The following is a 177,010-nucleotide window of genomic DNA, read 5'->3' on the forward strand; positions in this document are numbered from 1 at the left end:
GATCTCGGTGTTACGGGAGCAACGGGTACAGCCGGAGAGACAGGCGCCACCGGTGCAAGCATTACGGGTGCAACCGGAGCTACAGGGGCAACGGGAGCAACGGGTGAAACTGGTGCAACGGGCACAGCCGGAGTGACGGGAGCCACCGGTGTAAGCATTACGGGCGCAACCGGAGCTACAGGCATAAGTGTAACGGGTGCAACGGGAGATACCGGAGCGACAGGAGCCACAGGTACGTCTGTAACAGCAACTTCAGCTTTTGCTGAAAATACGAGTGGTACGATCCTTGTTCTTTTGGGTGGTACATTAATCCCACTGACAAACAATCAAAACATCGGAACAGGTATTACGGTCAATGGCTCTAGCGATACGTTTACTTTGGCTAACACAGGAAGATACTTTATTTCTTACAAAATCAGTTTAACAGCTGCAGCTCTAGTACAATCCCGGGTATTGCTCAATGGTGCATCGATTCCAGCCAGTGTTGTCTCGCCTGCGCTTTCCTTGAGTCAACTGCAAACAGAATTCATCGTCTCGGTTACTGCTGGTTCGACAATCCAACTTCAGCTTTTCGGCCTTGTGGCCACGGCTGTACTTGCACCACCAGGTGCAACATTAACGATTATTCAATTAAGTTAACTATCCTTAATCTCACAGAACGCAAAAAAGACGGGAGCATTATGTTCCCGTCTTTTTTTGTAACATTTAATGAGTTCTTCGTATTAACCGAGTACAATTTCAACAGCTGTATTCAGTTCAGGAAGAGACGTAAGTTGAACCAGCACATCTTTTGGTACTTCTTTATCAACGGTCAGGATCATGATCGCAGCACCACCAATAATTTTACGTCCAACTTGCATGGATGCGATGTTCACATCATTTTGACCAAGCAAAGTACCTACACGTCCGATGATACCCGGTTTATCGTTGTGCGAGATCAAAATTTGATGGCTTTCCGGTGCGATATCTACAGGGAATTTATCAAGACGAACAATCCGTTCGCCGTATCCTGCAAGAAGCGTACCTGCCACGCGGCGTTCTTCAGCATCTTGAGTTGTCACGAGTGTTACGGTAATTAGGTTTGTAAATCCTTTTGTCGCAGAGGTTTGGCTCACAACAACATTCAGGTCACGAATTTTGGCCAAGTGCATGGAGTTGACAATGTTAGCTTCTCCGCCCAGATGTCTTGCCAGAATGCCTTTCACAATATAACGAGTGAGCGGTGATGTATCCACTTCGGACAGGTCGCCAGCATAGTCAATACGAATCTCTTGGACTGCATTTTGAGTGATTTGTGCTGCGAAACTTCCTAGCGTTTCACCCAATTTAAAGTATGGTTGCAGTTTGTTCATAACGGTTGGTGCGACAGCTGGCATATTAACCGCATTTTTAAATGGTTCATTGCGAAGAATGTGAAGAACTTGTTCAGATACGTCAATCGCAACGTTCTCTTGAGCCTCTACCGTTGATGCGCCCAAGTGAGGTGTAACGATAATGCTTGGATGATTCAGGAATGGATGATCTGCTGCAGGTGGTTCACTTTCAAATACGTCGAATGCTGCTCCAGCAACAATTCCTTCATCAATCGCCTCTACAAGCGCCATTTCGTCAACTACACCGCCGCGTGCGCAGTTAATAATACGCATGCCTTTTTTCATGACTTCAAATTGCGGACGGGAAATCATATGACGTGTTTCTGGTGTGAGTGGAGTGTGTACAGTCATAAAGTCCGCATTACGGATAATATCATCAACACTTGCCAGCTTGACTTGCAGTTTCTCGGCACGCTCCTCTGTAAGGAACGGGTCATAGGCGAGAATGTCCATTCCGAAAGCTTTGGCACGTTTGGCTACTTCGCTGCCGATTCTTCCCATACCGAGTACACCGAGTGTTTTATTTCTTAATTCCACACCGAGGAACGTTTTACGGTCCCATGTACCCTGAATCGTTTTAGCATACGCTTGAGGAATGTGTCGTGCCAGTGCCATCATCATGGCAAAAGTGTGCTCACAAGTCGTAATGGTATTACCGTCAGGTGCATTAATAACAATGATACCGCGTTGTGTAGCAGGTTCCAGTTCAATATTATCTACGCCAACTCCTGCGCGTCCAATCACTTTAAGATTGGTTCCAGCTGTCATAATACGTTCAGTAACACGAGTCTGGCTACGAACGAGCAGAGCATCATAATCCCCGATAATGGCAACAAGCTCATCTTCACTAAGTCCGGTTTTCTTCTCGACAACGACATCACTTGCATCCACCAGTTGCTGAATTCCCAGATCACTGATTGGATCCGACACTAACACTTTGTACATGGTTTCTTCCTCCTTAGGTTTGTATATCTATAATCGTCAAGGGTTGTTCTCCGGCAGGAGACGTTCCTTAAAACCAAAGTGATTCTTCCCTCCAACAACGCGGTGTCGTAGCAGAGGGGTAGGGTAAACTTACAGGGTGATTCCACAGGATTCTTTTATCAAAAACAATCAAAAAAACTCTCAATCCGCATACTGCTTGCGCAATAAGGGACGAGAGTTGTCGTGGTACCACCCTAATTCACCGCCGTTTCGCAACGACAGTCTTAGCGGTCAATGAAGACCGAAGAGGATAACGGGTCTAAACCGATTGCACCTACTCCAATTTCAATGCAATAACTCAGGAGCGCTCAAGATCATCTGCTCGCCACCGATTCTCACCAACCATCGGCTCTCTGAAAGACAAAGCAACGTCTTTTTTCCATCATCGTGTTTGACGTAACTAATTTTTTCATAATGTATCATGGCTTACATGAGCATGTCAATAGGCTTAAATGTTTTAATTCTTAACGTTGCAGGCTGTGATTTCCGGACCTTAAGAGAGTATCTTCTGTCTATTTAGAATAAATTTTAATGAGATTTAAATGTTTAAACATACTGTTTCGTGAAAGGAATTTCACTGCATTAATGAAGTAACGTTTTGAGGTAATCAACCGGGACTTGGGACAGGTCTTGAACCGGATTGGTTTTTTGGCTATCATTTAGTATACTATCGGATTGGTCAATGAAATTGTTATCAAATAACTCAAGAGGACAGACGCATGCAATGAAAAAAAAGAAATTTCCGAAGTTTAAAATTCAGAAGGCAGATCCGCAGCAATTAACTGAACGTTTACTCTTAATCAACCTGTACTTTACACAAGGGCTTACTTTGATTGTAGGGATCGTATGGATTTTGCTGCAGAAAAGGGATCTATTTGAAGTCCTGGCCTTACCTGATCATCTTCAGTTTTTATGGTGGGGTCTTGGTCTCGCTGCTATTATGCTTGTCATGGACTTGGTTCTTTCCTATGTCATACCTCAGGAAAGTATGGATGATGGGGGTATTAACGAACTGTTGTTTCGCGGGCGTCCAATCTGGCATATTGTATGTATAGCAGCCTTGGTGGCTGTATGTGAGGAGTTGCTGTTCCGCGGCGCAATTCAACACGCAATTGGTCCGTATTGGACAAGTATTTTATTTGCTGTTATTCATATTCGTTATCTTCGTCACTGGATTCCTACAGGATGGGTGTTTGTGTCAAGTTATGGATTGGGCTTTATTTATTTGCAGTCGGGCACATTATGGGCACCGATTCTGTGTCATTTTATTATTGACCTAGTATCCGGATTAGCGATACGTTTTCGGAGGGGATCATGAGTCAGCCATTAAGCAGGATGAAAACATATGGCAGCCAACGTCAGCGTCACTCGGACAATAAAGAGAAAACCGGGCGGAACTCGACTTCACAGACAAGTTTCGTTGCTGAAACGGCGGTTGCTGCCGAAACAGTGGGAGTACCACCAATTACTTCAATTTCGTTGCCGAGATCACAACGTGGGTCGAGTGCATCCGCACTGGAGAGTCCGGTATTACCGCAACGAGCACCTAGTCGCTCCAAGAAAACGGCAAACCAGAAGGAAAGTTCAGTTTCCGAAGCGAGCTCTTTGCCCACTCGAACTGAGCTACACCCTTCACGCCGTTTGAGATTAAGCAAAAGATTTGTCAATTCACTGATTTTTATTTTTATTATGTTAACCGTTGGTTTGGTGTGGTGGGGAATTAAGGGAGCCCCTCCTTTAAACACATTCCTCCCATTACCGTGGTAACGCTAGTTAGTTTAGCCTTTCTCATGTTGGTGGTAGTGGTATGGCTTCTCTTTCATATGTGGAGAGAAGCTCATACAACTGTGATTACAAAGAATGAAGTGGAACTTGCCTATCTGCCAGCCTCGTTCGACGGAGCCACAATTATTTTTTTATCAGACACTCACTCAAGATTGTTGAAAACAAAAGAAGTTGAGCAGTTGAAGGGTAGAGCCGATTGGGTCCTCATCGGGGGCGATATAGCTGAAGAGGGAATATCCTGGTCGATTGTCAGACAAAATATGAAGCTTTTATCAAGGTTGGCTCCTTCCTATGCTGTATATGGAAATCATGACAAAAAAGCAGACGGGGCTCATTTATCGAGACTTCTGGATGATTCGAGTGTGCAGCTCCTTCAAGATCAGGCTGTATATTTGCAAAAAGGAACGGAACATGTCCGGTTGGTCGGATTAGATTATCGTTCAAAACAGGCAACGAAATTGTTGCACGATACGAAGGATAATTGCTCCACAATCGTATTGGTTCACGATCCTTTGGAAGTATTACGGTTAGACCTAGATGTAGATCTGGTACTGAGTGGCCATACCCATGGAGGACAAATCGTTTTTCCTGTATTAGGGCCAGTATTGCTGAGTAAGGCTTATCGGGCTGTAAAAAGCGGCTGGTTTTCATTAAAACGTAGCGATGAAGATACCCGTTCAGGAAAGTTGCTTGTAAGCCGGGGGTTTGGTACAAACCACCTTCCCCTCAGGTTAGGTTGTCCCGCAGAGATACATCTCATCACTTTACGTGTTCCTATAACAAACAGCCCTGATCAATAAGATCGGGGCTGTTTGTCGACCATTACATATTTCTCGCAATGCAGCAGCCTTAGGAATGGGAGTTATTAACGGGATTGTAACTCGATCGCACGCGGATCAACAAAGGAATAACCTTTCTTCTCAAGCGATGTTAATAACTCGTCCAGAGCATCGACCGTCCAGGGTAATTCATGCATCAGAATATTACTTCCAGGGTGAAGCTGATCTAGGACATTCTGGATCACTTTTTCTGGTCTGTTTTTAGTGCTCTTATCCCAATCGAGTGATCCGTTTGACCATGTCATATACAACATTCCCTCTTCTTTGACGGCATCTTTCAGTGCATCATTACCTGAGCCAAAAGGGGGCCTGAAAAACTGAGGTTTTTCACCGATGATGTCTTTCACAATCTGTTGAACGTCAGTGACCTGTTTCTTGGCTTTTGAACTTGACATTTTCTGCAAATCTTCATGATCCCAAGCGTGGTTACCGATGATCTGCTCTCGATCATGAATCATTTTCAACAACTTCGGTTGACGTTTGACGCGGTTTCCATTAACAAAGAATATGGCTTTTGCATGATGTTTATCCAGTGTATCTATAAGTGAGGTAATCATGTCTTTGTCTTTTGGCCCATCGTCAAAGGTTAACAAGACCACTTTAGCAGGCGAAGACTCATCATTGGGTTGAATAACATAACTGGAATTCATATGATATTTCTTCTTAATAGACACTTCGCTTGAATTTGTGTCCTTGGATGGGATTTCTGGCTTATTGCCAGTTTTATTTGTGTTTGTTTCAGGATGAATTACTGAATCTGTCTCCGTATTTTCAATCTGGGGTCCGGTACTCGGGCTTGCTTCATCTTTGCTCTTAACAAAAATGACAGCATTATCTTCTTTCATGTCCTCGGGATCAGGAGCAGATTGATTTTGTGCACTGCATGCTGATAGCAACATGCTGGTGAACAGTAACAGCGAGGTGGCGTGTTTCAACATTTTCTCAGCTCACTTTCCTGTATTTATGCGGAATGAGATTGTCTTTTACAGCAAACACTACTTTTGATTTTAACACTTAAAGGAGGTTGGTGTAATGAAGGCGTCATCCTTTTTCTGGGGTATAGTCGTTGGTGTTGCAGCCAGTTCTTGGTTAGCTAAAGGCAGAATGCCCATGTTGTCTTCAGGATCATCTCGAAACATGGTGGATCAGGCCAAACATAAAATGATGGAAATGACTTTCCCAGGCATGGACAGCTTCAGCAACAAACCGGATCATCATGGTGAACCGCACAAGGCGGCATCAAAAACCAGCAGAATGATCTCACCAAAAGAAAAAGAAGAAAACATGAATATGCTTAAAGATTTTATTCGGACCAACCCGGATGTTAAACATGAGGTAGAGCAAATTTTAAGTCAAACAAATACAACAGTACCGGGTTTGTAACCCACAGCATCCAGTAAGAATCATCCACAGTCTTGATTTGATGTGGATTGATTCTTTTTTTTGTTGATTTTACTGCGTGCATTTATAGGTATAAAATGATAACATAACTACATAGATTTATTTTCAGCACATATTGTTTTGTGCTTCATAATCTGTTATAAGACTTGCTTATAAAGGGGAGATCCTGTATGAAAATAGAACGACTAAGTCATGATAAGATACGGATTTTCCTGACCTTTGACGATCTGAGCGAGCGCGGAATACAAAAAGAAGATATGTGGCAGGAATTACCGAAGGTACATGAACTGTTCACTGAAATGATGGACCAGGCTTATTCTGAACTTGGCTTTGATGCTACAGGTCCGCTGGCTGTTGAAGTATTCGCACTTCCCGCTCAAGGGATGGTTGTCATCGTTACTCGTGGAAAATATGATCCGCAACAATATGGTTCAGGTCATGAAGATGATCTTCCTGAAGAAGTATATGAAATGGAAGTTACACTGGAGCAAAGTGACTCCATCGTATACGCTTTTAAGGATTTTGAGGTGCTGATTGAAGCTGCCCATATGTTACGTCAACATGTTACGGATGCGGGGAAACTGTATTCTTATAAAGATAAATGGTTCTTACATTTTGAACCGGATGATGTGGACACCACCAAACACGCCGCATTAATTGCTTTGCTGGCTGAATTTGGAGAAGGTTCTTCAGTCACTCCGGCTGTTATGGAAGAGTATGGAAAGGTCGTTATTCCTGAACAAGCGATTGATGTCATCTGCACACACTTCAAACGTCAGGATTAAACATCGTTATCATCGCGTCACTATTCAGGGGAGGGAATTTCGGTGCTTTTGTTTTCGCTTCTAGCTGCAGCAGTTGCTCCGGGTCTCGCCTTGTTAACATACTTTTATCTTAAAGACCGGTATGATTATGAACCACTTCACATGATTCTGAGAGTATTTCTCATGGGTATTCTGATCGTTCTGCCCGTGATGATTGTTCAGCGAGGCATGATGCTGTGGCTTGGAGATAGTCCCCTGCTCGAATCCATCTTAATCTCGGGCGGGGTTGAGGAGTTTGCCAAATGGTTTGTGATCTACCACATTATCTATAATCACACCGAATTTGACGAGCCGTATGACGGGATTTTATATTCCGTTGCTGTATCGTTGGGCTTCGCTACAGTGGAAAATGTGCTGTACGCATTTGCAGGCAATGCCTCCGTGTCAGGTATGTTCCTAAGGGCCCTTCTGCCCGTATCGGGTCATGCAATGTTTGCCGTTATTATGGGATATTACATGGGCAAGGCCAAATTCATTGATGATACGAAGAAGAAACGATGGTATCTCAGTCTGTCTCTGATTCTTCCATTTTTCTGGCATGCATTGTACGATGTTATCATGAATATGATGGTGAATCATTGGTTGTGGTTCATCGCGCCTCTGATGGCGGGTCTGTGGTATGGAGCAATAGGCAAGATTACACGGGCTAACAACCGTTCTCCGTTTCGTTTCGTGAAACGAGAGGGATGAGATTAAATTATTAAAAATACGGACACACTGGTGGACATAAAGCGTTTAAAGCGCAGACCCCGGTGTGTCTTTTTGTGTTCTAGAAAACAGGGGTACGACGATATGAAACGGGGATATCAAATGACAAGAATCAAAATAAAAATTAGATGCAAGCAATGTGGCGAACGTTTTACGTTAAGAGGCAAGAAAGAACGGGGGCGTATTGATACGGGGTTTAAACAATGCCTTTGCGATAACAAGGATCAATTTGACATTGAGGAAGAGGGCATGGCTACGAACTATATATTGCACTAATCGGACTTTATGCTCCATTAAAATGATCTCTTGAAGCCTCACAAAAAAAGACTGAGGTACATCCGTTAAAGGCAAATTTCGTTCCAGCTGGAAATCGCATGCATAAGAGGACTTTCTTCGATCCACAATAAAGGCAGTGGTCAAGGCGTGTCTTGAAATCCACTGAAGTGCATCTTTTACCACCTTTTCGCCCCTGCTGCGTCACTTTCCCTTGACGTGCCCCGGCACGCCTGCGGTAAACTTCCTGGCTTGGAGAAAATTCGGCAAAATCTGCTTCCTTCAATGTTTTCAGACACACCCTAGAAGAAAGGAGAATCTACCGTGTATAAACGATTAAGTTCAGTCATGTTTCCGATATTTGCAGTTCTCCTGATCGGCGCGCTTGTGTGGGGTTATCAGGAGAACCAGGAGAAGAATGCGATACTGATCAAGGCAGAAAATCAATATCAGCGTGCATTTCACGACCTCTCATTCCATATGGACAAATTACATTCGGAGATTGGTAACACGCTTGCTGTACATTCAAGCTCACAGGGTATGCATCGCAAAGGGTTGATGAATGTGTGGAGGCTTACTAGCGAAGCTCAGAATGAAATTAATCAACTGCCGCTAGGCATGCTTCCCTTCAATGAGACGGAGGAGTTCCTCTCACGTATCTCAAAATTTGCGTATCAGGCATCCATGCGTGACCTGACAAATGAGCCGCTCAGTAAGAAGGAAATGGGTAATCTAAAGACACTGTATCAAAATTCTTCGGAGATTAAAAATAGTCTGAAGGAAGTGCAACAGAAAGTGTTAGCTGATCGTTTGCGCTGGATGGACGCTGAGACCGTTATGGCAACTCAGGAGCAGAAAAATGATAATTCCATCGTGGACGGCTTCCGGACCGTAAATAAAAAGGTAAAAGACTACCCCGAACTGGATTGGGGCCCTTCCGTTTCCAATATGTTCACCAAACGCTCTGTGAAGAAGCTTAGTGGAATGCCTGTTTCCAAAGAGCAAATTCAGGAGAAGGCCGCCCAATTCTCAAATGTGGAAAGTGGTAAGATTCAGGTTCAGGAGAACGGTAAAGGGACGGACTGGGAATCATATACCGCCACCACCCAGCATGCCAGAAACGGGAAGTTGATGATGGACTTTACGCGCAATGGCGGAAAGCTTATCTCGTACAGCGACACCAGGACAGTGGGAGCAAAAAAAGTGTCGCGTCAAGAGGCTATGGAACAAGCGGATCAGTTCCTAGTCAATAAAGGATATAAGGATATGAAAGCTGTCAACTACGATGAATTCGGTAATTTGGCGAACATCACGTATGTGCACAAGCAAGGAGATACATTAATTTATCCAGAAAAGATGTCTGTACGTGTAGGTCTGGATACGGGGGAAGTTACCGGCTTTCAGGCAAGCGACTATGTGTATGAGCATAACGACAAACGTCAGATCCCAAAAGCAAAACTGACGGCTGAGCAGGCACGTAAAAAATTGAATTCAGATTTCAAAGAAAATTATGTGCGCAAATCGTTGATTGAGAATGACTACAGCAAAGAAGTGCTCTGTTATGAATTCGGGGGACGGATCAACGGTTCGCGTTACCGGATCTACATTAATGCCAATACAGGAATGGAAGAAGCGGTTGAGGAGATTAAGCCGGTGAATGCAACTTCCTAGAATCGTATTAGCAGAATGCGTATTGTCGAAAGTAATGATGCGAAAGCAGACCATAGCAATGGTCTGTTTTTTCTTGTTCCATGTGAGAAAGGTCATGGTATAATAGTCCTTGCAAATACAAAGATAAATACATAAGTGGCGGTGAACCGATTGTTTCCTAAAATAAACGAAGTGTTATATATCCAGATCGCATCGGCTGACGAAAAAGAGGAACATAAAGAATATAAATCGCGTATCGCAGATACCGATGATGACAGTTTTTTAATTGAAGTTCCGATGCAACAGGGGAACAGTCGTTTGAAAAGACTCTTTTTCGGAGAAGAATTGTCCATATCGTATATGAACGAGAGTGGAGTCCGCCATTATTTTAATACTTACGTGACAGGGTTTGAGGAAGATGTCGTTCGTCTGGTTCGCATTCGAAAACCGCTTCCTGATGAGATTTCCAAAATTCAGCGCCGTAGCTTTCTTCGCGTTCACGCCAGTCTTGAATTGGCGGTTCAATGTGATGACCTTACAAGGGCAGTCGTGCTGACTGAGGACATCGGAGGCGGAGGATTATCTATATACATCGAGCCTGATGTCAAAGTGCAGGAAGAACAAAAGCTGAAATGCTGGCTATTGGTTCCTTATCGCAATGGGTCAATTGACCATGTTCAATTCGAAGCCGAGGTAGTGCGCATTAAAAAGCTGGAATCGGGCCGTGAGCTCGGTATGCTGAAATTTTCACAGATTACGGATTCAGAACGTCAGAAGGTCATCAAATTTTGCTTTGAGCGGCAACTGGATTATCGGATGAAATAGACGTGTACAGGCATAAACCTGTTCAGTGCTGGGCAACGTAAGGCAAAAACGGAGAATGTTGCTATGAAGAAACGATCGGATGCGCGCAACGTTGAACACATTTATTGTAGGATATCAAAACGCTTGGAACGAAGTGCGCTGCTGTTCATTGGCGTTCTCCTGATCCTCGTTATCCTTTGCCAGTTGTTACTGCTTATCCCTGATTTGAAGAAAATAATGACAACGATTGACCGGCTGGAAGGTACCCCGATTCATATGCAGCGTAACAGCAAAGACCGGATTGGCTGATTTGTCTGTTTTTGCATCCATGTGTAGAGTGTGGTATAATTTTCACGATGCAGGCAATGCCTGTTTTTTTATTGAGGTTTATCGTTTGAGGAGGAATGCCCCGTTGGCTAGCCAGAACACATCAGAAGACGGGAAGATGAACGTTGCAATTGACGGACCTGCTGGTGCCGGAAAAAGCACGGTGGCCCGCTTGGTTGCAGAGGAACTCGGATACATTTATGTCGATACAGGCGCAATGTACCGTGCAGTATCCTTGCATATGATTCGGAAAGATATATCTCCGGAAGATATGACTCAGGTACTTCAAGAAGCTCAAGATTTGGTTATTGATTTACAACCGGATCGGGGTGGACAGAAAGTGTTCTGTAATGGCGAGGATGTTACCTCGGAAATCCGCTCCCGTGAAGTAACGGGAATCGTGTCTCGATATGCGCAAATCGAGGGGCTGCGTACACAATTAGTGGATACTCAGCGGCAAATGGCTTTGCGCAAGGGCGTCGTCATGGATGGGCGCGATATCGGAACCACTGTATTGCCCGATGCGGAAGTGAAAATTTTTATGACTGCCAGTGTGCAGGAGCGCGCACTTCGCCGCTTCAAAGAACTGGAACCATCCGATGGGCTGACGTTGGAGCAACTGGAGCGAGACATTGCCACCCGTGATAAACTGGATGAGAACCGGGAAGTTTCCCCGCTTCGTTGTGCAGAGGACGCGATTGTCCTGGATACAACGAAGATGAATATCCATGAAGTGGTTGACAAAATCGTATCTTATTGCACAATGGTCAGAGGAGAGAGCGGTTTATGATTTACACCTTTTGCAAGACTGTACTGCGGATCATGTATACCATTCTTTTTCGCCTGGAGGCAGTTGGACGGGAAAATATCCCGGAAGACGGCGGTGTACTTTTATGCTCCAATCATATCAGTAACTTTGATCCGCCAACCGTTGGCATCAAAATTCGCCGTCAAGTGAGATTTATGGCTAAAAGCGAACTGTTTGATGTTCCGGTATTTGGCCGAATCATTAAAGCTGTCGGTGCCTTCCCCGTAAAGCGAGGAGGCGTCAGCAAAGAATCCATCAAAACCTCACTCAATATTTTGCGTGGTGGTGAAGTGCTTGGCATTTTCCCGTCGGGAAGCCGTCACAATGATGGTGGAATTGGTAAAAAAGGAGCAGCGAGTTTTGCTCTCCGCAGCGGTGCTACTGTAATCCCTACTGCTATTATCGGCAACTACAAGCTTTTTCATAAGATGAAAGTGGTATATGGCGCACCGGTCAATTTGGACGAGTTCAAGGAAGACACTTCCGGAGATGCTTTGGAAAGAGCTACCGAGAAAATCATGTCCAAAATTAACGAAATGGTGAAAACAGGCGAGCCTAGTAAATAAGGCAGGTCTACTGTGAGTGCATGTTTCCATATTTTTGAGGAATGCTATGTGAAGCGCATTTGCATGAAAGTGTTTTGAACTCTGCCAAGGCAGGTTTGAATATAATGGGGTTTTTGAATTGAGGAGGGTATTTGACATGTCGGAAGAAATGAAAAATCAAGAAGCAACCCAAGATGAGTTGGATCAATTCGTTTCCTTGAAAAAAGGAGATACTGTAAAAGGAACCATCGTCAAATTGGAAGATAACCAAGCTTATGTAAGCATTGGATATAAATATGACGGTGTTATTCCAATTCGTGAACTGTCTTCGCTTCACGTAGACAGCGCGTCTGAAGCAGTAGAAGTTGGACAAGAAGTTGAAGCTAAAGTTCTTAGCATCGACGACGAGAAAGAAAAACTCGTTCTGTCCAAACGTGCGATCGACAGTGAGAACGCTTGGGAGCAACTGCAAAAGCACTTTGAAGACCAAGACGTGTTCGAAGTTGTTGTAGGTGATGTGGTTAAAGGCGGTTTGGTTGCAGACGTGGGCGTTCGTGGATTTATCCCGGCTTCCATGGTTGAGCGTCATTTCGTTGAAGACTTTAGCGACTACAAAGGCCGCACACTGCGCGTTAAAGTGAAAGAGATCGATCGTGAGAACAACAAAGTGATCCTTTCCCAAAAAGACGTTCTGGAGCAAGAATTCGAAGCAAACAAAGCTCAAGTAATGGCTGGTTTGCAAGAAGGTCAAGTCATTGAAGGTACAGTTCAACGTTTGACTCAATTCGGTGCTTTCGTTGATGTAGGCGGAGTTGACGGTTTGGTACACGTATCCGAGCTGGCTTGGACTCACGTTGACAAACCATCCGATGTATTGTCCGAAGGGGACAAAGTAAATGTTAAAGTGCTGAAAGTTGATCCTGAAAAAGGTAAAATCAGCCTGAGCATGAAAGCTGTTCAACCAGGTCCTTGGGAAACAGCTGGCGACAAATTCAACACAAGTGATATCGTAACAGGTGTTGTAAAACGTCTGGTTGATTTCGGTGCATTTGTTGAAATCGCTCCTGGTGTTGAGGGTCTTGTGCATATTTCACAAATCTCCCACAAACACATTGGCACTCCACATGAAGTGCTGAAAGAAGGTCAAGAAGTTCAAGTGAAAATCTTGGACATGAACCCTGCTGAACAACGTGTAAGCTTGAGCATCAAAGAAACAGAAGAAGCTCCTGCTCAACCACAAAAATCAGAGCGTCCAGCAAGAAACAACGCTCCACGTGAAGAAATCAACAATCCGAACGTTTCCTTGAACAATCAAGGGATGAGCACTACGCTCGGCGAACTGTTTGGTGACAAACTCAGCAAATTCAAATAAGTTATAAATGCATGGTTCTTAGTTATATACTGCATATTTTGCTGAACAATAAAAGCAAGATCGGCGAGCCCCAGCGGGTTCGCCGATTGTTGTTATTGGAAGAATAACGTTTCAATTCGTTACGAAACGTTAGCCAAGCCATAGCTTTTTTGCTATGATGAGTAACGTAAGTATGGACAGGAGGAGTGGAATGTATGGCAAGACCAGTTGTGGCAATTGTCGGCCGACCAAACGTGGGTAAATCCACCATTTTCAATCGGATTATCGGCGACAGACTGGCCATTGTGGAAGATAAGCCGGGCATTACCCGTGACCGAATTTACGGAATCGGTGAATGGAACGGAAAAGCATTCAGTATTATTGATACAGGTGGTATCGAAATTGACGGCGAGGACGTCATTATGAAATCCATTCGCATGCAGGCGGAGCTTGCGATTGAAGAAGCAGATGTTATTGTGTTTATGTGTGATGCCAAGGCAGGCATTACGCAATCCGACGAAGAAGTTGCTGAGATGCTTTATCGCTCAGGCAAACCGATCGTTGTAGCTGTAAACAAAGTGGATAACATTGGGCGTAGTGAGCTGATTTATGAGTTTTATGGCTTCGGTTTTGGTGATCCGATCGGGGTATCCGGCAGTCACGGTACGGGAATTGGTGACTTGCTTGATGCGATTGTGGAGAAATTGCCTGAACTTGAGGAAGAGACATACGATGAGGATGTAATTCGTGTAGCTCTGATCGGCCGACCTAATGTGGGTAAATCTTCACTTGTGAACGCTATCCTCGGTGAGGAACGTGTTATCGTCAGTGACGTAGCCGGTACAACTCGTGATGCAATTGACACTCCTTTTGAAAAAGACGGGCAACGTTACGTGCTGATTGATACGGCGGGTATGCGGAAGCGCGGTAAAGTATATGAAACGACGGAGAAATACAGCGTAATGCGTGCGATGCGTGCCATTGAGCGTGCCGACGTTGTTCTGATTGTTATTAACGGTCAAGAAGGCATTATTGAACAGGACAAGCACATTGCCGGTTATGCGTATGAAGCGGGTAAAGCTTCCTTGTTCGTGGTAAACAAATGGGATGTTGTGGAGAAAACGGACAAAACAATGAAGGAATTTGAGACGAAAATTCGGGATCATTTCCTCTTTATGACCTATGCTCCGGTTGTCTTTTTGTCGGCACTGACAAAACAACGCTTACAAAAATTGCTGCCAGTGGTACAGCGTGTAGCAGAACAGCATTCTTTGCGTGTTCAGACACATCTGCTTAATGATGTGGTATCGGATGCTGTAGCAATTAATCCACCGCCAACGGATAAAGGGCGGAGAATGAGAATTAACTATGTGACTCAGGTTGCGGTCAAACCGCCGACTATGGTTATTTTTGTCAACGACCCAGAATTGATGCACTTCTCGTATGAGCGTTACCTGGAGAATAAAATCCGTGCAGCGTTTGATTTCGAAGGTACACCAATTCGCATATTTACTCGGAGGAAGTCCGACGAAGGTTAGGGGAGAAGTTTGTGATTTTATCCATCGCAGCTATTGTACTGAGCTACCTGCTTGGTTCGATCAGTTTTAGTGTTCTTCTTGCAAAAGCAATACGGGGGATTGATATACGTCAACACGGGAGCGGTAATGCCGGGGCAACGAATACGCTGCGTATTCTGGGTAAAGGGCCGGCTGTTGCAGTTCTGTTACTGGATGTAATCAAAGGTATTGCTGCGGTATGGATTGGCATATGGTTAAGTGACGGGTCTCCATGGATTGCTGCATTCAGTGGTATTGCTGCCATTGCAGGTCATAATTGGCCACTTTATTTCAATTTTCGCGGAGGCAAAGGGATTGCTACTGCGATTGGAGTATTGGTAAGCTTGGCTTTCCTGCCTGCGCTTTATGCCGGGATCATCGCCATTCTGTCCATCGTTCTGACACGTTATGTTTCACTCGGTTCTTTAATTTTTGTAGCACTGACTCCTGTTTTCATCTTGATCCTGCCTGGGTATTCAATGAGTATCTTCTGGGGCAGTCTGATTATTTGTCTGTTTGCATTCTGGAGACATCGTACGAACATTGCGAAACTCGCCAAAGGACAGGAAAATAAATTGGGATCAAAGAACCCTGGAGGGGGGAAACGCGTTGTCTAAAAAAGTTGCCGTACTGGTTGCAGGCAGTTGGGGAACTGCCTTGGCCAGTGTACTCGCCGCAAACGAACTGGATGTGGTGATGTGGACACGTAGTGAAGAACAGGCGGCGGAGATCAATACACAGCACACGAATGCACGTTATCTTCCGGGTGCAGAGCTGTCTTCTCGCATTCGCGCAACCAGTGATATGGAAGCTGCGGTTGCAGGTGCGGCGGCTGTGTTAATTGTGGCGCCTTCGTCTGCGATGCGTGCGGTTACACATCAGTTTAAACCTTTCTATACACCCGATATGCTGATTATTCATGCAACGAAGGGCTTTGAGACGGAAAGTCTGAAACGGATGTCTACGGTGATCTCCGAAGAGCTTGAATGTGAAGAAGGGCACATCGTAGTATTGTCTGGTCCAAGTCATGCTGAAGAAGTGGTGAAGCGCTGTCCAACCACCGTGGTTGTGGCTTCATTGGATAAATCATCTGCGGAGGCTGTTCAGGGATTGTTTATGAATGCCTATTTTCGTGTGTACACAAACCGGGATATGCTTGGAGTTGAACTAGCGGGGGCTTTCAAAAATATTATCGCGCTCGGGGCAGGTATGTCTGATGGTCTGCAGTTTGGAGATAATGCCAAGGCAGCGTTGTTAACCCGTGGACTTGCCGAGATTACTCGAATCGGTGTTGAGATGGGAGCTAATCCATTAACGTTTTCTGGACTCGCGGGAATCGGCGATCTGGTTGTAACAGCTACAAGTCAGCACAGTCGGAACTGGAGAGCGGGATCTATGCTGGGACAGGGACAGAAGCTGGATGATGTGCTTCAATCCATGGGCATGGTAGTCGAAGGCATTCGAACTACCAAGGCAGCCTATTTTATATCCCAGAAGTATGGTGTTCAGATGCCAATTGCGGATCAATTGTATCATGTTTTATTTCAGAATCGGCAGCCGCGTGATGCCGTTGAAGCATTGATGGGGCGTGATCCGAAAACGGAGATGGAAGTGATGAAGCTGGAAACTTGGGAGCAATGGCATTCCTGAGTTAATAGTTTAAATATCGTTATTGGCCTAGTTTAAAATGATGCTGCGTAATCACCTTTTCCCAGGCACACTCATACTATACACATGAGTATTGCCGGAGGAGGGGAGACGAATGGGTAACAACATTTCGAAAGAAGCGCTGAAAGCCATCAACAAAAAGACAGGCAAAACGATCACTGAAGGAGCTGTCAAAAAGCTGGCAAGCACTGTGAAACCAACGACGATGCAGAATGAGGCTCAGTTGCGCCAGTTGATTAAACAAGTATCCGCCATGGCGAAAATACCGGTATCTGAGGATACAGTTCAGGATATTGTGAGTGCAGTCAAGAAAAGCGGGCTGAATCCAAGCAGTATGGAATCGTTAATGAAGATGATGATGAAAAAATAATAGATCGTGCCTACTTGTGTAGGGATGAAGCATAACGAAAGTGAGCCAGCGGAAGCTGGCTTGCTTTTTTGTCTTTTTATAGGAAAAATACGTTCGATTTCATGTTATAATGATTGCAATTGTCACAATTACGTGATGAATATCGGATTGAAGGGGAGACTGCTGGTTTATGAGCGCAATGGACAAGATGTGGCTATCATTAGTTGCTATCCTCATTATGGGATTATCTGTATTTTTGATTACATTTGCTCGTGCCAAAACAAAAGGATTCGTGCGGGGTATTCTTTCGATCATAGCATTTTTAATTATGCTCATCGGATTTTTTGGTGGAATCGCTTCTCTGACTTAGATTTTAGCATAGGAGAGAGAACATCCGCATAAGCGCATCATAAGAACGGACACAATGAAAAGACGGATGGGAGGATTGTGTAGCTATGGAACCGCATGAGACGGAAGATTGGACTGCGCGATATCCGGAATTACACAAGGCTTTACTGGATACGGCAAAAGCCTGGGATCGTCAGCCTTATACCTGGTTACTAGGAGGCAGTTGCGGCTTATTACTTCAAGGGGTGGAGTTGCAACAAGCACCTAGAGATATTGATGTGTATGCTGATATTGCTGACGCCAAAAAGCTGCATATCTGTGCTCCGGGGAACAAAATTGACGAGCCTGCAATAGACAAAACGGGGCCTTATGCCTCCCTGCTGAGTCATTACCAAGTGGGTGCATGTTCACTGGAACTGGTAGGCGGCTTTGAAGTATGGGCGCGTGAAAGTTGGTATCGTATCCAGATTGAGCGTGTGCTAGCTCTGTATGCTTCCGAGACTCAGGTGGATGTATACCGGTTGCGACTAATGCCGCTTGCGCATGAATTGCTTTTTAATCTGCTTCGCGGACGTGAAGATCGCTATGTACCCATTGCAACGCGAATTCGTCAAGAACCTGAGACTCACCGACCTGCAATGATTGCATTAAGTCAACATAATATATGGTCCTCTCGTTTCAGATCAGAAGTGGAAGAGCTGGTTGGGTTTTCTTGGTCGGATCAAGCTGGGGAGGAACAATGATGCAAGAGATGATTACATTTTTACCGATGAATAAATCCATCAAAGTTCAGCCTGGCACAACTCTTTTACAAGCTGCGCGTCGGGCTGGTGTTCGAATATCAACCCGGTGCGATGGCAAAGCTGCATGTCTGATGTGCAAAGTTAAAGTGGCGCTGGAGGAGAGGCATGCACTGCTTCCACCTACGGATGCGGAGAGGCGGAAGCTCGGACTCATGCTTGAGGAAGGAACAAGACTCTCGTGTCAGGCGAAAGTGTGCGGACAACTGACCGTGCAGGTTCCGGAAGACCCACTGAAAGCCGCCATAAGGAAACAGCTTGAGCGTCAGCAACAAGATGATGATTGGTTTGCATAATAGCAGGAAGAGAAATAGAGTTTCAAGTCATACTTTGTATGTTTAAGGAGGGTGCGAATGAATAAAAAGAAGAATAAAACCGCGGAAGGAAGACATCCCTTGGGTTTGTTACGGCAGGTGAAGTGTCTGTCTTTGATTCTTCTGCTTATGCTTACAATGAGTGGTTGCTTGTATCCTTCTCAGAGTAATTCTGATCCCAAAACAGCTTATCGCGAAAGTGTAAACCGTATTCAGAGTGCCATTGAAGCGTTTCAAAAGGATGAGGGGATATTGCCGATTCTGAACGCCGACGCGGATACGCCGAAGTATGAAAAGTTTAGAGTAGACCTCCCAAAATTGAGGCAGCTTGGTTATCTTGATGATATACCGGTAACGGCCTTTGAGAGTGGTGGTAGCGCTTACTTTTTGATACAAAATGAGGAAGTGAAACCGACAGTGAAAGTGATGGATCTCCAGACGGTGCAGAAGGTCAATGATGTGCAACGCATGGTGAATCAGTACAAATCTGTACATAATCAACAACTGCCTGCGGGGGAAGATCTGTATCCTGGCTTTCATGCGGTGGACATGAACTTGGCGGCACAGGCAGGATCACCTTCAATTACGCTGAAAAGTGTATATTCAGGTCAGGAACTGCCTTTTATGATGGATGAACAGGGTACGGTGTATGTGGACTATGCTTTTGATATTATGCAGGCATTGGAAAAAACAGATGGTTCATCCGACGATGAGGATGCTGGCTCTGATGACCCGGATTTACGTAATCATTTGCTTGCGCATTCCTATTTCGTACCTGTGAAATCTGTTCCATATACGCTGGAGAATAATGTACCTGTCGCACAGATCGTTCAAAAACAAGGCAAGTAAGTAAAGAGCAGCTGTAATAAAAAGTAAATGTACTAAAGTAAATGTGCAATTCAAGGCTTCACAGAATCCCGAAAGAGATATACCGCGTTCCGTGGCATGTCTCTTTTTTTGTGAAAAGAATAGGGTTCAAGATGTGAGAGGTGTCATAAACAGAGAGGGGTTCTCATAAAGTAGATTGAAATAAAGACGCGCAGTCCGGGATCGGAGGATGCTCTTCATGTCACCATCATGAGATAAAAAAACAAAAAAATACGTCATATTGCCGCATACGGGTACATAAGATGATACTAGTCCAATTGCATGTACGAGTTAACGCCGCTCTCGCCGGTTTCATCAGAATGCAACGTTCGGCGGCGGACGACTTCCGGGCACTCACAAAGGCGGCTCTACCGTTGCAGGGATTTCAGTCTTCTGATTGAAAAAACGAAGCGGATGCTCTTTAGCATTTTTCCTTCGGAGTAATTTAAGGAGGGGATTTCATTGGAGAAAGTGGACATTTTTAAGGACATAGCTGAGCGGACCGGAGGGGATATTTATCTCGGGGTTGTCGGCGCAGTCCGGACGGGGAAATCAACATTTATTAAACGATTCATGGAAACGATCGTACTGCCGAACATTGCAAGTGAGGCCGATCGTGCCCGTGCAGTGGATGAACTTCCACAAAGTGCAGCAGGCAAAACAATAATGACAACCGAACCTAAATTTGTGCCCAATAATGCAGTCCAGATCAAAGTGGCTGAAGGGCTGGATGTCAATGTACGTTTGGTGGATTGTGTGGGGTACGCGGTGGAAGGCGCAAAGGGATATGAGGATGAAAATGGTCCGCGTATGATCTCCACACCTTGGTTCGAAGAGCCGATTCCATTCCAGGAAGCAGCCGAGATTGGTACCCGAAAAGTCATACAGGAGCACTCCACACTTGGTGTGGTGGTCACAACAGACGGAACGATTGCGGAGATCGCTCGCAGTTCCTATGTGGAATCAGAAGAGCGAGTGATTGCTGAGCTGAAAGAAGTGGGTAAACCGTTCGTTCTGGTCATCAACTCTACCCGGCCTCGCAGTGAAGAAGCGTTGCAACTTCGTAGCGAGCTGGCTGCCAAGTACGATATTCCAGTCATGACGCTAAGTGCTGCGACGATGACGGAAGATGATGTCACTGGTGTACTCCGTGAAGTATTATATGAGTTCCCTGTGCATGAAGTGAATGTGAACCTCCCGAGCTGGGTTATGGTGCTGAATGACACACACTGGCTTCGTAACAACTATGAGAATTCGGTACGGGATACGGTAAAAGACATTCGCAGATTGCGCGACGTGGATCGGGTCGTGTCACAATTCATGGAATATGAATTTATCGACCGTGCCGGCCTCAGTGGTATGAATATGGGGCAAGGTGTAGCAGAGATAGATCTCTACGCACCGGATGAGTTATATGACCAGATTCTCGTGGAAGTTGTTGGCATTGAAATCAGGGGCAAGGATCATCTGTTGCAACTGATGCAGGAGTTCTCCCATGCGAAAAGAGAATATGACCGCTTCGCTGAGGCGCTGGAAATGGTCAAAACAACAGGTTATGGCATTGCTGCTCCTTCACTTGCTGAGATGGCGCTGGACGAACCGGAACTGATTCGTCAGGGTACGAAATTTGGCGTTCGCCTGAAAGCGACGGCACCGTCCATCCACATGATCCGTGTTGATGTGGAGTCGGAGTTTGCCCCGATTATCGGTACGGAGAAACAGAGCGAGGAACTGGTGAGATATCTGATGCAAGACTTTGAGAACGATCCGATCAAGGTATGGGATTCAGATATGTTTGGACGCTCTTTACACTCCATTGTGCGTGAAGGCATTCAGGGTAAAATCGCGATGATGCCGGATAATGCAAGATATAAACTGCAAGAGACACTGGGTAGAATTATTAACGAAGGCTCAGGCGGATTGATCGCCATCATACTTTAATTATTCAAAAGACCGTGGGGCTGGATCTCATGGTCTTTTTCTTTGCCGTTATTTCTTGAATATGGATGAAATGGATGTCTAAATCATATATTTTCGAAAAATGTAGCAAGTTTCAGCTTTAAATCACTAAAACATATTTACATACTAGGGATTAGCCGTTATATTAATAAACAACTATTGTGATTGAAGTCATAGCGAGTGAAACAGGGGGAGAACGAGATGAAGAAAACAAGTTTTAAATGGGTTGGGTTAAGCGTTTTACTGATATTCACACTGGCGTTGTCAGCTTGCGGAATTAAAAAAGAACCAGCCGCCTCTCCTGCATCAGGATCAGCGGGTGAAACACCGAAGACGGAAGCCGTTACAGGACCTTTAAGCGGTAAACGGGTTGCACTAATTATGGAATTTAATACAGGGACATTTTCACAGCAGTATGTACAAGGAGTAAAAGAGGAAATTGCCAAATTTGGCGGTGAACTCACCACCTTTGTTGCAGATAATGATAAAGCAAAAATGGTATCGTTGCTCGACAGTGCAATTAACCAGAAATTTGATGTCATTTTGACAGACCACGGTGATTCGCTCCTCGAACCAGGGGTGAAAAAAGCGGTTGAGCAAAAGATTCCTGTAGTTGTATTTGATGCAGCGATCAGTGTTCCGGGTGCTACGGTGTTGTCACAAGATGACCAGAAGATGGCTGAACTAACACTGGAACAGATGAAAAAAGATATCAATGGTAAAGGTAACATCGTGAAAGTCTGGGTGGCTGGTTTTGCTCCAATGGAACGTCGCCAGATTGCCTACGGAGCATTCCTGAAGGATAATCCAGAAATCAAGGAAATTGCGACATTTGGCTCTGCTCAGAACCCGGCGCTGGATACGCAAGCCAAAATGGAGGCCATTCTGAAACAATATCCAAAAGGTGAAATTACAGCGGTTTGGGCCGCGTGGGACGAGTTTGCAAAAGGTGCGGCGCGTGCCATTCAGCAAGCTGGGCGTGATGAGATTAAGGTGTATGGAATTGACATGAGTGACGAGGATCTGCAGATGATCCAGGACCCGAAAAATCCTTGGGTTGCTTCCGCGGCTGTAGATCCAACGGACATTGGGCGTGTACAAGTTCGATATGCATACCAGAAGTTGCATGGGGACCAAACCGAAGATGCGGTTGTTCTTAATCCGGTGTACGTACAACGTGAGGCTCTACCAGATAAACAAATCTCCACATCTGAGCTGTCTGAGTACGTAAAAGGCTGGGGAGGCAGTACTCAAGGGATTAAGGACTGGATGAGCGAGTACGGGATTACTGCGAAGTAAGCAGCGTTAGAAGCGCGCCGCGAGGCGCGCTTTTTTCAGGCGATGACAGGCAATACAGCTGATTGGAGGCAACATCATGAAGGACCCGATATCACTGGATATGGAGCATATCCATAAGCATTTTTCAGGCATACCTGCGCTGAGGGACGTACATTTCTCTGTAAAAGGTGGAGAGATCCATGCCCTCCTTGGAGCGAACGGGGCCGGCAAAAGTACGTTGATGAAAATATTGTCGGGCGCGTACCAACTGGATGAGGGTACGATTCGTCTAAACGGCTATAAACTGAGCCTCCATTCTCCGAGAGAAGCCAAGGCAAGTGGAATTCACTGTGTATATCAGGAAGTGGATGCTGCACTTGTGCCGCAGCTGACTGCCGCCGAGAATATTATGCTGGATCAGTTAGCCTCATCCGCTGGAGGATGGTGGAAAAGTCCAAGAACGTTGCAGCAACGTTCCAAGGAAGCATTGAAACAGCTCGGGGCAGATCATATCTCGATTCACCGTAAAGTGGCCGAGTTGACTCTGGCTGAGAAACAGATGATTTTGCTTGCGCGTATCCTGATTCAGGATGCCAAAGTCATTATATTCGACGAGCCGACGGCACCTCTGAGTCAAGAGGAGACCGATGCTTTTTTTCGCATTGTACATTTGCTGAAGGAACGCGGGGTAGCCTGCATTTTCATTACCCATCGTCTTGCCGAAGTAACGAGTCACTGTGACCGGGTTACTGTGATGAGGGACGGTCGTCATGTATTTACAAGTGAAACGAATGGATTGACGATCAATGACCTTGTTACGCAAATGTTAGGCAAACCATTCGAAGAGGAGTTTCCAAAGACTGAAGCACCTGTGGGCGATCTGCTCCTGGAAGCCCGAGGCCTACGGCGGGGATTGAAGGTAAAAGGTGTGGACCTTGAGGTTCGCCGTGGTGAAGTACTTGCTGTTGTTGGGCTTGTAGGTGCTGGCAAAACGGAATGCTCTCGTCTGCTGATTGGAGCCGATCGATTGCAGTCAGGGGAGATAAGATTACTCGGACGGAATATCCATCTGTCCCAACCTGCGGATGCGGCGGCTCTAGGCATTGTATCTGTTCCAGAGGAACGGCGTAAACAAGGCATTCTCATTCAGGAGAACGTGGAACGTAATCTGAGCCTGCCCCTGCTTTCCAGGCTTAGTCGATTGGGCTTTGTTAACCGTAAACGTGAGCGTCATCATGCGGATTCATTAGTGAAACAACTCGGCATCAAGACTTCGTCGGTGAAACAGGAAGTGAAGTATTTGAGCGGTGGTAATCAGCAAAAGGTAGCCATAGGAAAATGGTTGCGTACCGATGCAGATGTATTTATTTTTGACGAACCAACAAAAGGTGTGGATATTGGGGCGAAAAGTGACATTTTCCGCATTATCAATGAATTGGCACTGGCCGGTAAAGCCGTCATCTATTTCACTTGTGAACTGGATGAAGGAATGGGCATCGGAGACCGGATTGCGGTCATGTGTGAAGGGGTTATCGTAAAAGAGTTTCAGCGTGGCGAGACGAACCAAGAACAGCTGCTTTACTATGCAAGCGGTGGACAAGAGGTGGAAGCATGAAAGATAAATCACTCGATTTTGCGTTCCGGTATGGAGCGATCATCGTCATTATAGGAGTTATTGCTTTTTTCGGCATAAAACTGCCTTATTTCTTCACGTATAGCAATTTAACGGACATTTTAGGTTCGATCTCGATCGTAACCTTTGTAGCGATTGGTGTAACGTTATCTCTCATTGTGGATGGATTTGACCTCTCTGTGGGAGCGACCGTCTCGCTGACAACCGTTGTTACAGCGTCACTAATGATCTGGTATCAGCAGCCTTTGGCTGTCGTGATTATCGTGCCTTTGGTTATTGGGGCCGTCATTGGGCTGTTGAACGCACTGTTGATTGTTAAATTGCGTATTCCGGATCTGCTTGCGACGCTTGCAACAATGTACATCATCGGAGGTATCCACAAAACATATGCTCAGGGGTACACCATCTACAATCACATGCAGTTTCCGGATGGAAGCAAGGCAGCTGGAGAGATGGACCCGACGTTTCTGCTGATTGGACAAGGGAAATGGCTGGGTATGCCGATCTCCGTTATTCTGCTGCTTATTGCTGTAATCGGTGTTCATATCTTTTTGACATACACCAAATATGGTAGGCAAATGTATATTACAGGCGGAAATGAAGAGGCGGCAAGGCTCTCTGGGATCAAGGTGAAAAAGGTACGAACACTTGCTTATGTGGCAGCTGGAATCTTTGCGGCTATTGGAGGAATCATCTATGCATCCAAAGTTGGGTCTGGACAGATTGATGCCGGATCTCCATTGTTAATGGAATCCGTAGCTGCGGTATTTGTTGGTTTCTCTGTCTTTGGTGCCGGGAAGCCGAATGTGATAGGAACCTTTATCGGTTCAGTTCTGATTGGTGTCTTGGTCAATGGATTGACGATGATGAACGTTCAGTATTTTACACATGATATTGTCAAAGGCGGGGTGCTTGTGCTGGCTCTGGCAGTTACATTTTACGTTTTAAACCGTAGCCGCACTTGAAATTGTGTGCTGTCTGTATTAGTATAAAATTTGTTCGGCGTCAGAAACACGCGTGGTTTCAGGCGGCTTTTGCCAGAAATGACTGTGGGCCGCAGGCGGAGATGAATGTTCATCGCTCAAAATGGTCAACGTTTTTTTGTGAATGAACGTATATTTCCTAATAAAACGGAAACACAGTATAACATTCAGGACATTGATTCAGGAGGTGAAAAACAAATGAACAAATCAGACTTGATTACACACGTATCCGAGGCTACTGAATTGTCCAAAAAGGATGTAACGAAAGCGGTTGATGCCGTATTCGAAGCGATCTCTGAGGCTCTTCAAAACGGAGACAAAGTACAATTGGTTGGTTTTGGGAACTTCGAAGTTCGCGAGCGCTCTGCACGTAAAGGACGCAACCCGCAAACAGGTGAAGAAATCGAAATTCCTGCGAGCAAAATTCCTGCGTTCAAACCAGGTAAAGCGCTCAAAGACGGAATTAAATAAGATTTCTACATATTCCATATGTCAACAAAAAGACCGTGACTTGTTCACGGCCTTTTCTTTTGCCTGTAAACGGTAAATTTTCGTAATCTGCTACTCAACCTCTTTACTTTTTTCCGAAAGTTCCGGTTGCTCGCTGTAAGCGATTAGAATCAGATCTTTGCCGGTAACGGCAGACAGATGATGCTCAATCTCCTGTAACTGATGAACATGCTCTTCCTTGAGCACAGCTGGGGTGTATTTCATGCGAACTCTCCTTTCCTGGCTGATCCGTTATAGTATGACCCGGTAACTATGGTTTCTTGCGGGTACATTCCCTCCAGGACTTGTTGACAAATGAAACAATCTTGATCATCATTAACGCTATGAAATTAGAAAAGGGGACGTGCGCGATGGATCACTCTACGGGCAATGACTTTATCGTAATTAAAGCAGAAGAAAACGGTGTACAGGTGATTGGCTTGACCCGCGGACAGGACACACGTTTTCATCACACGGAGAAGCTGGATAAAGGCGAAGTGATGATTGCTCAATTTACAACACATACTTCAGCCATTAAAATCAGAGGAAAAGCTACGCTGATTACGAAGCATGGAGAGATTGAATCGGAATAGTCCAATGACTGAACGTAATAGTGGCAAAAGTAAATTATAAAATGTTAAATAGGCATAGTGATGAAAGAGTTTGACTAGGTACAATAAAAAGGTTGAGTGGATCAGATGAAAATTGCAGGCATAGCCTGCTTTTTTTGATTGTACAATGAGGTATGAGCCTTTACCGGACAGACTACACTAACAGGTAAAGGCAGGGAGGCGCATATGAAACCGGGAATGATTGTGACTGCATCCATGCTGTCAACGATTGCGGCAGTCTTCTTGCTCGTGGTTTTTCAAAGCTTACATACACGTACATGGGGCGGAGACCGGGCAGAGCCTGTAACCGCTTCTCATCAAACGATCCAGTTGACGAATGATAATCTGGTTGATGTACTGAGTTCACTTCATATGTCTACGCCGATTGCCAGAGTGGAATGGAAACAGTCCATTTTGACACTCGACCTCAAAGTAAAAGGAACGGATACGAGTTATACTGAAATTTATGAAAATATGGCTGCTGTCGTCGATCTGAGTTTTCGCAGTGTAGACAACGTGGAACAGGTGTTACTTCGCGTCATGGCCGAGGACGAATGGATGCATAAACGCCATCTGCTGCTTGCAGCAGATATTCGGCGAGGAGAATGGCCGATGTACGCTATTGATATGCTTCGCACATGGAAAAGCGCGGCATTTTCGGAGGATTTAAAGGACTGGTTCAATCTGATGCAGACGGAACTGTGGAAGAGGCAGTTCGAAATGACAAGTTAGGGGTAATCAAATAGCAGGATTCAGTGCGTGCCGAATAAACATATGCTATAATATATAAGATTGTAGTGCAGAAATGGTTTGACAAAGCAAAGCCTCGGAGGATGAGAATGAATTCATATCGCGTACCCCAACTTGCAAAGAAATATACGGATTACGACATGATTCGACAACATACGGAAATCCCGTCATTTCCGGATAGCCGGGCGCGTCTGTTACAGGTATTTGTGGGCCGTACAGACGAAGTGGGAAATCAGGAACTTTACGCTCTTGCGACCTCGCTCGTTCAGTTGGCTATGGATACGCATGATCGAATCGATACGATTTCCGGTGATCGGGGAGAACAGGAGATGCGTTCACGCCAATTAAATGTTCTCGCTGGAGATTATCTGAGTAGCCGCTTCTATCAATTGCTTGCCCATGCAGGCAAAATTGAAATGATTGGCAAGCTTAGCGGTGCTGTTTCCCAAGTGAACGCACGTAAGATGACGCTGTATGAACGGATGAAAAAACTTCTCGTTTCGGCTGATGAATATTTGCGTGAAACGGTACAGCTGAGAATGCAGCTGTTTCTTTCATTTACAGACATGATCCCTGTTGGAGATAGGGCGTTATGGAACAGCTTGCTGATGGAGTTCAGCACTTGTGAAACAATCGCAGAAGAGATGAAGCGAATGCATGACGAGCAGCAGATGCTTCATAGCTACGCGTTCTGGCATGTGTATGAGAACGGTAATGACGAGGAACGCAGTCATTTGTCTCAAATGAAGCTCGAACGACGTATATGGAGTTCGATGGTGCTGAAATACAGCATAAGCGAGGTGTTGCTGGACAAGCTTCGCGAGTGCACACACCGCATTCAGCTTTTGCTGCAAGAAGAGGAAGGTCTTCAAGATATGCATGAGTTCGAGGCAATTCTTGAGCCTTACCTGTCCTATGTGCAGCCTTCACATGCGGCAGTAAGGGAAGATTGAGGGGGAGACAGACGAATGGGTAGCGGAGAGACCAAACCGAAAGAAGAATTTGTCCATTCGGTTTTTCAGAGTATAGCCGGCAAGTATGACGTCATGAATGATATTCTGAGTTTCCGCAGGCATAAAGCTTGGCGCAAATTCACGATGAAGAAGATGAATATGTCTAAGGGAGATACGGGACTGGATTTGTGCTGCGGCACATGTGACTGGACGCTCGCTATGGCACAGGCAAGTGAAACGGGGCACATGCACGGGCTGGATTTCAGCAGCAACATGCTGGAAGTAGGCCAGACGAAAATTGATGCGGTGAACCGTTCAAAACAGATTACGCTCGTTCAAGGGAACGCCATGTCTTTGCCTTTTGAAGACAATACGTTCGATTATGTAACGATTGGATTCGGTTTACGTAACGTACCGGATCTAAGACAGGTTCTGTCTGAAATGAAACGTGTTGTAAAACCTGGCGGTATGGTGGTTTGTCTGGAATTGTCCAAACCGACCTGGCAGCCGTTTAAAGGCATTTATTATTTTTATTTTGAGCATATGTTGCCAAACATGGCAAAACTGTTTGCCAAACGTTATGAGCAGTATAAATGGCTGCCGGACTCTCTGGCGCTTTTCCCGGGTAGAAAGGAACTGGCAGACATTTTTGTTGAAACTGGATTGCAACAGGTGCAGGCCTACCCTCTAACCGGAGGCATCGCGGCACTGCATATTGGAACCAAGGAGAATCAGAATGTTTAGGAAAATTCGCATTTTTTTAGAAATGATCAAGATTGAACATACGCTTTTTGCTTTACCTTTTGCTTTTATGGGCGCCATTTTGGGCTCTATGGTTGTTAACAATACGTTCCCGAGCTGGATGCAGATTATGTGGGTATTACTTGCTTTGATTGGTGCACGGAGCGCCGCATTCGGTTTGAACCGGATTATTGACCAGGCGATCGATGCCAAAAATCCCCGTACGGCAATGAGAGCTATTCCAGCAGGTTTGCTGAAGAATGGCGAGGTTATTATTTTTATCATCATCTCGTTTATTTTATTGTTCTGGGCATCATCCAATCTTAATGTGTTATCCATGCAGTTGTTGCCGATTGCAGTCTTCATGTTAGTGCTGTATTCGTACACCAAACGGTTCACATGGCTTTGTCACGTTGTACTGGGGATGACCATTGGCCTTGCTCCTTTGGGAGGATGGGTGGCTGTAACAGGTACTATGGATTGGACAGCGATTGTTCTGTACGTTACGATTGTATTCTGGACTGCCGGTTTTGACATTATTTATGCATGCCAGGATCTGGAGTTTGATCAGGGAGAAGGTTTGCATTCCATTCCATCCCGCTTCGGACTTGTGAAATCATTGCAGATTGCCAAGTTCTTTCATATCATTACGGCGATTGGTTTCCTTGCCTTGTTGCTAATGACCGATCTGAGCTGGTGGTATGGCGCAGGTATGCTGATTACGTATGGCATCCTGCTTTATGAGCACTATATTGTGTCGCCTAATGATATGAGCCGTGTACAAACGGCATTCTTTACGATGAATAGTGTACTGAGCCTAGTCGTATTTACGTTTACACTTATTGATCTGGCGGTGAAATAATAATGCAGCAACCGGAGAATAAACGACTTGTTGTCGGAATCACCGGAGCGAGTGGCAGCATATATGGTATCCGATTGATTGAAACGTTGCTTAACCTGGGATATGCCGTTCATCTGGTTATCTCCAATGCTGGCTGGCGTGTACTGAAAGAAGAATTGGACTGGGATGTGACGAACCGGGAGAGCCTGCTTCAGGAGAAATTTGGTCATCGTGGTGGATCGTTAATCTATCATCCCGTTAGCGATATTGGGGCTTCGATTGCCAGTGGTTCTTATTTGGCTGAAGGCATGATAATCATGCCTTGCTCCATGGGCACTCTCTCATCGATTGCAAACGGGTCCTCAGACAATCTGATGTCACGTGCGGCAGATGTTATGATGAAAGAGGGCAGGCCGTTAATTCTTGTGCCTCGTGAGACGCCTTTGCATGCCATTCACCTGGAAAACATGCTGAAGCTTTCACGTCTTGGTGTGCGAATGATCCCGGCGATGCCTGCCTTTTATTACAAACCTCAAAGCATGGAAGATTTAATTTTATTTTTAGTAGGTAAAGTGCTGGATAGCTTGCGCATCCCGCATCAACTGTTTACAAGATGGGGAGAACCGGATGAACGGGGATAATGTAGCCGAGTGGCACTTTTCTGGATAAGCGGATCAGAAAAGTGCCACTCATGGACATGATCCCCTGACTCCCGGGGTGTCGGTGAGTGCTGATGGCCAGATAAGTGTGTCCACGGTCTTGACCCATGCTCCGGCAACTTCTGTACTTTTAGTTGATTCAGAATTGGTCGCAGCGTTTAAATCCCGAATGTCGGTACTGGCATTCGAATAGGCATCATGATGGACGCTGTAGAAGAACACAAGCAGGAACGGCAAGCCTAGGGCGAACGTTTTTGCCTGTAGGCTCGGGCTTGCTGGAAGGGAAGGTAAGCATGGATTTTTGGATTGACAATACGCTGACACGGGTGAACGAATGAAACTATTGGACATTTTCGGATTGTTAAAAAAGGACATGGATTACGTTGAAAAAGAGTTGTATCGCAGCGTAAAAGGCGAACAAAAGTTACTGAGTGAAACTTCGCTTCATCTGCTTAAGGCAGGTGGAAAACGACTGCGGCCTGTTTTTGTGCTTTTAGGTGGCAAATTTGGTACATACGATATCGAGCGTTTGAAGCTCGTAGCCGTTCCACTGGAACTTATTCATTCTGCTTCCCTCGTTCATGATGATGTCATCGATAATGCCGAGACTCGCCGGGGCAAACCCACCGTGAAGTCTAAATGGGACAATCGGATTGCGATGTATACAGGAGACTATATCTATGGCAAAGCGCTAGAGATGACGGCAGGACTATCTGATCCGGTTATTCACCGTATCCTTGCCAAAGCGATGGTACAGATGTCCATTGGTGAGATGGAACAGATTCGGGACTTTTTTAATACAGGTCAGAGTGTGCGTAACTATCTGCTGCGTATCCGTCGCAAAACTGCGCTTCTGATTGCAGTGAGCTGCCAGCTCGGAGCACTCGCTACTCGTGCACCTGAGCACATTTCATCTTTGTTGTACACCTATGGATACAATGTGGGTATGGCTTTTCAGATTCAGGATGATGTTCTGGACTTGGTAGGTACGGAGAAACAACTTGGTAAGCCTCCAGGAAGTGATATGAAACAAGGTAACATCACGCTACCTGTGCTGTATGCTCTGGAAGAAGAACAGTTACGTGAGCCGTTGCTCAAGGAAATTTCGCGTGTGCATCATGAAGAAGGACGCGCAAGTGCATCGGATGCAATTGGAATGATTCGCCAAAGTCAAGGAATTGCTAAAGCAGAAGCCCTTGCTGACCGATATATGAAGAAAGCGCTCGATGCTCTCGATCAGCTGCCTAACATCAAGACCACCAAAAATCTGCGAGACATTGCTCACTTTGTCGTTAAACGTACACATTAAGCTTGTGTGGTTTAATGCTCTACACGGATGTGAAAATCCTCATTGGGAGGATTTGGACTTGTATGTTACAATCAAAGGGATTGCGTTTACATAGTGATTAACTTTGAACCGTGAGTGAGGAGTGAACTGGTAATGGATCGTACATTTTTGATGGTGAAACCGGATGGTGTGCAGCGTGGTTTGATCGGCCGTATTATCAGCCGTCTGGAAGACAAAGGATTTAAGCTCGTAGCAGGGAAACTGGTGCAGATGTCGGAAGAACAGGCGAGGCGCCATTATGCTGAACATGAGGGCAAGCCGTTCTTTGATGAGCTGGTTCGTTTTATCACTTCTGGCCCTGTATTTGCCATGGTGTGGGAAGGCGACGATATTGTGACACTTGCACGTATGGTCATTGGTAAAACGAATGTGAAGGAAGCGGCTCCGGGGACAATTCGTGGAGATTTCGCTAGCCATACACCACATAATCTCATTCACGGGGCAGATTCGCCAGAAAGTGCTACTCGTGAAGCTGCCAATTTCTTTAGTCCTGACGAGCTGGTAACCTACGAGAAGAGCATCGCAGCCTGGTTGTAATTATTAGCCAAAGGGTGATCTACGATGCTGGAGCAAGAACAACTAGACCCGGATTATACCGGATTCATTCGTAAAATTAAAGAGAGCACAGGCATTGATCTTGCTCAGTACAAGGAAGGCCAGATGAAAAGAAGGCTGACCACACTACGTAACAAAAACGGGTTTAATACATTTTCTATCTTTTTTGATGCGATGCAGAAGGAGAAATCGTTATTTTACGAGTTTCTGGATCGCATGACCATTAACGTATCGGAATTTTGGCGCAACCCGAATCGCTGGGAAGTGTTGCGTGATGAGATTCTGCCTGAGCTGGTTGGTTCCAAACGCAAGGTCAAAGTATGGAGTGCTGCTTGTTCGACTGGTGAGGAGCCATATACGATTGCCATGATTTTGGATACGTTAGGCATCTTGAAAGAAAGTTCTATTACGGCAAGCGACCTGGATGAAGGCGCACTCGCTAAGGCTAAGGAAGGCCGTTACATGGAACGTTCGCTGAAAGATGTTCCTCCAGAAACGGCGAGTCGATATTTCAAGCAAGATGGCATGATGTATCGTATTGATGAGAAATTGAAAAGCTCGATCAACTTTAAGAAGCAGAATTTACTGGTTGACCGTTTTGATGACGGATACGATCTGATCGTATGCCGGAATGTCATGATTTATTTTACAGAGGAAGCGAAAAACCTGCTGTATCACAAATTCGCAGCCAGTCTGCGTCCAGGTGGGATGTTGTTCGTAGGCAGCACAGAGCAGATTTTCTCCCCCGGGCAATACGGGCTGGAGACGGCAGAGACGTTTTTCTACCGAAAAAAATAAATCAGTATAAAGATCAACCGCCTGAGGTGCATGAAGATGTGCTCAGGCGGTTGTTTGCATAAGAAAAAGCGGCTTTCTTGTCAAAGCCGGTCAGCTATACTATAATAAGCAAAGAAATTATGGGATTTTAGCAATGTGAAGTTTAACAGTTTAAAGGGGGAACGTATTATGAGTTTACGTTATTTAACCGCAGGGGAAACGCACGGACCCCAATTGACCGCCATTATTGAAGGACTGCCAAGTAATTTGAATATTGATTTTGAAGAACTGAACTTCCAACTTCATCGCCGCCAGAAAGGTTATGGCCGTGGACGCCGGATGCAGATTGAGAAAGACCAAGCTAATTTTGTTGGCGGAATTCGTCATGGATATACGACAGGTGCTCCAGTAGCGCTCGTTGTTCAAAATAATGACTGGAAGCACTGGCAGAATATTATGAACATTGAGCCGATTGAAGGCAGCGATGAAGAGAAGCGTCGTGTTCATCGTCCACGTCCTGGACATGCCGACCTGAACGGTGGTTTGAAGTACAATCTCAAAGACTTGCGTAACGTCCTGGAACGCTCCAGTGCACGTGAGACTACTGTACGAGTGGCATGTGGTGCGATTGCACGTCAGTTTTTGGCTGAATTCGGTATTAAAGTGGCGGGACGAGTTATTCGCATCGGGGAGATTGAAGCACCGTATCAGGATCTTCCGATTGATGAACTGATTGCAGTGACGGAAGCATCTTCGGTTCGTGTGACAGATGCGGAGACAGAGAAGAAAATGGAAGCCTACATCGATCAGATCAAGCAAGAAGGCGACTCCATCGGCGGAATTGTAGAATGTATCGTTGAAGGTGTTCCTGTTGGTCTGGGAAGCCACGTACAGTATGATCGCAAACTGGATGCTCGTATCGCTCAAGGTGTAATGTCGATCAATGCGTTCAAAGGTGTGGAGATCGGTATCGGCTTCGAAGCGGGGACAATTCGCGGCTCTCAGGTACATGATGAGATTCTGTATACGGAAGAGCGTGGTTACCACCGTGCAACGAATCGTCTGGGCGGATTTGAAGGTGGTATGACCAACGGTATGCCGGTTGTGGTACGCGGAGTCATGAAACCTATCCCAACGCTGTACAAGCCGTTGCAAAGCGTAGATATTGATACGAAAGAAGCTTTTTCAGCTCAGGTTGAACGTTCCGATGCTTGTGCGGTTCCGGCAGCCAGCGTCGTTATGGAACATGTTGTTGCATGGGAAGTTGCCAAGGCATTCCTGGAGAAATTCGGCGGGGATTCCATGGAGGAGATTCGGGCAAACGTTGCCAGTTACCAAGCACAATTGGAGAATTACTAATATGCGTCAGTTGACAGTTCAGCTTGAGGAACGCTCTTATCCTATATTGATTGGCAGCGGCCTGCTGGCTCAAGCTCCGCAATATTTTGAACAGTATGGTTTGACTAAAAAAAGTCCGCTTCTGATCATTACAGATGATCATGTGGCCCCGAAATACTTGCGTGGGTTAGAGCATACGTTGCGTGCGGCGGGATATTCCGTCGTATCCGCAGTCGTGCCATCTGGTGAGACTTCGAAATCACTTGCGGTATATCAGGATATGATGACGGTAGCGATTGAAGGCAAACTCGACCGCAGTTCGGCGATTCTCGCTCTAGGGGGAGGCGTCGTGGGCGATCTGGCTGGTTTTGTCGCAGCTACATATATGCGCGGGGTTAAGTTTGTGCAGATCCCAACAACCATTCTTGCTCATGACAGCAGCGTTGGCGGTAAAGTGGCGGTCAATCATCCTCTTGCGAAAAATATGATTGGTGCTTTCCATCAGCCGGAGCTTGTACTGTATGATGTCGACACACTGCAATCGTTGCCGCCAAGAGATGTGTCGGCCGGTTTATCTGAGATGCTGAAGCATGGACTGATCCGTGATGAAGCTTTCGCCCATTGGTGCGAAGAACATGCCGAGGCGTTGCTTGCACTAGACCCGGAAACACTCGGATATGGACTGGAGCGCGGATGCAGTATCAAAGCCGAGATCGTATCCAATGATGAACGGGAGAATGGAGAACGCGCACTCCTGAATCTGGGTCATACGATTGGCCATGCGATTGAAGCGATTGCTGGATACGGTGAATTTCTACACGGAGAAGCCATTTCTATCGGCATGGCCGGATCGGCACTACTGGGTGAGAAACTCGGAGCGCCAGCAGGGCTGTATGAGGATACTGTTCGTATGTTGCGTTCTCTTCGTCTTCCGGTGACGTTGCCTGCACATCTAAGTACGGATGCTTTGATGGAAGCGATGATGCATGATAAAAAATTCCGTGAAGGTCATATGGTCTTTATTGTTCCTGATCGGATTGGAGCAGCTAGAATCGTGAAGGATGTGCCGGTTACGGTTGTTCGTGAAGTAATCGAACTGCTTAGGAAGGGAGAATAACAGCATGGTTACACGGGGAATTCGCGGGGCGACCACAGTCACGCAGAATAGCGAAGAAGAGATTTTGAAGGAAACCGCTGTGCTGCTTCAGGAGATTGTTGACCGGAACAAGATTGTACCGGAAGATATCTGCAGCGTATGGATTACGATGACTGGTGATCTGGATGCGGCTTTTCCAGCAAAAGTGATTCGTCAGTTAGATGGATGGGAACTTGTGCCTTTGATGTGTGCGCTGGAGGTTCCTGTAAAAGGCGCTTTGGCGAAGTGTATTCGTTTTATGGTACATGTAAACACAACTAAAGCACAAAATGAAATTCATCACGTGTACCTCAACGGTGCACAGGCATTACGTCCCGATCTGGCAGGGCGTTAAGTTTCTTCCATGATCATGGTTGTCATACCAGTGAATATGATGTATAGTGAGAAACAGTTGAGTAGAGTTTAGATTGAGCTGAGAGTAGCTGAGTTGAGCCTAGTATATAGCAGAGTCCAGTGTCTGGTAGCCGATGCAACCGAAATCGGTCAACGCATTCACGGTACGTCTTGCTAAGGAGAAGTACAGGAGAAGAGAGTAGACGTGTCGGAGGACATGGTTTATTCGCATATATCTGACGAACATTTCACGTCATCTATCATTGGAGAGTTTGATTGAGTTTCTCAAGGGATGAAAATGATGCGAACGAGATGTTACCAAGTGTATGTCATCTTACGTACATCTGAATCATGGATTAACATGGATCAGTGGCCTGTCATTTGTCCTTCGCAAAAGTATAGGGACTTGTTATTTATGGAGCAACATACTTGAATACAGCTTATAACCAAACCTCTACCTCATGGTAGAGGTTTTTTGTCGCCATAACTTTCTTCTACCTAAATCTGAAAGGACGTGATCTGATGATAACGCCAAACGTTAATCAAGTACTGAAAATGTCAAACGAATATAATCTGATTCCGGTAGTTAAACGGATTTTGGCTGATATGGAGACGCCGATTCGTATCTTCCGCCGTTATGCGGACAATGACCGTGCGTTTTTGCTTGAAAGTGTAGAGGGTGGCATTCAATGGGCTAGATATTCTTTCATCGGTACAGATCCGTTCCTGATGATTTCGGGGAAGAAAGGTCGTATTGTAGTTGAGGAAGCTGGAAAGACCCGCGAACTACCAGGCAAACCCATTGAAGAACTTAAAGCGTTGCTTCGCAAATACCGGAGCCCGAAGATGGAAGAACTTCCCCCTTTTACGGGTGGAGCCATTGGATTTTTTGGATATGACCTGTTGCAATATTATGAGAAGCTTCCAGCTCATGCGCTGGATGATCTGAATATGGATGACATTCGCTTTATGTTTTGTGATCAAATTGTTGTATTTGATCATGTGAAGCAACACATGTTGCTTGTTGGCAACGTACATGTCAAGGATGGGGCAACAGATGAAGAGATTCGTCAGGCGTATGCAGCCACTTCCGAGAAGCTTGAACAAGCGGCAGAGCGTTTACAGCAGCAAGGCCCCGGGGAGAACCTGAACCCGCGTTCGATTCCCGGCGATGTGGAGCTTGGGGACATTCGTTCCAATCTGACGAAAGAGCAATTTATCGGCAATGTGGAGCAAGCCAAGGAATATATCCGTGCAGGAGACATTTTTCAGGTGGTGCTGTCTCAGCGTTTTCACATTGATACAGAGATTTCCCCGTTACATGTATATCGCGTACTTCGGACATTAAATCCTTCTCCTTATATGTATTATTTGAAAATGGACGATGAAATTATCGTGGGTACCTCACCTGAGGCGCTCGTCAAGGTTGACGGCAATCGTGTAGAAACACGTCCTATCGCAGGCACACGTCCAAGAGGAGCGACAGAGGCAGAAGATCGCGCACTTGCGGCGGATTTGCTACAGGATGAGAAGGAGCGCGCGGAGCATCTGATGCTGGTGGATCTGGGAAGAAATGATCTGGGGCGTGTATCCACTTTTGGCAGTGTGAAGTGTGACATGTTCATGGAGATCGAGCGCTACTCTCACGTTATGCATATGGTATCGAACGTTACAGGCGAGCTAAGAGAAGATAAAGATTTCTTCGATGCGTTCCTCTCCTGTCTGCCAGCTGGAACTGTATCTGGTGCGCCGAAGCTGCGTGCGATGGAGATTATTGCGGAGCTCGAAAAGGAGGCACGCGGTGCCTACGCAGGAGCGATTGGTTACCTTGGATTCTCCGGAAATATGGATGCATGTATTACAATCCGTACGATTATTTTCAAAAAGGGAAAAGCATATGTTCAGGCCGGAGCCGGAATTGTATGGGACTCTGTGCCTGAGAAGGAATATGAAGAGACCGTGAACAAAGCCAAAGCATTGTTAAAGGCCATTCGTACGGCTGAAGCGATGTTCCCTGTAAAAGTTGCGGATTCAAAATTAAGTCTGGCTAACGCTGATTATTTTGTTACACCAACTTCGGCAACGAACTGAGAGAGGAGAGACTGGAAATGAACTTGAATCCAATCATGAATGACAGCCTGGTACTGACGGAAACAGCGATTTCCCGGGAAGAAGGAATGAAGCAAGGACTCGCTAAAATTCTTGAAGGAAGCCACCTTGAGCAGGACGAGGCACGTGAATTGATGTATTCGATCATGCGAGGTGAAGCTACTCCGGCTCAAATCGGAGGGTTGCTGATGGCTCTTCGTATGAAGGGGGAAACGGTGGATGAAATCACTGGTTTTGCTCAGGCGATGCGTGGACAAGGTGGACGTATACTGACAGATGGCAGAGGGCTGCTGGATACTTGCGGCACAGGCGGATCGGGTATTCATAAATTCAACATCTCTACAGCATCGGCCATTATTGCTTCGGCGGTTTCAGTTCGAGTAGCCAAACACGGCAATCGTTCAGCTTCTGGCAAAGCAGGCAGCGCGGATGTATTGGAAGCGCTTGGCGTTAATATTCATCTGAATGGAGAGCAAGCCAGACAGTGTCTGGATGATATCGGAATCTGTTTCTGTTTTGCTCAGGTGTATCATCCCTCCATGCGTCATGCAGCGGCTCCGAGAAAAGAGCTGGGTGTGCGCACGATTTTCAATATGCTTGGACCATTAACCAATCCAGCCGGTGCAGATCGTCAATTGCTGGGATTGTATGATCGCTCCCGGACGCCGATGATTGCGGAAGTACTTAACCGTCTTGGTTTGAAAAGAGCGCTAGTTGTTGCCAGCCATGACGGTCTGGATGAAATTAGTATCTCTGCACCTACACAGGTATCTGAGTTGCGTAACGGGGTAGTGCACACCTATGACATCGATCCACGAGATATGGGGCTGTCTTTGCATCCGCTTGAAGCAGTGCTTGGAGGAGATGCGGCACAGAACGCCGAAATTATACATCGGATCTTCCAGGGTGAACGTAGTGCTTACCGGGATGTTGTGCTACTGAATGCCGGAGCTTGTATTTATGTATCCGGCCTTGCGGACAGCATTGCAGATGGCGTTAAAATCGCTGCGGAGGCAGTGGACTCGGGTAAAGCGGCCAGTAAGCTGGGTCAGTTAATTCATACAACGGAGGCGTACAATCATGTATCTTGATCGAATCGTTGCGACAAAACATAAAGAAGTGCAGGCTCTTGCACAGACTTTTAACATGGATGAAGCTATGCAAAAGATTGAACAATTACCGGCTGCACGCGGGTTTGAACAGGCGTTGTCAAGCAGACGCAATCGTAAGCTGGGGCTTATTGCCGAAGTGAAGAAGGCCTCGCCGTCCAAAGGATTAATTCGTCCGGATTTTCATCCGGTAGAGATTGCTTCTGCCTATGAACGTGCGGGTGCTGATTGTATCTCTGTTCTGACGGATGTTTCTTATTTTCAGGGCAGTAACGAATATTTGCAGGCTATTCATCAGGCAGTGAATATTCCGCTCTTGCGCAAGGACTTTATGATCGATGAGTCACAGATTGCCGAGGCTAGACTTTTGGGAGCAGATGCGATCTTGCTGATTGCCAGCATTCTCACACCGGGGCAGATTCGTCAATTTTTGACGTTTGCGAAAAGTATTGGACTGGACGCTTTGATTGAAGTTCACGATCGGGCAGAGCTGGAAACGGTGCTGGACATTCCTGAAGCGACACTAGTTGGCATCAATAACCGGAACTTGAAAACGTTCGAGACAAGTCTGAGTACTACATTGGATCTGATGGAATTGATTCCACCTGGTGTGACGCTGATCAGTGAGAGTGGAATTGACGGTGCAGCGTCTACGAAACCCCTTATCGAAGCAGGCGTGCACGGTATTCTCGTTGGAGAGCATCTGATGCGTAAAGACGATGTTGAAACTGCTGTTTACGATCTGATGGGACCGAAATGATGAATAATTCGATAGATGATGATACAGGCGCAGGTTCCCGGATACAAGGGCACTTGTTGCCGGCGACCGTAAAAATATGTGGACTTCAGGACGTTGAAGTGCTAAAATCGATGATAAACTTGCCTGTGGACTATATCGGTGTCGTGTTTGCCAAGTCCCGCCGTCAAATTACTCCTGAAAAGGCTAGAGAGTTGAGATCGGTTTTGTATGAATGGCCTGTACATGAACGGCCGAAACTTGCTGGTGTTTTTGTGAATCCGACAATGCAAGAACTGAAGTATGTGATGGAAACAGTGCCTCTGGATGTCATCCAGTTGCATGGACAGGAAAGTGCTGCATTCTGTCAACAAGTGAAAGAGCTCTGGCATGCAGATGTGTTCAAGGTCGTTTCTTTTCCAAAAGACGAAACAGGACAGAAAGCGGATCAAGCTGCTTTACACAGGTTAAATGATTACGCGGGATTCGTAGACGCAATCTTGCTGGATACCTTTGATCCATTGTACGGCGGCGGTTCTGGCAAAACATTTGCCTGGGAACGTATACCTGCATATGCAGAATGGGCTGCTGAACGTGGTATTGCCATGTTTGTTGCAGGCGGGCTTCAGGTGGACAATGTACAACATTTAATTCAAACGTACAGACCTTATGGCGTTGACGTATCAAGTGGCGTGGAGACGGAAGGTCTGAAAGATATATCCAAAATTACCGCATTTGTAGAAAGGGTGAAGCAGGCATGACACACCAATTGCCGGATGAACATGGGCGTTTCGGTCCCTTCGGAGGCCGTTTTGTACCCGAGACACTAATGAACGCTCTGATCGAACTAGAAGAAGCATATAGCCGCTTCTCTGAGGATGAAGAGTTTAACAAGGAATTGAATTATTTGCTAAGTGAATACTCTGGACGAGAGACACCTCTGTATCACGCGGAGCAATTATCACGTCATCTGGATGGGCCTAAAATTTATTTGAAACGTGAAGATCTGAATCACACAGGTGCACATAAAATCAACAATGCGATTGGGCAAGGGCTTCTTGCTAAACGGATGGGTAAAAAGAAAGTCATTGCTGAAACCGGCGCAGGCCAGCACGGGGTTGCAACGGCAACCGTTGCGGCATTGCTCGGACTGGAGTGCAAAGTATTCATGGGTGAGGAAGATACCCAGCGCCAGCAGCTAAATGTATTCCGCATGAAACTGCTTGGAGCAGAAGTCATTCCGGTAACGTCCGGCACACGTACATTGAAAGATGCTGGTAACGAAGCGCTTCGTTATTGGGTCAGTAATGTAGAAGATACCTTCTATGTACTGGGATCTGTTGTTGGACCTCACCCGTATCCAATGATGGTGCGTAATTTTCAGCGCGTGATCGGGGATGAGACACGTCGTCAAATTCAGGAGATTGAAGGACGCCTTCCGGATGTTATTGTAGCTGCTGTTGGCGGCGGAAGTAACGCCATCGGCATGTTCTATCCTTTTATCGGGGATCAGGATGTGAAATTAGTTGGTGTCGAAGCAGCAGGCAAAGGTGTGGATACCGAGTACCATGCGGCTACGATGAGCAAAGGTACACATGGTGTGTTCCAGGGTTCCATGAGTTATCTGTTACAAGATGAATATGGACAGGTACAACCTGCGCACTCCATCTCGGCTGGTCTCGATTATCCAGGCGTTGGACCAGAGCACTCTTATCTTAAAGATATTGAACGGGCTAAATATGTTCCAATTACCGATCAGGAAGCTCTGGATGCGTTGCAATTATTAAGCCGTACGGAAGGCATTATACCTGCGCTGGAGTCGGCCCATGCGGTTGCTCAGGTCGTGAAGCTGGCGCCGGAGCTGACAGCAGATGATATCGTTGTCATCTGTTTGTCTGGACGCGGGGATAAAGACGTAGAATCCATTATGAAGTATACGGGAGGTAATTTGTAATGAATCTGATGGACCAAACCTTCCAGCACTTAAAAGAACAAAATCGCACGGCACTTATTCCGTTTCTTACCGTTGGTGATCCAGATGTGAACACCACCATTGATATTATCAAGGAGCTTGAACAAGCAGGAGCAGACATCTTGGAGCTTGGTGTTCCGTATTCCGATCCACTCGCAGACGGCCCTGTCATTCAGCGTGCTTCCGAGCGCGCATTGAAAAGTCAAATTACGATTCGTACGGTGATGGAGACGGCTGCCAAAGCTCGTCAGGCAGGTGTGAAATTACCTTTTGTTCTGTTTACGTATTACAATCCGGTGCTGCAAACGGGTCTTGATATTTTCTTTGACGAGTTGATCAAACATGATATCAGCGGCATGATCATCCCGGATCTACCGATTGAAGAGGCAGAAGATATGCGTCGTCGTGCCGATCAGGCCGGGGTTCATCTGGTCCCGCTTGTAGCCCCTACATCCAATGCCCGTATTGAGCGGATTGTCACTGGTGCGCGCGGATTTATCTATTGTGTTTCTTCTCTGGGTGTAACCGGAGAGCGTGCATCCTTTTTTAACGGAGTAGAAAGTTTTATTGAAACGGTAAAAGGTCTGACAGACCTTCCTGTCGCAGTAGGCTTCGGAATCTCCAGTCATGAGCAGGTGGCTCATTTCTCCCGCATCTGTGACGGTGTCGTTGTAGGCAGTGCTATTGTGCGGCAAGTGGAAGAGGCAATCCCGCTACTTGAAAATGCGGATACTCGTGAGGCTGGACTGTTGCAAATTCGCAACTTTGTGGCACAATTAAAAGGATAATCACATAAATTAACTTTTCATTTGCACTTTATTCTAAGTTTGAACAACAGGAGGCGGTCGAGTTGAAACCGAAATCCCAGATTGTCAATCTGCCTGTGTATAAGGCGGGCAAACCGATTGAAGAAGTTAAACGTGAGCTGGGGCTGGAGCACGTCATCAAGCTGGCCTCCAACGAGAATCCCTATGGCAGTTCTCCCGCTGTACTTGAGGCAATTACGAGAGAATTGGCTAATGTAAGTATTTATCCCGACGGAAGTGCTGCAGAACTGACAGCGGTGCTTGCCAAGCATTTGGGAGTAGAGCGAGACAATTTGATTTTTGGCTGTGGATCGGATGAAATTATTGCGCTGATCACACGGGCGTTCTTTCTTCCTGGAGATGAGACGATTATGGCGGACCAGACCTTCTCCGTGTATAAAAGCAATGCGGACATCGAGGGTGCTGTAACGATAGAGGTCCCTTTGAAAAATGGAACTCACGACTTGCCAGCAATGCTGGCGCAAATCAATGATAAAACCAAAGCTGTCTGGGTGTGCAATCCGAATAACCCTACCGGTACGATCATTTCCGAGCAAGAGCTGATCGCCTTTATGGACCGGGTGCCGTCGAATGTAATGGTTGTGCTGGACGAGGCTTATTACGAATTCGTAACGGATGAAGCTTATCCGCAAAGCATTTCATTGATTGATCGTTACCCGAACCTGGTTGTTCTGCGGACATTCTCCAAAATATATGGTTTAGCATCACTTCGTATAGGGTACGGAATTGCACGTCCAGAGATCATTGACCTGATTAACCGTGTACGGGAACCGTTTAACACTTCTCGTCTTGGGCAGGTTGCGGCAATGGCTGGACTTCAGGATCAGGTTTTTGTTCAGGAGTGTTCCAAACGGAATGCTGAAGATCGAGAATGGCTACAAAATGAATTTTCACGACTGGGTTTGCCTTATTTTCCAACTCAAGGGAATTTCATTTTGGTTGATGTGAACATGCCATCCACTACAGCGTTTCAATCTTTGTTGAAACAGGGCATTATCGTTCGCTCGGGCTTTCACGTCTATCCAACATACATTCGTGTGTCTGTCGGAACAGCGGAGCAAAATCGTGCTTTTATAGCGGCGCTGGAGAACACACTGGCGGAGAATGTGGCGGCACGCCCTTAATACTGGCGATGAAAGAGTGAGGACCCATGACCATAAAAATTGCAATGATTGGTGTTGGACTCATCGGCGGTTCACTTGCGCTTTGCTTTAAAGGCAAGCCGGGGATTACCGTTATGGGTTACGCACATTTGGAAGAGTTAAAAGACAAGTACATAGCGAGCGGAGTAGTGGATGCTGCGACGCTCTCTCTGGAAGAAGCGGTGCAGGATGCCGACTTCATTTTTTTGTGTGTGCCTGTTGGTTTGCTTGAATCGTATTTTGAACAATTGTCCAGACTGCCGCTGAAAAAAGGCTGTATCATTACAGATGTTGGTAGTACGAAAGCCTCAATTGCAGCTTGTGCGGAACATATCCGGTTAAAAGAGGCCTACTTTATCGGAGGGCACCCGATGGCAGGATCGGAACGGGCGGGTGTGGACGCAGCTTCAGCTGTATTATTTGAGAACGCATATTATGTCCTGACACCGTCCGTGCATGTGCCTGAAGAGGCTTACGGCCGCTTATCCGAGCTTTTAGCATATACTCGTGCTCAGATTGTTCGGGTAGAACCTCTGTTGCATGATGATATTGTGGGTGCAATCAGTCACCTGCCCCATGTTATTGCTGTTGCTCTGGTGAACCAGGTACGTGAATATAACGAATCCAATCCACTGTATAAAATGCTGGCAGCAGGTGGTTTTCGGGATATTACGCGGATTGCGTCCAGCGATGCTATTGTCTGGAGGGATATTCTGCTGAGTAACCGAGAGGTGCTGCTGGAGCTTCTTAAGGACTGGAATAGTCAAATGTTGTCTTTTACAACGATGCTAGAGCAAAAGAACGGGGAAGGCATTGAGGATGCATTTCGTCAGGCACGGGAGTTCCGCAGTGTATTGCCTGAGCGACGCAAGGGCATGATCTCGCCTTTATTTGATCTGTATACAGATGTGCAGGATGCTCCGGGTATGATCGGGAAAATAGCAACAGAGCTCGGGACAAATGATATCAACTTGAGTAACCTTGAAATTATTGAAAACCGGGTGGATGTGCCAGGGATTATGCGTTTGTCATTCCGTCAGGAAGAGGATATGGAACGGGCGAAGACTTTGCTGTCCTCCCTAGGTTATCAGGTGTGGGTTTAGGATGGAAAAGAGGGCGAGAGCTCTCTTTTTTTTGTAACTAGGGGAAGAACTATGTTTTTAGACAAAAAAAAGACCGCTTACATAAGCGGCCATTGCTCACGTGGAGCAATACAGTTATTGGATAGGAGTGGAGAGAAACCATACTGTACTTTTATTATATGTATACGTTTTCATTTTGTCAACACTTTGGACAAATTTATTTGTAAAACTTAGATTTCAAGGAAAAACCGTACAATCAAGGCTTTCAATCTTACCAAAATCGTTTGTAAGGTGCGAAAAAGGATGCTGATAGAATGTACCAAAAAATAAAATTCAAAAAAATATCTCATTTTTGTAACCTTTTTAGAAGTTACTGCGTCTATAGTATGCAAGGCTTTCCAAGAGGCTGTATTAGGAAGTCATGCCAACGAAATGGATGGCATATAAATGTTAAGTCGGACAAAAGTGGATAGCAATGGATTTGCCAGGATGATGCAGACCGTTGTACAATGTTACTGTTATGTAGAAACGTTGGGGAAATTGCCATTACATAGGGGAATTTGGCGGAAGGGCCGTGAATGGTGCTGGACGCTTTTTTTATGCGGTTGAACCGCAACTTTTTTACGCCTGTTCGGTAATACATGGATAGAGTCGAACGGGGAGAAGCACATGGATGGGCGAGGAGGGGTCGCACTCAAATGACGGATTCCCAGTTGATTCGAGAGATCAAGGAAGGTAACGTTGAGTTATATTCCGAGCTGATGAGTCGTTATCAGCGTAAAATACTGGCTTTCGTATATCATATGTTGAAAAGTTCCAATATGGAGCTGCTTGCGGAAGATCTCTGTTCTGAGACATTCTACAAGGCGTTCCGCAGTTTACACTCTTTCCGTGAGGTGGATGCTTCATTCTCCACCTGGTTGTATACTATCGCTAGAAATACGGTATTGAGTGAGCTTCGTAAACAGCGTAGTGGGAATGTTCCGCTTGAGGAGAGCGGCGTAGTTCCTATTGCTCCTATGGAGAATGCTCCTGAGCATGCTGTTCTGCGTAGCGAGCGGGTGATGCTGGTTAGAGATGCGATTAACAATCTGCCAGAGAAGCAACGTTCTGCGATTATACTTCGTGAGTATGATCAGTTGGATTATCAGGAAATCGCGGGTATTTTGGGGCAGAGTGTCAGTTCTGTTAAATCGCTGTTATTCAGGGCAAGATCAAGCGTAAAAACACAATTGGAGCCTTATTTCTTCGAGCCGATGTACGAGCCATATGAAGGGATGAAGAACCGATGAATTGCAATGAAGCCCAGGAACTGTTTGCATTGGTCTGGGACTTACCGGAATCTCATCCACAGCGAATTGCGTTTCAAACACATCTCGCTGGTTGTGAAGAGTGTTCGGAGCAGTTTGAAGTCTGGGAGGAAGCCCAGATGCTGCTGCACAGCATCCCGGTTCCAGTGACAGAGCAACAGGCAGAGAGGGTCAACCGAAACGTAATGGACCGGATTTACGCGGAGTCTCCATGGTTATTACCAGAAGAGGCAAAGGTTAATCGATTCTCTGCGGTAATCCGTAAACATATGTCTTTGTGGATTGCGGCGTTCCTGGCTATATTTTTATGCAGCTTTCTGTACATGGCGATGTTCAAGCCAGAGGTATCAGAAGCTGAGACGTCCAATGTAATTACGACAGGCATCCTTGAGACTGGGGTTGCTGGAAGTACATCTTCTTCCTCGGGATTATATAAGTATGACATTCCTGGAGCAGATAAAGGGAGTATCATTGAACCTTTTGTTGTAAGTATGGGTCCTGCTTATCCTCAATACTGGATGGCATTGTCTCTGCTTGCCATAGGGATGGCTTTGTTTTCACTTGGACGTATGCATCGATCAACAACTAAACGTAAACAAGGTGTGGGTGCATAGGTTTCCAACCTGTCGTTTGCTGTGTGGAGAAATGAGGGATGAATGTGCGGATCGGGCTTGTTCGTCATGGTCTGACAGATTGGAATGCAGCTGGCCGTATACAGGGGCAGACGGATATTCCTTTGAATGAGGAAGGACGAAAGCAAGCAGAATGTCTTGGTAGACGTCTGCAGTCTGAAGACTACCAGTGGGATTATATTGTGACGAGTGGTTTGTCAAGAGCACAGGAAACGGGAGAGATTCTTTCACGGATGCTGAATGTACCTATGCTTAAACCGGACGCACGATTGAAAGAACGAGCATTTGGTCAGGTTGAGGGCCTTACTTCGGATGAACGGGTTGCACGTTGGGGTAAATCCTGGGATACACTTGATTTGGGGCAAGAGCATATCGAGGATATTCAAGTACGTGCGCTGGCTTTTTTGGACGACTTATGGTCTGCCCATTCAAAAGAAAATGTACTAATTGTAACGCATGGTGCTTTTCTTGCTAACCTGTTAACGGCATTATATCAGGACAAATACACCGAACGCATTGGCAATCTGTCGCTGACCATTCTGGAGAAAGAATATGACGATGACTGGATTCCACTCTTATATAATTGCACACAACATCTGTCTATGGATACCACTAAACAATCTGGGTGATAAGCTCAGGTTGTTTTTTTATACCATCTATTTGAGAGATTAAACAGGATTGAGCATAAACTCTACTGTTTTTCTTCTGATTGATTGTTTTGAGGCATAAGATGAGGTAAAACAAAAAAAATGGCAAGAAGAGGTTTAGATTGTGAAGAATCCGTCAACCATGTTTACAAAACCACACTGTTGAAGGCCAGATCAGCAACCTAAAGCAGTGAACGGGTGAGGCGATGGATCCATGAATCTAGCAGATATGCTGACTTTTGCTGATATTGGCCAGCTTAATCGAATAGCAGACTACTATCAATGTGAATGCAAGCCTAATTCCAAACATGAACTCATCCAGAGCATCCTCACAACATTGGGTAGTAAACCTTTCTTTGAGCAACAGATACGTCAATTGAACCAGGCAGATCAACGGTTTTTGAATAACCTGTTATTTGACCCCCGCCAATTTTATGGTATGGAGGAGCTCATCGCCATAGCCCGTCAATCGATGGACAAAAAGGAGAGTGAGGCAGGCTCAAGTCCCCGTGATCTCATTATTCGCTTTACCAAAAGTGGGTGGCTGTTCAATGGGACTACACAGCAGACCAGATATCTCTATCAAGTGCCTAAAGACTTGAAACTGAGGTTCAGAGATGTGTTATCTACACATTTACGAGCAGGCATTGTTAAAACGACAGAGCCGTCCATGTATCGAGAGGAATATCATCTGATGGCAGACGATCTGAAGTTGTTCCTGAAATTTGTGCAGCAACATGAGATCGCTGTGAATGCCGAAGGGTTGATGTATCGACGCTCACAGCAGCAACTTATGGAGCATCTGCACATCTCTGAGGAACTGGTAGGCAAAGCCGGGTGGCGCTTCGGATATGGTCGTTCGTTCAAGGATTATCCGGATCGTTTCGCACTGCTGTATGATTATGCCTTTCACCACCGCTTGATTCGTGAAGAGCAGGGCAGTCTCAGGCTGACAGGGTCTGGTGAAGAGAAACTTGGGGCCGAGAGAGCAACCGAAATGATACAGCTGTTTCGGTTTTGGTTAAGACTTTATAAAGGTGCTGTTCCAAACCTTTCCTCGATTGTGTACTGGACAGGTGAATGTGCCGAGAATTGGTCTACGATGGAATCTCTTTTCCGGCAAATTGGGCCGTTTATCCAGCCGTTTTACTACGACACGGCTGAAGATATCTATGATAAGCGGATCATTAAAATGATGCTGCATCTAGGCTTGATTCGTGCAGGCGAGCATGAACAAGGAAGAGTTCTGCAGATGACGGCTTGGGGAGCAAAGCTTGCATCGTCATGCCGCTCCGTCTCGGCTGATGTTACACCTATTGTGTTTGACAAGTGAAGGACAAGTTGCTACAATCACTCCCAAATTAAGGAGTGATACGAATGATAATTCCATACAAAGGCATAATGCCAGTGTTACACCCTTCCATATATATGGCGGAGGGATCAAAATTGATAGGTGATCTGCAAATGGACGAAGACTCTACCGTTTGGTTCAATGCAGTCCTGCGGGCCGATTTGGCACCTATTATGATTGGAAAGCGTTGCAATATTCAAGATAATGCTGTAGGACATGTTAACACCGATCAACCTCTTATTCTGGGAGATGATGTCTCCGTAGGACATGCTGCAATCATTCATGGTTGTACCATCGGGACGGGGGCATTGATCGGCATGGGAGCCATTGTACTCAATGGTGGCGAAATCGGTGAGTACTCACTGATTGGAGCCGGTTCTGTGGTAACTGAAAATAGTAAAATTCCGCCCTATACTCTCGCTTTGGGGACACCTGCCAAAGTGATTCGTGAATTGACTGAAGCTGATCTGCAGCGGATGTCGAGAACTTCACTGGGTTATGTAATCAAAGGAAGAGAATATAGGAGCTCTTAAATCCGTTTTGGAGGTGCATCCTATTGGATAAAATGAAAGTTACGTATGAAGTCATGTTGGGGCTGGCGGCTGAGATGGTTTGGGACGAGGCGCTTCGCAAACAGAAGAGTGAAAAGCTTTATTTGGAAATCGACAAAGCGTTAGCTACCGGAGACGAAGTAGCTTTCCGGAGTCTGACGGATGAACTGAGGACGATCAATTAACGGATCAATAAAGAACCAATTATATGAATAGTCGGACAAAAAGGAATGCGCAAAAGCGCATTCCTTTTTTTAAATATTTTTTTATATAAACTTAAAATTGAATGAATATCTGGCTTTATAACATATGCTCATATATAATATGGGAATAAAATGGATAGGAAGGGGATATAGGGAATTGAAATTCAGTGAGATGAATCAAGACAGCTGGGCTGAACTGCAACTCTATCTGGATACCTGCCTTGTTCCGTTCACGGCCATGAGCGGTAAACAGTCACCGGTTGAAGCGACTGAAGCGCTGGAGCGGCTAAGAGATTTTCTGGATATGGTAGAGATTCCTTTTAAAGGAAGGATTATGACGTACCCGGCCTATCACTACACAAGTTCACAAATGTCAATGACATTAAATACCTTGTCGACTGAACTCAAAGCTTCTGGATTTAAATATGTGGTAATTATGTCAGCGGATGGATCTTTTGTTGGGATGGATATTCCAGCTGCGGATTTACTTTTAAGTCAAAAGGATCTAGCAGGGCAACTTGAAGAAGGAACAATTGCCCGACATATTGGGGAATGCATTCGAGATCTATGGAAAAGGTGACATCTTGATGACAAATGTGACAAATTTCCAACAGTTTTTTAACAACGCTTACAATTGAACCTTAAAAATGTGTGACAAATTCTTGACGGTGTTCTAGGGCTACTATATGATTATGTATGTTCTAGTAAGTCGTGGAATTTATGATAATGAAAACGATTGAGAGAGTTGGCTGAAAAAGGGGGTTGGAGACAGTATGAGCAGTGAGCATGACCAGCACGAAGCCTCGATGAAACCGCCAAGCAAATTGGAAATGTCGCGCAGGCAGTTTTTGACGTACACGCTTGGTGGAGCTACAGCCTACATGGCCGCCGGTGCAATTCTTCCTATGGTCCGTTTTGCGGTGGACCCGATTTTGCAGCACAAGGGAGAAGGAACCTCTGTCAAAGTGGCTGAGATCAGCAAAATTACAAATGAACCTCAAGAATTTACGTTTGAACTGAAACAACAGGATGGCTGGTATTTGAGTAATGCTTCGTTGGTGGCTTGGATTCGCAAGGACGAACAAGGGAAAATTTATGCGCTTTCACCTATCTGTAAGCATTTGGGATGTACAGTAGGATGGAACAGTGACAAAAATTACCCGAATGAGTACCATTGCCCATGCCACGGCGCGCACTATGACAAGGAAGGGAAGAATCTTGCCGTAGCCCCGAAACCATTGGATGAATATGTGGTTAAGGAGGAACAAGGCTGGGTTTATCTGGGCGAGATTGTTCCGAACACCCGAGTGAAATAGGAGGCGTGAACGCAGATGTTTAAAAATGTCTATGACTGGATTGACGAGCGTCTTGACATCACGCCAATATGGCGGGACGTTGCGGATCATGAAGTGCCAGAGCATGTAAACCCGGCGCATCACTTTTCCGCATTCGTATACTGTTTTGGCGGATTAACGTTCTTTATTACAGTTATTCAGATTCTGTCAGGTATGTTCCTGACGATGTACTACGTTCCAGATATTATTAACGCGTATGCAAGTGTTGAGTATTTGCAGACGAAAGTAGCTTTTGGTCAGATTGTACGCGGTATGCACCATTGGGGGGCCAGTTTGGTTATCGTCATGATGTTCCTACATACGATGCGTGTATTCTTTACAGGCTCATACAAAGCTCCGCGTGAGATGAACTGGGTTGTCGGCATGTTGATTTTCTTCGTCATGCTTGGTCTTGGTCTGACAGGGTATTTGTTGCCTTGGGATAACAAAGCTTATTTTGCAACAAAAGTAACGCTGGAGATTGCCAACACCGTACCTTGGCTTGGACCGATCATCAAGGAATTCCTGCAAGGGGGAACGATCGTTGGTGCGCAGACACTGACACGATTCTTCGCATTGCACGTCTTCTTCCTCCCTGCGGTGCTTCTGGTGCTTCTGGTCGGACACTTTATCATGATCCGCAGACAGGGCATTTCGGGACCACTATAAACCAAAGAAGGGAGGAAACGTAATGGCTCACGGGCACAAGAGCAATGATGAGGAAAAAGTTATCTTTGTCGGTGATTCACGCGTCCGCAAAGGGTCGGGGTTCATTACTCCACCTGATTACACGGCATATCCCGGCAAATCGGAAGCATTTATTCCTAACTTCTTGCTTAAAGAGTGGATGGTCGGGGTCGTTGTTCTGGTCGGCATTCTCGTGTTGACCATCTCGGAACCCGCACCTCTCGGTTATCCGGCTAATCCAAGTGCATCGGTTATCCCGATGCCGGACTGGTACTTTCTTTTCCTGTATCAGTATTTGAAATATCCTTATGCATCTGGAGATTATGTCCTTCTGGGTGTACTGGGTGTCAGCGGTGTCGCATTCGGAGCTCTGCTGCTGGCTCCTTTCCTGGATACAGGGAAAGAGCGTCGTTTCTACAAACGTCCGATTGCTTCGGCCTTAATGTTACTGTCCGTTATCTCGGTATTCTATCTGACAAACGTAGCATGGACACACTACAAGCACGAGCTTGAAGCGTCAGGACAGAAGCCGGAGCATATTCAGCGGGAGGAAGAAGCTCTGGAGAAACATGAGCAGGGCCTGCCTACTTCTAATGCACCTGGACAGCAGCAGGAGGAAGTCGCGATTGTTGATAAGGACGATCCTGCGATGGAAGCGTACAAAAAGGCTGGATGTATTGGCTGTCACGCAACCGATATGAAAGGCCAAGGCAACGCACCTTCTCTTCGTGGCGTTGGTGACAAGCACAGTCAAGAAGAGATTGTGACGATCATTAAAGAGGGCTACAATGGAATGCCTCCAATGTATGACCAAGCTATTGCTCAAGGTGTTACCGATGAGGAAATCACTCATCTAGCGGAATGGCTTGCGAAACAGAAGGCAGAACAGTAAAATCGAATTAATGAAAAAACCTGATCGTTATGCGGTCAGGTTTTTTTGAAGTCTTTTAAAGAATATGTGAAATTCAGTTGTCTATATAGGTTGAACAATTCTGTCACCGGAGTGGGCTGTGTAAAATCTTTGGTTCAACTTATATAGTTGAAGAGTCAATAATGAGTGAAGGAAGAAGGTGCAGTGTTCGTGGCTTTATCGTTTTTTTGGAGCAGAGAGTTTCTAACCAATCGGTATTTCCTGTGGCTTTTGTTCTGGTGTAATGCGCTTGGTACGGTATATGGCTACATCTGGTATGGTGAACAAATGAAATGGACTCTTGCCCACCAACCCGCGTGGCAGATCGTATTTGTACCAGATAGCCCAACAGCAAGCCTGTTTTTTACACTAGCGCTGTTGTGGGTACTGTATCCTGTGAAGTCCGCAGTCCTGCAACGGATTGGACATATTATCCAGGCGCTCGCAGTTGTTACCTCTGTTAAATATGGCGTATGGGCTGTATCTATCATTTTTGCTGGCTGGTCTCAAGGGGGAACACAGCACTGGCAGGACTGGATGCTGATCGCTTCCCATAGTGCAATGGCAATTGAAGCACTGATATATGTACGGTTCTTCGGCTTCCGCTGGTTGTCGTTGATTGTAGCAGGTCTCTGGACACTGTTGAATGATACGATGGATTATACATACGATATTTATCCGTGGTTGCCTGCGGCACTGTATCAGCATGTACAGGCTGTTCGCAATTTTACAGTTACGTTGACCATCGTGAGCATTCTTGCGGCTTGGCTTGCGTTAAAGCAGGCCAAAAGAGCCTGAGTATACAAGCTTAGCTTGTTCTAACCAGCCGTCCCTCGCCATACATTGATGATGGGAGGGATGTCCATGAAGAGAACATTCGGGAGTCTAGCGGGATGGTTGACGGTATCACTCATGGCTCTGCTGCTTTGGACCAATGCTTCATACCGGGTATCCGCGCAAAGTGGTGACTTCAAACCAAATGTGAATCAGGAAGTGTCCTCAACTTATACCATTGCACAATTGAACGAAGAGGCTGCTGTACTCTATCGCAGGGTGCTCGAAAATAATATGGAGGAAGTACGTGCCAGTATTACGCGGATCGATAACAATCTGGCACATGTCTCGTTTGAGGGTAAAACCTCTGTCGAGGGCATCCATGCGTTGTCGGAAACGGTGGTAGAAGTCAAGGAGGCTGCTGCTAAATTCAAAGGGGATAGACATTTACTTCAGCAGACCTCAGCCAAACTCAGACTTGCTGCGGACAGTCTAGCCAATCCGGCTAAACCGCTCTGGCTCCAATATTATAAAATTGTGAAGAGTGATCTGGATGCATTATCACTGGCAGCTAATCAGAACAACAATGCAGCTATTCTGACTAATCGCTTTAGCGTTCTTGAAGAGCACTATGAAACGATCCGTCCAGCGGCAATCATTCGGCTTGAGCCGTATCAGATCGCTCAAATGGACGCGTGGTTATCCCATCTCAAAGGACTGACACACGCAAAGCAGTCAGATGGATCACAGCTACGTAGCATGGCTGTGCATGGGGAAGAGCTAGTGAATCAATTGTTTGGACGTGAAAAGGATGAGAGCGCCTTTGTGCCTTATGTACAGGGGCCAGATCGCAGGGCAGCAGGGCTGGTGATAAGTTCTGTCATTGTTGCTACACTAAGTTATGCGGGGTACCGAAAGTATCGTGCCGAGCAACAGGATATCTTTACATATCGCCGCTAGTCAGTTTTTCCTATTTATCATGCTAGATGTATCATAAAAGAACAACGAAAACCTCTTGCCACAAAGACAGGCTTTAGACTGACTTTTACTTGTGGGAAGAGGTTTCTTTGTTGCATCTTTCCTATCGTTAGAGCAAAGTCTCAGCTTTCTTTGAAACCTTCCCCATGCACATCATGTACATCACTGATAATGACAAATGCCCTGGGATCAATGGAACGTACAATCGTCTGTAATCTGCGAAACTCTTGCCTGGAAATAACACAGTAGGCCATATGTTTTGCTTGTTTCGAGTAAGCGCCGATGGCTGGAATGAGCGTAACGCCGCGATCCATATCTTTGGTGATCTGATCGGCAATCTCGGGAGCATGATCGCTGATGATCATAAATGCACGGGCTGAATATGCACCTTCCTGAATGAAATCAATCACTTTAGATGCAATAAACACAGCGACGAGTGTATACAGAATTTTTTCCTTGGGAATGTAAATGAGGGAAAGGCCAATGATCACAAAGTCGATACCTAACAGCACTCGTCCCATACTCCATCCGTATTTTCGATTCAGGATACGCGCGATAATGTCGGAACCACCTGTCGTACCCCCCCAGCGGAACACGATGCCAAGGCCGGCTCCCAAGGTAACCCCTGCATATAATGCGGCCAGGAGAAGGTCATTCTCAGTATGTAACGGTTCAATCCAGCCTTGATGAATCATTTTCTCAAACAGCCACAGAAATAAGGTCAATGCCCCGATCCCGATTCCGGTATACATCATCTGTCTACTACCGAGCACTTTAAGCCCAATCAGAAATAGCGGAACATTTAAAATAAGAGTGGTCAGGGAAGGAGACACCCCGAAGGCATAGTTAATCAACACGGTAACCCCGGTAAGCCCGCCCTCCATCAACTGATTGGGGATAATAAAATAAAGAAGCCCAAAGGCGTATAAAGCTGTACCCAACAGTATTGGGAGTACAAGTTTTAGTTGAAACCACGTTTTGGTAGTGCTCATAAGATCCCTCTCTGTACTTGAATTAGAATGAGGAAGTGATCATTCCCATCTTAGTATACCTGTTTCTATAGTCTTTAAAAATGATTTATGCCGGACATTAATCATGATTTGTGCCGTATGATGGTGGAAGTAAACATCAATAACTGATATTATTAGGAACAAACACGACATCAGAATAGAAGGAGAACCTGCTCTCATGGAGAAAAGTATGGCGGAAATGCAGCGTGAGGTTGACCTCTATATTTCTCAATTCAAAGAGGGATATTTCAGTCCTCTGGCCATGCTGGCCCGGATGTCTGAAGAGGTTGGAGAGCTTGCCCGTGAAGTGAATCACGAGTTCGGAGAGAAACCGAAGAAAGCTTCCGAAGCTGCCAATTCAATTGAACTTGAGCTTGGTGATATTTTGTTTATCACCATCTGCTTTGCAAACTCGCTCGGTATTGATTTGGCTGAAGCGCATGACAAAGTTATGCATAAATTTAATACCCGCGACGCAAATCGGTGGACTCCAAAAAACACCGATTAGGCGTAGATTACATATGCTGTACCATCACCCGCACGGGGAGGGTCAGCTTGATGATGAAACCGGAAGATTATATGCAGCAGGCTTACCGCTGTATATTGCAAAATGATTTTGAGCAAGCCATTCGCTGGTTCGAAGCGGCTATTCATGCTCACCCGGAACATGCCGAGTTATATTATCGCTGTTCCATCACGCACGCCCGAAGCAAACATTTGCTTCCTGCACTTGAATATGCCCGCAAGGCAGTTGAACTATCCGAAGGTGTCGAGGAATATGTGCTTCATCTGCAGACACTTGAAGCGAAACAACTTACAGTTAGAGCCAAATTGTTGCTTGAGCAGGTTGGAACAGAATCATGCAAGCCTTATGTCGAGGCTTCTCAGCTTCTTAAAGAAGCCATTAGGCTGGATCCACTGTCTGTGGAGGCACATGTGATGCTGGCTCTGGCTCACAGCGATCTGAACGAATACGAAAGTGCCCTTCAAGTGCTACAGGACGCAATTCTGCTTGATCCGCAGAACGGGCAGTTGTATCAGATGTTACAACAAACGAAGCAACGGTTGAAATCGATGCAGTAAGTGACATCACAGTCAAGTGTTGCAACAATACAGACTGGATGAGATGCATGGGTTAAAACGATTAGATGAACTAACATAGTGAAGGAGATGCAGCCAAGATGAGTGAAGTGATTAGAGTTGCCGTGATCGGAGCGGCTGGGCGAATGGGCCGTGAAGTTGTGAAACTGGTACTGCAAGACCCGGATTTGGAGCTTGCAGCCGCTGTCAACCGCTCCGGAGCAGGCACGGATGCAGGAACGCTGGTAGGACTGCCTGAGTGTGGCGTATTGGTAACAGATGATATCGAGATGGCTTTTGCTGAAACCAAACCACAGGTCATGGTTGACTTTACAGTGCCTCAATTTGCTTTTGCTCATACAGAGATTGCTATCCGCCATGGCGTAAGACCCGTCATGGGTGTTACCGGCTTCACGCCGGAGCAGATTGAACAGTTGGACAAGCAGTGCCAGGAGAAAGGTATTGGTGGGCTGATCGCTCCTAATTTCTCGATTGGAGCCATCCTTATGATGCGTTTTGCAGCACAGGCAGCCAAACATATGCCTAACGTAGAGATCATTGAATATCACGGTGATCAGAAGTTGGATGCACCTTCCGGAACGGCGATCAAAACAGCAGAATTGATTGCAGCGAATCGTGAAGAAATTCGTCAAGGCAATCCAAACGAAGAAGAAACAATTGAGGGCGCGCGTGGGGGATATTATAACGGATTCCGCATCCACAGCGTACGTTTGCCAGGTGTATTTGCACAGCAGGAAGTTGTATTTGGCGATTACGGACAGTCGCTGAAAATTCGTCATGATTCATATGAGCGTGCTGGTTATATGCCAGGAGTCAAGATCGGCGTACAAAAGGTGATGGAATATACAGGACTCGTTTACGGCTTTGACCACTTTATCGACTAAAGGAGATTGAAGATTGTCATGTTAAAAATCGCATTTATTGCCCATGATCGTAAAAAAGAAGAAATGGTAAACTTCGTTACCGCTTATGAGCCTGTGTTTACAGACCATCAATTATATTCAACGGGTACGACAGGTCTTCGTATTATGGAAGGGACATCCCTGCAGATTCATCGTTTTGAATCAGGGCCGCTTGGGGGAGACCAACAGATTGGAGCGTTGGTTGCACAAAACGAGATGGATCTGATCATTTTCCTTCGCGATCCGTTAATGGCGCAACCCCACGAGCCGGACATTAATGCACTGCTTCGCCTATGCGATGTTCAGGGTATCCCACTGGCAACCAATATTGCAACAGCCGAGATCCTTGTTAAAGCTCTTGACCGTGGCGATTTTGCTTGGAGGGAACTCGTACATAAGTATAAGCCGGACGCTGGATTGAATACGGGTGACTCTCAATGAGTCTCGATATTCTTATCTTCGGTGCACATGCGGACGATGCCGAGATTGGCATGGCTGGAACGATTGCGAAACATACGGCTGCCGGGTTAAAGGTAGGTGTATGTGACCTGACTCGTGCGGAGATGTCCTCCAATGGCACCGTGGAGCGCAGAACCGAGGAAGCGGAGCAAGCCTCACGCGTCCTCGGTCTTTCGTGTCGAACAAATCTCGGATTACCTGACCGCGGGCTGTATATTACGCCGGAACATGTACAAGCGATTACCGCTGAGATTCGCAGACATGCACCCCGAATTGTTTTTGCACCTTATTGGGAGGATCGGCATCCCGATCATATTATGTGCAGTAAACTGGTGCAAGAAGCAGTGTTTAATGCGAAGCTTCGAAATTATATGCCGGACATGCCGGCTGTACAAGTGAAGGAAACTTACTTTTATTTTATCAACGATATCGGCCCTACGGATTTGATTGTAGATATTACGGAACACTATGAACAAAAGGAAGCCTCACTCCGCTGTTATCGATCTCAGTTCGAGCAGGGTGCAGGCATCGTATCTACACCGCTGAATCAAGGTTATATCGAACGGGTGAGGGCACGTGATTCCTTGCTTGGACAACGTAGCTTGATCCCGTTTGCAGAAGGATTTGCAACGATAACACCTTATATAGTGAAACAGTTTGGCGTCTAATTGCCTCTACCTCTGTTTATATGGATAGAACATTGAATATACACTTAAACAAATCATGGCATCAGTGAATTTCCGTTGCATGATATCAACCTGCAATATGCGGGAGATCAAAGGAGCGTCCAACCGGATGGATCAAAAGCTAAAAATCGGAATCACCTGTTATCCGTCCCTCGGAGGATCCGGGGTTGTCGCAACGGAACTCGGCAAATTGCTGGCCGAACAGGGACATCAGGTTCATTTTATTGCGAACAGCATTCCGTTCAGATTAGGAAAATTTCAGAAGAATATCTTTTATCATGAAGTAGAGGTTAACGATTATTACGTGTTTCGGTATCCTCCGTATGACCTGTCTTTAGCGACCAAAATGGCTCAGGTGGCAAAGGCTCAACAGCTAGACTTGCTGCATGTTCATTATGCAGTACCGCATGCTGTATGCGCATTTCTAGCCAAACAGATGGTTGGAGACAACCTCAAAGTGGTTACAACCTTGCACGGAACGGATATCACGGTACTGGCTCAGGATGAATCGTTGAAAGATCTGATCCGTCTTGCGATCAATGAGAGTGATGCGGTAACAGCTGTTTCTCAGGATTTGATTCGCGAAACGGTTGAACTGCTGGATATTCAGCGCCCAATTGATCTGACCTATAATTTTATAGATAAACGTGTCTATTATCCAAGAGATGCAGCGAGTCTGCGCCGTGATTTTGCTGCCCCTCATGAAAAAATATTGATGCATATCTCGAACTTCCGTCCAGTCAAGCGAACACAAGACGTAGTGGAAGTATTCCGTCAAGTTCAGGAGCAGGTTCCTGCGAAATTGTTGTTTGTGGGTGAAGGCCCGGACTTGCCCAAAATTCAGTGTAAAATTAAAGAACTCGGCTTGAGTGAAAAGGTTCATTTCCTGGGTAGACAGGATGATGTCGCTCAGGTGATATCGATGGCCGACATTTTAATGCTTCCGTCCGAGAAAGAGAGCTTTGGTCTGGTAGCACTTGAAGCGATGGCATGTGGCGTGCCTACGATTGGTTCGGAGGCTGGCGGTATTCCAGAACTTGTTTTGCATGGGAAAACAGGATTCCTCTCTCCGATTGGGGATACCAAATCTATGGCTGAGAATGCGATTCGTCTTCTGACGAATGAGCGTTTGGCTGCGGATATCCGGGAGGCTTGCCTTCATCGTGCACATCATGATTTCTGCAATGATTCCATTCGGCAGGAATATGAAAAGATATATTACCGTGTGCTTGGAAGAGAAATCCCCAGTCTCAATCCCATTTGCGGTTAAGCATGGGGAACCACAGCAGGCAAGAGAAGAGGTGATATGTGGTGGTTCAATGGACACAAGCAGATGATGAAATGGCAAAACAAAGTGAGAATGTCCTCACTCGATTAAATGAACAGGGTTTTGAGGCCTATTGGGTTGGCGGGTGTGTTCGGGATGAAATGCTGGGGCGTGCCGTGGACGACATGGACATTACGACCTCTGCTTCTCCCGAGCAAGTTATGGCTCTCTTTGATGATTGTATTCCTACGGGATTACAGCACGGGACTGTGACGGTTCGCTCTGGCGGCTATTACTTTGAAGTGACGACCTTTCGGACGGAGTCGGAATATCAGGATAATCGCAGACCTGCAGCAGTGCAGTTTGTTCAGGATATCAAGGAAGATTTAGAGCGGCGGGATTTCACCATGAATGCTCTTGCAATGGATGTAAAGGGAGCTATAGTTGACCCTTTTGGCGGACAAGTTGATATTAAGCAAGAGCTTGTTCGTTGTGTAGGCCGGGCGGTTGAGCGTTTTGGTGAGGATGCTTTGCGTATGTTGCGTTGTGTTCGGTTCGCTTCCGTCTTTAATTTCAGGATTGCGTATAATACCTGGAAGGGACTCGTTGATCAACGGGAACTGCTTCGGCATATTGCTATGGAACGGGTTCGTACCGAGATGGTAAAAATGATGGCAGGTCCTCATCCGCTCAAGGGATTGGAATTATTATTTCGCAGCCGGGCGCTAGAGTATGTCAAAGCACCAGTGGATTCTTCCAGGTTTAATAAAGATTTGTTAACTGGCTTGCACCATTTGGCAGGAGAACATGTGCTGCTTCGATGGTCATGTGTGTTGCTGGCTGGTGGATATAACCGGGAAGAAGCAGACAAGTTATTGCGGCTGTGGACATTTTCCAATGAACAACGTGTTCGAATTACGGGTGTACTTCAGATGGAGCAACTGGTGTCCGATTTTGTGGAGCAGTGTGAAGATGATAAGGGGCTACGTGAAAACTGGATTTTGTCCGTACTCCATTGTGGTGCTCAGGCTGCTAACGACTGGCTGTTGTTGCAAGAGCAATTGCCGACACAGTGGCGTAAAGGTACTGAACAGACGCATGATCGACTCCTTAAAGTTCAAACTCTCGCGGCAGACTGGAGTCGATCCATGCCAGTCCACGCAATAAAAGAACTCGAAATCACCGGTGAACAGGTGTTGCAATTAGTGGAGCGCAAAGGTGGACCTTGGCTCGGGCAACTCATGAAACATCTGCTCAGGGAAACGGCGATTGGAAATATAATGAATCAGTATGAAACACTATGTGCTGAAGTGAAACGGGTGGCTGCGAATGACCAAGCATGAGGACTTATTACATATGTTACTTCATGCTGACGGAAAGTTTGTGTCGGGCGAGGAGATTAGCCGGCAACTGTCCATCAGCCGAACCGCGGTATGGAAACATGTAAATAAATTACGGGATATGGGGTATGAGTTTGAAGCCGTTTCCCGTAAAGGATACCGCCTGGTCACCAGGCCGGAAAGTATTGATGAGACAGCTCTCCAACTCGCACTGAAGACTACGACATTTGGCCGTAAAGCGATCATGCTGTCCTCAACGTCTTCTACACAGGCGGATGTTCTTAAGCTGGCAGAAGAGGGCGAGAGTGAGGGTGCGGTGGTCTTCGCAGAAGAACAGACGGGGGGAAGGGGGCGTTTCGGCCGCAAGTGGTTCTCTCCTCCGGGAAAAGGGATTTGGATGAGCGTGCTGCTACGCCCCGAATTACCGTTGAACCATACGCCCCAGCTTACCCTTATGACGGGTGTAGCTGTATGTCGAGCGATTCGAGCATTTACTGGTGCAGAGGCTGGCATTAAATGGCCGAATGACTTGTTGATTAATGACCGTAAGATATGTGGCATTTTACTTGAATCTGCGGTGGAGGACCATGAGGTTCGCTATTGCATTGCCGGTATTGGTGTGGATGTAAACTTTGATCTTCAGGACTACCCGAAAGATTTGCAACAGATTGCCACCTCGATTCAGATTGAAACAGGGCAAGCTATTGATCGGACGGGGCTGGCAGCCGCTATTTTGACGGAAATGGAACATCTTTATTTTTTATATCAAAAAGAGGGATTTGGAGTTATTTCTACACTCTGGGAAGCATTGTCCGTTTCGTTAAATCGACAGGTTACTGTTACGAATCCTCAAGGTGTAATTGAAGGAACTGCTGTAGGGCTGGACTATTCGGGAGCACTGGTGGTTGAGACGCAGGATGGGGCACGAGAACTGATCATATCTGGCGAAGTGACTTGGAAAAGCTGATGTTTTGTCGAATTTTCTTGGATCATCTCGAACATAATACGTGAACTTTGAGTAGAACTTTGGTATACTGTTTTCGTGAGGCGGTATCGGGCTGTAATGACCGAGCTGCACTCCGATGAGCAGTAACCTTTGTTCTGCTTGATGCGTTATACGCAGGCAAGTAGGACAGCATTAGCAAGGAAATAATGGAATAAGGACAATGTGTTGTTGGATTCTGCTCTGAGCCGAAGAGGACCGAGACAGAAGGGACGATCGCAAGTGACTCTTTTTTGACTTTTCGGGACTTTTTAGTGGAAAACTAAAAGGTTTTTTTGTTGCGTTTAATTGAAAAGGTGAGAGGGGCACAAGACAAATGGCAAACAAACAAGCATTAAACATCGTGAAAATGAAAAAATACAAGCAGGATGGCATTCCGCTTAGTATGATTACAGCTTATGACTATCCGACTGCTCTGCTCGCAGAAGAAGCCGGCATTGACATGATTTTGGTGGGCGACTCTTTGGGGAATGTTGTCCTTGGTTATAACTCAACTTTGCCAGTTACGATTGATGATATGGTCTATCACACTCGTTCGGTTGTGCGTGGTGCGGAACACACGTTTATCGTTGCAGATATGCCTTTTATGACGTATCACGGCAGCATCGATGAAACATTGAAAGGTGTTCGCCGATTGATGCAGGAAGGTCATGCCCAAGCGGTCAAAATGGAAGGCGGCGTTGAAATCGCGGAGACAGTCAAGGCTGTTGTGCAAGCAGGTGTGCCTGTACTCGGGCATATTGGATTGACACCACAATCGGTGAATCAGATCGGTGGTTACCGGATTCAAGGCAAGGATGCAGCAGATGCCAAACGTCTGATGGATGAAGCCAAAGCGCTTGAAGCCGCAGGGGCCTTTGGCATCGTGCTCGAACTCGTGACGGAAGAAGTGGCCGAAGCAATCTCGAAAGAACTGTCGATCCCGACCATTGGCATTGGAGCAGGACGGGGGTGTGACGGTCAAGTGCTCGTTTTCCATGATGTGGTTCAATATGCTTCACCATACACACCTAAACGATTTGTCAAAACCTATGGTGATGTAGGAAGTGTAATTCGCAGCAGTATTGAAACGTATGTAAAAGAAGTGAAGGATCGCTCCTTCCCGGCTGAAGAGCATGTCTTCAGTGCAGCAGATGGTGTGCTGGATGGATTGTATGGACAACGCAAAGAAAAGGTGGAAATTCGCTGATGAAAGTCATACGCACGATCACAGAGTTAAGACAGGAAATAAGCCTGATGCGAAAAAAACAAGCGATCCATTCCGAAGAAACGATCGTTGGACTGGTTCCCACCATGGGATACCTTCATCAAGGCCATGCCAGCCTGATGAAAGCAGCGAGAGAACAGAGCCACATCGTTGTTCTAAGCATCTTTGTTAACCCGATCCAGTTTGGCCCGAATGAAGATTTTGAAAGTTATCCGCGGGATGAACAACGTGACGTGGAAACGGCTCGTGCTCAAGGGGTAGATATCGTATTTATTCCCTCGGTGGATGAGATGTATCCACAGCCGACACAAACGACGATTGCTGTATCCGGGATTACAGAGCGCTTATGCGGGGCATCTCGGCCAGGGCATTTTAACGGGGTAACTACCGTAGTTTCGAAGCTGTTTAACATCGTGCAACCGCAAAAAGCTTTTTTTGGTATGAAGGATGCCCAGCAGGTGGCCGTTATTGAGCAAATGGTACATGATCTGAATATGCCAGTGGACATTATCCCTTGTCCGATCGTTCGTGAGCAGGACGGTTTGGCGCTCAGCTCCCGTAATGTCTATTTGAGCACAGAGCTGCGTCAGGAAGCTTTGGTCTTGTCTCAGGCACTCCGTGCCGCACAGGAATCGGTTCAAGTCGGGACAACTGTTACAGCGGAGGACATTCGCCGTCTGCTTCGTGAATATATTGGCAAATCTGCGCATGCTGTCATTGATTATGCCGAGATTCAGGCTTTTCCAAGTCTGGAGCCTCTTGCAGACCAAGAGGAATTGAAGGCGTATGATGATCTGCTGATTGCACTGGCTGTGAAATTTGGGAAAACAAGATTGATTGATAATATACGTATTCAAAAAATGGAGGTGCTGTCCCATGTTTAGAACTCTAATGAAATCCAAGATTCACCGTGCTACGGTAACGGAAGCCAACTTGAATTATGTGGGCAGCATTACCATTGATGAAGATCTTATGGAAACTTCGGATTTAATGGAAAACGAAAAAGTGCAAATTGTGAACAATAACAACGGAGCAAGGCTTGAAACCTACGTTATTCCTGGGCCTAGGGGCAGTGGCGTCATTTGTCTGAATGGTGCCGCCGCTCGTCTTGTACAGCCTGGAGATACAGTCATTATCATTTCTTATGCCATGATGTCTCAGGAAGAAGCGAACACGCATAAACCTACCGTGGTGTTTGTGGACGGTCAGAACAAACCGGTTCAGACGATGAAGAAAGAGGTTCACGCCACGATCTTGTAATCGGCTGGGAAGGAGAATGAAATCAGCCCATCCAGCAAAAAATGAGTACAGGTCACTGCACTAATTCATTTTCCAAGGGTGGGGATGCATCGATGTTCCAGCATGTTTTCGCCGAAATGAACGACATGTTAGATGAAATTATCAAGAGCTATCCTTCCGCTGAAGGTCTGGACAAACAGGAGTTATTACAGAAATGGAATTTGCTCAAACGAATGAGTGACGGGATGCTGGATGAATGGCTGATGTTTGAAGAAAAGATGAGTCAGATTCGGGAAAGAGAGCTGGACAAACCAGCTTCTCTTGAGCCGGAGCAGGAAGCAGTGACAGCTTTGCCTGAACTTCATCTGGAATGCTTCAGCCGGGGCCAAGGATATTTCAAGTTGCAGATGTACCCGCAGGCTATTGATCAATTCTTACGGGTGGTGAACGATTACCCGGATAGTGCCTTAACCCGTTTTTATCTGGCACTCGCACACTTAAGCCTGGAGCAGATTTATGAGTCTGAAACCCATTTACAACAAATTATGCTACTTAAGGGATCGGCAAGACTCAAAGGCCTTGTATGTAACGCGCTGGGCTGTATTCAGGCGAAGCTTTCCAATCCAGAAGCAGCATGCTCCCTGTTTGCCCAGGCCCTTCAGTATGACCCGACGTTGACCGAACCTCTGTATAACATGGAAGTTTGCAGACTGAACAGAGGTAAACTGCAATATGCAAACCAGCTAGGGTGTGTTTGAAAACGCTGAAGGAAGCCAATTTTGCCGAATTTTCGTTCCAAGGCAGGAAGTTTACCGCAGGCGTGCCGCGGCACGCCAAGGGGAAAGTGACGCAGCAGGGGGCGAAAAGGCGGTAAAAGATGCATTTCAGTCGGCTTCAAGACACGCCCTGACTGCCCTGAATTGAAAAGAACATTTGGCAACAAAAGAACGGTGTTTCCTCCTTTGGCATAGCGGTGGAAACACCGCTTTTTTGTCAGTTAATTTTCAAATGTCCTTTTTTTTGCTATGCTGTAACATAGACTGGAATGGAAGGGATCGTATATTGCAATGAAATTTGCCGTTTTGGATTTCGAAACAACCGGCACGCAGTCCGACGGTGAGATCATACAGGCCGGACTTGCCATTATAGACCATGACTTCAGCATAACTCAAATATATAGTTCTTATGTAAATCCGGGTGTTCCCATTCCACCATTTATTACAGGGTTAACCGGTATTACAGAAGAAGATGTCGCGGAAGCTCCATCTCTTGAAGAGATGATGATGGAGATGGTACCGCTTCTTGACGATGTGGTTTTGGTGGGCCATAATGTTGCATTTGATTTTTATTTTTTACAGAATGCGCTTGATCGATGTGGATATTTACCGTTTACAGGTCGAATTCTGGATACGATTGATTTTTTGAAAATTACATTTCCGTCGCTGGGTTCATACCAGCTTGGTTATGTATCAGCCGAATTTGGATTTGAACATGACCGGCCCCATCAGGCCGACAGTGATGCACTCGCAACAGCTCATGTTCTGCTTAAATGTCTCGATGAACTTAGGGAGCTGCCATTAATTACAATTCAGCGTCTTAGCGATCTGTTTGCACCAGAGGACAGTGATCTGGGCTGGTTTTTCGACGGACTACGTGCGGAGAAGGAAGCAGAACCGATTCAAGACCTGGATGGTCATACGTATTACCGTCAGCTGGCACTTACCGTCAGTGACTGGACGGAAATTGGAGCGCCTCGTGATGAAAGAGAAGCGAACCCTCTGGAGGGCGTGACCTTTGATCAGTTCTTGGATCAGGTGAGAGCGAACCTGAAAGAGACACTGGATCATTATGAAGAGCGTGAAGCACAGACACAGATGTTTGGCAGTGTACGGCAGGCGCTGGACGAAGAGAAACATCTTCTGCTGGAAGCCGGAACGGGAACAGGGAAATCCCTGGGATACTTGTTGCCTGCTATTTATGAAAGTGTAAAACAAGAGCAGAAGGTGATGGTAAGCACTCACACCATTAACTTGCAAGAACAACTGCGTGAACGGGATATTCCGATGCTGACGCAGGTGGTGCCTTTTCCATTCAAAGCTTCCGTGTTCAAGGGGAGAGGCCACTATCTCTGTCTACGCAAATTCGAACACAAAATCAACAAACGTGAGTTTGCTACGCCGAAAGAGGACTACTTCACGGCAGCACAAATGATTGTGTGGCTTACCCAAACCGAAACGGGTGACGATGAAGAATTGAACCTCAGTGCACGCGGAGGAGATTTCTGGGAAACGGTGCAGAGCGAGTCCGAGTCTTGTCTCGGTAGATCCTGTCCGTGGTTCCGCAAGTGCTTCTATCATCGTGCGAAACATGAGGCAGGACTTTCTGACATCGTGATCACCAATCACTCGAAGCTATTTACAGACGTGAAAGCTGCTCATCAGCTGTTGCCAGCTTACGAAAGCCTGGTCATTGATGAGGCGCATCATCTTGAAGATGTAGCGGGTAAACATTTGGGGCTTCACATGAAGTATTTTACGCTTGTACACACACTGACCCGTTTGTTTAAAGATAGTCGTAATGGTCAGCTTCCGATGCTTCGCTCTCAATTGTCAGGGCACGAAAACGGTGTACAGTGGGGTTCGATGGTGGATCAGATGTTTCCCCTCGCCGTTGAAGTGAAGGAAATGTGGGATCGTCTAAGCGATGCTTTGTTTGGTCTTCTGCCTGAACGGAGTGATGCTTCTCCAGGGGAGACTGGACAGTTCTCATTACGGCTTAAAGCGTCCCAGAAGCCTGCCAAGTGGCAAGAGTTGCAGGATTTGGAGAACCAGATCTATGTGACATTAGGTGATTTGGTGCGCAAGGGTGACAAACTACTGCTCGAAGTAAAAGAAGATCAGGATGATTACCAGTCCGACAGTCTGATTACAGATATCACCGGGCTTTTGAAAGATCTGACAACGATGAAGGAAAATTTAAGATTTTTCATGCGTATGGATGATGCCAAGACCGTGTACTGGATGGAGGCCAGCGGACAGTTCCGTAGTAAGTCACTCCAGTTATACGCTGTTCCGGTGGATGTGAGTGCGCAATTGAAAGAGATGTTTTTCGATAAAAAGAAAAGCGTTGTACTTACATCGGCTACGTTATCGGTGGATAAGTCATTCCAGTTCATGATTGAGCAGCTGGGCCTGCAGGAAGCTGCCGACAATAACCGGCTTCTAACTTCTATGCTGCCTTCTCCATTTAATTATCGGGAACAAGCTTTGTTAGTTATCCCGCGGGATTTCCCGAGTTTGAAGGGGAGTGTAGGTGACGCACACTTTGTACAGATGCTGGTGCATTCTCTTGCCGAGACGGCGATAGCAACCCAAGGACGTATGATGGTACTGTTTACCTCTTACAAAATGCTTCGACAAGTCTACGAGCCGCTGAAAGAGGCTTTGTCCGGGAATGACATCTCGCTGCTGGGGCAGGGTGTTGACAGCGGGAATCGTTCGAAGCTGACCCGACGCTTCCAGGATGCCAAAGCAGCAGTCCTGCTGGGTACGAGCAGTTTCTGGGAAGGCGTAGATATTCCAGGTGAAGCGCTGACCTGTCTTGCGATTGTAAGACTGCCTTTCCAGCCCCCTAACCATCCGCTTCTGGAAGCGAAGAGTGAACTGTTGCAAGAGCAAAAGAAAAATCCATTTATGAAGCTGTCTGTGCCGCAGGCAGTCATTCGCTTTAAGCAGGGGTTCGGCCGACTCGTTCGGACGGGCAAAGATCGCGGGATCGTCATTGTGTATGATACACGAGTGATTGAAGCTTATTACGGCAAGTACTTCCTGTATTCGTTACCGGGACCAAAGATGGAGCATATGCTCACAGAACAGATGGTTCCCCGTATTGCTGAATGGTTGGATCGACCTGCGGAAAATCAAAAATAATTACGATGTACGGCTATAACATTGCATTGTACTTCAACATGGCGTTAAACTTTGGAAAAGACTTCACAAAGTTAGAACAGGGCAGCGCTTATATGAACTTATATTCCTATTAATTCGGGCATTCTGTATGAGGACATGATGCAAGGATCTTGCATGTATACAGAATGCTCATCTTTTCAATATTTATTTAATCGTGGCGATGGTAAGGGGGAGCAAGGATGAAATCGGATAAAATATCAGAAGCGGTAGTACGGCGTCTGCCTGTATATTTGCGTTATTTAAACGAGTTGGTTCAACGTGAGGTGACAACGGTTTCCTCGCAGGAACTGGGACAGCGACTGGATCTGAATCCAGCTCAAATTCGTAAAGATTTAGCGTATTTCGGTGATTTTGGTCGTAAAGGAATCGGGTATGATGTGTCTTACCTGATTGAAAAGATTCGGCACATTTTGAAAATCGATCAGCAAATTAATGTAGCTCTGGTGGGAGCCGGTAATCTCGGACATGCTTTATCGAATTATAATGCTTATTTGAAGGACAATATGAAAATTGTCGCTATTTTTGATGCCTTTGGGCCGAAGATCGGCAGTAAAATTAATAGCCTGACCGTACAACCGATGGAAGAACTTACCGAAGCGGTTCAGAAAGACAACATTCGTATCGGTATCATCACGGTGCCGGACACCGAAGCTCAGAACGTTGCCGATCAACTGATTGAATCGGGCATTGAGGCGATTCTGAATTTTGCGCCAACGATTCTAAAGACGCCTTCACATGTTCGCATTCATCATGCAGACTTTACAACGGATTTGCTCAGTTTGGCTTATTATTTGGAGAATGGGAAGGAAGATGAGCTTGATGACAACAACGAATAAATGGGTAATCCACCATGGTAAATTTGCTGTAAACGAAGGTGCAGATTGGACTGTGGTTCAAGGATATATGGTCGTTGAGAATGATAAGATTGTTCATATTGGTGAGACGCTGCCGGATGGTGACGAGAACCTGCCTAAAGTGGATGGAAAAGGTATGCTCTTCCTGCCGGGTCTGATCAATACGCATGGTCATGCAGCGATGTCTCTGCTTCGGGGTCATGGTGATGATCTGGCACTGCAAGTGTGGCTACAAGAAAAAATGTGGCCAATGGAAGCCAAAATGACTTCTGAGGACGTGTATTGGGGAGCATCCCTTTCGGTGCTTGAGATGTTAAAAGGCGGAACAACAGCTTTTCTGGACATGTATGACCACATGGATCAGGTGGCAAAAGTGGTTGAACAGTCAGGGGCTAGAGCTGCGCTGGCTCGTGGTGTCATTGGACTGTGCTCTGAAGAAGAGCAGATGCGAAAGCTCGAAGAGTCCGCTGCATTTGCGCGTGAATGGAATGGACAGGCGGATGGACGCATCACAACCGTAATCTCTCCGCACGCACCTTACACATGCCCTCCAGATTACATAGAGAAACTTGTTCAGGTTGCGCATGATTTAAACCTGCCTCTTCACACCCACATGTCAGAGACATTGCGTGAAGTGGAGCAGAATGTAACAGATTACGGCTTACGTCCAGTGGCCCATTTGGAGAAGCACGGCTTCTTCTCACGTCCTTCACTTGTAGCACATGCGGTGCATCTGAACGATGAAGAGATTGAGATTTTGGCGCGTCATGATGTGGCTGTATCTCATAATCCAGGCAGTAATTTGAAGCTCGCATCGGGTGTTGCCCGTGTTCCTGCCTTGTTAAAAGCAGGTGTAACTGTATCGCTGGGAACAGACGGACCGGCAAGCAATAACAATCTGGATATGTTTGAGGAAATGAGACTTGCAGCTTTGATCCACAAAGGCGTATCCGGTGACCCAACCGCTGTACCTGCTGGTGAAGCGCTGCTGCTTGGAACAGCTTACGGCGCGAAGTCCATCTTTCTGAACGATACCGGTGCACTGCAAGTTGGGAAGAAGGCTGATTTTATTGCGCTGAATATTGAACAAGCTCACTTCTATCCGCACACGGATTTGATATCCCATGCCATCTACTCGGCTTCGGCGAAAGATGTGGAACATGTGTGGGTAGATGGAAAACAAGTCGTTAAGCATGGTGAATGTCTGACATTGGATGAAGAGCGCATTTTGCGGGAATCCCAGTTAGCCTTTGATCAATTGCTTGCGCGTTAAGAGGCGACTTCAATGCGCATTTTTAGGGAAAGGAAGTTCAACTCTTGAAGAAAAAAAAGAAGTGGATATGGATATCGCTGCTCATACTCGTTCTGGTCTTGTTTGGACTTCAGCGGTACTACGTCTACGTCACGCAAGATCAGCGTAAGGAAGAAGCATTGGCGATTGAGGCAGCACAGAATGAGTTGGGAATTACGTCACCTGATGAACTTCGAAAGTACGTGTGGGGCGAAAAGAGTGGCGCTGACAACATCTACTGGACGATGACAGCCAAAAACAAAGATAATCAGGACATCATGGTCTGGGTCAAGTTTGATAATAACAATCAGCCTGTCCAAGGCGCTGCAGGTGTGCATAGTGAGTTATTGCAGAATGGCATGTCCGAAACGCAGATTCGCAATCGTTTCAGCTCTGACGTGCCAGACGGTGAGATCAAACGCATCATGCCTGGTGTTGTGAACAATATATACGTGTGGCAAGTGTATTATAACGATGACACGCATAACTATTATCGTTTCTACCGATTTAGCAATGGAGAGCAGGTAGATTTGGTATATACGTTACCGAACAGCTAACCTCGTCATCACTCTGGTATGATCAATAGAACGGTCAATTCAAATTCGTTTCAACATAATAATAAGCAAAAAAACCGGCAGACGGGATACCGACTGAACCGGTTTTTTCGCATTCCAACCATCGAATGAAATTAAAATAGTTAAAATTATTATTTTATTCATATTTTCGCCTTCGAAATTGTATATACGATGTGATATACTCAGATATGTACTGAAGTTAACGAAAAACGCAAACAAATCTGCAATAAACGTTGCAGACCATCTTGTACAGCTAAATATATAAGCCTGTAGATTAAGGACGGGCTCATTTTGGGAGGGTAATTCATTTGAAGCTGAAAGTATTGCCTATTGTTCTAACTGCCGTTGTTTCTGCCGTCCTATTGTTTGGAGGTTGGTTCATATATCGTCAAGTAGCCGTACAGAGCCCAATAGAAAAGATGGTTACTCAGTACGATGGTGTTAATAGTGTTCAGTTAACTATTAACCGTAACGATGTACAAATGAAACTTGATTTAAAGCCGAATGTAGATTTAGGTAGACTGGTGCAATATATTCATAGAGAAGGACAGAACCTGATCGGCTCCCGTGCCCTGAAACTGGATGTCGTAGACCACTCCAATGAGGCTCTTGAAAACTGGTGGGGAGATGCCATGTTTACCGTAGCTCAGGCGATGGAGAACAAACAATACGCCGAGATTACTCCGACGTTGTCCAAGATGGCCACAGGAGGAATTCAAGTCAATACGGCGATGGATGACAACAATGTTTATGTGAGTCTGCGAGACGGAGAAGCCAGCAAGTTCATTATACTGCCGCGTGTACCCGGTCAGATAGGAGTGTGGCCTAATGCCTAAATGGACAAAAGAAATTGCCATAGGATTTGTCCCAGTTGTTATCATTTTTCTTGCTTTTATCGGTGTGAATATTGTTCCGATTCTGATCGCTGCATTGCTGGTTGGCGGGTTGTTATTCATGATGCAGATGCGCGGTGGAATAACGGTAGGTGCTGGACAAGAACGTAAACGGAAGAAAAAAGGACCTTCAAAACTGACGTTCGAAGAAATTGGAGGTCAGGACAGTGCCAAGCAGGAATTAAGAGAAGCGCTTGACTTTCTAATCCGTCATGAAGAAATTCAGAAGTTTGGGATAAGGCCAATGAAAGGCATTTTGCTGACGGGCCCTCCGGGAACAGGGAAAACGTTGATGGCGAAAGCAGCAGCTCACTACACCGATTCGGTTTTCGTCGCTGCATCAGGCAGTGAGTTTGTCGAAATGTATGTAGGTGTAGGTGCCAGCAGAATCCGGGATTTGTTTAAGGATGCCAGAACACGGGCTGCCAAGGAAAACAAGGAGAATGCTATCATTTTTATCGATGAGATTGATGTGATTGGTGGTAAACGTGAAGGCGGACAGCAGCGTGAGTATGATCAGACCTTAAACCAGTTGCTGACGGAGATGGATGGTATCTATACTTCCGATACACCTAGAATATTGCTGATTGCAGCTACCAACCGTAAAGAGATGCTCGATAGTGCACTGACACGACCAGGGCGTTTTGACCGTCATATTCAGGTGGATTTACCAGATAAAAAAGGTAGAAAACACATTCTGGAACTACACGCGGTGAACAAACCGCTTACACAGGACGTGAATCTGGAAAAAACGGCAGAAGAGTCTTACGGTTTCTCAGGTGCACAGCTTGAAAGTGTCATGAATGAAGCAGCGATCTATGCGATGCGTGAGGGAATACTGACCATCGAACAGCGTCATTTATCGCTTGCGATAGACAAAGTGATGATGGGTGAGAAAACGGATCGCGAGTCGAGCGTGGAAGAAAAGAAAAGAGTGGCCATCCATGAACTGGGACATGCTATTATGGCAGAGCTTGTGCGCCCTGGAAGTGTAAGCCAGGTAGCCCTTAGTCCGCGTGGACAGGCACTTGGATATGTGCGTCATAACCCGCAGCAGGAGCAGTTTCTGTATACCAAACGATTCCTGGAGGAACAGATCATGATTGCCCTAGGTGGTGCAGCCGCGGAAGAGATGTACTATGGTGGTCGTTCCACAGGTTCACGCAATGACTTTGAACAGGCGACGAATGTCGTACAGACGATGATGGCTTCTGGTTTGACTTCCCTCGGGATTGTAAATATGGATATGGTCACGACTGAAGAGCTGATGAGAGAAAATAAAGTCATTCTTCAGGAACTGATGGAGCAGACGAAACGCCGGCTTGAAGAGCAACGGTTAATTTTCGACAATTCACTCGACATTCTGATGCGTGAGGAAGTTTTGTCAGGAGAACAATTTCGTTGTCAATTTCGTGACAGTGCACGTTTACCAGCATAATTTCTTTATGCTGGTTATTTTTTTTTACATTTCAGTCGTGCTAAGATATTATTAGTTGTTGGGTCGAAATTTGTAATTTTCGGCGAACAGGGTACAATAGAGAAATAGAGAACCGAAAGGATGGAGCAGAACCATGTTTTTCAAAAAAATAGGAGTTGTCGGCGGCGGTACGATGGGGCAGGGAATTTCCCAGATGCTCGCAGCCAAAGGACTTGATGTGCTTCTGGTGGAGCATACGACTAAAAAGCTTGATCATGCATATGACATGATTGAAACAAATTTGGATAAACAGCTCGAGAAATGGGCGATTACCAAAGCGGAGAAGAAATTGATCCTCTCCCGCATTACGAAAGTAGCGCATTTGGCTGAACTGGGCTCTTGCGATATGGTTATTGAAACGATCTCGGAAGATCTGGAAGCTAAAAAAGCAGTCTTTAATCAATTGGATCAGGTATGTCCAAGCAATGTTATTTTGGCAAGTAACACGTCCACGCTGAGTTTGACCGAGCTTGCAAGCTCGACCAAGTACCCAGAGCGTGTTATTGGTATGCACTTTATTCACCCGGTATCCCGGGTTGATCTTGTTGAGATTATTCGTGGTTTGAAAACATCCGATACTACATTCGAAGAAACTCGCCGCTTTGTTGAAGAAGTCGTAGACAAAAAAGGCGTTATGATCTACGAATCCCCTGGATTTGTAACCTCCCGTCTGATCTGCTTGCTGATCAACGAAGCACTTCACGTTCTGCAAGAAGGGGTAGCTTCAGCTGAAGATATCGATGACGCAATGCGTATCGGTTATAACTTCCAGCATGGACCGCTTGAAATGGCTGACCGTTTCGGACTTGATTCCGTTGAAGCAGCTCTTGAAAGAATGTTCCGTGAATTCGGAGAACTGAAATATCGTCCTTCGATTGTCCTGAAGAAAATGGTGCGTGCAGGTCATCTGGGCGTAAAAACAGGAGAAGGATTCTTCAAGTACGACAAGGATGGTGACCGTCTGTGAATATACTCGTAATTAATGCGGGGAGTTCCTCGCTCAAATATCAATTGTATAATATGGAAGATGAATCGGTACTTGCGAAAGGTCTGGTAGAGCGAATCGGGATGGATTCTTCCATTCTGACACATAAACCGACTGGCCGTGAGGAAGTTACGGAAGTTAGTGAGATTCTGGAACATACGACTGCGATTCGTAAAGTCATTGATTTGTTGACACACAAGGAACACGGCGTGGTTGCTTCTGTTAGTGAAATTCAGGCTGTAGGTCACCGTGTAGTACACGGCGGTGAAGCGTTTAAAGAATCTTCGCTTGTTGACGATGCTGCAAAAGCGGAAATTCGTCGATTGTTCGACCTAGCTCCGCTTCATAACCCGGCAGCAATGATGGGTATCCGTGCGGCTGAATTGAATATGCCAGGTGTGCCTCAGGTAATGGTGTTTGATACAGCGTTCCACCAAACGATGCCTGAACATGCTTATCTATATGCTATTCCACGTGTACTTTACAAAAAATACAAAGTACGTCGGTACGGCGCGCATGGTACCTCCCATGATTACGTGAGCAAAGCGGCGGCCGAGTATCTTGGTCGTCCGTTGGAAGACTTGAAAATCATCACTTGTCACGTAGGTAACGGCGGCAGTGTGACGGCAGTTAAAGGCGGCGTATCTGTGGATACATCGATGGGCATGACTCCACTCGAAGGTTTGATGATGGGAACTCGCAGTGGTGACCTCGATCCAGCGATTGTGCCTTATGTGATGAACAAGGAAGAACTTAGCGTAAGCGAAGTAAGCTCCATGTTAAACAAACACAGTGGACTTTTGGCGATTTCCGGGATCAGCAGTGATATGCGTGAAATTACAGAAGGCATGGAAAAAGGCGAGCCGAATTCGACGCTGGCATTTGAAATGTATGAATATCGTTTGCGTAAATACATCGGTTCTTATGCTGCGGCAATGAACGGTGTAGATGTGATCGTATTTACAGCTGGTGTAGGTGAAAACTCCGTTGTTCTTCGTCAGAAAGTATGTGAGCAATTGACATACCTTGGTGTTGAGCTGGATGAAGCATTAAATGCGATCCGTTCCGGTGAACCACGCCGTATTACAACTGAAAATTCAAAAGTGGACGTTCTCGTCGTACCTACGAACGAAGAATTGGTCATCGCAAGAGATACACACCGAATCGTATTGAATTCTAAGTAATCTAACTGTAAAGTAAATACAGGATGACAATGAAGTGCAGAGGACAGGTGCGAACCTGTCCGCTGCATTTTCAAATTTATGGAACCAAGGGGAGATATGGGCATGGATACGAATTGTGTAATTCGTAATGTGAACGAACACGTGGGTGAGACAGTTACCATTGGCGCTTGGATTAATAACAAACGCTCCAGCGGTAAAATTCAGTTTTTGCAACTCCGTGATGGGACTGGATATATTCAAGGTGTAGTCGTTAAGAGTGAAGTCAGCGAAGACATCTGGAATGATGCCAAAAGCCTGACCCAGGAAAGCTCTGTCTACGTGACAGGCGTTATCCGTGAAGAGCCACGCAGTGCGTCAGGGTATGAGATGACCGTTACTGGTGTTCAAATTATTCATCTGACGGAAAACTACCCAATTACACCGAAAGAGCACGGTGTGGATTTCTTGATGGATCATCGCCATCTGTGGCTTCGTTCCACCAAGCAACGTGCTGTAATGGTGATTCGTGCAGAGATTATTCGTGCTGTTCAGCAATTTTTTGATGGTAACGGATTCACACAGGTGGACCCGCCGATCTTGACACCTTCATCTGCAGAAGGCACAACGAACTTGTTCCATATCAAATATTTTGATGAGGACGCGTATCTGACGCAAAGTGGACAACTGTACATGGAAGCCGCGGCTATGGCACTGGGCAAAGTATACTCTTTCGGCCCAACGTTCCGTGCTGAGAAATCCAAAACACGTCGGCACTTGATTGAGTTCTGGATGATTGAGCCGGAGATGGCATTTGTCGATCACGAGGAAAGCTTGCGCGTACAAGAGAAATTCATCGCGCATGTCGTTCAATCCGTGGTGAAAAATTGCCGTACAGAGCTGGAGTCCATCGGGCGTGACGTTTCCAAACTGGAAGGCATTACAGCTCCGTTCCCGCGTATTACGTATGACGAAGCGATTGAGTTCCTGAATGGACAAGGCTTTGACATTCCTTGGGGCGAAGATTTCGGTGCACCTCATGAAACAGCGATTGCGGAAAAATACAATACTCCTGTATTTATTACGCACTACCCAGCTGGAATCAAAGCATTTTACATGAAACCAGATCCAAATCGCCCTGAAGTTGTTCTGTGTGCGGATATGATTGCGCCAGAAGGTTATGGTGAGATCATTGGTGGATCACAGCGTATCGATGATCCAGAACTAATGCAACAACGTTTTGAAGAGCACAACCTTTCGGATGAAGCGTACCAGTGGTACCTGGATCTGCGTAAATACGGATCGGTTCCCCACTCCGGTTTCGGTCTGGGATTGGAGCGCACGGTAGCCTGGATCTGTGGACTTGACCATGTTCGTGAGACCATCGCATTCCCTCGTATGCTCTATCGTCTGTATCCTTAATGTTTAACGGGAAAGAGTATATGGAAGACGCGTCCTCCAAAGCCTGGTTAAGCGGGGCAGCCTACGGTATGGCCTCAGGTACAGCTCAATTACCATATGCCTTACTACGTTTTTATCATCAGCTTGGCTTGTCCGATACTGAGGTTTTGCTTCTCATTCAATTGCTGGGCTTCCGTCAGGCAGAATTCAATGAATTTCCAACCCTTGAAGAGCTTGCCACACGAATGGGACTTGCTCCTGAAGGCATTGCCAGAATGTTGCAACGTCTGATGAGGGATGGGTATATTACAATTGATGAGCATCGGGATGAAGAACGGGATATTCAGTATGAACGATATGACCTGCACGGCTTGTATGCCAAGCTAGCGATGTGTACATCGGAAGAAGCAGCACATATCCGGTCAGAACAACAAAAAGGGAATGCCTCACGTCCGGATTCGAACAGTGTTCAAAAAGAAGAGGAAGAGCGGAATATGTTCTCTATTTTTGAAAAGGAATTTGGTCGTCCTCTCTCGCCGATGGAGTGTGAAACCATCTCCAGCTGGCTGGATCAGGATCGCTATCAGGAAGAGCTGATTCTGATGGCTTTGAAAGAAGCGGTATTTGCAGGAAAAGTGCATTTCAGGTACATCGACCGAATTTTGCTGGAGTGGAGCAGGAATCGTGTTAAAAATGTACAGGATGCCAAAGCGTATACGCAACGTTTCCGCAATGGCGGACGTTAAATTAATAAACAGGCCAGAATTTATTCTGTGCCTGTTTTTTGATATTATTTTACTCCATAATACATTTCGGAAAGCTTTATGTATGTCTATATCACGTTTTTTTTGAGGAAATTTAATAGTTTAACTGGTCGCTCGGTCGGTTCAAGGAACATAACTAGAATATCCTATAGGGAGACTAATTATAAAAAGTTAATAAAAATTGCAGGGGTCAGTTGACCAGTCGTCGTCTATAGAATTGGAGAGGAGGGGAGAGTTATTGACGAAGCGCTCGTAATTGAACAAATCCGTCAAGGGGATGCATCCCAAATGCGTGTTCTGATCGACAAATACAGCCAGCATGTCTATCATGTTGCGTATTCTGTCTTACGTAACGATCAGGATGCACAGGATGCCGCCCAGGAGGCGTTCATTCAGATTTATAAATCTCTCCCCGACTACCGATCCGAAGGGTTCAAGACGTGGATCACACGAATTGCTTTTCATAAGGCTATTGATGCCAAACGCAAGCTGGGCAGACGGAGTGCTGAAGATCTAGGCGGAGATGAAATGGTAGTGAACCTGCCCGCACGGGATGAAGACGTTTTAGCCCGTGTTATTCGTGAAGAACGGCAGGAGAAACTTCGTGAACGGATTAATCAGCTACCTGCCCAGCACCGGGAAATTATTACCGCTTATTATCTGAGCGAGAAAAATTATGAGCAAATTGCCCAGGAAGCTCAGGTGGCTGTAAAAACGGTAGAATCAAGGTTATACCGGGCTAGACAATGGATTCGAAGTCATTGGAAGGAGGAAGAGTGGCGTGAGTAAAAAAGAGATGTATACCATTCAGCAATGGACGGATTATATTGAAGGTCGAATAAGTGGTAATCAAGCGATTCTGATGGAGCAGTTTCTTATAAATGAACCAGACGCAATGGAAAGTTATCTTGAAGCTTTAGACTTAAAGCAAAACTATCCTGTGTTACCGAATTCCGTTGATTTTACAAATTCCGTAATGAATCGAATTGAGAGTATAGCGTCCAATGGCAAGATACGACATTCTCGTGGAGAACGAACCCGCCGATGGTTTGAACATAGAGTATTTCACTACGCCGTAGCTGCCTGTTTAACATTGGTTTTTCTATCTTCCGGACTATTTGACAAGGTAGCCCCTTATCATAAATTTCAAGAAGGTGACACTGCAGGCTCATTTACTGAGAAATGGACCGAGGCAGCTACCTCATGGCTGGATAATTTCAAACCCAAACCTTGATTGGTTTCACATGGCCTGAATAGAAAGGATGACGACTGTGTATTCAGATCGTAATAAATTACTTGCATTTTTATTAAACCTGTTTCCTGGGCTCGGGTTCCTCTATTGGCGGCGAACGGCCCGAGCTGTAGTTTACCCGTTATTATTTTTTGGAACGGGCATTGGTTTTGTCATGCTGGCCTATTTGGCCGGAGATAAGGATTTATTAGTCTTTGGGTTATTAGGTGTGATCTTTGTCTGGTGCCTCAGTATGCTGGATATGATTATTGTGTTACTCTCTGCACCGTCAGCCCGAGAAATGTATTACAGCGGACAAGGCATGTACTATGGTCATCCTTCTGGACATCCTCAAGGTTCTATCGGTCCAGAGGATTACGTTAGAGAGCAAGAACCAATGGGACCGGGAGGTAAGGATGAGATTCATCATCAGGGCGCTGAGACTCAGCATGAATATGCTGGATATTCCGGATATCCCGGCAACACAGCTTATGCTGGGCAACAGCCCATGTACCGAAAGGGAAGTGAAGGAGAACGTTTTTTCACGATTCTGCTTTCGTTTGTTCCTGGTCTTGGGCATCTGCATCTCGGATTACTTCACCGGGGCTTGTCCTTTTTGATCGCATTTTTTGGTTCATTTGCCATGATGGTTTTTGTATCAGCCATCACAAACGAATCTATATTTTTGATGTTTTTGCTCATTCTTCCTGTAATCTGGGTATACTGTATGTTTGATGCGGTCCAGCATGTACATCGCAAGCAGGCTGGTGAAGTGTTGCAGGATCGAACATTATTTGAAGAGCTGGAGACAGGCCGAATTATGGGCAAGCGCAGCAAAGTCTTGGCCACACTGCTCTCCGCTTTTCCGGGTGCTGGGCATCTGTATCTCGGATTGCAAAAAAGAGGGATGCAGCTGATGTTTCTTTTCCTTGGCAGCATCTATATTCTGGACCTTCTTCGCTTATCCGTGTTCCTGTTTATGATTCCGCTCATATGGTTCTACAGTTTCTTTGACGGACTTCAATGCTCCAGTCGATATGGACGTGAGCCGCTTAGCGATCAGCCAGTCTTTAAAGACTGGGTTCGACATCAGCGTTTTATCGGAATGGGGATCGCGGCCCTTGGTTTGTACTATTTAACGATTCGACTGATTATTCCGCAATTAAACGAGATGTTTCCGAATGTATTCCTGACGTATGAGATCCGTTCGTATTTGAATACGGTTATCGTTTCCTTTTTGCTCATATTCGGTGGGTTAAAATTGTTATTTGGAAAACAGCGTGAGTCAACTTCTGGGGCATCGATTTCCAGTGCAAGTCGCACGAAGGATGATGAATTGGAGAGTCTCTTTTTATTCAAGGATCGAGATAATCGATAATCCGTTTACAATAAACGGTATAAAAGAAAACACACCAGGGCTGATCCCAAGCCGCTGGTGTGTTTTGTTAATAATCTATTTTTGTGCGCCTTTCAGCAAAAGCTGACGGTACATCACTTCGAACAAAAATTCAAAAGCTTCCAGATGACGTTTGGCCTCAAAAGCATCCTTACCCCAAGCATAGATGCCATGGTTGCGGAGCAAAATTCCTGGAACACTGGCATCCAGTGCACCCGGTACCAATTCGGCGATGGAAGGAATATGTGCGAAGTTGGGCAGAACCGGCACACGAATGGCTGCATTCTCTTCCCAAATGTTAAAGGCTTTGATCAATTCAATGCCTTGAATCGGCACATGGCCTTCGTCACCAAAAAATTCGCTGATCAAGTTGTTAAACACCGTATGCACATGGAATACCGCGCCGCAGCCGGTTAAACGATAGATTTCACAGTGAATCAACGTTTCGGCGCTTGGCTTCATCGTAGTCGCTTCGATCGCTTTGCCTTCCTTATCAACAAAAAGGAAATCTTCCGGCGTACGCAGAGACTTGTCTTTGCCTGAGGCGGTCACCGCAAAATAAAATTGTTCCGGGTCGAATTCACCTACCCGCATCGACAGATTGCCGCTTGTGCCGGGAAACCAGTTCCGGCTTGCGAATAAAGCTTTGACATCCGCCAGTTCCTCCAGAACCTGACGTTTATGTTCCAGTGTAATCTTTTCAAAACCCATGTCTATAGCACTCCTTGTGATTGCTTCTGCTTCATATCTTCAATGATGTCATAAAAGGTCGTAAACGGCACATGATCTACACCAAGTTCTACACATTTATCTGTCAGAATGGAGCGGGAGTAGACCAGGTCCGCGATTTTAGCGCCTTCGAAGTCTGTTAGACTGTCTCCGATTAGAATCCGGTTATACTGTTCTTCTGGAAACGTACGAATGACGGTCGTTTTGCACATCCCGCAGCCGTTGTTGCAAGGAGGCTGGCAAGGATGCGGCCATTCAATGCGAATGTATTCACCGGAGAAATCTGCACCGTTACAGTAAACATGATCCTGCGGAATGTCGAAGGGGGCGAGTAACGGCTCAATAAAAAAGTCCATGCCACCGCTTGTCACATTAAATTCGATGTTTTCGCTTCCAACATATTCCAGAAACGCTTGGAATCCTTCGCGGATGCCCGCTTGTCCAAGGACATATTCAACAATCTCATCTTTTTGCGAGGAAGGTAGAAGAGCAAACATCGCTCCCACTCCTTCGCGCAGAGATACTTTTTGTTCAATCGTGTCTTTCATGACGTCATCGATGCCTTCTGGTTTGAAGTGTTTCATAATGGCTACAATGTTGTCCGAGAGTGTAATGGTTCCATCAAAATCACAGAAAATCGCTGTTTTCTTATCAGATCTCATCGTTCTCCACCCCACAGATCCAGTGCGCTTTTCAGCTCCGGGTGATCGGCAGCATACTCGGCCAGTGGAATGGAGCGCCCAGCGGCTTCAATGGCTTGCAGGAACGCACGTCCACCTGCTTCGGTTCCCATGGGATGTCCGTGAATCCCGCCCCCGGCATTGACGATCACATCCTTGCCGAAGTCTCTCAGAATCATCGGAACAAGTCCTGGATGAATTCCTGCTGAAGGCACTGGCATGCTTGTTCTTACAGGCAGATCGGTTGTGAGCAATTGCTCAGTGATCGCCATATTTTCTTCCTTCGGCATCGTAACCGAGCCATAAGGTGAAGGGAAGAGCACCAGGTCAGCACCGGCGAGACGCATCAACTGTCCCAATACAACAGACGCAGAAATACCGTAATGCGGTGATGGATATAAGGCACCGGCAAGTGCCGGGTGAGCCATGATCGGCACGTTAATGTCAGGATCACTGCTTAGTTCATGCAACACATCATAACCATAGGACAGCACATTGAAGAGCAACGCATTGGCTCCTGCGCCGATGGCACGTTCAGCCTGTTGTTTCAAACGGGACGTAGGTCCCGTCAAATTAGTGGCGTAAAGAAGTTTTTTGCCTGTTTCTTGGCGAGCCTGTTCGGCAGCCTTCATGCAGACCTCAACTCTTTTTTCAATCGGTGTAAGCTTGTTCTCAAACAGGATTTCGTCGTCCTTGATCAAATCCACGCCCCCAAGAGCCTGACGGATAAACTGCTCCCGCAGTTCTTCAGCATTAAGTCCAATAACCGATTTGAAAATACTCATCAGCAAAGGACGATCTTGAACTCCAAGCAGATCACGCACACCCCTCAGTCCAAACTTCGGTCCCGGGAAAGCGCGCAGGAAGTTATCTGAAAATCCGAGATGGTTCAGTTTGATGCGCCCGTCCATCGAGATTTTACCAAAAACGGTGACAAGCAAAGCGGGGATATCTTGACTAAAGTTAATATCCGGATATCCAATGGTGATATCTGCATAACGTTCTCCGGGTGCTAACCCTTCAGCTTCGTGAACTTCTACCTTGATAACTTCACCCAGATGTTTTTGCATGGCTTCCCGCTGCGCCTGAGGCAGCTCCGTCCAACTGCCCACGGTCATACCTACGGCAATCGATTGAGCTTTTTTGTGAAAATCGGCATGATCATCATGCAGACGATATGTGGCAGTACACATGTTATTCATGTTTTAAATCTCCTTCCAACGCAGCTCCCATCTCGCGAGAGCGTTCTGCACAGCGGCCCACGGCTGCAATGACATTTTCAAAGAAGTCTCCTTCATCCAGCGTCTTCAGGGCTGCTTGCGTTGCACCTCCAGGTGAGGTTACATCACTGCGCAGTTTCATCGGTTCCATACCCGTCTGCTGCACCATCCGTGCTGCACCAAGCACCGTCTGAACGGTCAGATCACGAGACTGTTGACCAGACAAGCCGCCGCGGATTCCAGCTGCAATCATGGCTTCCATTAGATAGTATACATAAGCAGGTCCGCTGCCGGAAATACCCGTGAGCACTTCGAGTTTGTCTTCTGGCACAATGGTTACGATCCCTACAGCTTCGAAAAGCGTCATGACGGTACTACGCTGTTCATCGGTAATCTCCGCAGAGAAAGCAAGTCCAGTGGCACCAAGTCCAATCGTGCTGGAGGTGTTAGGCATCGTTCTTGCAATCGGCTGTTTACGGCCAAGCAGGCTCTGCATCGTACGAATCGATAGTCCAGCTATAACGGATACGATCAGCTGGTTTGGCGACAACAGGGGTCCTAGTTCACGCAACGCCGCAGCGGCATCTTTGGGTTTCATACACAGCACAATCACAGGGGAAGAGGAAAGGATATCCAGTGATTGTGAGGCCGTTCCGGTATGCACGGCATAACGGGTACTCAGTTCCTCCTGACGTTTCAAGTTGCTGCGATTCAGCATCGTAATATCCTGAGGACGAACGACAAGGCGGGAAATGAGCCCACGCACGATGGCTTCAGCCATCGCACCTGCTCCGTGGAAAGTTATCTTTTGTTGTAGTAGTGTCTGTTGCTCTTGGCTCATGTATATCGTTCCTCCTATATAACTGGTTGCTCAAAAATTATTGGCGAATCTGACCATTGCCTGTAATCCGGTATTTACTTGACGTCAGTGCAGGCAGCCCCATTGGGCCCCGTGCATGCAACTTCTGTGTACTGATTCCAATCTCGGCACCGTATCCGAATTCGAATCCGTCCGTGAAACGAGTGGAAGCATTATGATAGACAGCCGCCGCATCGACTTCTTGCATAAACCGTTCTGCATGCGCGGCATCACGGGTCACAATGCATTCGGAATGCTTCGTCCCATAGTGTGCAATATGCTGCAGGGCTTCATCCAGATTTTCCACAACGCGGATGTTTAAAATATAATCGTTATACTCTGTTGCGTAATCTTCCTCTGTGGCATGGGCCGCTGTCGGAACAAGGCGACGTACCGTTTCACAGCCTTTCAGAACAACGCTGGCTTCACGGAAGCGCTCAGCCAGCGTTGGCAGATGCTTTTCTGCATAGTTCGCATGGAGCAGCAAGGTTTCCATGGAGTTACATACCGAGGGGCGCTGTGCTTTCGCATTGATAGCAATGTCGGTCGCCATGGATTCGTCTGCTGATTCATCCACATAGGTATGACAGATGCCAGCACCCGTCTCAATGACCGGTACGGTTGCATTCGCCACGACTGTACGAATCAGTGAAGCACCACCGCGCGGAATAATAACATCCACCAGGCCGTTCAGCTTGAGCATTTCGTCAACGGAAGCACGGTCTGCGTCTTCTACCAACTGAAGTGCATCTGCAGGCATTGCCGTAGTCGCCAGCGCTTGATGCAGCACCTCAACAATTTTTCGATTGGAGGAGAGAGCAGAAGAGCCGCCGCGCAGGAGAACAGCGTTGCCTGTTTTGAGACAAAGGCCAGCAGCGTCAACCGTTACGTTAGGACGAGCTTCATAAATAATGCCAATCAGGCCAATCGGAACTCTTGATTTTTCGATGTGCAGGCCATTCGGGCGTGTAAAAGTTTCGAGCACTTCGCCCACAGGATCGGGTAATTCCGCGATCTGACGCAACCCTTCGGCGATGCCTGTGATCCGCTCTTTATTCAGTGCCAGTCGATCCAGCATGGATTCAGGAGTACCTTGTTCTCTGCCGCGATCCAGATCTTCCACATTCGCAGTAATGATAGCATCCGCCGAAGCAATCAAGGCGTCAGCCATCGTGCGCAGTGCAGCGTTCTTCTGCTCCGTACTCAGCCGGTTTAATTGTGTGACGACAGCTTTGGCTTTACTTGCTTTATCTCGAACTTCACTCATTTTAAATTCCTCCTTAAGTTCAGCTATTATTTTAAGGTGATCCATTCATCACGATGAATCACTTCAAGCCTATGGATGCTGTTCAGCTGTTTCATGACCTCGCCGCTTGGCAGTCCCGCAATCTGACGAAGCTGATCATCATCGTAATTGACGATGCCACGTCCCAGCAACGACTCATCGGGGCCAAGCACTTCGACTACATCGCCCGCATGAAATGTTCCCAGAACACGCTTCACGCCTACAGGAAGCAAGCTGTGACCGCCGTGAACGAGTGCTTCCTCAGCACCATGATCAACAACCACCGTCCCAAGCGGAGTGGACATGAAGCCAAGCCACTGTTTTTTGCGAGAGAGTGAGGCCAGCTTGGTCTCAAAATAAGTTCCTTTTCCGATTCCATCCAAAGCGAGTTGCATGTCACCAGGTTCTTTCACACTGCCTACAAAAACAGGAACACCTCCGCGTGTAGCGACTTTGGCCGCATCCACCTTGGAGCGCATACCGCCTGTGCCTACAGCTGATCCCGAACCGCCGGCATATGCATATATTTCAGCTGTGATTTCAGGAATACGGTCGTATCGCTTCGCGGCAGGGTCTTTACGTGGATCAGCGGTGTACAACCCATTCGTATCTGTGACGATGATCAGATGCTGTGCCTTGACCAGATTGGCAACCAGCGCAGACAACAGATCGTTATCACCGAATTTCAATTCGTCGACAGATACGGTATCATTTTCGTTGAAAATCGGAATGACGCCTTGCTTTAGCAGTTCCTCTACAGTCATACCAGCATTTCCCATGCGCTTACGGCTGTGGAAGTCGGTACGGGTCAGTAATATTTGCGCTGTAGTAACGCGGTGCGCCGCAAAAGCCTGTTGATATGCCTGCATTAGCAAAGCCTGCCCAACCGCCGCTGCCGCTTGTTTCTCATGCAGCTGTTTGGGACGCTGAGGGTACCCGATCTCCCGAAATCCGGCAGCAACGGCACCAGAAGTGACGAGTAAAACTTCGTGGCCCTGAGCAGCAAGCGAGGCCATTTCATCTGCGAAAAAGGATATCGCTTGGCGATCCAAGCCGCCTTCTTCGGTGGTTAATGAGCTGCTTCCGATTTTAACGACAATACGTGAAGTCATGATTTCACTTCCTTAAACATAATTAATCAGTGATTGCGAAGCAGGCTGCTTAGGTACAAAAAAAACTCTCGTCCTTTGGTTAAAAAAGGACGAAAGTTCGTTACTTCCGCGGTACCACCTTTATTGATGATCATCATCAGATCATCCGGCTCATGCCCTGTAACAGAAGGCACTGTCCTGTACATAACAGGCCGCTCAGGGGTAGGTTTCGGAGAGAAGCCACGGTAAATTCTTGCAGCCAGATGGAATTTACTCTCTGTGCGCAGCTGATCCTCTCTTACTGGTCCCGTCATCACGTTTCGTTCACTATTTCTTATAACATACCATGGAAAGTTGGCATATGCAAAGAGATTGTAACCTTGTTCAGCTTTAACTTATTTGAAAAGATGAAGCTTGCCAATTCGCTCCGCCGCCTCACGCAGTCGTTGCTCATCACTCAGAAGACCTATGCGTACATAACCTTCCCCGTGGGAGCCGAAACCGATACCAGGCGCGACAGCAACCTTCGCTTCTCGTAACAGAAGTTCGGCCAAACCAGAGGATGTATATCCTTCCGGCACAGGCAACCATCCAAAAAATGAACCTTCCGGCTTGCACGCTTGCCAACCGATCGCGGAAAGCGCTTCGTAAAATGCATCACGACGAGATTCATATCGTGCAACCAGTGAAGTGACACAGTCCTGCGGGCCTGTCAGAGCTTCCGCAGCGGCAGCTTGGATACCGCCAAACAGACTCACATAGATATGATCCTGCAGCAGATTGATTTTGGAGATGATCTCTGCATTCCCCAGCGCAAATCCGACACGCCATCCCGCCATATTATATGTTTTGGAGAGGGTATAGAACTCGATGCCTACCTCTTTGGCTCCTGGAGCTTGCAAAAAGCTGACAGGACGGCGACCGTCATATCCAATCGCACCATATGCAAAATCACTGGCAACGACAATCTGATTCTGAATCGCAAATTCAACAGTATCCTCATAAAAGGATAGCGGAGCCGTGGCCGAGGTTGGATTGTTGGGATAGTTCAGGAACATAAGCTTGGCCTTTTGCCGATCATCGGCGGGTATCGCTCCATAGTCGGGTAGAAATGCATTTGATTTCAAAAGAGGCATGAAGCTCATACGCGCCTGCGCGAGAGCCACGCCTGACCAATAATCAGGATACCCCGGATCGGGAACCAGACATACATCCCCGGGATTCAATAAGACTTGAGGTAATTGAACCAGTCCGGTTTTGCCACCAAAAAGAATAGCGACTTCGGTCTCGGGATCAAGATCAACGTTGTAATCTTCTTTGTAACGCTGGGCAACGGCTTCCTTCAGGAAGGCATACCCGCGAAACGGAGAGTATTTATGATAAAGCGGATTTTCAGCCGATTGCTGTAAAGATTGAACAATATGCGGTGGTGTAGGGGTGTCAGGATTACCCTGTCCCAGATTGATAACATCATGACCACTTGCAATCTCGCGGTTCACATTTTGAACAAGGGTTGCAAAAAATTGCGTTGGTAGCTTTGACATCACATTCGCTGACGGGATGGGGAAAACAGAAGAAGGTTTATTTTCAGTATTAGTCATCGGTTTTATCACTCCGGATGTTCATTTATGGCAAAACGTTCTCATTAATTTATCACGTCAATCCCGAGCTGTATAGAGGGAGATGGGAGTAAGGAAGAACATTTTTGTACAAAAGGGAAATGAAGAATTCAAGTTTATCCATTGAGATCAGAAAAACGATGGGGTAAGATATTTTACGATAATGATAATCAATATCATTTAAGTTCGAATCTTGAGAACACATCAAACAGGGGGAGAAATAGAGATGCAAAACAAAGTCCAAAAGAAATTCCAAAAGAAATTCAGAAGTACGGCCCTTTTATTGACAGTCACGGCATTGTCTGTCCTTTTACTCGCATGTGGGAACGAGGCATCAACATCAGAAACAACTTCAACAAATCAGGGTACTGAGCTGACTAATCAGGCAAATAAAAATACAGATACAAACCAACAAACTACGGCCGACGAAGGGGACGTGGGACAGACAAGGCAGTTCAAGGATTGGACAGGCCATACCGTGACCGTGCCTGTCACTCCTCAACGTGTGATCTATCATGGAGAGGTTACCGGTGATCTGGTTGCTTTGGGCGTTAACCCGGTAGGCATACTGCGGCAGGAGGGCATGGTGTTTGACAAGCAGGTAGCGGATGCGGAAGATGTAGGATTTCCGTTTAGTGTGGAGAAAGCAGTTGGACTGAATCCCGATCTGATTATTTTCTCGAATAGCGATGAGGCACAATATGATCAAATCTCAAAGATCGCACCTACAGTAACCTTTGATTCATTTGCAACATTAGAGGAGCGCATGAGAACGCTAGGCGATCTCTTAAACAAAAAGCAAGAGGCAGAGGACTGGATTACAGCGAATAAAACCGCAACAGAGGAAATGTGGAAAAAGCTTCGTGAACAAGGTCTAAAAGAAGGAGAGACAGCATCGGTGTTTACGATGTATCCGGGAAATCGCCTTTTTGTGATGGCTGGAGCCGGGTTACCTCAGTTGTTATACGGAAAAGATGGGATGAAGCCAACACCTGAGATCCAGAAGCTGTTGAATGAGGAAATGGGATTTGCCGAGATTTCTACGGAAAAAATGACAGAAATTGCGGGGGATCGAATATTTATCCTTGAACCTGTAACGGAAGATGCCAAGCAGTCCAGCAAGGAATTAATGGACAGTCCTGTATGGAAAAACCTGCCGGCAGTTAAAGCTGGTAAGGTGTATCATTTTGATATCGTCAAAGCCTCGGGCGATGCGATGTCCAGAGAATGGTTGTTGAAAGAGCTGCCCGAACAGATCATTCAATGATGAAGTTCAATGGAATCTCACAATCTAATCACCACCAAAAGAAATCTTAAAATTTCAGGAACTCCATTGTAATGTTCAAATAAAATAAGATCCCCAAAAGCGATCAACTTTTGTTGAGCGCTTTTTTGATACTAAGTATCTCTAAGGAGCTCATTGCAAAATGATCTAGATATAAGATTAGTACTAGACTATAATAAGTTTCACAGAGTTTTTAGTGATAATGATTCTCAGTAGTGCTAGGAGATAGATTGACATGAAAACGTTGGGTGTGAATCAAGATGAGTTATTTTTTTCGGCATTCATGTTTCGGCTGCATCATCTGGAGCAACGAATAGAACCATCTAGTCAAATCATGCTGGAAGCGCAGTGTGATAAACATGCATTTCTAATCTGTGAAGAAGGCGAAGGGCACTTGTATATCGGCCAGGAGCATTGGCCTTTTACTGCGGGCTGCATCTATCCGATTTCCCCAGGCGAAGCATACCAGCTTGAACACAGAAATTCAAACCATTTGACTTATACGGTTATGACATATGATGCCTTTCAGGTATTGCCCGGCCATCTCAAGTGGTATTCACCGCCTTTATTCCAGCAACGTGCTCAGTTCAACGATGCTACATATGAGCCTGTGAGCGGAGAGTTAGTCGAATTGTTTGCCTCCCGGAATTATAAAAATGATGCGGAGTATTGTCATCTGAACGTGCGGTTTCAGCGATGGATGGAACGGATTATAACCCGTTATACCTCAAAAGGTACTGATACAAATTCGGAGTCCGGGTTAATCCGGACTATTCAGTATATTGATGAGTGTTACAGAGATGAAATCACGGTACATAAGCTTGCAAATATGGCTGGTGTTCGCCCTAAACTATACACGACAATGTTCAAGAAACGCACCGGGCTGAAACCGCTCGATTACATCAATCATGTTCGAATTCAGCATGCCAAAGAGTGGTTACGCAAGACAGATGAGCCTTTACGTGATATTGCGAGCCGTGTCGGATTCAAAGATGAATATTATTTTAGCAGACGTTTTCGCCAGATCACCGGACTATCTCCTCGCCAGTATGGAAGATCTATCCGACAGCAGACGCTCGTACAGGACTGGTTAGGACACGATGTACGTATTCCCGCAAATCCAGAGCGAGTGATCTATTATGGGGATACTGCAGGGGATTTGCGAGTATTAGGTATCCATTTCATTGAGGATGAGAGCTATAATGCAGGCACTCCGATCAATGTTGAAAAGACGATTCGTTTGAAGCCGGATCTGATCATCATAGATAGCGAAGATGAGTATCTGTATGAGCAATTATCGCGCATTGCACCTACGCTAGCTTATAACTCGCATGCGTCTCTTCATGAACGTTTGACTAGAGTGGGGGAATGGTTTGGGAGAAAGAAACAAGCTGAGCGGTGGCTAAGTTCGTATGAAGAACGTACATTGCAGATGTGGGAAAAGCTTGGCAAATTGATTGATCTAGGTGAAACAGCCTCAGTACTCACATACCATCGGGGAGCTCGCTTGTTTGTGATGGGAAATATCGGACTTGCGCCATTATTATATCACCCGTTTGGTTTTAGGCCTGTTCATAAAGTGCAGGAAGCTCTTGCAGCAGGCAGAGCGTACAAGGAGATTTCGGCTGATGCTGTTCAAGAATATGCTGGAGATCATCTGTTCCTCATGTTGCCTCAGGAGCCAAATGCACGAAAGGCGACAGAGAAGCTGATACGAAGTCCAGCTTGGAGAGCTCTTACGGCTGTAGAACTAGGACGTGTGTATCCTTTGGAAGAACTGGCCTGGAATTCAGGTGATGCACAGATATGTGACCAGTTGCTGGAGAGGTTACCTGAACTGTTAGTTAGTAATCTGAGTTAATACGGTTGCGAATTTTCCAGGGATCAAGCTATGATATCAAGTATTACAGTTCGGAGGAGTGTTGGGTCATGACTGATCAACAAGGGGAAATGCGGGTTGTTTTGATTCAAGGGGATATTAAACTGGGAGATCCGGAAGCTAACCATCAACATATGCAGAGACTGCTCGAACGTGCAGTCGAGCAATATCCGGATGTAAAGCTGGCCGTGCTTCCCGAAATGTGGAATACCGGATATGCTTTGCCGCAAATTCATGAACTTGCTGACCCGGAAGGGAAGACGTCAAGAGAATGGCTGTCTGCTTTTGCGAAAAAACATCGTATTTCGATCGTCGGCGGTTCTATCGCGGAGAAGCGTGACGGACAGATATACAATACGATGTATGCCTATAATGAGGAAGGTACCGAAGTATCACGTTATGATAAACTTCATTTGTTTCGTCTGATGGATGAAGAAAAATATTTGGAGCCGGGTGCACAGCCTGAAATGTTTGAACTCGGCAACGGTCTGACTGCGGGGGCATCGATCTGTTATGATATTCGGTTTCCAGAATTAGCTCGAACCCTCGCTCTGAATGGTGCACGTGCATTAATTGTGCCTGCTGAATGGCCTCATCCGCGTCTGCATCACTGGCGTACATTATTGACTGCTCGGGCTATCGAGAACCAGATGTATGTTATTGCATGTAACCGCGTCGGCAAAGGAGGAGATACTGAATTTTTTGGTCACTCCATGATCATCGATCCGTGGGGAGAGATTGTCGCCGAAGGTGGAGAAGGAGAAGAATTCGTATCTGGAGTGATCCGCCCTGCCTTGGTTGATGAAGTCCGCGGACGCATTCCTGTGTTTGAGGATCGCAGACCAAGCATTTATTTTAGCGGGAAATAGTTTTCTCAAAAAAAATGGCATATGCTGTTTATCGCTCCAGGAGGCGGGTAATAATAACTATCCCGTCACCAAGGAGGATGATCAATCAATGGACAACCATGTGAAAGATACGCTCAGGAGACTGGAACAAGGCAACAGAAGGGTAGATCATTTAAGAGCATTCTTAGAGAATGGGACAGGAGGCTTATCACCCCCTGAGAATTCGCAGGAAGACAGCCGTGCCATGGATCAACAGAACAGGCTGACAAGTGATCGCAATCTGCGAAGGTAAGGTTTAGAGAGTTGCTTGCGCAGAGTAGATGAAGGTTACGCAATATGATGATTTTGAGATGTGCTGGAAAAGGCCGTGATTATATATGCAATCTGGTTACACAAACATGTTAAGCAGTATAACAGTAAAATGAAAGTTAATACGTGAATAATGAGTGTCCAATTGCCATAATTCAATGAATTAACAAGCAACATTGTACTGTAACAAAAGATGCTGCAATGTTTTACAGGTTAGCCATTCTGGTTGTGCTGTAAACAATTAAAGCTGTCCTGTAGTCATCAGACTATCTGGACAGCTTTTTTGGCATGAGCTTATGGATGCTCTCATACGCTAGCGACTGTTAAAGACAAAACATAAAATCTACGAACCTGTTGCGATATCGGTTTAATCTGTTTTGGAAAGCTCCGCAACGGTTTGTTGAAAAGTCTGTATAAAAGCTTCGGCTGCCTTGGATAGGACTCGCCCTTGACGATAAGCGACGACAAGCGTACGACTTGGTGTTGGATCAGCAAGTGGAACATACACAGGCACGAACTCACTACGAGGCGCACGGGCGATAAAGCGGGGAACCAAGGTTATACCCATACCCGTTGCCACCAGTGATTGAAGTGTTTCAATGTTGGTGCTCTCAAATACCACCTGCGGGTCAAAACCCGCCTGTTCGCATAGGTCAAAAGTCAGCTTGCGGAAGCCCTGTCCTTTTTTTAATACAACAAAAGGTTCATCCCGAAGCTCATCAATCCGCACAGGTTGCAGATGGCCCGGGGCTCCCCGATGAGCCAAGTGGTGGTTCGGCGGTACAGCCAGATCTATACGTTCCTCGCCAATCGTGACATATGACAAGCTGGACTCCTGCAAAGGTAGAGAGAGCAGGCTGAGGTCAGCCTTGCCGCTGGCTGTTAATTTTTCAAGTGTAATTCCGGAATCTTCTAATAAAGTTACTTCGATGTCGGGGTAAGCTTGTTGAAAGGCTGGAAGCACATGCGGCAGCAGATGAGAACCGGTAATCGGCATGCTACCTACAACAACCTTTCCTTTGCGAAGCTGCGAGATATCCGACATTTCCTGACGAAGCAGCTCCATGGCATCCACAATCTTTTGGGCCTGCTCAACAAAAGTAACTCCCGCGTGTGTCAGCTCAACTGTGCTGGTATTCCGTTGAAAAAGCAATACGCCAAGTTCCTTCTCAAGTTTGGACAGTTGCTGACTGAGTGAAGGCTGGGCAATATGTAATTTTTCTGCGGCTCTTGAGAAGTTCCGTTCAGCAGCAATCTGCAGTGTATATTGAAGTTGTCTGAATTCCATAATGATACGTCATTCCTTTCATCGATGTCGTTATTATAACATTAAAGCGCAAGGGTTCGTTATTCTTGTCAGGGAAGCATGGCCCTGACAAGAATTCAAAAAGAGAAAATTAAAGCATTGACAGAGCCAAGACATGCACGTAGTATAAGCTGTATATGATAATGATAATTGTTATCAATTGAAACCTCTGTATACTACAGTGGTTTATTGCTGTTTGTCTTATTATAGGTTAAACCTATTACATCTATAGATATTATATCTTGGAACAATGAAGGACGGGGTGATATATTTATGTCATTCAAGAGCTTCACTTTTACACGAACATGCACGAAGCTCTTCCAAGGACCGAACTTATGATGAGGTGAAAATGATGAGTAAAAAAACGATGTTTGAGAAAATTTGGGAAAACCACGTAATTCATCAGGAAGAAGGAAAACCAAGCATTCTGTATATTGATCTGCATCTGGTGCACGAAGTAACATCCCCGCAAGCATTTGAAGGACTTCGCCTGAGCGGTCGTAAAGTTCGCCGTCCAGAGCTGACATTTGCAACAATGGATCACAACGTGCCAACGAAGGATCGTTTCAACATTACAGATCCGATCTCCAAACAGCAAATTGATACACTGTCTCAGAACTGCCGAGATTTCGGAGTGAAATTATACGATCTGGATACGATTGATCAAGGGGTAGTACACGTTATGGGTCCTGAACTGGGCTTGACTCACCCAGGTAAAACGATTGTATGCGGCGACAGCCACACATCTACTCACGGGGCATTTGGCGCACTTGCATTTGGTATCGGAACAAGTGAAGTGGAACACGTTATGGCAACACAATGTTTGCAACAAGCAAAAGCAAAAACGATGGAAGTTCGTTTTGTCGGCAAACGTAACCCGGGTGTTACGGCTAAAGACATGATCCTTGCGGTCATTGCCAAGTACGGCACAGACTTTGCAACAGGTTATGTTATCGAGTATACAGGCGAATCCATCCGTGAACTGAGCATGGAAGAGCGTATGACCGTATGTAACATGTCCATTGAAGGTGGAGCAAGAGCGGGTATGATCGCACCGGATGAAACAACATTTGAATATCTGCGTGGACGTGAGTACGTACCTGCAGGTGCGAAGTTTGACGAAGCTGTTGCAGCATGGAAAGAACTTGTGACCGATGAAGGTGCCGAGTTTGACCGTGTCGTTGAAATCGATGTAGAAACATTGATTCCGCAAGTTACCTGGGGTACAAGTCCAGGAATGGGAACGGACATTTCTTCGAAGGTTCCTGTACCAGCAGAACTGCCTACTGAAAATGAACGCAAAGCTGCTGAAAAAGCACTTGAATATATGGGTCTTACGCCAGGGACTCCAATCTCCGAAATTCCGGTTGATTATGTGTTTATCGGTTCCTGCACGAACGGACGGATTGAGGATCTGCGTGCAGCGGCGAAAGTTGCCAAAGGTCACACGGTTTCCAGCAATGTTACAGCGATTGTTGTACCAGGCTCTGGACGTGTTAAAATTCAGGCGGAAAAAGAAGGTTTGGACAAAATTTTCACAGAAGCCGGTTTTGAATGGCGTGACGCAGGATGCAGCATGTGCCTCGCGATGAATCCGGACGTACTGCAACCAGGACAACGCTGTGCATCTACTTCCAACCGTAACTTTGAAGGACGTCAAGGTCGCGGCGGACGTACGCATCTGGTTTCACCAGCAATGGCAGCAGCGGCAGCGGTTAAAGGTCATTTTGTAGACGTACGTGACTGGAATTTCAAAACAGAAGCAGCGATCTAATCGATAATCGTCAGAAGGGAGAACGGAATATATGGAAGCATTTAAAACACTGCAAGGCATCGTGGCACCGGTAGACCGGGTCAATGTTGATACAGACGCAATTATCCCGAAACAATTTTTGAAGCGGATTGAACGCACCGGATTTGGACAATTTTTGTTCTACGAATGGCGTTTTGATGAAGAGGGAAACAACAATCCTTCCTTCGAGATGAACAAACCGCGTTATGAAGGAGCATCAATTCTGATTTCTCGTGCTAACTTTGGTTGCGGCTCTTCCCGTGAGCATGCACCATGGGCGATTATGGACTATGGATTCCGCTGTGTCATTGCACCATCTTTTGCGGATATCTTCTATAACAACTGTTTCAAAAACGGAATTTTGCCAATCAAACTGTCCGAAGAGCAGGTAGAAGACTTGTTCCAGCGTACAGCAAACCATGAAAATTATGAGATGAATGTGAATCTGGAGAACAAAACCATTACAGATGCACACGGATTGCATATCGATTTTGATCTGGATGAACACCGTCGTCAATTCCTTCTGCAAGGACTGGATGACATCGGTCTGACACTTCAACATGATGATGCGATTGCCGCTTATGAAGAGCGTCACGCAGCTAAACTTTTTGGCTAAAAGAGTGATTATACACCAGGCCTCCATCTGGACAAGGAATGTTCGCGTTCCTTTGATCAGACGGAGGCTTTTTGATTTGTTATTTTCCGACTAAATATGACAACGTTGTAACCGGATCGCTAGACAAAATCTGATAGACTGGATAGTAGATTATGGAAGGGTACATAACGTAATAAAGGCAGAGAATCAGGCCTCAAATCTATATAATTTGAACGATTTATTTACACTTTGACGAAGAGGATCGTGTAAATTTTTAGTCCAAATTATATAGAACTCATAACATAATAAGAATGGTGGATGACGAATGAAGAAATGGTCGGCAACAGTCATTTTTTTTCTGCTCCTTTGTCTTTTTCCAGTGATGGCTCATGCAGACCGTGGGCCTTCGATCGTGCTTGATGGAGTCACCATTGACCAGAAGGTAGGGGCGCCAGCAGAGAACATTGGGAAAACGGTCATGGTTCCGATTCGGATTGTATCCGAAAACCTCGGTTATGACGTAAAATGGGAACAGGCAACGCAAACGGTGCACGTTCAGCGAGGCAATAGCTCCATCGAAATGACGGCAGGAAAAGATGCAGCTACGATTAATGGAAATGTCGTCAATCTAGATGCACCTCCCTTGATTAAACAGGGTACAACACTAGTTCCATTGCGTTTTGTAGGTGAGGGCATGGGACTACAGGTTGGCTGGGACAATGGTACTAAAACGGTTAGTCTGTTCAGTATTCCACCTGTAGTAGACACGGAGCCTGACAGCGATCCGGTAGTGACTCCAGTCCCGGTTGGTCTGACGGAACTGCAAAGTATTAGTTACAGTGGAGATCGTTTGATCATAGCTACGAATGGCAACATCAGCCCCAAAGTGTCCAGTATCAGCGGACCTGAGCGAATTATTGTAGATCTACCGAATACAACCATTTCACAGACATTTGTACAGGGACAGGCTTCGAATCCTGATGGAAGTGGGCAAATCGAAGCCACCGATTCATTTCTTGTTTCTAAAGTCCGATTTGCTATGTTCAGCCAGTCGCCGTCAACGGTGCGAGTGGTTTTGGATCTGACTCAAAGTGCAACAGCAAACTGGTCACTTGGAAAGAATAACGTACTACTCGTTGACATCTCATCTACGAATGGAACTTCGGGTAGTCAGCCAGCCTTACCAGATAATAACGGAAAAACAGTGATTGTTATTGACCCTGGACATGGTGGACGTCAGTCTGGCGCGGTCAGTGTAACAGGTGCTTACGAAAAAGATTTTAATTTAGCTGTAGGAATTAAAGTGAAGGCACTTCTGGGACAGCATGCCAACATTCAGACCGTGATTACTCGTCAGGATGATACGGAGCTTTCCTTGCAACAACGTGTAGATATAGCCAAGCTGAACCAGGCGAATCTTTTTATTTCCATTCATGGAAACAAATTCACAACTCCAGTTCCAAACGGGATTGAAACGTTGTATACACGAAAAGAGAGCAAGAGTTTAGCGGAGACCCTTCACAAGCACGTATTGCCTGTTACAGGACTTAAAGATCGAGGCGTGAAAGTGGCGAGTCTTCATGTGACCCGAGAAACATCGATGCCGGCTGTGCTCCTTGAATTAGGGTTTTTGAGCAATCCAACGGATGAGGCTCTAATGCTTACAGAGTCATATCAGGATCAGTGTGCTCAGGCGATTGTCGACGGAATTTTAGATTATTTGAGATTGTAAAATAGCGTTTTTCGTAAATATGCAGATTAGGGAAGTCCGTTGTTTCAAGATGCATATTTGATAAATTAGGAAAAAATCAGACATTAAAATGTAAAAAAAGCTTGATCTGACAACGTTTTTTTTCTGTTATGTTGGAATATATTCGCAACTTTTGAGATTGGGAGGCGTCTAATAGGTGTCTGGTAATGCCCACGTGTGCAGTGAAAGTTGCAAGCCTACAACATGCGGTAAAAAAATATGAGATTGGTAGGGGTGAAGGATGAAGAAGTTCGGTTTTTTGGTACTGTTATTTGTCTTTGGGTTCGTTTTCCCGGGCTATAGTCATGCAGCAGCAGACACGAAAATTATCCTAGACGGGAATGAGATCGTGCAGCCTTCGGATGCGAGAGCGGATAACATCAATGGTAAGGTGATGGTGCCGATTCGTACGGTTTCCGAAAGTTTGGGATATTCCGTCGATTGGAAACAACAGTCGCAAACGGTGACGATTAGCAAAGACAACACTGCCATGCAGATGATTGTTGGACAGAAGACGGCAACAGTGAACGGCAGTAACGTAGACCTGGATGCCCCGCCCCTCGTGAAAAATGGTACGACCTTAGTACCACTCCGTTTCATCGGAGAGCAAATGGGTCTTAAGGTGGGTTGGAACAACACCACGAAGACGGTAACATTAGTTACCCAGAATGCAGGTTCCGGAAACGGGACAACCACTCCTCCGAACTCTGGTAACGCTGGTGGAGGATCGGATCAAGAAGGCCTTGTACAGGTAAACGGTATCAGTTTCAGTGACAACCGTTTTATGGTGGCTACAAGTGGAAGCACAAAGCCAAATGTCTTCACAATGACCGGACCGGATCGAATTGTAATTGACTTGCCGAACACCGCATTTGCTGATTCGTTCAGCCAAGGTCAGGCATTGGACAGCAATCAAAATGGTCAGCTTGTTGTTAGCGGTTATCCGGACGTGTCTCAAATTCGTTATTCCTTATATAGCAACAGTCCTTCTACCATTAGGTTTGTGATTGATCTGACGGGCGCCAAAGGATACAGTGTACAGAATGATTCAGGACTACTCATCGTTGATCTGAATAATCAAAGTGGCACACCTGCTCCGCCAGTTGGAGGGGATGGCAAGAAGATTGTTGTCATTGATGCAGGGCATGGAGATCAAGATCCTGGAGCGATTGGTGTTACAGGCAAAAGAGAAAAAGATTTCAATCTTGCGATGGCTTTGAAAGTGGAGGCAATTCTGAAAAAAGAGCCAAAGATTGATGTGGTATTAACACGTAGCGATGATACATTTCTCGCATTGAAAGAACGTGTGAAGGTTGCACAGAAAATAAATGCGGATATCTTCATCTCTATTCATGCGAACAGCGGCCCTGTCGCGGCAACGGGGGTAGAAACTTATTATTCCCGTTCGGTCAGCAAGGAATTGGCTAATATTTTGCACAAGTATCTCGTGAAATCTTCCGGTTTGAAAGACCGGGGCGTAAAAATGGCCAGCCTCCATGTCACGCGTGAAACAACAATGCCCGCGGTGCTGTTAGAGGGAGGATTCCTTAGCAACAAGAGTGATGAATCTGTATTGTTCACGGAAAATTTCCAGAACAATGTAGCCAAAGGTATTGTTGCTGGGATCAAGGAGTATTTGGGAATTCAATAAGGGACAACCCTTATGCTGAGGAGGCGGAGTTAGAATGAACAAAAAAATATGGATCGCTGCTTTGCTGGTAACGGTTATGGCTGTAGCTGCTGGATGTGGTAGTAAACCGACAGCTGCTCCAAACCAGACACAAGGTGCGGGATCAGAGACACAAACAGGGAACGGCGCAACAGAGGTGGAGGGTCAGGTAATTACCGATCCTACGACTGCTGGTTCCGAGGATAACACGACACCATCTAACTCTGCGAACGGAAGCTCGGAGGGAACAACGTCTTCTGGTGGAGCTTCTTCTGGTGAAGCTTCTTCTGGTGAAGCTTCTACGGACAAACCTTCAACATCCGATAGCAAAGAGAAGAAGTCCATCGAAGTGTTTTATACCGATCCGGAGGAGCTGGAACTTCACAAAGCATCAGCCGAAATTACGTTTGCATCGGAAGATGGCAAATATAAAGAGGCTTTTGCTTCCTTGCAGCAAAGCAAAGATGAAAAGCTCGTTCCGCTGTGGTCCAAAGATATTGAGCTGAAATCAGTTCAATTCAAGGATGGAGCACTCACACTGGATATTCACATGCCGGATACGGCACGTCTTGGTGCTGGTGGTGAATCATTTGCCATTGATGCGTTGAAACAAACGTTTTTCCAGTTTGATGAAGTAAAATCACTTGATCTGCTTGTAGATGGTAAATCAACTGAAAGCTTGATGGGACATGTGGATCTTGAACATCCAATGACAAGATCCAACTAAGCTGTGCTTCAAGTGTGTTACCGTGGACTCACGGATTGAGGTCGTTTTTATATGAGAGAGGGGAATCATAGGTGACTTTTAAATATAACCATCCATCACACTCTAAAAAAGTAGTATCAGCCGTGCTTGCAGGCATGATGGCCCTTAGCGCGGGTGGAGCTGCTATGGCAGCAGACACAACAGAAACGGGGCAGGGCCAAAATGCGGCAGTACAGAGCACGGCTGCACCAACAGGTTTGTTTAGTGATATCAAGGCTGGATACTGGGCTGAGAAACATGTATACAAGCTGGCGTATCAAGGCATTCTTCTCGGCAATAACGGCCTGTTTCGTCCAGGGGACGCGGTAACGCAACAAGAAGCGATAACGATGGCCATTCGTTTTATGAATATGGAATCGCAGTTGAATACGAGCACGGCTGCGGCATTACCGACAAATATGGAAGTGGGAAACTACTTTAAGCCATATGTTGCGCTTGCACTTCAATTGGGACTCGTGGATAAAACGGAAGAAGCATCAGCAGATGTGTCCAAAACAACATGGGGGCAAAAGCCGGCAACTCGTGAATGGACTACCAAACTGTTAATCCGCTCGTTGAAAAAAGATGCTGAAGCGAAGGCACAGAATAATCAGTCCACAGGTTTTGCTGACAACGCAAATATTTCAGACAGTGCGAAAGGGTACGTAAATCTGGCTGTTAGTTTGGATCTGGCCAAAGGTTTGGAAAACAACAAGTTCAATCCGACAGGTTCCGTAACTCGTGCACAGCTTGCAACATTTTTTAGCCGTGGTGAATCGTTGACGGATACGAAGTATCCGAATACTTCTACGGGTTATGTTACCGGATTGAAAGACGGGCAGATCACGCTGGTTGTTGATGGCAAAGCGGTTAACTACGCAGTGAACAGCAGTACCTCTTACTTTACCAAAGATAGTGAAACCCGTGCATCAGCATCGGATGTGAAACTATATACGAAAGTTCTTATTGTTGGTTCGGCAGGTGGAGCTTCCTATGTGGAGGTTGTTGATGCCAAACCACAAGTGGAGAGCATTGAAGGAACATTTGCGCGTGCATTGTCAGGGAACAAAATCGGCCTTTTCGTAGGCGAAAACTATGAAACATATGCTTACGATGAAAACACCGCGTTCATGGATCAGAACGGAAAAGCAATTAAACTGTCCGATATTACAGCAGACAGCATCATTGAAGTACAGCGTGAGACCTTCTCGGCTGACAAAAAAACAGTGGTGATCCGGGTGAAATCCGGTATCGTTAACAAGAGTGACAGCGGTGTAGTTTCGGAAGTAGTTACTTCTGGAAAAACAATCAAGCTCGTGAATGCTGCGGGGGCAACAGAGCAGTATACGTATACAGATAATCTAATTATTCGTTATCAAAACCGCATTTTGTCTCTGGCTGATTTGAAGGCAGGCAGCGCTGTGAAATACACTGTCAAAGACAGTGTTCTGCAGACAATTGAGTTGAATCAGGGCGTTGAACAATCCGTTCGTGGAACGTTAGTTGAGATCGGCGGCAACCAGTCCACATTGACGTATAAACGTGATGGAGGTTCACTTGAAGCAAAATTGCTGAGCGAGAAGCCGGAAGTGATCATTAATGGCATTCAAGATGCAACGCTGAATGACCTGATTACAGATGCGAACAATGGGGACAAGGTTGAATTAACATTAAACAGTGATGACCAGGTAACGCGCATTCAGGTGATTGGCCGGCAAATGGAGCCTCTGAATGGGGCTACAGTTGTATCCTATAACAGCAAAACCAAAGTGCTCACCGTGCTGGATGCCAATAAAAAACCTTACGTATTTACACTAGATGAAAAAACAAAAATGGACTATAACACAGTCAAACCGACACTGGCAGGTCTGGAGTCCTTGTTGAATGACGGACGCAAGCTGGATCTGACTTATGTGGGAACTCGTGCATTGTCTGTGAAGGTAATTTACAAATACGAAGGCACCGTTAGCGGTATTGATACAACAAACCGAAAAATCAGCTTGTTATCTGGCAACCAGACGATTACTGTGCCTTATACGACAGCACCAGCGGTTGAAATGTATAACAAATCAACGGCTAGTCTGTCTGATTTGAAGGTAGGGGACAATGTTGCGATTACCCTTGGAACAAATCAGGATGTAGCGCAGAAGATTGCATTGAAAACAGTCGCTCAATTCGAAGTGGTCTCTATAGAATCGAATGGTCGTGTTCGGGTGAAATCAGATCTGCTGACAAGTCAGTTTTACGTGGATCAAGCGGTATTGACTGGCGAAAGCGGTCAATCCATTACACCTTCCCAGTTGACTACAGGCAATTTGATTAACGTAACGTTTGAAGGAGCTACACCAAAGGCGGTTCAAGTCGTTAAACGTACGCTGGCTGAGGTGACTGCAGTGGATGCAACTTCGGTTACGCTCAAACAGTTTAATGGAACAACCGATAAAGTATCTGTGAGTGGCCCTGTTAAAGTTGTGAAATCCGGTTCGACATTAACATCTTTGAGTAACCTTACGGTTGGTGATCGTGTGGAGATGACTAAAGATACAGATAATTCCACGCGTTTCAGAGTGTTTACTGTCATGAGCAAACAGTTCTGGTCTTATGATGGAGTGGGCAACCAGATTTTGGTTAAACGCGAAACGACATCGGACATGAACTACCGTTTTGCACTGGGCTCCAACGTATTTGTTCACCAGGGTGACAACACTTTAAGCGTGCAATCTCTCAGAGATAATGATAATATTGTATTGTATCTCCTAAACAATGTCGTGATGGAGATTCAAAAACAGTAATCGTTTCTTTTCGAGGATCAAAAGAATGACCGTCTTGATACGGGATCTTTCCCGCATCAAGACGTTTTTTTTGCAAGCTTTTTGGATCCCCGCCAAGCTACTTGGCTGAAGCTTGAAGTAAGGCTCTACAGTGTGGAGCAGACTTGTGGGAGGTAGCTCTTCATGAATGCAGCGACGGTAAGACATATACTCGAAACCATGGAAGCCATGTTTCCTGATGCACATTGCGAATTAAATCACAGCAATGCATTTGAACTAACGGTAGCGGTCCTTTTATCTGCGCAGTGCACAGACGAAACGGTGAACAAGGTCACTGCAGATTTGTTTCAAAAGTACAAAAGCCCTGCCGATTATCTGGCGGTTCCTCTGGAAGAGCTGGAGCAGGATATCCGGCGAATCGGATTGTACCGAAACAAGGCCAAGCATATCCAGAACATGTGCCGAATTTTAATAGAGCAGTATGGCGGCGATGTACCGCAGGAACATGATCAGCTTGTCACTCTGCCGGGTGTCGGACGTAAAACCGCGAATGTTGTCGTTTCAAATGCGTTTGGAGTGCCGGCTATCGCGGTAGATACTCATGTTGAACGTGTGTCGAAGAGACTGGGACTCGCCGGTTGGGATGACTCCGTACTTGAAGTCGAGAAGAAACTGATGAAGCGCGTACCTCGGGATGAGTGGACTATAACTCATCACCGGTTTATATTTTTTGGACGCTACCATTGCAAGGCCCAAACTCCCCAATGTCATATCTGTCCGCTCTTAGACATATGCAGGGAAGGGAAAAAACGTATGAAAACGTCCCAGATCAGGAAAGATAAGGAACGTGTCACCACCCGAAAACGAAAATTAAATTCATAAGCAGAAAAGGATGAATAACGATGAAATGCATTTCCGTGTACACTGACAATTTTGAAGCCTTCTCCGATATTTTTGAACAAATCGTTGAACAGGAAATGGCGGAGAATGAGGAAAAAGAAGTTGAAGGCATTACTGTAAGTCACTCTGGTGACGTGCCTGAGCATTATCTAGAGCGTATGTCTACAAAGCCTGAAGTTGTGGTAATGAGAGACAAAGGCCGTGGTATTACCATTTTGCAACATGGTCAAGTGTTTGAAATTCTGTTGCCTACAATGGAAAACGCAGTATCTTAAGTTTTCGTTAACCCATAATCAAGAAGCTGGCTTTATGAACATTGCGCAGAAGCGATGGTAAGCGTGAGCTGTTTGGCATGTTATTGAGCCAGCTTCTTGATGATAAATATCCCGAGATTATGCGGGAGTTCAAAGCATGACCTGAATAAAACCGACATGTTCGGTTTTATTTTTTTATAGATACATAGTGGATTTGACTTAACGGATAATGGACACGGGAACGTAGAGATCAGAATAATGAGTTGATTCAAAGGCGGTTTTGACATGATCACGAGGCAAATCATCTCGATTTGAACTTATATTGATCTGGAATCCATCTACATGCAGATTCGAGTGAAATCGTTCAAATTCAAAGATGATAATGTTAAACTATATGGAGATAAAATCAGAGATTGACATCGAAACAGATGTCAAATTAGAGGAGCCAGGAGGAAGGCCAGTCATGTCCAGAACAGATTATCCAGCAGAAATGGCCACGCCTTTGTTACCGCTGCGTGAAGCAATGAAGCAGTCAGGGGACCATACCGCTGTAGAAGCATTAACAGATTTAATTAGCAAGGCAGAAACGAAACATCTGACGATTGCGTTCTGTGGGCATTTCTCGGCAGGCAAGTCGAGTTTGATCAACAGCTTGTGTGGCAAGCGAGTACTGCCATCTAGTCCTGTGCCAACCAGTGCGAATGTCGTCGCGATCCGCAATGGCAAACCGAGAGCGCGTATTTATACGTCACCTAACGTAAGCGCTGACAATAAAGCAGGAACGCTGGAGGTTTCACCCGAGGAACTGGAGGCCTATTGTAAAAATGGTGGGGCATACAGCTCCATTGAAGTATGGGATAACATTCCGTTGTTGCAAGATGACGCCGTCCTGCTGGATACGCCAGGTGTGGATTCCACAGATCGCGGCCATAGTCTGGCCACGCATTCGGCTCTGCATCTGGCCGATGTCGTGTTCTATGTGATGGACTATAATCATGTTCAGTCGGAAACGAATCTTTCTTTTGCCAAAAGTTTGTCTGATTGGGGCAAGCCGCTGTTTCTGATTGTGAATCAGATTGACAAACATCGGGAGCGGGAGCTTTCTTTTGATCAATATGTGGATGGGGTAGAGGCGATTTTTGCTGCATGGGAAGTCCGTTATGACGGGCTGTTATTCACTTCTTTGCGTGACCAGCAGCATCGATATAATCAGTGGAGTCAACTACCGGAACTGATTACAGAGCTGATGACCAAGAAAGAAGAGCTGATTTCTCACAGTTTAGCCAGTTCAGCCAGACATATCACGGAGCAACATCTGAGACGGGAAGCAGGAAAGAGAGAAGATGAGGAAACTGCACTCCTTGAAGAAGTAGGAGGACAAGAAGGTATTGAACGTTTGGATCGTGAACTTGCCCTACTGGATGAACAAGCTGCAGAGCTTCGAGCCAAGCCTTCGCAAGTCCGTGAAAAATTCAGGGCAGAGGTGGATTCTTTGCTTGCTAACGCAAACCTTACCCCGGCGGATATCCGCACTTCGGCTGGCTATTATTTGGAGAGCCGCAAGCCGGGATTCCGGGTAGGTCTGCTCTTTTCAGGAGGCAAAACGGAACAGGAGAAACAGCGCCGGGCTTCGGAACTGGTGAGACTGCTTCAGGATCAGACCTCCAGCCAAGTGGAGGTTCATATTCGGACGATGCTCAGACAGCTGGGGGAAGCTAATCAGGTCTGGGATGCCGCGTGGGAGCAGGCGCTTAACACAGAGTTGCCTGCAATTAATGAAGAATTGCTTGAACTAAAACGAAGTGCGAGTGCAGAGCTGTCTCCTGAGTATGTGCTGCAATTCAGCAAAGATGTCCGGGGCGAGATTGAGACCCGGTACCGTAAGTCGGCCATGCTGCTGGCCGACCGCATCCTGGAAGCGCTGGTTGCGCAGGGCGAAGCCGCGCTCCAGGCGCTGGACGCCAGCCGCGCAGCGCTGCTGGCGCAATCCGCGGCGGCGGCGCGCTACACGGCGCTCCAGCGCGCCGCCGCCGAAGAGGCAGCAGGGCTGCGCAGCCTGCTGCCTCCTGCGGGCCCCCTCCCCTCCGGGCTATTGCCGGAGGTGAAGGGCCCGCACGTGCCCGCGCCTGAACCGGGCGAAGCTCCCGGTTCGCAGGCGGGCATGTCCGCGTCTGTGGCGGCGCAGCCACAGACGGAGGCCCCTGCGCCGCCGCGCAGAGCAGCGGCGCAGGGCGCACCGGCGACGGCTGGCGCGGAACGCCGCCGGCGCCTGGACGCAGCAGCGGCACGGCTGGAAGCCGCTGCTGCGCTGGTGGAGCCGTACCCCGCCATGGGGTCGGCGGTACGGGATTTGCGTGCACGCGCGGCTTCGCTTGCGGGCGGCACGTTCACACTCGCGCTGTTCGGTGCGTTCAGCGCGGGCAAATCCTCCTTCGCCAACGCATTGCTGGGCGAAGCAGTCCTCCCTGTATCGCCGCATCCAACGACAGCGGCGATCAACCGTATTATGGCTCCCGCCGGCGGCATGGAGCATGGTACAGCCCGGGTCCGCATGAAGACCCGGGAAGCCTTCCAGGAAGACCTTGCTTACTCCTTCCGTCTGCTTGGTCTTGGAGAGCCGGGTACGGAATGGCAAAAGCGGGTGAAGTCACTCACGCCTTCGGATGTACATCCAGCAGGGCGTCCGCATTATAGCTTCTTACAGGCCGCTGCAGCTGGCTGGGAGGAAACAGCCGATCAGCTTGGGCAAGATGTGCTGGTGGACTTGAATGGATATCGCCATTTTGTAGCCAATGAGAAGAAATCTTGTTTTGTAGATTCTATTGATCTATATTACAGCTGCGACGTGACTGAACAGGGCATAGTGCTCGTGGATACGCCTGGAGCAGATTCAGTTAATGCCCGACATACAGGCGTAACGTTTAATTATATGAAAAATGCCGATGCCTTAATTTTTGTCACCTATTATAATCACGCCTTCTCCCAGGGAGACCGGCAGTTCCTGAGTCAACTTGGGCGAGTGAAAGACAGCTCCGCGATGGATCAGATGTTCTTTGTCGTCAATGCGAGTGATCTGTCTTCCTCGGAAGAAGAATTGGAACAGGTACTCGATCATGTGGGTACAGAACTGCGGAAAAACGGGATCCGTTCCCCACGTCTTTTCCCGGTATCCAGCATGCTTGCGATGGAAGGTAAAATGGATGGGAACGATGATCGATTGCAGCAATCGGGCTTTATCCGTTTCGAAGAAGAGTTTAATCAATTTGCAGGCAAGGAACTGGCTGATCTGGCAGTGGGCGGAGCCTCGGAAGAGATGGCACGTGTCGTTCAGCGGTTGAAGCAACGCGCAGAGGATGCGGCGCAGGGGGAAGAAACACTGCGTCAGCGGCGAGATGAACTGGGCACGATCTCAGAGCAGTCACGCCAGCGGATTGAGCGATTGGCACAGCGATCAATGAAGGATGAACTGTCGCAGGAAACGAATGAATTGCTTTTCCATGTCAGACAGCGTTTAGCCTTCCGCTTAGGTCAGTTTATGGCAGAGGCGTTCCATCCTTCCGTATTACGTGAAGATCAGGGCAACTTGAAAACGGCTTTCGCGGCTTGCGGTCGGGAACTGTTGCGTATGATCGGCATTGAGCTTGAGCAGGAATTACTCGCGACAACACTGCGATTGGAACAGACAGGTCATGCCTGGGTTGGCAAGCAAGTAACTGAATGTATTAATGAAGTGAAACAGTTGACAGGCGGCATTGACTTGTCCCTGACCCTGGAGGAAAAGTGGAGTACACCTGTGCTGGAGGAAATCCGGCTTGAAGAACCGTCGGGCTGGAAAAACTACTGGAGTTACTTCCGGAATCCGAAGCAGTTTTTTGAAGGAGATGGACGTCAGCGCCTTCAGGAGGCACTGGAACCAGTGCTCAAACAGATGATGATTGAAGTGCTTCCGGCCTCAGAACAAAAGCTGGTGCAATTTTATGATACACAGGTTCATCAATCTGTACAGCATCACTCTCGTCAGCTCACCGAAAGGCTGGAAGAAGCCGTTACGGGTATACAAGATTCCCTTGCAAGCGGAATCCAGGCTGAGCAATGGGTGGCTTTGTCCAAACAGCTTGAACAATTACAGGAATAGATGGTCATAGTAGTAGCATCACCGTGTGAAACTTCTGACAAGGGATGCGCTATACTGTCACAAGGCTGGTTGATCACATTTGCAAATATTTTGGAAACGTTTGTAAAATAATTGATTTCTTCCACAATCCATTGAAAATATTTCAAAAAAACGTCAGAAAGGCTCCCGCCACAAAAGGTATATAGGGAGCCTTTTTTTGGTATGAACAACCTGAAATAAAGAGAATATTCAAACATTTGATTGAAAGTCGGCTATTGGCATCCGTTAATGCGATAATAAGCTGAAAGTCGCCTGAATATGGTCTATTATTCGCTTTGCCGCGAATGAGGGACGGTGATAAACTTCATAAATGTTCATATCATTTCAAGCAACATTAGAGGAGGAGACACATGGATGTTCTCAGGCAACTGCAAACCTATTTTTGGGAGAAGCGAACGTATTTATTGGTATCGATCTTGTTTCTCGCCTTAGCGACCGCACTTGGATTAGTCTATCCGAACCTGCTTCGAATTTTGATCGATGACGTTATTGTGCCGCGCAATTTTGAAGACGTTCCCATGCTTGCCCTGACGGTGTTAGGTGTTGTTATTTTGAAAGCAGGCATGCAATTTTTACACGGTTTCTTTGGCGGACGTCTAGGTAATTATTTGGCGTACCGGCTACGTAATGCCTGTTATGAAAAACTTCAATTTTTATCCTTCCGTTATTATGATACGGCCAAAACAGGTGATCTGATGTCCCGCCTCACGGGAGATTTGGAGGCCATCCGTAACTTTATCGGATTTGGTTTCGCCCAGATTCTTAACATGGTTCTAATGGTCGTATTCGGCGCAATTATGATGATGACGATGAGCTGGAAGTTAACGCTGCTGACACTCGTCTGCATTCCTCTGCTTGCCTTCGTTGCGCTGCGATTCGAATCCAGAATTCATCCCGCATTTCAGGAAATGCGATTGGCTTTAAGCTCGCTGACTACAGCGGTGCAAGAAAACATTACAGGTGTACGAACGGTTAAATCGTTTGCACGTGAGCCTTATGAAGTGGAGAAGTTCTCCACACGAAATGAACGCTACAAAACGAATCAGATTCATGCTGCTACGTTGTGGAGCCGCTATTTTCCCATTATGGAGATTCTGGCTTCGGTGAGTGTTGTACTGCTGCTTGTGATTGGTGGAAGAATGGTTATTCAGCAAACGCTGACCTTGGGTCAACTTGTTGCCTTCTTCAGTTTGATCTGGTACATAATTGGTCCGATGTGGGGCCTCGGCTTCCATATTAACAACTATACTCAGTCCAAAGCTTCAGGTGAACGGGTGCTTGAGTTGCTGAACACCCCTGTGGATGTGCAAGAGACCGAAGACCCAGTTATTGTGGAGACAGATCAGGTGAAAGGTCATGTGACTTTTGAATCGGTAACATTTGCTTATGGTAACAAAATGCCTGCTGTAACCGATATTAATTTTGATGCTCCGCCTGGTTCTGTAATCGGTTTCCTGGGAGGAACAGGTTCAGGGAAATCAACGATTATCCAGCTTCTGATGCGTGCCTATAACGTTAACTCCGGTTCGATCAAGCTCGATGGCAGGAATATTAAAGATATGGGCATTCGCAGCTTGCGGAGTCAGATTGCTTCCGTGTTCCAGGAGACATTCCTGTTTTCCTCCAGCATACGTAACAACATCTCGTACGGCTTGAAAAATGTGACGATGGAAGAGATTATCCGCGCCGCCAAGCTGGCCAAGGCTCATGATTTTATCATGGAGTTTCCCGAAGGATATGATACGGTCGTTGGTGAACGCGGTATGGGACTTTCTGGAGGACAAAAGCAGCGCATCGCTATTGCGCGAGCTTTGCTAAAAAATCCGAAAATTCTTGTGCTTGATGATGCCACAAGTGCCGTGGATATGGAAACCGAACATGAGATTCAGTCCGGATTCCAGGAGGTTATGCGCGGTAGAACGACATTTATCATTGCCCACCGGATCTCTTCGCTGCGACATGCAGATGAGATTCTGGTGTTGGACGAAGGACGCGTGGTACAGCGGGGCAAACATACGGAGCTTATTCAAGTGCCTGGACCGTACCAGGATGTCTATAACATTCAATATGCAGACTACATTGCCCGCGGAAAGCGGGAGGCTGGGGAGCAGGTGAACTCATGAGTGCCGAAACGATAACAGATAGGCGAGAGGTTAAGGAACCCTCGAATAAAAAAATGAATGAACGATTTGTCTATCAGGACGATGAAGTCATTGAAAAACCGTTTAACTGGCAAGAATTTGGACGATTGTTTGCTTACATGAAGCCTTATGCGAGGCAACTCCTGCCGTTTGTGATTCTGATGATGATTCTCGGAACGATTACGAAATTAGCCGTACCTTTTCTAATCAGTCTTGCAATCGATAGAGCTATCGCACCACAGAGCGGAGTACCTAGCATGACACTGCTGTACATTATAGCAGGTTCAATCTTGTTATTGTATCTCATCCAGTGGGCAGCTAACACGTATCGAATTAAACTGACGAATATTATTGGGCAGCGGGTGATTTACGATCTTCGCTCAGACTTGTTCAAACATATTCAGAAGCTGTCGTTTAACTTTTTTGACAAAAGACCGGCAGGTTCTGTGCTTGTACGTGTAACGAATGATATCAACTCTTTACAGGATCTGTTCACGAATGGTGCGGTCAACGTGATGATCGACTGCGTGCAGCTGCTTGGTATCATCGTCATTCTCCTGCTAATTAACTGGAAACTAGGTCTTGCTGTAATCATTACGGTGCCGATTATGTTCATTATATCTACGAAATTGCGGGTGTTGATTCGCCGCGCGTGGCAGGACGTGCGTATGAAGAACTCTCGGATTAACTCTCACTTGAATGAATCCATTCAAGGAATCCGGGTTACACAGGCGTACACTCAAGAAAAAGAAAATATGAAATACTTCGACAACATGAATATGTCCAGCAAAAAGTCCTGGGACAAAGCATCAGCGATGAACCAGGGATTTGGTCCTCTAATTGAGATTACAGGTGGTTTCGGGACGTTAATTCTGTTCTGGTACGGCGCACATCTCATTCAAAATGAAATGTTAACCGTAGGTTTGCTCGTCGCTTTCGCTAACTATGTCGGTAACTTCTGGGACCCGATTAACCGTCTGGGACAGATGTACAATCAGTTGCTGGTTGCAATGGCATCCTCTGAGCGGATCTTTGAGTTCATGGATGAGAAGCCGAATATCGCCGATAAACCTGGTGCAAAGCCGCTTCCTTCTATTAAAGGGGATATCGTATTTGATAATGTCGTATTTGAGTACGAAAAAGGAAGACAGGCGCTGAAAGGCATCAGCTTCTCGGCGGCGGCCGGGCAATCGATTGCGCTTGTCGGTCATACAGGCTCCGGTAAAAGCACCATTATCAATCTGATCAGCCGTTTCTATGACATCACGGGAGGGCGCCTGACCATCGATGGACATGACGTACGTGATGTTACGGTGGAAAGCTTGCGCAGTCAGATCAGCATTGTGCTGCAGGATACATTTATTTTCTCGGGCACCATCCGGGATAATATCCGTTTTGGGCGTCTGGATGCGACGAACGAAGAAGTGGAAGAAGCGGCGAAAGCCGTTAACGCGCACGAGTTCATCATGAAGCTTCCGGGTGGATATGATACCGAAGTGGAAGAGAGAGGTAATGTGTTGTCGATGGGACAACGGCAATTGTTATCTTTTGCCCGGGCATTGCTCGCTGATCCGCGCATCTTGATTCTGGATGAAGCTACAGCCAGCATTGATACGGAAACGGAGTTGAAAATTCAGGAAGCTCTCAAAGTACTGTTACAGGGGCGAACGTCCTTTATGGTGGCTCACCGTCTTTCCACCATTCGTAATGCAGATCACATTATTGTACTGGATCATGGGGAGATTAAGGAAGAGGGCAACCATGAACAGCTTATCCAGAAACAAGGAGTCTACAATGGTCTGATTGAAGCACAGTATCGGTTTTTGTAACAATCATAACGAGTAACTTAGATTTACAGACACTTCAGCTTATTTTGTTCTTGGTGACTTTTCATCAGACGGTCCTGATGAAAGCAAGCACTGAGGCAAAGTGCTGAAGTGTTTTTTTATGCGAATTGTGGGGCATTCACAGATAAATCTATTTTCAAGATGAATTTGTTGTCCGAAAATGAATAGCGAAATTATGTTATATTTTAAATGATTAAATGAAGCACAATAGAGATTTCTGGAGGAAAAATATGCAGATGAAAGCTACCGATGAGGCTAATCTATATACATCTTTTGATCAGCTGCATCTGCTGCATTTCAAGTTAATTGAATTGGAGTCAGCAGTTACTAGTAAATCAGAATCAACCTGGCGTCTCGGAAAACACTTTCTGGATCGTTATCTGTTACTGTTCATTACGAATGGTGAAGGATGGCTTACTGTGGACGGTCAGTTTATTGAACTCAGAAGCGGATCAATATATCTAGGCCTGCCGGGACAACTGATTGAAGCAGAGCTTCGGGGGAGAGAAGAAGCTGGACTCTATCAGATCAGATTCAACGTTTTTTGCGACGAACAGTCAAACTCAAACGTGGAATCCGCTTTGGACATGATGAAGCAAATGTGTACGCAGATGAATGGTCGTGCGGTCCCATGCAGCTCACCAGTCGCTATGAGTTTGTTATGTCAGGAAATCGAGCAACTGATTCGTGAGGGAAACGGGCTGCAGCATTATTTGGGTCAGATTCGTTTTCAGGAGCTGCTGCATAGGCTGTTTAATGATATGGTTCATGTACAGTCCCACCAACCCGCATTGCCAATTGAACAGGTTAGACATCATATCGAACAGCACTATATGAAGAAAATAACGATAGAGGATTTGGCTGAAGTTGCACGGATGAGTTCTCGTCATTTCATGCGGTTGTTTAAGAAAATGTATGGTTGTAGCGCAATGGATTATTTGGCAATATACCGGATCAAACAGGCTCAGATCATGATGAGGAATGATCATAGTCCAAGGCTAAAGGAAATTGCATCTTGTGTAGGGTTTCAGGACGAGATGTACTTTCGCCGAAAATTCAAGCAAATCACAGGTCTCCCGCCAGCAGCTTTTATACAAAATAGCAAGCAGCGTATTGCAACGGTTCACTCGCTTGGCATTGGAACATTACTGGCTCTCCAGATTATTCCTGCCGCTGCTCAAGCGAGTCATCCTTGGACAGCCTATTACAGACGAAAATATGAAACAGATAAAGTCATACCTTTGGTCGATGATGAGGGTGGCTGTTTGCAGCAATTAGAAGAGATTCGTCCTGATTATATTGTCGCTGTTCGGGAAGAAATGTCTGAGAGCATGATGCAACATTTAAGTTCAATTGCACCTGTTTGTGTGTTAACGCAATCGGAAGGGGATTGGCGGGACCATCTGAGAACGGTAGCTCAATTTATGAATCGGTTTGAGGCGGCTGAGGTGTGGATCGAAAGATATGAACAAAAGGCTGCCGTGATCAGATCACAGTTATCGAAGCAGGTGCGTCAAGACAGGCTAATCGTGCTTCGTGTACATGGCCCAGAAATACAGGTCATGAGTCCCCAAACCATCGCTTCGGTGTTCTATAACGATATGCAGCTGATGGCGCCAGAGGGGATGGAGAATATTTGGCATAAGCCTCATTTCAATATCAGTGATCTAGCGAAGTTAACCATAGATAGGGCATTGCTTATTGTGAGTGAAGATGACGAATCAAGACAGACGTGGGCAAAAATTCAACAGTCAGAGGTATGGATGGAGACAAAGGCGGCGCAAAATGACGGCATTGATACGTTGATCCCAAGTGTTCTGCTGGATTATACGGCCTTTACCCATGAATTGATGCTGGATGAAGTATTAAAGCTGTGGCGACATCGTCCATAATATAAAGTCTGGATCGTCAATATCCTAGAATGCCGTTATTTTATATACTACTCCTATATCTAATTGATAATGATAATTATTATTGATTGGTGCTTATCATATCTTTTCATATATAGGAGGTACATAAGAAGTGAAGTCAAAATTGTGGGTGATTACAGGTGTCATGTTAATGGTGTTATTACTGGGTGCATGTGGGCAGGCTGCTGGGCCAGACACTTCTGCTTCTGGAGAGAGCGAAAAAAGCTCATCCAGCACCGCATCGAATACAAAAAATGATAATGGTGAAGTCAAAGTCGTTCAGACCGAGATGGGCGAAATCACGATTCCCAAGTCCCCTAAACGTGTGGTCGGATTATCTGTTGTATACCCAGAGCTGTTATATTCACTCGGTATTGTCCCGGTAGCTGTTCAAAATTATCATGAGGACTTCCCTAAATATTTGCAGGAGCCTTTTAAAAATACGATGAAGATGGGGATTGCGAAAACGCCCAATTTTGAAGCGATCCTGGAGGCGAATCCGGACCTGATCATAGCACCTGCATGGTGGTCGAAAAAGGATTATGATCAGCTTTCAAGTATTGCACCGACAGTGCTTCTGCCAGAGCGTGAAGAATGGCCTGAAGAACTACAGGATATCGCTGCGGTTTTTGGCAATGAAACAGAAGCCAAACAGGTTTTGGAAGAGCTCAAGCAACATGAAAAAGAAGGAGCAGACAAGCTGCACAGCCTCATCGGTGATGAAACGGTTTTATATGTACGAGTGATGGAGAAAGAGATTATTTTGAATGGTCCAAATCTTTCTCGGGGTGCTTTTGTCCACAAGCGGTTGGGTTTAAAACCTGTAAGTAATTTTCCAAAAGATGAAACCGGACTGTCCATTTCGATGGAAGTCTTGCCAGAATACGATGCAGATCATCTGATTATCCAGCTTGATGATGAGGAAAATCCGGAAATCCAGAAGAAATATAATGACATGATGAGTACATCCATCTGGAAAAACCTGAAGGCCGTTAAAAACAATCATGTATATCTCGTAGGCGGCAAAGAGTGGTTCAATCTTGGAATGGCACCGATGTCAGATAATTATGCAATCGATGATCTTGTTGCTGCTTTTGAAGAGAAGAACAAATAAACATCTGGAAATGACTTTCGAGACCGTATGATTAATATGAGCGGTGAACATTAGATTAGGAAGTGTTTAATCATGCATAATCAGGATATTTTTGATGTAACGATTATCGGCGGCGGGCCAGCAGGAATGTATGCGGCTTTTTATGCGGGCATGCGCGAAATGAAAGTGAAGCTGATTGAAGGAAAGGATCAGTTAGGCGGTTTTTTACACACGTATTCTGATAAAACGATATGGGATGTTGGCGGACTGCCACCAATGAAATGTGCCAAGCTGATCGACTGGCTTGTTCAGCAAGCGGGTACTTTCGAACCGAATCTGGTGCTCGGCCAGAGTGTTGATGCATTAACCCGGCAGGACGATGGAGTAATTGGACTACACACGCTTACGGGTGAAGTGCATTATACGAGGAGTGTTATTGTTGCCATTGGCCGGGGCATTGCCGAGGTGCAGAAGCTAGAACTGGACAGTGCACATCACTATGAACGGAGTAATCTGCATTATACGGTACAGAATCTGAATTATTTTGCAGGTAAAAAGGTATTGATCTCTGGCGGTGGCAATAGCGCCGTGGATTGGGCTCTTGAACTTGCGGACTTGGCTGACAGGGTAAGCGTAGTTCATAGACAGGATGCTTTCCGTGCAATGGAGCACAATGTGAAACAGATGAAAAGCAGGGTGAAGGTATTCACACCCTTTAAGATTGATCGCTTGTATGGCAATGGGGAACGTATAAACCAAGTTGCCATATCCAATTTGGAAACAGGGGAAGACATAGACTTGGAAGTAGATGAGATCATCATAAGCCATGGTTATTCGAGTCAAGCAAGCAATCTTGCTCGCTGCGGTTTGGTTATGGAGGAAGGTATGATTGCCATGAACCAACTGGGTGAAACCAATGTACCTGGTATTTTTACAGCAGGAGACTGCGCGATACGGGAAGGCAAAGTGCGTTTGATTGCGGGCGCTTTTAATGATGCGATTGTTGCGGTCAACAGTGCCAAAACATATATTGAACCAACGGCAGCTGGAATGGCCTACGTTTCGTCCCATAATGAACTGTTTAAGGAGAAAAATCGTGATTTGGAGAAAAGTGACTCGTTAAATGGAAAAATGAAATAACAGGGAAACTTAGGTTGTAAGCTTCTTTAATTTTTATATCCTTAAAAATGGGAGGAATGGAAAGAGTATCGAATCCGAGAATGTAATTTGTAAAATTTGATCGAAAAAACACAAAAAATCTTGTAAAATTCACAAGAAAAATAGGGAGTACTCTTGCAATCTTTAACCAAAACCCCGAAAATAGAGAGACAGATATAGAAGATTTCTCTTTGGGAGGATTGGAAAGAACATGTGGGGTGCTCCTTTTTCGGCTCAAGCCAAAAAAATGCTGCTGCTAGGCAGCGGAGAATTGGGTAAAGAGGTCGTGATTGAGGCTGCACGTCTCGGTGTGGAAACGATCGCTGTTGATCGTTATGAGAACGCACCGGCCATGCAAGTCGCACATCGATCTTACTGCATCGACATGTTAGATGGCGAGGCATTGAAACAATTGATCCGTAAGGAACAACCGCATTACATCGTACCTGAGATTGAAGCCATTGCTACTGAGGCATTGCTGGAACTTGAGGAAGAAGGCTTTTGTGTCGTGCCAACGGCTCGCGCCGCTCGTTTGACTATGGATCGCGAAGGCATTCGTCGTCTGGCGGCCGAACAATTGAATCTCCCTACAGCCGCTTATCTCTTTGCGGATAGTTTAGAACAGTTGCAAGAGGCTGTTCGAGAACTAGGTACACCTTGTGTTATCAAACCATTAATGAGTTCATCTGGTAAAGGCCAGAGTGTATGCCATGTACCAGAAGACGCAGCAAACTGTTGGGACATTGCTCTTTCGGGAGCGAGAGGCAAATCTGTTCGCGTTATCGTGGAAAGCTTTGTGAAGTTTGAGAGTGAAATTACGTTACTCACCGTCAGATCGGCATCAGGCACTGTATTTTGTCCGCCGATTGGTCACATTCAGAAAGATGGGGATTATGTCGAATCATGGCAACCTCATGCGATGACATCGGAGCAATGGAAGCAAGCATGTCACATCGCAAAGACGGTTACGGATGAGCTCGGCGGGTACGGCCTTTTTGGCGTTGAACTCTTTCTCACGGCTGATGGAGTGGTGTTCAGTGAAATATCACCACGTCCACATGATACAGGTATGGTTACGATGGTTACACAGGATAATTCAGAGTTCGCGCTTCATGTGCGTGCTATTCTTGGATTTCCCGTCACAGAAGTACATTTGCTGACACCAGGAGCCTCAGCCACGCTGAAGGCCGAAGTCGAAACATCTGATTTCACCATAGGTGGAATTGAAGATGCACTTGCATTACCTCGTACTCAGGTTCGTGTGTTTGGCAAACCTGAAACGAAACAAGGACGCCGAATGGCTGTAGCCCTTAGTGCTGGAACAGATGTGGAAGAAGCTCGTAAAACAGCGGTTCAAGCCGCAAATATGCTGAAAGTGGAGGTAAATCATGTCCAATAATGTGGAGGCCCCTGTACTGATGATCCGAGAGTGTGAACTGCGAGATGCTGAAGCGGTGACAGGATTGATGCGAGAGGTCAGCTATCCGACCACAACCAATGTAATGAAAGAACGCATTGAAGGTTTGGAAAGCAATCCGAACGCGTGCATGCTCGTTGCCGAAGTGGATGAACAGATTATTGGTGTGATTGGATTGCAATGTGTTCAAAGTCATGCCTATCCGGAACCTGCTGCCCAGATTACTTCCTTAATCGTAGGTCAGGAGCATCGCGGTAGCGGAATCGCCCGCCGTCTAATGGCTCGTGCTGAAGACTGGGGCAAAAAGCAAGGTGGTAAGCAATTGTTTGTCACTGGGGCGAATCGTGAAGTTACTTCAACCGCGTATTCCTTCTATGAGCACATTGGCTTCCAGAAAAAAGGCTATCGTTTCAGTAAAGTTCTTTTATAATAGATGAAACGGCATTCAGCAAGTTTGAGCTTGACTGAGTGCCTTTTTTATATGGTGTGCACATCATTATTATTATTATTATTATTGAAAAGACCGACAAGGAGCACCGGTATGTGCGACTTATAAGGCCCGGATACAGCCTACATATATAAACTGTCCAAGGTTGCTTTGAAACAATCAATGATGACAAAAAAGTCATATTTCCAGTATTTACGGGTTCACAATCTCCTGATGAATTGATATACTGCTAAAGTAAACATTACAAATTTGTAATAACTAATTCTAAGGAGATGAATGAATTTGAAGAAGAACTGGATGAAAAAAGTTGTGACAGGCAGTCTGACAGCTGCACTCGCCGTAGGGATTATGCTTCCCGCCTCCGCGTCTGCTGCAGATTCAACATATAAAGCAACGACGGTTACAGCGTATAAAGTGGTTAATGCGGATAGCTTGAAAGCTTATATTGAGCAATGGCTGAAGCAAAACGGTTACAAAGTCTCTGACGGTCAAACGGCTGAGCAACCAATAACACAGCCTGTAACCAAGCCTGAACAACCAGCAACGAAACCTGAGCAACCAAGCACCCCTGCTAAGCCAGTACAAGAAGAGAAACCGGCTACGACCACACCTGCTAAAGATCCTTCAAGCACAGGTAATAATGGCGGCACTCAAAGCACACAATCCGATTTTGCTACACAAGTAGTAAAACTGGTGAACGCAGAACGTGCTAAGGCAGGTCTGGGTGCACTGGCATCCGACGCACTTTTGGACAAGGTCGCTGTAGCTAAAGTTAAAGATATGAGCAACAACAATTATTTTGATCATCAGTCCCCAACGTACGGTTCTCCGTTTGATATGATGAAACAATTCGGGGTAACTTACAGTTACGCTGGTGAAAATATCGCCAAAGGTCAAAAAACACCTCAGGAAGTTGTAACAGCCTGGATGAACAGCGCGGGTCACCGTGCAAACATCCTGAGCAAAAACTTTACGCATATCGGTGTAGGCTACTATAACGGATATTGGGCTCAAGAGTTTATCGGTAAATAAGAGTTAGAAATGAATAATATATAATATTTTATTCAAAAAAAGTCATATGTGCACATGGCCGAAAAGCTGTGTGTGCTGTGGCTTTTTTCCATTTTTTGAGTTGTGAAAATCGCTGATTTCTGAATATAGCGGCAAAATTTGCAAATTAACGACAGAAGACTTATGTTATTTAGAATAAGCAATATCTTGATGTGAAAGCCATTATAAATTATTTGTATCTGACTGGAGATGTGATGGATGAAAAAGAACAAAAATCTTGATTCAGCACCTTGGATCTGGAGAAGTGTAAGCACGATATCCATTGTAGCAACACTGCTGCTGATATTCGGATTTGCTTACGCCATAAAAGATGTTATTTTTCCGCAAGGGGATTCAACGTTAAATGAGGGACAGAAGGCTGCCACTCCAGCTCAAGATGCTCAAAATAGCGGTAATAAAGCGGTTGTAGAAGACGGAAAAATCCGAATGGCTGTTATTGGCGATTCCCTTGCAAGAGGCACGGGGGATGATGAAGGACTTGGATTTGTTAGACGGGCGGCTAATCTGCTCAAAGATGAGGGTAAAGATGTACAGGTACTTAACAATCTGGGAGTAAACGGTCTCCGAACAGATGCCCTTTTAAAAAAGCTGGATGAACAAGGGGTTCAATATGTTTTACAGCAGTCCAACTTTATTTTGCTCTCCATCGGTGCGAATGACCTGTTTCAAGGTGGACAGGTTCTTCAAGGTGAAGACCCGCCAACAGCTGAGAAACTGGCTGCAGCCTTGCCAGAAACATCCAAACGACTACAGGAAATTTTGAAAAAAGTAAAAGAAATCAATCCGAATGCCCAGATTGCCTACATCGGATTATATAATCCGTTTGGTAATGTGAAGGAACTGGAGAAGCCGGGCAACGCTGTTGTTGCGGCCTGGAATGATGCGGCGATGTCTATTTTGAACAATGAAGATAACATGACACTTGTGCCAACCTTTGATCTGTTTGAGAATCATTTGGACGAGTATCTTTCATCTGACCACTTCCATCCGAATGGACAAGGTTATCAGCAGATGGCCGTTCGCATAGCGCAGGAATATCATGGGAATAAGCCGGCAGAAGGGAGCGCGAAATAAATGGCAGAGAAGCAGTATGATTCCGTCTTGTCCGTACAACACTTGAAGAAAAAGATTGGACGAAAATGGATTATTAAAGATGTCACTTTTGATGTCAAACCTGGTGAAATTTTCGGTTTTTTGGGACCGAATGGTGCAGGGAAAACAACAACGATTCGTATGCTGGTTGATCTGATTAAACCTACAGAAGGAAAAATTTCGGTCTGTGGTTACGATGTGAATCGTGATCCCGAACGAGCGCTCAAATATGTTGGTTCCATTGTGGAAAATCCTGAGGTATATACATATTTGACCGGATGGGAGAACTTGGAGCACTTTGCCCGGATGCAGCCAGGCGTTGATCATGACCGTATTCAGGAAGTGGTCAATATTGTGCGTTTGGATCAACGTATTCATGATAAGGTTAGGACGTATTCACTTGGTATGCGGCAGCGGCTAGGGATTGCCCAGGCTTTACTTGGAAGACCACGGTTGCTGATTCTGGATGAACCAACGAATGGACTTGACCCCAAAGGGATTAAGGAGTTGCGTGAATTTATCAAGCAGCTTGCCAGTGAGGGAATGGCAGTGTTTGTCAGCAGTCACTTGTTAAGTGAAATTCAGCTGCTCTGTGATCGGGTAGCCATAATCAGTGCCGGGCGTGTGCTCGCAGTTGGTGGTGTGAATGAACTGATCGAAGACCATTCCAAGGTGGCGATATGGCATCTTACGCCTTTTGATGCAGGCCGTCAGATGTTACTCGATAAGGGGATTACGCTGGTTAGCCGCCCCGGTGATGTCATGGATGACACCATTGTTGCAGGGCTTGGTGTGAATGCTGTTGTTGCTGAGATGCATGAAGAGCGGATACCGGAGCTGGTACAGCAGATGGTTGAGGCAGGCATTCAGGTTGAGGGCGTGCAACGGATTCAGCCTACACTTGAACAACTATTCTTAAAAATGACAGAAGGTGAATCCATTGAATAATATCATGCCGCTTATTCGTAATGAGACCATTAAAATGGTCAAGAAGAAACGCCTTTATATTATTTTTATCGTTCTGGCTATCCTTGTACCGATGTTCACGTATGCACAGATGAAATCGGCTCAGAATAATCAAGACAAGTTCGGTGGGGACTGGAGACTTGAATTACAACAGGCGATAACGGATAATCAGAACTCGCTAGGCAGTGATCGGGTTCCCGAGGAATACAAAAAGTACAGAACCGTCTATATCCAGCAGATGCAATACTATCTGGAAAATAACATTAATCCCAAAGAACCAGGCGGTGTGACGTTTACAAGGGAGTTTATGAACAATGCTGTCGGATTGTTTATCCCGCTCTTGATTATGGCGATTGCTTCAGATCTGGTTTCAGGAGAGAGGACGACAGGCACGATCAAAATGTTGCTGACTCGCCCCGTTAGACGGTGGAAAGTGCTTCTTAGCAAACTGATCACATTGATCATGTTTGTCTCGATCATCGTCGTTTCTGCTTATGTGATCTGTTATGTTATATCTGGAGCCGTTTTTGGCTACAAAGGTTTCGGTATGCCTGTATTCACTGGATTTAAAGTTGTCGGCACTGAAGTGGATATGTCTGCTGTTCATGCGGTTAGCCAGTGGCAGTACATGTTGATGCAAGCAGGTTTGATCTGGTTTGTGAGTATCATCGTGGCAATGCTGGCCTTTATGGTATCGGTTCTTGTTCGCAGTACAGCGGCAAGTATCGTAATTATGATGGCTGCGCTGATTGCGGGAACGATTCTAACCAACATGGCGGCCTCGTGGGAAACGGCGAAGTATTTGTTTATGGTCAACCTGGAACTGCCTGATTATTTGTCCGGCGGATTGCCACCAATTGAAGGCATGAATCTCGGATTTTCCCTTATTGTGCTTAGTGTTTGGGGGATTGCATCACTCATTGTATCATTCCTTGTCTTTACGAAACGGGATATCTTGAATTAAAATGGACAAGGATAAGAAAACATCTGTTTGCATTTCAGGCATTTTGTAGTTTCAAGTTAAGAAGGGGGAGCATGAATGGTCGAGCAAATCGATATGTCGGCAGGTTCGACAGGCGGAGGACAGGGCGCCTCGGGCTACGACGCGGACGACATTCAAGTACTTGAAGGACTGGTAGCGGTTCGGAAAAGGCCGGGGATGTACATCGGCAGCACCAGTACTTCAGGTCTACATCATTTGGTATGGGAGATCGTAGACAACGCTGTCGATGAGCACCTAGCCAAATTCTGCTCCAAAATCGATATCACGCTGCATAAGGACGGTTCTATTACGGTTCAGGATAACGGAAGGGGAATTCCGACTGGCATACATAAAACAGGGATTCCCACTCCCCAGGTCGTGTTTACGATTTTGCACGCAGGCGGTAAGTTCGGTGGATCAGGGTATAAAAAGTCAGGTGGTCTGCACGGTGTAGGGGCTTCGGTCACCAACGCATTGTCAGAGTGGCTTGAAGTCGAAATTTTCCGGGATGGCAAGATTCATCGTCAACGTTTCGAATATTGGCAGGACAAAAAAGGCATCGAACATGTAGGGGAACCCGTAACCGGTCTTGAAGTATTGGGTAATACCAATCGCACAGGCACCAAAGTTACGTTTAAACCGGATATTCGCGTTTTTCAGAATGGAATTCAGTTGAATTATGATACGCTGGCTGAACGCCTTCAGGAGATTGCTTTCCTGAACTCGGGTCTGAAAATTGTGCTGAAGGACGAACGTTCAGGCAACCAGGATGAATTCATGTACGAGGGCGGCGCGAGCCAGTTTGTGGAGTTCTTGAACGAAAATAAAGATGTGCTGCATGACGTTATTCACTTCTATGCGGATAAGGACGATATCGAGGTAGAAGTGGCAATCCAGTATAACGCAGGATATACAGAAACACTTGCTTCCTTTGTCAATTCAATCCCGACACGTGGTGGGGGAACGCATGAGACCGGATTCAGAGCAGCCTACACCCGTGTAATGAACGACTATGCTCGGCGTACCAGCATGATCAAGGAAAAAGATAAAAATCTGGAAGGCAATGATCTCCGTGAAGGCATGATGGCCGTAATTAGCGTCAAAATGTCCGAAGTTGAATTTGTCGGTCAGACCAAAGATCAGCTCGGAAGTGCTACTGCTCGAAGTGCAGTTGATTCGGTAGTTTCCGAAAATATTCAACGTTTTCTGGAAGAGAACCCGCAGGTTGCACAGACCTTGATTCGCAAAGCTGTGCAAGCGTCCAAGGCGAGAGAAGCTGCGCGGAAAGCCCGTGACGAGATGCGTACAGGGAAAAAGCGTAGTGAAAGTTCTAATTTGAATGGCAAGCTCACGCCAGCGCAATCAAAGGATTTTACACGCAATGAATTGTTTATCGTGGAAGGTGATTCTGCAGGCGGTTCAGCCAAGCAAGGACGGGATTCTAAAATACAGGCGATTCTGCCGTTAAAGGGAAAACCGTTGAATCCGGAAAAATCCAAGCTGGCGGATATTCTGAAAAATGAAGAGTATCGTGCAATTACAGCAGCAATAGGCGCAGGAATCGGAACGGAGTTTGCCGTAGAGGACAGCAATTATTCCAAAATCATCATCATGACGGATGCAGATACGGATGGAGCACATATTCAGGTGCTGTTACTTACGTTCTTTTACCGTTACATGAAACCATTAATTGATGCAGGGAAAGTATATATTGCGCAGCCGCCTTTATATAAACTCACTCGTAAATCCGGCAAGATGGCAACGGTAAGATATGCCTGGACGGATGAAGAACTTGCGAATTATATGAAAGAGTTCGGAAATAATGTCGAGTTACAGCGTTATAAAGGACTTGGTGAGATGAACCCGGATCAACTGTGGGAAACAACGATGAACCCGGAGACACGCGCTATGCTAAAAGTAGAGATTGTGGATGCAGCCAAAGCAGAGCGTCGTGTATCTACACTGATGGGTGACAAAGTAGATCCGCGCAAACGCTGGATTGTAGAGAATGTCGACTTTACAGAGTACGAAGAATAGAAGGTGCTTGGAATGAGTCTATCAGAACAATTTATGCCGGCCTTTCTCGAAGAGGTCGTGGGTGACCGTTTTGGTCGCTACTCCAAATATATTATTCAGGATCGAGCCATTCCCGATGTACGGGATGGATTGAAGCCAGTACAGCGGCGTATTCTTTACGCCATGTACGACTCGGGCAATACACCGGAGAAGCCATATCGTAAATCTGCAAAAACGGTAGGAGACGTTATGGGTAATTATCACCCTCATGGTGACTCCTCGATCTATGAAGGTATGGTGCGGATGGCGCAGCCATGGAAAATGGGCCATATGCTTGTAGACGGGCATGGCAACTGGGGCTCACAAGATGATGATCCCGCTGCAGCTATGCGTTATACAGAGGCTCGTTTATCATCCATTGCGATGGAGATGCTTCGTGATATTGAGAAACGCACTGTACTGTTCAAAGATAACTTTGATAATACAGCCAAGGAACCGGTGGTGTTGCCTTCCCGTTATCCCAATCTGCTCGTCAATGGGGTAAGCGGAATTTCTTCCGGATTTGCAACCGAGATTCCACCGCACAATTTGCGCGAAACGATTGATGCTTGTATTGCTGTAATGGAGAAACCATCCATTGAACTGGACGAAATCATGATGTTCATCAAGGGACCTGATTTTCCAACAGGCGGCTTAATTATGGGCGGCGACGGTATCCTAGATGCATATCGTACAGGTAAAGGACGAATTTACATACGTTCCAAAACCGAAATCGAAAATATGCGTGGCGGCAAGCAGCAGATCGTTATTACGGAGATTCCTTATCAGGTGGTCAAATCCCGTCTTGTTACGGCGATGGAAAACATCCGTCTGGAGAAAAAGGTTGAGGGTATCGCAGAAGTTCGGGATGAAAGTGGACGCGAAGGATTGCGGATTGTTGTTGAGCTGAAAAAAGATGCGGATGCACAAGGGATTTTGGCTTATTTGCTGAAGAAAACCGACCTGCAAGTCACATACAACTTCAATATGGTTGCGATCGTAAACAAAGCGCCGCAACAGCTTGGTCTAAAAGCGATTCTGGAAGCTTATATTGCTCACCAACGCGAAGTAGTAACTTTCCGGACCAAGTATGAGCTGGAGAAAGCGGAAGACCGTGCTCATGTCCTGGAGGGGCTGGTGAAAGCCCTTAACATTCTAGATGAAGTGATTGCAGCGATTAAAGCTTCGAAGAATCGACAGGATGCTCAAAACAATCTGATCTGGATGTTTGGGTTTACGGAACGTCAAGCGGATTCTATTCTCACCTTGCAATTGTATCGTTTGACGAATCTGGAGATTAATTCGCTACAAAAAGAGCTGGATGATCTCATGAAGAAAATTTCACAGCTGCGCTCGATTCTCGATAGTGATCGCAAGCTGATCGGGGTCATTCGTAAAGAACTGCTGGATATCAAAGAGAAGTACGGAATTGAGCGCCGCTCCGCCATTCAGGGTGAAGTAGAGGAACTCAAGGTTAATCTCGAAGTATTGGTCAACGCAGAAGATGTATTTGTGACATTGTCCAAAGAGGGATATGTCAAACGTTCGAGCATGCAGTCCTTCACACGTTCTGGCGGTGAGCGAAGTGCCAGCGGTGTGAAAGAAGGGGATTATATTTCCCAGGTGCTTGAAGTAAACACATTGGAGAATTTGCTTGTCTTCACACAAAAAGGACAATATTTCCTCCTGCCTGTGCATCAGGTGCCGGAGTTTAAGTGGAAAGATCCGGGTACCGCCATTGTCAATGTGATTCCTCTGGCGAAGGATGATCGGATCACCAGTGTGCTGGCGATCAAATCGTTCGAGGAACCAGATCACAGCTTGGTATTTGTAACTCGTAAGGGACAGGTTAAACGTACGGAACTTAAGGAATACATTACAAAACGATCTGGTGCTGTCGCAGCATGTAAAGTCGGTAAAGATGATGAAGTCCTTTCCGTGCATTTAAGCACAGGCGGTAAAGATATCATGCTGATTACGAAAGAAGCGATGGCGATTCGTTTCCGTGAGGATGAAGTGAATCCGATGGGACGTGTCTCTGGTGGTGTTCGCGGTATTCAATTGAAAGATACGGATGAAGTGGTCTCTGTACTTTGGGTAGAGGGAGATGAGGGAGAGGTAGCTGTATTGAGTGACCTCGGTTATGGTAAACGATCCTTGCTTCTGGACTATGCCCCGCAGAGCCGTGGTGGTAAAGGCGTGGTTACCTTTGAATTCAAGGAAGGTAAACGTGTTAAGCCAAATGGTAGCCGTATTGCAGGTGCATTCTACTGTAAAGAGCAACGTCAGTTGACGGTGATGACCAAAGAGGGACAAGCCCGCACGATCTCATCCGAGAGCGTTCCACTTACAGAACGTAAACATATCGGTAAATTACTTGTTTCTGTGGAGAAACAGGACGAAATCACCGAGCTGATTCAGGACTTTAATGAGAATCAACCGGGAACAACCTCCTAAAAAAAATAAAAGACTCTTTACTGGCAGTGCTGATTCTGTCGGGTGAAGAGTCTTTTTTTGTTGTTCTTGGGCGGATGAGAAGTGCGTACTCAAGCGAAGTTTAACAACCTTCGTCGATTACAGTCGATCGCTGGGAAATTGAAAAAATGTAGCAGGAATGCGGCTTTGAAGCGCGAAAACTTAAGCAAATGAAATGATTATTCGTTGCCAGGAGGAGTGATGTTCGATGTATAATACCGATTTCGCTAAATGCTGGTCCAGATTAACCAAAGATTATAAATTGCATATGGATCAGGAATTAGCCCCTTCGTTAACAGAGGCACAGCTTGCCGTGCTGGAGGTACTCGAAGATCATGAAAAGATGAAACCATCTGATCTGATTCCATTTCTTGCGACAACACCTGCTGCCGTAACGATGTTATTGGATCGTATGGAGAAAAATGGCCTCATATGCAGAGTTCGTGATGATCAGGACAGGCGGATTGTATGGGTTTCATTATCCGATAAGGGCAGAATGGAAACCAAGCGCGGTGTCACGATCCGCAATGAATTTATGAATTCCGTACTGAGCAACATCTCCATGCACAATCAACAATTGCTTGTATATCTGCTTGGGAAAATGACCGCACCCAAAACGAACGTGCAAGAGCCGGCTTTAACGAGTTCAGGATAAACGAAGCAAACTTTAACCGTGAATTGAATGTAGTGAATAAATCTGATGATGTTAAAAAACAAAACGAATATTTAATAAGCATAAATAAGCATACTTCTGGTTCTTAAGCCTAGGAGTATGCTATTTTGTTTTTTCTATTTTGTATTGTTATTAGACACTTTTCTTTTGTATAGCCAATTGGACTGAAACTCATTTTTCTATCGGGTTATGGTTATAGAGAAAACACATTGACAACTAAATTATAATATCGTAATATTACGATATAACGATTGAGGAGGAGTCATTTTGGAGTTACCTGCGTTTGATCGGAATCAATTAAAACAGTTTGACGAGCCAGCAGAGTTTCTTAAAGCGTTGTCGCATCCCGTGCGTTTATGTATCGTCCGTGGACTGATGCGCAAAAAGAAATGTAATGTTTCATATATGCAGGAATGCCTGGATCTCCCGCAGTCGACGGTGTCACAGCATCTGCAAAAGCTTCGCAGTGCGGGTATCGTTGCTACGGAGCGAAATGGCCTTGAAGTCAATTACGTACTGGCTGATTCTCGCGTGGAGCAGTTAGTCATGATTTTATTTGAAAAGGATGGTTGCGAAGATGAATAAACGTAAAAAAGTGTTAATTGTAGGAGGTGTCGCAGGGGGGGCATCTGCTGCTGCACGCCTCCGTCGTCTGGACGAACATGCTGAGATTGTTATGTTTGAAAAAGGCCCATATATCTCATTTGCCAACTGTGGATTGCCTTATTACATCGGAGGTACGATTGAAGAACGGGCGCGGTTGCTTGTACAGACACCGAAGGGTATGGAGGATCGTTTTAATATCGATGTCCGTACACAAAGTGAGGTTATCGCTGTTGATCCTAGTAAAAGAAGCGTGCAGGTACGTAGTGCCGAGCGTGGTTTATACGAGGAAAACTATGATGAATTAATTTTGTCTCCTGGTGCTCGGCCGCTTGTGCCTGATCTGCCCGGCAAAGAGAATCCATTGATATATACCGTGCGGAACATTCCGGATATTGATCGAATCAAAGAACAGGTTAATTCGCATAACAACCAAAGTTCGATTGTTATTGGTGGTGGTTTTATTGGTGTAGAGATGGCTGAAAATTTGAAGGAAGCTGGGCTGGATGTAACTTTGATTGAGGGGAATGATCAGCTGTTAACCCCGTTTGATCCGGAATTGGCAGCTACGCTAGCTCAAGAGATGGAGCAGAACGGAGTAAAGCTTTTATTTTCACAGCGGGTTCAGGGCTTCCGTTCAATGGATCAAGGTATCGGTGTGGAATTGTCGAACGGCACTGTACTAGCTGCTGATCTGGTCATTCTGGCCATTGGAGTTGTACCAGATACTTCATTTTTGCAGGACAGCGGGGTGTCTCTCGGTTCGCGCGGACACATTCTAGTCAATGACAAAATGGAGAGCAGTATTCCGCATATCTATGCCGTGGGCGATGCCATCGAGGTGAAGGATTACATTCATGGCACACAGACAGCTATTCCGCTTGCTGGTCCTGCGAACAAACAGGGACGTATCGTAGCGGATCAGATTGCGGGTCTTCCAACCACCTATAAAGGAACTCAGGGTACATCAATTATTAAAGTGTTTGGTTTGACCGGGGCATCTACTGGCAGTAATGAAAAAACGCTCAAACGAATGCAGAAAGACTATCGAAGTGTTATCGTACACCCCGCATCTCATGCTTCCTATTATCCTGGTTCCAGTGCAGTTGCATTGAAATTACTCTTTGCTCCGGATGGTAAGATTCTAGGTGCGCAAGCTGTTGGTTACGAAGGTGTGGACAAACGAATTGACGATATTGCAGTGGCGATTCACTTCGGAGGAAATGTAAGAGATCTTACGGAACTGGAACTCAGTTATGCGCCGCCATACTCGTCTGCAAAAGACCCGGTTAATATGGTCGGATATGCTGCCGAAAACATCCTGGACGAACGAGTGCATTCTTACACGTACGATCAACTTGCAGAACGAGACCCTGCCCAGTCCATTTTAGTGGACGTTCGAAGTGATCTGGAACACCGTAACGGGAACATCGCTGGCTCTCTATCCATTCCGGTGGATGAGCTTCGTCAGCGGCTTGGAGAGCTTGATGTAACCAAAGAAATCTGGGTTTATTGTCAGGTTGGACTTCGTGGTTATACCGCTACACAAATTCTACGTCAGCATGGCTATCAGGTGAAAAATTTAAGCGGAGGCTACAAAACCTACCTTCAGGCTCAATTCAAACCAGCAGCTGTATTAAGTAGAAGTAGCCACGATGACAACAATAGGAATGAGAATAAAGAAACACAAGAAGAGCAGGGGAGAATTCTGATGAATGGTAATGGAGATGCAAACAAAGGAGCAGGAGAAGATACATCTAGGGAGCTCCACATTGATAATGAACTGAACGTATGTGGTTTGAGCTGCCCTGGCCCGCTAATCGAGGTTAAACAAAAAATGGATCAGTTGGCAGACGGACAGACCCTGCGGGTGAAGGCTTCAGATCCGGGATTTTATGAGGATGTAAAAGCTTGGGCAACGATGTCAGGATCTGACGTGCTGAAGCTGGAGCGAGACAAGGGCGGCGTGATTGAAGCGATTTTAGCCAAGAATACTTCACCTGTCACAAGCGGTTCACAGCAATTTGAAAAAGCAAGTACCATGGTTGTATTCAGTGGTGATCTCGATAAGGCTATCGCCTCCTTCATTATTGCCAATGGAGCTGCAGCCAGCGGGCGGAAAGTTACGATGTTTTTCACCTTCTGGGGTTTAAACATTATTCGAAAACAAGAGATGCAACAGGCACCCGTAAAAACAGGCATGGCCCGTATGTTTAATCTGATGTTGCCGAGCAACAGTCTGAAGCTGGGACTTTCCAAGATGAATATGTTTGGTGCAGGGCCGAAGATGATTCGAGGGTTAATGAAAAAAAATAATGTCGCTTCGCTGGAACAACTCATGCAATCGGCAATCGCTCAAGGGGTTGAGATCGTAGCTTGCCAGATGTCGATGGATCTGATGGGCATACAACGTGAGGAATTGATTGATCAGGCCGTCATCGGCGGCGTGGGATACTATCTCGGACAGGCAGACCAGGCGAACCATAATTTGTTTATCTAAGAAGTGTATTGATTAAAAGCGTAAACCGATCTTATTTTCAAACTTTTCAAATGTATTAACCTAATTAAACCTCTATTTCATTTCAAGTGGAATGGAGGTTTTCTACATTTACATGATGATGAAACAACGTCGAAGAAGAAGTGCAGGGTTGCATAATCTTATCGTTCAGGGAAAAGCTACAAGCAAACTGATTAGCTGCTGCTGGGCTTGCTTATATAATGTATATATCAAATATAATATGTCTCAATATTATTTTCTTAAAATCATATGTAAAGAGTTGACTATGTAAATATTTTTGTTATAATAAGTAATTGTTCCCCTGATATTTCGTGTACGAAATATTATATTCCATAAGTAAAAGGGTGAAACAATGACGGATACGTACGAAGTATTTTACATTATCAATTCATTTCGACAAGTGAATCAGATGCTTTTCCGGGCATTCTGGAATGAAAACAAGGATATCGAGTTGACCTCGATCCAGTTTATGGTGTTATCCATCCTTAAGGAGCGACCTGCTCTTGGCATTAACGAGATTGCTGATCTGTGCCATATGGGGAGTAGTTCGATGAGCGCTGTTGTAGAACGTCTCGTGAAGGGCGAGTACATCGTGCGGACACGATCTGATGCAGATCGTCGCTCTGTGGTGCTACAGATTACAGCCAAAGGGGAAAAGGCTCAGCAGGAGACACAACAGCTCTGGATGGAGCGGGTATCACCTATACTGGAAATTTCGAAGGAAGACTTAGAGCACCTGCTTCGCATTCATAGTCTGATGATTGAAAAGTTACAAGGAAGAGAGATGAACAACTTATGAGCGCAACCACTGCTACAGCTCCATCTTCTGCGATGGACAACATCAAGAAAGGCCCCATTGTAGCGGCCTTGTTAATTGGTGCCTTTGTGGCATTTTTGAACCAGACCCTGATGAACGTGGCTCTTCCTAAAATTATGGAAGACCTCGGTATCGGGCCGAACAAAGCCCAGTGGCTTACTACGGGTTATATGCTTGTCAACGGGGTATTAATCCCGGTAACGGCTTATTTGATTGCCAAGTTTTCGACACGGCAAATTTTTATAACCGCCATGACCTTGTTTACCATTGGTACGCTGGTTTGTGGAATCAGTCCGAACTTTTCTATTCTTATGGTCGGTCGTGTCATTCAAGCCGCAGGCGCCGGTATTCTGATGCCGCTGATGACCGTTGTATTTCTGACCATCTTCCCGATTGAGAAGCGTGGCCAAGCAATGGGAACGATGGGGATTGCGATGATCCTGGCACCAGCGATTGGACCTACATTGTCCGGTTATATCGTTGAGCACTATTCCTGGAGATTGTTGTTCTACATCATTTTGCCATTCTCCGTGATCGCAACAGCAATTGGTATTGCTTTTGTTAAAAACGTAACACGTCAGTCCAAGCCGAAACTGGATTCCATCGGCGTTATTTTATCTACACTTGGTTTTGGTAGCTTGCTGTATGGATTCAGTGATGCCGGTACAGACGGATGGGGAAGTGCCGTTGTCATCAGTTGCCTGATTGTTGGCGCTATTTCCCTGATTCTGTTTGTTATTCGTCAGTTGACGACGGATCATCCGCTTTTGGAGTTCCGTATTTTCAAGTACAATATGTATACCTTAACAACCATCATTAATATGCTTGTTACGATGGCGATGTTTGCAGGTATGATCTTGCTCCCTATCTTTTTGCAAAATATTCGTGGCTTCTCACCGATTGAATCCGGCTTGCTTATGATGCCAGGTGCCATTTTAATGGGAATCATGTCCCCGATCACAGGTCGTATTTTTGATAAAGTCGGTGCACGCTGGCTGTCCGTTGCAGGTCTGGCCATTACAGCCATTACCACATGGGGGCTTAGCCGTTTGGCTGTTGATACTACGTATGGATACATGATGTTTATCTACACTGCTCGTATGTTCGGTATGTCGATGCTGATGATGCCGATTCAGACGGCTGGTCTGAATCAGCTCCCTCAACGCCTTAATGCACATGGTACAGCAATGTCTAATACACTGCGTACTGTGGCAGGTGCGATTGGTACAGCGATTCTTGTAACGATCATGAGCAGCAAGCTCAAGTCGCATCTGGCAGAAACGATGGCTACGGGTACAGTTGACCCGAACAACAAAACAGCGATGCTGGCTGCTACAGCAGATGCAACGATCTATGGTGTTAACTATGCCTTTACTGTGGCAACCTATATGACGATTGCAGCCCTGATTATGGCGTTCTTCATCCAGAAAACGAAGCCGGCTACGGAGCCAGCAAACGCGGAGAAAGAAAAAGCCAAAAAAGTAGCAACAGCTTAAATTAGCTTGAAATTGTAACAAAAAGAAGAGAAAGAGAACTCTCGACTGCCAGTAGGACACATCTTCTACGGCAACGAGAGTTCTCTTCTTTTGTTTTGCAAACGACATATCACTAAGCAAACGAAAGAATATGTTGTCACTCATTTTCATCTTTAATTGAAGTCAAATCATGCAGCAGCAAGTCTGGATCAGGTTCATGGCCGAAACGTTGGAGGTCTATGCTCCCACCGAGCTGGAATTCCACACCTTCACTGACAAGCTCGGTTTCCTGCATCATGCGTGATTCTTCATCGGTTATGGCAATTTGTCCTTTGGCATTGACGACCCGATGCCAGGGTAAGCGTTCCTTCCGGCTCATGGAGTGCAGAATACGAACGACCTGTCTCGCCGCCCTTGGGCTTCCAGCGCAGGCTGCAATCTGTCCATACGTCATTACCTTTCCCTCAGGGATCGCCGCAATAATAGCGACAACCTGTTTTGTGAACGGGGTCATGAATATCGGCTCCTGTCTTTAAAGATTAAATATTGAACGCAGATAGAAAAGTTGTTATATGATTTTTCGATTAAAAAAGTGCCGCCCGGATGTAGCATCCGAACGACACGTTACAGGTGCAGAGAGCTGCTGCTTCTAGTTCATCCAATCTGCTTATATGCAGTTTATATCTTCAATGTGAAAGCTTTTTCGTATATATCCAAAGGCCACTCAGCCCATGGAAATTCTCGTGCAGGCAAGGACTGCAACACAACTTCCTCTTTGGTAACAGGGTGGGGAAGAGCTGCAATGACAGACCATAATGCGATCTGTTGCCCCGGTTTGTTTATTCTGGCACCATACTTCTGATCTCCGAATAGTGGACAGCCGGCTTCTTTCATCTGCACACGTATCTGATGGGATCGACCTGTATGAAGCTCAATATGCACAAGGCTGTAACGATCGGTTTCTCCAATGACCTTGTAATCTAGAATGGCATCTTTACCGCCAGGTGTACCTTGGGGTACAGCGGTTACGGTGTTCGTTTTGCTGTCTTTCAGTAGCGTGTGCTTCAACGTGCCTTGACGCGCTGGCAACTTGCCATGAACAACAGCTGCATAGATTTTACGGAAGTGACGTCCACGTACGGTCTCGGACAATCGGGAAGCCGCTTTGGAGGTTTTGGCAAAGATCATGGCACCACCAACCGGGCGATCCAGACGATGCACCAGTCCCAGATATACGTTGCCAGGTTTATTATAACGTTCTTTCAGATCTTGTTTGAGTAAAGTGAGCAGATCCGGATCACCAGATGCATCTTCCTGCGTAGGGACATTCACCGGCTTCGTGATCCCTAACAGATGATTATCTTCATACAGAATCTCGATATCTCCGCTTTTTTGCGCATCATGGGACATCATCAGGACTCCCAGCGGCCCAAAATACCGCAAGGCAGATCCAGACCGCTACGTGTAATCGGCAGCCCGATTTCTCCGGCAGTAATCTCTCCACCATACTTGGCAGACATCGTCATCGTCAGCATGTTTCGTAATACCGTTGAAGAGATACCTGTGGTATAAGAGTTCACCAGCATAAACAACGGATTGTCCGAAAGAATTGTCATACAGGATTTCAGGAAAGGATAGAGGTTTTCCTCCAGTTTCCATGTTTCACCGTTCGGGCCACGTCCGTAAGAAGGCGGGTCCATAATAATCGCATCGTATTTGTTACCGCGGCGCTGCTCGCGTTGTACAAATTTGAATACATCATCTGTGATGAATCGAACTGGCCGGTCAGCAAGTCCGGACAATTGAACATTTTCTTTCGCCCATTGAACCATGCCTTTGGCTGCATCGCAGTGTACAACAGAAGCGCCAGCGTATGCCGCTGCTACGGTTGCTCCGCCGGTGTAGGCGAATAGGTTCAGGACAGAGATGGGGCGTCCTGCATTCGAAATTTTATCCATCATCCAGCTCCAGTTGGCAGCTTGTTCAGGGAACAATCCGGTGTGTTTGAAGCTTGTCGGTTTAATATGGAATTTCAGGTTTTCATATCCGATCGTCCAGCGCTCAGGAATGGGTTTTTTCATATCCCAGCTTCCACCGCCAGAAGAGCTGCGGTGATAGTGACCGTGAGCTTGGCGCCATTCATGGGTTTCTTGTTCAAGCGGCCAGATGATCTGTGGATCAGGTCTGCGCAAGATGACATCTCCCCAGCGCTCCAGCTTCTCGCCGCCTCCCGTATCGATAACTTCATAGTCTTTCCAGTTCTTAGCTACGTACATAGTGGTTTATCCATCCTTCAAAATTCATTTGGATACTATTGTACAACAAAAAAGGGGCTGTACGCCAGTTAGCCTCAGGGGATTGGGGCAATGTACGGATGAATTTCGACACATCATAAAATCAAAATCTGAATAAATTTAATTTGACAATGATAATCATTATCACTTATGATTTTGATATTGCACTATGCAATCTATTCAGAACGTATTTTAAGCAAATTTAATCCATATAACGAAACCAAAGCGAGGGACAATAGATGGCTAAATGGTTAGTGGCATATGCCAGTATGACAGGCAACACGGAAGAGATTGCGGAACTCATTGTGGAAGGCATTACAGCAAGTGGTCATGAGACTGACTTGAAATCTGTAACCGACTTTAATGCTGCAGAAGTTCTGAATTATGATGGTTTTATGATTGGTGTTTACACATGGGGAGATGGTGAACTGCCGGATGAATTCCTGGACTTCTATGAAGAACTGGATGAGCTTGATCTGAATGGAAAGAGAGCCGCTGTTTTCGGAAGCGGAGACACGTCCTATGAACAATTTTGCGGGGCAGTTGATCTTACAGCGGAGAAGCTGAAGGAACGCGGGGCGGAAGTATCACCAGAGAAGTTAAAGATTGAATACAGTCCGCTGGAGCAGGAAAAAGAAACATGCCGGGATTTCGGCAGACGTTTTGTTACTGCTGGTGCGGAGGTATCCTGATCGAAATGCTACAGCGTGATGGCTATACAGCAAGGGTCCAAGGTAGCAATGAGCTCCCCGAACGTTTGCTTGAGGACTATAAGCTAGAAGAGATGCTGCGCAGCCCGGACCGGTTTATCCGCCCTGAACCTTCGGCCGAGCAACGTCCAACGCTACAATGGAGACATCGTGTACAATATGCGGTGAGCCATGCCATTAATCATTTTTATAGTGTAGACCCTGACGTACGCAAAGAAATTCCGATTCAATATGTACTCGAAAAATGGTGGCCTAGAAAAACAGACGGTTTTGATTCCGTTCTCCATTATTGGGATGTAAAGCACAAAATGATCGATGAACTGTCGCTGGCCATTGCAGCGAATGATGACTTGAAGCGGCCTGTAATCTTATTTGAACAATGGAAAACAGAAATACCTTCTTTACAGATGTCTTTGTCCGTCATCTTTCAGGCGGCTTGGCAGCCAGAAGGCTGGGATGCACTGCTTGTTCAGAAATATATGGTGGTCCATGATGCGAACGTTGTTGAAGCCTTTCAGCATATGGTCAGTGTGTTTTGCTGGGAAGCATTTGGCAAGTTGCCAGGCATGATTGAGATTTACTGCCTGCTGGAAGGGCGGAAGATCAGGTATATACCAGGTCGCCAATCATTACAGCGTTCAATGGATTATATCCGTCTTGTTCGGGACAGCATTCCCAAAGCCAAGGAGCAAGAATCAGAGCACTTTACCGCAAGGGATAAGATCCGTGTGCATGAAGAAGTGGATCGATGGAGAGCGCAAGGGACGAAGCCTCAAAAAACATGGTTGATGTAATATTTGAAGCTTAGTTGATAGCGCCTATCTCAGAGGAGGGAATACAGGTGATGACGTTATTCAGGCAAGATACCGGGAATGGAAAAAGAAGAGCAGGAACATGTGAGTTCAGCTCCATGCCTGTACCTCAAGCTGTCATAAGAAAGCTGCTGGATGAAGCTGATCCATCTTTATATGTTATGAGTCCGGCACCCTGGCGTTTTATGCTATTTTCCGGTGAAGGGCGACAGCTCTATATGGAAGCTGTAAGGCAGAGTTATCCGCCTCATCTTGCAGATTCTCACGGGAGCTGGGCTGCGTATCAATATACGGAAGCCATCCCAGCTCATTTGGTGGTGGTTGCCCCCGGCAATTCCCCAGAGGATCATGTCTTGCCTGCAAAGGCGTGGAGCAAACGATTCTGCATTCTAGCTGCTGAACAGGGAGTACACGCCGTCTGGAAGATGAATGATTATCAGCAGCATCCTGTATTTATGAACTTGATGGGACTTACATCGAGCGAAAGAGTGCTTGGCGTATTTCACATTGGTTACGGTGAGCAATGTGGATTACCCAGTGTGGCAACAGGCAGACCTGCGTCTGAACTCATGACGGTATATGACCATTTGGTGTGAAGGGCAACGAGCTTGACAGCTTCGTTGCCGGGGTGCGCTTACTGAATTTGATTCAGTGAATGTTACCGTGCAAGGTTTCCGAGGAACTGACGAACACGTTCTCGCTGAGAGAGGTCCTGAGAACTTGCTTTATATAAGCGATTCGAAACGGTAATGGTGTTACCAAAGAAAAATCGTTCAAACTGAGTCTGTCTGCCCCCAAATGAACCTGCACCAAGTTCCCAGATCAGGCGGAAGAGTGCGTTTCGTTCTTTGGACTCCATGTCGGATCCTTTGAGGTAGACGTTTAAAGAGTCCGCCGGCCCGGACTGAAAATCCTCTTCCTGAGGAACCATGATCATTCCGCTGGAACTGAGCAACTGTAAAATCTCGATCATTTCAGGATATAGTTTCGGATACAGAAGATTGGCGGCCATGAGCGGTTTGGGAGCTGGCAGGACATATCCTCTTCCGTCCGGTATTGCGCCTGCCTCAGAAGCTAGGACTAGTGCTTTTAAGGATTCAAGACTTGCGAGAGCACGTGCGGTTTTTTCTATAACATGCGCCTCATTCGACAGATCCAGCGTATCGGTTAGTAGTTGAATCGTGCCGAGTATAAATTCGGTTTTGGCAATATAACGACATAACACCTGATGCCCTGCATGGATATGGAAGTTACTACCACTGAAAAGTGTCGAAGACATCTGCTCATGACCTGCAAAAAAAATGCGGTTATGTGGCACAAGCACGTGGTCAAAGATGACGATATTGTCCATTTCCTCATATCTGGAGCTTAAAGGGTAATTGTACTTGGATTCGGCTGCATACGTATCTCGGCAGATCAGAGTAATGCCAGGCAGATCATTAGGAACAGCAAACGAAAAAGCAAATGGATTTTCATCATCAAAAGGTGCAGGAGAAGGCGATGGATAGACAAAAATTTCATCCGAAGTAGCGGCCTGTGTGGCCATCATAAACGCCCCATTGATAATGAGTCCTTCATCAGTCCGATCGACAACCTTGGCAGCAATAGCATCTTCAGTAGCGTCCAGTTGTCCTGAAATTTTACTCGCATGTGGTTGAATAAAGGCGTGGGATAGCGTAATGTCATGATCGCGGCAATAGGCATAGTAATTTCTCAGATTTTCAGCATATTGTGGGGAAAGATCGTTTAACAAGTCGGCAGCCGTAAAAAACGCCATAATCGCTGTGTTCATGTAATCGGGTGAGCGTCCCAAAAAACCGTGATGAGCCTGAGCCCATATCGTCATTGCTTCACGGCGTTTGCGGAGATCGTTGATGCTGGTTGGAGGCAGGAAGGACATGCCTACAGGCTTTCCATCGGTAGGAGAGGGATACGTCATAAGTTCTGTAAGCTGTGGATCATACTGCAGGTCATACATATTCATTTGAGTTTTCATCAAACCGGAGAAGGCGATGTGCTCCGAGCGTTTAGCGGTAAGCAGTTCTCCTTTATACCAACAGGGAACGGTCTGAGCGTTAATTCGTTCACAATACTGCATGCCGGTTTTAGCGGGCATAGTTCTTCACCTCTTGGTCATGGTTCATGAGCACATTTATTTCTATCCTATACTACGTGAAGTTGTTGTCTGATGTGCTACGGACCATGGGTGAAAAATTAGCAACTAGGGCTTGATAATAATTATCATTCTTGCTACAATAAACAAAGAAAAAGGAACCCGAGTGGGGCTCCTTGGAATAAAGCAGATTCTTTTATTTAACTTCAAACGTTTTACAGTCTGTTTCAGCAGACTCGCTTGCTTCTTTGGAAGCGTGGCTCACGATGTAGATGGAAGAAGCATTACATTTGTTTTCTTGAGCCCAGTGACGACAGGAGTTTACTTCACACAATACGTCTTTTGCCATGATTGTTAACCTCACTTTTAGTTGGATTTACATTCGTTGGTATAAAGATCCGGATTCGCAAGTTGCCGCTTGAGAATCTGGAACAATTTTCACGCTCTCATGAATTTGGAGGGCTTATTTGTGTTATACACAACGATGCACTTTCAGAATAGCAAATTTTGCTTTCCCATGCAACCGAATGGCGGCTCAGGAGACATTCGGTTGCAGATCAGGAGTTTGACCTTTGCAAAGTGGCATATGTATGATATTGTTTAATAGTAAATATTACGATTAAAAGAAAAGAAACGAAAAATCAGCAACAACAAAATCCGTAACAACAAATATGGATACGAATGACTATCTTTTCTTGAAGGAGTACATATACACATGAGTAAAATGAATCATGCAAACCGAATCCCTCGTGCAAAAGGAATCGATATGGCGGCATTTTACACGCCGAAGGAATGTAAACGAAAAGCACAACATATTGTCTTCTCGGCTGAAAATGAACGCATTGTCGGAGAGTTCATTACGATCCTGGGCATGAAGGAAAAGTTCAGGGAACATGATGTATCCATCCCTAATAAAATGGTTATGTTTGGCCCTCCCGGCACAGGGAAAACGTTAACTGCGTCATATCTGGCTCAGAGATTGGAGTTGCCACTTGTACTGGTCAGGCTGGATGCACTTATTCACAGCCACTTGGGAGAAACGGGCAGTAATGTACGCAAGTTGTTTGAATATGCTCGCCTTAATCCTTGCGTATTGTTTCTTGATGAATTTGATGCCATTGGCCGGACACGGGAAAGTAACGACGAGGTAAAAGAAATGGCAAGGGTGGTTAATACACTTTTGCAATGTTTGGATGAATTCGAAGGGGACAGCATTCTGGTTGCTGCCACGAATCTGGAGACACAGCTTGATCATGCGATATGGCGCCGATTCGATACCAAACTGACGTACGCGATGCCAGATGAAGATAGCCGCAGACTGTACATTAGCAAACTGATTGGAACGTTTGAACACGAGCACAGGCTGGAGGATTATATCTGTGAACGTCTGGCTGGCTGCAGCTATGCCGATGTGGAGCAGATTGTGTTAAAAGCGAAGCGTAAAGCTATTATTGGGAGCAGTGCTTTGCATAGACAGTTGATCACTGATGCGTACGAGGAGTACAGACCCCGAGTGCTGCAAGGATAGAAGACGTAAAGGGATGTAAATTTAGGTGAAGTTAGGGAGGCAACGAGGTGAGTAAGAGAGGGGAGACAAGGCAGGGAGTATTTCTGAGAATCCCGTACAACCCTTTTATAACCCCACCGTTTAACTCAACAAATAGAGCACGCCCGGCTTCCTTCTTGTAAGGAATGCCGGGCCTTTTAATTACAATGCTGATTTCGCTTTGACAGGTGAACGATATGTTTTCTCTGGAGTAGACACTTCCTGCTGAGAAACCCAGCGTGGCAAGCTTAATCTAAACGTACTCCCATCTGGACTGCTGGAAACGAGGGTTAAAGTGCCACCCTGTTCCTGTGCAAGAAGACGACTATACGTTAAGCCGAGACCCAAGCCTCGATTGCGGCGTTTTTTCAACTCTCCCCGATAGAATCGTTCGAATATGTTACGTTGATCCTCTACCGAAATTCCCGTGCCGTTGTCCTGCACATCAACATGTAACATGTCTTCCTCTGCGCGTAAATGCATGTGGAATATGGCTTGTTGGCCAGCAGGGGTGGCATGAAGTCCATTATTCAGCAAATTCACAATAATCTGCTGAATACGGAGCGCATCACCCATCACGTATAGTGAACCAGACGGTGCATGAAGCTGAACCTCTGGCATATGTTCTTCATAGGCAATTTTCCATTGGTAAATGATCTCACCTACAAGTAGCTTCAAGTCGGTACGTTCCTTCCGAACAGCAACACTTCCAGAGGTCATGGCATTATAATCCAGCAGATCCGCAATCATCCGTTCCATGCGTTCTGATTCTTTCAGAGCGATATCCAGAAATTCTTTGCCTTCCTGCGGACTGACAACATCGTCTCGTACAGCCATGACCAGTCCTTTGATCGATGTGACTGGCGTTTTGAGCTCATGACTTACTCCTGCAAGAGAAAGTGCACGCCATTCTTCCAGTTGACGCAGACGGGTTGCCATATCCCCAAAGGAGCCTACAAGTTCGTTCATTTCCCGTTCACGTGTTTTAATATCCAGGTTTACATCATAATTCCCACCGCGGATCTGTTCTGCTGCATAAGCCACCTGCCGAATCGGTCTCGATAGTTTGCTGGACAGGAGATAAATCGTGAACCAGCCGCAGAGAATAAGTCCTCCAAAAATTAATGCGACGAGCCAGATCGTTTCAGAACTGAACGTAATGGATTGTTTGGACTGCATGACCCATACTTTTCCAATCGTTTGATTTCCGTCAGCAATATCTACCGTCACACCAGCATACTTGCTGTTACGCGGTTCAAGAAAGTCATCGGACAGTCGGTAATAAACATCTTCTTGTTGCATTTTGGGCTGGGAGAAAACCAGTTTGTTGTTATTGTCGAGCACCATGACGCAAAAATAGTTATCGGTATTAAACAGCTTCTCCCGGCTGCTTACAATGGTATTCAAATCAGGCGGAACATGAATTTGGTGATTCTTCACGGTTACTCGATCAGCTATCTCCCAACCAAGCAGCTCAGCGGTTTTTAGACTTTTTTCAATGGATGTTGTTCGTATCCAGTAGAGTGCACCGGCTGCAATCACGGAGAAGCCGATACATAAAATCAAGAAGTAACGTAGGGTCCAGTGTGACAAAATAGATGTTGTTCGCTTCGGTTTGGTTGATGTCAGTTGGCGATCCAAAATTGATACCCCATTCCTCGCAGTGTCCGGATCTCTCCTGTTTCTGTTGTCCAGTGAGAGAGTGCCTGACGCAATCGTTTGATGGATAGATCTACTGCACGATCACTTCCCTCGTAATCCATACCCCACACTTGTTCGATGAGATGATCTCTGGTGAATGTGCGGTTGGGATATTCGGATAGAAAAATAAGCAGTGACAGGTCACGCGGTGTGAGTGCAACCTCTGCACCATTCAGTAGCACTTGTTTAGCTGCAAGGTCAATGACCAGATTGCCAAAAGAACGTTTGTCCTGCCCTCCGGAAGCCCAGTGTGGGTTCCGCCGAAGTACAGCATTCACGCGTGCAACCACTTCTTCAGGTACAAACGGCTTGCTCATATAATCATCAGCACCGGCATTCAGACCGTTAAGACGATCTGTAATATCGTCCAGTGCAGTTAACATAATGACGGGACAAGCACTCTTTTCCCGAATAATTCGCAGCAGATCCCATCCATCCATTCCGGGTAGCATAACGTCAAGTAATACGATAGAAGGATTGATAGAATCAAAAAGAGTTAGAGCCGCCTTGCCATCCGCTGCATGATGAACTTCAAATTCAGCTTTTCTCAGATAAGCAGCTAGAACGCGTGCGATTGCTTGCTCATCCTCTACGATGAGTACAGATTTCAAACAGGGTGTTCTCCTTTCACAGACAAGCTTGTGTACTGATTTTACATGAGGCGGGGCATAAAGCCAATCCTGTTTTCACATTTTGAAAAAAACTGAAAAAGAATTTTAGTTTGACTTCTTCCTGACACATTGGGCTGTTACGATCCATATCAAGAGGTAACGAAACCATACTATACTGGAGGAATAATAGAGATGAGTAAAAAGGCCAAAACATGGATTATTACAGGGGTAGCGGCAGTAGCCATCATTGGTGGGGGCGGTTATTACTTTGCAAATAGTTACTTGGGAAACAACGTTGAGATTGAACAGGTACTTCCGGCAAGCACGGCTGCATCGACTACAGCTGCAGATACCGGTAAGGCAACAACAGTGGAGAACAAAAAGGTTGGAGCAGACCAGTTGAACGGCGACTGGAAGATCAGTCAGGGATCGAAAGTATACTTTTCAGTGACGACCTCACAGGAGACCGTGAATTTTGTGGACGAGCAGGTTAGCGGTAAATGGACACTTAATGTGGATGACCCCGCTAAATCGCAGGCTGAAGGTACCATCGAGATGAACGGCATTGATTCCGGTAATGGCCAGCGGGACGAGCATGTGAAGAGTGCAGACTTCTTCGACATGGCTCAATATCCGCAAGCAACATTCAAAGCCACTTCATTTGAAGGCTTGCCTTCCGAATGGACAGAAGGTCAGACAGCTGATCTGAAAATGAAAGGTACACTGACCGTAAAAGGGATTGAAAAAGAAGTCACGTTTGACGCCAAAGCGGCTTATCAAAATAATCAAGTGCTGCTGTCTGGCACAACGATGGTTACATTCGAAGATTTTGGCATGAAAAATCCACACTCGGTTGTACTTTCCACTGAAAATGATATCCAGGTTCGTCTTGAGCTGAAGCTGGCAAAATAATAGATAGATCTATACGATTCTATTAAACGATTTAAATATAACAAGCTATAAATCTGTTGTGTTCTGCCTCCAGGCGGGCAAACAGATTTTTTGCTTTTAATAATTTTTGGTGGAAAAAAGAATACACCTGCTCTTCTCCCTGAGGCTGGAAAATAAGGATTACGCTAGGCTAGATCATGGTTAGAAAAGTCGACATTGTTAAAATAACTGCTGTTTCCTTTGCATAATGCCGTGTTGCTAAGGATCGTGAAGCGCTTACAATGGGGAGGATTCATGACATTCATTGATCCAAGCACAAATAAATACGAGAAGGGGAGATCAAGGGTGAACAAAAGGTACATAAGCGGCTGTCTTGTTTTGTTGTTGTTATTCTGTGATCTGGGTCTGATCGCCAGGCCCGCAGAGGCGGCAAAAAATAATGTCGCGCTGAACAAAACGGTAACGGTGAGTTCGGATGAAAAAAGATGGGGAGGCGATAAAACGCATCTGGTAGATGGTGATGCGAACACCCATTGGAGTACAGAAACGGGAGTAACTTCTGAAAAACCGGAGTGGGTCATCATTGATCTGGGTGAAACGTACAACCTGTCCGGAGCGGAAATCACATGGAGAGACAGTACGGTAGTTAAGTATACGGTTGAAACGTCAGCTGACCAGCAACAGTGGTCTACCGTTACGGATCAAAGTGATAATGCAGATGCGAAACAGATTGCTGATCTGACATTTCAACAACATGATGTACGATACATTAAGCTCAACATATCTTTTTATAAAGAGGGTGGAGCGTGGCCACAAATATTGGAGTTCAAAGTGTGGGGAGAATCGGAGGGCATGGAACCAGCTAATATTACCGATTTTGATTCCGTTCAAGTAAGTACGCTTCCACGAAGTGCGCCGATTTTGCCTGCGGAAGTCAAGGCCAACTATACAAATAAAAAGTCGGGTCTGGTTCCCGTAACCTGGGACAGCGTTGATCCAGCGAAATATGAAAAAACAGGTTCATTCTCTGTAACGGGTGCCGTATATGGTACGAATCTTAAACCTGAAGCAACAGTTTTTGTACAAGGTTATCGTTCCGATTATGTGAGGGGTGTCGATATTTCCACACTCACGGCTATCGAGGATAAAGGTGGAAAATACTTGGATAGCAACGGTACCGAGCGGGACTTGCTTGATATCCTCAAGGATCGAGGTGTCAATTATGTACGTCTGCGTTTGTGGAATGATCCACAAAAATCAGGCGGTTTTAATGATAAGGCTGACGTCATCACCATGGCAGTACGCGCGAAGCAAAAAGGGTTAAAGGTACTGCTGGATTTCCATTACTCCGATGAGTGGGCACACCCGGGTCAACAGCTCAGACCGAAAGCGTGGGAAAAGTTAAGTTTCAAAGACCTTAAGCAAGCGGTGTATGATTATACGGTTGAAGTCGTTGGGGATCTGAAGAAAGCAGGAGCCATGCCGGATATGGTGCAGATTGGTAACGAGATCAACAGTGGTCTTCTCAATGGATTAAGCAGCGATGTGAATTTTGAGGAAAATGCAGCTTTGCTGAAGCAGGGAATTAATGGGGTTCGCACAGTTGAAGGAAACGTTAATACAGCTGATCGGGCGAAGATCATGATTCACCTGGCTGAAGGTGGCAAGGCAGAGACATTCAAATGGTATTTTGATGAGTTGAAAAAACAAGGACTGGGCTCCGATTATGACATCATTGGACTATCGTATTATCCGTTCTGGCACGGTACGTTTGCCGATGTGCAGAAAACGATGAACGACGTTTCAGCAGCCTTTGGGAAAGATGTCATTATAGCTGAAACATCCTATCCATTTACTTATAAAAACGGGGACGCGCATGGAAATATTATCGGTTCGGATCAAGCGCTTATTCATGGAGGAGCAACGTTCCCGGCAACAGTGCAAGGTCAATACGATGCAATCGCGGGCATCATGGATATGATTTCCAATGTACCGAATAACCGTGGCGCAGGTTTCTTCTACTGGGAGCCGGCATGGATTCCGGCAGGTGTAGGCTGGATTGCATCCGAAGGCGATGCGTGGGAGAACCAGGGCATGTTTGATTACGATGAGTATCCAGCGAATGGTGGACATTCTTATGAAGGAAGAGCGCTATGGTCTCTCGATGTATACAAAAGAGGACTGGAACAGATGCCGACAGATCGGCAGCAGCTCGCAGCAGCACTGACACGAGCAAACTCGCTTGTAGAAAGTGATTTTACACCAGAAAGCTGGGGCAGTCTGGCTCCTGCAATTGTTGAAGCTAAAGGGGTATACGCCAAAGCGTATACGTCAGGTGGTGTGAGTCAAGAGGAAACCAATGCTGCAACAGCATCTTTGGAAAATGTAATGTTACAGCTCGGCGTGATTACACCAGAACTGGAACCACTTCAAGCGGCAATTGCAGAAGCAGAGAAGATTCAACGGAATAACTGGTCGGCTGCAACATGGAGCGTATTCAGTAAAGCACTGGAACATGCAAAATCCGTTGTAGCTAACTCACGGGCTACTCAGACTGATGCAAATAAAGCGGTAGAGCGTCTTGAAGCAGCCATTAAGGGCTTGTCTGACGTGGATAAAACAGAACTGCACCAATACATTCAGCTCATGCAGCTGGAAAATGAGTCTTCATATACACACCGCAGCTGGACAGTTCTACAGCAAGCTTTACAAGTTGCTATTCAGGTCAGAGACAAAGCAGATGCTATGCAATCTCAGGTAAATGCAACACTGGATACATTAAAACAAGCCTTTACAAATCTGGTCAAACTAGAAGCCTTGACCACGGGTAAAACCGCTAGTGCATACGGTAGTGCTGGAAATGGTGGCGGTAAAGACAATGCGCCGTCAGGAGCAATTGATGATAATCCAAATACGTCATGGGGAACGGATCAGGGTCCGGGTGACAACACTTGGTGGAAGGTGGACTTGGGACAGGTTGCCAATCTCCGGAAAATTGAAATGTCGATGTGGAGCGGTGGTATCAAATACAAAATAGATGTCTCCGATGATAATGAGCATTTCAAGACGGTCGTTGATACGACAAGTGATGTTGTAGTATCCACTTCCCCAAGTCATGTTCTCCCCGAGGGAACAGAGGGGCGCTATATTCGTGTAACCATTACAGCTGGGCCGACATGGGTTGGATTCATGGAATTTGAGGCATATGGCACAGTTCCGGGTGACAGGAGCGTATTGAAATCAACCGTTACATCTGCGGAAGCATTGAAACAAACCGATTACACGGCCTCAAGCTGGAGTGTGTTCAGTAAAGTGTTGGGGCAAGCGCAGCAGTCGGTTCTGGATGCGGAAGCTACAGAAGAAGAACTCACCAGTGCGGATCAACTTTTGAAGGAAGCCATTGCGCAACTGGTACGTCAGACGACCAGTCCGGGCACCGAGCAACCATCTCAGCCAAGTAATCCCTCCGGGTCATCAGCATCTTCAACAAATACGAACAATCCGGTAGCTACACCTCAACCAACACCTGGCAGCGAAACTGCGAGCGGTTCTATTACTGTAAAAGGAACAGCAACTGGAGATGGCACATATGTAGTGCGCCCAAGTACAGCTGAGATTGCTCGGGCTTTGAAATCGATGGATTCCGGCAAACGCACGTTGAAGCTTGTCGGCGATGTCCCTGGCAGTTCCAAAGCAGTGACGTTCCAAGTGCCAGCAGGTCAGCTCTCTTCATGGGTTCGTTCGGAGGAAGTGCAATCCATTGAAATGGTTATGGGCCAAACGACAGTCCGTATCCTGCTACAATCCCTGCCGCTCACGATTGCGGAGACTGCAGGCACGTTTGATGTCGTCATTGCACAAGGCTCCGCAGCGCAAGTGACTGCTGCCCAGCGAGATAATATTGGCAATCATCCTGTAGTTGATGTGCAGATTTTGCTCAATAATAAGTCAATCGAGTGGGCTGACAAAACGGTAGAAGTACTTTTGGCTGCTGTGCAACCTGTCAAAGCAGGTCATACGGTTATGGTCGTCAACTCCATCTCAACAGACGGTGAACTCCATCCGGTGACGTATACGAAGTATGAGCAGACCACAGCTACGATGGCATTCAAGCCGTCTAAGCCTGGAAGTTACGTTATAACCAATGTTGAAGTGCCGTTAACCGACTTGCAGCAGCATGCTTGGGCAATTCAAGAGGTTCAACATCTCTATGGCAAAGGCATCATTGCAGGGATGAGTGACACACGTTTTGAACCGCAGGGTGAACTCACCCGTGCCCAATTTTTACAGATGCTCGTTAAAGGGATTGGAAAAACGAATCAAACAGATTCTTCAGCTAAGCCACTACCAACAGACGTCAAGTCAGACCAATGGTATACGGATGCGATTCGTGCAGGTCTTGCGATGAACATTGTTCAGGGTAGAGCGGACGGAACATTCGGTGCGAATGATCGTATTTCCCGGGAAGATATGGCTGTTATGCTGGATCGAGCGATGGAAGCGGCAAAACGTAACAACAACTCCGCTACGATAAACGCTGATCAGATGAAGTTCAGAGATCAAGCAGACATTAATGAGTATGCGAAGGACGCCGTGGCATCCATGGTACAACTTGGTGTACTAAAAGGCTTGCCTGATAGCACGTTTGCTCCCAAACAAACCGCTAATCGTGCGCAAGGTGCCGTTGCAGTAGCGAGATTACTGGAACTGCTGTATTAAAAACGGTAACTTGACTTAATTAAAACGTAAATGATATGTAGACAAGAAAGAGGTCGAATCCATGATTCGGTCTCTTTTTTTCGTGTAAAATTTGTTACTGTCGTATTGACAATATCAAAATCGTTTGTTATCATTTCGATAATATCAAAACGACATTAATAAGAAGTGAGGAATGAGCCATGTTTGGATTCCGATTTGTAAAATTTCAACCGAGTGAATATGTAATGAAAGTGAAGAACGGTAAGGTACAGCGTGAAGGTGTGGGTTTATCCTTTTATTATTACGAGCCAACGACTTCGGTTGTTGTATTGCCTGTTTCTTCGGTGGATGTGCCCTTTATGTTTGAAGAGATTACAGCGGATTATCAGACGGTTACCGTACAGGGACAGCTTAGCTATCGCATTATGGATTATAGCAAAATTACAAAGAGCCTGAATTACACGTACAATTTGCGTAAAAATCAATATATGTCTGACGATCCTCACAAGCTGGATCAGCGGGTAATCACTATTGCAAAAGTGCTCACGAAGAAATACTTGGAGCAGTTGCCGTTAAAAGAAGCGATTCAATCCAGCGAACGGCTTGCCAGCAGCATGAAACGAGAGGTCGCACAGCATGAAGAGTTGGAAAAGCTGGGCGTAGAGCTGATGAATCTATCCATTCTAGCGATATTGCCTAACAAGGAAACGATGCGTGCGTTGGAGGCACAGGCGAGAGAAGAAATTTTAAGGCAGGCAGATGAGGCTTTATATGTACGACGCAATGCTTCGATTGAACAGGAACGGCGTGTGAAGGAAAATGAACTGAATACCGAGATTGCGGTGGAAACGAAGAGGCAGCAGATTCGGGAAACCCAATTACAGGCCGAACGGTCGGTAAAACAGAAACAGAACGAGATGGAACAGGAGCAGCTTCAGTTTAATACCGCGATGGAGGAACGGAAGCAGCAGTTGATCGAACTTACCATTGCGAACCAGAATGCCGAAGCAGATGCCAAAGCGTATGAGATTGCAGCAGTCATGAATTCGCTTCAGCATGTACAGCCGAATGTTTTACAGGCCATGGCCAATATGGGCATGAATTCGGATAAACTGATTGCACTTGCGTTCCAGGAACTGGCCGAGAATGCTGGCAAGATCGGGCAACTTAACATTTCCCCAGATCTGCTGCAGGGTCTGATGGCACCAACAGAAGGAAGAGGTAAGGGAGGGGCAGCACGATGATTGTTGGATGGGGGAAACAAACCAATCTAACCGCTTCCAGAACACGATTTATACGATCCAGTCGAGTCAGTCCGAACGTGTCAGATAATCAAGCCAATCTGGTGAGTCGGGCAAGTCATACAAGTGAGACAAGTCAAAAAACAAAAAAAATCAACAACGGTTGTCCTCAAATTAAAGGGAGATCGGGAGGCGGAATCACAGATGGTTAAGATAAATGAACCCATGAGTGAGCATAAATTAATTTTGGTCAAGCGCAGAACCCGACTTGAGGAATTAATTGTACGTTACAACACGGTACAGCAGGCTCAGTTTTATATTGAACGTCTTGGTGCTGATTTTAGCGATTACATTGAAGAAGACCGGCGTTACAAGCAATCGATACAGCTTGCTCAGCAACAATTGAGTCAACTTGGACGTGTTCAGATGATTGACCGAGAGCATGTGCCAAACTTTATATTTGGAGAGCAAGATATTGTGGTTGTAGTCGGACAGGATGGTCTCGTTGCCAATACGTTGAAATACGTTACCGAGCAGCCGCTCATTGGTGTGAATCCAGATCCGATGCGGTGGGACGGGGTGCTGTTACCTTTTACAGTAGAGGATCTAGGCTTTATTGTTCCAGACGTGATTCGTAGACAGCGCTCGCTTAAGGAAGTCACCCTTGCCAAAGTTGAGTTAAATGACGGGCAGATGCTTTACGGTGTCAATGATCTGTTTATTGGTCGGAAGACACATGTGTCTGCCCGTTATGAAGTGCGATTGGGAGCCAAGGTAGAACAGCAATCGTCCAGCGGCATTATTGTATCTACAGGCATGGGGTCAACCGGATGGTTCAAGAGTGTGCTGGCTGGTGCTTCAGGTATTGTCCATTCAGCGGCTTGGCAGCAAATGAGCATGGGGGATGGGAAACATCTGACCAGTGAAGAAGCATCGGTTGACATAACAGGAACGAAATCTGAAAGAGGATCGAACAAGAATGAATTCACGTGGGATGCTCCTTATCTGTATTTTACAGTACGTGAACCGTTTCCGAGCCGAACAACAGCTGCCGATCTTGTTTTTGGACAGATACATGGGAAGCAGCCGCTGCACATTGTTTCACAGATGCCTGAGGATGGAGTTATTTTCAGTGACGGGGTGGAACAGGATTTTCTGGAATTTAACTCGGGTGTGCATGCGACGATTGGTCTGGCGGAGAAGAGAGGTCGGTTGGTGATTTAATCGAGTTCCTTCTAATATAGTATCCATATATATTATATTGATGTTTGTATTTACTGATATATAAAACCAGTGATATTTTATAATATAAATCCTAAATCAAACCTGCATTTTCTTGATTTGAATCAAGGAGGTGCTGGTTTTTTCGCGTTAAGATGAATACATAACCAGAACCAATACAGGAGGATGATGATCATGAGTATCACGTCATTACAAGAAGTTAAAGCGTACAGTACGGAACGTTTCACGAAACGGGTGTTATCTCAACAAGGAGGCGGTGTCACCTTCGTGCTTCATTTTCTGCCAGGGCAACAGCTTCCCGTTCACAAGCATCCGGGTGCAGACCTCACGCTTCTCGTCGTAGAAGGTAAAGGCACACTGATTCTGGACGGAACGGAGCATGAAATTCAGGCAGAAGACGTGGTGTCTTGCGGAGGAGAGACTGAATTCGCGTTCCATAACACTAGCGATGCGGAGGTTCGGTTGTTCGTAGTACTGAGTAAAGTGCCGGAAGCATCTTATGCCAAGGATATCTAATATATAGTAGAAAGATAGATGATCAGTAATTGCAGACTCCGTCAGGAGTCTCTTTTTCTATGCTGGAAACAAACATAAAAACGTACCCTTGGCCTGATCGATTCAGCACTTGAGTACGTCTTTTAGTATCGGTGATGATATTGTTTATGTTGTTTTTGTTGTCCATTAGATTGCGTTGTTTGGACGTCAATGCTTCGACCAACATTCTTGGTGATCAGCACTTTTTAAAAGTATCCGAGCATTTCTTTGGCTTCTCTGGACATCAGTTGCGGAGACCATTGCGGTTCCCATACGATCTGTACGTCAATATCGGTCTTGTCGGTATTTTCTTGTAAAACCCATTTCACCGCACCAACGATGGTGTCATGCAACGGACAGCCTGGCGTAGTAAGTGTCATACGCACTTGGATGCGTTCAGGTTCTTCCTTAACTTCATATACTAGGCCGAGGTCAACGATGTTGACACCAAGCTCGGGGTCATAGACTTCTTTTAAATGCTCGAGTAAATGTGAGGTTTGTTCCATCTTTTCCACGCTCCAATCCATCTTGTTAACGTCGGAATACCAAGGCGATATTTGAAATATACACAATCGAGATCATAGACAGTAATGTTCCGCCAATCATCATCACTTCCGCCAGATTGATCAGAATACCGCTGACTAACAGCAGGCTGGCTGCGGCCATCGCAAGTATTCCAAGGTTGATCCTTTTTTCACTTAACATGCCGGCCATGAGTGGAGTGCCAGGACGTCCGGCAAACTTGCCGTATTTGTGGGTCCACCATAGAAAAGGCACAATTTTGGAAGCATAACCGAGGATCGTTAGAGATACCCAGCCTCCAAGGTATACCCAGCCAGTGAGAAGCACAACACGTGAATCGAGCAGCAGTTCCATTCCTTGCGCGCTATAGATTAAGAGAGCCATGGAATATACCGCCAAAGCGCGGCTTACGTAAACCGTCCAGCGGATTCCGGGTCCAGGGTTGCTTTTATGCCGTTTCTCCTGAATTTGCTGCAAATGGTACACGTAACAGATCAATGCTCCTGTCAAAAGCAAAAGCGCAAACCAGAGTAGGCCGCCCTTTATACCTGTAAGAAATGCGATTACTCCCGTAATAACAGCGGCATTCCACAGGATTAATACGATTTTTTGAAGTCGGATGGAGAAATCATGGGACAAGTAAAACATCGGCAGCATTTTGTAGCTGAATCCAGTGATTAACATACCAAACCATCCGAGGGTTCCCATCCAGATATGTGCGCCAAACAATCGTTGATGCAGACCATTCCAGTCGCCAAAGGCAAAATTCAGTCCCATCAGCATGCCGGATAATCCGGTAAGCACAAGGTACAGACAGGCACATGCTGCACTGATCGTTACGGGATTCCAAATGGAAGCACGGTAGAGGGTGATCGCCATGTTCAAACCGAATAACAAGATGCCGGATAGTGCAAGCGTTGCTGAACCAGCAATCCAGATCACATCTGCGCGAATAAAGCCAATGAACATGCCTATAGCACCGATGGTGAATAAGAAATAGTGGCAGTAACCAAGCCCTGTACTATATATATTCGTTTGCAAAATGACATGTATCAACTGATAGACAGCACCCGTCGCCAGCATGGTGGCCCACCCGAGCACAAACAAATGCGCATGAAACCAGCCTTCGGGTCCCCTTAATTCATCACCTAGCCAGCCTGTCAATGAGAGCAAGGAGAAGGCGTGATACATTACAAATCCAACGATGCCCGTGATGATAAAAAGAAACGGCAACCTGGACATGGCTTCCGCCCCCTTACCCTTTTTCAATTCTGACTTTGGCTGTACCATCCGCCTGATCCTCAACGGTGTAGAGACAACCGAGTTGATTCAATTCCTCGATCAAAAATACGGGCACGCGGTCATTATGAATGAGAACAACTTCTCCCGGTTTGCAGCGTTCGAGTGCAGCTAATGTGCGCATCATCGGCTGGGGCGGTTCCAGTCCGCGATTATCCAGTGCAATGGTTGGCTCTTTCAGTTCCTGCGTTGTGGCCTCATCTGATAAAACCTCGGATTTCGAAGTTTCGGCTATCGCTGGAGGTTGCCCTTCACAGGAAGATACGGCATCTTCTAAACCCGAGTCCTCGATCAATGATGAAGCTAAACTTTGATTGGTTGAAGTGTTGGATTGAACCGCCGCGGAAATATGCCCTGCAGCGGTTTTATTTTTTTTATGCACAAATGTGGTCACCCAATGATTGGATTCAAGTCGTTCCGATGTACTGGAGTATCCTTTCATTTTCAGAATGCCAAGTAGTGGCGTCGGCTTGAACGGCGCGTGCAGAACCAATACGTCTTCGTGTCTCAGTTCTTTAACGGTATCCATAATGAGCTGAAAGGGCTCCAGTTTTTTGCTCAGATGAGGGCGTACGTCCAGCTCAACAATATTAACTTCGGTTTCAGGCATGAACGTTCACATCCGTTTCGGTGCTGACTGCCGTAGCTGCATTTGTCTGCTGAACCAGCTCGATCGAAGATTCATATAAAGCGGCCATGCCTCCGTACAGTGCATAGAAAAAGGCGTCGGGTGCGTCAAGGGAGAAAGAGAGATAGGTTTTGGGGTCCATCTCCAGCACACGCTCAAACAGTCTTGCGCTGTCATAGGCATAAAAGCAGAAATGAGTGAATTCGAACACGGGCATTTTCTCGTAAATCGTTATGATTTCCTGCGCATAGGTTGCCTGCTCACGCTGAGCGATCCGAATCATGGATACAGCATCTTCGAGTCCCAGCGTCAGACGCAGTGTAGTCTCGTTCATGATTTCAACATGCGCCATTCCCGTTCAACTCCGATCTATCGTTTAGTGATTTTAACCTGAAACGTTATAGGACCCTGTTCGATATATTCCCAGTCAAAGCCGTCAGGATGTGTCGATTGAAACTGGAATCGGAGCGGTTTTGGATCGTGATCGTTAACGAGTAACATCGCTTCCTCAGACTGAAGAGCTTCGAACGTTTCAAAGATGATTTTATGTTTCAAATGAGGTGGATACTCTGTGGCATTAATGGTTGCAGCATATGTGTTCATGGTTCATTCCTCCAAATTGGGATTAGTGTGGTGTTGCAACTTGATTATAGAAAAGCAGACAGGAGGGCTGTGTGAGCCTGCTCACACCTTTATTTTTGTCATAATCTTGCCTTATTTTATCTAAAATCCTGTTTGTAAAAGGGTTCTGAAACTTTCGTAATTATGCAACTGTGCGTTATGTTTCAGTTCTTGTGATATTTTGCACAGTTAGCAGAGCCGGACATCATTATGCTTAAGCCCATGATTGACAGTACATGTGAGGAAGCGAGTGTTCTCCTTCAGCCGATGTCAAGAAAGCACCCAAGAGAAAGGAGGTACGTGTATGGAATCAAAGCTGATAGACCCGTTTGGACGTGTGCATGATTACTTGCGTATATCCGTTACGGATCGTTGCAATCTGCGGTGTGTGTACTGCATGCCGGAAGAAGGAATGCAGTTTGAACCGACAGAACGCATATTGTCCTACGAAGAAATTACATCGATTGTCCAGGCACTTGCTCCGCTAGGCATACGGAAACTGCGATTGACTGGCGGAGAACCTCTGGTTCGCAAGGGGCTGGATCAACTGGTTGCGATGTTGTCCGCTATTCCAGGGATTGAAGACATTGCCCTGACAACCAATGGCATATTTTTGGAAACTTATGCCGAGAGGCTGAAGGCTGCCGGTCTGACACGCGTGAACATTAGTCTGGACTCGCTCAAGCCGGAGCGATTTGCCCGTATTACACGTGGCGGTAAGCTACATCGTGTGCTGGAGGGTATCAAAGCCAGCCAGCAGGTTGGATTCAAGCCAATCAAGCTAAACGTTGTACTGATGAAGGGTGTAAATGACGATGAGGTAGAGGATTTTCTACGTATGACACTGGAGGATCCGATCGATATTCGTTTTATTGAATATATGCCCATCGGAGATAGTGGAACCGGTTGGAAGTCGAGTTATTTGCCGCTTGAACATGTACTGAAGACTTGTGGTACCAGATGGAACTATGAAAGCTGCGGTGATGTGTATGGCAATGGCCCAGCAGATAGTTACCGGATCGTTGGAGCCGCTGGAACATTCGGTCTGATCCATCCGGTCAGCAGTCATTTCTGCGGAAGTTGTAACAGGCTCCGCTTAACGGCCGACGGTAACATTAAGCCTTGTCTGTACTGGTCGGATGAGTACAATGTTCGCCCGCTCGTCGGCAACGACAAAGCGGTGCGGGATTTGTTTTACAAGGCGCTCGGCTCCAAACCCGAAACTCATGACATGGTAAAAGCCTTAAAAGGGCAGCAGATTAACGGAACACCTACGCTGCGGCATATGTCGCAGATTGGAGGATAGGAAAAGCAACAAGTGCTTTAAGTAGAGAGAATCGAAAGCAGTTTGAGCTCGGACGCAATCTCAAGTGCCAAATCGCATCAACAGGTCGCAATTGTGGGAGGACAACAATGAGCAGCAAAAGCATGCCCTGGATGGGCAAACTGAAGTATTTTGCCAAACGTGAGAAAAACGCGGAAGGCTGGAGTGAGATGTCCCCGGTAAACCGGGACTGGGAAGACGTGTACCGTCGCCGATGGCAACATGATAAAGTGGTGCGTTCTACACACGGCGTGAACTGCACAGGTTCGTGCAGCTGGCAGATTTATGTGAAAGATGGCATCGTGACATGGGAAACACAGGCGACGGACTATCCATCCACCGGACCGGATATGCCTGATTTCGAACCGCGGGGATGTCCCCGTGGAGCAAGCTTCTCATGGTACTTATACAGTCCGTTGCGTGTGAAGTATCCTTACGTACGTGGTGCACTTCTGGAAATGTGGCGTGAGGCTCTGAAGGCGCATAGTGATCCTGTAAAAGCATGGTCAAGTATCGCGAATGATCCGGTGAAAGTGAAAAAATACAAGTCGGTACGCGGTAAAGGCGGACTGGTTCGTGCGTCATGGGGCGAAGTAACACAGATTATTGCTGCTTCCATGATTCATACGATCAAAGATTACGGCCCGGACCGTATCATTGGTTTCTCTCCGATTCCAGCGATGTCCATGGTGAGTTATGCCGCCGGATCACGTTTCTTGTCTCTGGTGGGCTCACCACTGCTCAGTTTCTATGACTGGTACGCGGATCTGCCGCCGGCATCCCCGCAAATCTGGGGAGATCAGACGGACGTGCCGGAAAGTAGTGACTGGTACAACTCAGGATACATTTTGGTCTGGGGTTCTAACCTTCCAATGACCCGTACACCGGATGCCCACTTCCTCGCTGAAGCACGTTATAAGGGGACAAAAGTGGTATCCATTAGTCCGGATTACGCTGAATATGTGAAGTTTGCAGACACGTGGATGTCCGTAAAACAGGGGACAGATGGCGCTCTTGCCATGGCGATGGGACACATCATCCTGAAAGAGTTTTATCTGGATCATCCTACGGATTACTTCATGTCCTATGCAAAACAATATACGGACTTCCCGAATTTGTTGATTGTCGAAAAGAAGGATGGCGTAAATGTTGCAGGCCGCTTCTTGCTAGGGGAAGACCTTGGCATCGAGGGCAACAATATGGCATGGAAAACCCTTGTATACGACGAAAATACCGGAACTTATGCGATTCCAAAAGGCAGCATGGGCTTCCGATGGGGTGAAGAAGGCACGTGGAATCTCAAAATGGAGCAGGTGGATACGGGCGAGCCGATCGAACCAAGACTATCCATGCTCGGTGTGCATCATGATCTCGTAACCGTGCATCTACCTTACTTTGATGATGAAGGAAGTCACGTAATGGAGCGTCAAATCCCGGTGCGCCGCATCTGGGTTGAAGATCGCTGGATTACGGTTACATCGGTATACGATCTTGTGCTGGCGAAGTACGGGGTTGATCGTGAAATGACGCGTTCAGCAGACTCTACTGAAATCGTTGCAGGAGTTGTTCTGGAAGCGGAAGAGGATAAGCCATTTACACCTGCTTGGCAGGAGAAAATTACCCGGGTTGAACGGGATACCGTCATTCAGATCGCACGTGAGTTTGCACAAAATGCCGTCGATACGCAAGGCCGCTCCATGATTATTATGGGTGCCGGAATCAATCACTGGTACAACTCTGACGTGATCTATCGCGCTATTATCAACCTGCTACTGATGACAGGCTGTCAAGGGGTCAACGGTGGTGGTTGGGCTCACTATGTCGGTCAGGAGAAATTGCGTCCGGCGGAAGGATGGCAGACGATTGCGTTTGCACGTGACTGGAGCGGACCTGCCCGTCTGCAAAACGGTACATCCTTCTTCTATTTTGCAACAGATCAATGGAGATATGAGGAGACCAAAGTCGGGGATCTGACCTCGGCACTTGAGGGTAATCCGCGATTCGAGCACGTTGCTGACTATAATGTTATGGCTGCACGCATGGGCTGGCTTCCATCTTATCCGCAATTTAACCGGAACTCGATTGATTTGCATCAGGATGCACTGGATGCGGGAGCAAAAACGAATGAAGAGATCGGAGCTTACGTGGCATCCGAACTGCAAAATAAAAATCTGAAATTCTCCATTGAACAGCCGGATGACCCGGCGAACTTCCCGCGTGTGCTGTTTGTCTGGAGAGCAAACCTGATCTCAAGCTCAGGCAAGGGACATGAATATTTCCTCAAGCATTTGCTCGGTGCCACGAACGGATTGCTGAATGATGATGATCTCGGACTTCGTCCGGAGCATGTGGAGTGGGTGGATGATGCACCGGAAGGCAAGCTGGATCTTATGGTCAATATGGACTTCCGCATGGCGGGTACAGCGATGTATTCCGACATTGTACTTCCAGCAGCAACATGGTATGAAAAAAGCGATCTGAGCAGTACGGATATGCACCCGTTTGTGCATCCATTCAATCCGGCGGTTGCTACACAGTGGGAATCCCGTTCAGACTGGGATACGTTTAAGGAGATTGCACGTGTGTTCTCCGATATGGCTGCACAGCAGTTCGATGGTCCGCAGAAGGAGATTTTGACTACACCGCTGCTGCATGATTCACCGGATGAACTCGCGCAGCCGTATGGTGAGATTAAAGACTGGAGTGCAGGAGAATGTGAGGCCATTCCGGGTAAAACGATGCCGCATATTCAGGTCGTAGAACGTGACTATGCTGCGGTCTACAACAAAATGATCAGCCTTGGGCCAAATGTGAAGGATAAACCGATGGGTACGAAAGGTATCTCTTGGTCTGCAACGGAGGAATACGAGAAGCTGAAAGGCATTTTGGGTGTGAATCGCAAAGATGGCATTGGACAAGGATGTCCGGATCTGAGCTCAGATCGTAATGTTGCTGAAGCGATTTTGACGCTGTCCACCACAACAAACGGCAAGATGGCTGTACGTGCTTGGGAGTCTCTGGAGAAGAAAACGGCGTTGCATCTGAAGGATCTGGCAGAAGAGCGCTCAGAGGAATGTTTCACCTTCGATGAGATTACGTCGAAACCGAAAACGGTCATCACATCACCAGCATTTAGCGGATCGGAAAAAGGCGGACGGCGGTATTCACCGTTTACAACCAACGTAGAACGGCTGATTCCATGGCGTACATTGACGGGCAGACAGCAGTTCTATATCGACCATGCGATGCTGCGTGAGTTCGGTGAGACGCTGGCGACCTTCAAACCGATTCTGAAACATACACCGTTCCATCCAAACAGCAAACGTCCGATCGAGGGCGGAAAAGAAATCGTATTAAACTACATGACACCACATAACAAGTGGTCTATCCACAGTATGTACTATGATGCACAGCCGATGTTGACCTTGTTCCGTGGCGGACCGACGATCTGGATGAATCATGAAGATGCTGAGGACGCCGGTCTGGTGGATAATGACTGGATCGAATGTTTCAACCGTAACGGGGTCGTTGTGGCAAGAGCAGTCGTCACACACCGTATTCCGCGCGGAGTAGCATTTATGTATCACGCTCAGGACCGTCACATTAACGTTCCGGGTACGAAAATATCACAGACACGCGGTGGTACGCATAACAGTCCGACTCGTATTCACGTGAAACCAACGCATATGATCGGTGGTTATGCCCAGTTAAGTTATGGTTTCAACTATTATGGCCCGACAGGCAACCAGCGTGACCTGAACGTCATCATTAGAAAACTGCAGGAGGTGGATTGGCTTGAAGATTAAAGCACAAGTCAGTATGGTCATGAACCTGGATAAATGTATCGGATGCCATACATGCAGCGTTACATGCAAAAACACCTGGACGAATCGTCCAGGTGCAGAGTACATGTATTTTAACAATGTCGAAACGAAACCAGGTGTCGGTTATCCGAAACAATGGGAGGATCAGGAGCGTTATCGCGGCGGCTGGGAGATGAAAAATGGCAAGCTGGAGCTGAAATCCGGTACACGTGCCAGACGTTTGCTTAACATTTTCCACAACCCGGATCAACCAACGATTGACGACTACTACGAGCCTTGGACTTATGATTACGAAAAACTGACCAACAGTCCGGAGAAAAAACACCAGCCGGTCGCCAGACCGAAATCCCAAATCACGGGAGAGTACATGAACCTCGAATGGGGTCCAAACTGGGAAGATGACCTCGCCGGTGCTCATATAACGGGGATGGAAGACCCGAACATGAAAGGTGTCGAGGAATCGATCAAAATGGATTTTGAACAGGTATTTATGATGTACCTGCCGCGAATCTGTGAACACTGTCTGAACCCGTCTTGCGTGTCCTCTTGTCCATCAGGTGCCATGTACAAACGGGAAGAGGACGGCATCGTACTGGTTGACCAGAATGCTTGTCGTGCATGGAGATTCTGTGTATCCAGTTGTCCTTACAAAAAAGTATATTTCAACTGGCAGACGAACAAAGCCGAAAAATGTACACTATGCTTCCCGCGGATTGAAGCGGGTCTGCCAACGATCTGCTCCGAAACTTGTGTCGGACGTATCCGTTATATCGGTCTGATGCTCTATGATGCAGACCGCATTGAAGCGGCAGCATCGGTTGAGAATGAAAAGGATCTGTATGAGTCACAAATGGATGTTTTCCTTGATCCGAATGATCCTGAAGTCATCCGTGAAGCACGGGCAGCAGGCATTCCAGAGGACTGGATTATAGCAGCGCAGCAGTCCCCGATCTACAAAATGGTGATTGACTGGAAGATCGCACTTCCACTGCACCCTGAATACCGCACGATGCCAATGGTATGGTACATTCCGCCGCTGAGCCCGATCACGAACCGGGTAGAAGGCCAAGGAAGTTCGCTCGAAGCAAACGATATTTTCCCGGCCATTGATAACATGCGTATTCCGGTTGAATACCTGGCGAACCTGCTTACGGCCGGAGATACAGGGCGTATTCGTGAAGTGCTACGCAAAATGGCTGTCATGCGGATTCATATGCGTAACCAGCAAACCGGCAAAACGAGTGAATCCGACTTGCTGGATAGGGTAGGCATGAGTGCGCAGGAAGTTGAAGATATGTATCGTCTGCTCGCTATCGCGAAATATGATGATCGCTTTGTAATCCCGCCAGCTCACCGTGAGGAAGTAGCGGATCTCTTCAGTGAACAAGGCAGCTGCGGTCTAGACTTTGCCGGCGGCCCGGGTTCTTGCGGCGTATTCTCATAGGAGAGGAGACAACAACGATGACAATTGATATCGATCCAGAACCAATCGTGAAGCCGGAGTATGACACGGAAACAAGACGAATGGTCTGCAAACTGATCTCCTATCTGCTGCAATATCCGGATACCGAGTGGAGAGAGGGATTACAAGGTGTACAGGAGGCCGTTCTTTCGATCGCTGATGAAGAATTGAAGCAGACCGTGTTAACCTTTATCAGCAATGCACAGGCTCTAGATGCCATTGGGTGGCAGGATGCATATGTTCGTTCGTTTGACTTTGATAAAAAATCGAATCTCTATCTCACCTATGCTTTGCATGGGGATGAACGGGATCGCGGACCTGCGCTGATTGATTTGAAGCGCAGATATGAAGCGGCTGGTTTCTATATGGAGTCCACCGAGCTCCCGGATTATTTGCCTATGGTGCTTGAATTCATTGCCGAGGCTCCGGAGCAAGATGCTATCGGAGTTCTGGGTAGTTGCCATAAAGCGCTGGTGTCAATGACTGAAAGCATTGCAGAACAAAACAGTCCATACGGGCCGCTCCTTACGCTGATGTTACAGGTGATGCCCGAGCCGTCTGTTTCGGACGTACCTGAGCCAACCCAAGAAGAACAGAAACAACCTCTCGGCGGTCTGAACGAGATCGTTGAGCTGATGAGGAGGGGCAGTCGGTGAGTACACTGGAATTAATGTTATGGGGTGCTCTCCCGTACATGGTCATTGTGTTTTGCATCACGGCGACCATCTGGAGATATGTAACCAACCCGTTTAGCTGGACATCCAAATCAAGTGAGATGTTGGAGAAACGGTTGCTGCGATGGGGAAGTTTGCTCTTCCACATTGGCATTTTCGCCGTCATCTGCGGCCATATTGCCGGATTGCTTGTACCGATCGAATTTTATCACTGGATCGGTCTGAGTGACGAAGCCTATCATATGGGAGCTGTATTCGGCGGACTACCCGCAGGCATTATTGCATTTGCCGGTTTAGTTATTCTGTTAGTACGCCGCTATACGGCTCGTAGAGTGCGCGCAACAAGCAGTGTAGGGGATTGGCTAGCCCTTGCTATGTTAATCATTGTTATTGTGACTGGCATTCTGGCAACATCCGCTAATGCGGTAAACCACAGTGGATTTGATTATCGTACAACGATTAATCCATGGCTGCGCGGACTTCTTGTCTTCCAACCTGATCCCGCACTGATGCAAACTGTGCCAATGAACTTCAAAGTTCATATCTTGCTTACATTTGTGCTGTACTGTGTGTTCCCATTCACACGTCTCGTTCACATGTTAAGCATGCCGCTCGGATATCTCAGACGCAGCTATGTGCTCTATAGAAGAAGAGATGGAGCTATATATCCGAATCAGAATCAAGAACAACAAAAGGAAAGGGCGATGTAAATGCAACAAAAAGGTAAAGTTCAGCTGCCCTTGCAAACCGCAAGTTTGATTCTAGGTTTCATGGTATGGGTGATTCTGTCATCACTCATGCCTTTCATTAAGGAAGACATCGCACTTACATCGTCTCAGTTGGCCTGGGCGACGGCCATTCCCGTATTGATCGGTTCGGTTGCCCGCATTCCGATTGGGTATTGGACGAACCGATACGGGGCACGTAACATTTTTATGATCAGCTTTGTATTGTTACTTGCTCCTGTATGGTGGGTCAGCCGTGCAACATCTTTCAGTGATCTGGTTATTGGGGGATTTTTCCTCGGGATCGGTGGAGCTGTGTTCTCTGTCGGAGTAACCTCATTGCCGAAGTATTATCCCAAAGAGCGTCACGGTTTTGTGAACGGGATCTATGGTATTGGTAATCTGGGCACGGCGCTGTCGGCATTCGGAGCCCCTTTGATTGCTGCTCAGGTGGGTTGGTCCAAAACCGTATTATTTTACAGTATTCTTTTAATTGGTATGGCGGCACTCAACTTTGTGTTGGGAGACAAAAAAGAAACACGTGTCACGCTTCCTCTGATGCAGCAGCTAAAAGACGTATCACGTAATAATAAGCTGTGGCTCTTGTGTCTTTTTTATTTCCTAACGTTTGGTTCATTCGTGGCGTTCACCGTCTACTTGCCGAATTTCCTGGTAACCAATTTCCAGATGGATAAGGTTGATGCCGGGCTTCGCACCGCAGGATTCATCCTGGTCGCAACAATTATGCGTCCGGTTGGCGGATGGTTGGGTGATAAATTTAATCCGTTCAAAATATTAATGTTTGTATTTGGCGGATTGACGGTAGCCGCGATTGTGTTGTCCTTCGCGCCATCCTTCTATATCTATACGGTAGGCTGTCTGACGGTTGCGCTTTGCGCAGGGACGGGTAATGGTACAATTTTCAAATTGGTGCCTATGTATTTCGTCAAACAAGCAGGTATCGCTAATGGTATGATCTCGGCTATGGGTGGTTTGGGTGGTTTCTTCCCTCCATTGATGCTGACGTTGTTGTACAGTATGACAGGACATTATGCGATTGGATTCATGGCATTATCCCAGATTGCACTTGTAAGTCTCGTACTTGTCATCTGGATGTTCTATCAGGAGAAACTTCAACTGTCTGCCAGTATTTTGGAGAATACGATTGAAGCGATTCTGGTGACGGATACGAACAGTGTTATTCGTTCTGTGAATCCAGCCTTCACGGCCGTTACAGGATACACGGCTGAAGAAGCGGTAGGTCAGAAGCCGAGTATGCTGAAATCAGGCAAGCAGGATAAAAAGTTCTATGACCAGTTGTGGCAAGAATTGCGTGACAAAGGATACTGGCAGGGAGAGATCTGGAACCGGAAGAAAAACGGTGAGGTTTATCAGGAATGGCTTAGTATTACAGCGATTCGTAATGAAGCTGGAGAAGTCAAATATTACGCGGGTATGTTCAGTGATATGAGTAAACCCGATCTAACGATTGCCTGAATAGTGCTTTGAACGGAAGAGTTTTGAAAAAGTGATCCAACATACAGCAAGAGACCTTAACTTGATTTACAGTGGTTAAGGTCTCTTTTTCACAAGTGGTAGTCTTTACATTCTACAGATGAAGAAGAGGCAAGAAGAGGAAGGTGCAAGAAGAAGCCAGCCGTTATGCTCAGGCGTCTCGTTGTTCCTTTAAAGCTTGCAGGTTATGAATGATGATGCGACTGCGATCAACCTCAAGCAACTCATCTTTGGAGAGCTGGTTCAGCAATCGATTGGCCGTTTCCCGAGTCGTTCCAATGGAATTGGCAAACTCCTGGTGGGTCATGGGCAGATTGATGATGATCTTATCTGCGTGTTGCTGACCATGCTGTTCTGCCAGCATGAGAAGAAAGGAGAGCACACGATTACGCACATCCTGACCGGATAGCACTTGTAGTTTGTCTTGTAATTCGCGTATTTTGTCGCCGAGCACACGCATGATTTTAATCGCTATCGAAGGCGTGCTGAGCATAAGTCGCTCAAAATGCCGGACAGGAATCGCCAGCAGGCTTGTTGGCGTAATAGCAACAGCGGTAGCAGGATAGGGATGCGCATTGAAAAATCCGGTGTGTGGGAACATATCTCCTGTTTTAAGAAAGGAGACAATCTGTTCATGCCCGTTCTCGTCCGTTTTGTACGCTTTGACAATGCCGGTACGGATGAAAAACACTGCTTCTTTTTCACTGCCTTCACTAAAAATCACTGTTTTTTTACTGATGCTTCGGGATATGGCGATTTCTTCAACCTGTTTCAACTCTTCGGGGCTAAGATCCTGAAAAATAGGGAATTGCTGCAGAAATTCTGCTGCGTTTTCTTTATTTACCCGCGTCATACGTGCTCATCCTCTCTATATGCTTATTTTTATAATGATCAATCGGATCGGAGGTTGTGATTGAATTGAAAAGCAATGCAAGTTCGAACTTAAAACCAATCGTTATCCCTCATGAACACGGTGGGTGGGCGATGGTCAGTGTGCCTTTTCTCGTCGGTGTGGCGGCAAGCAGCCCACAATGGCTTCATGTGCCTCTCTTCATAGCCTGGCTTGGCCTTTATCTGACCGCATATCCTTTGCTGCAATCGCTCAAACGTAACGCGAATCGGCAACGCTTATACACATGGGCCGCCATATACGGCACGGTAGCTTTGGCCTGTCTCATCCCGGCCGTCGTTGGTCAATCCTCGTTGTTATGGTTCGGCCCCATGCTCGTAGGACTGCTCTTAGTTAACATCTGGCATGTGAGACATAAGGCAGAAAGATCACTGACCAATGACCTTTGTGCGATGCTGGTTTTCTCCCTTGGCGGAGCAGCAGCTTATTTAATTGGCAGTGGTGAATGGGATTACGGCATGTTGATCGTTGTGTTATTTTCCTTTTTACATTTTACAGGAAGTACGTTCTTTGTGAAATCGGTCTTTCGGGAACGCAACAATCCGCGCTGGATCAGGTTGTCACGTCTTGTGCATGTTATACTGCTGTTCATTCCGGCTGTTGTCGGGTATCCATGGATGGGGCTGGCCTTCGTTTACTCTGCTGCGAGAGCGTTTCGATATGCAGGTCAAACTTTCCGCCCTATGAAGGTGGGCATTATAGAAATCATTGGAGCGGTGCAGTTCCTGCTCTGGTTCATCCTGCTATAAATCCATCATGTTATCATAACGTGATTTAAGTCCATATCAGGTGACATAGGTCACATCGTCATCGGATTGACATGGAATGATGAATTGTTAAGTAGAGGGGTTGCTTGTTTAACCGATTATTTTGTGAAAAAGAAGCCCGCTGGATGAAGTGATTGTTTTTGATCTGTCACTCCGGGTTAATGGGAGATAAAACAATCTGAAACAAGGGAGGGCCTACCCGAATGTGGACTGCATTGATGTGGGGCGGCATCTCCGCTTCGGCGGTTGTAATCGGCGCGCTTGCCGCATTATTCATGAAGATCCCGAAAAGGGTTATCGGTTGGATTATGGCTTTTGGAACAGGCACGCTGATTGGTGCAGCAACGTTTGAGCTTCTTGGAGATGCATTGAATGATGGAGGCATGCTGCCAACCGCTATTGGTTTTACCGCAGGAGCTGTGGTGTATATCCTCTTTGATTGGCTCATCTCGGCCAGAGGTGGTTCGGATCGGAAACGTTCCAGCAAGAAGGATTCAAGTCAGCAGAGTGGACTCGGTATATTCGCAGGTACAGTGATGGATGCTATTCCCGAATCTATCATGCTGGGTGCCAGTTTGCTGGCAGGTAAAGGTATCAGTGTGGTGCTGGTGGTATCGATCTTTGTCAGTAATATTCCTGAAGGTTTATCGAGTACAGTGGGACTGAAGAATAGTAAATATAGCAAAGGTAAAATTCTATTACTGTGGCTTGGTGTATTACTTATTTCCGCACTTGCCGCTTTAGGCGGATATCTGTTTCTGGAGCAACTTCCAAAGGAGATGGGAGCAGCGATTGGTGCTTTTGCCGGAGGAGGCATTATCGCCATGCTTTGTTCGACGATGATGCCTGAGGCTTTCGAAGAAGGGGGCCCGGTGGTAGGGTTAATCGCATCGATGGGTCTACTGGTGTCCTTGCTACTGGATATTTAGTTTTGGGTATACTATGAAACTTGATGTGAAACTTCATAATAAAATGCTTATTGCATCAAACCGAACTCTAAATCTATCAGTGTCGACAGCTCCAACTTCGTAAGGAAAGCAAAAGAGTATCCCTCAGTTCGATTCTGAGTTGGATACTCTTTTCTTACAGATAGATGAAATTTTAACTTATTGAAATTAATGACCCGAGCAGTTTCCACCGCATCCACAAGCTTCTTTACCTAGTTCTTTGGATTCTGGCAGACGATTTAATTCAACGGATTTAGTAAAATAGTTGCTGATCTGCTGATGCAATTGGCTGAATTCACGTTGCGCATAGATGAATCTGCGAATGAGCGGATGATCGTAGAGCGCACGTTCTTCCTCTTCATAGATTTTGATCTCGGATTCGAGCAAATCAATATTTTGACGCTCTTTTTCTTCAAGAGCCTGATGTTTCTCCATAAAGCGTTCATATTGTTCAGTCGCTTGCTCGTCTGCGGCAAACTGATCAATCATCTCACGCATCTCTTTGTAGCCTTCATCCTGTAATAGTAAGGAGCACAGCTCCTGCATTTTATGCATAATGATTTGTTTGTCCATCTTCACAACAGTAGTCGTCATAAGGGTAGCCTCCTGAAAATTCTTTTCTTGTTATTCACTTTATACTGTATATCAGACGTTCACTGTGACGATACTCACAACCCTGGTTAAATAGTTTACATATTAAACGAGACAATTAGTCGATTATGAGATCATATCTTTCAATTCTTGCAGTTGAAGAATACGAATCTCGTTCCCGTTTACTTGGAGCAAGCTTTGGTGTTGCATCATGTTTAATTTCCGGCTTAACGTCTCCGGGGTAATTCCTAAGAGCAAGGCTATATCCTTTTTGAAAGCAGGCAATCGAATCTCATGGCCTGCACGATTCCGGGTATGGAAATCAAGAAGAAGCTTCGCAATTTTTTTCTCCGTCGTCATAGCGCTGAGGGAGCTGTTCCACTCGTCGGTCTCATTGAGCAGACGGGTGATGGCAAGCAAGAAATGATAAGCCAGCTTGGGATCATGCTCAAGTAATTGATTAAAGTCCTGCTTGCGGATGGAGCATATGGACGAGGTCTCCAGAACCTCCGCATTGGATTGATGCGGTGTCTGATGTAGTAATGCATTCTGTCCGAAAAAATCGCCAGAGAACAGAAAGCGGATAATATGCTCTTTGCCATTTTCATTATATTTGGATAGCTTTACACTGCCTTGATGGATCACAAAAAGAGTATCTGAACGTTCGCCTTCTTGAACGACATGTTCTCCTTTATGATATTTGCGAGTATGAAGAAGAGAGGTCAGTAATGTAGCTTCCGCAAGATCAAGATGTTGAAAAAGCGAAACTTTGGAGAAACAGGCATCATTTTTCTCATGGTCACAGATCATCTCATAATCACCTCTCTATGTTCCCAAAATGAATATTTGTACGTTGTGAGTTTTCAGGCTGTATTTATCACCTTGCTCCTAAATGACGAGATTTCCCCATTAATGCGCCATCGTCTCACCACCGTGATTTTTACCATCTTTCGTGACACGGAGCACGGCAGAAGCACCTTTGTCTACATGTTTGAATTGGTGGGTTACGATGGGATAGTCACCTTCCTCGGTGACCGTAAACTCAACGACTGCGCCTCCGCTGGCAGGTAGCATAACGGTCTGGATCCCGTACTCGATGTTTTTTGGATTCCCGTCCTTGTATACCCGATCCATAATTGTACCTACAACATGGAAGGAAGATACTTCATTTGGACCAGCGTTACTGACATAAATACGAACGGTATCTCCTACTTTGGCCAGCAGCGGATGTTCTTTCAAAGTACAGGTATTGCCATTAAAAACAACATACTCGGGTTCCCCGTTGACAAATGAATTGTAATCATGCTCTTTGTACCATTCGCTTTGCACAAGGGTATACGAACGATCAACGAGATGATCCGAAGGGTATCCTGCCTTGGGTTCCACAATGATCATGCCGTACATGCCGTTGGCAATGTGGGCGAGGGTCGGTTTGCTGCCGCAATGATACATAAATACGCCAGGATTGGAGGCCGGATAAGTGAAAGTACCTTCTTCCCCCGGCATCACATCAATGAATTTATTGCTCGGAGAAGCATGAACGGCATGCATGTCCATGGAGTGATTCATGCGTGTATCTTTATTTTTCAACGTAAAAACGATCGTATCGCCTTCTTTGACCCGAAGGACTGGGCCAGGTGAAGTTCCATTAAACGTCCAGGCGTTATAAATGAAACCTTTTGCAATTTCAATATCGGTCACTTGAGAGGTCATTTCGATATATACGCTTTGGCCATCTCTACGAATAATTGGATCAACGGGCGGTTGGCTGGGTGCAGTACTGGAGAAGGCCTCTTCATTTTGGCTCTGCTGAACTGGACTTGTAGAGCTGCAATGAGAGAGAGCCGCGGTAAAGATGGTCAGAATGAGCGTATATTTATAGATGTTGGGAAACGAGAGAATAGAATCACAACCTTTCAACTAACAAGTGATGATTTTCACAAAAACGTACTTGTGAAAGTAATATTTCAGGAATCTCCTAAGTCCAGATTACGATATCAATGGGATTATCGGTGTGATGAAGCACACATTTGTGTAGGACTAAGGACGTTATTTTGAGACAGCGCGCCTGCATTTGTTGTGCTTGGGTAAAGAGTTTCATATAATTTTATGAACGGCTCATTTGGAACAATGTGGGATGAACGACGGATTCAGCGTAAGGTTCAATGAAAGGAGAGGTTGAATGTGAAACGTTTCGAAGACGAACCAGCATTTAAATATAGCTATTACGCCGTGCTTAACCGGGGAGAGCGAGTGGATGTCAAATGTCCAGAATGCGGCGGGCACGCTTATATCGAATGTCGTAATCGAGAATTGCAATGGAAATGTAGCGAATGTTACGCTCATGCGGTCAAAGAACAAGACTACGAGTATACGGGCAAAGGATATTGTTCGGTATGTGAGCGCTGGTATAGTGTGGTGGTGAAGGATGAGAAGGTGACGCCTCATTCGTTAGTACATATCATATGTCCGCACTGCGGGGCTAACAATCAAGCTAAAATGCATAAACGAGCGATCAGCCGAGGGTATTATCAGGAAATTCGAAATGGCAGAGACCCCATCTTTGATCTGGAACTATATTTTCTAGACTACATCCGTGGCAAGCAGATCTGGGCTGTAAATCGTGAACATCTGAGTTATTTGATTGCTTATATCTCTGCTGATCTCCGGGTGAAGTATGGCGGGGTGATGATTAAGACGGCCTCCCACAGCATACCTGCTTATATTAAAGAGGCCAAGAACAGGCAGGCTGTGACTCGTATCTTGACTAAAATGCAAATGCAGTCTAACACAAAATAGATCCATCATGATCAACATGAACAGGGGAAAAAGAGATGAATAAACGAATTACAATTGGTGTTACATTGTTTGTGATTGCGATGTTATGCATACCTGCTTATTTTATTATGCAGACATATGGTGTATTTCAAAAAGAAAAGGTGTTATCGGGCTACGCCATTGCTGTGGATGTCGAAGGTAAATCTTATCAGACATGGCCGCTCATCAACGGCTTTACGGCAATGGACAAACGAGGAGACGATCGTCAACTGTACTACCGTATTGACACGAGCGGTCTGCAGTATTTGTTTCAATTGGCTTATAAGGAGTTCGAGGTTCGAAAGGGGGGAAACAACCCGTATTTAGCAGGTCAAATTGATTACTCGCAGACGGATCATATGTATGTGCGTAGTGAAAACAAATACACCAATGCCAATGACTTTGTTACGGTAATCACGCTGCTGGACCGTGAGGGAAAGGTGATCTATACCTATGAACAAACGGGTAAAGGGGACGATAAGCTGGTGAAGTCTATCATTCATCAAGGCATGAGTCGGTCTAGTAATCACGGCACGGAAGCAGCTCGTGATCCCTACCTGAATATTACGGCGTTGTTTCGTGAAAAGCTGGGTATCGATGTAAAACTGACGGTGGATGATGAACATAAGGTTGTCACAATTCGAATGAACAAAGCGGAGGTAAAATGATGAATTTGTATGGTGTAGAGCATGGACCTATATATCTGCAAGGGCTGACAAAGAGTGTGACGGCAGAAAAAACACATGAAGTGGAATGGCAAAGAAAACTGCAAACCGGCGATGGGCATGATCAGTTTCATATTTTTTATTATGGTGACCTGGATGAAGATGATCTGATTATGTGGCATGATACGACACCGTTGTTGGTTTATGCAGAACACTCGGTTACTGGGGAACGTTATCTGCTCATTGATGCGGCGAAGCATGGTTACGATGCGATGTTGTGTGAGACGTATCCCGAGGAAGAAGTGAACAACAGGCCGCTTCGTCCTTATCTCGACGTTGAGGGTGAGGATACATTTGAAGTGTTTCTGACGGCATATTACAACGTGCCATGGGATGAAGAGTTTGGCGAGGATGTTGAGCCGGATGGGACGTATGAGCTGATAACAGGTGAACGTGTGCATTTCAATGAGGTGAAGCGAAATGGTTATGATGCTTTTGCCATCCGTATTCGTAATCGCAAAGGCGTAGAAACTGAAATCGTACAGGAAGAGTTGGCCTAATGTGTTTTGTCGATCGATCTTATAGTTAGGAGCTGATGCTGAATGTATATCGTGTCTCGTATGTTAAAGCCTGTCTCTCATCAGGAACTAGAGCGGGTACAACAAGCGCAATCCGTTCGCCTGCCTTCGGCTTACCAACGCTGGATGCAGCAATACGGGGAAGGAACGTATTCAGGCTGGATGAACATTCAGCGTCCCGATCCTGAGGTTTTAAAATCATTTGCAGAATATGATCTCTGGGAGCATACGGACGAAACGGTCATCAGCCAGCGCCAATTGGAAGAGTGCATTAGCATTGGAAGTTCAGTAGATGGCGATTTCCTGGTTGTTCATGCAGATGTGGAAGGTCTGATCTGGCTCCCGCGGCATGATGATCAGATTACGGTGTGGCCGTCGAACGAGGTGTCGTTCGCTGATATTCTTGACCATATCTACTGTGGATATTACCACAGGGACGAGTCGTTCAGACCTGCGTATTTCGAACCATGGAACGAGGAGCGGCAACATTTTTTTTATCATTTTACAGGTAAAGAGGACGGAATATCGATGAAAGAACTGGCAAATCTGTGCCAGTCGCACTTTTCATGGGATCTGGTCATTGATAATGAATACACGTGCAAGCTGTTCAGCGCTATGATTGGCGGGTATGTTCGTTTTAATATGGCGAGTGAACGCGAAATTGTTTTATTTTATGAAGTAAATAATCATCCTACTGAGGCGCAAGAAGCGCAGAAGCAGGTGCGGACGATACAACAGTTTTTGCAGGCACATCATTGCACTGCATTGAAGTAGAGAACAGCAGAGGGCGAGGTGATTTTATGGATTGGCTGGATACAGAAATAGCGGAACAGTGGCGTAAGGAAGGCAAGCGGTATGCCAGCTATGTAAATGCATTTGTACATAAAATGCTTCAGGGAGAGCATCCGGATGAATCTGAACTGGCAGATGATTCCCGTCATTCGCTCAGCTCCAAAGTGATGATAATGGTGAAACAGGCTAATCTCAAGGGTGAGCTTGGGCGGCTTCGAGAAGAATTACCTGCGGCAACATGGCCGCTGAGCAATCATTTTCAGGACTCTATGCAGGCCGTTCAAGTTGTAGGTTATTTGAATGAGGATACGATGCTCTGTAATACAGGAGTATTGTCGAATAACGGGCGGGTATACACGATGGATCAGCAGGGATGGTGGTGTAGTCCGGATTACACGTTTGCAGGATGTTCAGAAGGCGGCGCTTACGTAGCTCTGGCGAATCATGAAGGTGTTCACGTCATCCGTGAGCCGGGTCGCAAGCTGGAAGGTGAGCAAGTGGCATTCTACTCTTGGGACAATATCAGGGATCGGATCAAAGCTCAATTGCCTGAAATTGAATCCCTGGCAGATACTATACATCCCGAGAACACGATCGAAAAGCTGCTCCCCATGGATCAAGGGCAGGCGCTGCTGCTTCAATCCAGGTACGGCATCTATCTTGTAGAGCAGGAACAGGTGATCATTCTTCATCCCGATGTGGCGGAGATTCAGGAGTACGAATATGAAGACACCCAGCTGTCTATGGGACATGCCGCGGTATCTTCTGATGAGCGCTGGATTGCCTGGGGAAGCCAGATGAGCAGCCATACGGTTCTGGATCGGGAAAACAACAAGACGTATGAGGTACAGCCGGAGTCCAGTTATCCGCATTGTGCGGCATTCAGCCAGGACAATCAAGTTGTTTGGTTTAATGCTTGTCACTTCTACAACGGAGTAACGATTCAAGTTCCACTAGACAACATTACTGATCGTAAACAGGATGAAGAGTGGCCTATCATGGACGAGAATGCACGTGTGTATGCCATGATTGAGATTGAGGCAGGTATGGTGATTGGTGATGCATACGGTTATTTGTATTGCATCAACCGCGAAGGACAAGAGCTGTGGCGTCATTTTGTGGGCTCAACGATCTATTCCCTGATGGTGTCACCTGAGCAGTCTCAGCTTGCTGTTGGAACATATGGCGGTATGCTGCACATCCTTGATCTGAATTCGGAACGGATGGACGAATACGGAATTGGAACAGGTACTCTGCGTGAACGGGAGCGTTACGTATTATGGCGTGAACAGGAACCGCTTCGCTGGTAGCATAGGCTGGCAAGCTTGAATGAATGATACTGATTTTGCTAAAGGATGATGAGATGGAACGTCAAGAGGCTATAGTGTTGTTAAAATATCACGCCTTTGCTCACGATGATGTGAATCATCCGAAAATGGAACATGGCTTTCTTGGAAGCTTACGTCCGTTTCGCGGTCAATTGATTGAAGAGAACTTCCATGAATTAATGCGCATATTACGCACGCTCGCTCCAGATCTTTCGAATGCTGCATTGGATCGGGAAGTGATCGCTTGCCTATGGAGCATTACTCATCTGGCGAGGGCTTGGGCGATTGAACCCGAAGGCATGCTTCGCAGTAATCATCTCATCTCAGATGAGCAGGTTGCAGTGATGGAAGAATGGCTTAATCTGTTCTCGTATGCAGTCATGATCCTGATTGAAGGCGGCGATGAACAAGAGGCGTTCTGGGGATATGAACAATATGTGTTGGACCGAAGTGCGGAGAAAGGTGAAGGTGACGGGATATGAAGTCTGGAGTGGATACTGTTATCAATGATCTACGGATAGAATTGAACCATCTGTTAGACCTGAAAATACAAGATGAAGAGATTCGGTCGCTCTATGACACATATCTTCAATTAGCAGGGGCATCCGAGGCTGAACTGGATCAGTTCGAGAAACAGTATGGGGTTCGCCTGCCCGTTGATTTCCGTGCTTTCTATCGCCATACGGATGGCAGTGGTTATGGTCTGCATATGTTGTACCCGGGGGATATGGAGCAAGGCTCATGTAATCCGTTCTATCTGATGTCGCTAGATGAGATTGTGGAGACCAAACAATATTTCTGTGATGTGGATGAGAAGCTGGAGGAGCATTACGGGGAAGAAGAAATTAGACAATTAGATCCTGAGATCAAACCGTATTTGTTCCACAAATCATGGATTCCTTTTGCCACAATGGCTGGAGGTTCGCTCTACTTGCTGCTTGATTTTGATCCAGCAGAGGCAGGGACATATGGACAGATTATTATGTATGTGCATGATCCAGACTTTGTTTATTACGTTACATCATCGTTTACGGAGCTTCTCCGGATGTCTAACCGCAATTTGAATCTAATGGATGAGATTGAATACTAGGGCCCTAAATATTCGTTGTAAACCACGATGGATATAAAAAGTTGAAATAGCCAAAGGCAGGAGCTGTTGAAGCAGTTCCTGCCTTTTGGCTAAAACGTAAATCCTTCAAGTTCTACCACTGGAAAAAACGGTGACCATGAAATCCGCCGGGACCTCCAGGCCCACCGGGTCCGCCCGGTCCGCCGTGGCCCCCGTGCCCCCCTGGACCGCCGCCGTGCGGGCCTCCCGGATATCCCGGATAATGTCCTGGATAACCGCCGTGCCACCATGGTCCAAGCCCCCCTATGGGAAAAGGAAAAGGAACCACGGGTGGATAAGGATAGGGGTACGGATAAGGGTAAGGTGGTGGTGGGGGAGGTGGCGGATAATAAGGATAAGGATAAGGATAGCCTACAGGTTGCTGGGTTGATGTGGAACCTGGAACATATGACATATCACAAGCCTCCAATGTATGGATTGATGATATCAGCCTATGCAGATTCGTCGCTCGCTGACACAGCGACTTAGTCCAGTCGAAATGGGCTCACCGATCTAGGCGCTGGGCATACGCTGAGGTATAGGGTCTAACCTAAACCGAGAGAGAAGGGCAGGCGTTTTATTTTGGCAACCTCGTACATGGATTTCACTTTACCGACTACACAGTTTACGTATGATCTGAGCAAAAATCCGCTATTCAAGAAAGATGAGCACAATTACATCAATGCACTTTCGGTAAAACAGCTCAACACGTTGGGCAACACCTCTTTATTGGATATTTTTCTAAGTGCAGGCAATGTCGTTGAACCTCACATTCATCAAAACGCAACTGAGCTGGTTTATTGCATCAGCGGTGCGGCCGTTGTTTCCCTTATTAACCCGTTCACGAATGAACTGCTTCATTTCCCGCTTACACCAGGGCAAACCGCTAATGTACCGCAAGGATGGTGGCACTATGAAGTGGCAACGGCAGATCACACACATCTGCTCGCGATCTTTGATGCACCTGTGCCTGAAGCGATCTTCGGCTCTGATATTTTGCGGCTGACGCCTGCGAATGTGCTGGCTCACACCTATTGTCTGGATGTACACAAAGTACAGGAAGCCTTGGCTCCAATTCAGAAAACGGTGATTATCGGCCCGCCAAAAGATTGTAAAACGCAGGTTGCTCCGACATCCAACCATATGCCTAATGTAGGACCAAACATCCAACCAAACATCCAACCAGTTAATATCCCACCTAGCATCAAGACGAATATTGAACCAAAGATCGAACCTAGTGCTCAACCGAATATGCAACCGAACTTACAGCCTAATATACAAGCCAACATGCAACCGAATATCCAACCTGATATGCCTCCATTTGTAAATCGTCTTCCACATTGGGGTACTTGGGTAGATCCACGTATTATCCACGAACCAGGTTGCCCATACTATAGCGAACTCCCGGTACAATTAAACTCGGATGATCAGGTGTAAATTAAATTGAATAAGACTCCCCTATGTATTCCTGGTTAAGGGCGTTCAACTCCGAGCGCCTTTTTTGTTTTTTATCATTTTCCCTCACGAGATGTCACAAACTTCATGCGTTATTTGTCTTCAGTATGTAGACCAAATGAGATCAGAAGATGGAGGAGAATGAATATGAATTTACGTATGAACTACAGAGCGGCAAACCCTGGTGCTTTCAAAGCTATGATGGCGATGGAGCAACATGTATCCGGGCAATTTGAGGATAAGGTGTTATATGAGTTGTTGAAAATCCGTGTGTCTCAGATCAATGGCTGTGCCTTTTGTATGGACATGCATGCTAAAGACTTGATGAAGCTTGGCAATTATGGAGAGCATATTCTTTTGTTAAGTGTGTGGCGTGAAGTGCCTATATTTACGGAAAAACAACGTGTTATGCTTGAGATGGCCGAGGTTGTGACGCGAATTTCGGAGCATGGGGTTCCGCTTGAGCTATATAATAAAGTTCGTGAACACTACAGCGAAACTGAAATCGTTAACCTGATTATGGCAATCAACTTGATTAATAGTTGGAACCGCATAGCCATTACGACAGGCATGTACCCGGGTTGTTTTAACTAAAACGATAAACGAGAAAAATAAATGCTAAACAAACCAAGCCAGAGGAGGCGATCCTATGCAGTCGAATCTTAATTCTGATTTTAATCAACAAAAAAATATACCGGAACCGTCTTCTCTGGATGTTGGTGCGTTATATATACAGTATAAAAATTATGCTTTCTCCATCGCCTATCGTATGCTCGGCAGTGTGACGGAGGCGGAAGATATCGTTCAGGACTGCTTTGCAGGACTTCAGATGATGACGAATGAGCATATCCATCAACCGAAGTCTTACATCGGGAAAATCATTGTGAACCGCGGTTTGAATCTGTTAAATTCTGCTCGTAACCAGAGGGAACATTATGTCGGGGAATGGCTTCCTGAGCCGATGGGTGTTAATGATTGGGTAAACGTGCCAGAAGATACAGTACAGCAAAAAGAAATGATCTC

172 protein-coding genes, 1 pseudogene and 1 other annotated feature are annotated in these 177,010 nt (G+C 46.1%); of the genes and pseudogenes, 143 read left to right on the plus strand and 30 right to left on the minus strand.

What is annotated here, in order from left to right:
- The coding region (locus EC604_RS29965; RefSeq protein WP_430538818.1) for a BclA C-terminal domain-containing protein at window positions 1-639 on the plus strand (639 nt) is incomplete at its 5' end.
- Window positions 640-722: 83 nt separating this feature from the next.
- Here EC604_RS29965 and serA read toward each other — a convergent pair.
- Window positions 723-2,318 (minus strand): phosphoglycerate dehydrogenase, encoded by a 1,596-nt coding sequence (serA, locus tag EC604_RS20820; protein WP_090917287.1) that lies wholly within the window; start codon window positions 2,316-2,318, stop codon window positions 723-725.
- A 203-nt stretch (window positions 2,319-2,521) separates the two neighbouring features.
- Window positions 2,522-2,752 (minus strand) — a binding site (T-box leader).
- A gap of 329 nt (window positions 2,753-3,081) precedes the next feature.
- Between serA and EC604_RS20825 the strand changes: the two genes are divergently transcribed.
- From EC604_RS20825 to EC604_RS20835, 3 genes are all read left to right on the plus strand, one after another.
- Window positions 3,082-3,675: a CPBP family intramembrane glutamic endopeptidase gene (locus tag EC604_RS20825; protein ID WP_123065991.1), complete on the plus strand. Its 594-nt coding sequence runs from the start codon at window positions 3,082-3,084 to the stop codon at window positions 3,673-3,675.
- A complete protein-coding gene (locus tag EC604_RS29745) occupies window positions 3,672-4,124 on the plus strand; it encodes a hypothetical protein (protein WP_151458103.1) in 453 nt (150 codons plus the stop codon). The genes EC604_RS20825 and EC604_RS29745 overlap by 4 nt, the downstream gene beginning before the upstream one ends.
- Window positions 4,125-4,204: 80 nt before the next feature.
- Window positions 4,205-4,942, plus strand: a complete 738-nt coding sequence (locus tag EC604_RS20835) for a metallophosphoesterase (RefSeq protein ID WP_161556999.1) — start codon at window positions 4,205-4,207, stop codon at window positions 4,940-4,942.
- Between the two features lie 65 nt (window positions 4,943-5,007).
- Here EC604_RS20835 and EC604_RS20840 read toward each other — a convergent pair whose 3' ends face one another.
- Entirely contained in the window at window positions 5,008-5,826 is an 819-nt protein-coding gene (locus EC604_RS20840; RefSeq protein WP_429350266.1) for a polysaccharide deacetylase family protein, read from the minus strand.
- Between the two features lie 187 nt (window positions 5,827-6,013).
- Between EC604_RS20840 and EC604_RS20845 the strand changes: the two genes are divergently transcribed.
- The 22 genes from EC604_RS20845 to EC604_RS20955 all read left to right on the plus strand — a co-directional run bounded on the left by EC604_RS20845 (window position 6,014) and on the right by EC604_RS20955 (window position 25,898).
- Window positions 6,014-6,364: a hypothetical protein gene (locus EC604_RS20845; protein WP_123065995.1), complete on the plus strand. Its 351-nt coding sequence runs from the start codon at window positions 6,014-6,016 to the stop codon at window positions 6,362-6,364.
- Window positions 6,365-6,552: 188 nt separating this feature from the next.
- A complete protein-coding gene (locus tag EC604_RS20850; protein ID WP_123065996.1) occupies window positions 6,553-7,167 on the plus strand; it encodes a genetic competence negative regulator in 615 nt (204 codons plus the stop codon).
- Window positions 7,168-7,209: 42 nt separating this feature from the next.
- A complete protein-coding gene (gene prsW / locus EC604_RS20855; protein WP_123065997.1) occupies window positions 7,210-7,896 on the plus strand; it encodes a glutamic-type intramembrane protease PrsW in 687 nt (228 codons plus the stop codon).
- A gap of 615 nt (window positions 7,897-8,511) precedes the next feature.
- Complete coding sequence (gene ypeB / locus EC604_RS20865) at window positions 8,512-9,858, plus strand: germination protein YpeB (RefSeq protein ID WP_123065999.1); 1,347 nt, start codon at window positions 8,512-8,514, stop codon at window positions 9,856-9,858.
- Between the two features lie 150 nt (window positions 9,859-10,008).
- Complete coding sequence (locus EC604_RS20870) at window positions 10,009-10,662, plus strand: flagellar brake protein (RefSeq protein WP_123066135.1); 654 nt, start codon at window positions 10,009-10,011, stop codon at window positions 10,660-10,662.
- 63 nt (window positions 10,663-10,725) lie between these two features.
- Window positions 10,726-10,950, plus strand: a complete 225-nt coding sequence (locus EC604_RS20875; protein ID WP_123066000.1) for a hypothetical protein — start codon at window positions 10,726-10,728, stop codon at window positions 10,948-10,950.
- Window positions 10,951-11,053: 103 nt separating this feature from the next.
- Complete coding sequence (cmk, locus tag EC604_RS20880) at window positions 11,054-11,758, plus strand: (d)CMP kinase (RefSeq protein WP_123066001.1); 705 nt, start codon at window positions 11,054-11,056, stop codon at window positions 11,756-11,758.
- Window positions 11,755-12,342, plus strand: a complete 588-nt coding sequence (locus tag EC604_RS20885; RefSeq protein ID WP_123066002.1) for a lysophospholipid acyltransferase family protein — start codon at window positions 11,755-11,757, stop codon at window positions 12,340-12,342. The genes cmk and EC604_RS20885 overlap by 4 nt, the downstream gene beginning before the upstream one ends.
- Before the next feature lie 136 nt (window positions 12,343-12,478).
- On the plus strand, window positions 12,479-13,693 hold the full coding sequence (gene rpsA / locus EC604_RS20890; RefSeq protein WP_123066003.1) for a 30S ribosomal protein S1: 1,215 nt from the start codon (window positions 12,479-12,481) through the stop codon (window positions 13,691-13,693).
- A 194-nt stretch (window positions 13,694-13,887) separates the two neighbouring features.
- Complete coding sequence (der, locus tag EC604_RS20895) at window positions 13,888-15,210, plus strand: ribosome biogenesis GTPase Der (protein ID WP_090917256.1); 1,323 nt, start codon at window positions 13,888-13,890, stop codon at window positions 15,208-15,210.
- An 11-nt stretch (window positions 15,211-15,221) separates the two neighbouring features.
- Complete coding sequence (gene plsY, locus EC604_RS20900) at window positions 15,222-15,845, plus strand: glycerol-3-phosphate 1-O-acyltransferase PlsY (protein WP_123066004.1); 624 nt, start codon at window positions 15,222-15,224, stop codon at window positions 15,843-15,845.
- Window positions 15,838-16,878 carry an NAD(P)H-dependent glycerol-3-phosphate dehydrogenase gene (locus EC604_RS20905; RefSeq protein ID WP_123066005.1) on the plus strand — a complete coding sequence of 347 codons (1,041 nt, stop codon included), beginning with the start codon at window positions 15,838-15,840 and terminating at the stop codon, window positions 16,876-16,878. The genes plsY and EC604_RS20905 overlap by 8 nt, the downstream gene beginning before the upstream one ends.
- 112 nt (window positions 16,879-16,990) lie before the next feature.
- A complete protein-coding gene (locus EC604_RS20910; protein ID WP_123066006.1) occupies window positions 16,991-17,266 on the plus strand; it encodes a stage VI sporulation protein F in 276 nt (91 codons plus the stop codon).
- A gap of 169 nt (window positions 17,267-17,435) precedes the next feature.
- Window positions 17,436-17,615 (plus strand): DUF2768 family protein, encoded by a 180-nt coding sequence (locus EC604_RS20915; RefSeq protein WP_090917248.1) that lies wholly within the window; start codon window positions 17,436-17,438, stop codon window positions 17,613-17,615.
- An 85-nt stretch (window positions 17,616-17,700) separates the two neighbouring features.
- Window positions 17,701-18,336, plus strand: coding sequence for a hypothetical protein (locus EC604_RS20920; protein ID WP_123066007.1), 636 nt, complete (start codon window positions 17,701-17,703; stop codon window positions 18,334-18,336).
- Window positions 18,336-18,689, plus strand: coding sequence for a 2Fe-2S iron-sulfur cluster-binding protein (locus EC604_RS20925; protein WP_123066008.1), 354 nt, complete (start codon window positions 18,336-18,338; stop codon window positions 18,687-18,689). The genes EC604_RS20920 and EC604_RS20925 overlap by 1 nt, the downstream gene beginning before the upstream one ends.
- 57 nt (window positions 18,690-18,746) lie before the next feature.
- Complete coding sequence (locus EC604_RS20930) at window positions 18,747-19,556, plus strand: hypothetical protein (RefSeq protein WP_240037067.1); 810 nt, start codon at window positions 18,747-18,749, stop codon at window positions 19,554-19,556.
- Window positions 19,557-20,036: 480 nt separating this feature from the next.
- Window positions 20,037-21,515, plus strand: coding sequence for a stage IV sporulation protein A (spoIVA, locus tag EC604_RS20935; RefSeq protein ID WP_090917242.1), 1,479 nt, complete (start codon window positions 20,037-20,039; stop codon window positions 21,513-21,515).
- A gap of 219 nt (window positions 21,516-21,734) precedes the next feature.
- On the plus strand, window positions 21,735-22,832 hold the full coding sequence (locus EC604_RS20940) for a sugar ABC transporter substrate-binding protein (RefSeq protein WP_123066009.1): 1,098 nt from the start codon (window positions 21,735-21,737) through the stop codon (window positions 22,830-22,832).
- A gap of 76 nt (window positions 22,833-22,908) precedes the next feature.
- On the plus strand, window positions 22,909-24,426 hold the full coding sequence (locus EC604_RS20945; protein WP_123066010.1) for a sugar ABC transporter ATP-binding protein: 1,518 nt from the start codon (window positions 22,909-22,911) through the stop codon (window positions 24,424-24,426).
- Window positions 24,423-25,409 carry an ABC transporter permease gene (locus EC604_RS20950; protein WP_123066011.1) on the plus strand — a complete coding sequence of 329 codons (987 nt, stop codon included), beginning with the start codon at window positions 24,423-24,425 and terminating at the stop codon, window positions 25,407-25,409. The genes EC604_RS20945 and EC604_RS20950 overlap by 4 nt, the downstream gene beginning before the upstream one ends.
- A gap of 216 nt (window positions 25,410-25,625) precedes the next feature.
- Entirely contained in the window at window positions 25,626-25,898 is a 273-nt protein-coding gene (locus EC604_RS20955; protein WP_090917341.1) for an HU family DNA-binding protein, read from the plus strand.
- A 90-nt stretch (window positions 25,899-25,988) separates the two neighbouring features.
- Here EC604_RS20955 and EC604_RS29970 read toward each other — a convergent pair whose 3' ends face one another.
- Window positions 25,989-26,141: a hypothetical protein gene (locus EC604_RS29970; protein WP_161557000.1), complete on the minus strand. Its 153-nt coding sequence runs from the start codon at window positions 26,139-26,141 to the stop codon at window positions 25,989-25,991.
- Between the two features lie 146 nt (window positions 26,142-26,287).
- Between EC604_RS29970 and mtrB the strand changes: the two genes are divergently transcribed.
- From mtrB to EC604_RS21115, 32 genes are all read left to right on the plus strand, one after another.
- A complete protein-coding gene (mtrB, locus tag EC604_RS20960) occupies window positions 26,288-26,509 on the plus strand; it encodes a trp RNA-binding attenuation protein MtrB (protein ID WP_090917232.1) in 222 nt (73 codons plus the stop codon).
- 204 nt (window positions 26,510-26,713) lie between these two features.
- Window positions 26,714-27,259, plus strand: coding sequence for a hypothetical protein (locus EC604_RS20965; RefSeq protein WP_123066012.1), 546 nt, complete (start codon window positions 26,714-26,716; stop codon window positions 27,257-27,259).
- 107 nt (window positions 27,260-27,366) lie between these two features.
- Window positions 27,367-28,230 (plus strand): heptaprenyl diphosphate synthase component 1, encoded by an 864-nt coding sequence (locus EC604_RS20970; protein WP_123066013.1) that lies wholly within the window; start codon window positions 27,367-27,369, stop codon window positions 28,228-28,230.
- A gap of 15 nt (window positions 28,231-28,245) precedes the next feature.
- On the plus strand, window positions 28,246-28,974 hold the full coding sequence (locus tag EC604_RS20975; protein WP_090917226.1) for a demethylmenaquinone methyltransferase: 729 nt from the start codon (window positions 28,246-28,248) through the stop codon (window positions 28,972-28,974).
- The gene (locus tag EC604_RS20980) at window positions 28,967-29,833 is read left to right on the plus strand and encodes a UbiA-like polyprenyltransferase (RefSeq protein WP_123066014.1); all 867 of its coding nucleotides are present in this window, start codon (window positions 28,967-28,969) and stop codon (window positions 29,831-29,833) included. The genes EC604_RS20975 and EC604_RS20980 overlap by 8 nt, the downstream gene beginning before the upstream one ends.
- A 2-nt stretch (window positions 29,834-29,835) precedes the next feature.
- Window positions 29,836-30,453 carry a UbiX family flavin prenyltransferase gene (locus EC604_RS20985; RefSeq protein WP_123066015.1) on the plus strand — a complete coding sequence of 206 codons (618 nt, stop codon included), beginning with the start codon at window positions 29,836-29,838 and terminating at the stop codon, window positions 30,451-30,453.
- 352 nt (window positions 30,454-30,805) lie between these two features.
- Window positions 30,806-31,780, plus strand: coding sequence for a polyprenyl synthetase family protein (locus EC604_RS20990; protein ID WP_123066016.1), 975 nt, complete (start codon window positions 30,806-30,808; stop codon window positions 31,778-31,780).
- Between the two features lie 132 nt (window positions 31,781-31,912).
- A complete protein-coding gene (gene ndk, locus EC604_RS20995) occupies window positions 31,913-32,356 on the plus strand; it encodes a nucleoside-diphosphate kinase (RefSeq protein ID WP_123066017.1) in 444 nt (147 codons plus the stop codon).
- Window positions 32,357-32,380: 24 nt separating this feature from the next.
- On the plus strand, window positions 32,381-33,172 hold the full coding sequence (locus EC604_RS21000) for a CheR family methyltransferase (protein ID WP_123066018.1): 792 nt from the start codon (window positions 32,381-32,383) through the stop codon (window positions 33,170-33,172).
- A gap of 168 nt (window positions 33,173-33,340) precedes the next feature.
- Window positions 33,341-34,510, plus strand: a complete 1,170-nt coding sequence (aroC, locus tag EC604_RS21005; RefSeq protein ID WP_123066019.1) for a chorismate synthase — start codon at window positions 33,341-33,343, stop codon at window positions 34,508-34,510.
- A 1-nt stretch (window position 34,511) separates the two neighbouring features.
- Window positions 34,512-35,606, plus strand: coding sequence for a 3-dehydroquinate synthase (gene aroB, locus EC604_RS21010; RefSeq protein ID WP_123066020.1), 1,095 nt, complete (start codon window positions 34,512-34,514; stop codon window positions 35,604-35,606).
- A 4-nt stretch (window positions 35,607-35,610) separates the two neighbouring features.
- On the plus strand, window positions 35,611-35,979 hold the full coding sequence (aroH, locus tag EC604_RS21015) for a chorismate mutase (RefSeq protein WP_123066021.1): 369 nt from the start codon (window positions 35,611-35,613) through the stop codon (window positions 35,977-35,979).
- Window positions 35,980-36,500: 521 nt separating this feature from the next.
- Window positions 36,501-38,069 carry an anthranilate synthase component I gene (gene trpE, locus EC604_RS21020; protein ID WP_123066022.1) on the plus strand — a complete coding sequence of 523 codons (1,569 nt, stop codon included), beginning with the start codon at window positions 36,501-36,503 and terminating at the stop codon, window positions 38,067-38,069.
- Between the two features lie 68 nt (window positions 38,070-38,137).
- Complete coding sequence (gene trpD, locus EC604_RS21025; RefSeq protein WP_123066137.1) at window positions 38,138-39,178, plus strand: anthranilate phosphoribosyltransferase; 1,041 nt, start codon at window positions 38,138-38,140, stop codon at window positions 39,176-39,178.
- Window positions 39,168-39,956 carry an indole-3-glycerol phosphate synthase TrpC gene (gene trpC / locus EC604_RS21030; RefSeq protein WP_123066023.1) on the plus strand — a complete coding sequence of 263 codons (789 nt, stop codon included), beginning with the start codon at window positions 39,168-39,170 and terminating at the stop codon, window positions 39,954-39,956. Before trpD ends, trpC begins: the two co-directional genes overlap by 11 nt.
- Window positions 39,956-40,693, plus strand: a complete 738-nt coding sequence (locus EC604_RS21035; protein ID WP_123066024.1) for a phosphoribosylanthranilate isomerase — start codon at window positions 39,956-39,958, stop codon at window positions 40,691-40,693. The genes trpC and EC604_RS21035 overlap by 1 nt, the downstream gene beginning before the upstream one ends.
- Window positions 40,690-41,886 carry a tryptophan synthase subunit beta gene (trpB, locus tag EC604_RS21040; protein WP_123066025.1) on the plus strand — a complete coding sequence of 399 codons (1,197 nt, stop codon included), beginning with the start codon at window positions 40,690-40,692 and terminating at the stop codon, window positions 41,884-41,886. The genes EC604_RS21035 and trpB overlap by 4 nt, the downstream gene beginning before the upstream one ends.
- Entirely contained in the window at window positions 41,886-42,692 is an 807-nt protein-coding gene (gene trpA / locus EC604_RS21045) for a tryptophan synthase subunit alpha (protein ID WP_123066026.1), read from the plus strand. The genes trpB and trpA overlap by 1 nt, the downstream gene beginning before the upstream one ends.
- 62 nt (window positions 42,693-42,754) lie before the next feature.
- Complete coding sequence (gene hisC / locus EC604_RS21050) at window positions 42,755-43,855, plus strand: histidinol-phosphate transaminase (protein WP_123066027.1); 1,101 nt, start codon at window positions 42,755-42,757, stop codon at window positions 43,853-43,855.
- 26 nt (window positions 43,856-43,881) lie between these two features.
- Complete coding sequence (locus EC604_RS21055; RefSeq protein WP_123066028.1) at window positions 43,882-44,976, plus strand: prephenate dehydrogenase; 1,095 nt, start codon at window positions 43,882-43,884, stop codon at window positions 44,974-44,976.
- A 677-nt stretch (window positions 44,977-45,653) separates the two neighbouring features.
- On the plus strand, window positions 45,654-46,247 hold the full coding sequence (locus EC604_RS21060) for an RNA polymerase sigma factor (protein WP_123066029.1): 594 nt from the start codon (window positions 45,654-45,656) through the stop codon (window positions 46,245-46,247).
- Window positions 46,244-46,879, plus strand: coding sequence for an anti-sigma factor family protein (locus tag EC604_RS21065; RefSeq protein WP_123066030.1), 636 nt, complete (start codon window positions 46,244-46,246; stop codon window positions 46,877-46,879). The genes EC604_RS21060 and EC604_RS21065 overlap by 4 nt, the downstream gene beginning before the upstream one ends.
- A gap of 44 nt (window positions 46,880-46,923) precedes the next feature.
- Window positions 46,924-47,526: a histidine phosphatase family protein gene (locus tag EC604_RS21070; protein ID WP_123066138.1), complete on the plus strand. Its 603-nt coding sequence runs from the start codon at window positions 46,924-46,926 to the stop codon at window positions 47,524-47,526.
- A 232-nt stretch (window positions 47,527-47,758) separates the two neighbouring features.
- A complete protein-coding gene (locus EC604_RS21075) occupies window positions 47,759-48,877 on the plus strand; it encodes a hypothetical protein (RefSeq protein WP_123066031.1) in 1,119 nt (372 codons plus the stop codon).
- A gap of 44 nt (window positions 48,878-48,921) precedes the next feature.
- Window positions 48,922-49,428 (plus strand): gamma carbonic anhydrase family protein, encoded by a 507-nt coding sequence (locus EC604_RS21080; protein WP_123066032.1) that lies wholly within the window; start codon window positions 48,922-48,924, stop codon window positions 49,426-49,428.
- A gap of 23 nt (window positions 49,429-49,451) precedes the next feature.
- Window positions 49,452-49,631, plus strand: a complete 180-nt coding sequence (locus tag EC604_RS21085; protein ID WP_090917186.1) for an IDEAL domain-containing protein — start codon at window positions 49,452-49,454, stop codon at window positions 49,629-49,631.
- Window positions 49,632-49,821: 190 nt separating this feature from the next.
- The gene (locus tag EC604_RS21090) at window positions 49,822-50,229 is read left to right on the plus strand and encodes a DUF2487 family protein (RefSeq protein ID WP_240037069.1); all 408 of its coding nucleotides are present in this window, start codon (window positions 49,822-49,824) and stop codon (window positions 50,227-50,229) included.
- Window positions 50,230-50,422: 193 nt separating this feature from the next.
- Window positions 50,423-50,965: a ubiquinol-cytochrome c reductase iron-sulfur subunit gene (locus tag EC604_RS21095; protein WP_090917182.1), complete on the plus strand. Its 543-nt coding sequence runs from the start codon at window positions 50,423-50,425 to the stop codon at window positions 50,963-50,965.
- A 15-nt stretch (window positions 50,966-50,980) separates the two neighbouring features.
- Window positions 50,981-51,652, plus strand: coding sequence for a menaquinol-cytochrome c reductase cytochrome b subunit (qcrB, locus tag EC604_RS21100; RefSeq protein ID WP_017687726.1), 672 nt, complete (start codon window positions 50,981-50,983; stop codon window positions 51,650-51,652).
- A gap of 22 nt (window positions 51,653-51,674) precedes the next feature.
- Complete coding sequence (locus EC604_RS21105; protein WP_123066034.1) at window positions 51,675-52,562, plus strand: menaquinol-cytochrome c reductase cytochrome b/c subunit; 888 nt, start codon at window positions 51,675-51,677, stop codon at window positions 52,560-52,562.
- A 189-nt stretch (window positions 52,563-52,751) separates the two neighbouring features.
- On the plus strand, window positions 52,752-53,378 hold the full coding sequence (locus EC604_RS21110; protein ID WP_123066139.1) for a DUF1405 domain-containing protein: 627 nt from the start codon (window positions 52,752-52,754) through the stop codon (window positions 53,376-53,378).
- Between the two features lie 66 nt (window positions 53,379-53,444).
- The gene (locus EC604_RS21115; protein WP_161557001.1) at window positions 53,445-54,314 is read left to right on the plus strand and encodes a sporulation protein YpjB; all 870 of its coding nucleotides are present in this window, start codon (window positions 53,445-53,447) and stop codon (window positions 54,312-54,314) included.
- 140 nt (window positions 54,315-54,454) lie between these two features.
- Here the strand turns inward: EC604_RS21115 and EC604_RS21120 are convergent, their stop codons facing one another.
- Complete coding sequence (locus EC604_RS21120; protein WP_123066036.1) at window positions 54,455-55,324, minus strand: YitT family protein; 870 nt, start codon at window positions 55,322-55,324, stop codon at window positions 54,455-54,457.
- A gap of 196 nt (window positions 55,325-55,520) precedes the next feature.
- On the opposite strand from EC604_RS21120, the gene EC604_RS21125 reads away from it, so the two are divergent.
- The 26 genes from EC604_RS21125 (at window position 55,521) to EC604_RS21245 (ending at window position 80,523) form a co-directional block, all read left to right on the plus strand.
- A complete protein-coding gene (locus EC604_RS21125) occupies window positions 55,521-55,850 on the plus strand; it encodes a nucleotide pyrophosphohydrolase (protein ID WP_090917174.1) in 330 nt (109 codons plus the stop codon).
- 50 nt (window positions 55,851-55,900) lie between these two features.
- Window positions 55,901-56,425: a tetratricopeptide repeat protein gene (locus EC604_RS21130; RefSeq protein ID WP_123066037.1), complete on the plus strand. Its 525-nt coding sequence runs from the start codon at window positions 55,901-55,903 to the stop codon at window positions 56,423-56,425.
- A gap of 98 nt (window positions 56,426-56,523) precedes the next feature.
- Window positions 56,524-57,327: a 4-hydroxy-tetrahydrodipicolinate reductase gene (gene dapB / locus EC604_RS21135; protein ID WP_090917170.1), complete on the plus strand. Its 804-nt coding sequence runs from the start codon at window positions 56,524-56,526 to the stop codon at window positions 57,325-57,327.
- An 18-nt stretch (window positions 57,328-57,345) separates the two neighbouring features.
- Window positions 57,346-57,786, plus strand: coding sequence for a methylglyoxal synthase (gene mgsA / locus EC604_RS21140; protein ID WP_090917168.1), 441 nt, complete (start codon window positions 57,346-57,348; stop codon window positions 57,784-57,786).
- Window positions 57,783-58,472, plus strand: coding sequence for a bacillithiol biosynthesis deacetylase BshB1 (gene bshB1 / locus EC604_RS21145; protein ID WP_123066038.1), 690 nt, complete (start codon window positions 57,783-57,785; stop codon window positions 58,470-58,472). The genes mgsA and bshB1 overlap by 4 nt, the downstream gene beginning before the upstream one ends.
- 127 nt (window positions 58,473-58,599) lie before the next feature.
- Window positions 58,600-59,760 carry an N-acetyl-alpha-D-glucosaminyl L-malate synthase BshA gene (gene bshA / locus EC604_RS21150; protein ID WP_123066039.1) on the plus strand — a complete coding sequence of 387 codons (1,161 nt, stop codon included), beginning with the start codon at window positions 58,600-58,602 and terminating at the stop codon, window positions 59,758-59,760.
- 41 nt (window positions 59,761-59,801) lie between these two features.
- Window positions 59,802-61,100, plus strand: a complete 1,299-nt coding sequence (locus EC604_RS21155; RefSeq protein WP_151458105.1) for a CCA tRNA nucleotidyltransferase — start codon at window positions 59,802-59,804, stop codon at window positions 61,098-61,100.
- A complete protein-coding gene (locus EC604_RS21160) occupies window positions 61,087-62,064 on the plus strand; it encodes a biotin--[acetyl-CoA-carboxylase] ligase (RefSeq protein WP_123066041.1) in 978 nt (325 codons plus the stop codon). The genes EC604_RS21155 and EC604_RS21160 overlap by 14 nt, the downstream gene beginning before the upstream one ends.
- Window positions 62,065-62,416: 352 nt before the next feature.
- A complete protein-coding gene (panB, locus tag EC604_RS21165) occupies window positions 62,417-63,289 on the plus strand; it encodes a 3-methyl-2-oxobutanoate hydroxymethyltransferase (protein ID WP_123066042.1) in 873 nt (290 codons plus the stop codon).
- Window positions 63,289-64,191 carry a pantoate--beta-alanine ligase gene (gene panC, locus EC604_RS21170; RefSeq protein ID WP_123066043.1) on the plus strand — a complete coding sequence of 301 codons (903 nt, stop codon included), beginning with the start codon at window positions 63,289-63,291 and terminating at the stop codon, window positions 64,189-64,191. Before panB ends, panC begins: the two co-directional genes overlap by 1 nt.
- The gene (panD, locus tag EC604_RS21175; protein WP_123066044.1) at window positions 64,184-64,567 is read left to right on the plus strand and encodes an aspartate 1-decarboxylase; all 384 of its coding nucleotides are present in this window, start codon (window positions 64,184-64,186) and stop codon (window positions 64,565-64,567) included. The genes panC and panD overlap by 8 nt, the downstream gene beginning before the upstream one ends.
- A 116-nt stretch (window positions 64,568-64,683) precedes the next feature.
- Window positions 64,684-65,304, plus strand: a complete 621-nt coding sequence (locus EC604_RS21180) for a tetratricopeptide repeat protein (RefSeq protein ID WP_240037071.1) — start codon at window positions 64,684-64,686, stop codon at window positions 65,302-65,304.
- The gene (locus EC604_RS29975; protein WP_161557002.1) at window positions 65,297-65,470 is read left to right on the plus strand and encodes a hypothetical protein; all 174 of its coding nucleotides are present in this window, start codon (window positions 65,297-65,299) and stop codon (window positions 65,468-65,470) included. The genes EC604_RS21180 and EC604_RS29975 overlap by 8 nt, the downstream gene beginning before the upstream one ends.
- A 143-nt stretch (window positions 65,471-65,613) precedes the next feature.
- Window positions 65,614-68,475, plus strand: a complete 2,862-nt coding sequence (gene dinG, locus EC604_RS21185) for an ATP-dependent DNA helicase DinG (RefSeq protein ID WP_123066046.1) — start codon at window positions 65,614-65,616, stop codon at window positions 68,473-68,475.
- 218 nt (window positions 68,476-68,693) lie between these two features.
- Complete coding sequence (locus EC604_RS21190; RefSeq protein WP_123066047.1) at window positions 68,694-69,350, plus strand: redox-sensing transcriptional repressor Rex; 657 nt, start codon at window positions 68,694-68,696, stop codon at window positions 69,348-69,350.
- A complete protein-coding gene (locus EC604_RS21195; RefSeq protein ID WP_123066048.1) occupies window positions 69,334-70,641 on the plus strand; it encodes an amidohydrolase in 1,308 nt (435 codons plus the stop codon). The genes EC604_RS21190 and EC604_RS21195 overlap by 17 nt, the downstream gene beginning before the upstream one ends.
- A 44-nt stretch (window positions 70,642-70,685) precedes the next feature.
- On the plus strand, window positions 70,686-71,216 hold the full coding sequence (locus EC604_RS21200; RefSeq protein ID WP_123066049.1) for a DUF5590 domain-containing protein: 531 nt from the start codon (window positions 70,686-70,688) through the stop codon (window positions 71,214-71,216).
- Between the two features lie 326 nt (window positions 71,217-71,542).
- On the plus strand, window positions 71,543-72,070 hold the full coding sequence (locus EC604_RS21205; RefSeq protein WP_123066050.1) for a hypothetical protein: 528 nt from the start codon (window positions 71,543-71,545) through the stop codon (window positions 72,068-72,070).
- The gene (locus EC604_RS21210; RefSeq protein ID WP_123066051.1) at window positions 72,063-73,565 is read left to right on the plus strand and encodes an AAA family ATPase; all 1,503 of its coding nucleotides are present in this window, start codon (window positions 72,063-72,065) and stop codon (window positions 73,563-73,565) included. The genes EC604_RS21205 and EC604_RS21210 overlap by 8 nt, the downstream gene beginning before the upstream one ends.
- Window positions 73,566-73,698: 133 nt before the next feature.
- Window positions 73,699-74,571, plus strand: a complete 873-nt coding sequence (locus tag EC604_RS21215; protein ID WP_123066052.1) for a 3-hydroxyacyl-CoA dehydrogenase family protein — start codon at window positions 73,699-73,701, stop codon at window positions 74,569-74,571.
- A complete protein-coding gene (locus EC604_RS21220; protein ID WP_123066053.1) occupies window positions 74,568-75,773 on the plus strand; it encodes an acetate/propionate family kinase in 1,206 nt (401 codons plus the stop codon). The genes EC604_RS21215 and EC604_RS21220 overlap by 4 nt, the downstream gene beginning before the upstream one ends.
- 102 nt (window positions 75,774-75,875) lie before the next feature.
- On the plus strand, window positions 75,876-77,171 hold the full coding sequence (asnS, locus tag EC604_RS21225) for an asparagine--tRNA ligase (protein ID WP_123066054.1): 1,296 nt from the start codon (window positions 75,876-75,878) through the stop codon (window positions 77,169-77,171).
- 20 nt (window positions 77,172-77,191) lie between these two features.
- Window positions 77,192-77,896, plus strand: coding sequence for a DnaD domain-containing protein (locus EC604_RS21230; protein WP_123066055.1), 705 nt, complete (start codon window positions 77,192-77,194; stop codon window positions 77,894-77,896).
- Window positions 77,897-78,202: 306 nt separating this feature from the next.
- Complete coding sequence (locus EC604_RS21235) at window positions 78,203-78,703, plus strand: RNA polymerase sigma factor (RefSeq protein WP_123066056.1); 501 nt, start codon at window positions 78,203-78,205, stop codon at window positions 78,701-78,703.
- On the plus strand, window positions 78,696-79,148 hold the full coding sequence (locus EC604_RS21240; protein WP_123066057.1) for a hypothetical protein: 453 nt from the start codon (window positions 78,696-78,698) through the stop codon (window positions 79,146-79,148). Before EC604_RS21235 ends, EC604_RS21240 begins: the two co-directional genes overlap by 8 nt.
- A gap of 28 nt (window positions 79,149-79,176) precedes the next feature.
- Entirely contained in the window at window positions 79,177-80,523 is a 1,347-nt protein-coding gene (locus tag EC604_RS21245) for a multi-tm2 domain protein (protein WP_123066058.1), read from the plus strand.
- Window positions 80,524-80,598: 75 nt separating this feature from the next.
- Here the strand turns inward: EC604_RS21245 and EC604_RS21250 are convergent, their stop codons facing one another.
- The 8 genes from EC604_RS21250 to EC604_RS21285 all read right to left on the minus strand — a co-directional run bounded on the left by EC604_RS21250 (window position 80,599) and on the right by EC604_RS21285 (window position 88,006).
- A complete protein-coding gene (locus tag EC604_RS21250) occupies window positions 80,599-81,252 on the minus strand; it encodes a methylthioribulose 1-phosphate dehydratase (protein WP_123066059.1) in 654 nt (217 codons plus the stop codon).
- A 2-nt stretch (window positions 81,253-81,254) separates the two neighbouring features.
- On the minus strand, window positions 81,255-81,932 hold the full coding sequence (locus EC604_RS21255; RefSeq protein ID WP_123066060.1) for a 2-hydroxy-3-keto-5-methylthiopentenyl-1-phosphate phosphatase: 678 nt from the start codon (window positions 81,930-81,932) through the stop codon (window positions 81,255-81,257).
- On the minus strand, window positions 81,929-83,152 hold the full coding sequence (locus EC604_RS21260; RefSeq protein ID WP_192895139.1) for a 2,3-diketo-5-methylthiopentyl-1-phosphate enolase: 1,224 nt from the start codon (window positions 83,150-83,152) through the stop codon (window positions 81,929-81,931). Before EC604_RS21260 ends, EC604_RS21255 begins: the two co-directional genes overlap by 4 nt.
- Complete coding sequence (proC, locus tag EC604_RS21265; RefSeq protein WP_192895140.1) at window positions 83,145-84,011, minus strand: pyrroline-5-carboxylate reductase; 867 nt, start codon at window positions 84,009-84,011, stop codon at window positions 83,145-83,147. Before proC ends, EC604_RS21260 begins: the two co-directional genes overlap by 8 nt.
- Before the next feature lie 37 nt (window positions 84,012-84,048).
- Window positions 84,049-85,296 (minus strand): glutamate-5-semialdehyde dehydrogenase, encoded by a 1,248-nt coding sequence (locus EC604_RS21270; RefSeq protein ID WP_123066062.1) that lies wholly within the window; start codon window positions 85,294-85,296, stop codon window positions 84,049-84,051.
- A 26-nt stretch (window positions 85,297-85,322) separates the two neighbouring features.
- Window positions 85,323-86,426: a glutamate 5-kinase gene (proB, locus tag EC604_RS21275; protein ID WP_123066063.1), complete on the minus strand. Its 1,104-nt coding sequence runs from the start codon at window positions 86,424-86,426 to the stop codon at window positions 85,323-85,325.
- A 26-nt stretch (window positions 86,427-86,452) separates the two neighbouring features.
- The gene (locus EC604_RS21280) at window positions 86,453-86,719 is read right to left on the minus strand and encodes a hypothetical protein (protein WP_123066064.1); all 267 of its coding nucleotides are present in this window, start codon (window positions 86,717-86,719) and stop codon (window positions 86,453-86,455) included.
- A gap of 81 nt (window positions 86,720-86,800) precedes the next feature.
- Complete coding sequence (locus EC604_RS21285) at window positions 86,801-88,006, minus strand: pyridoxal phosphate-dependent aminotransferase (RefSeq protein ID WP_123066065.1); 1,206 nt, start codon at window positions 88,004-88,006, stop codon at window positions 86,801-86,803.
- A 244-nt stretch (window positions 88,007-88,250) separates the two neighbouring features.
- Between EC604_RS21285 and EC604_RS21290 the strand changes: the two genes are divergently transcribed.
- From EC604_RS21290 to EC604_RS21305, 4 genes are all read left to right on the plus strand, one after another.
- Window positions 88,251-89,291, plus strand: a complete 1,041-nt coding sequence (locus tag EC604_RS21290; RefSeq protein ID WP_123066066.1) for an ABC transporter substrate-binding protein — start codon at window positions 88,251-88,253, stop codon at window positions 89,289-89,291.
- 253 nt (window positions 89,292-89,544) lie between these two features.
- Window positions 89,545-91,170 (plus strand): ABC transporter substrate-binding protein, encoded by a 1,626-nt coding sequence (locus EC604_RS21295; RefSeq protein WP_123066067.1) that lies wholly within the window; start codon window positions 89,545-89,547, stop codon window positions 91,168-91,170.
- A 68-nt stretch (window positions 91,171-91,238) separates the two neighbouring features.
- Window positions 91,239-92,057 carry a carbon-nitrogen family hydrolase gene (locus EC604_RS21300; protein WP_123066068.1) on the plus strand — a complete coding sequence of 273 codons (819 nt, stop codon included), beginning with the start codon at window positions 91,239-91,241 and terminating at the stop codon, window positions 92,055-92,057.
- Between the two features lie 88 nt (window positions 92,058-92,145).
- Complete coding sequence (locus EC604_RS21305) at window positions 92,146-92,328, plus strand: hypothetical protein (protein ID WP_123066069.1); 183 nt, start codon at window positions 92,146-92,148, stop codon at window positions 92,326-92,328.
- Window positions 92,329-92,712: 384 nt separating this feature from the next.
- On the opposite strand, the gene EC604_RS21310 is transcribed toward EC604_RS21305, so the two are convergent.
- Window positions 92,713-93,633, minus strand: coding sequence for a LysR family transcriptional regulator (locus tag EC604_RS21310; protein WP_123066070.1), 921 nt, complete (start codon window positions 93,631-93,633; stop codon window positions 92,713-92,715).
- Between the two features lie 370 nt (window positions 93,634-94,003).
- On the opposite strand from EC604_RS21310, the gene leuC reads away from it, so the two are divergent.
- The 27 genes from leuC to EC604_RS21445 all read left to right on the plus strand — a co-directional run bounded on the left by leuC (window position 94,004) and on the right by EC604_RS21445 (window position 133,063).
- Complete coding sequence (gene leuC, locus EC604_RS21315; protein WP_123066071.1) at window positions 94,004-95,425, plus strand: 3-isopropylmalate dehydratase large subunit; 1,422 nt, start codon at window positions 94,004-94,006, stop codon at window positions 95,423-95,425.
- Between the two features lie 31 nt (window positions 95,426-95,456).
- Window positions 95,457-96,059, plus strand: coding sequence for a 3-isopropylmalate dehydratase small subunit (leuD, locus tag EC604_RS21320; protein ID WP_123066072.1), 603 nt, complete (start codon window positions 95,457-95,459; stop codon window positions 96,057-96,059).
- Between the two features lie 304 nt (window positions 96,060-96,363).
- A complete protein-coding gene (locus EC604_RS21325; protein ID WP_123066073.1) occupies window positions 96,364-97,770 on the plus strand; it encodes an N-acetylmuramoyl-L-alanine amidase family protein in 1,407 nt (468 codons plus the stop codon).
- 259 nt (window positions 97,771-98,029) lie between these two features.
- Complete coding sequence (locus EC604_RS21330; protein WP_123066074.1) at window positions 98,030-99,439, plus strand: N-acetylmuramoyl-L-alanine amidase family protein; 1,410 nt, start codon at window positions 98,030-98,032, stop codon at window positions 99,437-99,439.
- Window positions 99,440-99,473: 34 nt separating this feature from the next.
- Window positions 99,474-100,184 carry a GerMN domain-containing protein gene (locus tag EC604_RS21335; protein WP_123066075.1) on the plus strand — a complete coding sequence of 237 codons (711 nt, stop codon included), beginning with the start codon at window positions 99,474-99,476 and terminating at the stop codon, window positions 100,182-100,184.
- Between the two features lie 71 nt (window positions 100,185-100,255).
- A complete protein-coding gene (locus EC604_RS21340) occupies window positions 100,256-102,994 on the plus strand; it encodes an S-layer homology domain-containing protein (protein ID WP_123066076.1) in 2,739 nt (912 codons plus the stop codon).
- 162 nt (window positions 102,995-103,156) lie between these two features.
- Entirely contained in the window at window positions 103,157-103,855 is a 699-nt protein-coding gene (nth, locus tag EC604_RS21345) for an endonuclease III (RefSeq protein ID WP_123066077.1), read from the plus strand.
- Window positions 103,856-103,875: 20 nt separating this feature from the next.
- Window positions 103,876-104,148 carry an NAD/NADP transhydrogenase alpha subunit gene (locus EC604_RS21350; RefSeq protein WP_090917088.1) on the plus strand — a complete coding sequence of 91 codons (273 nt, stop codon included), beginning with the start codon at window positions 103,876-103,878 and terminating at the stop codon, window positions 104,146-104,148.
- Between the two features lie 442 nt (window positions 104,149-104,590).
- Window positions 104,591-108,262, plus strand: coding sequence for a dynamin family protein (locus EC604_RS21355; RefSeq protein WP_123066078.1), 3,672 nt, complete (start codon window positions 104,591-104,593; stop codon window positions 108,260-108,262).
- A gap of 389 nt (window positions 108,263-108,651) precedes the next feature.
- Window positions 108,652-110,424, plus strand: a complete 1,773-nt coding sequence (locus tag EC604_RS21360) for an ABC transporter ATP-binding protein (RefSeq protein WP_090917085.1) — start codon at window positions 108,652-108,654, stop codon at window positions 110,422-110,424.
- Entirely contained in the window at window positions 110,421-112,271 is a 1,851-nt protein-coding gene (locus EC604_RS21365) for an ABC transporter ATP-binding protein (protein ID WP_123066079.1), read from the plus strand. Before EC604_RS21360 ends, EC604_RS21365 begins: the two co-directional genes overlap by 4 nt.
- 248 nt (window positions 112,272-112,519) lie before the next feature.
- Window positions 112,520-114,181, plus strand: coding sequence for an AraC family transcriptional regulator (locus EC604_RS21370; protein ID WP_161557003.1), 1,662 nt, complete (start codon window positions 112,520-112,522; stop codon window positions 114,179-114,181).
- Window positions 114,182-114,311: 130 nt separating this feature from the next.
- Window positions 114,312-115,313 (plus strand): ABC transporter substrate-binding protein, encoded by a 1,002-nt coding sequence (locus EC604_RS21375; protein WP_240037073.1) that lies wholly within the window; start codon window positions 114,312-114,314, stop codon window positions 115,311-115,313.
- A gap of 72 nt (window positions 115,314-115,385) precedes the next feature.
- Entirely contained in the window at window positions 115,386-116,432 is a 1,047-nt protein-coding gene (locus tag EC604_RS21380) for an NAD(P)/FAD-dependent oxidoreductase (protein ID WP_123066081.1), read from the plus strand.
- Between the two features lie 229 nt (window positions 116,433-116,661).
- Complete coding sequence (purT, locus tag EC604_RS21385) at window positions 116,662-117,849, plus strand: formate-dependent phosphoribosylglycinamide formyltransferase (RefSeq protein ID WP_123066082.1); 1,188 nt, start codon at window positions 116,662-116,664, stop codon at window positions 117,847-117,849.
- Window positions 117,839-118,297: a GNAT family N-acetyltransferase gene (locus EC604_RS21390; RefSeq protein WP_123066083.1), complete on the plus strand. Its 459-nt coding sequence runs from the start codon at window positions 117,839-117,841 to the stop codon at window positions 118,295-118,297. The genes purT and EC604_RS21390 overlap by 11 nt, the downstream gene beginning before the upstream one ends.
- A 294-nt stretch (window positions 118,298-118,591) precedes the next feature.
- The gene (locus tag EC604_RS21395; RefSeq protein ID WP_123066084.1) at window positions 118,592-119,347 is read left to right on the plus strand and encodes a CAP domain-containing protein; all 756 of its coding nucleotides are present in this window, start codon (window positions 118,592-118,594) and stop codon (window positions 119,345-119,347) included.
- A gap of 237 nt (window positions 119,348-119,584) precedes the next feature.
- Window positions 119,585-120,460 (plus strand): GDSL-type esterase/lipase family protein, encoded by an 876-nt coding sequence (locus tag EC604_RS21400; protein WP_123066085.1) that lies wholly within the window; start codon window positions 119,585-119,587, stop codon window positions 120,458-120,460.
- Window positions 120,461-121,426, plus strand: coding sequence for an ABC transporter ATP-binding protein (locus EC604_RS21405; RefSeq protein ID WP_123066086.1), 966 nt, complete (start codon window positions 120,461-120,463; stop codon window positions 121,424-121,426).
- Window positions 121,419-122,408 (plus strand): ABC transporter permease, encoded by a 990-nt coding sequence (locus tag EC604_RS21410; protein ID WP_123066087.1) that lies wholly within the window; start codon window positions 121,419-121,421, stop codon window positions 122,406-122,408. Before EC604_RS21405 ends, EC604_RS21410 begins: the two co-directional genes overlap by 8 nt.
- Before the next feature lie 75 nt (window positions 122,409-122,483).
- On the plus strand, window positions 122,484-124,463 hold the full coding sequence (gene parE, locus EC604_RS21415) for a DNA topoisomerase IV subunit B (protein WP_123066088.1): 1,980 nt from the start codon (window positions 122,484-122,486) through the stop codon (window positions 124,461-124,463).
- A 12-nt stretch (window positions 124,464-124,475) separates the two neighbouring features.
- Window positions 124,476-126,938 (plus strand): DNA gyrase subunit A, encoded by a 2,463-nt coding sequence (gene gyrA, locus EC604_RS21420; RefSeq protein WP_123066089.1) that lies wholly within the window; start codon window positions 124,476-124,478, stop codon window positions 126,936-126,938.
- 226 nt (window positions 126,939-127,164) lie between these two features.
- Window positions 127,165-127,611 (plus strand): MarR family winged helix-turn-helix transcriptional regulator, encoded by a 447-nt coding sequence (locus tag EC604_RS21425; protein ID WP_123066090.1) that lies wholly within the window; start codon window positions 127,165-127,167, stop codon window positions 127,609-127,611.
- 285 nt (window positions 127,612-127,896) lie between these two features.
- Window positions 127,897-128,214, plus strand: a complete 318-nt coding sequence (locus tag EC604_RS21430) for an ArsR/SmtB family transcription factor (RefSeq protein ID WP_123066091.1) — start codon at window positions 127,897-127,899, stop codon at window positions 128,212-128,214.
- On the plus strand, window positions 128,207-130,732 hold the full coding sequence (locus tag EC604_RS21435) for an FAD-dependent oxidoreductase (protein WP_123066092.1): 2,526 nt from the start codon (window positions 128,207-128,209) through the stop codon (window positions 130,730-130,732). The genes EC604_RS21430 and EC604_RS21435 overlap by 8 nt, the downstream gene beginning before the upstream one ends.
- Before the next feature lie 370 nt (window positions 130,733-131,102).
- Window positions 131,103-131,549 carry a MarR family winged helix-turn-helix transcriptional regulator gene (locus EC604_RS21440; protein ID WP_123066093.1) on the plus strand — a complete coding sequence of 149 codons (447 nt, stop codon included), beginning with the start codon at window positions 131,103-131,105 and terminating at the stop codon, window positions 131,547-131,549.
- Window positions 131,546-133,063: a DHA2 family efflux MFS transporter permease subunit gene (locus EC604_RS21445; protein WP_123066094.1), complete on the plus strand. Its 1,518-nt coding sequence runs from the start codon at window positions 131,546-131,548 to the stop codon at window positions 133,061-133,063. Before EC604_RS21440 ends, EC604_RS21445 begins: the two co-directional genes overlap by 4 nt.
- A 136-nt stretch (window positions 133,064-133,199) precedes the next feature.
- Here EC604_RS21445 and EC604_RS21450 read toward each other — a convergent pair whose 3' ends face one another.
- The 3 genes from EC604_RS21450 to EC604_RS21460 all read right to left on the minus strand — a co-directional run bounded on the left by EC604_RS21450 (window position 133,200) and on the right by EC604_RS21460 (window position 135,318).
- Complete coding sequence (locus EC604_RS21450) at window positions 133,200-133,556, minus strand: MGMT family protein (protein ID WP_123066095.1); 357 nt, start codon at window positions 133,554-133,556, stop codon at window positions 133,200-133,202.
- A gap of 164 nt (window positions 133,557-133,720) precedes the next feature.
- Entirely contained in the window at window positions 133,721-134,452 is a 732-nt protein-coding gene (locus tag EC604_RS21455; RefSeq protein ID WP_123066096.1) for an RluA family pseudouridine synthase, read from the minus strand.
- A gap of 2 nt (window positions 134,453-134,454) precedes the next feature.
- Window positions 134,455-135,318: a class I SAM-dependent methyltransferase gene (locus tag EC604_RS21460; protein WP_123066097.1), complete on the minus strand. Its 864-nt coding sequence runs from the start codon at window positions 135,316-135,318 to the stop codon at window positions 134,455-134,457.
- A 257-nt stretch (window positions 135,319-135,575) separates the two neighbouring features.
- Here EC604_RS21460 and EC604_RS21465 point away from each other — a divergent pair, with 257 nt between their 5' ends.
- The 3 genes from EC604_RS21465 to EC604_RS21475 are packed head-to-tail and all read left to right on the plus strand — an operon-like array spanning window position 135,576 to window position 137,454.
- Entirely contained in the window at window positions 135,576-136,028 is a 453-nt protein-coding gene (locus tag EC604_RS21465; protein WP_123066098.1) for a flavodoxin, read from the plus strand.
- Window positions 135,977-136,840, plus strand: coding sequence for a hypothetical protein (locus tag EC604_RS21470; protein ID WP_240037074.1), 864 nt, complete (start codon window positions 135,977-135,979; stop codon window positions 136,838-136,840). Before EC604_RS21465 ends, EC604_RS21470 begins: the two co-directional genes overlap by 52 nt.
- Window positions 136,841-136,890: 50 nt before the next feature.
- On the plus strand, window positions 136,891-137,454 hold the full coding sequence (locus EC604_RS21475; protein WP_123066100.1) for a nitroreductase family protein: 564 nt from the start codon (window positions 136,891-136,893) through the stop codon (window positions 137,452-137,454).
- A 62-nt stretch (window positions 137,455-137,516) separates the two neighbouring features.
- On the opposite strand, the gene EC604_RS21480 is transcribed toward EC604_RS21475, so the two are convergent.
- Window positions 137,517-138,974: a 4-hydroxyphenylacetate 3-hydroxylase family protein gene (locus EC604_RS21480; RefSeq protein ID WP_123066101.1), complete on the minus strand. Its 1,458-nt coding sequence runs from the start codon at window positions 138,972-138,974 to the stop codon at window positions 137,517-137,519.
- Window positions 138,975-139,167: 193 nt separating this feature from the next.
- Complete coding sequence (locus tag EC604_RS21485) at window positions 139,168-139,320, minus strand: DUF1540 domain-containing protein (protein ID WP_090917035.1); 153 nt, start codon at window positions 139,318-139,320, stop codon at window positions 139,168-139,170.
- Window positions 139,321-139,686: 366 nt separating this feature from the next.
- Here EC604_RS21485 and EC604_RS21490 point away from each other — a divergent pair, with 366 nt between their 5' ends.
- Entirely contained in the window at window positions 139,687-140,499 is an 813-nt protein-coding gene (locus EC604_RS21490; RefSeq protein ID WP_123066102.1) for an AAA family ATPase, read from the plus strand.
- 180 nt (window positions 140,500-140,679) lie between these two features.
- On the opposite strand, the gene EC604_RS21495 is transcribed toward EC604_RS21490, so the two are convergent.
- A complete protein-coding gene (locus EC604_RS21495) occupies window positions 140,680-142,158 on the minus strand; it encodes a HAMP domain-containing sensor histidine kinase (RefSeq protein WP_123066103.1) in 1,479 nt (492 codons plus the stop codon).
- On the minus strand, window positions 142,143-142,829 hold the full coding sequence (locus tag EC604_RS21500; RefSeq protein ID WP_123066104.1) for a response regulator transcription factor: 687 nt from the start codon (window positions 142,827-142,829) through the stop codon (window positions 142,143-142,145). The genes EC604_RS21495 and EC604_RS21500 overlap by 16 nt, the downstream gene beginning before the upstream one ends.
- Before the next feature lie 192 nt (window positions 142,830-143,021).
- Between EC604_RS21500 and EC604_RS21505 the strand changes: the two genes are divergently transcribed.
- The 6 genes from EC604_RS21505 (at window position 143,022) to EC604_RS21530 (ending at window position 151,417) form a co-directional block, all read left to right on the plus strand.
- Window positions 143,022-143,741: a YceI family protein gene (locus EC604_RS21505; RefSeq protein ID WP_123066105.1), complete on the plus strand. Its 720-nt coding sequence runs from the start codon at window positions 143,022-143,024 to the stop codon at window positions 143,739-143,741.
- Window positions 143,742-144,065: 324 nt separating this feature from the next.
- The gene (locus tag EC604_RS21510) at window positions 144,066-148,439 is read left to right on the plus strand and encodes a glycosyl hydrolase 53 family protein (RefSeq protein ID WP_161557004.1); all 4,374 of its coding nucleotides are present in this window, start codon (window positions 144,066-144,068) and stop codon (window positions 148,437-148,439) included.
- A 179-nt stretch (window positions 148,440-148,618) separates the two neighbouring features.
- A complete protein-coding gene (locus EC604_RS21515) occupies window positions 148,619-149,662 on the plus strand; it encodes an SPFH domain-containing protein (protein WP_123066107.1) in 1,044 nt (347 codons plus the stop codon).
- Complete coding sequence (locus EC604_RS21520) at window positions 149,659-149,871, plus strand: hypothetical protein (RefSeq protein WP_123066108.1); 213 nt, start codon at window positions 149,659-149,661, stop codon at window positions 149,869-149,871. The genes EC604_RS21515 and EC604_RS21520 overlap by 4 nt, the downstream gene beginning before the upstream one ends.
- On the plus strand, window positions 149,864-150,883 hold the full coding sequence (locus EC604_RS21525; protein WP_430538819.1) for a sugar kinase: 1,020 nt from the start codon (window positions 149,864-149,866) through the stop codon (window positions 150,881-150,883). The genes EC604_RS21520 and EC604_RS21525 overlap by 8 nt, the downstream gene beginning before the upstream one ends.
- 192 nt (window positions 150,884-151,075) lie before the next feature.
- Window positions 151,076-151,417, plus strand: coding sequence for a cupin domain-containing protein (locus tag EC604_RS21530; RefSeq protein WP_123066109.1), 342 nt, complete (start codon window positions 151,076-151,078; stop codon window positions 151,415-151,417).
- Window positions 151,418-151,641: 224 nt separating this feature from the next.
- On the opposite strand, the gene EC604_RS21535 is transcribed toward EC604_RS21530, so the two are convergent.
- Genes EC604_RS21535 through EC604_RS21555 form a run of 5 tightly spaced genes read right to left on the minus strand, consistent with a single transcriptional unit; the run spans window position 151,642 to window position 154,487 of the window.
- Window positions 151,642-151,941: a metal-sulfur cluster assembly factor gene (locus EC604_RS21535; protein ID WP_123066110.1), complete on the minus strand. Its 300-nt coding sequence runs from the start codon at window positions 151,939-151,941 to the stop codon at window positions 151,642-151,644.
- A 25-nt stretch (window positions 151,942-151,966) separates the two neighbouring features.
- The gene (locus tag EC604_RS21540; RefSeq protein WP_123066111.1) at window positions 151,967-153,199 is read right to left on the minus strand and encodes a hypothetical protein; all 1,233 of its coding nucleotides are present in this window, start codon (window positions 153,197-153,199) and stop codon (window positions 151,967-151,969) included.
- Window positions 153,200-153,212: 13 nt separating this feature from the next.
- Entirely contained in the window at window positions 153,213-153,866 is a 654-nt protein-coding gene (locus EC604_RS21545) for a DUF2249 domain-containing protein (RefSeq protein ID WP_123066112.1), read from the minus strand.
- Complete coding sequence (locus EC604_RS21550; RefSeq protein WP_123066113.1) at window positions 153,859-154,236, minus strand: hypothetical protein; 378 nt, start codon at window positions 154,234-154,236, stop codon at window positions 153,859-153,861. The genes EC604_RS21545 and EC604_RS21550 overlap by 8 nt, the downstream gene beginning before the upstream one ends.
- A gap of 17 nt (window positions 154,237-154,253) precedes the next feature.
- Entirely contained in the window at window positions 154,254-154,487 is a 234-nt protein-coding gene (locus EC604_RS21555) for a DUF2249 domain-containing protein (protein ID WP_123066114.1), read from the minus strand.
- 322 nt (window positions 154,488-154,809) lie between these two features.
- Between EC604_RS21555 and moaA the strand changes: the two genes are divergently transcribed.
- The 6 genes from moaA to EC604_RS21585 all read left to right on the plus strand — a co-directional run bounded on the left by moaA (window position 154,810) and on the right by EC604_RS21585 (window position 164,011).
- Window positions 154,810-155,811: a GTP 3',8-cyclase MoaA gene (gene moaA, locus EC604_RS21560; protein WP_123066115.1), complete on the plus strand. Its 1,002-nt coding sequence runs from the start codon at window positions 154,810-154,812 to the stop codon at window positions 155,809-155,811.
- A gap of 107 nt (window positions 155,812-155,918) precedes the next feature.
- Window positions 155,919-159,635, plus strand: coding sequence for a nitrate reductase subunit alpha (locus EC604_RS21565; RefSeq protein WP_123066116.1), 3,717 nt, complete (start codon window positions 155,919-155,921; stop codon window positions 159,633-159,635).
- The gene (gene narH, locus EC604_RS21570; protein WP_123066117.1) at window positions 159,625-161,097 is read left to right on the plus strand and encodes a nitrate reductase subunit beta; all 1,473 of its coding nucleotides are present in this window, start codon (window positions 159,625-159,627) and stop codon (window positions 161,095-161,097) included. Before EC604_RS21565 ends, narH begins: the two co-directional genes overlap by 11 nt.
- A gap of 17 nt (window positions 161,098-161,114) precedes the next feature.
- Complete coding sequence (gene narJ / locus EC604_RS21575; RefSeq protein WP_123066118.1) at window positions 161,115-161,771, plus strand: nitrate reductase molybdenum cofactor assembly chaperone; 657 nt, start codon at window positions 161,115-161,117, stop codon at window positions 161,769-161,771.
- A 14-nt stretch (window positions 161,772-161,785) separates the two neighbouring features.
- Window positions 161,786-162,499: a respiratory nitrate reductase subunit gamma gene (narI, locus tag EC604_RS21580; RefSeq protein WP_123066143.1), complete on the plus strand. Its 714-nt coding sequence runs from the start codon at window positions 161,786-161,788 to the stop codon at window positions 162,497-162,499.
- Window positions 162,500-164,011, plus strand: a complete 1,512-nt coding sequence (locus EC604_RS21585; protein ID WP_123066119.1) for a nitrate/nitrite transporter — start codon at window positions 162,500-162,502, stop codon at window positions 164,009-164,011.
- 169 nt (window positions 164,012-164,180) lie between these two features.
- Here the strand turns inward: EC604_RS21585 and EC604_RS21590 are convergent, their stop codons facing one another.
- Window positions 164,181-164,882 carry a Crp/Fnr family transcriptional regulator gene (locus tag EC604_RS21590; RefSeq protein WP_123066120.1) on the minus strand — a complete coding sequence of 234 codons (702 nt, stop codon included), beginning with the start codon at window positions 164,880-164,882 and terminating at the stop codon, window positions 164,181-164,183.
- A 56-nt stretch (window positions 164,883-164,938) separates the two neighbouring features.
- On the opposite strand from EC604_RS21590, the gene EC604_RS21595 reads away from it, so the two are divergent.
- Window positions 164,939-165,688, plus strand: a complete 750-nt coding sequence (locus EC604_RS21595; protein ID WP_275670047.1) for a YwiC-like family protein — start codon at window positions 164,939-164,941, stop codon at window positions 165,686-165,688.
- Between the two features lie 221 nt (window positions 165,689-165,909).
- Window positions 165,910-166,635 (plus strand): ZIP family metal transporter, encoded by a 726-nt coding sequence (locus EC604_RS21600; protein WP_123066121.1) that lies wholly within the window; start codon window positions 165,910-165,912, stop codon window positions 166,633-166,635.
- Between the two features lie 186 nt (window positions 166,636-166,821).
- Here the strand turns inward: EC604_RS21600 and EC604_RS21605 are convergent, their stop codons facing one another.
- The 3 genes from EC604_RS21605 to EC604_RS21615 all read right to left on the minus strand — a co-directional run bounded on the left by EC604_RS21605 (window position 166,822) and on the right by EC604_RS21615 (window position 169,164).
- Window positions 166,822-167,247 (minus strand): YlbF family regulator, encoded by a 426-nt coding sequence (locus tag EC604_RS21605; protein ID WP_123066122.1) that lies wholly within the window; start codon window positions 167,245-167,247, stop codon window positions 166,822-166,824.
- A gap of 123 nt (window positions 167,248-167,370) precedes the next feature.
- A complete protein-coding gene (locus EC604_RS21610) occupies window positions 167,371-168,054 on the minus strand; it encodes a Crp/Fnr family transcriptional regulator (protein ID WP_123066123.1) in 684 nt (227 codons plus the stop codon).
- Window positions 168,055-168,153: 99 nt separating this feature from the next.
- Window positions 168,154-169,164: a multicopper oxidase domain-containing protein gene (locus EC604_RS21615; protein ID WP_240037077.1), complete on the minus strand. Its 1,011-nt coding sequence runs from the start codon at window positions 169,162-169,164 to the stop codon at window positions 168,154-168,156.
- Window positions 169,165-169,428: 264 nt separating this feature from the next.
- On the opposite strand from EC604_RS21615, the gene EC604_RS21625 reads away from it, so the two are divergent.
- Genes EC604_RS21625 through EC604_RS21655 form a run of 7 tightly spaced genes read left to right on the plus strand, consistent with a single transcriptional unit; the run spans window position 169,429 to window position 174,514 of the window.
- Window positions 169,429-170,043, plus strand: coding sequence for a hypothetical protein (locus EC604_RS21625; RefSeq protein WP_123066126.1), 615 nt, complete (start codon window positions 169,429-169,431; stop codon window positions 170,041-170,043).
- A 35-nt stretch (window positions 170,044-170,078) separates the two neighbouring features.
- Complete coding sequence (locus tag EC604_RS21630; protein ID WP_123066127.1) at window positions 170,079-170,729, plus strand: hypothetical protein; 651 nt, start codon at window positions 170,079-170,081, stop codon at window positions 170,727-170,729.
- Window positions 170,729-171,286 carry a hypothetical protein gene (locus EC604_RS21635; RefSeq protein WP_240037078.1) on the plus strand — a complete coding sequence of 186 codons (558 nt, stop codon included), beginning with the start codon at window positions 170,729-170,731 and terminating at the stop codon, window positions 171,284-171,286. Before EC604_RS21630 ends, EC604_RS21635 begins: the two co-directional genes overlap by 1 nt.
- Window positions 171,287-171,328: 42 nt before the next feature.
- Window positions 171,329-172,078 (plus strand): SMI1/KNR4 family protein, encoded by a 750-nt coding sequence (locus tag EC604_RS21640; RefSeq protein WP_123066129.1) that lies wholly within the window; start codon window positions 171,329-171,331, stop codon window positions 172,076-172,078.
- Window positions 172,079-172,104: 26 nt separating this feature from the next.
- Window positions 172,105-173,406, plus strand: a complete 1,302-nt coding sequence (locus EC604_RS21645) for a hypothetical protein (protein ID WP_123066130.1) — start codon at window positions 172,105-172,107, stop codon at window positions 173,404-173,406.
- A 53-nt stretch (window positions 173,407-173,459) separates the two neighbouring features.
- The gene (locus EC604_RS21650) at window positions 173,460-173,906 is read left to right on the plus strand and encodes a hypothetical protein (protein ID WP_123066131.1); all 447 of its coding nucleotides are present in this window, start codon (window positions 173,460-173,462) and stop codon (window positions 173,904-173,906) included.
- Window positions 173,903-174,514 (plus strand): SMI1/KNR4 family protein, encoded by a 612-nt coding sequence (locus EC604_RS21655; RefSeq protein ID WP_192895142.1) that lies wholly within the window; start codon window positions 173,903-173,905, stop codon window positions 174,512-174,514. Before EC604_RS21650 ends, EC604_RS21655 begins: the two co-directional genes overlap by 4 nt.
- A 112-nt stretch (window positions 174,515-174,626) precedes the next feature.
- Here EC604_RS21655 and EC604_RS21660 read toward each other — a convergent pair whose 3' ends face one another.
- On the minus strand, window positions 174,627-174,947 hold the full coding sequence (locus EC604_RS21660; protein ID WP_123066132.1) for a hypothetical protein: 321 nt from the start codon (window positions 174,945-174,947) through the stop codon (window positions 174,627-174,629).
- A 182-nt stretch (window positions 174,948-175,129) separates the two neighbouring features.
- Between EC604_RS21660 and EC604_RS31070 the strand changes: the two are divergent.
- The 3 genes and pseudogenes from EC604_RS31070 to EC604_RS21675 form a co-directional block, all read left to right on the plus strand.
- A pseudogene (locus EC604_RS31070) lies at window positions 175,130-175,648 on the plus strand (cupin domain-containing protein); the annotation flags it as partial.
- A gap of 486 nt (window positions 175,649-176,134) precedes the next feature.
- Window positions 176,135-176,581, plus strand: coding sequence for a carboxymuconolactone decarboxylase family protein (locus EC604_RS21670; RefSeq protein ID WP_123066134.1), 447 nt, complete (start codon window positions 176,135-176,137; stop codon window positions 176,579-176,581).
- A gap of 55 nt (window positions 176,582-176,636) precedes the next feature.
- Window positions 176,637-177,010 (plus strand): sigma factor (locus EC604_RS21675; protein ID WP_275670048.1); only part of this gene is annotated, 374 nt, incomplete at its 3' end.

The organism is Paenibacillus amylolyticus (assembly GCF_003719335.1).
Classification (GTDB): domain Bacteria; phylum Bacillota; class Bacilli; order Paenibacillales; family Paenibacillaceae; genus Paenibacillus; species Paenibacillus amylolyticus_D.

Bases quoted from the DNA above. Each gene is read 5' to 3' on its own strand.
- bshB1 (WP_123066038.1), top strand. From the start codon at position 57,783: ATGAGTCTCGATATTCTTATCTTCGGTGCACATGCGGACGATGCCGAG.
- EC604_RS21645 (WP_123066130.1), top strand. From the start codon at position 172,105: ATGGATTGGCTGGATACAGAAATAGCGGAACAGTGGCGTAAGGAAGGC.
- qcrB (WP_017687726.1), top strand. From the start codon at position 50,981: ATGTTTAAAAATGTCTATGACTGGATTGACGAGCGTCTTGACATCACG.
- EC604_RS20965 (WP_123066012.1), top strand. From the start codon at position 26,714: ATGAAACCGGGAATGATTGTGACTGCATCCATGCTGTCAACGATTGCG.
- EC604_RS21280 (WP_123066064.1), bottom strand. From the start codon at position 86,719: ATGACGGGACCAGTAAGAGAGGATCAGCTGCGCACAGAGAGTAAATTC.
- trpE (WP_123066022.1), top strand. From the start codon at position 36,501: ATGATAACGCCAAACGTTAATCAAGTACTGAAAATGTCAAACGAATAT.
- EC604_RS21465 (WP_123066098.1), top strand. From the start codon at position 135,576: ATGGCTAAATGGTTAGTGGCATATGCCAGTATGACAGGCAACACGGAA.
- EC604_RS21605 (WP_123066122.1), bottom strand. From the start codon at position 167,247: ATGACGACTACTGTTGTGAAGATGGACAAACAAATCATTATGCATAAA.
- EC604_RS21445 (WP_123066094.1), top strand. From the start codon at position 131,546: ATGAGCGCAACCACTGCTACAGCTCCATCTTCTGCGATGGACAACATC.
- EC604_RS21335 (WP_123066075.1), top strand. From the start codon at position 99,474: ATGAACAAAAAAATATGGATCGCTGCTTTGCTGGTAACGGTTATGGCT.
- aroC (WP_123066019.1), top strand. From the start codon at position 33,341: ATGAGTTTACGTTATTTAACCGCAGGGGAAACGCACGGACCCCAATTG.
- EC604_RS20980 (WP_123066014.1), top strand. From the start codon at position 28,967: ATGTTTAGGAAAATTCGCATTTTTTTAGAAATGATCAAGATTGAACAT.
- EC604_RS21365 (WP_123066079.1), top strand. From the start codon at position 110,421: ATGAGTGCCGAAACGATAACAGATAGGCGAGAGGTTAAGGAACCCTCG.
- EC604_RS20910 (WP_123066006.1), top strand. From the start codon at position 16,991: ATGGGTAACAACATTTCGAAAGAAGCGCTGAAAGCCATCAACAAAAAG.
- EC604_RS21435 (WP_123066092.1), top strand. From the start codon at position 128,207: ATGAATAAACGTAAAAAAGTGTTAATTGTAGGAGGTGTCGCAGGGGGG.
- EC604_RS21535 (WP_123066110.1), bottom strand. From the start codon at position 151,941: ATGGAACAAACCTCACATTTACTCGAGCATTTAAAAGAAGTCTATGAC.
- EC604_RS21060 (WP_123066029.1), top strand. From the start codon at position 45,654: ATGACGGATTCCCAGTTGATTCGAGAGATCAAGGAAGGTAACGTTGAG.
- EC604_RS21350 (WP_090917088.1), top strand. From the start codon at position 103,876: ATGAAATGCATTTCCGTGTACACTGACAATTTTGAAGCCTTCTCCGAT.
- EC604_RS20970 (WP_123066013.1), top strand. From the start codon at position 27,367: ATGAATTCATATCGCGTACCCCAACTTGCAAAGAAATATACGGATTAC.
- EC604_RS21490 (WP_123066102.1), top strand. From the start codon at position 139,687: ATGAGTAAAATGAATCATGCAAACCGAATCCCTCGTGCAAAAGGAATC.
- EC604_RS20920 (WP_123066007.1), top strand. From the start codon at position 17,701: ATGGAACCGCATGAGACGGAAGATTGGACTGCGCGATATCCGGAATTA.
- EC604_RS21270 (WP_123066062.1), bottom strand. From the start codon at position 85,296: ATGAGTGAAGTTCGAGATAAAGCAAGTAAAGCCAAAGCTGTCGTCACA.
- EC604_RS21440 (WP_123066093.1), top strand. From the start codon at position 131,103: ATGACGGATACGTACGAAGTATTTTACATTATCAATTCATTTCGACAA.
- EC604_RS20950 (WP_123066011.1), top strand. From the start codon at position 24,423: ATGAAAGATAAATCACTCGATTTTGCGTTCCGGTATGGAGCGATCATC.
- EC604_RS21285 (WP_123066065.1), bottom strand. From the start codon at position 88,006: ATGACTAATACTGAAAATAAACCTTCTTCTGTTTTCCCCATCCCGTCA.
- EC604_RS21610 (WP_123066123.1), bottom strand. From the start codon at position 168,054: ATGATCTGTGACCATGAGAAAAATGATGCCTGTTTCTCCAAAGTTTCG.
- EC604_RS21120 (WP_123066036.1), bottom strand. From the start codon at position 55,324: ATGAGCACTACCAAAACGTGGTTTCAACTAAAACTTGTACTCCCAATA.
- asnS (WP_123066054.1), top strand. From the start codon at position 75,876: ATGGATACGAATTGTGTAATTCGTAATGTGAACGAACACGTGGGTGAG.
- EC604_RS21255 (WP_123066060.1), bottom strand. From the start codon at position 81,932: ATGAGATCTGATAAGAAAACAGCGATTTTCTGTGATTTTGATGGAACC.
- EC604_RS20840 (WP_429350266.1), bottom strand. From the start codon at position 5,826: ATGAAAGAAGATAATGCTGTCATTTTTGTTAAGAGCAAAGATGAAGCA.
- EC604_RS21660 (WP_123066132.1), bottom strand. From the start codon at position 174,947: ATGTCATATGTTCCAGGTTCCACATCAACCCAGCAACCTGTAGGCTAT.
- EC604_RS21330 (WP_123066074.1), top strand. From the start codon at position 98,030: ATGAAGAAGTTCGGTTTTTTGGTACTGTTATTTGTCTTTGGGTTCGTT.
- EC604_RS21395 (WP_123066084.1), top strand. From the start codon at position 118,592: ATGAATTTGAAGAAGAACTGGATGAAAAAAGTTGTGACAGGCAGTCTG.
- trpC (WP_123066023.1), top strand. From the start codon at position 39,168: ATGTATCTTGATCGAATCGTTGCGACAAAACATAAAGAAGTGCAGGCT.
- EC604_RS21115 (WP_161557001.1), top strand. From the start codon at position 53,445: ATGAAGAGAACATTCGGGAGTCTAGCGGGATGGTTGACGGTATCACTC.
- EC604_RS21600 (WP_123066121.1), top strand. From the start codon at position 165,910: ATGTGGACTGCATTGATGTGGGGCGGCATCTCCGCTTCGGCGGTTGTA.
- EC604_RS21125 (WP_090917174.1), top strand. From the start codon at position 55,521: ATGGAGAAAAGTATGGCGGAAATGCAGCGTGAGGTTGACCTCTATATT.
- EC604_RS29745 (WP_151458103.1), top strand. From the start codon at position 3,672: ATGAGTCAGCCATTAAGCAGGATGAAAACATATGGCAGCCAACGTCAG.
- EC604_RS21650 (WP_123066131.1), top strand. From the start codon at position 173,460: ATGGAACGTCAAGAGGCTATAGTGTTGTTAAAATATCACGCCTTTGCT.
- gyrA (WP_123066089.1), top strand. From the start codon at position 124,476: ATGAGTCTATCAGAACAATTTATGCCGGCCTTTCTCGAAGAGGTCGTG.
- EC604_RS20845 (WP_123065995.1), top strand. From the start codon at position 6,014: ATGAAGGCGTCATCCTTTTTCTGGGGTATAGTCGTTGGTGTTGCAGCC.
- EC604_RS21545 (WP_123066112.1), bottom strand. From the start codon at position 153,866: ATGCCTGAAACCGAAGTTAATATTGTTGAGCTGGACGTACGCCCTCAT.
- panB (WP_123066042.1), top strand. From the start codon at position 62,417: ATGGCAAACAAACAAGCATTAAACATCGTGAAAATGAAAAAATACAAG.
- EC604_RS21080 (WP_123066032.1), top strand. From the start codon at position 48,922: ATGATAATTCCATACAAAGGCATAATGCCAGTGTTACACCCTTCCATA.
- EC604_RS21390 (WP_123066083.1), top strand. From the start codon at position 117,839: ATGTCCAATAATGTGGAGGCCCCTGTACTGATGATCCGAGAGTGTGAA.
- EC604_RS20915 (WP_090917248.1), top strand. From the start codon at position 17,436: ATGAGCGCAATGGACAAGATGTGGCTATCATTAGTTGCTATCCTCATT.
- EC604_RS20985 (WP_123066015.1), top strand. From the start codon at position 29,836: ATGCAGCAACCGGAGAATAAACGACTTGTTGTCGGAATCACCGGAGCG.
- EC604_RS21090 (WP_240037069.1), top strand. From the start codon at position 49,822: ATGAATCAAGACAGCTGGGCTGAACTGCAACTCTATCTGGATACCTGC.
- EC604_RS21300 (WP_123066068.1), top strand. From the start codon at position 91,239: ATGACTGATCAACAAGGGGAAATGCGGGTTGTTTTGATTCAAGGGGAT.
- EC604_RS21235 (WP_123066056.1), top strand. From the start codon at position 78,203: ATGCGTGTTCTGATCGACAAATACAGCCAGCATGTCTATCATGTTGCG.
- EC604_RS20955 (WP_090917341.1), top strand. From the start codon at position 25,626: ATGAACAAATCAGACTTGATTACACACGTATCCGAGGCTACTGAATTG.
- moaA (WP_123066115.1), top strand. From the start codon at position 154,810: ATGGAATCAAAGCTGATAGACCCGTTTGGACGTGTGCATGATTACTTG.
- EC604_RS21530 (WP_123066109.1), top strand. From the start codon at position 151,076: ATGAGTATCACGTCATTACAAGAAGTTAAAGCGTACAGTACGGAACGT.
- EC604_RS21515 (WP_123066107.1), top strand. From the start codon at position 148,619: ATGTTTGGATTCCGATTTGTAAAATTTCAACCGAGTGAATATGTAATG.
- EC604_RS21210 (WP_123066051.1), top strand. From the start codon at position 72,063: ATGCCTAAATGGACAAAAGAAATTGCCATAGGATTTGTCCCAGTTGTT.
- EC604_RS29970 (WP_161557000.1), bottom strand. From the start codon at position 26,141: ATGAAATACACCCCAGCTGTGCTCAAGGAAGAGCATGTTCATCAGTTA.
- mtrB (WP_090917232.1), top strand. From the start codon at position 26,288: ATGGATCACTCTACGGGCAATGACTTTATCGTAATTAAAGCAGAAGAA.
- EC604_RS21355 (WP_123066078.1), top strand. From the start codon at position 104,591: ATGTCCAGAACAGATTATCCAGCAGAAATGGCCACGCCTTTGTTACCG.
- EC604_RS21055 (WP_123066028.1), top strand. From the start codon at position 43,882: ATGACCATAAAAATTGCAATGATTGGTGTTGGACTCATCGGCGGTTCA.
- EC604_RS21105 (WP_123066034.1), top strand. From the start codon at position 51,675: ATGGCTCACGGGCACAAGAGCAATGATGAGGAAAAAGTTATCTTTGTC.
- dapB (WP_090917170.1), top strand. From the start codon at position 56,524: ATGAGTGAAGTGATTAGAGTTGCCGTGATCGGAGCGGCTGGGCGAATG.
- EC604_RS21630 (WP_123066127.1), top strand. From the start codon at position 170,079: ATGAATAAACGAATTACAATTGGTGTTACATTGTTTGTGATTGCGATG.
- EC604_RS21095 (WP_090917182.1), top strand. From the start codon at position 50,423: ATGAGCAGTGAGCATGACCAGCACGAAGCCTCGATGAAACCGCCAAGC.
- EC604_RS21550 (WP_123066113.1), bottom strand. From the start codon at position 154,236: ATGGCGCATGTTGAAATCATGAACGAGACTACACTGCGTCTGACGCTG.
- EC604_RS21450 (WP_123066095.1), bottom strand. From the start codon at position 133,556: ATGACCCCGTTCACAAAACAGGTTGTCGCTATTATTGCGGCGATCCCT.
- trpB (WP_123066025.1), top strand. From the start codon at position 40,690: ATGACACACCAATTGCCGGATGAACATGGGCGTTTCGGTCCCTTCGGA.
- EC604_RS20875 (WP_123066000.1), top strand. From the start codon at position 10,726: ATGAAGAAACGATCGGATGCGCGCAACGTTGAACACATTTATTGTAGG.
- EC604_RS21230 (WP_123066055.1), top strand. From the start codon at position 77,192: ATGGAAGACGCGTCCTCCAAAGCCTGGTTAAGCGGGGCAGCCTACGGT.
- EC604_RS20930 (WP_240037067.1), top strand. From the start codon at position 18,747: ATGAATAAAAAGAAGAATAAAACCGCGGAAGGAAGACATCCCTTGGGT.
- EC604_RS21160 (WP_123066041.1), top strand. From the start codon at position 61,087: ATGACCAAGCATGAGGACTTATTACATATGTTACTTCATGCTGACGGA.
- EC604_RS21245 (WP_123066058.1), top strand. From the start codon at position 79,177: ATGACGACTGTGTATTCAGATCGTAATAAATTACTTGCATTTTTATTA.
- EC604_RS21505 (WP_123066105.1), top strand. From the start codon at position 143,022: ATGAGTAAAAAGGCCAAAACATGGATTATTACAGGGGTAGCGGCAGTA.
- EC604_RS20825 (WP_123065991.1), top strand. From the start codon at position 3,082: ATGAAAAAAAAGAAATTTCCGAAGTTTAAAATTCAGAAGGCAGATCCG.
- EC604_RS21555 (WP_123066114.1), bottom strand. From the start codon at position 154,487: ATGAACACATATGCTGCAACCATTAATGCCACAGAGTATCCACCTCAT.
- EC604_RS21520 (WP_123066108.1), top strand. From the start codon at position 149,659: ATGATTGTTGGATGGGGGAAACAAACCAATCTAACCGCTTCCAGAACA.
- EC604_RS21305 (WP_123066069.1), top strand. From the start codon at position 92,146: ATGGACAACCATGTGAAAGATACGCTCAGGAGACTGGAACAAGGCAAC.
- EC604_RS21000 (WP_123066018.1), top strand. From the start codon at position 32,381: ATGCTGGAGCAAGAACAACTAGACCCGGATTATACCGGATTCATTCGT.
- EC604_RS21635 (WP_240037078.1), top strand. From the start codon at position 170,729: ATGAATTTGTATGGTGTAGAGCATGGACCTATATATCTGCAAGGGCTG.
- nth (WP_123066077.1), top strand. From the start codon at position 103,157: ATGAATGCAGCGACGGTAAGACATATACTCGAAACCATGGAAGCCATG.
- proB (WP_123066063.1), bottom strand. From the start codon at position 86,426: ATGACTTCACGTATTGTCGTTAAAATCGGAAGCAGCTCATTAACCACC.
- EC604_RS21190 (WP_123066047.1), top strand. From the start codon at position 68,694: ATGAAATCGGATAAAATATCAGAAGCGGTAGTACGGCGTCTGCCTGTA.
- EC604_RS21380 (WP_123066081.1), top strand. From the start codon at position 115,386: ATGCATAATCAGGATATTTTTGATGTAACGATTATCGGCGGCGGGCCA.
- parE (WP_123066088.1), top strand. From the start codon at position 122,484: ATGGTCGAGCAAATCGATATGTCGGCAGGTTCGACAGGCGGAGGACAG.
- EC604_RS21360 (WP_090917085.1), top strand. From the start codon at position 108,652: ATGGATGTTCTCAGGCAACTGCAAACCTATTTTTGGGAGAAGCGAACG.
- rpsA (WP_123066003.1), top strand. From the start codon at position 12,479: ATGTCGGAAGAAATGAAAAATCAAGAAGCAACCCAAGATGAGTTGGAT.
- EC604_RS21215 (WP_123066052.1), top strand. From the start codon at position 73,699: ATGTTTTTCAAAAAAATAGGAGTTGTCGGCGGCGGTACGATGGGGCAG.
- EC604_RS21290 (WP_123066066.1), top strand. From the start codon at position 88,251: ATGCAAAACAAAGTCCAAAAGAAATTCCAAAAGAAATTCAGAAGTACG.
- EC604_RS21455 (WP_123066096.1), bottom strand. From the start codon at position 134,452: ATGTCCCATGATGCGCAAAAAAGCGGAGATATCGAGATTCTGTATGAA.
- EC604_RS21295 (WP_123066067.1), top strand. From the start codon at position 89,545: ATGAAAACGTTGGGTGTGAATCAAGATGAGTTATTTTTTTCGGCATTC.
- EC604_RS21480 (WP_123066101.1), bottom strand. From the start codon at position 138,974: ATGCCCGCTAAAACCGGCATGCAGTATTGTGAACGAATTAACGCTCAG.
- aroB (WP_123066020.1), top strand. From the start codon at position 34,512: ATGCGTCAGTTGACAGTTCAGCTTGAGGAACGCTCTTATCCTATATTG.
- leuD (WP_123066072.1), top strand. From the start codon at position 95,457: ATGGAAGCATTTAAAACACTGCAAGGCATCGTGGCACCGGTAGACCGG.
- narI (WP_123066143.1), top strand. From the start codon at position 161,786: ATGTTATGGGGTGCTCTCCCGTACATGGTCATTGTGTTTTGCATCACG.
- EC604_RS21075 (WP_123066031.1), top strand. From the start codon at position 47,759: ATGAATCTAGCAGATATGCTGACTTTTGCTGATATTGGCCAGCTTAAT.
- EC604_RS21405 (WP_123066086.1), top strand. From the start codon at position 120,461: ATGGCAGAGAAGCAGTATGATTCCGTCTTGTCCGTACAACACTTGAAG.
- mgsA (WP_090917168.1), top strand. From the start codon at position 57,346: ATGTTAAAAATCGCATTTATTGCCCATGATCGTAAAAAAGAAGAAATG.
- EC604_RS20885 (WP_123066002.1), top strand. From the start codon at position 11,755: ATGATTTACACCTTTTGCAAGACTGTACTGCGGATCATGTATACCATT.
- EC604_RS20940 (WP_123066009.1), top strand. From the start codon at position 21,735: ATGAAGAAAACAAGTTTTAAATGGGTTGGGTTAAGCGTTTTACTGATA.
- EC604_RS21655 (WP_192895142.1), top strand. From the start codon at position 173,903: ATGAAGTCTGGAGTGGATACTGTTATCAATGATCTACGGATAGAATTG.
- EC604_RS21370 (WP_161557003.1), top strand. From the start codon at position 112,520: ATGCAGATGAAAGCTACCGATGAGGCTAATCTATATACATCTTTTGAT.
- EC604_RS20925 (WP_123066008.1), top strand. From the start codon at position 18,336: ATGCAAGAGATGATTACATTTTTACCGATGAATAAATCCATCAAAGTT.
- trpA (WP_123066026.1), top strand. From the start codon at position 41,886: ATGAATCTGATGGACCAAACCTTCCAGCACTTAAAAGAACAAAATCGC.
- EC604_RS21180 (WP_240037071.1), top strand. From the start codon at position 64,684: ATGAACGACATGTTAGATGAAATTATCAAGAGCTATCCTTCCGCTGAA.
- EC604_RS21325 (WP_123066073.1), top strand. From the start codon at position 96,364: ATGAAGAAATGGTCGGCAACAGTCATTTTTTTTCTGCTCCTTTGTCTT.
- EC604_RS21470 (WP_240037074.1), top strand. From the start codon at position 135,977: ATGCCGGGATTTCGGCAGACGTTTTGTTACTGCTGGTGCGGAGGTATC.
- aroH (WP_123066021.1), top strand. From the start codon at position 35,611: ATGGTTACACGGGGAATTCGCGGGGCGACCACAGTCACGCAGAATAGC.
- bshA (WP_123066039.1), top strand. From the start codon at position 58,600: ATGGATCAAAAGCTAAAAATCGGAATCACCTGTTATCCGTCCCTCGGA.
- EC604_RS21475 (WP_123066100.1), top strand. From the start codon at position 136,891: ATGACGTTATTCAGGCAAGATACCGGGAATGGAAAAAGAAGAGCAGGA.
- EC604_RS21585 (WP_123066119.1), top strand. From the start codon at position 162,500: ATGCAACAAAAAGGTAAAGTTCAGCTGCCCTTGCAAACCGCAAGTTTG.
- panD (WP_123066044.1), top strand. From the start codon at position 64,184: ATGTTTAGAACTCTAATGAAATCCAAGATTCACCGTGCTACGGTAACG.
- serA (WP_090917287.1), bottom strand. From the start codon at position 2,318: ATGTACAAAGTGTTAGTGTCGGATCCAATCAGTGATCTGGGAATTCAG.
- narJ (WP_123066118.1), top strand. From the start codon at position 161,115: ATGACAATTGATATCGATCCAGAACCAATCGTGAAGCCGGAGTATGAC.
- EC604_RS21130 (WP_123066037.1), top strand. From the start codon at position 55,901: ATGATGAAACCGGAAGATTATATGCAGCAGGCTTACCGCTGTATATTG.
- EC604_RS21260 (WP_192895139.1), bottom strand. From the start codon at position 83,152: ATGAATAACATGTGTACTGCCACATATCGTCTGCATGATGATCATGCC.
- EC604_RS20850 (WP_123065996.1), top strand. From the start codon at position 6,553: ATGAAAATAGAACGACTAAGTCATGATAAGATACGGATTTTCCTGACC.
- EC604_RS21460 (WP_123066097.1), bottom strand. From the start codon at position 135,318: ATGTACGTAGCTAAGAACTGGAAAGACTATGAAGTTATCGATACGGGA.
- EC604_RS21400 (WP_123066085.1), top strand. From the start codon at position 119,585: ATGAAAAAGAACAAAAATCTTGATTCAGCACCTTGGATCTGGAGAAGT.
- der (WP_090917256.1), top strand. From the start codon at position 13,888: ATGGCAAGACCAGTTGTGGCAATTGTCGGCCGACCAAACGTGGGTAAA.
- EC604_RS21250 (WP_123066059.1), bottom strand. From the start codon at position 81,252: ATGGGTTTTGAAAAGATTACACTGGAACATAAACGTCAGGTTCTGGAG.
- EC604_RS21590 (WP_123066120.1), bottom strand. From the start codon at position 164,882: ATGACGCGGGTAAATAAAGAAAACGCAGCAGAATTTCTGCAGCAATTC.
- EC604_RS21485 (WP_090917035.1), bottom strand. From the start codon at position 139,320: ATGGCAAAAGACGTATTGTGTGAAGTAAACTCCTGTCGTCACTGGGCT.
- EC604_RS21640 (WP_123066129.1), top strand. From the start codon at position 171,329: ATGTATATCGTGTCTCGTATGTTAAAGCCTGTCTCTCATCAGGAACTA.
- panC (WP_123066043.1), top strand. From the start codon at position 63,289: ATGAAAGTCATACGCACGATCACAGAGTTAAGACAGGAAATAAGCCTG.
- EC604_RS21670 (WP_123066134.1), top strand. From the start codon at position 176,135: ATGAATTTACGTATGAACTACAGAGCGGCAAACCCTGGTGCTTTCAAA.
- EC604_RS20945 (WP_123066010.1), top strand. From the start codon at position 22,909: ATGAAGGACCCGATATCACTGGATATGGAGCATATCCATAAGCATTTT.
- EC604_RS21195 (WP_123066048.1), top strand. From the start codon at position 69,334: ATGACAACAACGAATAAATGGGTAATCCACCATGGTAAATTTGCTGTA.
- purT (WP_123066082.1), top strand. From the start codon at position 116,662: ATGTGGGGTGCTCCTTTTTCGGCTCAAGCCAAAAAAATGCTGCTGCTA.
- leuC (WP_123066071.1), top strand. From the start codon at position 94,004: ATGAGTAAAAAAACGATGTTTGAGAAAATTTGGGAAAACCACGTAATT.
- dinG (WP_123066046.1), top strand. From the start codon at position 65,614: ATGAAATTTGCCGTTTTGGATTTCGAAACAACCGGCACGCAGTCCGAC.
- EC604_RS21540 (WP_123066111.1), bottom strand. From the start codon at position 153,199: ATGTCCAGGTTGCCGTTTCTTTTTATCATCACGGGCATCGTTGGATTT.
- EC604_RS20975 (WP_090917226.1), top strand. From the start codon at position 28,246: ATGGGTAGCGGAGAGACCAAACCGAAAGAAGAATTTGTCCATTCGGTT.
- proC (WP_192895140.1), bottom strand. From the start codon at position 84,011: ATGAGCCAAGAGCAACAGACACTACTACAACAAAAGATAACTTTCCAC.
- EC604_RS21035 (WP_123066024.1), top strand. From the start codon at position 39,956: ATGAATAATTCGATAGATGATGATACAGGCGCAGGTTCCCGGATACAA.
- EC604_RS20990 (WP_123066016.1), top strand. From the start codon at position 30,806: ATGAAACTATTGGACATTTTCGGATTGTTAAAAAAGGACATGGATTAC.
- ndk (WP_123066017.1), top strand. From the start codon at position 31,913: ATGGATCGTACATTTTTGATGGTGAAACCGGATGGTGTGCAGCGTGGT.
- EC604_RS21565 (WP_123066116.1), top strand. From the start codon at position 155,919: ATGAGCAGCAAAAGCATGCCCTGGATGGGCAAACTGAAGTATTTTGCC.
- EC604_RS21525 (WP_430538819.1), top strand. From the start codon at position 149,864: ATGGTTAAGATAAATGAACCCATGAGTGAGCATAAATTAATTTTGGTC.
- EC604_RS21425 (WP_123066090.1), top strand. From the start codon at position 127,165: ATGTATAATACCGATTTCGCTAAATGCTGGTCCAGATTAACCAAAGAT.
- EC604_RS21310 (WP_123066070.1), bottom strand. From the start codon at position 93,633: ATGGAATTCAGACAACTTCAATATACACTGCAGATTGCTGCTGAACGG.
- EC604_RS21065 (WP_123066030.1), top strand. From the start codon at position 46,244: ATGAATTGCAATGAAGCCCAGGAACTGTTTGCATTGGTCTGGGACTTA.